Source organism: Streptomyces amakusaensis (assembly GCF_039532665.1).
Lineage (GTDB): Bacteria > Actinomycetota > Actinomycetes > Streptomycetales > Streptomycetaceae > Streptomyces > Streptomyces amakusaensis.
In genome coordinates this window covers 284,088-511,797 of the sequence record NZ_BAAASB010000003.1, presented here as the reverse complement: position 1 = coordinate 511,797, position 227,710 = coordinate 284,088, and the positions used below count along the sequence as shown (strand labels likewise).

204 protein-coding genes, 6 tRNA genes, 1 other RNA gene, 2 pseudogenes and 1 riboswitch (2 of these 214 only partly in view) are annotated in these 227,710 nt (G+C 71.7%); of the genes and pseudogenes, 125 read left to right on the top strand and 88 right to left on the bottom strand.

Features of this window, described 5'->3' with window-relative positions:
• The 3 genes from ABD371_RS07440 to ssrA all read left to right on the top strand — a co-directional run.
• A protein-coding gene (locus tag ABD371_RS07440; protein ID WP_344474022.1) for a S41 family peptidase crosses the window boundary here: on the top strand, nt 1-301 show its 3' portion. It extends 857 nt beyond the left edge of the window; the window shows 301 of its 1,158 coding nt (coding positions 858-1,158); its start codon lies beyond the left edge, outside the window; it ends in the stop codon at nt 299-301.
• 47 nt (nt 302-348) lie between these two features.
• On the top strand, nt 349-837 hold the full coding sequence (smpB, locus tag ABD371_RS07435; protein ID WP_344474021.1) for an SsrA-binding protein SmpB: 489 nt from the start codon (nt 349-351) through the stop codon (nt 835-837).
• An 88-nt stretch (nt 838-925) separates the two neighbouring features.
• Nucleotides 926-1,320, top strand: a transfer-messenger RNA (tmRNA) gene (gene ssrA / locus ABD371_RS07430).
• A gap of 47 nt (nt 1,321-1,367) precedes the next feature.
• Here ssrA and ABD371_RS07425 read toward each other — a convergent pair.
• Nucleotides 1,368-1,553 carry a hypothetical protein gene (locus tag ABD371_RS07425; protein WP_344474019.1) on the bottom strand — a complete coding sequence of 62 codons (186 nt, stop codon included), beginning with the start codon at nt 1,551-1,553 and terminating at the stop codon, nt 1,368-1,370.
• A 113-nt stretch (nt 1,554-1,666) separates the two neighbouring features.
• On the opposite strand from ABD371_RS07425, the gene ABD371_RS07420 reads away from it, so the two are divergent.
• From ABD371_RS07420 to ABD371_RS07390, 7 genes are all read left to right on the top strand, one after another.
• The gene (locus tag ABD371_RS07420; RefSeq protein ID WP_344474017.1) at nt 1,667-2,890 is read left to right on the top strand and encodes a serine hydrolase domain-containing protein; all 1,224 of its coding nucleotides are present in this window, start codon (nt 1,667-1,669) and stop codon (nt 2,888-2,890) included.
• A gap of 171 nt (nt 2,891-3,061) precedes the next feature.
• A complete protein-coding gene (locus ABD371_RS07415; RefSeq protein ID WP_344474016.1) occupies nt 3,062-3,658 on the top strand; it encodes a CGNR zinc finger domain-containing protein in 597 nt (198 codons plus the stop codon).
• Nucleotides 3,659-3,864: 206 nt separating this feature from the next.
• On the top strand, nt 3,865-4,458 hold the full coding sequence (locus tag ABD371_RS07410) for a sigma-70 family RNA polymerase sigma factor (protein ID WP_344474015.1): 594 nt from the start codon (nt 3,865-3,867) through the stop codon (nt 4,456-4,458).
• Nucleotides 4,455-5,294 (top strand): zf-HC2 domain-containing protein, encoded by an 840-nt coding sequence (locus tag ABD371_RS07405; RefSeq protein ID WP_344474013.1) that lies wholly within the window; start codon nt 4,455-4,457, stop codon nt 5,292-5,294. The genes ABD371_RS07410 and ABD371_RS07405 overlap by 4 nt, the downstream gene beginning before the upstream one ends.
• A 61-nt stretch (nt 5,295-5,355) precedes the next feature.
• Nucleotides 5,356-7,920: a HelD family protein gene (locus tag ABD371_RS07400; protein WP_381733340.1), complete on the top strand. Its 2,565-nt coding sequence runs from the start codon at nt 5,356-5,358 to the stop codon at nt 7,918-7,920.
• A 424-nt stretch (nt 7,921-8,344) separates the two neighbouring features.
• Nucleotides 8,345-9,772 (top strand): NAD-dependent malic enzyme, encoded by a 1,428-nt coding sequence (locus tag ABD371_RS07395; RefSeq protein ID WP_344474011.1) that lies wholly within the window; start codon nt 8,345-8,347, stop codon nt 9,770-9,772.
• Nucleotides 9,773-10,357: 585 nt separating this feature from the next.
• Nucleotides 10,358-10,639 carry an HU family DNA-binding protein gene (locus ABD371_RS07390; protein WP_003954777.1) on the top strand — a complete coding sequence of 94 codons (282 nt, stop codon included), beginning with the start codon at nt 10,358-10,360 and terminating at the stop codon, nt 10,637-10,639.
• A 111-nt stretch (nt 10,640-10,750) separates the two neighbouring features.
• On the opposite strand, the gene murA is transcribed toward ABD371_RS07390, so the two are convergent.
• Nucleotides 10,751-12,082 carry a UDP-N-acetylglucosamine 1-carboxyvinyltransferase gene (murA, locus tag ABD371_RS07385; RefSeq protein ID WP_344474009.1) on the bottom strand — a complete coding sequence of 444 codons (1,332 nt, stop codon included), beginning with the start codon at nt 12,080-12,082 and terminating at the stop codon, nt 10,751-10,753.
• A 277-nt stretch (nt 12,083-12,359) separates the two neighbouring features.
• Between murA and ABD371_RS07380 the strand changes: the two genes are divergently transcribed.
• Nucleotides 12,360-12,920, top strand: coding sequence for a YqgE/AlgH family protein (locus tag ABD371_RS07380; RefSeq protein WP_190125702.1), 561 nt, complete (start codon nt 12,360-12,362; stop codon nt 12,918-12,920).
• Here the strand turns inward: ABD371_RS07380 and ABD371_RS07375 are convergent.
• Nucleotides 12,893-13,615, bottom strand: a complete 723-nt coding sequence (locus tag ABD371_RS07375; RefSeq protein ID WP_344474006.1) for a response regulator — start codon at nt 13,613-13,615, stop codon at nt 12,893-12,895. The two genes, ABD371_RS07380 and ABD371_RS07375, sit on opposite strands and share 28 nt — an antisense overlap.
• Nucleotides 13,590-14,780, bottom strand: a complete 1,191-nt coding sequence (locus tag ABD371_RS07370; RefSeq protein WP_344474004.1) for a sensor histidine kinase — start codon at nt 14,778-14,780, stop codon at nt 13,590-13,592. The genes ABD371_RS07375 and ABD371_RS07370 overlap by 26 nt, the downstream gene beginning before the upstream one ends.
• Before the next feature lie 113 nt (nt 14,781-14,893).
• Here ABD371_RS07370 and ABD371_RS07365 point away from each other — a divergent pair, with 113 nt between their 5' ends.
• The 11 genes from ABD371_RS07365 (at nt 14,894) to ABD371_RS07315 (ending at nt 27,626) form a co-directional block, all read left to right on the top strand.
• On the top strand, nt 14,894-15,682 hold the full coding sequence (locus tag ABD371_RS07365) for an ABC transporter ATP-binding protein (protein ID WP_344474002.1): 789 nt from the start codon (nt 14,894-14,896) through the stop codon (nt 15,680-15,682).
• Nucleotides 15,679-16,518 carry an ABC transporter permease gene (locus ABD371_RS07360; RefSeq protein WP_344474000.1) on the top strand — a complete coding sequence of 280 codons (840 nt, stop codon included), beginning with the start codon at nt 15,679-15,681 and terminating at the stop codon, nt 16,516-16,518. Before ABD371_RS07365 ends, ABD371_RS07360 begins: the two co-directional genes overlap by 4 nt.
• A gap of 78 nt (nt 16,519-16,596) precedes the next feature.
• Nucleotides 16,597-16,881: a DUF3039 domain-containing protein gene (locus ABD371_RS07355; RefSeq protein ID WP_190125707.1), complete on the top strand. Its 285-nt coding sequence runs from the start codon at nt 16,597-16,599 to the stop codon at nt 16,879-16,881.
• Nucleotides 16,882-17,141: 260 nt separating this feature from the next.
• Nucleotides 17,142-18,446, top strand: coding sequence for an extracellular solute-binding protein (locus ABD371_RS07350; protein ID WP_344473997.1), 1,305 nt, complete (start codon nt 17,142-17,144; stop codon nt 18,444-18,446).
• A gap of 5 nt (nt 18,447-18,451) precedes the next feature.
• A complete protein-coding gene (locus ABD371_RS07345) occupies nt 18,452-19,423 on the top strand; it encodes a carbohydrate ABC transporter permease (protein ID WP_344473995.1) in 972 nt (323 codons plus the stop codon).
• Nucleotides 19,424-19,434: 11 nt separating this feature from the next.
• Complete coding sequence (locus ABD371_RS07340) at nt 19,435-20,268, top strand: carbohydrate ABC transporter permease (protein WP_344474126.1); 834 nt, start codon at nt 19,435-19,437, stop codon at nt 20,266-20,268.
• 22 nt (nt 20,269-20,290) lie between these two features.
• Nucleotides 20,291-21,940, top strand: coding sequence for a beta-N-acetylhexosaminidase (locus ABD371_RS07335; RefSeq protein WP_344473993.1), 1,650 nt, complete (start codon nt 20,291-20,293; stop codon nt 21,938-21,940).
• A 288-nt stretch (nt 21,941-22,228) separates the two neighbouring features.
• Complete coding sequence (locus ABD371_RS07330) at nt 22,229-23,125, top strand: FAD binding domain-containing protein (protein WP_190125712.1); 897 nt, start codon at nt 22,229-22,231, stop codon at nt 23,123-23,125.
• Entirely contained in the window at nt 23,122-24,774 is a 1,653-nt protein-coding gene (locus tag ABD371_RS07325; protein ID WP_344473991.1) for a (2Fe-2S)-binding protein, read from the top strand. The genes ABD371_RS07330 and ABD371_RS07325 overlap by 4 nt, the downstream gene beginning before the upstream one ends.
• Nucleotides 24,771-27,074: a xanthine dehydrogenase family protein molybdopterin-binding subunit gene (locus ABD371_RS07320; RefSeq protein WP_344473989.1), complete on the top strand. Its 2,304-nt coding sequence runs from the start codon at nt 24,771-24,773 to the stop codon at nt 27,072-27,074. The genes ABD371_RS07325 and ABD371_RS07320 overlap by 4 nt, the downstream gene beginning before the upstream one ends.
• Before the next feature lie 9 nt (nt 27,075-27,083).
• Nucleotides 27,084-27,626, top strand: coding sequence for an AAA family ATPase (locus tag ABD371_RS07315; RefSeq protein ID WP_344473987.1), 543 nt, complete (start codon nt 27,084-27,086; stop codon nt 27,624-27,626).
• A gap of 69 nt (nt 27,627-27,695) precedes the next feature.
• Here the strand turns inward: ABD371_RS07315 and ABD371_RS07310 are convergent.
• Nucleotides 27,696-27,770 (bottom strand) — tRNA-Cys (locus ABD371_RS07310).
• A 171-nt stretch (nt 27,771-27,941) separates the two neighbouring features.
• Here ABD371_RS07310 and ABD371_RS07305 point away from each other — a divergent pair.
• The 3 genes from ABD371_RS07305 to ABD371_RS07295 all read left to right on the top strand — a co-directional run bounded on the left by ABD371_RS07305 (nt 27,942) and on the right by ABD371_RS07295 (nt 32,250).
• Nucleotides 27,942-29,399 carry an MFS transporter gene (locus tag ABD371_RS07305; RefSeq protein WP_344473984.1) on the top strand — a complete coding sequence of 486 codons (1,458 nt, stop codon included), beginning with the start codon at nt 27,942-27,944 and terminating at the stop codon, nt 29,397-29,399.
• Between the two features lie 166 nt (nt 29,400-29,565).
• Nucleotides 29,566-31,359 (top strand): DEAD/DEAH box helicase, encoded by a 1,794-nt coding sequence (locus ABD371_RS07300; protein WP_344473978.1) that lies wholly within the window; start codon nt 29,566-29,568, stop codon nt 31,357-31,359.
• A 249-nt stretch (nt 31,360-31,608) separates the two neighbouring features.
• Nucleotides 31,609-32,250 (top strand): IclR family transcriptional regulator, encoded by a 642-nt coding sequence (locus ABD371_RS07295; RefSeq protein ID WP_190125719.1) that lies wholly within the window; start codon nt 31,609-31,611, stop codon nt 32,248-32,250.
• 172 nt (nt 32,251-32,422) lie between these two features.
• Here ABD371_RS07295 and ABD371_RS07290 read toward each other — a convergent pair whose 3' ends face one another.
• Nucleotides 32,423-33,010, bottom strand: coding sequence for a dihydrofolate reductase family protein (locus ABD371_RS07290; RefSeq protein WP_344473975.1), 588 nt, complete (start codon nt 33,008-33,010; stop codon nt 32,423-32,425).
• A gap of 49 nt (nt 33,011-33,059) precedes the next feature.
• The gene (locus ABD371_RS07285; protein ID WP_344473974.1) at nt 33,060-33,512 is read right to left on the bottom strand and encodes a hypothetical protein; all 453 of its coding nucleotides are present in this window, start codon (nt 33,510-33,512) and stop codon (nt 33,060-33,062) included.
• Nucleotides 33,513-33,559: 47 nt separating this feature from the next.
• Here ABD371_RS07285 and ABD371_RS07280 point away from each other — a divergent pair, with 47 nt between their 5' ends.
• A complete protein-coding gene (locus ABD371_RS07280; protein ID WP_344473973.1) occupies nt 33,560-34,348 on the top strand; it encodes a hypothetical protein in 789 nt (262 codons plus the stop codon).
• Between the two features lie 4 nt (nt 34,349-34,352).
• Here ABD371_RS07280 and ABD371_RS07275 read toward each other — a convergent pair whose 3' ends face one another.
• On the bottom strand, nt 34,353-34,826 hold the full coding sequence (locus ABD371_RS07275) for an Lrp/AsnC family transcriptional regulator (protein WP_190125722.1): 474 nt from the start codon (nt 34,824-34,826) through the stop codon (nt 34,353-34,355).
• 121 nt (nt 34,827-34,947) lie between these two features.
• On the opposite strand from ABD371_RS07275, the gene hppD reads away from it, so the two are divergent.
• From hppD to ABD371_RS07250, 5 genes are all read left to right on the top strand, one after another.
• On the top strand, nt 34,948-36,093 hold the full coding sequence (gene hppD / locus ABD371_RS07270; RefSeq protein ID WP_344473969.1) for a 4-hydroxyphenylpyruvate dioxygenase: 1,146 nt from the start codon (nt 34,948-34,950) through the stop codon (nt 36,091-36,093).
• Nucleotides 36,094-36,178: 85 nt separating this feature from the next.
• Nucleotides 36,179-36,910, top strand: coding sequence for a response regulator transcription factor (locus ABD371_RS07265; RefSeq protein ID WP_344473967.1), 732 nt, complete (start codon nt 36,179-36,181; stop codon nt 36,908-36,910).
• Nucleotides 36,897-38,927 (top strand): sensor histidine kinase, encoded by a 2,031-nt coding sequence (locus ABD371_RS07260; RefSeq protein WP_381733324.1) that lies wholly within the window; start codon nt 36,897-36,899, stop codon nt 38,925-38,927. The genes ABD371_RS07265 and ABD371_RS07260 overlap by 14 nt, the downstream gene beginning before the upstream one ends.
• Nucleotides 38,928-39,058: 131 nt before the next feature.
• A complete protein-coding gene (locus tag ABD371_RS07255; protein ID WP_344473965.1) occupies nt 39,059-39,649 on the top strand; it encodes a hypothetical protein in 591 nt (196 codons plus the stop codon).
• Nucleotides 39,650-39,755: 106 nt separating this feature from the next.
• Nucleotides 39,756-40,412, top strand: a complete 657-nt coding sequence (locus tag ABD371_RS07250; RefSeq protein WP_344473963.1) for a class F sortase — start codon at nt 39,756-39,758, stop codon at nt 40,410-40,412.
• A 1-nt stretch (nt 40,413) separates the two neighbouring features.
• On the opposite strand, the gene ABD371_RS07245 is transcribed toward ABD371_RS07250, so the two are convergent.
• Nucleotides 40,414-41,886 (bottom strand): tetratricopeptide repeat protein, encoded by a 1,473-nt coding sequence (locus ABD371_RS07245; protein WP_344473961.1) that lies wholly within the window; start codon nt 41,884-41,886, stop codon nt 40,414-40,416.
• 108 nt (nt 41,887-41,994) lie between these two features.
• On the opposite strand from ABD371_RS07245, the gene ABD371_RS07240 reads away from it, so the two are divergent.
• On the top strand, nt 41,995-43,362 hold the full coding sequence (locus ABD371_RS07240) for an FAD-binding oxidoreductase (protein WP_344473959.1): 1,368 nt from the start codon (nt 41,995-41,997) through the stop codon (nt 43,360-43,362).
• 34 nt (nt 43,363-43,396) lie between these two features.
• Here the strand turns inward: ABD371_RS07240 and ABD371_RS07235 are convergent, their stop codons facing one another.
• Entirely contained in the window at nt 43,397-43,897 is a 501-nt protein-coding gene (locus tag ABD371_RS07235; protein ID WP_344473957.1) for an SsgA family sporulation/cell division regulator, read from the bottom strand.
• 320 nt (nt 43,898-44,217) lie between these two features.
• Between ABD371_RS07235 and ABD371_RS07230 the strand changes: the two genes are divergently transcribed.
• The 4 genes from ABD371_RS07230 (at nt 44,218) to ABD371_RS07215 (ending at nt 49,658) form a co-directional block, all read left to right on the top strand.
• Nucleotides 44,218-45,687, top strand: coding sequence for an RDD family protein (locus ABD371_RS07230; protein ID WP_344473955.1), 1,470 nt, complete (start codon nt 44,218-44,220; stop codon nt 45,685-45,687).
• 79 nt (nt 45,688-45,766) lie between these two features.
• Nucleotides 45,767-46,450 carry an RDD family protein gene (locus ABD371_RS07225; RefSeq protein WP_344473953.1) on the top strand — a complete coding sequence of 228 codons (684 nt, stop codon included), beginning with the start codon at nt 45,767-45,769 and terminating at the stop codon, nt 46,448-46,450.
• Between the two features lie 337 nt (nt 46,451-46,787).
• Nucleotides 46,788-49,214 (top strand): immune inhibitor A domain-containing protein, encoded by a 2,427-nt coding sequence (locus ABD371_RS07220; protein ID WP_344473951.1) that lies wholly within the window; start codon nt 46,788-46,790, stop codon nt 49,212-49,214.
• Nucleotides 49,215-49,337: 123 nt separating this feature from the next.
• Nucleotides 49,338-49,658, top strand: a complete 321-nt coding sequence (locus tag ABD371_RS07215; protein WP_190125732.1) for a hypothetical protein — start codon at nt 49,338-49,340, stop codon at nt 49,656-49,658.
• A 45-nt stretch (nt 49,659-49,703) separates the two neighbouring features.
• Here the strand turns inward: ABD371_RS07215 and ABD371_RS07210 are convergent, their stop codons facing one another.
• Complete coding sequence (locus ABD371_RS07210) at nt 49,704-50,291, bottom strand: nicotinamidase (protein WP_344473949.1); 588 nt, start codon at nt 50,289-50,291, stop codon at nt 49,704-49,706.
• Between the two features lie 184 nt (nt 50,292-50,475).
• Entirely contained in the window at nt 50,476-51,804 is a 1,329-nt protein-coding gene (locus ABD371_RS07205; RefSeq protein ID WP_344473947.1) for a nicotinate phosphoribosyltransferase, read from the bottom strand.
• A gap of 139 nt (nt 51,805-51,943) precedes the next feature.
• On the opposite strand from ABD371_RS07205, the gene clpS reads away from it, so the two are divergent.
• The 11 genes from clpS to ABD371_RS07150 all read left to right on the top strand — a co-directional run bounded on the left by clpS (nt 51,944) and on the right by ABD371_RS07150 (nt 61,146).
• A complete protein-coding gene (gene clpS, locus ABD371_RS07200) occupies nt 51,944-52,258 on the top strand; it encodes an ATP-dependent Clp protease adapter ClpS (RefSeq protein WP_190125735.1) in 315 nt (104 codons plus the stop codon).
• Entirely contained in the window at nt 52,258-52,851 is a 594-nt protein-coding gene (locus ABD371_RS07195; protein WP_344473944.1) for a DUF2017 domain-containing protein, read from the top strand. Before clpS ends, ABD371_RS07195 begins: the two co-directional genes overlap by 1 nt.
• A gap of 408 nt (nt 52,852-53,259) precedes the next feature.
• The gene (locus tag ABD371_RS07190; protein ID WP_344473942.1) at nt 53,260-54,738 is read left to right on the top strand and encodes an amino acid permease; all 1,479 of its coding nucleotides are present in this window, start codon (nt 53,260-53,262) and stop codon (nt 54,736-54,738) included.
• 93 nt (nt 54,739-54,831) lie between these two features.
• A complete protein-coding gene (locus ABD371_RS07185) occupies nt 54,832-55,254 on the top strand; it encodes a M67 family metallopeptidase (protein WP_344473940.1) in 423 nt (140 codons plus the stop codon).
• A 26-nt stretch (nt 55,255-55,280) separates the two neighbouring features.
• A riboswitch (cobalamin riboswitch) is annotated at nt 55,281-55,395 on the top strand.
• A 44-nt stretch (nt 55,396-55,439) separates the two neighbouring features.
• Nucleotides 55,440-56,420 carry an ABC transporter substrate-binding protein gene (locus ABD371_RS07180; RefSeq protein ID WP_344473938.1) on the top strand — a complete coding sequence of 327 codons (981 nt, stop codon included), beginning with the start codon at nt 55,440-55,442 and terminating at the stop codon, nt 56,418-56,420.
• A 130-nt stretch (nt 56,421-56,550) separates the two neighbouring features.
• Nucleotides 56,551-57,555 (top strand): FecCD family ABC transporter permease, encoded by a 1,005-nt coding sequence (locus tag ABD371_RS07175; protein WP_344474122.1) that lies wholly within the window; start codon nt 56,551-56,553, stop codon nt 57,553-57,555.
• Nucleotides 57,552-58,325 (top strand): ABC transporter ATP-binding protein, encoded by a 774-nt coding sequence (locus ABD371_RS07170; RefSeq protein WP_344473936.1) that lies wholly within the window; start codon nt 57,552-57,554, stop codon nt 58,323-58,325. The genes ABD371_RS07175 and ABD371_RS07170 overlap by 4 nt, the downstream gene beginning before the upstream one ends.
• A gap of 69 nt (nt 58,326-58,394) precedes the next feature.
• Nucleotides 58,395-58,499: a putative leader peptide gene (locus ABD371_RS07165; RefSeq protein WP_344473934.1), complete on the top strand. Its 105-nt coding sequence runs from the start codon at nt 58,395-58,397 to the stop codon at nt 58,497-58,499.
• 102 nt (nt 58,500-58,601) lie between these two features.
• The gene (locus ABD371_RS07160; protein WP_344473931.1) at nt 58,602-58,880 is read left to right on the top strand and encodes a MoaD/ThiS family protein; all 279 of its coding nucleotides are present in this window, start codon (nt 58,602-58,604) and stop codon (nt 58,878-58,880) included.
• Entirely contained in the window at nt 58,880-59,830 is a 951-nt protein-coding gene (locus ABD371_RS07155) for a PLP-dependent cysteine synthase family protein (RefSeq protein ID WP_344473929.1), read from the top strand. The genes ABD371_RS07160 and ABD371_RS07155 overlap by 1 nt, the downstream gene beginning before the upstream one ends.
• Before the next feature lie 563 nt (nt 59,831-60,393).
• A complete protein-coding gene (locus ABD371_RS07150; RefSeq protein ID WP_344473927.1) occupies nt 60,394-61,146 on the top strand; it encodes an MBL fold metallo-hydrolase in 753 nt (250 codons plus the stop codon).
• 95 nt (nt 61,147-61,241) lie between these two features.
• Here ABD371_RS07150 and ABD371_RS07145 read toward each other — a convergent pair whose 3' ends face one another.
• Together ABD371_RS07145 and ABD371_RS07140 are read right to left on the bottom strand one after the other, a co-directional pair.
• Nucleotides 61,242-62,507: a PTS transporter subunit EIIC gene (locus ABD371_RS07145; RefSeq protein ID WP_190125744.1), complete on the bottom strand. Its 1,266-nt coding sequence runs from the start codon at nt 62,505-62,507 to the stop codon at nt 61,242-61,244.
• A 307-nt stretch (nt 62,508-62,814) separates the two neighbouring features.
• Nucleotides 62,815-64,110 carry a PTS transporter subunit EIIC gene (locus ABD371_RS07140; RefSeq protein WP_344473924.1) on the bottom strand — a complete coding sequence of 432 codons (1,296 nt, stop codon included), beginning with the start codon at nt 64,108-64,110 and terminating at the stop codon, nt 62,815-62,817.
• Nucleotides 64,111-64,358: 248 nt separating this feature from the next.
• Between ABD371_RS07140 and ABD371_RS07135 the strand changes: the two genes are divergently transcribed.
• The 4 genes from ABD371_RS07135 (at nt 64,359) to rdgB (ending at nt 66,697) form a co-directional block, all read left to right on the top strand.
• A complete protein-coding gene (locus ABD371_RS07135) occupies nt 64,359-64,592 on the top strand; it encodes a PTS sugar transporter subunit IIB (RefSeq protein ID WP_344473922.1) in 234 nt (77 codons plus the stop codon).
• Nucleotides 64,593-64,751: 159 nt separating this feature from the next.
• Nucleotides 64,752-65,495, top strand: a complete 744-nt coding sequence (gene rph / locus ABD371_RS07130) for a ribonuclease PH (protein ID WP_190125747.1) — start codon at nt 64,752-64,754, stop codon at nt 65,493-65,495.
• 157 nt (nt 65,496-65,652) lie between these two features.
• Nucleotides 65,653-66,036, top strand: coding sequence for a hypothetical protein (locus ABD371_RS07125; protein WP_344473919.1), 384 nt, complete (start codon nt 65,653-65,655; stop codon nt 66,034-66,036).
• A 58-nt stretch (nt 66,037-66,094) separates the two neighbouring features.
• The gene (gene rdgB / locus ABD371_RS07120) at nt 66,095-66,697 is read left to right on the top strand and encodes an RdgB/HAM1 family non-canonical purine NTP pyrophosphatase (protein ID WP_344473917.1); all 603 of its coding nucleotides are present in this window, start codon (nt 66,095-66,097) and stop codon (nt 66,695-66,697) included.
• Nucleotides 66,698-66,752: 55 nt separating this feature from the next.
• On the opposite strand, the gene ABD371_RS07115 is transcribed toward rdgB, so the two are convergent.
• The 4 genes from ABD371_RS07115 to bcp all read right to left on the bottom strand — a co-directional run bounded on the left by ABD371_RS07115 (nt 66,753) and on the right by bcp (nt 68,828).
• Nucleotides 66,753-66,836: transfer RNA gene (locus ABD371_RS07115), tRNA-Leu, on the bottom strand.
• A 55-nt stretch (nt 66,837-66,891) separates the two neighbouring features.
• A complete protein-coding gene (locus ABD371_RS07110) occupies nt 66,892-67,542 on the bottom strand; it encodes an HNH endonuclease (RefSeq protein ID WP_344473915.1) in 651 nt (216 codons plus the stop codon).
• The gene (locus tag ABD371_RS07105) at nt 67,539-68,222 is read right to left on the bottom strand and encodes an HNH endonuclease signature motif containing protein (protein WP_344473913.1); all 684 of its coding nucleotides are present in this window, start codon (nt 68,220-68,222) and stop codon (nt 67,539-67,541) included. Before ABD371_RS07105 ends, ABD371_RS07110 begins: the two co-directional genes overlap by 4 nt.
• A gap of 138 nt (nt 68,223-68,360) precedes the next feature.
• Nucleotides 68,361-68,828 (bottom strand): thioredoxin-dependent thiol peroxidase, encoded by a 468-nt coding sequence (bcp, locus tag ABD371_RS07100; RefSeq protein WP_344473911.1) that lies wholly within the window; start codon nt 68,826-68,828, stop codon nt 68,361-68,363.
• Between the two features lie 160 nt (nt 68,829-68,988).
• Between bcp and ABD371_RS07095 the strand changes: the two genes are divergently transcribed.
• Nucleotides 68,989-69,309: a DUF3618 domain-containing protein gene (locus ABD371_RS07095; RefSeq protein ID WP_344473910.1), complete on the top strand. Its 321-nt coding sequence runs from the start codon at nt 68,989-68,991 to the stop codon at nt 69,307-69,309.
• A gap of 55 nt (nt 69,310-69,364) precedes the next feature.
• On the top strand, nt 69,365-69,721 hold the full coding sequence (locus ABD371_RS07090; RefSeq protein WP_190125753.1) for a GroES family chaperonin: 357 nt from the start codon (nt 69,365-69,367) through the stop codon (nt 69,719-69,721).
• Nucleotides 69,722-69,755: 34 nt separating this feature from the next.
• Here the strand turns inward: ABD371_RS07090 and ABD371_RS07085 are convergent, their stop codons facing one another.
• On the bottom strand, nt 69,756-72,212 hold the full coding sequence (locus tag ABD371_RS07085; protein ID WP_344473908.1) for a transglycosylase domain-containing protein: 2,457 nt from the start codon (nt 72,210-72,212) through the stop codon (nt 69,756-69,758).
• Nucleotides 72,213-72,344: 132 nt separating this feature from the next.
• Here ABD371_RS07085 and ABD371_RS07080 point away from each other — a divergent pair, with 132 nt between their 5' ends.
• The 4 genes from ABD371_RS07080 to ABD371_RS07065 all read left to right on the top strand — a co-directional run bounded on the left by ABD371_RS07080 (nt 72,345) and on the right by ABD371_RS07065 (nt 76,507).
• A complete protein-coding gene (locus ABD371_RS07080; RefSeq protein WP_344473905.1) occupies nt 72,345-73,145 on the top strand; it encodes an ABC transporter permease in 801 nt (266 codons plus the stop codon).
• The gene (locus ABD371_RS07075) at nt 73,138-73,998 is read left to right on the top strand and encodes an ABC transporter permease (protein WP_344473902.1); all 861 of its coding nucleotides are present in this window, start codon (nt 73,138-73,140) and stop codon (nt 73,996-73,998) included. Before ABD371_RS07080 ends, ABD371_RS07075 begins: the two co-directional genes overlap by 8 nt.
• 8 nt (nt 73,999-74,006) lie before the next feature.
• Nucleotides 74,007-75,026 carry an ABC transporter ATP-binding protein gene (locus ABD371_RS07070; RefSeq protein ID WP_344473900.1) on the top strand — a complete coding sequence of 340 codons (1,020 nt, stop codon included), beginning with the start codon at nt 74,007-74,009 and terminating at the stop codon, nt 75,024-75,026.
• A 152-nt stretch (nt 75,027-75,178) separates the two neighbouring features.
• Nucleotides 75,179-76,507 (top strand): DUF445 domain-containing protein, encoded by a 1,329-nt coding sequence (locus tag ABD371_RS07065; RefSeq protein WP_344473898.1) that lies wholly within the window; start codon nt 75,179-75,181, stop codon nt 76,505-76,507.
• Between the two features lie 67 nt (nt 76,508-76,574).
• On the opposite strand, the gene ABD371_RS07060 is transcribed toward ABD371_RS07065, so the two are convergent.
• A complete protein-coding gene (locus ABD371_RS07060) occupies nt 76,575-77,555 on the bottom strand; it encodes a CHRD domain-containing protein (protein WP_344473896.1) in 981 nt (326 codons plus the stop codon).
• Between the two features lie 170 nt (nt 77,556-77,725).
• On the opposite strand from ABD371_RS07060, the gene ABD371_RS07055 reads away from it, so the two are divergent.
• Both ABD371_RS07055 and ABD371_RS07050 read left to right on the top strand, forming a co-directional pair.
• The gene (locus ABD371_RS07055) at nt 77,726-78,250 is read left to right on the top strand and encodes a COG4315 family predicted lipoprotein (RefSeq protein ID WP_344473894.1); all 525 of its coding nucleotides are present in this window, start codon (nt 77,726-77,728) and stop codon (nt 78,248-78,250) included.
• Nucleotides 78,251-78,282: 32 nt separating this feature from the next.
• On the top strand, nt 78,283-79,062 hold the full coding sequence (locus tag ABD371_RS07050) for an SDR family NAD(P)-dependent oxidoreductase (protein ID WP_344473892.1): 780 nt from the start codon (nt 78,283-78,285) through the stop codon (nt 79,060-79,062).
• 71 nt (nt 79,063-79,133) lie between these two features.
• Here the strand turns inward: ABD371_RS07050 and ABD371_RS07045 are convergent, their stop codons facing one another.
• Complete coding sequence (locus tag ABD371_RS07045; protein ID WP_344473889.1) at nt 79,134-79,313, bottom strand: hypothetical protein; 180 nt, start codon at nt 79,311-79,313, stop codon at nt 79,134-79,136.
• Nucleotides 79,314-79,715: 402 nt separating this feature from the next.
• Here ABD371_RS07045 and ABD371_RS07040 point away from each other — a divergent pair, with 402 nt between their 5' ends.
• Genes ABD371_RS07040 through ABD371_RS07030 form a run of 3 tightly spaced genes read left to right on the top strand, consistent with a single transcriptional unit; the run spans nt 79,716 to nt 83,646 of the window.
• Nucleotides 79,716-81,788, top strand: coding sequence for a helix-turn-helix domain-containing protein (locus ABD371_RS07040; protein WP_344474120.1), 2,073 nt, complete (start codon nt 79,716-79,718; stop codon nt 81,786-81,788).
• The gene (locus ABD371_RS07035; protein WP_344473887.1) at nt 81,785-82,750 is read left to right on the top strand and encodes a hypothetical protein; all 966 of its coding nucleotides are present in this window, start codon (nt 81,785-81,787) and stop codon (nt 82,748-82,750) included. Before ABD371_RS07040 ends, ABD371_RS07035 begins: the two co-directional genes overlap by 4 nt.
• A 41-nt stretch (nt 82,751-82,791) precedes the next feature.
• Nucleotides 82,792-83,646, top strand: coding sequence for a DUF6339 family protein (locus ABD371_RS07030; RefSeq protein WP_344473885.1), 855 nt, complete (start codon nt 82,792-82,794; stop codon nt 83,644-83,646).
• On the opposite strand, the gene ABD371_RS07025 is transcribed toward ABD371_RS07030, so the two are convergent.
• The 7 genes from ABD371_RS07025 to ABD371_RS06995 form a co-directional block, all read right to left on the bottom strand.
• Nucleotides 83,643-84,905, bottom strand: coding sequence for a DNA cytosine methyltransferase (locus tag ABD371_RS07025; protein WP_344473883.1), 1,263 nt, complete (start codon nt 84,903-84,905; stop codon nt 83,643-83,645). The two genes, ABD371_RS07030 and ABD371_RS07025, sit on opposite strands and share 4 nt — an antisense overlap.
• Before the next feature lie 87 nt (nt 84,906-84,992).
• Nucleotides 84,993-85,988, bottom strand: coding sequence for a DNA cytosine methyltransferase (locus ABD371_RS07020; RefSeq protein WP_344473881.1), 996 nt, complete (start codon nt 85,986-85,988; stop codon nt 84,993-84,995).
• 90 nt (nt 85,989-86,078) lie between these two features.
• Entirely contained in the window at nt 86,079-89,006 is a 2,928-nt protein-coding gene (locus ABD371_RS07015) for a Z1 domain-containing protein (protein ID WP_344473879.1), read from the bottom strand.
• Nucleotides 89,007-89,022: 16 nt separating this feature from the next.
• Nucleotides 89,023-89,997, bottom strand: a complete 975-nt coding sequence (locus ABD371_RS07010) for a PD-(D/E)XK motif protein (RefSeq protein WP_344473877.1) — start codon at nt 89,995-89,997, stop codon at nt 89,023-89,025.
• Nucleotides 89,990-91,525 (bottom strand): ATP-binding protein, encoded by a 1,536-nt coding sequence (locus tag ABD371_RS07005; RefSeq protein WP_344473875.1) that lies wholly within the window; start codon nt 91,523-91,525, stop codon nt 89,990-89,992. The genes ABD371_RS07010 and ABD371_RS07005 overlap by 8 nt, the downstream gene beginning before the upstream one ends.
• A 104-nt stretch (nt 91,526-91,629) precedes the next feature.
• Nucleotides 91,630-92,073 (bottom strand): very short patch repair endonuclease, encoded by a 444-nt coding sequence (locus ABD371_RS07000; protein ID WP_344473874.1) that lies wholly within the window; start codon nt 92,071-92,073, stop codon nt 91,630-91,632.
• A gap of 32 nt (nt 92,074-92,105) precedes the next feature.
• Nucleotides 92,106-93,122, bottom strand: coding sequence for an SEC-C domain-containing protein (locus ABD371_RS06995; RefSeq protein WP_344473873.1), 1,017 nt, complete (start codon nt 93,120-93,122; stop codon nt 92,106-92,108).
• Nucleotides 93,123-93,246: 124 nt separating this feature from the next.
• On the opposite strand from ABD371_RS06995, the gene ABD371_RS06990 reads away from it, so the two are divergent.
• Both ABD371_RS06990 and ABD371_RS06985 read left to right on the top strand, forming a co-directional pair.
• On the top strand, nt 93,247-93,573 hold the full coding sequence (locus tag ABD371_RS06990) for a DUF6412 domain-containing protein (protein ID WP_344473871.1): 327 nt from the start codon (nt 93,247-93,249) through the stop codon (nt 93,571-93,573).
• 98 nt (nt 93,574-93,671) lie between these two features.
• Nucleotides 93,672-94,409: a YidC/Oxa1 family membrane protein insertase gene (locus tag ABD371_RS06985; RefSeq protein WP_344473869.1), complete on the top strand. Its 738-nt coding sequence runs from the start codon at nt 93,672-93,674 to the stop codon at nt 94,407-94,409.
• A gap of 46 nt (nt 94,410-94,455) precedes the next feature.
• On the opposite strand, the gene ABD371_RS06980 is transcribed toward ABD371_RS06985, so the two are convergent.
• Nucleotides 94,456-95,544: a Gfo/Idh/MocA family oxidoreductase gene (locus ABD371_RS06980; protein WP_344473867.1), complete on the bottom strand. Its 1,089-nt coding sequence runs from the start codon at nt 95,542-95,544 to the stop codon at nt 94,456-94,458.
• A 198-nt stretch (nt 95,545-95,742) separates the two neighbouring features.
• The gene (gene tsaD / locus ABD371_RS06975) at nt 95,743-96,825 is read right to left on the bottom strand and encodes a tRNA (adenosine(37)-N6)-threonylcarbamoyltransferase complex transferase subunit TsaD (protein WP_344473865.1); all 1,083 of its coding nucleotides are present in this window, start codon (nt 96,823-96,825) and stop codon (nt 95,743-95,745) included.
• 221 nt (nt 96,826-97,046) lie between these two features.
• On the opposite strand from tsaD, the gene ABD371_RS06970 reads away from it, so the two are divergent.
• The 5 genes from ABD371_RS06970 to ABD371_RS06950 all read left to right on the top strand — a co-directional run bounded on the left by ABD371_RS06970 (nt 97,047) and on the right by ABD371_RS06950 (nt 101,395).
• A complete protein-coding gene (locus ABD371_RS06970; protein WP_344473863.1) occupies nt 97,047-97,901 on the top strand; it encodes a hypothetical protein in 855 nt (284 codons plus the stop codon).
• Between the two features lie 105 nt (nt 97,902-98,006).
• On the top strand, nt 98,007-98,786 hold the full coding sequence (locus tag ABD371_RS06965; RefSeq protein ID WP_190125774.1) for an HAD-IIA family hydrolase: 780 nt from the start codon (nt 98,007-98,009) through the stop codon (nt 98,784-98,786).
• Nucleotides 98,787-98,942: 156 nt separating this feature from the next.
• Nucleotides 98,943-99,572: a hypothetical protein gene (locus ABD371_RS06960; RefSeq protein WP_344473858.1), complete on the top strand. Its 630-nt coding sequence runs from the start codon at nt 98,943-98,945 to the stop codon at nt 99,570-99,572.
• A 10-nt stretch (nt 99,573-99,582) separates the two neighbouring features.
• Nucleotides 99,583-100,248: a class F sortase gene (locus tag ABD371_RS06955; RefSeq protein WP_344473855.1), complete on the top strand. Its 666-nt coding sequence runs from the start codon at nt 99,583-99,585 to the stop codon at nt 100,246-100,248.
• Nucleotides 100,249-100,396: 148 nt separating this feature from the next.
• Nucleotides 100,397-101,395, top strand: coding sequence for a glycoside hydrolase family 6 protein (locus tag ABD371_RS06950; RefSeq protein WP_344473853.1), 999 nt, complete (start codon nt 100,397-100,399; stop codon nt 101,393-101,395).
• A gap of 85 nt (nt 101,396-101,480) precedes the next feature.
• Here the strand turns inward: ABD371_RS06950 and glxA are convergent, their stop codons facing one another.
• From glxA to ABD371_RS06935, 3 genes are all read right to left on the bottom strand, one after another.
• Nucleotides 101,481-103,433, bottom strand: a complete 1,953-nt coding sequence (gene glxA, locus ABD371_RS06945) for a radical copper oxidase GlxA (RefSeq protein WP_344473851.1) — start codon at nt 103,431-103,433, stop codon at nt 101,481-101,483.
• Nucleotides 103,430-105,364: a glycosyltransferase family 2 protein gene (locus ABD371_RS06940; protein WP_344473849.1), complete on the bottom strand. Its 1,935-nt coding sequence runs from the start codon at nt 105,362-105,364 to the stop codon at nt 103,430-103,432. The genes glxA and ABD371_RS06940 overlap by 4 nt, the downstream gene beginning before the upstream one ends.
• 465 nt (nt 105,365-105,829) lie before the next feature.
• A tRNA-Lys gene (locus ABD371_RS06935) sits at nt 105,830-105,903 on the bottom strand.
• Between the two features lie 148 nt (nt 105,904-106,051).
• Here ABD371_RS06935 and ABD371_RS06930 point away from each other — a divergent pair.
• The 3 genes from ABD371_RS06930 to ABD371_RS06920 all read left to right on the top strand — a co-directional run bounded on the left by ABD371_RS06930 (nt 106,052) and on the right by ABD371_RS06920 (nt 109,759).
• Entirely contained in the window at nt 106,052-107,704 is a 1,653-nt protein-coding gene (locus ABD371_RS06930; RefSeq protein ID WP_344473847.1) for a peptidoglycan-binding protein, read from the top strand.
• Nucleotides 107,701-108,867 carry an SPFH domain-containing protein gene (locus ABD371_RS06925; RefSeq protein ID WP_381733296.1) on the top strand — a complete coding sequence of 389 codons (1,167 nt, stop codon included), beginning with the start codon at nt 107,701-107,703 and terminating at the stop codon, nt 108,865-108,867. The genes ABD371_RS06930 and ABD371_RS06925 overlap by 4 nt, the downstream gene beginning before the upstream one ends.
• Nucleotides 108,868-109,171: 304 nt before the next feature.
• Complete coding sequence (locus ABD371_RS06920) at nt 109,172-109,759, top strand: lytic polysaccharide monooxygenase auxiliary activity family 9 protein (RefSeq protein ID WP_344473845.1); 588 nt, start codon at nt 109,172-109,174, stop codon at nt 109,757-109,759.
• A 477-nt stretch (nt 109,760-110,236) separates the two neighbouring features.
• Here ABD371_RS06920 and ABD371_RS06915 read toward each other — a convergent pair.
• The 7 genes from ABD371_RS06915 to ABD371_RS06885 all read right to left on the bottom strand — a co-directional run bounded on the left by ABD371_RS06915 (nt 110,237) and on the right by ABD371_RS06885 (nt 115,861).
• Nucleotides 110,237-110,310: transfer RNA gene (locus tag ABD371_RS06915), tRNA-Lys, on the bottom strand.
• Nucleotides 110,311-110,426: 116 nt separating this feature from the next.
• The gene (locus ABD371_RS06910; protein WP_344473843.1) at nt 110,427-111,185 is read right to left on the bottom strand and encodes an IclR family transcriptional regulator; all 759 of its coding nucleotides are present in this window, start codon (nt 111,183-111,185) and stop codon (nt 110,427-110,429) included.
• A gap of 158 nt (nt 111,186-111,343) precedes the next feature.
• Nucleotides 111,344-112,096, bottom strand: a complete 753-nt coding sequence (gene ehuA, locus ABD371_RS06905; RefSeq protein ID WP_344474118.1) for an ectoine/hydroxyectoine ABC transporter ATP-binding protein EhuA — start codon at nt 112,094-112,096, stop codon at nt 111,344-111,346.
• Between the two features lie 115 nt (nt 112,097-112,211).
• Nucleotides 112,212-112,862, bottom strand: a complete 651-nt coding sequence (gene ehuD / locus ABD371_RS06900; RefSeq protein WP_344473841.1) for an ectoine/hydroxyectoine ABC transporter permease subunit EhuD — start codon at nt 112,860-112,862, stop codon at nt 112,212-112,214.
• On the bottom strand, nt 112,859-113,617 hold the full coding sequence (ehuC, locus tag ABD371_RS06895) for an ectoine/hydroxyectoine ABC transporter permease subunit EhuC (RefSeq protein WP_344473839.1): 759 nt from the start codon (nt 113,615-113,617) through the stop codon (nt 112,859-112,861). Before ehuC ends, ehuD begins: the two co-directional genes overlap by 4 nt.
• The gene (ehuB, locus tag ABD371_RS06890; RefSeq protein WP_344473836.1) at nt 113,614-114,528 is read right to left on the bottom strand and encodes an ectoine/hydroxyectoine ABC transporter substrate-binding protein EhuB; all 915 of its coding nucleotides are present in this window, start codon (nt 114,526-114,528) and stop codon (nt 113,614-113,616) included. The genes ehuC and ehuB overlap by 4 nt, the downstream gene beginning before the upstream one ends.
• 79 nt (nt 114,529-114,607) lie before the next feature.
• Nucleotides 114,608-115,861, bottom strand: coding sequence for an amidase family protein (locus ABD371_RS06885; protein ID WP_344473834.1), 1,254 nt, complete (start codon nt 115,859-115,861; stop codon nt 114,608-114,610).
• 107 nt (nt 115,862-115,968) lie between these two features.
• Between ABD371_RS06885 and ABD371_RS06880 the strand changes: the two genes are divergently transcribed.
• From ABD371_RS06880 to ABD371_RS06870, 3 genes are all read left to right on the top strand, one after another.
• Nucleotides 115,969-116,691 carry an aspartate racemase/maleate isomerase family protein gene (locus tag ABD371_RS06880; protein WP_344473832.1) on the top strand — a complete coding sequence of 241 codons (723 nt, stop codon included), beginning with the start codon at nt 115,969-115,971 and terminating at the stop codon, nt 116,689-116,691.
• Between the two features lie 162 nt (nt 116,692-116,853).
• On the top strand, nt 116,854-117,966 hold the full coding sequence (locus tag ABD371_RS06875) for an LLM class flavin-dependent oxidoreductase (protein WP_344473830.1): 1,113 nt from the start codon (nt 116,854-116,856) through the stop codon (nt 117,964-117,966).
• 228 nt (nt 117,967-118,194) lie between these two features.
• Complete coding sequence (locus ABD371_RS06870) at nt 118,195-119,913, top strand: glycosyl hydrolase family 18 protein (protein ID WP_344473828.1); 1,719 nt, start codon at nt 118,195-118,197, stop codon at nt 119,911-119,913.
• Between the two features lie 170 nt (nt 119,914-120,083).
• Here ABD371_RS06870 and ABD371_RS06865 read toward each other — a convergent pair whose 3' ends face one another.
• On the bottom strand, nt 120,084-121,886 hold the full coding sequence (locus ABD371_RS06865) for a putative bifunctional diguanylate cyclase/phosphodiesterase (RefSeq protein WP_344473826.1): 1,803 nt from the start codon (nt 121,884-121,886) through the stop codon (nt 120,084-120,086).
• 594 nt (nt 121,887-122,480) lie between these two features.
• On the opposite strand from ABD371_RS06865, the gene ABD371_RS06860 reads away from it, so the two are divergent.
• Nucleotides 122,481-123,671 (top strand): M6 family metalloprotease domain-containing protein, encoded by a 1,191-nt coding sequence (locus ABD371_RS06860; RefSeq protein ID WP_344474116.1) that lies wholly within the window; start codon nt 122,481-122,483, stop codon nt 123,669-123,671.
• Between the two features lie 60 nt (nt 123,672-123,731).
• On the opposite strand, the gene ABD371_RS06855 is transcribed toward ABD371_RS06860, so the two are convergent.
• The 4 genes from ABD371_RS06855 to ABD371_RS06840 all read right to left on the bottom strand — a co-directional run bounded on the left by ABD371_RS06855 (nt 123,732) and on the right by ABD371_RS06840 (nt 125,698).
• A tRNA-Lys gene (locus ABD371_RS06855) sits at nt 123,732-123,805 on the bottom strand.
• On the bottom strand, nt 123,796-124,431 hold the full coding sequence (locus ABD371_RS06850; protein WP_344473824.1) for a bifunctional DNA primase/polymerase: 636 nt from the start codon (nt 124,429-124,431) through the stop codon (nt 123,796-123,798). Before ABD371_RS06850 ends, ABD371_RS06855 begins: the two co-directional genes overlap by 10 nt.
• Nucleotides 124,432-124,615: 184 nt before the next feature.
• The gene (locus ABD371_RS06845; RefSeq protein ID WP_344473822.1) at nt 124,616-124,957 is read right to left on the bottom strand and encodes a hypothetical protein; all 342 of its coding nucleotides are present in this window, start codon (nt 124,955-124,957) and stop codon (nt 124,616-124,618) included.
• Nucleotides 124,958-125,098: 141 nt separating this feature from the next.
• Complete coding sequence (locus ABD371_RS06840) at nt 125,099-125,698, bottom strand: histidine phosphatase family protein (protein WP_344473820.1); 600 nt, start codon at nt 125,696-125,698, stop codon at nt 125,099-125,101.
• A gap of 208 nt (nt 125,699-125,906) precedes the next feature.
• Here ABD371_RS06840 and ABD371_RS06835 point away from each other — a divergent pair, with 208 nt between their 5' ends.
• The 4 genes from ABD371_RS06835 to ABD371_RS06820 are packed head-to-tail and all read left to right on the top strand — an operon-like array spanning nt 125,907 to nt 130,861.
• Entirely contained in the window at nt 125,907-126,845 is a 939-nt protein-coding gene (locus ABD371_RS06835) for a phosphatase PAP2 family protein (protein ID WP_344473818.1), read from the top strand.
• Nucleotides 126,775-127,938: a hypothetical protein gene (locus tag ABD371_RS06830; RefSeq protein WP_344473816.1), complete on the top strand. Its 1,164-nt coding sequence runs from the start codon at nt 126,775-126,777 to the stop codon at nt 127,936-127,938. Before ABD371_RS06835 ends, ABD371_RS06830 begins: the two co-directional genes overlap by 71 nt.
• Complete coding sequence (locus ABD371_RS06825) at nt 127,929-129,515, top strand: hypothetical protein (protein ID WP_344473813.1); 1,587 nt, start codon at nt 127,929-127,931, stop codon at nt 129,513-129,515. Before ABD371_RS06830 ends, ABD371_RS06825 begins: the two co-directional genes overlap by 10 nt.
• A gap of 14 nt (nt 129,516-129,529) precedes the next feature.
• Complete coding sequence (locus ABD371_RS06820) at nt 129,530-130,861, top strand: AAA family ATPase (protein ID WP_344474114.1); 1,332 nt, start codon at nt 129,530-129,532, stop codon at nt 130,859-130,861.
• Between the two features lie 267 nt (nt 130,862-131,128).
• Here the strand turns inward: ABD371_RS06820 and ABD371_RS06815 are convergent, their stop codons facing one another.
• Together ABD371_RS06815 and ABD371_RS06810 are read right to left on the bottom strand one after the other, a co-directional pair.
• Entirely contained in the window at nt 131,129-132,649 is a 1,521-nt protein-coding gene (locus ABD371_RS06815) for an FG-GAP-like repeat-containing protein (RefSeq protein WP_344473811.1), read from the bottom strand.
• Nucleotides 132,650-132,831: 182 nt separating this feature from the next.
• Complete coding sequence (locus ABD371_RS06810; protein ID WP_344473809.1) at nt 132,832-134,280, bottom strand: NsdA family TPR-like regulatory protein; 1,449 nt, start codon at nt 134,278-134,280, stop codon at nt 132,832-132,834.
• Between the two features lie 242 nt (nt 134,281-134,522).
• On the opposite strand from ABD371_RS06810, the gene ABD371_RS06805 reads away from it, so the two are divergent.
• Nucleotides 134,523-134,981, top strand: coding sequence for a hypothetical protein (locus tag ABD371_RS06805; RefSeq protein WP_344473807.1), 459 nt, complete (start codon nt 134,523-134,525; stop codon nt 134,979-134,981).
• Between the two features lie 79 nt (nt 134,982-135,060).
• Nucleotides 135,061-135,933 (top strand): spermidine synthase, encoded by an 873-nt coding sequence (locus tag ABD371_RS06800; RefSeq protein ID WP_344473806.1) that lies wholly within the window; start codon nt 135,061-135,063, stop codon nt 135,931-135,933.
• 9 nt (nt 135,934-135,942) lie between these two features.
• Here ABD371_RS06800 and ABD371_RS06795 read toward each other — a convergent pair whose 3' ends face one another.
• Nucleotides 135,943-136,206 carry a hypothetical protein gene (locus ABD371_RS06795; RefSeq protein WP_308433267.1) on the bottom strand — a complete coding sequence of 88 codons (264 nt, stop codon included), beginning with the start codon at nt 136,204-136,206 and terminating at the stop codon, nt 135,943-135,945.
• Between ABD371_RS06795 and ABD371_RS06790 the strand changes: the two genes are divergently transcribed.
• The 4 genes from ABD371_RS06790 (at nt 136,205) to ABD371_RS06775 (ending at nt 140,269) form a co-directional block, all read left to right on the top strand.
• Nucleotides 136,205-136,453, top strand: coding sequence for a hypothetical protein (locus tag ABD371_RS06790; protein ID WP_344473802.1), 249 nt, complete (start codon nt 136,205-136,207; stop codon nt 136,451-136,453). The two genes, ABD371_RS06795 and ABD371_RS06790, sit on opposite strands and share 2 nt — an antisense overlap.
• Before the next feature lie 194 nt (nt 136,454-136,647).
• On the top strand, nt 136,648-137,373 hold the full coding sequence (locus ABD371_RS06785; protein WP_344473800.1) for a response regulator transcription factor: 726 nt from the start codon (nt 136,648-136,650) through the stop codon (nt 137,371-137,373).
• Nucleotides 137,370-138,782 (top strand): HAMP domain-containing sensor histidine kinase, encoded by a 1,413-nt coding sequence (locus ABD371_RS06780; RefSeq protein WP_344473798.1) that lies wholly within the window; start codon nt 137,370-137,372, stop codon nt 138,780-138,782. The genes ABD371_RS06785 and ABD371_RS06780 overlap by 4 nt, the downstream gene beginning before the upstream one ends.
• Before the next feature lie 422 nt (nt 138,783-139,204).
• Nucleotides 139,205-140,269 carry a LacI family DNA-binding transcriptional regulator gene (locus tag ABD371_RS06775; RefSeq protein ID WP_344473796.1) on the top strand — a complete coding sequence of 355 codons (1,065 nt, stop codon included), beginning with the start codon at nt 139,205-139,207 and terminating at the stop codon, nt 140,267-140,269.
• A 98-nt stretch (nt 140,270-140,367) separates the two neighbouring features.
• Here the strand turns inward: ABD371_RS06775 and ABD371_RS06770 are convergent.
• From ABD371_RS06770 to ABD371_RS06755, 4 genes are all read right to left on the bottom strand, one after another.
• Nucleotides 140,368-140,440, bottom strand: a tRNA-His gene (locus ABD371_RS06770).
• Nucleotides 140,441-140,600: 160 nt separating this feature from the next.
• Nucleotides 140,601-141,203 carry an oligoribonuclease gene (gene orn / locus ABD371_RS06765; protein ID WP_344473794.1) on the bottom strand — a complete coding sequence of 201 codons (603 nt, stop codon included), beginning with the start codon at nt 141,201-141,203 and terminating at the stop codon, nt 140,601-140,603.
• Nucleotides 141,204-141,212: 9 nt separating this feature from the next.
• Nucleotides 141,213-142,415, bottom strand: a complete 1,203-nt coding sequence (locus ABD371_RS06760) for a GlxA family transcriptional regulator (protein ID WP_344473792.1) — start codon at nt 142,413-142,415, stop codon at nt 141,213-141,215.
• 386 nt (nt 142,416-142,801) lie between these two features.
• Nucleotides 142,802-143,266, bottom strand: a complete 465-nt coding sequence (locus ABD371_RS06755; RefSeq protein ID WP_344473790.1) for a hypothetical protein — start codon at nt 143,264-143,266, stop codon at nt 142,802-142,804.
• A 623-nt stretch (nt 143,267-143,889) separates the two neighbouring features.
• On the opposite strand from ABD371_RS06755, the gene ABD371_RS06750 reads away from it, so the two are divergent.
• Nucleotides 143,890-144,411, top strand: coding sequence for a universal stress protein (locus ABD371_RS06750; protein WP_190126323.1), 522 nt, complete (start codon nt 143,890-143,892; stop codon nt 144,409-144,411).
• 320 nt (nt 144,412-144,731) lie between these two features.
• Here the strand turns inward: ABD371_RS06750 and glmS are convergent, their stop codons facing one another.
• The 3 genes from glmS to ABD371_RS06735 form a co-directional block, all read right to left on the bottom strand.
• Entirely contained in the window at nt 144,732-146,549 is a 1,818-nt protein-coding gene (gene glmS / locus ABD371_RS06745) for a glutamine--fructose-6-phosphate transaminase (isomerizing) (protein ID WP_344473787.1), read from the bottom strand.
• 109 nt (nt 146,550-146,658) lie between these two features.
• On the bottom strand, nt 146,659-146,961 hold the full coding sequence (locus ABD371_RS06740) for a hypothetical protein (protein WP_190126325.1): 303 nt from the start codon (nt 146,959-146,961) through the stop codon (nt 146,659-146,661).
• Nucleotides 146,962-147,028: 67 nt separating this feature from the next.
• Nucleotides 147,029-147,916, bottom strand: coding sequence for a DUF4429 domain-containing protein (locus tag ABD371_RS06735; RefSeq protein WP_344473784.1), 888 nt, complete (start codon nt 147,914-147,916; stop codon nt 147,029-147,031).
• A 56-nt stretch (nt 147,917-147,972) separates the two neighbouring features.
• Here ABD371_RS06735 and ABD371_RS06730 point away from each other — a divergent pair, with 56 nt between their 5' ends.
• Complete coding sequence (locus ABD371_RS06730) at nt 147,973-149,586, top strand: beta-N-acetylhexosaminidase (protein ID WP_381733378.1); 1,614 nt, start codon at nt 147,973-147,975, stop codon at nt 149,584-149,586.
• Nucleotides 149,587-149,700: 114 nt separating this feature from the next.
• Here ABD371_RS06730 and ABD371_RS06725 read toward each other — a convergent pair whose 3' ends face one another.
• From ABD371_RS06725 to ABD371_RS06710, 4 genes are read right to left on the bottom strand one after another with little or no spacing between them, the layout of a single operon-like run.
• A complete protein-coding gene (locus ABD371_RS06725) occupies nt 149,701-150,867 on the bottom strand; it encodes an acyl-CoA dehydrogenase family protein (protein WP_344473780.1) in 1,167 nt (388 codons plus the stop codon).
• A gap of 5 nt (nt 150,868-150,872) precedes the next feature.
• A complete protein-coding gene (locus tag ABD371_RS06720) occupies nt 150,873-151,793 on the bottom strand; it encodes a hydroxymethylglutaryl-CoA lyase (protein ID WP_344474112.1) in 921 nt (306 codons plus the stop codon).
• 10 nt (nt 151,794-151,803) lie between these two features.
• Nucleotides 151,804-153,783, bottom strand: a complete 1,980-nt coding sequence (locus ABD371_RS06715; protein WP_344473778.1) for an ATP-binding protein — start codon at nt 153,781-153,783, stop codon at nt 151,804-151,806.
• 13 nt (nt 153,784-153,796) lie between these two features.
• Nucleotides 153,797-155,413 (bottom strand): carboxyl transferase domain-containing protein, encoded by a 1,617-nt coding sequence (locus ABD371_RS06710; RefSeq protein WP_344473777.1) that lies wholly within the window; start codon nt 155,411-155,413, stop codon nt 153,797-153,799.
• Nucleotides 155,414-155,492: 79 nt separating this feature from the next.
• On the opposite strand from ABD371_RS06710, the gene ABD371_RS06705 reads away from it, so the two are divergent.
• Both ABD371_RS06705 and ABD371_RS06700 read left to right on the top strand, forming a co-directional pair.
• Complete coding sequence (locus ABD371_RS06705; protein ID WP_344473775.1) at nt 155,493-156,089, top strand: SACE_7040 family transcriptional regulator; 597 nt, start codon at nt 155,493-155,495, stop codon at nt 156,087-156,089.
• 61 nt (nt 156,090-156,150) lie between these two features.
• Nucleotides 156,151-156,930 carry a phosphatase gene (locus tag ABD371_RS06700; protein ID WP_344473773.1) on the top strand — a complete coding sequence of 260 codons (780 nt, stop codon included), beginning with the start codon at nt 156,151-156,153 and terminating at the stop codon, nt 156,928-156,930.
• A gap of 31 nt (nt 156,931-156,961) precedes the next feature.
• On the opposite strand, the gene ABD371_RS06695 is transcribed toward ABD371_RS06700, so the two are convergent.
• From ABD371_RS06695 to ABD371_RS06680, 4 genes are all read right to left on the bottom strand, one after another.
• Nucleotides 156,962-157,924 (bottom strand): cation diffusion facilitator family transporter, encoded by a 963-nt coding sequence (locus tag ABD371_RS06695; protein ID WP_344473772.1) that lies wholly within the window; start codon nt 157,922-157,924, stop codon nt 156,962-156,964.
• The gene (locus ABD371_RS06690; RefSeq protein ID WP_344473770.1) at nt 157,917-158,852 is read right to left on the bottom strand and encodes an acyl-CoA thioesterase; all 936 of its coding nucleotides are present in this window, start codon (nt 158,850-158,852) and stop codon (nt 157,917-157,919) included. Before ABD371_RS06690 ends, ABD371_RS06695 begins: the two co-directional genes overlap by 8 nt.
• Before the next feature lie 5 nt (nt 158,853-158,857).
• On the bottom strand, nt 158,858-160,015 hold the full coding sequence (locus tag ABD371_RS06685; RefSeq protein WP_344473767.1) for an acyl-CoA dehydrogenase family protein: 1,158 nt from the start codon (nt 160,013-160,015) through the stop codon (nt 158,858-158,860).
• 146 nt (nt 160,016-160,161) lie between these two features.
• Nucleotides 160,162-161,703, bottom strand: coding sequence for a PucR family transcriptional regulator ligand-binding domain-containing protein (locus ABD371_RS06680; RefSeq protein WP_344473765.1), 1,542 nt, complete (start codon nt 161,701-161,703; stop codon nt 160,162-160,164).
• 176 nt (nt 161,704-161,879) lie between these two features.
• On the opposite strand from ABD371_RS06680, the gene speB reads away from it, so the two are divergent.
• Nucleotides 161,880-162,851, top strand: coding sequence for an agmatinase (gene speB, locus ABD371_RS06675; protein ID WP_344473763.1), 972 nt, complete (start codon nt 161,880-161,882; stop codon nt 162,849-162,851).
• Complete coding sequence (locus ABD371_RS06670) at nt 162,848-164,530, top strand: thiamine pyrophosphate-binding protein (protein WP_344473761.1); 1,683 nt, start codon at nt 162,848-162,850, stop codon at nt 164,528-164,530. The genes speB and ABD371_RS06670 overlap by 4 nt, the downstream gene beginning before the upstream one ends.
• A 24-nt stretch (nt 164,531-164,554) precedes the next feature.
• Here the strand turns inward: ABD371_RS06670 and ABD371_RS06665 are convergent, their stop codons facing one another.
• Nucleotides 164,555-165,205, bottom strand: coding sequence for a response regulator transcription factor (locus ABD371_RS06665; protein ID WP_344473759.1), 651 nt, complete (start codon nt 165,203-165,205; stop codon nt 164,555-164,557).
• Nucleotides 165,206-165,214: 9 nt separating this feature from the next.
• Nucleotides 165,215-166,399: a sensor histidine kinase gene (locus ABD371_RS06660; RefSeq protein WP_344473757.1), complete on the bottom strand. Its 1,185-nt coding sequence runs from the start codon at nt 166,397-166,399 to the stop codon at nt 165,215-165,217.
• A 107-nt stretch (nt 166,400-166,506) separates the two neighbouring features.
• Here ABD371_RS06660 and ABD371_RS06655 point away from each other — a divergent pair, with 107 nt between their 5' ends.
• Nucleotides 166,507-167,439: an ABC transporter ATP-binding protein gene (locus ABD371_RS06655; protein ID WP_344473755.1), complete on the top strand. Its 933-nt coding sequence runs from the start codon at nt 166,507-166,509 to the stop codon at nt 167,437-167,439.
• Nucleotides 167,440-167,441: 2 nt separating this feature from the next.
• A complete protein-coding gene (locus tag ABD371_RS06650) occupies nt 167,442-168,206 on the top strand; it encodes an ABC transporter permease (RefSeq protein ID WP_344473753.1) in 765 nt (254 codons plus the stop codon).
• A 32-nt stretch (nt 168,207-168,238) separates the two neighbouring features.
• Here the strand turns inward: ABD371_RS06650 and ABD371_RS06645 are convergent, their stop codons facing one another.
• Nucleotides 168,239-168,646: an ATP-binding protein gene (locus ABD371_RS06645; RefSeq protein WP_344473751.1), complete on the bottom strand. Its 408-nt coding sequence runs from the start codon at nt 168,644-168,646 to the stop codon at nt 168,239-168,241.
• A gap of 185 nt (nt 168,647-168,831) precedes the next feature.
• Here ABD371_RS06645 and ABD371_RS06640 point away from each other — a divergent pair, with 185 nt between their 5' ends.
• From ABD371_RS06640 to ABD371_RS06615, 6 genes are all read left to right on the top strand, one after another.
• Nucleotides 168,832-169,590: a GntR family transcriptional regulator gene (locus ABD371_RS06640; protein ID WP_344473749.1), complete on the top strand. Its 759-nt coding sequence runs from the start codon at nt 168,832-168,834 to the stop codon at nt 169,588-169,590.
• Nucleotides 169,591-169,689: 99 nt separating this feature from the next.
• Nucleotides 169,690-170,562 (top strand): serine hydrolase, encoded by an 873-nt coding sequence (locus tag ABD371_RS06635; protein WP_344473747.1) that lies wholly within the window; start codon nt 169,690-169,692, stop codon nt 170,560-170,562.
• Between the two features lie 149 nt (nt 170,563-170,711).
• Nucleotides 170,712-171,665, top strand: coding sequence for a serine hydrolase (locus ABD371_RS06630; protein ID WP_344473745.1), 954 nt, complete (start codon nt 170,712-170,714; stop codon nt 171,663-171,665).
• A gap of 172 nt (nt 171,666-171,837) precedes the next feature.
• Complete coding sequence (locus ABD371_RS06625; RefSeq protein WP_344474110.1) at nt 171,838-175,548, top strand: ABC transporter ATP-binding protein; 3,711 nt, start codon at nt 171,838-171,840, stop codon at nt 175,546-175,548.
• 129 nt (nt 175,549-175,677) lie between these two features.
• Nucleotides 175,678-176,208, top strand: a complete 531-nt coding sequence (locus ABD371_RS06620; protein ID WP_381733269.1) for a hypothetical protein — start codon at nt 175,678-175,680, stop codon at nt 176,206-176,208.
• 131 nt (nt 176,209-176,339) lie between these two features.
• Nucleotides 176,340-177,800, top strand: a complete 1,461-nt coding sequence (locus ABD371_RS06615) for a S28 family serine protease (protein WP_344473743.1) — start codon at nt 176,340-176,342, stop codon at nt 177,798-177,800.
• A 27-nt stretch (nt 177,801-177,827) separates the two neighbouring features.
• Here ABD371_RS06615 and ABD371_RS06610 read toward each other — a convergent pair whose 3' ends face one another.
• From ABD371_RS06610 to ABD371_RS06600, 3 genes are all read right to left on the bottom strand, one after another.
• Nucleotides 177,828-178,355: a hypothetical protein gene (locus ABD371_RS06610; protein ID WP_381733375.1), complete on the bottom strand. Its 528-nt coding sequence runs from the start codon at nt 178,353-178,355 to the stop codon at nt 177,828-177,830.
• Between the two features lie 172 nt (nt 178,356-178,527).
• Nucleotides 178,528-180,354, bottom strand: a complete 1,827-nt coding sequence (locus ABD371_RS06605) for a glycoside hydrolase family 3 protein (protein ID WP_344473739.1) — start codon at nt 180,352-180,354, stop codon at nt 178,528-178,530.
• A 211-nt stretch (nt 180,355-180,565) separates the two neighbouring features.
• Nucleotides 180,566-181,465, bottom strand: a complete 900-nt coding sequence (locus ABD371_RS06600; protein WP_344473737.1) for a LysR family transcriptional regulator — start codon at nt 181,463-181,465, stop codon at nt 180,566-180,568.
• An 87-nt stretch (nt 181,466-181,552) separates the two neighbouring features.
• Here ABD371_RS06600 and ABD371_RS06595 point away from each other — a divergent pair, with 87 nt between their 5' ends.
• On the top strand, nt 181,553-182,566 hold the full coding sequence (locus ABD371_RS06595; RefSeq protein ID WP_344473734.1) for an EamA family transporter: 1,014 nt from the start codon (nt 181,553-181,555) through the stop codon (nt 182,564-182,566).
• Here the strand turns inward: ABD371_RS06595 and ABD371_RS06590 are convergent.
• A pseudogene (locus tag ABD371_RS06590) lies at nt 182,511-183,113 on the bottom strand (sugar phosphate isomerase/epimerase family protein); the annotation flags it as partial. The gene ABD371_RS06595 and the pseudogene ABD371_RS06590 overlap by 56 nt on opposite strands.
• A gap of 195 nt (nt 183,114-183,308) precedes the next feature.
• The gene (locus ABD371_RS06585; protein ID WP_344473731.1) at nt 183,309-184,367 is read right to left on the bottom strand and encodes a LacI family DNA-binding transcriptional regulator; all 1,059 of its coding nucleotides are present in this window, start codon (nt 184,365-184,367) and stop codon (nt 183,309-183,311) included.
• A gap of 226 nt (nt 184,368-184,593) precedes the next feature.
• Here ABD371_RS06585 and ABD371_RS06580 point away from each other — a divergent pair, with 226 nt between their 5' ends.
• The 7 genes from ABD371_RS06580 to ABD371_RS06550 all read left to right on the top strand — a co-directional run bounded on the left by ABD371_RS06580 (nt 184,594) and on the right by ABD371_RS06550 (nt 193,281).
• Nucleotides 184,594-185,727 carry a Gfo/Idh/MocA family protein gene (locus ABD371_RS06580; protein WP_344474106.1) on the top strand — a complete coding sequence of 378 codons (1,134 nt, stop codon included), beginning with the start codon at nt 184,594-184,596 and terminating at the stop codon, nt 185,725-185,727.
• Entirely contained in the window at nt 185,724-186,902 is a 1,179-nt protein-coding gene (locus ABD371_RS06575; RefSeq protein ID WP_344473728.1) for a DUF993 family protein, read from the top strand. Before ABD371_RS06580 ends, ABD371_RS06575 begins: the two co-directional genes overlap by 4 nt.
• A 38-nt stretch (nt 186,903-186,940) precedes the next feature.
• Complete coding sequence (locus tag ABD371_RS06570) at nt 186,941-187,744, top strand: sugar phosphate isomerase/epimerase family protein (RefSeq protein WP_344473726.1); 804 nt, start codon at nt 186,941-186,943, stop codon at nt 187,742-187,744.
• 220 nt (nt 187,745-187,964) lie between these two features.
• Entirely contained in the window at nt 187,965-188,519 is a 555-nt protein-coding gene (locus ABD371_RS06565; RefSeq protein WP_190126356.1) for a SigE family RNA polymerase sigma factor, read from the top strand.
• Nucleotides 188,516-189,280: a hypothetical protein gene (locus tag ABD371_RS06560; protein ID WP_344473721.1), complete on the top strand. Its 765-nt coding sequence runs from the start codon at nt 188,516-188,518 to the stop codon at nt 189,278-189,280. Before ABD371_RS06565 ends, ABD371_RS06560 begins: the two co-directional genes overlap by 4 nt.
• 234 nt (nt 189,281-189,514) lie before the next feature.
• A complete protein-coding gene (recD2, locus tag ABD371_RS06555) occupies nt 189,515-191,722 on the top strand; it encodes an SF1B family DNA helicase RecD2 (protein WP_344473719.1) in 2,208 nt (735 codons plus the stop codon).
• A 269-nt stretch (nt 191,723-191,991) separates the two neighbouring features.
• Nucleotides 191,992-193,281, top strand: coding sequence for a citrate synthase (locus ABD371_RS06550; protein WP_344473717.1), 1,290 nt, complete (start codon nt 191,992-191,994; stop codon nt 193,279-193,281).
• A 760-nt stretch (nt 193,282-194,041) separates the two neighbouring features.
• Here ABD371_RS06550 and ABD371_RS06545 read toward each other — a convergent pair.
• Both ABD371_RS06545 and ABD371_RS06540 read right to left on the bottom strand, forming a co-directional pair.
• Nucleotides 194,042-194,362 (bottom strand): heavy-metal-associated domain-containing protein, encoded by a 321-nt coding sequence (locus tag ABD371_RS06545; RefSeq protein ID WP_344473716.1) that lies wholly within the window; start codon nt 194,360-194,362, stop codon nt 194,042-194,044.
• Between the two features lie 107 nt (nt 194,363-194,469).
• Nucleotides 194,470-195,210: a TetR/AcrR family transcriptional regulator gene (locus tag ABD371_RS06540; RefSeq protein WP_344473714.1), complete on the bottom strand. Its 741-nt coding sequence runs from the start codon at nt 195,208-195,210 to the stop codon at nt 194,470-194,472.
• Nucleotides 195,211-195,500: 290 nt separating this feature from the next.
• Here ABD371_RS06540 and ABD371_RS06535 point away from each other — a divergent pair, with 290 nt between their 5' ends.
• The gene (locus tag ABD371_RS06535) at nt 195,501-197,849 is read left to right on the top strand and encodes an MMPL family transporter (RefSeq protein ID WP_344473712.1); all 2,349 of its coding nucleotides are present in this window, start codon (nt 195,501-195,503) and stop codon (nt 197,847-197,849) included.
• Nucleotides 197,850-197,923: 74 nt separating this feature from the next.
• Here ABD371_RS06535 and ABD371_RS06530 read toward each other — a convergent pair whose 3' ends face one another.
• Nucleotides 197,924-198,121 (bottom strand): helix-turn-helix transcriptional regulator, encoded by a 198-nt coding sequence (locus ABD371_RS06530; protein ID WP_344473710.1) that lies wholly within the window; start codon nt 198,119-198,121, stop codon nt 197,924-197,926.
• Nucleotides 198,122-198,335: 214 nt separating this feature from the next.
• Entirely contained in the window at nt 198,336-199,247 is a 912-nt protein-coding gene (locus tag ABD371_RS06525; RefSeq protein WP_344473709.1) for a sugar phosphate isomerase/epimerase family protein, read from the bottom strand.
• Nucleotides 199,248-199,377: 130 nt separating this feature from the next.
• Between ABD371_RS06525 and iolC the strand changes: the two genes are divergently transcribed.
• The 5 genes from iolC (at nt 199,378) to ABD371_RS06500 (ending at nt 205,818) form a co-directional block, all read left to right on the top strand.
• Nucleotides 199,378-200,445: a 5-dehydro-2-deoxygluconokinase gene (gene iolC, locus ABD371_RS06520; protein ID WP_344473707.1), complete on the top strand. Its 1,068-nt coding sequence runs from the start codon at nt 199,378-199,380 to the stop codon at nt 200,443-200,445.
• The gene (locus ABD371_RS06515) at nt 200,442-201,326 is read left to right on the top strand and encodes a Cgl0159 family (beta/alpha)8-fold protein (RefSeq protein ID WP_344473705.1); all 885 of its coding nucleotides are present in this window, start codon (nt 200,442-200,444) and stop codon (nt 201,324-201,326) included. The genes iolC and ABD371_RS06515 overlap by 4 nt, the downstream gene beginning before the upstream one ends.
• A gap of 84 nt (nt 201,327-201,410) precedes the next feature.
• On the top strand, nt 201,411-202,328 hold the full coding sequence (iolB, locus tag ABD371_RS06510) for a 5-deoxy-glucuronate isomerase (RefSeq protein WP_344473703.1): 918 nt from the start codon (nt 201,411-201,413) through the stop codon (nt 202,326-202,328).
• Nucleotides 202,325-204,289 carry a 3D-(3,5/4)-trihydroxycyclohexane-1,2-dione acylhydrolase (decyclizing) gene (gene iolD, locus ABD371_RS06505; protein WP_344473701.1) on the top strand — a complete coding sequence of 655 codons (1,965 nt, stop codon included), beginning with the start codon at nt 202,325-202,327 and terminating at the stop codon, nt 204,287-204,289. Before iolB ends, iolD begins: the two co-directional genes overlap by 4 nt.
• Before the next feature lie 26 nt (nt 204,290-204,315).
• Entirely contained in the window at nt 204,316-205,818 is a 1,503-nt protein-coding gene (locus ABD371_RS06500) for a CoA-acylating methylmalonate-semialdehyde dehydrogenase (protein WP_344473699.1), read from the top strand.
• A gap of 38 nt (nt 205,819-205,856) precedes the next feature.
• Here ABD371_RS06500 and ABD371_RS35830 read toward each other — a convergent pair.
• The 10 genes and pseudogenes from ABD371_RS35830 to ABD371_RS06450 all read right to left on the bottom strand — a co-directional run.
• Nucleotides 205,857-206,015, bottom strand: a pseudogene (locus tag ABD371_RS35830) (DUF397 domain-containing protein); the annotation flags it as partial.
• 102 nt (nt 206,016-206,117) lie between these two features.
• Nucleotides 206,118-206,639 carry a DUF6879 family protein gene (locus ABD371_RS06490; RefSeq protein WP_344473697.1) on the bottom strand — a complete coding sequence of 174 codons (522 nt, stop codon included), beginning with the start codon at nt 206,637-206,639 and terminating at the stop codon, nt 206,118-206,120.
• A complete protein-coding gene (locus tag ABD371_RS06485) occupies nt 206,620-206,742 on the bottom strand; it encodes a hypothetical protein (protein ID WP_344473695.1) in 123 nt (40 codons plus the stop codon). The genes ABD371_RS06490 and ABD371_RS06485 overlap by 20 nt, the downstream gene beginning before the upstream one ends.
• A gap of 165 nt (nt 206,743-206,907) precedes the next feature.
• Nucleotides 206,908-207,111 (bottom strand): DUF397 domain-containing protein, encoded by a 204-nt coding sequence (locus ABD371_RS06480; protein WP_344474104.1) that lies wholly within the window; start codon nt 207,109-207,111, stop codon nt 206,908-206,910.
• 30 nt (nt 207,112-207,141) lie between these two features.
• Nucleotides 207,142-207,573, bottom strand: coding sequence for a hypothetical protein (locus ABD371_RS06475; protein WP_344473692.1), 432 nt, complete (start codon nt 207,571-207,573; stop codon nt 207,142-207,144).
• 73 nt (nt 207,574-207,646) lie between these two features.
• Nucleotides 207,647-208,078, bottom strand: coding sequence for a glycine-rich domain-containing protein (locus tag ABD371_RS06470; RefSeq protein ID WP_344473690.1), 432 nt, complete (start codon nt 208,076-208,078; stop codon nt 207,647-207,649).
• A gap of 588 nt (nt 208,079-208,666) precedes the next feature.
• Nucleotides 208,667-209,515, bottom strand: a complete 849-nt coding sequence (locus ABD371_RS06465; RefSeq protein WP_344473688.1) for a DUF5753 domain-containing protein — start codon at nt 209,513-209,515, stop codon at nt 208,667-208,669.
• A 19-nt stretch (nt 209,516-209,534) separates the two neighbouring features.
• A complete protein-coding gene (locus ABD371_RS06460; RefSeq protein ID WP_344473686.1) occupies nt 209,535-210,059 on the bottom strand; it encodes a DUF6879 family protein in 525 nt (174 codons plus the stop codon).
• A gap of 449 nt (nt 210,060-210,508) precedes the next feature.
• Complete coding sequence (locus ABD371_RS06455) at nt 210,509-210,715, bottom strand: DUF397 domain-containing protein (protein WP_344473684.1); 207 nt, start codon at nt 210,713-210,715, stop codon at nt 210,509-210,511.
• Nucleotides 210,712-211,551 carry a helix-turn-helix domain-containing protein gene (locus ABD371_RS06450; protein WP_344473682.1) on the bottom strand — a complete coding sequence of 280 codons (840 nt, stop codon included), beginning with the start codon at nt 211,549-211,551 and terminating at the stop codon, nt 210,712-210,714. The genes ABD371_RS06455 and ABD371_RS06450 overlap by 4 nt, the downstream gene beginning before the upstream one ends.
• Nucleotides 211,552-211,823: 272 nt before the next feature.
• Between ABD371_RS06450 and ABD371_RS06445 the strand changes: the two genes are divergently transcribed.
• The gene (locus ABD371_RS06445; protein WP_344473680.1) at nt 211,824-212,066 is read left to right on the top strand and encodes a hypothetical protein; all 243 of its coding nucleotides are present in this window, start codon (nt 211,824-211,826) and stop codon (nt 212,064-212,066) included.
• Nucleotides 212,067-212,667: 601 nt separating this feature from the next.
• Here ABD371_RS06445 and ABD371_RS06440 read toward each other — a convergent pair.
• Nucleotides 212,668-213,870 carry a S8 family peptidase gene (locus ABD371_RS06440; protein ID WP_344473678.1) on the bottom strand — a complete coding sequence of 401 codons (1,203 nt, stop codon included), beginning with the start codon at nt 213,868-213,870 and terminating at the stop codon, nt 212,668-212,670.
• Nucleotides 213,871-214,103: 233 nt separating this feature from the next.
• On the opposite strand from ABD371_RS06440, the gene ABD371_RS06435 reads away from it, so the two are divergent.
• Both ABD371_RS06435 and ABD371_RS06430 read left to right on the top strand, forming a co-directional pair.
• A complete protein-coding gene (locus ABD371_RS06435; protein WP_344473676.1) occupies nt 214,104-216,842 on the top strand; it encodes an alpha/beta fold hydrolase in 2,739 nt (912 codons plus the stop codon).
• Complete coding sequence (locus tag ABD371_RS06430) at nt 216,839-217,717, top strand: ABC transporter permease (RefSeq protein WP_344473674.1); 879 nt, start codon at nt 216,839-216,841, stop codon at nt 217,715-217,717. The genes ABD371_RS06435 and ABD371_RS06430 overlap by 4 nt, the downstream gene beginning before the upstream one ends.
• Before the next feature lie 28 nt (nt 217,718-217,745).
• On the opposite strand, the gene ABD371_RS06425 is transcribed toward ABD371_RS06430, so the two are convergent.
• Nucleotides 217,746-218,438: a DNA-binding response regulator gene (locus ABD371_RS06425; protein ID WP_344473672.1), complete on the bottom strand. Its 693-nt coding sequence runs from the start codon at nt 218,436-218,438 to the stop codon at nt 217,746-217,748.
• Nucleotides 218,439-218,645: 207 nt separating this feature from the next.
• Here ABD371_RS06425 and ABD371_RS06420 point away from each other — a divergent pair, with 207 nt between their 5' ends.
• From ABD371_RS06420 to ABD371_RS06385, 8 genes are all read left to right on the top strand, one after another.
• Nucleotides 218,646-219,119 carry an anthrone oxygenase family protein gene (locus ABD371_RS06420; protein WP_344473670.1) on the top strand — a complete coding sequence of 158 codons (474 nt, stop codon included), beginning with the start codon at nt 218,646-218,648 and terminating at the stop codon, nt 219,117-219,119.
• Between the two features lie 246 nt (nt 219,120-219,365).
• Nucleotides 219,366-219,860 (top strand): hypothetical protein, encoded by a 495-nt coding sequence (locus tag ABD371_RS06415; protein WP_344473669.1) that lies wholly within the window; start codon nt 219,366-219,368, stop codon nt 219,858-219,860.
• A 41-nt stretch (nt 219,861-219,901) separates the two neighbouring features.
• Nucleotides 219,902-221,383, top strand: coding sequence for a sensor histidine kinase (locus tag ABD371_RS06410; protein WP_344473667.1), 1,482 nt, complete (start codon nt 219,902-219,904; stop codon nt 221,381-221,383).
• Nucleotides 221,286-221,945, top strand: coding sequence for a response regulator transcription factor (locus tag ABD371_RS06405; RefSeq protein WP_190122574.1), 660 nt, complete (start codon nt 221,286-221,288; stop codon nt 221,943-221,945). The genes ABD371_RS06410 and ABD371_RS06405 overlap by 98 nt, the downstream gene beginning before the upstream one ends.
• 336 nt (nt 221,946-222,281) lie before the next feature.
• Nucleotides 222,282-222,884 carry a carbonic anhydrase gene (locus ABD371_RS06400; protein WP_344474102.1) on the top strand — a complete coding sequence of 201 codons (603 nt, stop codon included), beginning with the start codon at nt 222,282-222,284 and terminating at the stop codon, nt 222,882-222,884.
• A gap of 102 nt (nt 222,885-222,986) precedes the next feature.
• Nucleotides 222,987-224,879 (top strand): SulP family inorganic anion transporter, encoded by a 1,893-nt coding sequence (locus ABD371_RS06395; protein WP_344473665.1) that lies wholly within the window; start codon nt 222,987-222,989, stop codon nt 224,877-224,879.
• Nucleotides 224,880-225,004: 125 nt separating this feature from the next.
• Nucleotides 225,005-225,292: a hypothetical protein gene (locus ABD371_RS06390; RefSeq protein ID WP_344473663.1), complete on the top strand. Its 288-nt coding sequence runs from the start codon at nt 225,005-225,007 to the stop codon at nt 225,290-225,292.
• Between the two features lie 300 nt (nt 225,293-225,592).
• Nucleotides 225,593-227,185 (top strand): flavin-containing monooxygenase, encoded by a 1,593-nt coding sequence (locus tag ABD371_RS06385; protein WP_344473661.1) that lies wholly within the window; start codon nt 225,593-225,595, stop codon nt 227,183-227,185.
• 43 nt (nt 227,186-227,228) lie between these two features.
• Here the strand turns inward: ABD371_RS06385 and ABD371_RS06380 are convergent, their stop codons facing one another.
• Nucleotides 227,229-227,710 carry the 3' portion of an AurF N-oxygenase family protein gene (locus ABD371_RS06380; protein ID WP_344473659.1) on the bottom strand. It continues 439 nt past the right edge of the window, so only the last 482 of its 921 coding nucleotides appear in the window; its start codon lies beyond the right edge, outside the window; its stop codon occupies nt 227,229-227,231.

Below are 227,710 nucleotides of genomic sequence, written 5' to 3'. Positions count from 1 at the left end.
CGCCAGACCCGTGGTCGCGCTGGTCGACGGCGGCACGATGAGCGCGGCCGAGCTGGTCACCGGGGCGCTGAAGGATCGTGGCCGGGCGGTGACCGTCGGCGCCCGCACCTTCGGCAAGGGCTCGGTGCAGATGCCGAGCCGGCTGCCCGACGGCTCGGTGGCCGAGCTGACCGTCGGCCACTACCGGACCCCGGCCGGCCACGACGTCGACGGCGAGGGCATCACCCCCGACGTACCGGCCGCCGAGGGGGCCGAGAAGCGGGCCGTGGCCGTGCTCGACGGCCTCGGCGCGGCCTCCTGAATCCTGGGCGTAAATCTGTTGCGCCGTAGTGCGAAAATGAACGCACTATGGCTAAGGAAAAGGACCCAGGGCGCAAGCTGATCGCGCAGAACAAGAAGGCGCGGCACGACTACCACATCATCGACACCTACGAGTGCGGTCTCGTGCTGACCGGTACCGAGGTCAAGTCGCTGCGGCAGGGGCGGGCCTCCCTGGCGGACGGCTTCGTCCAGATCGACGGTCACGAGGCCTGGCTGCACAACGTCCATGTGCCCGAGTACACCCAGGGCACCTGGACCAACCACGCCGCCCGGCGCAAGCGCAAGCTGCTGATGCACCGGGCCGAGATCGACAAGCTGGAGTCCAAGTCCCAGGAGACGGGTCACACGATCGTGCCCCTGGCGCTCTACTTCCGGGGCGGCCGGGCCAAGGTCGAGATCGCCCTGGCGCGGGGCAAGAAGGAGTACGACAAGCGCCAGACCATGCGGGAGCGCCAGGACCGGCGCGAGGCCGACCGCGCCATGTCGGCGGTCCGCCGCCGTCAGCGGAGTGCGTGACCGGATCAATAAGCTGGCATCCGGCCGGGTCGGTCACGTACGATGGCACTGCCCCCCACCACAGGGGCGCATTTTGAAAAATAAACATGGGGATGATCGGTTTCGACAGCGGATGTCGAAGCAGGGGAAGCGAGTCGAGGAAGCGGCAATGATCTCGTTAACCATATGTCGCAAACAATAATCGCCAATTCTAAGCGCGATAACTCCGAAGCCTTCGCTCTCGCTGCCTAATAAGCAGTAGAACGAACCTTCACTCATGGAGCGTCAGCCCGGGGACTGTTCCCGACCCGGCTCCTGGCGTCAACTAGGGAACTAAACCTCTAGACCCGGTCACGGGGACCAGAGGGAAACCAAACAGTGACTGAGCCCGTCGGAGACTTGTCCGTGTGATCTTCGGGGCTGAGAAAATCGCAGCGGACTGCACTCGGAGAAGCCCTGTTTCCGCACCGTTGGACGCGGGTTCGATTCCCGCCATCTCCACTTCATCCCATGTGGGCAAAGGCCCGGCTGCCATCGCAGCCGGGCCTTTGTCATGCCCGTACGATCCCGCGCCCCCGCCGGATGCCCCGGGCGATCGCCCCGGCGAAGGCGCGCACCCCCGGGGCCGAGAGCAGCCGGGTGCAAGGACCGGGCGTCCGGCCCGAGCGGTGCCGGCCGGCCAGGGACGCCTCGTACTGGCTGCCCGATCCCGCGCCGGAGTGAGCGCTGTGGGCCATGCGGGGGCCTGGCAGCCGTACGAACGCAAGCTGCGGGCCAAGGCGTTCATATAACGGATAGCCGGGCGCGCGTCCGCCGTCCGGCCCGTATCGCGGAACGGGAGAACAGCCTCATGGTCCCAGGCACGACACGAGCGGGAACGGTGCTCGGCGCGGTCCTGCTGTCCCTTCTCACGGCCCCGGCGCACGCCGCGCACGCCCCCTCGCCCGTACCGGAGCGCGCGGCGGCCCTGCCCGCAGCGGCTCCCGACCCGGTCGCGCTGAGGGCGGCGCTGCGCTCGGCGCTGGCGAACGGCGCGCCGGGGGCGCTGGCGAGGGTCGACGACAATGGCAGGGCACACCGGCTGGCCGAGGGCCTCGCGGACCGGGGGACCAAGCGGGCGATCACCGCCGAGGACCGGTTCCGGATCGGCAGCGTCACCAAGACCTTCACCACTGTGGTGCTGCTCCAGCTGGTGGACGAGGGGGTCCTCAAGCTGGACGACCCGGTCGTCAAGCATCTGCCGGGGGCGCTCCCCGACAAGCGGATCACCGTGCGGCATCTGCTCGGCAACCGCAGCGGGCTGTACGACTACACCAACACCCTCTTCGCCCGTACCGTCTCCGGCTTCGAGGCCGTGCGGAACAAGGTCTTCACCCACCGGCAGCTGCTCGACCTCTCCCTGGCGAAGGCCGCGACGGGCTCGCCGGGCGGGGCCTACGCGTACTCCAACACCAACTTCGTGGTCGCGGGCATGCTGATCGAGAAGCTCACCGGCACCTCCACCGGCACGGCCTACCGGGAGAGGATCATCACCCCGCTGAAGCTCGCCGACACCTTCTACGTCCACCCCGACACCGCCCTCCCCGGGAAGCACTCCAGGGGCTATCTCACCTCCGACGGCTCGGGGACCTCCCTGGTGGACGCCACCCGTCAGACGGCGTCCTGGGCGCAGAGCGCGGGCGCGATCATCTCCAGCGCCCGCGATCTGAACACCTTCTTCTCCGCGCTGCTGCGCGGCGAGCTGACCTCCGCCGCCCGGCTGACCCAGATGCGGCGCTGGACCGCGGTCAACAGCACCCAGGGGTACGGGCTGGGGCTGCGCCGCCGCGATCTGTCCTGCGGGGTCTCGGTCTACGGGCACACCGGGGCCGTGCAGGGGTACTACACCTACTCCTTCACCTCCGGGGACGGGAAGCGCTCCGTCACCTCCTTCGCCAACGCGTCCAACAACGCCGCCGTGCTGAACACCCTGCCGCGCACGCTGGAGGCCGCCTTCTGCGGCACACAGGCCACCGCGCGCACCGCCGCCCCCGCCGAGCGCGAGGACATCGCGCCGGACGTCGTACGCCGCTGACCGTCCCCGGCCGTCACCCGGCGAAACGGTCCGATCCCGGCAGAAGGAGGGGTTCCGGCCGCCCGCCGGGACGGGCACTCTGGAGGGAGACCCGCGGCGGGGCGCGGGCCCGCCCAGGGCCGGCCCCCCCCGGTGTCCCCGAGCCAGTGACCTTGAGGCGGTGACAGGCGCATGACGGCAGCTGCGACCGGTACGGCTCCCCACGACTGGCGGTTCGACTCCGGCCGCCTCTGTCTGGACCTGATGGCCACCGGCGAATCGGCGGGCGGGGAACCGCTGGCGGGGGCCGGCCGGCTGGCCCGCTGGCTGCTCGGCACGGGGCTGCTGCCCGCCGGCACCCCGGTGGGCGCGGTGGCCGGTCCCTGGGTCGAGCGCTTCGTACAGCTGCGGAGCTGGACCGACCAGCTGGTACGGGCGGAGCTCGACGGCCGCTCGGCGGAGTCCGCGCTGGAGCGGATCAACGCGGTCGCGGCCGGCCCGCCCCCGGCGATCCGGGCGGTACGGGACACCGACGGCGCTCTGGTGCGCACGCTCGGCACCCCGCCGGAGTGCGGCGCGCTGCTGGCGGCGGTGGCCCGGGACGCGGTGGAGCTGCTGACCGACCCGGCGGCCCGGTCGGGGCTGCGGCAGTGCGCGGGGGAGGGGTGCCGGCGGGTGTATCTGGACACCTCGCGCGGCCACCGGCGGCGCTGGTGCTCCAGCGAGGTCTGCGGCAATCGCGAGCGCGTCGCCCGCCATCGCCGCCGCGCCGCGGTGGCCCGGACCTAGGACGACATCGGCCCATCGGGCACCCCTGATCCCGCTCGCCCCATTCGCACCACCCACACCGCCCGCACCCACCTCGTACCGGTCAACTCCCGTACCCGGTACGGATGTTTTCGGCCAGGCTTTGAATGCCTCCCCGCCCTTCTCCGTAGGAGAGAGGGACAAGGAGTCAGCCGAGAACCGCCGACACCAAGGTCTCGACCGGGAGGTTGCAGGTGCGCAAAGATGCGGCCGTGGCCGATGACCGTCCGCACAGGACCCGCCATCGCAGCGAGAACGCGCGCCGTGACTCCCCGGTCCCCGAAGAGGAACTCATGCGCGCGCTGTATCGCGAACACGCGGGGCCTCTGTTCGCCCATGTACTGCGACTCGTCGCCGGGGACCGACAGAGGGCCGAGGACGTGGTGCAGGAGACGCTCATCCGTGCCTGGAAGAACGCCGGTCAGCTCAACCGGGCGACCGGATCGGTCCGCCCCTGGCTGGTGACGGTCGCACGCCGCATCGTCATCGACGGTCACCGCAGCCGGCAGGCCCGGCCGCAGGAGGTCGATCCGTCGCCGCTGGAGGTCCTGCCCGCGGAGGACGAGATCGACAAGGCGCTGTGGCTGATGACGCTCTCGGACGCGCTCGATGATTTGACACCCGCGCATCGGGAAGTTCTTCTCGAAACGTATTTCAAGGGGCGCACGGTCAATGAGGCAGCCGAGACGCTCGGCATACCCAGCGGCACGGTGCGCTCCCGGGTGTTCTACGCGCTCCGGTCCATGAAACTCGCGCTGGAGGAGAGGGGGGTCACGGCATGACCATGCCGGATCGGGAATCCGTGCACGACGCGGTCGGCGCGTATGTGCTCGGTGTTCTCGACGACGCGGAAGCGTCGGCGTTCGAGGCGCATCTCACGGAGTGCGAGACCTGTTCGGCCGGCGTCGAGGAACTCTCCGGGCTGGAGCCGATGCTCGCGGCCCTGGCCGGGGCACCACCGCCGGATTGCACGGACCGGACGGATCAGGTGGATCGTACGGACCGGACGGACCGCGTGGGCCGGACGGATGTGACGCCCCCGCGATTCATGCCCCTGGAGCCCGCGCCGCCGGGCCCCAGGGTGCTGAACGGACTGCTCGGCGAGGTGGCGGCCCGCCGCGCCGCCGCCCGCAGGCGCGGCAGACTTCTGGTGGCGGTCGCGGCCGTCCTCATCATCGGCGGTCCCGCCGTCGCCGTCGTGGCCGTCGCCCGGGGGGAGGGCGCACCGGACCGGCCCGCGGGCCGTCACCCCACCCCGGCCGAGCACGCCTTCTTCCACGACATCGAACGGAAGTCCGAGGCGACCGACTCCGCGACCCGTGTCAACGCCTCCGTCGGCATCGAGCGCAAGGACTGGGGCACCCATGCCGTCCTCCGGCTGAAGAACATCAAGGGCCCGCTCAAGTGCCTGCTGGTCGCCGTCTCCAAGTCCGGCGAGGAGGAGGTCATCACCTCCTGGGCCGTCCCCGGCGGCGGCTACGGCCTGCCCGACGGCCCGGACGAGACCTCCCGCAGACCGCTGTACATCCACGGCGGGGCGGCCATGGACCATGCCGAGATCGACCGCTTCGAGGTGCGTACGTTCGACGGCAGGAAGCTCGTGGAGGTCGACGCCTGACAGATTCGCCCCCTTCGCGTACGGTTGGCGGCTGCCCAGTGCACGTCAGAAGGGGGCCTCGGTGGCCGCGCAGGAAGCCGCTGTCGACGCTGTCGATCAGTCCGCGGGGGACGCAGTCCAGGAGGACTCCGCCCGCGGATCCGCCCCGGAGGACTCCGTCCGGGACCGCGAGATCGCCGTTGAGCAGGAACATCTCGACCGGGTCTACCGCCGGTTGGAGGAGAAGATCGACGAGGCGGAGTTCCTGATGAAGGACGCCGCCAAACTCGGCCAGGTCGGCACTCCCGGGGCGCTCGCCGAGCGGGACGCGCAGGTCTTCCGCGCCGGCGTCCACCTCAGCCGCCTCAACAACGAGTTCGAGGACTTCCTCTTCGGCCGCATCGACCTGCTGCTGGGCAAGGACGGCGAGCGCGGCCCGGACGGCGCGTTCACCTCGGTGGAGCCCGCCGACGACGCGGTGCGCCCCGACAGCACCGCCGACATCGCCGAGACCCTCCACATCGGCCGGATCGGCGTCCTCGACACCGACTACGCGCCCCTGGTGATCGACTGGCGGGCCCCCGCGGCGGCCCCCTTCTACCGGTCCACCCCGGTCGCGCCCGGCCGGGTGGTCCGCCGCCGGGTCATCCGCTCCAAGGGCCGCCGGGTCCTCGGGGTCGAGGACGACCTGATGCGCCCCGAGCTGACCGCCCGCCTGGACGGCTCCGTACTCCCGGTCATCGGCGACGGCGCGCTGATGGCCGCCCTCGGGCAGGCCCGCAGCCACACCATGCGCGACATCGTCGCCTCCATCCAGGCCGAACAGGACATGGTCATCCGGGCCCCCGCCGCCTCCGTGACCTATGTGGAGGGCGGCCCGGGCACCGGGAAGACCGCCGTCGCGCTGCACCGGGCCGCGTACCTGCTCTACCAGGACCGCCGGCGGTACGCGGGCGGCATCCTGATCGTCTCGCCGACCCCGCTGCTCGTCGCCTACACCGAGGGCGTGCTGCCCTCGCTGGGCGAGGAGGGGCAGGTCGCCATCCGCGCGGTGGGCCATCTGGTCGACGGCGCGGAGGCCACCGCGTACGACGAGCCGGCCGTGGCGCGGATCAAGGGCTCGGCCCGGATGCTGAAGGTCCTCCGCAACGCCTCCCGGGGCGCGCTGGAGCGTCCCGGCCCCACGGTGACCGTGCTGGACGGACAGCTCGCCCTCGGCGACGAGGAGACCCCGGGCACGCCCGAGCGGCTCCGCGTGGTCGCCTTCGGCCGCCGGCTGGAGCTGGAGGCCGACGATCTGCGCCGTATCCGCAACAACGTCCTCGGCGGCACCGCCCCGGTCAATCTGCTGCGCCCGCGCGCCCGCAGGCTGCTGCTGGACGCGCTGTGGTCGCGCTCGGGGGCGGCCGGCCGCCACACCGACCAGGAACTCGCCGCCGAGCTGCGGTCCTCCTTCGACGAGGACGTCACCGGCGAGGACAGCTTCCGGCTCTTCCTGGACGAGTGGTGGCCCGAGCTGACCCCGCGCGGGGTGCTCGCCGCCATGGCCGACGAGCGGCGGCTCGGCCGCTGGGCGCGCCGGATCCTCAACCCGGGCGAGATCCGGCGGCTGGCACGCTCGCTCCGGCGGGCCGGCGAGGACGGCAGGGGTCCCCTCTCGGTGCACGACGTGGCTCTCCTGGACGAGCTCCAGACGCTGCTGGGGGCCCCGGCGCGGCCGAAGAAGAAGCGCGAGCTGGACCCGCTGGACCAGCTCACCGGTCTTGAGGAGCTGATGCCCCAGCGCGAGGAGACCCAGCGCGAGCGGGCCGAGCGGCTGGCGGCGGAGCGCACCGAGTACGCGCACGTCATCGTCGACGAGGCGCAGGACCTCACCCCGATGCAGTGGCGCATGGTCGGCCGCCGGGGGCGGCACGCCACCTGGACGATCGTCGGCGACCCGGCGCAGTCCTCCTGGCCCGAGCCGCAGGAGGCGGCCGAGATCCGCGACGAGGCGCTCGGCACCCGTCCGCGCCGCCGCTTCCAGCTCACCGTCAACTACCGCAACCCGGCGGAGATCGCCGAGCTGGCGGCCCGGGTGCTGGCGCTGGCGATGCCCGGGATGGAGTCCCCGGCGGCGGTCCGCTCGACGGGGATCGTGCCCCGGTTCGCCGCCGTGGGCGACGCGGAACTCGCCGATGTGGTGCGCGAGGAGGCGCGCCGGCTGCTGGAGCGGGTGGACGGCACGGTCGGCGTGGTCGTCGCCATGCACCGCCGCGAGGAGGCCGCGCGCTGGCTGGCCGGTCTGGGCGAGCGGGTGGTGGCGCTCGGCTCGCTGGAGGCGAAGGGACTGGAGTACGACGCGACCGTCGTGGTCAGCCCGGCGGAGATCGCCGACAACTCCGCGGTCGGACTCCGTGTGCTGTATGTCGCACTGACCCGGGCGACCCAGGAGCTGACGGTGATCTCGGGCGGCCGTGACGAGCCGGACGCGGAGGGCGTGCCCCGGCTGCTGCGCCCGGACGCGGCCGAGCCGCCGCGCGAGCAGGAGGCGGGCGGCCAGCCGCCCCGCCAGGCGCGCGGCAGACGCTCCGGCGGGCGGCGGCGCGAGCGGTCCCCTTCCGGGGACCGGAACCCGCAGACCCGTTCGGAGCAGGCACGGGAGTGACGAGGAGTCAACCCGCGCGGGGGGAATCACTTACCGGGGTGGTTTGTTAGCCTGGTTGTGGCACCGGCTCGATCCAAGCCCCCGGGCCCAACCTTCGTCGCTTCGAGCGACCACTTGCCGCGAGGCGAGCATGGCGGGTCGGTGCCACTCACTCTTCGTTCAGCAGGTCCATGCCACCGGCTCCCCGGCGGCATGGACCTGCTGCCGTTGGGCCGCCCGGGGTCCCCATGGGCCGTTCGAGGGCTGTTCGCGGGGTCCCGCCGGGGAGATTTCTCCCGTATCACGGAATTCGCTTTCCGAAAACAAAACGACCACTATTACCGGCTACCGGCTGGTAGGTGCGACCATCGGTAAAGCGTCCGCCCGGGGTGCCCCCGCAGCGGGCGCATAGCAATGAAGCTAGGGAAAGCAGAGGAACCCGGTCATGGCAACGGCGCCCAGCGTCTCGTATTCGATGACGGTCCGGCTGGAGGTGCCCGCGAGCGGAACCGCGGTCTCCCAGCTCACCACGGCCGTGGAGTCCTCCGGCGGCTCTGTGACCGGTCTGGACGTGACCGCTTCCGGCCACGAGAAGCTCCGGATCGATGTGACCATCGCGGCCACCTCCACCGCGCACGCCGAGGAGATCGTCGAAGAGCTCCGCGGCATCGAGGGCGTCGTCCTCGGCAAGGTCTCCGACCGTACGTTCCTGATGCACCTCGGCGGCAAGATCGAGATGGCGTCCAAGCACCCCATCCGCAACCGTGACGACCTCTCGATGATCTACACCCCGGGTGTGGCGCGGGTCTGCATGGCCATCGCCGAGAACCCCGAGGACGCCCGCCGTCTCACCATCAAGCGGAACTCGGTCGCCGTGGTCACCGACGGCTCCGCCGTCCTCGGCCTCGGCAACATCGGCCCGATGGCCTCCCTGCCGGTGATGGAGGGCAAGGCCGCCCTGTTCAAGCGGTTCGCCGGCATCGACGCCTGGCCGATCTGCCTGGACACCCAGGACACCGACGAGATCGTCGCGATCGTCAAGGCCATCGCGCCCGGCTTCGCCGGAATCAACCTGGAGGACATCTCCGCGCCCCGCTGCTTCGAGATCGAGGCCCGGCTGCGCGAGGCCCTGGACATCCCGGTCTTCCACGACGACCAGCACGGCACCGCCATCGTGGTCCTCGCCGCGCTCACCAACGCGCTCCGCGTCGTCAACAAGGCGGTCGGCGACGTACGGGTCGTCATGTCCGGCGCCGGCGCGGCCGGCACGGCCATCCTCAAGCTGCTGCTCGCCGCGGGTGTGAAGCACGCGGTGGTCGCCGACATCCACGGTGTGGTGCACGCGGGCCGCGAGGACCTCGTCGACGCCGCCACCGAGTCCCCGCTGCGCTGGATCGCGGACAACACCAACCCCGAGGGTGTCACCGGCACCCTGAAGCAGGCCGTGGTCGGCGCGGACGTCTTCATCGGCGTCTCCGCCCCCAACCTGCTGGGCGCGGAGGACGTCGCCGCGATGGCGGACGGCGCGATCGTCTTCGCGCTCGCGAACCCGGACCCCGAGGTGGACCCGGCGATCGCCCGCCAGACCGCCGCGGTCGTCGCCACCGGACGCTCCGACTTCCCGAACCAGATCAACAATGTACTGGTCTTCCCGGGTGTCTTCCGCGGTCTGCTGGACGCCCAGTCCCGCACCGTCAACACGGAGATGATGCTCGCCGCCGCGACCGCGCTGGCCGATGTCGTCACCGAGGACGAGCTGAACCCGAACTACATCATCCCCTCGGTCTTCAACGACAAGGTCGCCGGAGCCGTGGCCGGAGCCGTCCGCACGGCGGCCAGGGCGGCAGCCGCCCCCGTCGCCCAGGACCAGTAGGCCGGGAAGCCGGAGGGCCGGCCCGGACACCCGGGGACCGGCCCTTTCGCGCGCGACCTGTCCGATCATGCCCCGACCGGTCCCGGGGACGGCCCCGGAGCGCGCCCCCAGGCCGCTCCCAGGCGGCCTCGGAGCCCCTCCGGGCGGCCGGGGCACGGGCGGGGCCTGTACGGACCGTGAGCGCCGCCCCAGGACGATCAAGGGGGATCCCCCCGGTCGCCGAGGGCTCCGCGGCCACTTACAGTTCTCCCGACGGCCCCTCTTGGGCGGTGCGCCCATGGCCTGACCTCCGGCGCGTCGTGGGATGCCGGGCCCCGGCAGCCGATCTAGGGTGGCGGACCATGGCCCCGGCGGCTCCACGGAGTCCCCGCCTGGTGAACGGAGCGTCACCACGATGTGGTAGTGGCGCTTTTCGTGTGACTCAGGAGGGTGCCGGATTGGCGTTCCCGCCGTTGGTGGGGGCAGGATGCGTAACCGGGCGAGAGGGTCTGATGCAGACCCTGGTCCGGGGACTGTCAGAGGGCCCTGGCAGCATCGGCTTCGATCTCACGCCTCACAGGCAAGTAGAAACACGGGAGTAAGAACATGAACCGCAGTGAGCTGGTGGCCGCGCTGGCCGACCGCGCCGAGGTGACCCGCAAGGACGCCGACGCCGTGCTGGCCGCCCTCGCCGAGACTGTCGGCGAGATTGTCGCCAAGGGCGACGAGAAGGTCACCATCCCCGGCTTCCTGACCTTCGAGCGCACCCACCGTGCCGCTCGTACCGCGCGTAACCCGCAGACCGGCGACCCGATCCAGATTCCGGCCGGTTACAGCGTGAAGGTTTCGGCGGGCTCGAAGCTGAAGGAAGCGGCCAAGGGCAAGTAAGGCCCCTGGGCCTTCACTGTTCGACCGCTGAAACATCACAAGGGCGGCCACCTTGCCAAGGTGGCCGCCCTTGCTGTGTCCCCGGGGCCCCGCAGGGCCCCGGGGACGGTGTCAGCGGCCCGGGAGCTCCACCTTCGCCCCGAGCTTCACCAGCTTGTCCATGAAGTTCTCGTACCCCCGGTTGATCAGGTCGATCCCGTGCACCCGGGAGGTGCCCTGGGCGGCCAGCGCCGCGATCAGATACGAGAAACCGCCCCGCAGGTCGGGGATGACCAGATCCGCGCCCTGGAGCTTCGTCGGACCCGACACCACCGCCGAGTGGAGGAAGTTCCGCTGGCCGAAGCGGCAGTCCGAGCCGCCCAGGCACTCGCGGTACAGCTGGATGTGCGCACCCATCTGGTTGAGCGCGGAGGTGAATCCGAGCCGGGACTCGTAGACCGTCTCGTGGACGATGGAGAGGCCCGTCGCCTGGGTGAGCGCCACCACCAGCGGCTGCTGCCAGTCGGTCTGGAAACCGGGGTGCACGTCCGTCTCCAGGGCGATCGCGTTCAGCGTGCCGCCCGGGTGCCAGAAGCGGATGCCCTCGTCGTCTATCTCGAACGCCCCGCCGACCCGGCGGTAGGTGTTCAGGAAGGTCATCATCGAGCGCTGCTGGGCGCCCCGCACATAGATGTCGCCCTCGGTCGCCAGCGCCGCCGACGCCCAGGAGGCCGCCTCCAGACGGTCCGGCAGCGCCCGGTGGGTGTAGCCGCCGAGCCGGTCGACGCCGGTGATCCGGATCGTCCGGTCGGTGTCCACCGAGATGATCGCGCCCATTTTCTGGAGTACGCAGATCAGATCCTCGATCTCCGGCTCCACGGCGGCGTTCGACAGCTCGGTGACGCCCTCCGCCAGCACCGCCGTCAGCAGCACCTGCTCGGTGGAGCCGACCGAGGGGTACGGCAGCCGGATCTTGCAGCCGCGCAGCCGCTGCGGGGCCTCCAGATACTGACCGCCCTCGCGCTTCTCGATCGTCGCGCCGAACTTCCGCAGCACGTCGAAGTGGAAGTCGATCGGCCGGCCGCCGATGTCACAGCCGCCGAGACCGGGGATGAAGGCGTGGCCCAGCCGGTGCAGCAGCGGACCGCAGAACAGGATCGGGATGCGCGAGGAACCCGCGTGGGCGTCGATGTCGGCCACATTGGCGCTCTCGACGTGCGTCGGGTCCAGCACCAGCTCGCCCGGCTCGTCACCCGGGCGGACGGTCACGCCGTGCAGCTGGAGCAGTCCGCGCACCACCCGCACATCGCGGATGTCGGGCACATTGCGCATTCTGCTCGGCTCGCTGCCGAGAAGGGCGGCGACCATGGCCTTCGGCACCAGGTTCTTGGCGCCTCGGACGCGGATCTCGCCCTCCAGCGGGGTCCCGCCGTGGACAAGCAGTACATCGTCTGTGCCGGTCATGAATCTCGCGTTCCGGAGGGTGTCCCCTCCAGTGGAGCGAGGGGAGGTCGGGCAGAGGGTCAGAGAAAAGGGTAAGGGGCGGGACTCCCGCCGCCGTAAGGGCCGGGAGCCTCCACGACGTCATGAGTTCGCTACAGCACGCTGGGTTCCCCCGCGCGTGCGGAGTGTCACCTTCCGGATGGTTCCGGGGTGCCGCCACGGCCCATTCTGGGGGGTGGGGCCGAGCGGTCGGGCGGTCGGGCCCCGCGCGGGGCGAAGATGCGGGATCATGTCTCGCATGACCGAGGTGTCCTCGCTCACAGGGCGGCTGCTCGTCGCCACACCCGCCCTCGCGGACCCGAATTTCGACCGCGCCGTCGTCCTGCTGCTCGACCACGACGACGAGGGCTCCCTCGGCGTGGTCCTCAACCGGCCCACCCCCGTGGGAGTGGGCGACATCCTGGAACCCTGGGCCCCGCTCGCGGGCGAGCCCGGAGTCGTCTTCCAGGGCGGCCCCGTCTCCCTCGACTCCGCGCTCGGCGTCGCCGTGATCCCCGGCGACGAGGGCCCGGCCGGCTGGCGCCGGGTGTACGGGGCGATCGGCCTGGTCGACCTGGAAGCCCCGCCCGAACTCCTCGGCGCGGCCCTCGGCTCGCTGCGCATCTTCGCCGGATACGCGGGCTGGGGCCCCGGCCAGCTGGAGAACGAGCTGGACGACGGCGCGTGGTACGTCGTCGAGTCCGAACCCGGCGACGTCTCCTCGCCCCGCCCCGAGTCCCTCTGGCGGGCCGTGCTGCGCCGCCAGCGCAGTGAACTGGCCATGTTCGCCACCTACCCCGACGACCCCTCGATGAACTGACCGCCGAGCCCCGTCCCCGCAGCTGTGCCCGTGCCCGTCCCCGGGACCACCAGACCCGTCTCGTACGCCACGATCACCAGCTGCGCCCGGTCCCGCGCGCCGAACTTCCCCAGCAGATGACTCACATGCGTCTTCACCGTGGAGACGCCGACATACAGCCGCCGTGCGATCTCCGCGTTGTTCAGCCCCCGGGCCACCAGCTCCAGCACCTCGCGCTCCCGGCCGGTCACCGAGTCCAGACCCGCCGCGTCCGGACGGGCCGGACCCGGCCGCCGCGCGAACTCGGAGATCAGCCGCCGGGTCACCGCCGGAGCGATCAGCGCGTCCCCCGCCGCCACCACCCGCACCGCCGCCAGCAGCTCCGACGGCGGGGTGTCCTTGAGCAGAAAGCCGCTCGCGCCCGCGCGCAGCGCCCCGTACACATGGTCGTCCAGGTCGAACATGGTCAGCATCAGCACCCGGGTCCGCGCCGTCTCCGGGAACGAGCAGATCAGCCGGGTCGCCTCGATGCCGTCCAGCACCGGCATCCGCACATCCATCAGCACCACGTCCGGCCGGGCCCGGCGGGCCAGCCGCACCGCCTCGGAGCCGTCCGCCGCCTCGCCCACCGGCGTCAGCCCCTCCGTGGCCTCCACCAGCAGCCGCAGACTTCCCCGCAGCAGCGCCTGATCATCGGCCACCAGTACCCGGATCACCGGTCGTCCCCTCCTCCTCGCACCCGGCCGGGGCGTACGGAAGCACCGCCCGGACCTCGAAACCGCCGCCCGGCACCGGGCCGGCCGTGAACGTGCCGCCGTACAGCGCCACCCGCTCCCGCATGCCGACCATGCCGTGCCCCGGCGGCCCGTACGAGAGTCCCGGCCGGCCGTCGTCCCGCACCGTCAGCCGCACCTCGCCGTCCTCGGCGCGCACCGCCACCCGGCCCACCGCGCCCGGACCCGCGTGCCGCAGCACATTGGTCAGCGCCTCCTGGACGATCCGGTACGCCGCGAGCCCCACCCCCTCCGGCAGCCCGTCGAGGCCGGCGGTCTCCAGCTCCGCCCCGGCGCGCCGCGCCAGCTCCGCCAGTTCCCGGGGGCCCGGGGCGGGGGAGTGCGAGGCCGGCAGCCGCTCCCCGCCCTGCGAACGCAGCACCCCCAGCATCTGCCGCAGCTCCAGCAGCCCGCTGCGGCCCGTCGCCTCGATGTCCCGCAGCGCCCCGGCCGCCTCCTCCGGGCGGCTCCGTACGACATGGTTGGCCACCCCCGCCCGCACCACGATCAGCCCCATCGAGTGGGTCACCACATCGTGCAGCTCCCGGGCGATCCGCAGCCGCTCCTCGGTGACCGCGCGCTGCGCGAGCTGCTCGGCCGCGCGCAGCGCGAAGGCCCGGCGCTCCCGGGCGGCCCGGCCCAGCTCCCAGGCAGCCATCAGGGCGACACACCCCAGGACGATCAGGCCGGGCCCGCCGGACCACCAGTACCGTGCGTCCCGCCCGGCCGGCGCGACCAGCCCCGCGCAGAGCAGCACCGCGATCGCGGGCCCCGGCGGCCACCGCTGCCACCAGCGCCGTCCCACCGGGCCGACGGCGACCGCGTGGAGCGCGAAGGCCGCCGGAAGGAACGGGTCCCGCACCGCGTCCAGCACCACGGCGACCCAGGTCACCGCCAGCACCCAGCAGAAGACCGGTCCGGGCCACAGCCGCCGGAGCGCGCACGGCAGCACGGCCGCCGCCGTCAGCAGCGCGAGCGGCGCACCGGAGAGCGGTGCGGACTCCCCGGGCACCGTGGGCGCGGTGGGCGAGCCCACCAGAGTGAGCAGGAGGGCGTACACCGCGACCGCGACCGCGTCCCGCCCCACCAGCCGTATCGCGTCGGACATCCCCCGACCGTAGAGCCGCCGGGGTGCCGCCCGCCTCCGTCCCCGGGAGGAGAAGCGCCGCTCCGCCCCCGGGCCGATGCGCGCCCGGGGCCCGGACGGGAAGTGTCGGCGGGGTGATTGACGTAACCGAACTGACGAAACGACAGGGGCGCGCGACCGTCGTCGACGCGCTGAGCTTCACCGCCGCACCCGGGCGGGTGACCGGCTTCCTCGGGCCCAACGGCGCGGGGAAGTCCAGCACGCTGCGGATGATGGTCGGCCTGGACCGGCCCGACGGGGGCACGGTCCGCTACGACGGGGTGCCCTACGAGCGCCTGCGCCGTCCGCTCCACGAGGTCGGGGCGCTGCTGGAGACGGACTCCGTCCATCCGGGGCGCAGCGGCCGGTCCCATCTGCGGGCGCTCGCCCGGACCCATCGGATCGGCGACCGCCGGGTGGCGGAGGTGATCGAGCTGACCGGGCTCGCGGGGGCGGAGCGGCGGCGGGCCGGGACGTACTCGCTGGGGATGCGGCAGCGGCTGGGGATCGCGGCGGCGCTGCTCGGCGACCCGGCGGTGCTGCTGCTGGACGAGCCGGTCAACGGGCTGGACCCGGAGGGGGTGGTGTGGATCCGCTCGCTGATGCGCCGGTGGGCGGGGGACGGCCGTACCGTGCTGGTCTCCTCGCACCTGATGGCCGAGGCCGCGCTCACCGTCGACGATGTGGTGGTGATCGCCCGGGGGCGGCTGCTCGCGGCGGGCGCGATGGAGGAGATCGTGTCCGCGCACGCCTCTCCCGGCGGCTCTCTGGAGGAGGCGTTCATCCGGCTGACCGGGGGTACGGCCGATCACTCGGCCGAGGCCGGGGCCGATGCCGCAGCCGGGGCCTGGGCCGGCCGCTCGGAGCGGGGGAGTGCCCGATGACACCGCGGACCACGCCCATGCCCATGCCCGCACCCACGCCCGGAGACCGGGGGCGGTACGGCGGGCTCGCGGCCGACTTCGCCGCCGCCTTCTCCGCCGAGTGGCTCAAACTGCGCACCCTGCGCTCCACCTGGTGGATCCTTCTCACCTTCTTCGCCGTCGGCGCGTCCTTCGCGGTGCTCTACGGCGCGGCGGCCGGCGGGCGCGTCGAGGAGCATCTGGGCGACCCCGCCTTCGACCCGGTCTTCCTCGGGTTCGGCGGCCAGCTGATCGCCCAGCTCGCGATGGTCTGTCTGGGGGTGCTCGCCGTGGGCGGCGAGTACTCCTCCGGCACGATCCGGTCCTCGCTGACCGCCGTGCCCCGCCGGGGTCTGTTCTGGGCCGCGAAGTCGGCGGTGCTGGGGGCCGTGGCGCTCGCGGCGGCGCTGCCCACCGCGTTCATCGGCTTCTGGCTGGCCCAGACGTCGATGGGGCCCGAGCTGAACGTCTCGCTCGGGGATCCGGGCGCGCTGCGCGCCACGCTGGGGGTGGCGGTCCATCTGACGGTGATCTGTCTGATCTCCGCGGGGGTGACGGCGGTGCTGCGCGGCACGGTGCTCTCGCTCGGCGTCCTGGTGCCGCTGATCTTCCTTCTGCCCCAGCTGATCGGCCCGGTGCCGGGGGTGGTGGGGCGCGTCGCCTGGTACCTGCCCCAGCTCGCGGGCTCCCAGCTGATGCGGAGCTTCCCGGACGAGCGGGTGGACTTCGGTCCCGGGGGCGCGCTGGCGGTGATGCTGGTGTGGGCGGCGGTGGCCTTCGCGGGCGGTCTGGCGGCGCTGCGGCGGCGCGACGCGTGAGCGCCGGCCCCGGGCGGGCCCGGGGAGTGCGACCCGGGTGCGGTCCAGGGGCCGGTGACCCGGGTACCCTTGGAGTTCATGAGCACTCTTGAGCCCGAGCGCGGGTCTGGGACGGGAACCCTCGTAGAGCCGACGCCGCAGGTGTCGCACGGCGACGGCGATCACGAGCGCTTCGCCCATTACGTCCAGAAGGACAAGATCATGGCGAGCGCCCTCGACGGCACTCCCGTGGTCGCCCTGTGCGGAAAGGTCTGGGTGCCGGGGCGTGACCCCAAGAAGTACCCGGTCTGTCCGATGTGCAAGGAAATCTACGAGTCCATGGGCCCGGGCGGGGACAAGGGCAAGGGCGGCAAGGACAAGTAGCCGCCGCGGCGAAGACATGAACGAACGGCCCCGGGGGCACGCGAACACGCGTGCCCCCGGGGCCGTTTCCGTGTCCGTCCGCTCACCGGCCGTTTCCCTTTCGGGCCGCCGGGGCCACAGCCGTTGCACAGGATGCGTCTGCCGGTCACAGAGTGGTTGAGACCTCTTGTCCCCAGGTTTGTCCCGCTCTAGCCTCCTCGTGTTGTGCAGCACGAAACGTACGTTGCAGATGCTGCAACGAATACCGTAGGGGACCGCTCATGAAGCTCAGCTCCCGCATCGCCGCTCCGACCGCGGCCCTGGTGCTCGCGGGACTCACCGCGACCGCCTGTGCCCCCCAGACCTCCGACAACAGCTCCTCGAAGGACGAGAAGTCCGGGACCCTGCGCGTCTGGCTCTTCCAGGAAGTCAACAACGACCCGAAGAAGAAGGTCGTGGACGAGGCCGTCGCGGCCTTCACCAAGGAGAACAAGGACGCCAAGGTCGAGGTGGAGTACATCCCCGTCGAGACCCGCGCCCAGCGCATCAAGGCCGCCTTCAACGACCCGAAGAGCGCCCCCGACGTGGTCGAGTACGGCAACACCGACACCGCCGGCTATGTCAAGGACGGCGGACTCGCGGACATCAGCGAGGAGTTCAAGGCCTGGGACGAGGCCAAGAGCAGCGACCCCACCGCGACCCAGTCGGTCACCGTCAACGACAAGATCTACGGTGCGCCTCTCTTCGTCGGCGTCCGCGCGCTGTACTACCGCACCGACGTCTTCAAGGAGCTGGGCCTGAAGCTGCCCAAGACCCAGGACGAGCTGATCGCCACCGCGAAGAAGATCCGCGAGAAGAAGCCGGACCTCTACGGCATGGCGGTCGGCGGCGCGTACACCTACGGTGCTATGCCGTTCATCTGGGCCAACGGCGGCGAGCTGGCCGAGGGCAGCGCGGGCTCCTACAAGTCGGCCATCAACAGCGAGGCCTCCCAGAAGGGCATCAAGGCCTACACCTCGCTCTTCGGCGACGACAACTGTCCTGCCGCCAAGTGCGCCGCCATGACCGGCAACGCGGTCGTCACCGCCTTCGCCTCCGGCAAGGCCGCCATGGCCATGGGCGGCGACTTCAGCCACCAGGCCGTCGAGGCGGGCACGGTGAAGGGCAAGTACGCCGTCGTGCCGCTGCCCGGCATGAAGGAGGGCGAGATCGCCCCGGCCTTCGCGGGCGGAAACAACATCGGCGTCCTGAAGAGCACCTCGCACCGGACCCTCGCGGTGGAGCTGACGAAGAAGCTCGCCGGCAAGGAGTCCCAGCGCAAGTTCTTCGACGCCATGGGCTTCCTGCCGACGTACACCGACGTCCGTGACGAGGTCGCGAAGAAGAAGCCCTTCGTCGAGCCCTTCGTCAAGACGCTCGGCGCGGGCACCAAGTTCGTCCCCGCCTCCGCCGGCTGGGGCCAGGTGGACGCCTCCCTCGTCCTGCCGACGATGTTCCAGGAAGTCATCAGCGGCAAGAAGGACGTCGCCAAGGCCTCCGCCGACGCCGCCAAGAAGATGGACACGGCGTTCACCGACGCCGGCTGACCGACATGACCCACCAAGCGACAGCCGCCGGCCCGGCCGCGGTCTCCCCCAAGACCGCGCCGGCCCCGGCCGCGAAGCCCCCCAGAAAACGATCCGGCCGCAAGGGCGGGCGCTGGACGCCCTGGCTCTATCTGCTGCCCGCGCTCGTCGTCCTCGCCGCGCTGCTGGTCTACCCGATCTACCAGCTCGGCCTGATCTCCTTCCTCGAATACACCCAGGCACAGGTCAGCGGCGGCGAGCCGACCACCTTCAAGGGCCTCGGGAACTACCGGGAACTCTTCGCCGACAGCCAGTTCTGGCAGGTCCTGTTCGCCACGGTCCTGTTCGCCGCGGCCTGTGTGATCAGCACGCTCATCGTCGGCTGTGTGCTGGCCGTGCTGCTGACCCGCATCAGGGCGGTGCCCCGTCTCGCCCTGATGATGGCCGCGCTCGGCGCGTGGGCGACCCCGGCCATCACCGGCTCCACCGTCTGGGTCTTCCTCTTCGACCCCGACTACGGACCGGTGAACCGCCTCCTGGGCCTCGGTGACTTCTCCTGGACCTACGAGCGCTACAGCGCCTTCGCCCTCGTCCTCTTCGAGGTCGTCTGGTGCTCGTTCCCGTTCGTGATGGTGACCGTGTACGCGGGCATCAAGGCCATCCCCACCGAAGTCCTGGAGGCTGCCTCGCTGGACGGCGCCTCCCAGTGGAAGATCTGGCGCTCCATCACCGCGCCCATGCTCCGCCCCATCCTGGTCGTCGTCACCATTCAGTCGATCATCTGGGACTTCAAGGTCTTCACCCAGATCTATGTGATGACCAACGGCGGAGGCATCGCCGGCCAGAACCTCGTCCTCAATGTGTACGCGTACCAGAAAGCCTTCGCGTCCTCGCAGTACAGCCTGGGCTCGGCGATCGGCATCGTCATGCTGCTGATTCTGCTGACCGTCACCCTCGTCTATCTGCGCCTTCTGCGACGCCAGGGAGAAGAACTGTGAGCCGTACGAGCATGTTCCGCGTCCGCCGTCCCTGGCGGCTGCTCGCCGAGGCGTCCGCGCTCGTCGTCGCGGTGGTCGTCGCCTTCCCGCTGTACTGGATGGTGCTCTCCGCCTTCAAACCGGCGGGCGAGATCCAGTCGACCGACGCGCTGCCCTGGACGCTCAACCCGTCGCTCGACTCCTTCCGCCGCGTGTTCGAGCAGCAGGATTTCGGACGTTATTTTCTCAACAGCCTCTTCGTCGCCAGCGCCGTCGTGGTGGCGTCGGCGCTGATAGCCTTCCTGGCCGCGACGGCGGTCACCCGCTTCCGGTTCAAGTTCCGCACCACCCTGCTCATCATGTTCCTGGTGGCGCAGATGGTGCCGATCGAGGCGCTCACCATCCCGCTGTTCTTCCTCATGCGGGACGCCGGCCAGCTCAATACCCTCTGGTCGCTGATCCTGCCCCATATCGCTTTCTCCCTCCCGTTCGCCATCTGGATGCTGCGGGGATTCGTGAAGGCGGTGCCCGAGGCGCTGGAGGAAGCGGCCTACATCGACGGCGCGAGCCGCACCCGCTTCCTGTGGCAGATCCTCTTCCCGCTGGTCTTCCCGGGCCTTGTGGCGACCAGCGTCTTCTCCTTCATCTCGACCTGGAACGACTTCCTCTTCGCCAAGTCCTTCATCATCAGCGACACCTCGCAGTCGACCCTGCCGATGGCGCTGCTGGTCTTCTTCAAACCGGATGAGAACGACTGGGGCGGCATCATGGCGGGCTCGACCATCATGACCGTGCCGGTGCTCATCTTCTTCGTGTTCGTACAGCGACGGCTGGTCTCCGGACTGGGCGGCGCCGTAAAGGACTGAGCAACCCTCAAGGATGGATGTCATGACCGCTGAAGAGAACCCTCCCGATCTGATCCCGGCCCCCCGAGCCGTCGAGAACGGCGCCGGCGGCTTCGCCCCCGACGCCCGCACCACCCTCTACGCGGGCGCCGGCACCGCCACCACCGAGCGCTGGCTGCGCTCGGTGGTCGGGCCGGCCCTCGGGCTGCCACTGCCGCCCGGGGAGACCGAGAACGCCGAGAACTCCCTCACCCTCCTCGTCGACGAGAACCTGGAGCCCGAGGCGTACCGGCTGGAGGTCGTGGGGGGCCGGGGCATCGAGATCCGCGGCGGCTCCGGCGCGGGCGTCTTCTGGGGCGCGCAGACCCTGCGCCAGCTCCTCGGCACCGCCTCCTTCCGCCGGGTCCCGATCGGCTCCGGCGCGGTCCGTGCCGTCCCCGCCCAGACCATCGAGGACGGTCCCCGCTTCTCCTGGCGCGGAATGATGCTCGACGTCTCACGTCACTTCACCCACAAGACCGACGTGATGCGCTACCTCGATCTGCTGGCCGCCCACAAACTCAACGTCTTCCACTTCCATCTCACCGACGACCAGGGCTGGCGCATCGAGATCAAGCGCTATCCCCGGCTCACCGAGGTCGGATCCTGGCGCTCCCGCACCAAATGGGGCCACCGATTCTCCGAACTGTGGGACGAGAAGCCCTACGGCGGTTACTACACCCAGGACGACATCCGCGAAATCGTCGCCTACGCCGCCGAGCGGCATATCACCGTCGTGCCCGAGATCGATGTGCCCGGACACTCGCAGGCCGCCATCGCCGCATATCCGGAACTGGGCAACACCGACGTCATCGACACCGCCTCGCTTTCACCCTGGGAGACCTGGGGGATCAATCCCAACGTACTCTCCCCCACCGACAACACCCTGCGCTTCTACGAGGGCGTCCTGGAGGAAGTCCTCGAACTCTTCCCCGCCCGGACCTCGCCCTTCATCCACATCGGCGGCGACGAATGCCCCAAGGACCAGTGGAAGCAGTCCCCGACGGCCCAGGCCCGGATCGCCGAACTCGGCGTCGGTGACGAGGACGGACTCCAGTCCTGGATCATCCGCCACTTCGACACCTGGCTCACCGCCCGGGGCCGCCGGCTCATCGGCTGGGACGAGATCCTCGAAGGCGGCCTCGCGCCCGGCGCGGCCGTCTCCTCCTGGCGCGGCTACGCGGGCGGCATCCAGGCGGCCGAAGCCGGCCACGACGTCGTGATGTGCCCCGAGCAGCAGGTCTATCTGGACTTCCGCCAGGACGGCGGCCCCGACGAGCCGATGCCCATCGGGTACATCCGCACCCTGGAGGACGTCTACCGGTTTGAACCGGTGCCGCCCGGCCTCAGCCCCGAGGCCGAGGCGCACATCATCGGCACCCAGGCCAATGTCTGGACCGAGGTCCTGCAGGAGCGCTCCCGCATCGACTACCAGGTCTTTCCCCGCCTCGCCGCCTTCGCCGAGGTCGCCTGGTCCCGGCTGCCCGCCTCCCCGGAACGGGATTACGCCGACTTCGAACGCCGAATGGCCACCCACTACCGCCGCCTTGACGCCCTCGGCGTCGACTATCGGCCACCCGGGGGCCCGTTGCCGTGGCAGAAGCGCCCCGGGGTGACCGGCTTCCCGCGTGAGGGAGCGCCCCCGAACGTGTGAGTCCGCGCCCAAGCCGGCCGTCCCCCGCCCCGGACTCTGGCACCGTGGGACGGCCATGAGGAACAAGCCGCGCAACACCGTTGAAGACCGGCAATCCGTATGTGCCACCGAAGACATGACAAAAGCGGACGCCATAGCGGTTAGGGCGCATCCTTCGTGGATGCGCCCTTCGTGGACCCTCTCGCCGGTCGGCCCGGAACATGTGCCAGAGTTGCCATCCCCAGCCTGTGAGCACGTACGGTACGGCAACACAGGCGGGATGGCCGGACACCGGGAAGGGGCAGCTGGGTGACCACGCACGCACCGCAGACGACGCGGTCGGTGACGCTGCCGACGTCGCTCGACGAGGCAGTGGCGGCACTGACCGCCATGCCCGCCGCCGTGCCGGTGGCCGGCGGAACGGACCTCATGGCGGCGGTCAACAAGGGGCAGCTGCGCCCCGCGGGACTCGTCGGGCTGGGCAGGATCAGCGAGATCCGGGGCTGGCGCTACCAGGACGGGCACGCCCTCCTCGGCGCGGGACTCACCCACGCCCGGATGGGCCGCCCCGACTTCGCCGCGCTCATCCCCGCGCTCGCCGCCTCGGCGCGCGCGGCCGGCCCGCCGCAGATCCGCAACGCGGGCACGCTCGGGGGCAATATCGCCACCGCCGCCGCGACCGGCGACAGCCTGCCCGTGCTCGCCGCCCTGGAGGCCGAGCTGATCATCGCGGGCCCCGGCGGGGCCCGCCGTGAGCTGCCCGTCTCCCATCTGCTCGCCGGCCGCGAGATGCTCGGCCCCGCCGAACTCATCGGCCATGTGCGGGTACCGCTGCTGCACGCGCCCCAGGTCTTCCTGAAGGCCACCGGCCGCACCGGCCCCGGCCGCGCCACCGCGTCCGTCGCCGTCGTGCTGGACCCCGTGCGCCGCGGAGTGCGCTGCGCGGTGGGGGCGATCGCGCCGATGCCGCTGCGGCCGATGGAGGCCGAGCGCTGGATCGCCTCGCTCATCGACTGGGACGGCGAACGAGGGCTCTCCGTCGAGGCGCTGACCGCCTTCGGGGAGTACGTCGCCGCCGCCTGCATCCCGGATCCGCCACCGGCTCCGGAGGGCTCGGAGGCGGCCGTACACCCGCCGGCCGTACTGCATCTGCGGCGGACCGTCGCCGCACTGGCCCGACGGGCACTGGGGAGGGCGCTGTCATGAGCAACGAGGAGAACCCGCAGGGGCGTCGGCGGGACCAGCGGCACGGGCACCAGCACGGGCCTCAGCAGGGGTACCCGGCCGAGCACGGCGGCTGGCAGCCGACGCCGCAGGGCGACTACGACTACGAGGCCACGGCCTTCGTGCACATCCCGCCGGAGGACATGCCCGGAGCCTCGCCGCTGGAGGCCCCGGGGCACGGCTATGTGCCCCCGATGATCCTTCCGCTGACCCCCGCCGCCGACCCCCAGGTGCCGGAGGTCTGGCAGAACCCGCAGCCCTCGCAGGCCCCGCAGGCCGCTCAGCACCAGCAGGCTCCGCAGGCCCAGCAGCACGGACAGCCGGAGCACGGCTGGCCCGAGCCCGTGCCGGGCCCGGAGCAGCCGCCGGCCGACCCGCACGCGACCAGCGAGTGGAGCTTCACCCAGGCCGCCCCGCAGGCCCCCCAGGCCCCCCAGGCTCCGGAGGCCCAGCAGGCCCCGCAGCAGTCCGGGCCGCCCGCCGCCGACGTCACCGGCCAGTGGACGATCCCGGTCGCCCGCGGCGATCTTCCCGAGGAGACGGGGGAGTTCACCGCCTCCATGCTCCAGGCCCAGTGGAACGCCGCCCCCGCGACCCTGCCCGGCGGGGCCACCGCCCCCTGGGCCGCCGAGCCCCCGGCCACCCTCCCGGGCGGCGCGCCCGCCCCCTGGGCCGCCGAGCAGCCGGCGGCTCCCGAGGCGCGGGCCGCCGAGGCCCCCGCCCCGGCCACCCACGCGCCCGCGCCCCACACCCCCGGGGCCGACGCGCCCCGGCCCCCCCAGGAGCCGGTGACGGCGACCCACGCGCCGACGCCGCACGAGCCGGTGACCCCCGAGCCCGAGGCCCAGCACGTCGAGCCCCAGCCCGAGCCCGAGCCGCAACCGGAACCGGAACCGGAACCGGACGCCGCCGCTCCTGCGGACCCGGACCCGGACCCGGCCCCGGAACCCGACCCGGAACCGGCCCCCGAGGCGGAGCCCGAGCCCGAGGCCGAACCCGCTGCCCCCGGCCCGCTGTCGGCCGCCGCCCAGGAACACCCGCCCACCTCCTACGTCCTGCGCGTCAACGGCGTGGACCGCCCCGTCACCGAGGCGTGGATCGGCGAGTCCCTGCTCTACGTCCTGCGCGAGCGCCTCGGCCTCGCCGGGGCCAAGGACGGCTGCTCGCAGGGCGAGTGCGGCGCGTGCAACGTCCAGGTGGACGGCCGCCTCGTCGCCTCCTGCCTGGTCCCCGCCGCCACCACCGCCGGCTCCGAGGTCCGTACCGTCGAGGGCCTCGCCACCGACGGCGAACCCTCCGACGTGCAGCGCGCCCTGGCCGCCTGCGGAGCCGTCCAGTGCGGCTTCTGCATCCCCGGCATGGCGATGACCGTCCACGACCTCCTGGAGGGCAACCACCGCCCCAGCGAGCTGGAGACCCGGCAGGCCCTCTGCGGCAACCTCTGCCGCTGCTCCGGCTACCGGGGCGTGCTCGACGCCGTACGGGACGTGGTCGCGGGCCGCGAGGCGAGCGCCGCCGCCGCGGCCGAGGCGGCCGATGCCCCCCAGCCGCCGGATGCCCGCATTCCGCACCAGGCGCCCCCCGGCGCCGGTAGTGTGCAGCCCCACCCGCACGACGGAGGCATGGCGTGACCAACGACGCCGACGCGACGCCCCGGACGGTCCCCTTCCCCCGGCCGGAGCAGCCCGCCCACGGCCTCGGGACCTCCCTCCCCCCGGCCGACGCCCGAGCCAAGACCGAGGGCACCTTCCCGTACGCCTCCGACCTCTGGGCCGAGGGACTGCTCTGGGCGGCGATCCTCCGCTCCCCGCACCCCCACGCCAGGATCACCGCCATCGACACCTCGGCGGCCCTGGAGATGCCCGGCGTCCGCGCGGTCGTCACCCACCAGGACATCCCCGGGGACGTCTCGTACGGCAGGCGCATCGCCGACCGTCCCGTCTTCGCCTCCGACCTCGTCCGCCACCACGGCGAGGCCATCGCCGCCGTCGCCGCCGACCACCCCGACACCGCCCGGCTCGCCGCCGCCGCCATCGCGGTCGAGTACGAGGTGCTGGAGCCGGTCACCGACCCGGAGCAGGCCTTCGCCGCCGAACCGCTGCACCCCGACGGCAATCTGATCCGGCACATCCCGCTGCGCTACGGCGACCCCGACGCCGCCGGCGAGATCGTCGTCGAGGGCCTCTACCGCATCGGACGCCAGGACCCCGCGCCCATCGGCGCGGAGGCCGGTCTCGCCGTGCCCCGGCCGGACGGCGGGGTCGAGCTGTACGTCGCCTCCACCGACCCGCACACCGACCGCGATCTCGCCGCCGACTGCTTCGGCCTGGCGCCCGACCGGGTCAAGATCGTGGTCACCGGAGTCCCCGGCGCGACCGGCGACCGCGAGGACCCCGGCTTCCAGCTGCCGCTGGGGCTGCTGGCGCTCAAGACGGGCTGCCCGGTCAAGCTGACCGCCACCCGCGAGGAGTCCTTCCTCGGCCACGCCCACCGCCACCCCACCCTGCTCCGCTACCGCCACCACGCCGACTCCGACGGCCGGCTGGTGAAGGTCGAGGCGCAACTCCTCCTCGACGCCGGGGCCTACGCCGACTCCTCGTCCGAGTCGCTCGCCGCCGCCGTCGCCTTCGCCTGCGGCCCCTACGTCGTCCCGCACGCCTTCATCGAGGGCTGGGCCGTGCGCACCAACAACCCCCCGTCGGGCCATGTGCGCGGCGAGGGCGCGATGCAGGTGTGCGCCGCCTACGAGGCCCAGATGGACAAACTCTCCGTCAAGCTCGGCCTCGACCCCACCGAGCTGCGGCTGCGCAATGTGCTCGCGACCGGGGACATCCTGCCCACCGGTCAGACCGTCACCTGCCCGGCCCCGGTGGCCGAACTGCTCCAGGCCGTACGGGACTTCCCGCTGCCCCCGCTGCCCAAGGACTCGCCCGAGGACGACTGGCTGCTCCCCGGCGGCCCCGAGGGCGCGGGGGAGCCCGGCGCGGTCCGCCGCGGCGTCGGCTACGCGCTGGGCATGGTCCACATGCTCGGGGCCGAGGGCACCGACGAGGTCTCCACCGCCACCGTCAAGATCCACGACGGCATCGCCACGGTCATCTGCGCCGCCGTCGACACCGGCCAGGGCTTCACCACCCTCGCCCGCCAGATCGTCCAGGAGACCCTCGGCGTCGACGAGGTCCATGTCGCCGCCGTCGACACCGACCAGCCCCCGGCGGGCCCGGCGGCCCACGGCCGGCACACCTGGGTCTCCGGCGGCGCGGTCGAGCGCGCCGCCAAGATGGTCCGTACGCAGCTGCTCCAGCCGCTGGCCCACCAGTTCGGGATGTCCACCGAGCTGCTCCAGATCGCCGACGGCAAGATCACCTCGTACGACGGGGTGCTCTCCACCACCGTGATGGAGGCGATGGAGGGCAAGGAGCTGTGGGCCACCGCCCAGTGCCGCCCCCACCCCACCGAACCGCTGGACGAGGCCGGGCAGGGCGACGCCTTCGTCGGCATGGCCTTCTGCGCCGTGCGCGCCGTCGTCGACGTCGACATCGAGCTGGGCTCGATCCGGGTGGTCGAGATGGCGGTCGCGCAGGACGTCGGCCGGGTGCTCAACCCGGCGCAGCTCGCCAGCCGTATCGAGGCGGGCATCACCCTCGGCGTCGGCACCGCCCTCACGGAGAACCTGCGCACCACGCGCGGTGTGATCCGCCACCCCGACCTCACCGGCTACGCCCTGCCGACGGCCCTGGACGTGCCCGACATCCGCATCGTGAAGCTGGTCGAGGAACGCGACGTGGTCGCCCCCTTCGGCGCGAAGGCGGCGAGCGCGGTCCCCGTGGTCACCTCCCCGGCCGCCGTCGCCGCCGCCGTCCGCGCGGCCACCGGCCGTCCCGTCAACCGTCTCCCCATCCGCCCCCAGGCGGCGGTTGCCCATCCCTAGCCTGGGTCCATGACCGAACAGCTCTCCTCGTCCGTCGTCCTCATCACCGGGATCATGGCCTCCGGCAAGTCGACCGTCGCCCAGGCCCTCGCCGAGCGGCTGCCGAGGGCCGCCCACATCCGGGGCGACGCCTTCCGGCGGATGACGGTCTCCGGCCGCGTCGAGATGGGCTCACCCGACGAGCACGAGGCCCTCGCCCAGCTCCGGCTGCGCCACCGCCTCGCCGCCGGGGCCGCTGACTCCTACGCCGAGGCCGGCTTCACCGCCGTGGTCCAGGACATCGTCATCGGCGACGACCTCGCCGCCTATCCCGCGCTCGTCCGCACCCGCCCCCTCCACCTCGTCGTCCTCGCCCCCACCCCCGCCGCCGTCGCCGCCCGCGAAGCCGCCCGCCCCAAGACCGGCTACGGCCCCGACTGGACCGTCACCGCCCTCGACACCCTCCTCCGCGAACACACCCCCCGCCTCGGCCTCTGGCTCGACACCAGCGACCAGACCCCCCAGGAGACGGTGGACACCCTCCTCTCACGCCTCCCGGAGGCCCGGGTCTGAGCGGGGCGCCCCGGATACGCAAAAGGCCGGTCCGGCACCGTTTCACTTCGGTGCCGGACCGGCCTTTCATGGAGGCCGTGGCGGGAATCGAACCCACGTAACTCGCTTTGCAGGCGAGTCCCTGAACCACTCGGGCACACGGCCGTGTGCTTGAACTGATCAAACCGTAGGCCGCCCCGCGGGCCCCGCTCAAGGGATCAAGGCACCCCGCAATACGACTGCCACACGCCGTTCACAGGCCTAGGACCAAGGGACCAGCCCCGGACCCACCCGGGGACAGGGTTCATATTCGGTCATGCCCCTTACGCTTGGCCCATGACCGCCCTGGAACCCCGTGACGCCGAGGTCACGCCGCCCATAGCCGAAACCCCTGATCAGCACCCGCGGGGCGGGATTCTCGGGCGGGAGTACCGGGCGCTGAGCATCGGGATCATCGCCGTCGTGCTGCTGATCGCCTTCGAGGCGACCGCCGTGGGCACGGCGATGCCCGTGGCGGCGCGGGAGCTGGACGGGATCGGGCTGTACGCGTTCGCCTTCTCCTCCTACTTCACGACCAGCCTCTTCGCGATGGTGCTCTCCGGGCAGTGGGCCGACCGGGACGGACCGCTCCGGCCGCTCGCCACCGGCATCTCGGCGTTCGCGGTCGGGCTGCTGCTCTCCGGCACGGCGGGCACCATGTGGCTGTTCATCCTCGGCCGGGCCGTGCAGGGCCTCGGCGGCGGACTGGTGATCGTCGCGCTGTACGTGGTCATCAGCCGGGCCTACCCGGAGAAGCTGCGGCCCGCCATCCTGGCCGCGTTCGCCGCGAGCTGGGTGATCCCCTCGGTCGTCGGCCCGCTCGCCTCCGGCACCGTCACCGAGCAGCTCGGCTGGCGCTGGGTCTTCATGGGCATACCCGCCCTCGTCGTCTTCCCCCTCGCCCTCGCCCTCCCCGCGATCCGCCGGATGACCACCGGCCCCGCCGACCCGACCGCGCCCCGGCCGGCCTTCGACGCCCGGCGGATCCGGCTCGCGCTGGGCATCTCCCTCGGCGTCGCCCTCATCCAGTACGCGGCCCAGGACCTCACCTGGCTCTCCCTCCTCCCGCTCGCCCTCGGCACGGCCCTGATGGTCCCCGCCGTCCTCGGACTGCTCCCCAGGGGCACCTACCGCGCCGCGCGCGGCCTGCCCTCCGTCGTCCTCCTCCGGGGCATCGCCGCCGGATCCTTCATCGCCGCCGAATCCTTCATCCCGCTGATGCTGGTCACCCAGCGCGACCTCTCCCCGACCATGGCGGGCCTCTCCCTCGCCGTCGGCGGCGGAACCTGGGCGCTCGGATCCTTCCTCCAGTCCAGGCCCCGCATGGAACCCCACCGCGAGAAGCTCACGACCATCGGCATGGTCCTCGTCGCCGCCGCCATAGCCGCCGCGCCCAGCGTGCTGATCCACTCCGTGCCCGTCTGGGTCCTCGGCCTCGCCTGGGGCATCGGCTGCTTCGGCATGGGCATGGTGATCGCCTCCACCAGCGTCCTGCTCCTCAAGCTCTCCGCCCCCGAGGAAGCCGGCGCTAACTCCGCCTCCCTCCAGATCTCCGACGGCCTCTCCAACGTCATGCTCCTCGCCGCCGGCGGCGCCGCCTTCGCCGCCCTCGGCGGCGGCACGGTCGCCGGCCACACCGCCACCGCCGTCGGCGAGTCCCAGCCCGCCGCCTTCGCCGTCGTCTTCCTCCCCATGGCCCTCGTCGCCCTGGCCGGCGCCTGGGTCGCCACCCGGCTGCGCGTACGGGACGCCTGAGCGGCACCCCCGTGACCCCTCGTAGGGAGCGCGAAAACCGCCCGCTGTGAGGCGGGTCTCAACCCCGGCGCAACCGTCTCGTCCGGCCAGGGCCGAGGTTCCGGCACCGGTAGGGTGGCCCGGTTGTCATACCTGTCGTGACTGGACCAGCGCCGAACCGGAGACCGTGACTACTACCGCCTCCCACTCCCACCACCTCTCCCCCGCCTTCCCCGGCCGTGCCCCCTGGGGCACCGCCGGCAAGCTGCGAGCATGGCAGCAGGGGGCCATGGAGAGATACCTCCAGGAACAGCCCCGGGACTTCCTCGCCGTAGCCACCCCCGGGGCGGGAAAGACCACCTTCGCGCTGACCCTCGCCTCCTGGCTGCTGCACCACCATGTCGTCCAGCAGGTGACCGTCGTCGCGCCGACCGAGCATCTGAAGAAGCAGTGGGCCGCCGCCGCCGCCCGTATCGGGATCAAGCTCGACCCCGACTACAGCGCGGGGCCGCTCAGTCGTGAGTACCACGGCGTCGCCATCACCTACGCGGGCGTCGGCGTCCGCCCCATGCTCCACCGCAACCGCTGCGAGCAGCGGAAGACCCTCGTCATCCTGGACGAGATCCACCACGCCGGTGACTCCAAGTCCTGGGGCGAGGCCTGCCTCGAAGCCTTCGACCCGGCCACCCGGCGGCTCGCGCTCACCGGCACGCCCTTCCGCTCGGACACCAACCCCATCCCCTTCGTCACCTACGAAGAGGGCAACGACGGCATCCGCAAATCCTCCGCCGACTACACATACGGCTACGGAAACGCCCTCGGCGACGGCGTCGTCCGGCCCGTGATCTTCCTGAGCTACAGCGGCAACATGCGCTGGCGCACCAAGGCCGGCGACGAGGTCGCCGCCCGGCTCGGCGAGCCCATGACCAAGGACGCCGTCTCCCAGGCCTGGCGCACCGCGCTCGACCCGCGCGGCGACTGGATGCCCAATGTGCTGCGCGCCGCCGACCGGCGGCTGAGCGAGGTCCGCAAGGCGATCCCCGACGCCGGCGGGCTCGTGATCGCCGCGGACCAGGACTCCGCGCGGTCCTACGCCAAGCTCATCCGGGAGATCACCGGAACCAAGGCCACCGTCGTCCTCTCCGACGACACCGGCGCGTCCAAGCGGATCGATGAATTCAGCGAGAGCGAAGACCGCTGGATGGTCGCCGTCCGCATGGTGTCCGAGGGCGTCGACGTCCCCCGCCTCGCGGTCGGCGTCTACGCCACCACCATCTCGACCCCCCTCTTCTTCGCCCAGGCCGTGGGCCGCTTCGTACGATCGCGCAGACGCGGCGAGACCGCCTCCGTCTTCCTCCCCACCATCCCCTCGCTGCTCGGCTTCGCCAACGAGATGGAGGTCGAGCGCGACCATGTGCTCGACCGGCCCAAGAAGGACGGCGAGGAGGAAGACCCCTACGCCGAGTCCGAGAAGGAGATGGACGAGGCCAACAAGGAGCAGGACGAGGACACCGGGGAGCAGGACAGCCTGCCCTTCGAGGCCCTGGAGTCCGACGCCGTCTTCGACCGGGTCATGTACAACGGGGCCGAGTTCGGGATGCAGGCCCACCCCGGGAGCGAGGAGGAGCAGGACTACCTCGGCATCCCCGGGCTCCTCGAACCCGACCAGGTGCAGATGCTGCTCCAGAAGCGGCAGGCCCGGCAGATCGCCCACAGCCGCAAGAAGCCCGACGACGAGGCCGACCTCCTCGAACTGCCCGCCGAGCGGCGGCCCGTCGTCTCCCACAAGGAACTCCTCGAACTGCGCAAGCAGTTGAACACCATGGTCGCCGCCTACGTCCACCAGAGCGGCAAACCCCACGGCGTCGTCCACACCGAGCTGCGGCGGGTGTGCGGCGGGCCGCCGAGCGCGGAGGCCACCGCCGGGCAGATCCGGGAGCGGATCAAGAAGGTCCAGGAATGGGCCACTCGGATGCGCTGAGGCCGAAAGCCGATGGAATCCGGGCCGTATCGCCGTGCGACGCCCGGATTCTGGACGAGGTCTTCCGCTGAGCGGACCGGCTCGCTACTGTCCCGGGCAACACAAGCGCCCCGTGGCAGCGCCGCCGCGGAGCCCAGTCGGTGTGCCTTGGCCTGCCGGCGGGCCTCTGGGGGCGCGACGCCGTCGTCATCGGCGTCGCGCCACACCGCCATGGGATCCGCCGTCACACACTCCGAAGGAGAGGGCGTCGTGACCGCGGAGACTTCCCAGACGCTCGACCGAGGACTGCGCGTCCTCAAACTGCTCGCCGACACCGATCACGGTCTGACCGTAACCGAGTTGTCCACTCGGCTCGGTGTCAACCGGACCGTCGTCTACCGGCTGCTCGCCACGCTCGAGCAGCACGCACTCGTCCGCCGCGACCTCGGCGGGCGGGCCCGCGTGGGGCTCGGCGTGCTGCGGCTCAGCCGGCAGGTGCACCCGCTGGTGCGGGAGGCCGCGATGCCCGCGCTGCGGGCGCTCGCCGAGGACATAGGGGCCACCGCGCACCTCACCCTCGTGGACGGCGCCGAAGCGCTCGCCGTCGCCGTCGTCGAACCCACCTGGACCGACTACCACGTGGCCTACCGGGCCGGGTTCCGGCACCCGCTGGACCGGGGAGCCGCCGGGCGGGCGATCCTCGCCGCGCGCCAGGGGAACCCGGACGAGCCCGGGTACACCCTGACCCACGGGGAGTTGGAGGCGGGGGCGTGCGGGGCCGCCGCGCCGTTGGTGGGGGTGACGGGGATAGAGGGCAGCGTCGGTGTGGTGATGCTCGCCGAGTCCGTCCCGGAGCGGGTCGGCCCCCGGGTCATGGACGCCGCCCGAGAGGTCGCGGACGCTCTTCGCTGAAGCCGGGGGCGGTGCGGCCGGGGTGGTGCGGGTCCGGTGGTCGGGTCACGGGTCCGCTCCGGGCCCGGGTCCGGGACTGCTTTCCTCACCGCGCTCCGCGCGAGCTGCGCCGCTTTACGTCCCGGCCCCGGTCCCTGCGCGGCCCCTTCGCGTGCACGCCCCGCGCCGCGTCTCAGCGGCGGGTGAAGTGGGTGACCGTGACGTCGTTGTCGAACGAGGCGCGGTCGGCGACCCCGAAGAGAGTGGGGTCGAACGCGCCGCTGAAGGCCGGGATGCCGGAGCCGGCGACCACCGGGTAGCTCTTGATGATCAGTTCGTCGATCTCGGGCAGCAGCGCCCCGGCGAGGATCCCGCCGCCGCAGAGCCAGATGTCCAGCCCTTCCTCCCGCTTGAGTTCCCGCACCAGGGCCAGCGGGTCGTTCGGGACGACCGTCACCGCCGGGTCGGTGTCGGGCGCGAGTGTGCTGGACACGACGTACTGCCGCAGATGCGCGTACGGACTGGTGAAGCCCGCCGCCACGCCCGGACCGTAGGTCCCCAGCCCCATCAGCACCGTGTCGAAGCGCCGGTTGGGCGCGTCCGCCAGGCCTTCGGCCGCCCGCGCGAAGTGGGGGACGGTCTCGGGGTAGCGGGCGTTGATCCACGAGGAGTAGGCGGCGGCCTGCTCCTCGTCGCCGAGAGGGTAGAAGTCGTACTCCCCGCCGGGTCCCGCGATGTACCCGTCGAGGGAGACGGCGACGTAGTAGACGAGCTTGCGCAATGCGGTACCTCTTTCGGAGTACTGTGAGTGAAGTGGTTTGAATGTAGTACTACGAGTGGAGTGGTGTCAACGGTCCTTCCCGCAGCTCCGGGTCGAGCGTGCTCAGCTCCTCGCCGGTCACGACCAGGTCGTCCCGGAGGTCGAGGACGCGGATGTCGCCCCCGGGGAACCGCAGGGCGAGGCCGACGGCGCAGTCGAATTCGCCGTCCTGGTGACGGATCGCCCGGACGGAGAGGATTCGCCGGCCGAGGAACCGGTGCACGGGGAAGCCCGGGAGGTCCCTCTCGACCGTGGTGTGGCCGTACTCGCCCATGTCGTACGGGCCGTGCGGCTCGTCGACGTCCAGGAGGATCCGGTCGTTCGTTCCGTGGAACCGCACCGGGCCGAGGCCGTCCAGGTGCAGCCACAGATGTAGAAGGGAGGGCTCGGACTCCGGGTGGTGGTGCCAGGACGTCGTCACCGCCCGTAGCCGTCTGCCGGTCAGGCCGGCCGCGTCGATCATCCGTCGATGCTTTCACGGGCCCGGCGCGGCACCGATAGATTGGCGCTGTGCTCTCCCGCCTCACGCGCACCCGCGCCATCGCCCTCAGCGCCGTCCCCGTCGCCGCCCTGCTCGCCGTCGCCGCGTTCGCGCCGCTGCCGTATGTGATCGCGCAGCCCGGGGCCACCGTGAACGTCCTCGGTGAGCACCAGGGCAGCCCGGTCATCTCCATCACGGGCGCGCCCGTGCGGGAGACGGAGGGGGAGCTGCGGATGACGACCATCGTCGCCACCGGGCCCGACGCGGATGTGGACCTCGGGGACGTGGCCGACGGGTGGTTCCGTACCGACCGCTCGGTGCTGCCCCGGGACACCGTTTATCCGGCGGGGAAGTCGGACGAGGAGGTCGCCGAGCGGAATCTCGCGGACATGGCGGACTCCCAGCACGAGGCGACGCTGGCGGCGCTCTCCTATCTCGGGCGGGACCCGAAGAAGGTGAAGGTCACCCTCCGTCTCGCCGATGTCGGCGGGCCCAGCGCGGGGCTGCTCTTCTCCCTCGGGATCATCGACAAGCTCGACGGCGACGGCTCCGGCGGCGATCTAACCGGCGGCCGGGACATCGCGGGCACGGGCACGATCGACGCCGACGGCGACGTCGGCCCCGTCGCCGGGGTGGCGCTCAAGACCCAGGCGGCCAAGAGGGACGGCGCGGAGGTCTTCCTCGTGCCCAGGAGCGAGTGCGAGGCGGCGAAGGCGGGGGAGGCCGAGGGGCTCAGGCTGGTGCCCGTCACCGATCTGAAGGGGGCGGCGGAGTCGCTGCGGGCCCTGGAGCGGGGCGGGAAGGTCCCCTCCTGCTGACGCCCTACGGGGGAGGCCCGGCCGCCTGCTCCACCAGCGGGATGATCCGCAGCCGTACGGGGTTCTCCATCACGATCGCCGTCGACGCCCGCATGATCCCCTCGAACCCCACCACCCGGTCGATCACCCGCTGAAGATCGGCGTTGGAGCGGGCCACCAGCCGGCAGAGCATGTCCCCGTGCCCGGTGGTGGTGTGCAGCTCCAGCACCTCGGGGACGGTCGCCAGATGGGCCCGCACATCCGCGCCCTGCCCCTGCTTGATCTCCAGCGTCGCGAACGCGGTCACCGGGTAGCCGAGCGCCGCCGGATCGACGTCGGGGCCGAAACCCCTGATGACGCCGTGCGCCCGCAGCCGGTCCAGCCGCGCCTGCACGGTGCCGCGCGCGACCCCCAGCCTGCGGGAGGCCTCCAGCACCCCGATCCTCGGCTCACGTGCCAGCAGCACGATCAGCCGCCCGTCCAGATGATCGATCGCCATGGAGCCCTCCAGGTGGTCATCATGTACAGAAAGCATCACCGTTCCCGGGCTGCTCTAGTCATATTGCCCAGCCAAAACGCGAACTATTGCGCACCTTGTGGATCGGGTGGAGCCTGCGACTATGACTGAGACCATTGATCATCACCTGACCACCGCGCGCGAGGCAGACCCCTTCCCGGTGAAGGGAATGGACGCGGTCGTCTTCGCCGTCGGCAATGCCAAGCAGGCGGCGCACTACTACTCCACGGCCTTCGGCATGAAGCTGGTCGCCTACTCCGGACCGGAGAACGGCAGCCGGGAGACCGCCAGTTACGTCCTGGAGAGCGGATCCGCCCGCTTCGTGCTCACCTCGGTCGTCAAACAGTCCAGCGAGTGGGGAGCCTTCCTCGCCGGGCATGTCGCCGAACACGGCGACGGCGTGGTCGACCTGGCCATCGAGGTCCCCGACGCCCGGGCCGCGTACGCCTACGCCGTCGAGCACGGCGCACGCGGACTCGCCGAGCCGTACGAGCTGAAGGACGAGCACGGCACGGTGGTGCTCGCGGCCATCGCCACCTACGGCGAGACCCGGCACACCCTGGTCGACCGCTCCGGCTACGACGGCCCCTACCTCCCCGGCTTCGTCGCCGCCGAGCCGATCGTCGAGCCCCCGGCGAAGAGGACCTTCCAGGCCATCGACCACTGCGTCGGCAATGTCGAACTCGGCCGGATGAACGACTGGGTCGCCTTCTACAACAGGGTCATGGGCTTCACCAACATGAAGGAGTTCGTCGGCGACGACATCGCCACCGAGTACTCCGCCCTGATGTCCAAGGTCGTCGCCGACGGCACCCTCAAGGTCAAGTTCCCGATCAACGAGCCCGCCGTCGCGAAGAAGAAGTCCCAGATCGACGAGTATCTGGAGTTCTACGGCGGCGCGGGCGTCCAGCACATCGCCCTGGCGACCAACGACATCGTCTCGACCGTGCGCGCCATGCGCGCCGCCGGCGTGCGGTTCCTGGACACCCCCGACTCGTACTACGACACCCTCGGCGAGTGGGCGGGCAGGACCCGGGTGCCCGTCGAGACCCTGCGCGAGCTGAAGATCCTCGTCGACCGCGACGAGGACGGCTATCTGCTCCAGATCTTCACCAAGCCGGTCCAGGACCGGCCGACCGTCTTCTTCGAGATGATCGAGCGGCACGGCTCGATGGGCTTCGGCAAGGGCAACTTCAAGGCCCTCTTCGAGGCGATCGAGCGCGAGCAGGAGAAGCGCGGCAACCTCTGAGCGGGCCGCCTCCGGGCACCGGCCGGGCGGGGCCGCGACGCCCCGCCCGGCCCGGCGGGGCGCGCGCTGCCTACGATCGGCAGCAATGTGCGCACTAGTGATGATCGCCGAGGACGACGAGAAGCAGGCCGAACTGGTCCGCCGCTATCTCGAACGGGAGGGCCACAGCGTCACCCTCGTACGGGACGGCCGGGCCGCCGTCGAAGCGGTCCGCCGCAGACCGCCCGATCTGCTCGTCCTCGATGTGATGATGCCGAAGGTCGACGGCCTCGACGTGCTGCGCATCCTGCGGGCCGAGGAGTACGGACTCCCGGTGCTGATGCTCACCGCCCGCTCCACCGAGGACGATCTGCTGCTCGGACTCGACCTCGGGGCCGACGACTACATGACCAAGCCCTACAGCCCCCGCGAGCTGATGGCCCGCGTCCGCACCCTGCTGCGCCGCACCCGGACGGCCCCTGACGGGGCGAGCGCCCCGCCCGCCGAACCCGTGTTCACCGTCGGCCCCCTCGTCGTGGACCCGCACCGGCACGAGGTCACCGTCGGCGGCGCGCGGATCGACTGCACCCCCGGCGAGTTCCGCATCCTGGCGGCCATGGCGGCCGAACCGGGCCGGGTCTTCACCCGTAAACGGCTCCTGGAGGAACTCCACGGCTTCGCCCGCTACATAGGCGACCGGACCGTGGACGTCCACATCATGAATCTGCGCAAGAAGATCGAACCCGCGCCCCGCAGACCCGTCCTGCTGCTCACCGTCTTCGGCGTCGGCTACAAGATGGCCGCCCCGGAGCGGAAGACCGACCGTGCGCGGGCCTGAGCGCCGGCGGGCGGACCGGGAGGCCAGGTCCGCCCGGAACTCCCCGGCCACCCGTGAGCACCGGCAGCGCAGACTGCCGCTCCGCAAGAGCCTGCTGGGCCGTCTCCTCGCCGTCTCCGCCCTGGTGGCGGCCTGCTCGGTGGCGGCCACCGCCTGGCTCGCCGTCCAGACCACCTCCGGGGCCATCAAGCGCGAACAGGGCCAGAACCTCACCGACAGCGCCCGCGTCTACGACACCCTGCGCGGCCACGCGGCGACCAACGCCCAGTGGGACGGCGTCGAGAGCACCGTACGAGAGCTGGCCCGCACCTACGACCGCCGGATCGCGCTGACCACCCGGGACCGGCGGATCATCGCCGACTCCGCCGCCGGAGGCGGGAGCACGCCGCCCGCCCTGCCCGCCCAGCCGTCCGCCGTGGTCGACCCGCTCAGCTCCGACAGCGCACTGGTCGCCGACGCCCAGCAGCCGGGCGGCCGGGCGGCGGACCGGATCGACCCGCGCGCCGTCGGCCCGTTCCGGCTGCCCCGGGGGGAACGCGGGCAACTGCGGACGGCTGCGGAGCGGGTCACCGAGTGCCTGAGCAAGTTCGGGCTCTCCTCGGACATCGTCGACACCCCCAGCGGCCGCCCCCGGATCCAGATCGTCGGCCACACCGGCGACCGGGCCGCCGCGGGCATCCGCTGCGGCGAGGACGAACTCGCCGCCCCCACCAAGACCGAGGCCCGCGCGCTCACCGCGCTCAACCGGCTCTCCGACGCCTGCCTCGAACGGAAGGGACGGCCCGGCGTACGGCTCCGCCTCGACCTGTCCTGGAAGGAGGGGCCGGCGGTGGACGACGGCCACGCCGGGGTGGACGACCGCTACGCCGGGGCGGACCTCGGCGCGCCGGCCGTGTGGCAGAGTCCCGGCCCCGTCAAGACCCGCACCGCCAGGCCGATGCCCCTCGCCGACAGCGCCGCCGACCGCGACATCGCGGGCTGCGTCGGCACAGCCCGCGCCGAACAGCTCGGCTCCCACGTCTCCTCGCCCGCGCTGCTGTTCATCGGCGACCCCGACGGGGCGACCGTCCCCGGCCTCGACCTCTCCCCGACGAACACCGCGCGGATCGTCGGCGTCGCCGCCCTCGTCCTCGCGCTGACCGTCGGCGCGACCCTCCTCGCCGCCACCCGGCTGGTCAAACCGCTGCGCGCGCTCACCGGAGCCGCCCAGCGGATGAAGGACGGCGAGAGCACCGAGCCGGTCCCGGTCACCGCCGACAACGAGGTCGGGCGACTGGCCGCCGCCTTCAACGACATGGCCGAGCACCGCGCCCGGCTGGAGGCCCAGCGGCGGGCCATGGTCAGCGATGTCGCCCACGAGCTGCGCACCCCCCTGAGCAACATCCGGGGCTGGCTGGAGGGCGCGCAGGACGGCGTCGCCGAGCCCGACGAGGCCTTCGTCTCCTCGCTCCTGGAGGAGGCCGTACAGCTCCAGCACATCATCGACGACCTCCAGGACCTCGCGGAGGCCGACGCGGGAGCCCTGCGGCTGCACCCCGAGCCGCTCCGGACCGCCGAACTCCTCGCCCAGGTCGCCGCCGCCCACCAGGGCCGCGCCGACACCGCCGGCGTCGCCCTCCGGGTCGCCCCGCCCGGCTCCGCCCCCGTACCCCTCCTGCACGCCGACCCGGTCCGGCTGCGCCAGGCCGTGGGCAATCTCGTCTCCAACGCGGTACGCCACACCCCGCCCGGCGGATCGGTCACCCTGCGGGCGTACGCGGACGGGGAGCGGCTGCTCGCGCTGGAGGTCGCCGACACCGGGCAGGGCATCGCCGCCGCCGACCTCCCGCATGTCTTCGACCGGTTCTGGCGCGCGGAGAAGTCCCGCAACCGGCGCACCGGAGGCAGCGGGCTCGGCCTCGCCATCGTCCGCAAGCTGATGGAGGCGCACGGCGGCTCGGTGGGGGTGACGAGCCGGGAGGGCGAGGGGACGGTCTTCACCCTCCGGCTGCCGCTGGAGCCCGTCCGGCAGCCCTGATACTCCGACCACAGCGCTCTGACAGGTTCTTCATATCTTCACGCCAGCCTGGCGGTCATGCCGGGGCGCGATCGCGACGCGGCTTCGGCAGCACCCCACAGACCGAGCTGTAAGCCGGAATGGAGCCATTTGTGAAGACCTACCGTCTCTCCCCGCGCGCCCTGGTCGTCGCCGTCGCGGCGGTCGGCGCGATGATCGCCCCGGCGGGCGCGGCGTTCGCGGACTCGACGCCGACGGCCACCCCCTCCGCCGGGGTCGAGGACACCCGCAAGAAGAAGGCCGCGGCGGCCGAGGAGCGGTGGGCGAAGGCCTCCGCCGCCGACAAGGAGGCCCTGCGGAAGAAGGGCGCCGCCGCGGGCACCGTCTGGGCCCCCGAGGTCCGCACCCCGCGCGGCGGGGTCGCCGCGGGCGAGCAGCCCAAGGTGAGTTCGGGCGGCACCAAGTCCACCGCCCGGCCGAGCGCCAAGCCCGCCGACCGCCGGACCCCCACCGTCGCCCCGGGCGCCGGTGTCACCGAGCGCGAGCAGCCCAAGGTGAACCTGGGCGACGCCAAGTCCACCGCCCGGCCCGCCGTCGTCACCCCGCGCGGCGGCGTCGCCGCCGGTGAGCGCCCCGCCGAGAGCGGCGGCACGACCGGCCTGCTCACCGGCTCGGCCGTCGCCTTCGCGCTCGTCGCCGGTGCCGGCGTCCTCGTCGTCCGCCGCCGCGCCTCCGCCAACTGACCGCGGGCCGAGACGACCTGTCCCCCCTTCAGCGGCGGCCCCGGCGAACCCTCCGCCGGGGCCGCCGCCCGTCGCCGCCCGTCGCCGACCGGACCTGGAGCCCCTGATGCCCCCGACGAAGCCCCGTACCCGCCCGGCCCCGGCCCTGGTACTCGCCGCACTCGCCCTCGCCGCCCTCACCGGCTGCGGCGGGGACACCGGCGGGACCACGGACCGCGCCCCGGTCACGGCCGCCGCCCCGACCGCGCCCGCCGACCCGCCGGAGCCCTCCGAGCCCTCCGAGCCGTCCGAACCCTCCGTACCGGAGAAGGCCGACCGGGTCGCGGCCCCCGTCGAGGTGGCCATCCCCTCCATCGGCGTGAAGAGTTCGCTGATGACCCTCGGCCTCAACAAGGACGGCACGGTCGAGGTCCCGCCGCCCGAGAAGGGCATGACGGCCGGCTGGTACACCGGCGCGCCCGTCCCCGGCGAACCCGGCGCGTCCGTGATCATCGGTCACAACGACACCAAGTTCGGCAAAGCCGTCTTCCACGATCTGAAGAAGATCGACAAGGGCGCGGAGATCGCCGTCCGCAACGACGCCGGATCCACCGCGCGCTTCAAGGTCACCCACACCGAGACCGTCCGCAAGAAGGCCTTCCCGACCCAGCGGGTGTACGGCCCGGTCAACGGCCGCGAGCTGCGCCTCATCACCTGCGACGGAGGCTTCGACGCGGACGGCCACCCGGTGGACAACCTGATCGTCTACGCCACCCGCACCTGACCTAACGGACCGTCCCCCCGGTCCCGGTGCCGGCCGTGGTCCCGGTCCGCTGCCGTACGCCGCCGCCGACCGCGCCGGGCCTGATCAGCCCCTCCCGGCCCGTGATCTTCTTCGGACCGCCCGCCGGCGGCTCGCCCAGCGCCGACAGGGCCGCGCGGGCCGCCGGGGCCAGCAGCGGAGAGAAGTACGGATTGATCCGCAGCGCCTGCCCGATGTCCCGGCGCGCCGGACCGTACAGCCCGAGCGCGCGCTCGATCTCCCCCCGGTGGTACGAGAACAAGGGGCTGCGCGGCCCCTCCTTGGTCGCCCTCTTCGCGTACGGCAGCGCCTCCCGCGCCCGCCCCGCCCGGAACAGCGCCCAGCCCAGCGCGTCCGCCGCCTCGAAGCTGTGCCGGCCCCGCTCCCACTCGGCCGTCAGCCGGCGCACCGCCTCGTCGGGATCCCCGTGGTCGGCCTCGTACCGCCCCAGCACCAGCTCCTGGTTCACCCCGGCGGCCCCGGCCCGGCGGGCCGACTCCAGCACCTCCCCGTACCGCGCCGCCGCCTCGGCCCCGAGCCCCAGCGACTCGCACAGCTCGCCCGCCTCCAGGGCGTACTCCGGCAGCGGATGCCGGTCCAGCACCGCCCGGTAGTCGCGCAGCGCCTCATCGGTGCGGCCCAGCGCCGCCAGCGCCCTGGCCCGCGCCGCCAGCGCGTGATGGTGTCCCGCGTCGAGCCGCAGCGCCAGGCCGTAACTCTCGATCGCCTCCCGGGGCTCGCCCCGCTCCCACGCGAACTCGCCGAGCCGGTACAGCGCCGCCGCCCGCTCGGCGCTCCCCTCGGCGGCGGCGACCGCGTCGTGGGCGTTGGCCGCCGCGTCCTCGCGCCAGCCCTTGTCGCGGTAGACCCGGGCGGCGACGCCCCGCGCCTGCGGCCCGTCGTACAGCGAGGTCAGCTTCTCCAGCGACGCGGCGACCGCCTTGTAGTCCCCGAGCCCGCTGTACGCCTCGATCAGCGCCTGGTGCACCGTCCACCGCCGGGGCCGCAGCTTCCGCGCCTGGAGGGCGTGGTCGCGGGCGGCGGTGAAGTCCTGGCGCGCCCCGGCCAGCACCGACAGCCCCAGGAGGGCCTCGGCGTTGCCCTCGGCGGCCGGACGCAGCTCCAGCGAGCGCCGGAGCGCGCTCTGGGCCCGGGGGAGCGCGGCCCAGTCCGCGAAGCGCGCCCCGCGCTCCGCGTACGCCGTCCCCAGCACCGCCCACGACTCCTCGTCGTCCGGACGGCCCTTCAGCCACCGCTCCCGCTCGGCGATCAGCGCGTTCAGCTCCGGCAGGGAGGCCGGGGCACCGGCGACGGCCGCCGCCCGGGCGCGCGCGGCGGGACCGGGCGCGGGGCGCGGCCCCTCGCGCTCCTGGGGGGCGATCGCGACCAGCCCGGCGATCAGCGTCGCGGCGACCAGTGTCCCGACGGCGGCGTTCTTCATCCGTTCACTGCCCATGACGCTCACTGTGCGTCAGCGGGCAGTCCATATGATGAACGCGCTCCGTTCGGGGCGGCGGAAGGCCGGCGGGTTCACACCGATGGCCCCGGGTGCGAGGCTGGGATCATGGACGATCTCCTCGAACGGCTCCGTGCGGACCTGCCCGCCGAAGCCCTGATCACCGACCCCGATGTGATGGCCTCCTACGCACGGGACATGGCCGGCTTCTGCGAGGCGGGCGTCCCGGCGGCCGTCGTGCTCCCGCGCACGGTCGAACAGGTCCAGCGGGTGATGCGGACCGCCACGGCGCTGCGCGTGCCCGTCGTCCCCCAGGGCGCCCGTACGGGACTGTCCGGCGCGGCCAACGCCACCGACGGCTGTGTGGTGCTCTCGCTGATCCGGATGGATCGCATCCTGGAGATCAGCGCGGTCGACCGGATCGCCGTGGTCGAGCCCGGCGTGATCAACGCCGATCTCGCCCGCGCGGTCGGCGAGCACGGACTCACCTACCCGCCGGACCCCTCCAGCTGGGAGACCTGCACCATCGGCGGGAACATCGGCACGGCCTCCGGCGGGCTCTGCTGTGTCAAGTACGGGGTCACCGCCGAGTACGTCCTCGGCCTCGACGTCGTCCTCGCCGACGGACGGCTCCTCACCACCGGCCGCCGCACCGCCAAGGGCGTCGCCGGATACGACCTGACCAGACTCTTCGTCGGATCCGAGGGCAGCCTCGGCATCGTGGTCAAGGCGGTCCTGGCGCTGCGCCCCAAGCCGCCCGCCCGGCTGGTGCTCGGCGCGGAGTTCCCCTCCGCCGCCTCCGCCTGCGAGGCGATCTGCTCGATCATGGAGCGCGGGCACACCCCCTCACTGCTGGAACTGATGGACCGCACCACGGTCCGCGCCGTCAACGCGATGACCGGCATGGGCCTGCCGGAGACGACCGAGGCCCTGCTGCTCGCCGCGTTCGACACCGCCGACCCCGCCGCCGATCTGGCCGCCGTCGGCGAACTGTGCCGCGCGGCGGGAGCCACCGAGGTGGTCCCGGCGGACACCGCCGCCGAGTCCGAACTCCTCCTCCAGGCCCGCCGCACCGCACTGCCCGCACTGGAACGGCTCAAGCCCGCCACGATGATCGACGACGTGTGCGTACCCCGCTCCCGGCTCGGCGAGATGATCGAGGGCACCGCCGCCATCGCCGCCGAGCACGGTCTGACCATCGGCGTCTGCGCCCACGCGGGCGACGGCAACACCCACCCGGTCGTCTGCTTCGACCACCACGACCCGGACGAGTCCCGCCGGGCCCGCGCGTCCTTCGACGCGATCATGGCCCTGGGGCTGGAACTGGGCGGCACGATCACCGGCGAACACGGCGTCGGGCTGCTCAAGAAGGAGTGGCTCGCCAGGGAGCTGGGGCCGGTCGGCGTGGAGCTCCAGCGGGGCGTCAAGCGGACCTTCGACCCGCTCGGCATCCTCAACCCCGGCAAACTCTTCTGAGCGTCGAACCCGGCCGCCCAGGCCCTCACCCCGGCTACGCCTCGCCGTCCGACGGCTCGTCGGAGGGCCCCGGGGTCTCCTCCCCGGGGGCGCGGTGCCCCCCGGCCCACAGCTGGTTCGTCCGCCTCGGCGACAGCAGCTCCGCCAGCCGCCCGTCCAGATCGAGCCGCCCGCCCTCCGCGCCCGGCGGCACGATCCTCAGCGTCCGCTCCAGCCATGCCGACACCACCCCCGCCGACACCTCCAGCAGCGCGTCCCCGTCCGGCGAACTGAGCGCCATCAGCACCACACTCCGCCCCGACACCTTCGTCGGCCAGATCCGCACATCCCCGTGCCCACACGGCCGGAACACCCCCTCCACCAGCAACTCACGTGCGAACGTCCAGGTCACCGGGTGCTCCGACCCGATGTGAAAGGTGATGTGCACGGCATACGGATCGGCCGTCCGATACGTCAGCCGCGCGGGCACCGGGACGCTGCGCTCCGGCGACAGCACCAGATTCAGCTCCAGTTCGCGTTCGATCACGGTGTGCATAAGAGGCTCCCTCGCCCGCTGGGTACAGGGCCCCGATCAGGCCCTCGCGAGGTGAGAGCGGGGTCGCGCCCGCCGATGACGCGACTTTCGGCAAGAACTTTCTGTGATCTTGGGGTTACCCGACAGTGCTCGCGGTCGCCGCGGTTCCGGCCGGCCGTTCCGATCGGCCGAGTGGGCCGGCCCCACCGCCCCGGAACGCCTACCGGAACGGAACCTCCCCGGATAGTGGTCGTTACAGCTGGACGGGCCCAGGTGCCCACGAGCGTCTGATAGATGTGGAGCCTTGATCGAGGCTCTTGAGGAGATACGGGACCACGGTGATGAGCGCCCCAACCCCGGCCGGCGGGGACGACAGTCCTCAGCCCGGCTACTACCCGGATCCTTCCATCCCCGGATATGTCCGCTACTGGAACGGCGCCGCCTGGGTGCCCGGTACGAGCAGGCCCGCGCCCAAGACGGGTGAGGTCATGCCGCCGGCGCCGGGCCGGGCCGCCCGGCCGGAGGCGACCCGGGCGGAGTCGGCCGCCGCGGAGCGGCTGGAGGAGACCGGGCCGGTCTTTCTCGACGAGGACCCCTCCGACGAGCCCGGACTGCCGGAACCGGCCACCGCCTGGCAGGCGGACACCTCGCGGCAGACCGGCTTCGGCGGCGAGCGGGACCACCGGGTCTCCTGGGGCGGCGGCCAGGACCCGCGCGCCCAGGGGCCCTCCGGTCCCGTGCGCGCGCCCGACGCGGCGGCGGCGCATGTGCCCGCTCCCCAGGGGCCGGTGTCGGCCCCCGGGGCCGCCGACGTCCGGGGACAGGTCCCGGAGAGCCGCGCCCCCGGGCGGGCCGCCGACCCCCGGCTGCCCGCGCAGGGCGGCGACCCGACCGGCGGGCCGCCGGCCGACCGGACCGTCACCATCCGGCCGGTCCGCTCCCGTCCGGAGCCGGACCCGCGTCCCGAGCCGCGTCCCGAGCCGCACCCCGGCGAGCAGCGGCCCCCGGCCGAGGGCACCATGACCATCCGCCCCAGGACCGCGTCCCCGGCCCCGGCCCCCGCTCCGGCCCCGGCCGCACCGCCGGTCCGGCCGCAGCCCCCCGTACAACAACAGCAGTACGCCCAGCCGCAGCCGCAGCCGCAGCCGCAGCAGCCCCAGCCCCCGGCGGCCGTCGCCGAGGGGCCGGGCGGCGGCGGGGCCGACTCCTGGGCCCAGCAGGTGCACCGGCTCGCGCGGGCCGACGAGGGGGAGCGGCAGCAGCCCGTCGTCCCCTGGAAGCCCCCGGTCGCCGATCCGTTCCTCCAGCTGGCCCAGGCGCAGGCCGCCGCCCGGCCCGCCGCGCTCGGCAGGCGGTTCGCCGCCCGGCTGATCGACACCGTCGTCCTCGGCGCGCTCACCGCGGCCGTCGCCGTGCCCGTGGCGCTGAAGTCCCTCGACCATGTGGACGGCAAGATCGAGGCGGCCAGACAGTCCGGCCGCACCGTCACCGTCTGGCTGCTCGACGGCACCACCGCCGTCCACCTCGGCATCGTCCTCGGCGCACTGCTGATCCTCGGCGCGCTCTGCGAGGCCCTGCCGGTCGCCCGCTGGGGCCGCACCCTCGGCAAGCGGCTCTGCGGGCTCAAGGTGGTCGACATCGAGTCGCACGAACCCCCGTCGTTCGGGGCGGCGCTGCGCCGCTGGCTGGTGTACGGGGTGCTCGGCCTCGCCGTCGTCGGGGTGCTCAATGTGCTCTGGGGGCTCTTCGACCGGCCCTGGCGGCAGTGCTGGCACGACAAGGCGGCGCACACCTTCGTCACCGACGGCTGACGGCCCGCCGCACGGCCCGGTTCCCCCGAACGGCACACGAGCTTTTGCGGGGGGACCGGGCTCGGGGTGCACTGCCCTCATGAGCAACGACCAGCCGCCGCCGCCCCCCGGCCCGGGCGGTCCCGAGGACGACCCCTTCTTCAAGAAGCCGCAGGACCCCGACCCGCCCGGCTCCCCGTACGGCGGGGGCCAGGGCGGCCAGGGCGGTCCGTACGGCGGCGGGATGCCCCCGTACGACCCCAACGCCTACGGCGGCGGCCCCTACGGCGGCGGCCCCGATCCGCTGGCCGGGATGCCCCCGCTCGCCGACTTCGGCAAGCGGCTCGCCGCCCGGATCGTCGACGCGCTGATCATCTTCATCCCGCTCTTCCTGCTCTCCCTGATCTTCGGGGGCTGGAACGTCGGCGACAGCGGGGACAGCTGGGACGACATCGCCAACGATGTGAACACCGGACGGCAGTGGGCGTGGTCGCTGATCTCCCTGGTGGCCTACATCGCCTACGACACCCTCATGGTGAAGAAGGACGGCCAGACCATCGGCAAGCGGCTGTTCAAGCTCCGCGTCGCGCTGCTCAACGACGGCGGCACCCCGGACACCCGCTCCGCGCTGCTGCGCGCCACGGTGCTCTGGGCCCCCGCTCTCATCTGCTGTTTCTGTGTCTGGTGGCTGGTCATCATCATCACGATCATCGCCGACAAGCCCTATCGCCAGGGGCTGCACGACAAGGCGGGCAAGACCGTGGTGGTGACCGTTCCGGCCTGACGTGGGGCTCTTGCCCTCCGGCGTCCCCCGAAACCGTGAGGTGACTCCCGCCTCACTCGCGGCCTCGGAGCATTAGGGGGCGCACCGTGCCATACGGACCGCCGACTGGCCTGTTCCCTCTGCCCTCTGTCCGGTTCTCGCGTATTTGCCGTCCCTTCGAGGGCTGTCCGGATACCGGAACTCCACTTCTGCATAGTGCAGTTGGAATGTCCTAGTCAAGGGTTGTCTTTTCTTCTCCGGCTGCGGTCGAATGCGGTCACTTGTGACGCGCGCGTCCCTCGGCCGGGCAGCCCCACTCAGGTCTGCGGCGAGGGCGCGGGGGAGGACACCGGAACACGTGACCACCAAGAGACGGACGACCCGAGCGACGGCCGTGTTCGTCGCGCTCGCCGCGACCACGGCGGCGGCAGCGGCGTTCAGCACCGCCCAGGCGGGGGATCAGGGATCCTCGGTACCGGCGGCCAACGGCATCGAGCGCCACGACCCGGCGCCGGGGAAGGACCATGTCGACCACGACCTCGACGGTCCCTTCAGCAAGCAGCAGGCACAGCAGCGCGAGTCGGCGCTGGAGAAGGTCATATCCGGGGACGCGACCGTGCAGCGGCGCGACGGATCCAATGTGGTCAAGCTCGACAAGGGCAAGTACGTCGAGCTGGGCCGGGAGAAGACCGACAAGATCTTCACGATCCTGCTGGAGTTCGGCGACAAGGTCGACGACACCACCACGCACGACCCCGACGGGCCGGAGGGCCCCCTTCCGCCGGTGAAGAAGTACGGCGGCACCCCGGGCCCCGCCCACAACCAGATCGCCAAGCCGGACCGCGCGGTCAACAACTCCACGGACTGGCGGGCGGACTACAACCGCAAGCACTTCGAGGACCTCTACTTCGGCACCGGCAAGGACGCGAACGGCGTCGCCAAGCAGTCGGTGAAGACGTACTTCGAGCAGGCCTCCTCCGGCCGTTACTCGGTCGACGGCACCGTCTCCGACTGGGTGAAGGTCGACTACAACGAGGCCCGCTACGGCTCGAACTACTGCGGCGGCAGCAACTGCGAGAACGCCTGGGACGCGGTCCGTGACGGCGTCAACGCCTGGGTCCGGGACCAGAAGGCCCAGGGCCGCACCGACGCGCAGATCAAGGCGGCGCTCGCCGAGTACGACCTGTGGGACCGCTACGACTTCGACAACGACGGCAACTTCAACGAGTCCGACGGCTACATCGACCACTTCCAGTTCGTCCACGCGGGCGAGGACGAGTCGGCGGGCGGCGGCGCGCAGGGCAAGGACGCCCTGTGGGCGCACCGCTGGTACGCGTACGGCACCGACGCGGGCAGGACCGGCCCGGGGCTGAACAAGGCCGGCGGCACCCAGATCGGCGACACCGGCGTCTGGGTCGGCGACTACACCGTGCAGCCCGAGAACGGCGGACTCGGCGTCTTCGCCCATGAGTACGGCCACGACCTGGGCCTGCCCGATCTGTACGACTACTCCGGCCGGGGCGGCGAGAACTCCACCGGCTTCTGGAGCCTGATGTCCTCGGGCTCGTGGCTGGGCACCGGCAAGGGCGCGATCGGCGACCTGCCCGGCGACATGACCTCCTGGGACAAGCTCCAGCTGGGCTGGCTCAACTACACCAAGGCGCGGGCCGCGACGGACTCGACCCACACCCTCGGTGTCTCGGCGTACAACACCAAGCGCCCCCAGGCGCTCATCGTCGACCTCCCGAAGAAGCCCGGCACCACCCCTGTCGTGAAGCCCGCCGAGGGCTCCAAGCAGTGGTGGAGCGACATGGGCGACGACCTGCGGAACAGCCTCACCCGTACGGTCGACCTGACGGGGAAGTCCAGCGCCGCGCTGGAGCTGTGGGGCTGGTGGCAGGCCGAGCGGGGTTACGACCACGTCTACACCGAGGTGTCGACGGACGGCGGGGCCAACTGGACCGCGCTGGACGGCACGGCCGACGGCAAGCCGATCACCCGTGACGCCAGCGGCACCCCGGCGCTGACCGGCCGCTCCGGCGCGTACAAGCAGCTGGTCTACGGGCTGGACGCGTACGCGGGCAAGAAGATCGACCTCCGGTTCCAGTACCGCACGGACGGCGCGACGGCCGAGAAGGGGTTCGCGGCCGACGCGATCACCGTCAGGGCCGACGGCGCGCCGCTCTTCACCGACAACGCCGAGGGCGACGACGCGGGCTGGACCGTGAAGGGCTTCTCACGCATCGGCGACTCCTTCACCAAGGACTACGAGCAGTACTACATCGCCGAGAACCGCCAGTACACCGGCTATGACAAGACGCTGGAGCTCGGCCCGTACAACTTCGGGTTCACCGCCCCGAAGCACCAGTGGGTGGAGCACTACAAGAACCAGAACGGTCTGCTGATCTGGCTCTGGGACACCTTCCAGCGGGACAACAACGTCAGCCTCCACCCGGGGGCCGGCCAGATCCTGCCGATCGACGCCAACCCGTCGCCGCTGAAGTGGGCGGACGGCACCATCATGCGCAACCGCATCCAGTCCTTCGACGCGACCTTCAGCACCCGGCCGTACGACGCGGTGACCCTGCACCGGGCGGGCGTGCCGACGACGATCAAGTCGCGGCCGGGCAACAGCGTCTTCGACGACCGCAAGGGCGTCTACTGGACCGCCGAGAACCCGACGGCCAGCGTCAAGGTCGCTGACACCAACACCAAGATCTCGATCGTCAAGGAGCCGAAGAACGGCAAGACGATCACGGTCAAGGTGGGTCCCTCGACCAAGTAATTGGCATAACAGCAGGTCAAAGCATGATCGGCCGTCGCCCTCTAGCGGGCGGCGGCCGATCGTGTTTAGGTGCGGGGACTGGACCGTTATTGACAGACCATCTCGACGGGGGAGTGGACCGAAATGCCCGGTGGAGGATTCAGCAAGCTGCCGAACGGCAGTGTGGTGGTCGCGCTCAGCCTGCCCAGCCCGCTGGGCGACGGCCGGCCGGCCCGATTCCTGGTGCACGCGGCGAACCGTGCGCGAGCCCTGACCAGGCTGCGCAATCTGGGGCTGCGGGCGGTCTATCTCCGGGGGAACACGGAGCCGCCCACCCCGGACGAGATCACCGCGGTGCTGCACCATCCGGACGGGCTGCTGTGGCGGACGCTGCCGCAGACCGCCTCCGAGCTGTGGCACCCCTTCCGCACGCTGCTGCGAGAACGCTCCGCGTTACGGGAGTGACCCAGGGTATTCAGCCGGCACCAGGGGCTCCGGGGCTCCGGCGCGTCAGCCGACGGGCTTCCCCGTCAGCGTCACGCCCGCCTCCCGCAGCTCCTCCAGCACCCGTTCGGTGCGCTCCTTCGACACGCCCGCCGTCAGATCGAGCAGCACCTGGGTGGTGAACCCCTCGCGCACCGCGTCCAGTGCCGTCGCGCGCACACAGTGGTCCGTGGCGATCCCGACCACGTCGACCTCGGTCACCTGGTGCGCGCGCAGCCAGTCGGCGAGCTTGGCGCCGTTCTCGTCCGAGCCCTCGAAGCCGCTGTAGGCCGCCTCGTACGCGCCCTTGTCGAAGACCGCGTCGATCGCGCCCGAGGCGACCGCGGGCGCGAAGTTCGGATGGAAGCCCACGCCCTCCGTGCCCGCCACGCAGTGGCGCGGCCAGCTGGTCTCGAAGTCGGGGGTGTCGGAGAAGTGGCCGCCCGGGTCGATGTGGTGATCACGGGTGGCGACGACATGGCGGTATCCGGCGGGAACCGACTGGCCGATCAGCTCGGTGACGCCGGCCGCGACCTCGGCGCCCCCCGTCACCGCGAGGCTGCCGCCCTCGCAGAAGTCGTTCTGAACGTCGACGACGATCAAGGCCCGGTGCATGGCGGCTGTCCTTCGGGGTCGGGGGCGGGGTCCGGTACGGGGTCCGGTTCGCGCGGTGGCTGGAGACGCGGGAGGCGCCGGTGGGGCCTCCGTGCCTCAGTAATACCGCACGGGAGGCTTTTCATGAGCATGGCAGCGGAGAGCGGGCGCGTCACAGGGGGAAGCCTTGCCGCGCCCGCCCGTCTCACACGTACTCGGTCGGCAGGACCGGCTCCCCCCGGGAGAGCTGAACGGCCGACATCGGCAGCGCCGCCCGCGCGGCGATGTGCCGCTCGCGCGCCGTGTCGAGCGACTCCCGCGCCACCACCTTGCCGTCCCTGACCAGCTCCACCAGCAGCTGCCGCGCCACCAGCTCCGCCGGCACCGGCCCGGTGCCCACGACCTCCGCCTCCGCGACCGACTCCCCGTCGAGACGCCGCGCGGCCCACTTGCGGCCGCCGAGGGAGTACTTCGCGCCGAGGGACTTCTTCGCCACCGGCTCCAGCGGGGCCCCCGCCTCCGCCGAGCGGGCGCGGGCGACCAGCTTGTACACCATCGAGCAGGTGGGGTGCCCGCTGCCGGTGACCAGCTGGGTGCCGACCCCGTACGCGTCCACCGGGGCGGCGGCCAGCGAGGCGATGGCGTACTCGTCCAGGTCGGAGGTGACGACGATCCTGGTCTCCCGCGCCCCCAGCTCGTCCAGCTGCTGGCGCACCCGGTGCGCGACCAGCAGCAGATCGCCGGAGTCGATCCGTACCGCCCCCAGACCCGGTCCGGCGATCTCCACGGCGGTACGGACGGCCTCGGCCACGTCGTAGGTGTCGACCAGCAGGGTGGTGCCGCGCCCGAGCGAGTCGACCTGCGCGCGGAAGGCGTCCCGCTCGCTGTCGTGCAGCAGGGTGAAGGCGTGCGCGCTGGTGCCCACCGTCGGGATCCCGTAGCGGAAGCCCGCCGCGAGATCGGAGGTGGAGTCGAAGCCGCCGACATAGGCCGCCCGGGCGGAGGCCACCGCGGACAGCTCGTGGGTGCGCCGCGCGCCCATCTCGATCAGCCGCCGGCCGCCGGCCGCCGAGGACATCCGGGAGGCCGCGGCGGCGATCGCCGAGTCGTGGTTGAGGATCGACAGGATCACCGTCTCCAGCAGCACGCACTCGGCGAAGGAGCCCTCGACCCGCAGCAGCGGGGAGCCGGGGAAGTAGACCTCGCCCTCCGGATAGCCCCAGATGTCGCCGCTGAAGCGGTAGGAGGAGAGCCACTGGAGGGTGGGTTCGTCCACGATGCCGCGCTCGCGCAGAAAGCCGATCACGTCCGCGTCGAAGCGGAAGTTCTCCACGGCGTCCAGCACCCGGCCGGTGCCCGCGACGACGCCGTACCGCCGCCCCTCGGGGAGTCTGCGGGTGAAGACCTCGAAGACCGAGCGGCGGCCGGCGGTGCCCGCCCGCAGGGCCGCCTGGACCATCGTGAACTCGTACTGGTCGGTGAAGAGGGCGGTCGAAGGGACGTCCACCGGCAGTCCCAGATCAGCGGTGTTCACGGCACTCAGCCTCGCGCTTTCGTCTCGGTCGCCCTTCGAGCACGGGCGATCCAGCCATGGCCCGGATGCTATCCCACATCTCGTCAAAGTGACGAGATGTGGGTGGCCGTTTATGCGCCGAGCCCCCCTGAGTGGCAGCATGGACCAGGTGAGTGTTGCTCCCACAGAGATCGAACGTCCTGAGTCGGCGGAGGAGACCTTCGCCGTTCCCGAGCCCGACGTGCCGTGGGTGACGCTCGTCCACAACGATCCGGTGAATCTGATGAGCTATGTGACCTACGTCTTCCAGGCGTACTTCGGTTACTCCAAGGACAAGGCGCGCAAACTGATGCTCGACGTCCATCAGAAGGGACGCGCCGTCGTCTCCAGCGGCAGTCGCGAGGAGATGGAGCGCGACGTCCAGGCGATGCACGGATACGGACTGTGGGCGACCCTCTCCCAGGACCGCAACTGATGCCGGGACACTTCGAGCCGATCCCCGGCGGCGGCGCGGCCATCGCGCTGGACGAGGTCGAGATCTCGATCCTGCGCTCGCTCGCCGTCCAGCTCCTTGAGCTGATCGGACCCGGCGAGACGCCGGTCGAGGGCGAGGACCCCCTCGCCGCCCTCTTCGCCGAGGGCCCGAGCGAGCCGCCCGCCGATCCCGCGCTGGCCCGGCTCTTCCCCGACGCCTACATCGACCCCGCCGCCGACAAGCCCGACGACGAGCTCCAGGAGGCCTCCTCCGAATTCCGCCGCTTCACCGAGAACGATCTGCGCACCCACAAGCGCGACGACGCGATGGCGGTGGTCCGCGCCCTCGACGCGCTCACCGTGGACGCCGAGGGCGGCGCGGTGCTCAAGCTGACCGCGCCCGACTCCGTGCCCTGGCTGCGCTCGCTGAACGACCTCAGGCTGACCATCGGCACCCGTCTGGAGGTCACCGACGAGGACGAGGGCGCGGGGCTCTACCGGCTGCCGGACTCCGATCCGCGCAAGCCGATGGTGATGGCCTACCTCTGGCTCGGGGTGCTCCAGGAGACCCTCGTCGAAACCCTGATGCCCTGACCCGGCTTCTTCACGGCCCCTTCACGCCCCCTTCACGGCCCCCGGCGGCCCGCTCCGCCGGGGGCCTCCGCGCGGCCCCGCGCCACCCCGTACCGACCCCTCGGTGAACGCTCAGCGGACGCTCAAATCCGGATAACGATCGCGTCACCGCACCCGAACGCTTTGTCGTGTCGGGGGACATATGTCCGTCTCTGGCGGTGGTCTGCGTCACACTCTTCCTGAGTGATCTCCATGTCGACCGTGATAAATCTTCACGACCGCCAGGGGCGCCACCCATGCCCCTGGGGGCGCTTGAGCCGGCGGATCGCCGGTAGCACTCCATCCGTATCCGGGGGGATCAGGACCTGATCCGCGTCCGCACGCCCATGGCGGCGGGAGCGGATCCGCATGGAGAAAGGGCGCACCAACATGACCTCAGTGCAGGTCGGCAAAGATGACGGGCACGACGGCAAGGGTGTCACGGGGCTCACCGACACCGCCGACGCCACCGCGGCCCGGGCCGCCGGCGGACCGGGCGCGGACCAGGGCTACCACCGCAGCCTGGGCGCCCGCCAGATACAGATGATCGCGATCGGCGGAGCGATCGGCACCGGTCTCTTCCTCGGCGCGGGCAAGGGCATCTCCAAGGCCGGACCCAGCCTCATCCTGGCCTACGCCATCGCCGGCGTGGTCATCTTCTTCATCATGCGCGCCCTCGGCGAACTGCTGATGTACCGCCCTGTCGCGGGCTCGTTCTCCGAGTACGCACGCGAGTTCATCAGCCCCTTCGCGGGCTACGCCACCGGCTGGACCTACTGGCTCTTCTGGGTCGTCACCGGAATGACCGAGGTCACCGCGGCGGCCAGCTATATGACGTACTGGTTCGACGTCCCCCAGTGGATCTCCGCACTGGTCTTCACGATCATCCTCTACGGCGCGAACCTGATCTCCGTGAAGCTCTTCGGCGAGCTGGAGTTCTGGTTCTCCATGGTCAAGGTCACCGCCATCATCGGCATGATCCTGATCTGCCTCGGCATCCTCACCCTCGGCTTCTCCGACGCGGGCGACACCGCCTCCGTCTCCCTCCTCTGGGACGACGGCGGCTTCTTCCCCAAGGGCATCGGCGGCACGCTGATGACCCTCCAGATCGTGATGTTCGCCTTCCTCGCGGTCGAGCTGGTCGGCGTCACCGCGGGCGAGTCCAAGGACCCCGAGAAGACCCTCCCCAAGGCCATCAACACCGTGCCGTGGCGCATCGCCGTCTTCTACATCGGCGCGCTGATCATGATCCTGTCGGTGGTCTCCTGGACCAACTTCAAGCCCGGCGTCTCCCCCTTCGTCGCCGCCTTCGACGAGATGGGCCTCCAGACCGGCGCGGCCATCGTGAACTTCGTCGTCCTCACCGCCGCCCTCTCCTCCTGCAACTCCGGCATGTACTCCACCGGCCGGATGCTGCGCGACCTCGCGCTCAACAGCCAGGGCCCGAAGTTCTTCACCCGGCTCACCAAGAACGGCACCCCGCTGATCGGCACCACCTTCTCCGCGGGCCTGATGATGATCGGCGTCTGGATCAACTACCAGTGGCCCGGCGAGGCCTTCAACAAGATCGTCTCCTTCGCCACCATCTCCGGCATGTGGGCCTGGATCATGATCCTGGTCAGCCAGATCCGCTACCGCGCCAAGGCCGACCGCGGCGAACTCCCGCAGTCCACCTTCAAGGCCCCCGGCGCGCCTTACACCAGCTGGTTCGCGCTCGCCTTCATCGGCATGGTCATCGTGCTCATGGGCATCGACAAGGACGCCAGGATCTCCCTCTACGTCGCCCCGTTCTGGGCGCTGATCCTCGGCGTGTCCTATCTGGTCCTCAAGCGCCGCAACCCCCAGGGCGCGGCCTTCGTCAAGCGCTGACCGCCGCCCCGCGGGCGGACGCGTGAACGGGCGGGCCCGTACCGGACACCGGTACGGGCCCGCCCGTTTCCCGGTCTGTTTATCCTGATCGCCATGCTGACCCTGACCCAGGCTCTCTTCGACCAGATCGTGGCGCACGCCCGCGCCGACCACCCCGACGAGGCATGCGGCGTGGTCGCCGGCCCCGAGTCCAGCGGCCGCCCCGAGCGTTTCGTCCCCATGCTGAACGCCGCCCGCTCGCCCACGTTCTACGAGTTCGACTCCGCGGATCTGCTCAAGCTCTACCGTGAGATGGACGACAACGACGAAGTGCCGGTGATCATCTACCACTCGCACACCGCCACCGAGGCATACCCCTCGCGAACGGACATCTCCTACGCGAACGAACCCGGTGCGCACTACGTACTGGTCTCCACCGCCGACACCGACGCCGCCGGACCCTTCCAGTTCCGGTCCTTCCGCATCGTGGACGGCGAGATCACCGAAGAAGACATCAAGGTCGTGGATGCATACTGAGCCCTGACCGAGTCTCGACTCGGCATGTCTGAAAAGGGGCGGCAGGACCCAGGAAGCCGGTGCGAATCCGGCGCGGTCCCGCCACTGTGACCAAGCCCCCCGGCTTGGCAGCCAGGAACTGACCTGCCGCCCTTCTCCCAACACCAAGGGGACGTGGAAATCCCCGGAGGAGGCCGTACCCCGTCATGTCCGCACACCGCTCCACCCGCGCGCTCATAGCCGCCGCCCTGCTCCTCCCGCTCGCCGCCTGCGCCGCCGACACGGAGAAGAAGCCCGCCGACACCAAGGCCGCCCCGGCCGGCGGAGCCTTCCCCTACACCGTCGACAACTGCGGTGTGAAGACGACGTACCAGAAGGCCCCCGAACGGGCCGTCACCATGAACCAGCACGTCACCGAGATCATGCTCGAACTCGGCCTGGAGAAGTCCCTCGCCGGCACCGCCTACCTCGACGACCAGGTACTGCCGCGCCACCGCGAGGCGTACGACGCCATCCCCGTCCTCGCCAAGGAGTACCCCTCCAAGGAGAAGCTCCTCGCGGCCGACCCCGACTTCGTCTACGGCGGATACGCCAGCGCCTTCGACGCCAAGGACGGCCGCACCCGCGACGAGCTGAAGAAGTCCGGCATCGACTCCCGCCTCAACATCGAGTACTGCGCCAAGGGCAGGACCACCCTCGACGAGGTCTACCGTGAGATCGACGAGATCGGCCGCACCTTCGGCGCCGGCGACCGCGCCCAGAAGTGGATCACCGAGGCGCGCGCCACCGTCAAGAAGACCGAGGAGCGGTTCAAGGGCCGCGAGCCCCGGCCCGTCTTCGTCTACGACAGCGGCGACAAGACCGCCCAGACCGTCGGCGGCACCGGCATCGGCAACGAACTGATCACCCGGGCCGGCGGCCGCAATGTCTTCGCGGGCATCGGCAAGGCCTTCGGCGACGCCACCTGGGAGCAGGTCGTCGCCGGCAAGCCGGAGATCATCGTCATCCTCGACTACGGCGCCACCACCGTCGAACAGAAGAAGAAGCGCCTGCTGGACGACCCGGTGCTGCGCGACGTCCCCGCCGTCAAGAACAAGAAGTTCGCGGTGCTCCCGCTCTCCGACGCGGTGCTCGGGGTACGCGCCCCCGCAGCCATCACCAAGCTGGCCTCGCAGTTCTCCGAGTGACGCCACAGCCGTGAACCTTGTGACGAAGCCCGCCCCCGAGCCCGGCCCGAAGCCGGCCCCCGGCCCGGAGTCAGTCCGCGAGTCCGCCCGCCAAACCGGAGCCCGCCCCTCCACCGCAGCCGCCTCCCGGCTGCGGTACGGGGCCGTCCTCACCGCCCTCGCGGCGGCCCTGGCCGTCGCGGTGGTCGCGGGCCTCAGCCTCGGCTCCGTACGCATCCCCCCGGGACAGGTCCTCGACGCCCTCCTCCCCGGCGCGGCGCCCAGCCCGTTCCGCACCATCGTCATGGACGTACGACTGCCCCGCGTCCTGCTCGGCGCCCTCGTCGGCGCGGGGCTCGCCGTCTGCGGCACCGTCCTCCAGGCCCTGGTGCGCAACCGGCTCGCCGACCCCTTCCTCCTCGGGATCTCCTCCGGAGCCTCCACCGGAGCCGTCGTCGTCCTCACCCTCGGCATCGGCACCACCACCGCCGTCGCCATGCCCATCGGCGCGTTCGCCGGAGCGCTCGCCGCGACCGTCCTCGTCTACGGACTGGCCCGCCGCGGCGGCTCCATGACCGGCACCCGGCTCGTCCTCGCGGGGGTGACCGTCTCCTACATCCTCACCGCCCTCACCACCCTCGTCCTCGTCTCCTCCGCCCGCCCCGAACACTTCCGCGAAGCGCTCTACTGGTCGCTCGGCGGCCTCGGCAGCGCCCGCTGGGACGCCCTCTGGATCCCCGGCCTCGTCCTCGCCGCCGCCCTGCCCCTGCTCCTCGCCCTCGCCCGCCCCCTCGACCTGCTGCTCGTCGGAGAAGAAGGGGCCACCGTCCTCGGACTCGACGTCTCCCGCTTCCGGGCCGCCGTCTTCATCCTCGTCTCCCTGGTCACCGCCGTCCTGGTCTCCGCCAGCGGCGCCGTCGGCTTCATCGGACTGATGGTCCCGCACGCCGCCCGGCTCCTCGTCGGCGCGACCCACCGCGCCCTCCTGCCGGTCTCCGCCCTCGGCGGCGCCCTCGCCCTCGTCGTCGCCGACCTCGCCGCCCGCACCGTCGCCTCACCGCAGGACATCCCCGTCGGAGTGCTCACCGCCCTCATCGGCGGCCCGCTCTTCCTCTGGCTGATGCGCTCCCGCAGCGCGCAAGGAGCCGTCCTGTGACCGCCTCCCTCACCCTCACCGGAATCACCTACGAGACCGACGGCCGCACCCTCCTGCACGACGTCGCCCTCGACGCCCGCCCCGGCGAGACCGTCGGCCTCGTCGGCCCCAACGGCAGCGGCAAGACCACCCTGCTGCGCTGCGTCTACGGCACACTCCGCCCCAGCGCCGGCAGCATCCGCCTCGACGGCGACGAACTCACCGCGCTCGGCCCCAAGGCCCGCGCCCGGCGCGTGGCCAGCGTCCCCCAGGACAGCCCCGGCGAATTCGAACTGACCGTCCGCGAGATCGTCGCCATGGGCCGCGCCCCGCACAAACGCTTCTGGGAACAGGACACCGCCGACGACGCCTCCGCCGTCGGCGACGCCCTCGGCCGGCTCCACATCACCGACCTCGCCGACCGCCCCTTCCCCTCCCTCTCCGGCGGCGAACGCCAGCGCGCCCTCGTCGCCCGGGCCCTGGTCCAACGGCCCGCGCTGCTCGTCCTCGACGAGCCCACCAACCACCTCGACATCCACTACCAGCTGGAGATCCTCGGCCTCATCCGCACCCTCGGCACCACCAGCCTGCTGGCCCTGCACGACCTCAACCTCGCCGCCCACTACTGCGACCGGATCCATGTCCTCCAAGCCGGACGGCTCGTCGCATCCGGCACGCCCCACGAGGTCCTGACCCCCGAACTGCTCGCCGAGGTCTACCGGGTCAAGGCCGAGATCGCGGTCCATCCGGCCACCGGATCCCCCACGATCACCTATCTCCCTCCCGCATAGTGAACGGTTTCCGTCCGGCATCCGAGATCACATTCCGGATCCCGGACCGGGAATCGATACGATGACCGCATGGTTCTCCACGACATGAGCGACAAGGCGCGAGGCGGCTCAGTGCTGCTCGTCGCGCGGCTCCATGTCGACCTGTGCCGCGTCGCCGGCGCGATGTGTCCCTGAGCACCGAAAGCCCCACCGCTTTCCGGCCACCGAGCCTCTCGACCGCCGTTCCCCAGCTCTTCCGCTCTCGCCCTACCGTTCTGACGACTGGAGCCCCACGCCATGGCCATCGACGTCCGCATCCCGACCATCCTGCGCACCTACACCGACGGCGCGAAGTCCGTCCCCGGCAGCGGCGACACCCTCGCCGACCTCTTCACCGACCTGGAGACCCGCCACAGCGGCATCCAGGTCCGCATCGTGGAAGAGGGCCAGCTCCGCCGCTTCATCAACGTCTACCTCAACGACGAGGACGTCCGCTTCCTGGACGGCATCACCACCAAGCTCTCCGACGGCGACGTCGTCACCATCCTCCCGGCGGTCGCCGGCGGCATGTACTGATGCGTTACGACTCCCCGCTCGCCGCGGTCGGCAACACCCCGCTGGTCCGCCTCCCCCGGCTCTCCCCCTCGGACGACGTCCGCATCTGGGCCAAGCTGGAGGACCGCAACCCGACCGGCTCCATCAAGGACCGCCCCGCCCTCCACATGGTGGAACAGGCGGAGAAGGACGGCCGCCTCACCCCCGGCTGCACCATCCTGGAGCCGACTTCCGGCAACACCGGCATCTCGCTGGCGATGGCGGCCAAGCTCAAGGGCTACAACATCGTCTGCGTGATGCCGGAGAACACCAGCGAGGAGCGCAGGCAGCTGCTGGCCATGTGGGGCGCGGAGATCATCCCCTCCCCGGCGGCCGGCGGCTCCAACACCGCCGTACGCGTCGCCAAGGAACTCGCCGCCGAGAACCCCTCCTGGGTGATGCTCTACCAGTACGGCAACCCCGACAACGCGGGCGCGCACTACACCACCACCGGCCCGGAGATCCTCACCGACCTCCCCTCCATCACCCACTTCGTCGCCGGCCTCGGCACCACCGGCACCCTGATGGGCGTGGGCCGCTACCTCCGCGAACACGTCCCCGGCGTCCGCATCGTCGCCGCCGAGCCCCGCTACGACGACCTCGTGTACGGGCTCCGCAACCTCGACGAGGGCTTCGTCCCCGAGCTCTACGACGCCTCCGTCCTCACCACCCGCTTCTCCGTCGGCTCCGCCGACGCGGTCGCCCGCACCCGGGAGCTCCTCCAACAGGAGGGGATCTTCGCCGGGGTCTCCACCGGGGCCGCGCTGCACGCCGCGATCGGGGTCGGCCGCAAGGCGCTGGCGGCGGGGGAGTCCGCCGACATCGTCTTCGTCGTCGCCGACGGCGGCTGGAAGTACCTCTCCACCGGTGTCTACACCGCCCCCACCACCGAAGCCGCCATCGCCCTCCTCCAGGGCCAGCTCTGGGCCTGACCCTTCGGGGCCCTGGCCCTGGCCCTGCCCCCGGGCCCAGGGAGCTTCGCGTCGGGCAGCCTGATTGACGCCCCTGCCCCAGTGAGGGCCCCTGGGGCACGGGGTCCGTCCTCAAACTCCCCCAGAGCTTCGCCTGGGAGGGACCCCAGCGGGGCTTGATTTTGAGGCTCTTGCCCAGCGCGGCGGGGATGGCTCTGACGTGGAGGGGACGCGCAGGGATCGGGGCCGGGACGTAAAGCGGCGCAGCTCGCGCGGAGCGCGGTGAGGAAAGCAGTCCCGGACCCGAGCCCGGAGCGGACCCGTACCCCAGGCACCGGACCCGAGCCCGTACCCCAGGCACCGGCCCCCGGCCACGGACCCCAGGCACCGGCCCGCACCGCCCCCGGGCCCCGCCGCGGGCGCACCCCCTTCGCGCGCCCTCCGAATCGGTGACAGCGCAGGTGAGTTCGCCCACAACGCCCCACCCCGGAGGAGCGGCACCTCGTTTTGCGCTTTACGCTCAACGGACCGCACGCCCAGACCCACCCCCAGCCCTCCTCCCCGTCCACGGAGGTCCAAGCTTCATGAAGCTCACCGTCGTCGGCTGCTCGGGGTCGTTCCCGTCCGCGGAATCGGCCTGTTCGAGCTACCTCGTAGAGGCCGACGGCTTCCGGCTGCTCCTCGACATGGGCAATGGCGCCCTCGGCGAGCTGCAGCGTCACATCGGTCTCTACGACCTCGATGCCATTTTCCTCAGCCACCTCCACGCCGATCACTGCATCGACATGTGCGGGTACTTCGTCGCCCGCTACTACCGCCACGACGGCGGCCGATGCGACGCGATCCCGGTCTACGGCCCCGAGGGCACCGAGCAGCGCCTCACCACCGCGTACGCGGACACCCCGTCCCCCTCCTCGATGAGCGAGGTCTTCGACTTCCACACCCTGAAGCCGGGCAGCTTCGAGATCGGCCCGTTCTCGGTCCGTACGGAGCGGGTGGCCCACCCGGTGGAGGCGTACGGCATCCGGCTGGAGCACGGCGGCCGGACGCTGACGTACTCGGGGGACACGGGGGTCTGCGAGGCGCTGCACGAGCTGGCGGACGGCGCGGATCTCTTTCTCTGCGAGGCGTCCTTCACCCACGGGAAGGAGACCGTCCCGGGTCTTCACCTCAATGGCCGAGAGGCGGGCGCGCACGCCGAGCGCGCGGGGGCGGGGCGGCTGCTGCTGACGCATGTGCCGCCGTGGACGGACGGGCAGCGCAATCTGGCGGACGCCCGGGCGGTCTACGGCGGCCCGGCCGAGCTGGCGGCCACCGGAGTGACGTACACGGTCTGAACGCCTGAACGCCTGAACGCCTGAACGCCTGAACGCCTGAACGCCTGAACGGCCCCGGTCCTGAACCAGGACCGGGGCCGTTCAGGCGCGGGTGTCTACTTCCCCTCGGCCTTGAGCAGCTCGGCCAACTCCTCGTCGGACTCGCGCCCGGGCGTCGGCAGATTGAATTTGGTGATCGCGAACCGGAACACCACGTAGTACACGGCCGCGAAGCACAGCCCCACGAGCGCCAGCCCCCACGGGTTGGACGCGATCCCGAGGTTCAGCACGAAGTCCACCGCTCCGGCGGAGAAGCCGAAGCCGTCCTTCATGCCGAGGGCCCAGGTCAGCGCCAGCGACACCCCGGTGAGCACCGCGTGGACGGCGTAGAGCACCGGCGCGATGAACATGAAGGTGAACTCGATGGGCTCGGTCACGCCGGTGACGAAGGAGGTCAGGGCGAGCGAGAGCATCATGCCGCCGACGATCTTGCGGCGCTCGGGCCGGGCGCAGTGCACGATCGCGAGACAGGCGGCCGGCAGCGCGAACATCATGATCGGGAAGAAGCCGGTCATGAACTGTCCGGCGGTCGGGTCGCCGGCGAGGAAGCGGGCGATGTCGCCGCTCTTGCCCTCGTACGAACCGGCCTGGAGCCAGGGGAAGGAGTTCAGCAGGTGGTGCATGCCGACCGGGATCAGCGCGCGGTTGGCCATGCCGAAGATTCCCGCGCCGACCGCGCCGGAGCCGACGAGCCACTCGCCGAAGTTGTGCAGACCGGTGCCGAGGACGGGCCAGATGAAGCCAAAGGCTATGCCGATGAAGAGACCGGCGAAGGCGGAGAGGATCGGGACGAGCCGGCGGCCGCCGAAGAAGCCGGCCCAGTCGGGCAGCTTGGTGCGGTAGAAGCGCTGGTAGAGCAGGGCGACCACGAGGCCCATGACCACACCGCCGAGGACCTTGGCGTCCACGGGGGCGTCCTGCATCACTATCTTGCCGTCGACGACCTTGCCGACCTGCGCCAGGTTCTTGTCGGTGAAGGTGGCGAGGACGTTCTTGAAGACCAGGTATCCGGTGACGGCGGCGAGCGCGGTCGAGCCGTCCGACTTCTTCGCGAAGCCGATCGCGATGCCGACGGCGAAGAGCAGCGGCATGTTGTCGAGCAGCGCGTTGCCGCCCGCGTGCATGTATCCGGCGAACTTGGTGACGAAGGCCGGGAAGGACTCCCGTCCGAGCATGTCGTCATTGCCGAGCCGGACGAGGAGCGCGGCGGCGGGCAGCACCGCCACCGGCAGCATCAGGCTGCGGCCGATGCGCTGCATGACAGCCATCACGCCCGCGCCCTTCTTCTTCTCGGCCGCGGGGGCGGCGCCAGCCGTGGTCATCACAATCCTCCAGGGGGCCAAGGCGCCGCCGGGGGAGAAAAGCAGAAGAGGCGGCGTCTCAGGGGGACGCGGCACGCCGCCGCGTGGTCTAAACCACTGAGTGGTGTAGACCTTTGTAGCACGTGAAACTTAGATAAGGAACCTGCGAATAGCGGCCGATTAGACAACGATCCTGTGGAATTGAACGGCACTCGACCTGCGTGCTTTCACCGCGGGAAGCGGAGCCGCGCACAACGGAAGGGGCCCACCGGTCCCTCGCGCGGATCCGGTGAACCCCTTCGGCCTTTCAAAGCCCTTGGGCAGGGCCCTATTTGACGTTGTCCCGCTCGATCTCCTTCTCGATCTCCTCGGGCTCCCGCCCGGGCACCGGAAGATCGAATTTGGTGATCGCGAACCGGAAGATCGCGTAATACACGACCGCGAAGCCGAGCCCGATCGGAATGATCAGCCAGGGCTTGGTGGCGAGACTCCAATTGATCACATAGTCGATCAGTCCGGCCGAGAAGCTGAATCCGTCCTTGACCCCCAGTGCCCAGCTCACCGCCATCGACACACCGGTGAGCACCGCGTGGACCGCGTAGAGCGCCGGGGCCACGAAGAGGAAGGAGTACTCGATCGGCTCGGTGATGCCCGTCACAAAGGAGGTCAGGCCGACCGACAGCATCAGCCCGCCGATCTCCTTGCGGCGATGCGGATGCGCGCAGTGGGTGATCGCGAGACAGGCGGCGGGCAGCGCGAACATCATGATCGGGAAGAAGCCGGTGGTGAACTGCCCGGCGTTCGGGTCCCCGGCCAGGAACATCGAGATGTCGCCGTGCACCACCGTGCCGTCCGGCTTGGTGTAACTGCCCAGCTGGAACCAGATCGGCACATTGAGGAACTGATGCAACCCGATCACCAGCAGCGCCCGGTTGGTGACGCCGAAGATGCCCGAACCCCACGCGCCCAGGCTGACCAGCCAGTCGCTGAAACTCTCCAGGGCGGAGCCGATCGGCGGCCAGATCCACAGACACAGCGCGGCGAAGGCGATCGCGACGAACGCCATGATGATCGGCACCAGCCGCCGCCCGTTGAAGAATCCCAGCCAGTCGACCAGCTTGGTGCGGTGGTAGCGCTGCCAGAAGTACGCCGCCAGCAGACCCATCACGATGCCGCCGAAGACCCCGGGGTTCTGATACGTGAAGGGAACGACCGAGCCGTCCGTCCCCTGGCAGCCCGTGACCACCACCTGGCCGCCGACCTCGCAGTCCTTGGGGAACTGGAGCAGCACGTTGTAGTAGACGAGGAAGCCGGTGACCGCCGCCAGCGCGGTCGAGCCGTCGGCCTTCTTCGCCATGCCGATCGCCACACCGACGCAGAACAGCAGCGGCAGTCCGATGTTCGCGTCGAGCAGCGCACCGCCCGCGCCGGCCATGACCTTGGCGACATCGTTCCAGCCCAGGCCGTCCTGGCCGAAGACATCGGGCTGCCCCAGCCGGTTGAGGATGCCCGCGGCGGGCAGTACGGCAATGGGGAGCTGAAGGCTTCGCCCCATCTTCTGCAAGCCCTGGAACAGTTTGTTCCATGCGGACGGCTGTGCCGCGACGGCACTCCCTGAACTCATCGGCGTCCTCCCGGACTGACCAGGTTTGGCGGGCGTCCCAAACTGGTGTAGACCAGTTGCCATGCATCGCCGGGCCCCGACCGCGGCCGAGGCGGGAACGCCGGTGATCGTCATCATTCGGTAGATGACGGTTACCCGCCCGTGAAGATGGGCCAACCGTGCGTTACCGTGACAAAAGCGGACCGCTGGTGGGCCGACGAGCGCCGAGCGCCCGATGCGGGCGCCGCTTGAAACGCAGGGAGAGAACCATGGCCAGCAAGGCAGAGAAGATCGTCGCCGGGCTCGGCGGAGTCGACAACATCGAGGAGATCGAGGGCTGCATCACCCGACTCCGCACCGAAGTCTCCAACCCGGACCTCGTCGACGAAGCCGCGCTCAAGGCCGCGGGCGCACACGGAGTCGTCAAGATGGGCACCGCGATCCAGGTCGTCATCGGCACCGACGCCGACCCCATCGCCGCCGAGATCGAAGACATGATGTGACGACCGGCCACCCCGGCCACCCCGGCCGCGAAGACCACGCAGGTCCCACGGGCCGCGCGGACTGACCGCGCCGCCCGCAGGCCGGCCCGCGACAGCCGCCCGGCGAGGGCCCGGCTCCATGGAGCCGGGCCCTTCCGCGCAGCCGATAGGCTCAACGCCATGTCTCGAATCGACGGCCGCACCCCCGAACAGCTCCGCCCCGTCACCATCCAGCGCGGATGGAGCAAGCACGCCGAGGGCTCCGTCCTCATCTCCTTCGGCGACACCAAAGTCTTCTGCACCGCCTCCGTCACCGAAGGCGTGCCGCGCTGGCGCAAGGGCAGCGGCGAAGGATGGGTCACCGCCGAGTACTCGATGCTCCCCCGCGCCACCAACAGCCGCGGCGACCGCGAATCCGTACGCGGCAAGATCGGCGGCCGCACCCACGAGATCAGCCGCCTCATCGGCCGCTCACTCCGCGCCGTGATCGACTACAAGGCCCTCGGCGAGAACACCATCGTCCTCGACTGCGACGTCCTCCAGGCCGACGGCGGCACCCGCACCGCCGCCATCACCGGCGCCTACGTCGCCCTCGCCGACGCCGTCACCTGGGCCCAGAACCGCAAGCTCGTACGCGCCGGCCGACAGCCCCTCACCGGCACCGTCGCCGCCGTCTCCGTCGGCATCGTCGACGGCGCCCCCCTCCTCGACCTCTGCTACGAGGAAGACGTCCGCGCCGACACCGACATGAACGTCGTCTGCACCGGCGACGGCCGCTTCGTCGAGGTCCAGGGCACCGCCGAGGCCGAGCCCTTCGACCGCGCCGAACTCAACGCCCTCCTCGACCTCGCCGCCGGCGGCTGCGCCGATCTGACCGCCATCCAGCGCGACGCCCTCGCCCGCACCGAGGCCGCCGCCGGATAACCGGCGCCCGCCGGCACCGCCGACGAGCAGGAAAGACCACCCGGGTAAAGCCGGGTCAGGTAAAGAAGCAACCAAAACCGCCCCCAGGGGCGTCGTCAGTGGCATGTGCGCACGGGCCGAACCGTGCGCACGTCCACATCCGGGAGGGACCAGTTCCATGGCCGCGCGCCGCCGTTTCGCTCTTACGCTCGCCACCGCCGCTCTGATCGTGCCGATCACCGTCGGCTGCAGCGCCATCGACAAGGCCCTCGACTGCGTCGACACCGCCAAGGCCGTTACCACCAGCGTCGGCCAGCTCACCGAGGCCGTCGGCAGCGCCGCCGAGGACCCCACCAAGGCGCGTGAGGCCCTCGACTCCATCGACAAGGAGCTCAAGGAGCTCGGCGACAAGACGGACAACGCCGATGTGAAGAAGGCGGGCGACGACCTCGGCGCCGCCGTCGACAACGTCCGCAAGTCCATCGAGGGCGGCGACGTCACCCCCGACATCACCCCGGTGACCGACGCCGCCGCCGAGATGACCAAGGTCTGCAGCCCCTGACACCACCCGAATCCGGGCCCCGGACAGCGCCTGATCCGCGGGCCCGGATAATCGGGGCATGACCCGTATCGTCCTCGCCACCCGCAACGCCGGGAAGATCACCGAACTCAGGGCCATCCTCGCCGCGGCGGACCTCCCGTACGACCTCGTCGGCACGGACGCCTACCCCGAGATCCCCGACGTCAAGGAAACCGGCGTCACCTTCGCCGAGAACGCCCTGCTCAAGGCACACGCCCTCGCCCGGGCCACCGGACTCCCCGCCATCGCCGACGACTCCGGCCTCTGCGTCGACGTCCTCGGCGGCGCCCCCGGCATCTTCTCCGCCCGCTGGGCCGGCACCCACGGCGACGACGCCGCCAACCTCGCCCTCCTCCTCGCCCAGCTCTCCGACATCGCCCCCGAACACCGCGCCGCCCACTTCTTCTGCGCCGCCGCCCTCGCCCTCCCCGACGGCACCGAACGCGTCGTCGAAGGCCGCATGCCCGGCACTCTCCGCCCCACCCCCGCCGGCACCAACGGCTTCGGCTACGACCCCATCCTCCAGCCCGACGGCCACACCCGCACCGCCGCGGAACTGACCCCGGACGAGAAGAACGCGATCAGCCACCGCGGGAAGGCGTTCAGGGAGCTGGTGCCGGTGATCCGGGAGCTGCTGGGCTGAGCCGCACGCACGTGGGTATGCCGAAGGGCACCCCTGCGGGGTGCCCTTGAGGCGGTGCGGCCGATGGGATTCGAACCCACATGGACGAAACGCCCAGAGGCACCTAAAACCTCCGCTTATACCATTCAGCAACGGCCGCCAGCCGCTTGCCATCGTAGCGGCAAGCGGCTGGTGTGGCGTTGTGGATGCCGCTGTTATGTGCGGCGGCTGCCTCCCCGGCACCAGGTGCTGGTTATGGCGTGGCAGTTGGGGCAGAGCAGTCTGAGGTTCTCGGGGCGGTTGTCCGTCCAGTCGCCGTTGACGTGATCGACTTCAAGGGTCATGGGTTTCCCGTGCCAGGCGGGCCCCGTGCCGCACCCGGCGCACTGCTCGGGTGTGCCGATCTCACGCAGCGCCCGGCGCAGCACCACAGCCTGGACGCGGTTCGGCATTTCGCGTTTCACCAGGACGTCCGCCGCTGGCCGGGCTTGCTTCCGGCCGGGCTTGCCCCGCTGGTGCGCCTGGCCCAGAAAGTGTGAGGTGTCGATGGCATCCTCGGTGATCCACTGTCTCAGCAGTGCACGGCTGCGACCGCTGTCCGCCAGGGGCAGTCGCCGCAGGACAGCTGCGAGAGAGATCGATTCGGCCACGGCCTGCCGCAGCTCGGTGGGCGAAGGGCGAGGGCGTCTGCCGCTCGGCGCGAAATGGGAGACATTGATGCCGTAGTGGGTGAATCGCCGACGAAGGTATCGGCTGAGCTGTCCGTACGGTGTCGTCCCGAGGAAGGCGATGACCTCGTCCATGCTCCGGCAGCTCTGGGCAGCCTCGCTCAGCAGTTCGCGTGTGTACCTACGAACTTGGCTCATGGCTGCTCGCCCGTGTCGATTTCGGCCCGGCGCGGTGTCCTGGCCTTATTGCGCCCACGGTAAGTGTCCGTTGTCGAATGGCAGTTGGGGCAGAGAATCCTCAGATTCTCCTGCCGATTGTCACGCCAGTCTCCGTCGATGTGGTCGATTTCCAGGGGGAGCGGACTTCCCTGCCAGATGGGTTCGATTCCGCAGAGCGCGCACTGGTCACTGGCCCCGAGGTCGAGCAGTGCCCTCTTGAGCAGTTGGCTCGGCCTGCGCCGGGGGTGGTCCGAGAGGTCCCGCACCAGGATTTCCTCCGCCGAGAGTCGACGCCGGTTGTCCTTCGTTCGCTCCGAGCGAGGTGAGGGGGTGAAGTGTGAGGTGTCGATCCCGTACGCCTTGATCCGGCGGCTGATGTGGGTGTGGTGCCCGCCAACCACCTCGACCCCCAGTCGACGCAGCACCTCGCACACATTCGCCGACTCCGCCACCACCGGTTCGAGGATCTCCCTCGTCCAGCGGGTCCCCTCGCGTTCAAAGTGGCCGGTGGGTATCCCCAGCCTTCTCATCCGCTCGGCTATGTACCGCCGGGCCCCGCTCTTGGGGTCCGCCCCGAGGGCTGTCACCGCCTCGGAGAGTGTTCGAGATGATGCGGCTGCCTCGGTCAGCCGTTCCCGGGTGTACGGGCTTGGGCTCACGATCGTTTCTCCGTCCCGGTCGCGCGTTCGCGACCCGAACGGACCAACGATCCGCCATCCGGACGGTTACGTCCGAAATGCGGAACGGCCCGTCCCGCTTCAAGGGCGGGACGGGCCGTTCGGATCAATCGGGCCGGGTCAGATGGCCAGGTCCTTGATGATCTTGGCGACGTGACCGGTGGCCTTGACGTTGTAGAAGGCGCGCTCGACCTTGCCGTGCTCGTCGACGACGATGGTGGAGCGGATCACTCCGGTGACGGTCTTGCCGTAGAGCTTCTTCTCGCCGAAGGCGCCGTACGCGGCCAGGACCTCCTTGGAGGGGTCGCCGACCAGGGTCACCTTGAGGCTCTCCTGCTCGCGGAACTTGGCGAGCTTCTCGGGCTTGTCGGGGGAGACGCCGATGACGTCGTACCCGGCGTCGGCGAGGAGCTGGAGGTTGTCGGTGAAGTCGCAGGCCTGCTTGGTGCAGCCGGGGGTGAGGGCGGCGGGGTAGAAGTAGACGATGACCTTCCGGCCCTGGTGGGAGGCGAGGGACACCTCTTTGCCGTCCGCGTCGGGCAGGGTGAACGCGGGGGCGGTGTCGCCGGGCTGGAGTCGCTCGCTCATGGTTCTCCTCGTGGGGGCCGGGGCCGGTTCGCGCCGGCGCAAGTCAAGCCGTGCGGGTGTACCCCGCCGAGCGTAATAGGGGTGCCGTGGGGTGCGTGCGCGGTCGAGCTGACAGACTGGCGGTGAGGAAGTACCGGATCACGACCACGGAGGCGGCGCGGTGTCGGACGCGAGGACCCCTGCGCAGATCGAGGCGGACATTGTCCGCCGGCGCGAGCAGCTTGCCGAGACGCTCGATGAGATCGGGGTGCGGGTGCACCCTTCGACCGTCATCGGCGACGCGAAGGCGAAGGTCGCGGGGACGGTGGACCGCACGGCGGGCCGGGCCTGCGCGGCGGTGAATCGTACGGTGACGGGTGTCCGCTCCCGGTTTGTCTCGGAGGACGGGGTGCCCCGTCTGGAGCGGGTGATCCCGGTGGCTCTGCTGGTGGTGGGGCTGGTGGGCCTGCTCGCCTCCTCCTCCCGCAAGAACAAGGCCTGAGCACTGGTTGCCCCCGCGCGCCGACGGAACGCCCGAAGGCGGGTAAGTTCGAGTCGTGAGCGCCAACAGCCATGAGCAGAGCACCCAGCACGACAAGCTTCCGATCCGGATGCTGCATGACCGTGTGCTGGTGCGGACCGACATTCCCGAGGGCGAGCGGCGTTCCAGCGGCGGCATCGTGATCCCGGCGACGGCGGCGGTGGGCCGGCGGCTCGCCTGGGCCGAGGTCGTGGCCGTGGGGCAGAGCGTGCGGAGCGTGGAGCCGGGGGACCGGGTGCTGTACGACCCCGAGGACCGGGCCGAGGTCGAGGTGCGGGGGGTGGCGTACGTCCTGATGCGGGAGCGCGATCTGCACGCGGTGGCGGCCGACCGTTTCCAGGGCTCCGAGGACTCCACGGGCCTCTATCTCTGAGGGCCGGGTGACCGGGTGGTGACCGGCCTGACCCTCACGGTCCGGTGGCCTGCGGCGTGACCGGCGCGCCCAGTGGCCCGGCGGGGCCCTCCGGCCCGGCGCCGACCCCGCCGACCCCGCCGACTCCGCCGCCGACCCCGCCCACGCTCCCGGCCCCCGCGCCGACCCCGATGCCGCCGATCCCGCCGTCGGGCAGGCCGCCGATCGAGAGGTCGCCGCCCGGTTCCGTACCGAATCCGCCGTCCCCGTCCGCCCCGCTGTCGTCGCCCGCCGTGGCCGCCTGGTCGTCCACCGGCCGGGGGCTGCCCACGGTGGTCGGGCCGGGCGGCGGGGCGGTGGGCGGCGGGCTCGGGGCGGGGCTCGGTCGGCCGGGCCAGGGTGGTGAGGCGGCCCCGGTCGGGCTCGGCGGCGGGGAGGTCCGGGGCTCGTCGCGGGCGTTCGGCCCGAGCCACAGCCGGAACTCCACGATCTCTTCGCCCTCCAGCGCCATGCCGGTGAACTGCCCCCAGATCCGTGCGGGCGCGCCGCCGCCGTTGACCCTGGGCAGCCCGAGCGCCCCGTAGAGCGGTTTCTGCGCGCCGGTGTCCGGGTCCTGCCCCATGACGGCGACCACGGTCGCCAGCTCGGGGGTGTAGCCGGCGAACCAGGCCGCCCGGTCCTCCTCGGCCGTGCCCGTCTTGCCCGCCGCGGGCCGGCCTGCCGACAGCGCGGCCGTACCGGTGCCGCCGTCCACGACGCTCTGGAGGACGGCGGTGGTGGTGTCGGCGGCCTCCCGGTCGATGACCTGTTTGCTTCTCCGTCCGGGCAGGGGCACCGCCTGGCCGTCCTTGGTGATCTTGGCGACGATCGTGTACGTGCCGTGTCTGCCGTGGTTGGCGAGGGTCGCGTACGCCTCCGCCATGTCCAGGACGCTCGCGGTGGCGGGGCCCAGCGCGATGGAGGGCGAGGGGGTGAGGTCGGGGGTGCTCGCGGGGAGGCCGAGGGCGATCGCGGTCCGTTTGACCCGGTCGGGTCCCACGTCCATCGCCATCTGGGCGTACACCGAGTTCACGGACTTGTCGGTGGCCTCGGTGACGGTGATCGGGCCGTAGGAGCGGCCGTCCTCGTTCTCGGGGGAGTAGGGCCGTCCGCTCCAGCCCTGGACGGTGCGCCGGTCGGTGCCGTCGTAGATCGTGTCGGGGGTGATCAGTCTGCCGTCCTGGGTGCGGGAGCGGTTCTCGAACGCGGCGGCGAGGACGAAGGGCTTGAAGGTGGAGCCGACCTGGTAGTCGCGGCGGGTGGCGTTGTTGACGTACTGCCGGGTGTAGTCGACGCCGCCGTACATGGCGAGGATCCGGCCGGTGGCCGGGTCGATGGAGGCTCCGCCGACCCGGACGTTGCGGTCGGCCTTGCGGTCCGGGTCGAGCCGGGAGGTGACCTGGTCCTCCACGGCGCGGACGAAGGCGTTCTGCTTGGCGCGCTCCAGGGTGGTGGTGATCCGGTAGCCGCCCGCCGCGAGGGTGTTCTCGTCGAGGATGCGGTGGCCGGTCAGATAGTCCTCGACGGCCTGGACCACATAGCCGCGCTGGCCGGAGAGCCCGCCGGCGGGTCTGGCGCGCAGCGGTTCGGGGAAGGTGAGGACGGCTCGTTCGGCGGGGTCCAGCCATTTCTCCTTGACCATGCCGTCGAGGGTGTAGTTCCAGCGGGCGACGGCGGCTCCCCGGTTCTCGGGGTGGAGGCTGGTGTCGAAGGCGCTGGGGGCGTTGAGCAGGGAGGCGAGGTAGGCGCCCTCGGCGGTGTCGATGTCCTCGATGTCCTTGCCGTAGTAGGCCTGGGCGGCGGCCTGGACTCCGTAGGCGTTGCGGCCGAAGTAGCTGGTGTTGAGGTAGCCCTGGAGGATCTCGCTCTTGCTCTGTTCGCGGCTGAGTTTGACCGAGATGAAGAATTCCTTCCATTTCCGCGAGAGGGTCTGTTCCTGGCCCAGGTAGTAGTTCTTGACGTACTGCTGGGTGATGGTGGAGCCGGACTGTTTGCCCTTGCCGGTGAGGGTGTTCCAGGCGGCGCGGACCATGGCCTGGGGGTCGACCGCCCGTTCGGAGTAGAAGTCCCGGTCCTCGGCGGCGAGTACGGCGCGCTGGACGGTGAGGGGTACGTCCGCCAGGGGGACGTTCTCGCGGTTGACCTCGCCGTCGCGGGCGATCTGGGAGCCGTCCTCGTAGAGGTAGACATTGGACTGGGCGGTGGCGGTGGCGTTGGCGGGCGGGATGTGGACGAGGGCGTATCCGGCGGCGAATCCGCCGATCAGCAGCAGTGCGAGGAAGAGCAGCGCGCCGAGTGCGGTCCGCCAGGTGGGGACGAGCCGTCGCCATCCGGTGCGGCGGGGCCGCCGGCGTCCGGACCCCGGCCCGGACCTCGACCCGGACCCGCGTCCGGGCTCCGGCTCCGGTGCGGTCGCGGGGGCGGTCGCGTCCCTGGTCGGCCGGCCCGGTTGCTGTGACGGCTCCTCACTCATGCGCCCATAGTGCACTTTTACCGGGAATATCCCCTGTATCCTCCCTGCTTTCCCGCATAAATACTTCGCGGGCTTCCACCCGGCCGCACTAGGGTCTGTCCCTTTGGCATCGGCGGGCGGGAGGGCGGACGGGTGCGGCTGTACGGCGTGGTGGCGGCCGGGGGATTCCGGCGCTTCGCGACCTACCGGGTGGCGACGGCGGCGGGGATCTTCACCAACACCGTCTTCGGTTTCATCATGGCGTACACCTATATCGCCCTCTGGGACGAGCGTCCCCGGCTCGGCGGCTACGACGTGTCCGAGGCGCTCACCTATGTCTGGCTCGGCCAGGCGCTGCTGATGGCGTGCGCCATGATGGGCGGCGGCTTCGAGGACGAGCTGGTCGAGCGGGTCCGTACCGGCGACATCGCCGTCGACCTCTACCGGCCCGTCGACCTTCAGCTCTACTGGCTGGCGGGCGATCTGGGCCGGGCGGCCTTCCATCTGCTGGGCCGGGGGGTGGCCCCGATGGCCTTCGGGGCGCTCGCCTTCGAGCTGGCGCTGCCGGGGTCCGTGCTGACCTGGGCGGCGTTCCTGGTGTCGGTGGCGCTCGGGGTGCTGGTGAGCTTCGCGATCCGCTTCGTGGTGGCGCTGTCGGCGTTCTGGCTGCTGGACGGCGCGGGGGTGATGCAGATCAGCTGGCTGGCGGGGCTGTTCTTCTCGGGGATGATGCTGCCGCTCAATATCTTCCCCGGGGCGCTGGGCGAGGTGGCCCGCGCGCTGCCCTGGTCGGCGCTGCTCCAGGTGCCGGCGGATGTGCTGCTGGGCAAGAGCACCGGGTGGGGGCTGGCGGGGGCGTTCGCCTTCCAGGCGGGGTGGGCGGTGGCGCTGCTCACGGCGGGGCGGCTGCTCCAGAGCGCGGCGACGCGCAGGGTGGTGGTCCAGGGTGGCTGAGCCTCTGTCCGACCAGCTGGAAGAGGGCCCGGAGTCCGCCGTACGGGCCCTGCGGAACGGGCTGCGCGTCTACGGCCTGATCGTCGCGATGTGGGTCCGCTCCACGATGACGTACCGCGCGTCCTTCCTGATGACGACCCTCGCCGGTTTCACGGTGACCGCTCTCGACTTCATCGCGATCCTGCTGATGTTCTCGCACGTGGACGCGCTGGGCGGCTACAGCCTCGGCGAGATCGCCTTTCTCTACGGCGCGGTCGGCACCGCCTTCGGACTGACCGATCTCACCATGGGCTCGGTGGACCGGCTCGGCCGCCGGGTGCGCGACGGCACGCTGGACGCCCTGCTCGTGCGCCCCGCCCCGGTGCTGGCCCAGTTCGCGGCCGACCGGTTCGCGCTGCGCCGGCTGGGCCGGATCACCCAGGGCCTGCTGGTTCTGACGTACGGACTGATCACGGTGGATGTCGACTGGACCCCGCTCAAGGCGCTGATGGTGCCGATGATGGTGCTCAGCGGCTCGGCGATCTTCGCGGCGGTGTTCGTGGCGGGGGCCGCCTTCCAGTTCTGGGCGCAGGACGCGGCGGAGGTCCAGTCGTCCTTCACCTACGGCGGCAGCACGCTGTTGCAGTACCCGCCGACGGTCTTCGCCGAGGATCTGGTGCGCGGGGTCACCTTCATCGTGCCGCTGGCCTTCGTCAACTGGCTGCCCGCGCTGTATGTGCTGGGGCGGCCCTATCCGCTCGACCTGCCGCAGCAGCTCGCCTTCGCGCCGCCCCTGGTCGCCGCCGTCTGCTGCTGGGCGGCGGCACTGGCCTGGCGGGCGGGGCTTCGTTCCTACCGGAGTACGGGAAGTTGAGTACCGACATGGCTGACATGGCCGACATGATCGAAGTGGACGGCGTGGAGAAGGTCTTCACCGTGCGCCGCCGGGCCGGCCTGCTGCGCCGGGAGAAGCGCGAGGTGCGCGCGGTGGACGGGATCAGCTTCCGGGTGGCGCGCGGCGAGATGGTCGGCTACATCGGGCCCAACGGCGCGGGGAAGTCCACCACCATCAAGATGCTCACCGGAATCCTCACCCCCAGCGGCGGCCGGGTGCGGGTCGCGGGCATCGACCCGGCGCGCGAGCGCACCCGGCTGGCGCGCCGGATCGGGGTGGTGTTCGGGCAGCGCACCACGCTCTGGTGGGATCTGCCGCTGAAGGACTCGTACCGGCTCGCCCACCGGATGTACCGGATCCCGGACCGCCGCTTCCGGGAGAACCTCGACCGGTGCGTCGAGCTGCTCGATCTGGCGGAGCTGCTGGACGTTCCCGTACGCCAGCTCTCCCTCGGCCAGCGGATGCGCGGCGACATCGCGGCGGCGCTGCTGCACGATCCGGAGGTGCTCTATCTGGATGAGCCGACGATCGGGCTGGATGTGATCTCGAAGGCGAAGGTACGGGGGTTTCTGCGGCGGCTGAACACGGAGAGCGGGACGACGGTGCTGCTCACCACGCACGATCTGACCGATATCGAGCAGCTCTGCGGCCGGGTGATGGTCATCGACCACGGGCGGCTGATGTACGAGGGTTCGCTGGACGGGCTCCACGCGGCGGGCGGGAGTGAGCGGACGCTGGTGGTGGACCTGGAGCGCGAGCTGCCGCCGATGGTGACGGAGCTGGCCCGTACGGTACGGGTCGAGGGGCCGCGCCAGTGGCTGGCCTTCCCGGCCTCGCAGTCGGCCGCGCCGCTGGTGGCCGCGCTGGCGGAGCGGTATCCGGTCGCGGATCTGTCGGTGCGGGAGCCGGAGATCGAGACGGTGATCGCGAAGATGTACGCGGAACGGCCCGCCCCGGACCCGGAACCTGACCCCGACCCCGACCCGGTACCGGTGTCCGGCGGCTGAGGATCCCGTGGATCCCCTGTGGATCCCCGTACGGCCCGGTCGCGCGGTGGTCCCCCCAGCCCCGCCGTACCCGCCCGGGAACTCCACGTGCACGCTGGGAGTACCTGAGGCAGGGACAATGCGCACGGGGTGCGCGCGGACAGGTGGAGTGGATGAATCGCACAGCAGGGAAAGAACCGGGCGAGGGCGGCGGCGGGGGACGCCGGACGGGGCTCCCCTCTTTCGCGTACACCGAGGCGGACGCCGAGAAGCAGCGCGGCGTCCGGCGGATGAAACTGTTCGCGACCGGGCTGCTGGTCTTCGTCGCGGTGGTCTTCGCCCTCGCGACCTGGGCCAAGAGCGCCGGAGCGGGCCCCTGGGCCGGCTATGTGGCGGCGGCGGCCGAGGCGGGCATGGTCGGCGCGCTCGCCGACTGGTTCGCGGTGACCGCGCTCTTCCGGCACCCGCTGGGCGTTCCGATCCCGCACACCGCGATCATCCCGAACAAGAAGGACCAGCTCGGGGCCTCCCTCGGCTCCTTCGTCGGGGAGAACTTCCTCTCCGAGGACGTGGTCCGCGCCCGGCTGCGCTCGGTCGGCGTCGGCCGTCGGCTGGGCGACTGGCTCTCCGAGCCCGACCACGCCGACCGGGTCACGTCCGAGCTGTCCACCGCGCTGCGCGGCGCGCTCACCGTGCTGCGGGACTCCGACGTCCAGGCGGTGGTGGGCGAGGCGATCACCCGGCGCGCGAACAGCGCCGAGATCGCGCCGACGGTCGGCAAGACGCTGGAGAAGGTCGTCGGCGACGGGGCGCACCGCCGTGCCGTGGATCTGATCGCCGCCCGCGCCCATGACTGGCTGGTCGCCCACGAGGCTCTGGTGATGGACACGGTCGAGGGCGGCGCGCCCGGCTGGACGCCGCGGTTCGTCGACCGGAAGGTGGGGGACCGGGTCTACCGGGAGCTGCTGCGTTACGTCACCGAGATGCGGGACGCGCCGGAGCATCCGGCGCGCGGGGCGATCGACCGGTTCCTGCGCGACTTCGCCTCCGACCTTCAGTCGGACACCGAGACCCGGGCGAGGGTGGAACGGCTGAAATCGGATCTCGTCTCCCGTACGGAGGTGCAGGATGTGATCGCCTCGGCGTGGTCCTCCGTACGCACCATGATCATTTCGGCGGCCGAGGACGACCGGAGCGAGCTGCGGCTGCGGGCCCGTGCCTCGCTGCTCTCGCTGGGCGCGCGGCTGGCCACCGATGAGCGGCTCCAGTCCAAGGTGGACGGCTGGGTCGAGGACGCGGCGGTCTATGTGGTGACCACCTACCGGGGTGAGATCACCTCGCTGATCTCCGAGACGGTGGCGAGCTGGGACGCCGAGCACACCTCGCGGAAGATCGAGGCGCACATCGGCCGCGATCTCCAGTTCATCCGGATCAACGGCACGGTCGTCGGCGCGCTGGCGGGGCTGCTGATCTATACGGTGGCGCACGGGCTGGGCGGCTGACCGGCCTCGGCCGACCCGCTGTCGCGGGTCGGCCGCCGGTGATCGCCGTCGGCGTCCGGCGTCGGCGTCAGCGGAAGAGCTGGCCGCGTACGGCTCCGTCGGGGAACTCCGGGGTGTGGATGTTGGAGTAGTAGTTCCCGGGGGCCTCGCGGACCCGCTTGACGGCGTCGCGCGACTGGCCGGTCAGCTCGCCGGAGACCGCGAAGACGCCGTCGGGGACGGGCCGGTCGAAGAAGTTGAAGACGACCTCGCCGTTCTTGCCGAACTCGCCCCGGTGGATGTGGCCGAGGGACGGGCTCTGGACATTGAGCCAGGCCAGCGAGTAGTCGACGGTGGTGCCGCGGGGCCTGAGGAAGGTGACCGCGTGCCCGTCGGGGTCGCCGACCTTGGACGTGTCGCTCTTCGGGACCTCCTGCTCGCCGTCGGAGAACGCGCGCAGCGGGCCGCCGCGGATGACGCCGAGCGGGTTGACGGGGCCCTTCACCGGCTTGAGCTGCCCCCGGACCGCGCCGCCGGGGAATTCGGCGCTGTGCAGATTGACGTAGAACCCGGCGGGGTCGGTACGGATCCGCTCGGCCAGCCCCGCGTCGGTCACCGTGGTGCGCCCGGCCGCCGCGTCCACGCTGTCGGGCATGGCGCTGCCGAAGAGGGAGACCTTGAGCGCGCCGTTCTCGCCGGCCGCGCCCTGGTGGATGTGGCCGAGGCTGGGCACCAGGCCCTTCCAGCGCAGCGCGAAGGTGACGCGGTCGCCCTTCACGGTGATCAGCGCGGTCGCGCTGCCGTCGGGGTCGTCGACGGCGGGCCCGCCGGGTACGGGCACCTCCTGGTCCCCGGAGAGCCTGGCGGTGTACGCGGCGGCGGGGCCGGCCGGGGCGGGGGTGCTGACGGCGTGGTGGTCCTGGGCCCCCACCCGGCCGTTCCCGATGCCGCCGGTCCCGTGTATGCCGTGGTTCCCATGGCTGCCGCCGTCGTGCGCGGCGGCGGGGGCCACGCCCGCCGCTCCGAGGAGTACGGCGCTCGCCGCCACGGAAAGGAATCGCTTCTGCATGGTTCCGGGTCCTCTCATGAGGCCGGCCCGTTCGAGCCGGTCGTGGGGACGCACGTGCCGACGGGGCCGTACGGTTCACCCGGGAATTTTCCCCGACTTCGCTGAACCACAGGCGATTTGGAGTCGTTCTCCCTGGCAACCGCATCGCCCAGCCGACCGGGGGGACACCCGTGCCCAGAAGCCGATTCACCGCGTTCGCCGCCGCCCTGCTCGCCCTCGCCCCGGCGACCCTGCTGGCCCTCACCTCCTGCACCAGCCGGGACGACCCCCCCGAGACCACCCCGTCCACGGCGACCGCCCCGGCCCCCGCCCCGGACCTGGCCGCCTCCGTCAAGGTCGCCGACTCACCGTTCGGCAGGATCCTCGTCGACGGCGCCGGCCGCACGCTCTACGGATTCACCAAGGACAAGGCCAAGGGCAAGGACAAGGCAGGCGACAGCGCCTGCGACGCCGACTGCGTCGCCGTCTGGCCCGCCCTCACCGCCACCCGGGGCCTCGAACCCGGCCCCGGCGTCCGGCCCGCCCTCCTGACGGACACCAAGCTCGCCGAAGGAGCCGAACAGGCCGTCTACGGCGACTGGCCCCTCTACTACTACGTCGGCGACGCCACCGCCGGCGAGGTGAACGGCCAGGGCCTGGACGGCGTCTGGTTCGCCGTCGCGCCGGACGGGAAGCTCGTCCGCGAACCTGCCTGAAGTCCCCGCGTTCGCCCTGGTTAGGCTGGGGCATGGCCGCACAGACATACCTCTCCGAGCTGTTCTCCCTGGAAGGCCGCGTCGCCCTGGTGACCGGCGGCAGCTCCGGCATCGGCCGCGCCATCGCCGAGGCCCTCGCCCGCGCGGGCGCGAGCGTCGTGGTCCTCGCCCGCGGCGAGGCGGCCCTCGACTTCACCGTCACCGAACTCACCGCCGCCGGCTGCCGCGCCGCCCGCGTCACCGCCGACCTCTCCGTCCGCGCCTCGGTGCGCACCGCCGCCGAGGAAGCCGCCCAGATCTTCGGCGAGCCCGACATCCTCGTCAACTCCGCCGGCATCAACCTCCGGCCGCCGATGAGCGAGCTGAGCGACGACGTCTGGGACACCACCATGGCGGTGAACCTCGACGCCCCCTTCCTCCTCGGCCGGCGCTTCGGCCCCGCCATGGCCGCCCGCGGCTACGGCCGGATCATCCACATTACCTCCCAGCAGGCCCACCGCGCCTTCGTCCACAGCGGCGCCTACGGCGTCTCCAAGGGCGCCCTCGAATCCCTCGCCCGCTCCCAGGCCGAGGCCTGGTCCCCCCACGGCGTCACCGCCAACACCCTCGTCCCCGGCTTCGTCCCCACCCCCCTCAACGCCCACCTCTCCGCCAACCCCACCCAAGTCGCCGCCCTCGCCGCCCGCACCCTCACCGGCCGCAACGGCCTCCCCCAGGACTTCGCCTCCGCCGCCGTCTTCCTCGCTTCCCCCGCCTCCGCCTACGTCACCGGCCAATCCCTCTTCGTCGACGGCGGCTTCTCGGTCCACTGACCGATCGACAGCGCTCCACCCGGGTGGGCCTCCGTTCCGCCGCCACGGCCCGGAAGCCCCCCGGCGGGTGCCTACACGCTCTCTTCCTCGCCCTCGACCGTCTCGTCGTAGCGACGCGTCGCCACGTCGCAGCGCCCGCTCTCCGACTCGATGCGGTAAGTCGTGCCTCCGGCCGTGTGGTTGACGGAGAACGACGTCCAGCTGTTCTCCGGAACCGAGAAGCTGTACTCGACCATCTTCTTCGGGGTCACGCGCAAAAATCCCTTCTGCGATCTTCGGGCAGGCCTGGTGGCCGCCTGCGAGTGCATGGGTAAATGCCCATATTTATCCCGTATTGCCCATCTGGTGCTTCGGTGCTGCGGAGCGCGCTCTCCCTCTCGTTCGCGCCCGAACGTTGCAAATCCCGCTCACGCCTCCTCCTGTGGTGCGGAGTTGAGGGGGTTCGCCCCAGATGGTGAATGATCGTACACCTGTCCACTCGGATCATGTCGAGAGTTGATCTCTCCCTTCTGTGGGGGCTGAAGAGGTCGACATGGGGCATATGAGAGTTATGCCCATCCCTCGATATAGCAACTCTTCATCCTGGTGGCCTTGATGAAGTGAAAGCCGTACGATCGGCTGAGCCACAGGGGCGAGAGGGGTGTGTGGGACTGATGCAGGACTTCGCGGTCTGGTTGGTGGAGATGTTGCGCCGGCGAGACATGTCGCAGAAGGAGTTGGCCGCTCTGGTGGGGGTCACACCCGCCGCGGTGAACGCCTGGGCGCACAACAGGACCGTCCCGCGCCGCGAGAAGATCGAGGCCATAGCCAAGGCCCTCGAAGTCACCGTCGCCGACGCCGTGATTCGCCGGCCGCCGGAAGCCACCGCGTCCGAGGTGGAGTGGATCTTTCAGAAGGCCCCGGAGGACGGCAGTCGGAACGGGGGCAACGCGGCGGCGTACGCGTTCGCGGCCAACCTTGAGGTGCTCGCCCGCGAGGCCACCCAGAACAGCCTCGACGAGCGCTTCAAGACCGATCAACCCGTCCACTCGCGCTTCGTGCTGCACGAGCTGACAGGCAGTCGTCTGAAGGACTTCCTGAAGGCCCTGCGATGGGGAGAACTGGAGCCGCACCTCCGGGTCGCGGCGGACCCCCGGCAGAAGGCCGGACGGGTCCTGGCGGACGGCCTGAATCAGCTGGAGCGGACCGGACGCCTCGTGCTGCTCCGCGTCGACGACTACAACGCGAGCGGTCTCACGGGCCCGGAGTACGCCGACGGCCGATTCGCCCGGGTCGTCCGGCGAACGCTGGACAGCGGGAAGGTCGGAACGCAGGGAGGCTCGTACGGCCTCGGGAAGGCGGCGCTCTGGGCGGCGAGCCGCTTCGGCCTGGTGCTGGTGAACAGCTCCCTGTCCGAGAGCCAGGACGGCCGGCACGAGCGCAGGGTGACCGGCAGGCTCGAACTCCCCTGGCACGCACTGGCCGATGAGGAGTACGCGGGACCCGCCTGGTTCGGTGTCAAGGACCCGGACCGCAAGGACTCCGCCCGGTCCTGGTGGGCCGACAGCGCCACGGCGGAATCACTCCATCTGGAGAGAGGCGACTCGGCCCCCGGAACCTCGTTCCTCGTCGTGGGCGCCTACGACGGTTCGGGTGACACCGAGGAGCTGGAGGAGATGTACGAACAGCTCACGTCGGGGGTCGCCCACAACTTCTGGGCCTCCATGGTCGGTTCGGAGGAGTCGGGGCCTCTGCTTCGGGCGTCCGTCACGGCACTGCGCAACGGTCGGATCGTCAGGCCCGAGCGCCCCATCGATCCGCATGAGCACGAGCCGGCGAGATCCCGTGCGGTGAAGGCGTTCCTCGACGGCCGGACCGGGACCGAACTGACCGCACGTGACGATGTGCTGCGGGCGACGGTCTCTCTCGAGCTCCCCGCCCGCAAGGGGGCCGCCCCCGGCGCTCCGACGAGGACCCACGAGGCGGTGCTTCTCGTCACCCCGACGACCGACGACGACCCGACGCCGGACCGCATCACCTTCATGAGGGCCACCCGGATGGTGGTCAGGAGCAAGAGGGTCGGCGACCTTCCCCTGGGGCACCGCCGATTCCAGGCGGTCCTGCTCGCCGGGACGGCGACCGGGAGTGAGGGGCCGGACGCGGAGGAGGCCGAGCAGTTCCTGCGTACGGCCGAACCCCCGGACCACAACGACTGGACCGGTACCGAGGATCTGACCGCCACCTATGTCCGCGGAGCGCGTCAGCGCATTCTCGACTTCAAGAAGGCCGCCGAGCACGCCGTTCGCGATCTGCTGCGGAGCGACGACGAGGAGACGGACGCCGACGAGGGGCCACAGGTCCTGAAGGATCTGCTGAAGCTCGACGCACCCCCCAGGGCGCGCACCCAGGGATTCCCCACGGTGCACGCGGTGGAGGGCGAGGTCGCGGAGAACGGTGCCTGGCGTGTCAGGGTGACGGTGAAGCTGCCCGAGCGGGAAGAGCCGTGGCTCCTTTCCCCCGTTGCGCGATTCGTCGTGCGGTCCGGCACGAACCTGCCCGTCCGATGGGCGGGGACACTGGTCCCGGAACGGGACTGCGAGTTGACGAAGCGCGGGAATCTGCGCTTCAGGGAAGGCGCGAGGCGGGCTGTGTTCAGGGGAGTTACGGACGTGTCGAGCCATCCGGTCGCGGCCGAGATGTCCTGCGTCGAGGTGGACGTGCCGAGGGCCAAGGAGATCGTGGAGTGAAGACCGCCTTTCCCTACCCGATCCTTGTCGGTGACGTCGGACTCACCGTGGAGAAAGTATGGGTGGACAACATTCCGCTCAGCCTCAATTCCATCTCCGACGGCGAGCGGGTGATCGCGCTCCACGCGGTCAAGCGCGAGTGGGACGAGATTCGCATCAAGATATCGGTGTCCGTGGACGCCGACGAGTTGGATTCCGGGCTCTGGTCCTCTCCCGTGTGTGTGGCATCGGTGCGGAACCGGCGGACGAACATACGCCTGTCCTTCCCTCTCCGTCCCGACGGCGAGGGCCGTTGGGACGGAGAGGTGGAACTCCGCCGGGGCGAACACGTGGGGCGCTGTGAGATCGACGCGTGGATCGTGGCCGAGGTGAAGGGTGTCGAGGGTCGCCTGATCGGCAGGGCGGAGAATCCGTGGAGCGCGGACTTCGAGGCCAAGCAGCCGACACGGCAGCGCAGTGTCAAAATGGTGTGGAAGAATTTCCCGGAGCATTCCTTCCTCCACGACTTCCGTGACGATCCCTGGGTTCTTCACGCGGAGGCCGACGAGCCGGTTCTCTATCTCAACTCGGCCGTGGAGGGTTTTCGCGCGCTGCTCGACAACGCATCAGGGGCGGAACAGAAGCTCGCTCGCGAGATCTTGGCGAGCCAGATCGCCTCCGAGGCCTGGACCGCGATGTTCAACACCGCCCTGTACGCGTCCGCGACGGACGGCGATCGGCCGGAGTGGCCCGGGGGATGGCAGGAAGAGGTGCTGCGTCGGATGCTTCCGGACTTCTTCCCCACCAGTTCACCGGACGAGGCGCTTGCCGAACTGGTGGGTCGCCGTGCCAACGGCGAGGGCGGTGCCGATCTGCACGCGCGACTGATGCATGCGGCGACCGTGAGTTCCAAGAAACAGAGAACCGTGGCGAACAGTGTGCGTGCCCTGGCACGTCTCGCCGAGCCCAAGGGGGACGCGTGAGTTCGCGATCACGTTCGAGAACGCCGGACAGGATCGGCCGGTTGGCGGACTCCGCCGCCGCCCGTGCCCTGACTCCCCGGGTTCTGAAGGGGTACGAGAACCTCTCCTTCGCACTCTTCGAGGAAACGGTCGACGAACCCCTCGACGACGGCGTTCGCTGGGCCGTCGCGCCCCTGCGCGAGTTGTTCGACGAGGCGATGCGCCGATTCCCCGAGACGCCCACGGCCGGCGACGCCTGGCTGGCCCCCAGGCTCCACCGCACTCTTCGCCTCACCAGGGCCGAGGCTGCCGACACGGGCATCTGGAACTTCCTCGGCCTGTGCGTGGCACCGGACGTCGTTCGGTGGCGCTGGGGCCGGGGGGAGAGCGGACGGGAAGTGGGGCAGGCCGCCCGGTTCTCCGGTCGGTGGGACGTCCAGTGCTTCTCCCGGCTGTGGTGGGCCGCCGAACTCTTCCGGGACGGCAGGAACTACGCTCCGGCGGAACTCGCCTGCGGGAATCAGGACATCCTGAACACGGTCATGCGACTGGAGATGATCCAACACCGCCCCGCCGCTCAGGCGTTCTTGAGGCTGCACGGAAAAACGGCCCGCACCGGCCGTGACGTCAATGCCGCCGCATCCGTGGCGAACGCCGCCGGCGCGACACTGGTCTACGAGGCCCTGGCCCCCGACGAGCTGTCGGACGCCGAGGCGCTGCGGGAGTGGATTCTCGACGCCGAGGACGCGCCGACCGTCCAGTACGACACCCTGCCCCAGGGGCCGAACGACGGCAGCGTTCCCCACGCCTCGGCCGAGACTTTGACCGCCTGGTTCGAGGAACTCTTCAAGAACGCGCCGGTTCGCGGCAAGACCCGTGAGGCCGGGGACGCCCCTGCGGGCGAGGGGACCGGTTAGCGGCTCAGCTTCTCGTGGATGGCCTGGGCGAGCACACGGCCCAGGCCGACCGGGACCGCGTTGCCGATCTGGCGGGCAATCTCGATCTTGCTGCCGTACCAGAGGAAGTCGGAGGGGAATCCCTGGATCAACGCCGCTTCGAGGTGGGTGATGGGACGGTCCTCGACGGGGTGGAGGTAGCGGCCCTTCTCCGGCTTGTAGAACTCCGTGCGAATGGTCACAGAAGGTCGATCCTCATGCATGCGGCCCATGACGTCGCCGGAGCCCTTCTTGTGCCTGTCCCAGCTCGGAGTGGAAAGATAAGTTTCCTTTCCATTGACGGTCGCCCATTTGCCTTCGAGATCCTTGCGGTTCCCTCCCTTTCCGATCGCCTTGTATCGGGCGATGGAAAGGGGTACGGGTGTTCGTCCGATGTGGAGTTCTGTCGTTTTGTACGGCCCCGGGAGAGTGGTTCCCAGGGGCTTTCCCTCTCGCGTCGGCAATTCCTTTCGGGGGGCCTTCCTGGGGGTGTTCGCAAAGACTGTTTCACCCACGGAGACCCAAGGAAGGGGCTGGTCGGCGGTGCGCTCGCACCCGTCGAGGGTCGCCTGCCGAGCAGATGTTTTGTGGGCGGGCTTTTTGCGGGCGTGCGTGGGGTCGGGGTGGCGCAGGGGCTCACCCTGATCCCTGCGCGTCGCGATCACGATCGCCCGTCGTCTGGCCTGGGGCACCCCGTAGTCCGCCGCGTTGAGGATCTTGTGGTGCACCACGTAGTCGGAGAGCGCTCCGCCTTCCTTCGTTGCCTCGATCAGGCTGTCGAACTCCTCCGAGCGCAGGAAGCGATCCACGTTCTCCAGAATGAAGAACTTGGGCTTGATCGTGGTGACCACCCGCATGTACTCGCGCCAGAGAGTGTTTCGGGGATCTTCGCTCTTCGGGGGCTTCTTCTCCAGATTGTCCCTGTTCAGGGCCGAGAAACCCTGACACGGGGGACCGCCCACCACGACGTCCACCCGGTCCGCGTACGGCTTCGCGTCCCACGTGGCGATGTCCACATTGGCGATGTGCGAGGTGCCGAAGTTCGCCGCGTAGGTGGCTGCCGCCGCCTCGTCGAACTCCACGGCGGCCACCGACTCGAAGGGCGAGGAGCCCGGGCCCTGAGGTTCGTACGAGCGAAAGCCGGCCGAAAATCCGCCGGCACCCGAGAACAGGTCCACCACTTTGATCTTGGTCTCGTCGCGCGCTGAGTCCGTCGCGGTGTCACTGGTGGGGGTCGCCATGGGGAGTGAGTCTACTGCCGGCTGATCGATCAAAACGGGTCGACCTTGCTTGTCGGGCTCCCCGCCACCGCAGTGGCTGATTCCTGATCACGCCCTGCGCGACGAGTGACGCAGCGCGTCCATGATCCGTCCGCCGAGCGCGGCTGCGACCGGTGGAGGTGTGGCCTGGCTGATCTGCCGGTACGCGGACGTCTTCCTGCCGGAGATCTTCCAGTCGTCGGGAAACCCCTGGAGCAGCGCCACCTGATCCACGGTGATCCTGGGCAGTCCGAACCGGGGCTCGACCCCGAAGTTCCGCCGGAAGTCGGCGTCCGGCACAGCGTCGCCGATGCTGCCTCCGTAGACGCCGTGGCGGGCCCAGATGGCCTTCGCTCTGCTCGCCCCGAGATCCGCGCCTCCTCGACCGGTGGCTCCGCCCATGATCAGAGGCGCGGGCTCCGACGCCCCGGCTGCCCAGTCATCCGCCTCCGGCCAGCCGTTCGAGGCCATCGAGGCGTGCAGTGTCTCCCCCAGGGTGGGGCAGGCATCTCCGGACGGCTCGGGCCATGCGAAACAGGCCATGTCATCGGGGTGCATCGCCACGATGAATCCGTGCGGTCGGCGTTGAGGCACTCCGAAATCGGTGGAGTGCAGCACGGACGACTCCATGGCGTATCCGAGATCCTCGACGGCCTCGTGCACCGCGTTCCGTTCGGCATTGAACTTCGCCGATTGCAGAAAGCCGGGAATGTTCTCCAGCACCAGGACTCGGGGGCGGACGTAGGAAGCCATGTCGAGCGCGGCTCTCAATGCGTCACGGGTGTCACCGCCGGCGAGTTGCTTCCCGGCGATCGAGTAGGGGGAACGAGGCAGGCCGCAGCTCAGGACGTCGGCGTGGTCCAGGGGAGCGTGATTCGCGGGCTCGATCGTGTTGATGTCCTCGTGGACCGTGTACCAACCGGGTCGGTTGAGGGTGAGGGTCGCGCAGGTGTCGGCGTCGATGTCGACCGCGCCGACGATGTCGAATCCGGAGCGTTCGAGCCCCAGTGCCTGGCCACCGACGCCCGCGCACAGCTCGATCGCGGTGAAACGTCGTTCCCCCACCCGTGCCTCCTCGCGGTGACCGCCCGAAGCCCCATGGTAAGCGCGTGCACTCTGCGCACGGCCACTCCGGGCGGGTTCCGCGATCTCACTTCACCGGGCCGTGTCCCCGGAGTCGATGGTGGTGAAGCGCAGCACCTTGCCGTCGCTGCTGCGGGCCGACGCGGGAGCGACGAAGGTGAACGCCATGACGACCTGGCCGGGCTCGACGGTGCCGGTCGCCTCGATCCCCGCCCTGTGCGCCGGCTCCACCACGGGATAGAGGCACACCACACCGCGCCGCTCCGCCACGAGTCCCTCGACCGTGTCGTTGCCGCCGTGGGACAGGGCGCCGGCGATGCGAAGGGCCGCCGGTCGGTGCTTGGGCTCGCTGATGGCACCGAACGCGTCCCCTCTGCGGCGTCGCCGGCCGAACCAGGAGAAGGCGCGGGACGACGCGCCGACGGAGCACCGGTTGTTCTTGGAGATGTGCTGCGGGGCGATCACCGTCCAGTCGTCGACCTGCGACAGGCGGGTGATCTCCTTGAGGTAGGCGAGATGGGGGCCGAAACGCCCGGGAGCGTCCCACTTCAGTGCTTGGACCAGGTCGAGGAACTCCTCGGCGTCGAGCCGTCCGGCCAGCGCGTTGAAACGGTGGTGGGTGTCGCCGTCGCCGAAGTTGTAGGAGAAGGCGTCGGGCGAGTCGGGCAGTGACTCCAGGACCGGAGTCCACAGCGCCGTGTTGTGCCGCAGTGCCGCCACCCCCGACGGGTAGGCCGTCGGTTCCTCCCACTTCCCCGGGGAGTGGATCTCCACCAGCCTGGTGTTGTACATCTTGTTCGCGCTCGCGGGCTTCAGCCAGGACAGATGCTGCGAGACCAGTGGCGGCACCCGCTCGGGCGTGACCTGGGGCTCGCCGTCGATCAGTACCGAGTACTGCTCCAGCTGGCCGCGGAAGCTCTCCTCGTCGCGGCAGATCGCCTCGAACGCTTCGTAGAGGTCGATGTCCTTGGTGCCCATGGTCTCGTCACGGCCCAGGTAGAGCCGGACCAGGTCCCGGTACCCCTTGCGGAAGCCGAACCAGCGGCCCATCTGCATCAGGGTGGACGCGTTGTTCGTCCGGCGACGGTAGTAGGTGACGGTCAGGCCTTCGACGGTGAAGCCCCGGGCGAGTTTCTGTCCGCCGATGAGGATCTTCCACAGGGGGCGCTTGTCGAAGTCGGCCTCCCCGTTCTCGATGTCCTTGTCGCCGTTGACGACGATGATCGGTTGATCGTCGCCCCCGATGCGGATCGCGGCCGCACCGATGTACGGGGAGAGGTCGTCGTACGAGGCGGGGGTGGGGAAACCGTCGGAGCGAACCCGGGAGACCGGCGCGACGTCGTTGTCGAACAGCTCGCGGAGGCGGGCGTGGCCCGAGGCCCCCGTGTAGCCGGCGGACCACCACATCTTGTGCACGCGCCCCCTGAGTTCGCGGTGGTCGGCGGTGCGCACGGACTCGTGGATGAGCATGGTGTGGTGCTGGAAGTGGCGGTCGCCCAGACCGTTGTCCTCGCGGTAGAGCTTCATGGCGGCGGTGAGGACGAACATGTCCATCGCGCTCTGCAACGCCGTGTCGTCCTCTTCGGAGTCCAGGAGGATGTCGCGGACATGGGCCTTCTCGTTGGAGTTCGCGAAGGTCCTCTCCTCCCGGGGGATCGGGGAATCCAGATCGTGGAAGTTCTGGACCCCCATGTATCCCTCCGGGCGCGGGAGGGAGACGATGAAGTCCTTGGGGAAAATGTCCTCGGTGTCGCTCGGGTCGATGAATACATTGGCGAACGGAGTCGCTGTGTATCCGACGTACTGCGCACGAGGAAGGATCTTGAGGAGTTCCGAGATCTTTTTGTTGATGGCGGTGCGTTCCGAATCCGGCCTGTTCGGATTCGAGGTGTTGACCGATGCCTCGTCGGATTCGTCGTCGATGATCAGGACCGGGATCTCCGTGAGCGGAGTCTTGATCTTGCCGAGGTCCTTGACCAGCTTGGTGAGGACCTGGCTGTTCTTCTTGACCACCATGAGTCGAGCCTGGGAACGGTGCAGATTCCTGGGGTCGTGAAGCGGGAGCGCGGGTTCCTGCTTGTCGAACTCCAGGGCGATGATCCCCTGAAGGAGGCTCTTGTAGTCGTTGTCCCGTGTGGTCATCCGGACGATGTCGAAGCCTCCGAGCGCGGAGGGAAGCCCGCCGTGGGACAGGAACCTGCCCTGGGGCCAGGCCGGGTCGTCCGCGTAGTCGGACTCGTACTCGGAAGCGCCGCGCAGAATGTTCTCGCGTCCCACCAGCTCCATGTCCAGTCGCCGCTGGGTCTGCGCGCGCAGCAGATTCAGGGTCCCCCCGAGCACGATGACCAGGCGGTAGCCGGCGTCCACGGCCTTGGCGATGACACCGGTGAAGTTCGCCGTCTTTCCGGACTGGACATAACCGACGACCAGTCCCTTGGACTGGTAGGCGGTCTCGGAGGTCGGGTCGGCGAGGCGTTCCACCACCCGGTCCGAGGCCGAGTCGAGGCTCGCGATCGCGGTCTCCGGCCATTTCTTCTGCTCCGACAGCAGCCGGCGGTACGCGGGCCAGTACCAGCTTCGACCCTGCTGGGACTGAGGGGTGTACCAGGGAGTGAAGGTTTCACTGATCACGACGGGTCCGGACGCCCGCGGTACCGGTACCAACAGGTCGAGAAGCCGCTGGGTGTCGTCCGACAGGCCGAGAAGGGCCAGGGTCGTGGCACGACGCTCGTCCGTGCGGGATTCCGAATCCGTCCACGGAGGGTTCTCCAGGTAGTCCCACTGGGTGAGCTGCTTGCGCCACAGTTCCACCAGTTGATCCGTGGGATGGGCGGCGGCGAGTGTCTCGCGGAAGTCCTCCTCCGTGGCGAGGGAATCCGCCTCGGGACCCTCGTCCTCGGCCTGGTAGGAGAGCGCGCGCAACAGGTTCTTGGGGCGGCTGTCCATGCCCGCGAGTGCCGAGGTGTGCAGGGTGATTCGGAGTGTTTCGGTTTTTTTCATCGATGATTCCTCGGCCTTACGGAACGGTGATGTCGACCAGGGCGGCGGGTGGTTCGCCCGCCGTTCTCGCAGCGCTGATGTCGAGGGTGTAGGTGACATTTCGAATTCGGTCGCGAAATTGCCTCGGGACCGACTCGGTGTGCAGACGGGGCAGTGACTCGTCGACGAGGAGGGACACGGGGGCGGTGCGCAGGCGCCAGCGTTCGTCGTCCGGGGCGTCGGAGACCCAACCTGCCGCGTCGAGCAGCCTGTCGAGTCGATCCGTCATGGCCGGGGCCTCCTCGCCCACCGCCCGGCGGACGGAGTGGACACAGTCGGAGAGCGTGCGGCCGCCCTTCCCGCCGCGAGTGAGTTGCAGCGAGACCATCCACAGGGGGCGGCCCGGCGTGGGGGTGAGCTGGCCGAGCCCGTGAACGGTGTGGCATCGCTGCTCGGACGACGTGGTCTTCACCTCCACGTCCATGTCGGGCAGCCCGAAGTCGTGCTCCTCCCCCTCCGGCCCCTTCCAGGACTCGACCGCGGTGTGCCAACCGTCCGCACGGGCGATCGACGCGAGGGCCGAGAGTTCGCCGATCAGTCCGATGCGCTTCTCGGGGCTCGCCCCGCGTGGGCGGTCGAGCAGAGCGCTCCAGGCTCGTACCGTCTCCCCGAAGGCCTGGTCGAGGGTGCGCTCGTGCGTCACGATGCGGTCGGCGACGGCATTCAGGAGGTCATGGAAATCTCGGACGAGGGCCGCCTGTGTCGTTCGAATGCGAGCCATGCGCATACCCCTCTCCGCGATCTGATCGATGCGGATGGACGGCAGCGGCGAGAGCGGTGGGCGATGGCGTCGGTCCAGTTCGACGTAGAGGGCGATTCCACTGTCGCCGTCCCCCACGACATAGGAGACCTCGGGGTGGGCGGAGGGGGCGGACAGGCGGTAGGTCGTCGCCTGATTCTCTCCGAGGTAGTGCTCGACGGACTGCCACGGGACATGCGGTCCGTCAGTCATCGTCCGCCACTCTGTCCAGCTCGGCCCGGGCCGCGGAGACGAGGATCGACTGCCACAGCTGAAGGTTGTCCTTCTCCCGGCTGCCGCTGTACTCCTTCTCGAAGACCTGGTGAAGAAGGACGTACATCAGGGATTTGACCAGGGGGGCGTCGTTGACGCTGCCGCGGCGGCCGCCGAGAATCGCCGTGCGGTAGTGCTTGTTCAGAAGTACCGTACGGTTCTCGCGGTCGATCTCGAAGAAGAGTTCGTTGTCGAGCTTCTGCCATTGGAAGGCGATCGGCTCTTCCCCGGGGATCAGGGGCAATTCTTCCTCGATCGTCTCACGCACTGCGGGAGCGAGTCCCCTGCCGGGCGGGAGGACCGGTTTGCGGGTGGTGCCGGAGCGCTTGCGGGCCTCGCGATACACGGCTTCGGCGGTCCGCAGGTAGTCGAGGAAGGTGTCACCGCCCGGGGCCGTGGCCCTCTCCAGCGCGGAAGAGTACTCGGGTGATGTCTCCACCCCCGACTTCTTGACCGTGAGACGGAAGACGTCGCCGGTGGTGTCGGGGAGATCGACGGCGATTCTCGCGAGGGAGAGGTGCTGCTCCGGTTGCCGGAAATTGTTCCAGCCCCCGGCCTGCACCAGCCGATTGTGACGGTAGAAGTAGAAACCCTGCCGATCCATCACCGTGCCCACGGCCCTGTACTCGTCCAAGTTGGACTTGGGGGTCCAGATGTGGGCGTCGAGCGCGATGCCCCCGACCGACGGAATCGTGGCCGTGAATCTGCGGGGATGATCGGGGTGCCCCGGAACCGGATATCCGAACGGGTCGAGCGGTTCGACGCCGAAATTCATGTAGATCGTGCCGGTGCGCACTTCCTCGACCGCGATGGTGATGTTGAAATCGTCGCGAGCCAGGAATCGGTGCAGATGAAGACCGAGGTGCAGACCCAGTTTGTTGATCGTGCGATGGAGGTATCGATCGGTCTGCCCGCCGCCCCCGTGCTTGGGGAAGTCCTTGACGCCGTCCCAACGGACCACGGTGCCCTGCCACTCGATCGGGCGCCCGTTGTCGTAGCGGTCGATCAGGGTCTGGGCGTAGTCGGGATCCACGATGTCGCACTGGAAGCCCGCGACGGCCCTCTCCATCTGCCAGCGCCGCCCGGCGGTTCGAGTGCGTTTCGTGGTGCTGACGACGGTGACGGCCGATGCCTGGCTCAGGGAGGCGGACTTGAGGCCGGTGCCGAACATGCCCAGGGCGTCGGACGCGTAGTCACGCCGCCCGCCGACGGTCATCGCCACGTCCAGGGCCTCCTCGTCCATGCCCTTTCCGTCGTCCACGACCAGAAGGCTGACGAGTTGGTCCCCGTCCCGGAGGAAATGGATGACCACGTCCTTCGCCCCCGCGTCGACGGAATTGTCGACGAGATCGGCGATCGCGACTTCGAATCCGTACCCCTGGCTGCTCAGAGCCTCCATGTAGCGCGCATCCGGCGGGAGGTGCTTGCTGCCGGCGACGGGTACGTCGAACTGCCAGTCCTGGGTCATTGTCGCGCCTTGGTCGTCCCGAGTAATTTCACGATCAACAATGACCATATCGGTCGGGTCGGACGGCGGGGCGGTGGTTTTGAACATCGGATCGGGCGGGTGGCTCACGAGGATCGAGGTCCGGCATCACGGGTGCCCGCCTCCTCCCGTGCTCGTCGCACCGCACGGGCGACGGCCTTGGGACTCTCGTGCTCCCAGAAGCGCAGGACGGTCCACCCCTGCGCCCTGAGATGTTCCGTGGTCTCGCGGTCGCGTGCCATGTTCTTGTCGAGCTTCTCGCGCCACCACTCGGCGTTCGCCTTGGGGCGAGTCGCGTGCTGAGGGCATCCGTGCCAGAAACAGCCGTCCATGAAGACCGCCACTTTGGCCGGTCCGAAGACGATGTCGATCGTGCGTCTGCGCATGCCCGGTACGGGCACGTTGACGCGGTAACGGAGGCCTGCCGCGTGGAGGAGCTTGCGCACCGCGATCTCGGGTGCCGTGTCGCGCGAGACCTGGCGACTCATGCGGGCGGACACGGCTGCGGAGGAGGGAACGGCATCGGGCATTCGGGCATTGTGCCGGCGGTGACCTCCCCCGCTCACCCCAGCGGCTCGCCCCCGTGGCACTCCCGGTACACCTTCCCCACCCCGCACCAGCAAGCCGCCGTCCTCGCCGGGGGCCAGGGGAGGGCGCGGCCGCGGGCGGCGAGGGTGGTGGTGAATTGGGGGAGGAGGTCGGAGTCGGCGGGGGAGGACTGTTCGGCGGCGGCGAAGGCTTCGTAGGCGGGGACGGTGGAGGTGACGATGCCGAGGTTGGCGGTGCCGGTGGAGGCGAGGTCGCGGAGGGAGGACTCGATGTGGGTGAGGTGGGCCGCGTGGGTGGGGTACTCGGAGGCGAGCCCGGGGTAGGCGGCGAGGAGTTCGGTCAGCTCGGGCTCGGGCCAGTGGAGGACCGCCACGGGGAAGGGGCGGGAGAGGGCGGAGCGGTAGGAGCCGAGTTCGGAGCGGAGGCGGGCGATTTCGGCGCGGAGCTCGGCGGGGTTGTCGGAGCCGAGGGCCCAGAGGCGTTTGGGGTCGTGGAGCTCGTCGAGGGAGATGGCGGCCCGCGCGGTGTGGCCGCGGTCGGCGAGGGTGTCCCAGGCGTCGTGGGGGAGGCCGAGGAGCCGGCGGACCCGGTGGCGGCCGGTGAGGAGGGACTGGATCTCGTAGGGGATCTCGTCGTCGCCGGGGGGCAGGAGGAGGGTGATCGCCGAGGTGAAGCAGGAGTGGGAGGCTTCCAGCTCGTCGTGGGACTCCAGGGTCTCGGCGACGATCTCCCAGGGGGCCGGGTCGGCGGGGGCCGCCGCGCGGATGCCGGCGATCAGGGCGCGGGCCTCCGCCTCGTGGCCGTACTCCCAGAGGTTCGCCGCCTGGAGGGCCTTCACCAGCAGGGGGCGCTCGGGGCCGTCGGCGGTGAGGCGGTCGTAGAGGGCGGAGGCGCGTTCGCGGGCGCCCGCCAGTTCGAGGTGGGCCGCGGCCTGGAGGAGCAGGGGCTCGGAGTCCTCCGGGTAGCGCGCCGCGGTACGCAGCAGGCGCTCGGCTTCGGCGATGTGGTCGGCAGGCGTGTCGGGGCGCATGGTGGACACGGTACTGCGGTCGGCGCGACGACCGAGAGGCCGCTGCGGCACCCCTTTGAGGGAGCGGAGGGGAACGGGAAAGCGATCCTGTATAACGGTTGTACTGGACAGTGAGGGAGGGGACATGGAGTGGAGGGCGCGTTCGCGCACGCTCCGGCCCGCCGTCCTCGCGCTGCTCCTGCTCGTCGAGATCCTGATCCTCGACGGCGGCGGACTCTCCGCCGCCCTCACGCTCGCCGCGACCGTCACCGCCACGGCCGCCGCCGGGACCGCGCTCGTCGTCTGCGCCGTCATCAGCGCCCGATGCGCCCCCGCCGTACCGCGTACCCGGATCCGCACGGCCATCCGCGACCGTGAGAAACGCACCGCCTTCCTGCCCCAGCGCGATCCCGACGCCAGAGGCCGCACCCGCCCCCGAGCGCCGGGGCGAGCCCTCCTGACGGCCGCGTAGGGGACCCTTCAACAGCTTTCAGCGGTCCTTCACACGGAACCGTCATGCCGCCATGTCTTCGCATCCCGGCACGACGAGACCCCTCGGAGGGCTCACCCATGTCCGTTTTCGCCAGTCTGGTCGAGCGGCTCGCAGAACTGCTCCAGCCGCTCTTCCTCACCTCGGCCACCGCCGCCGCGATCGTGCTGTTCACCGCGTTCGTACGGCTCGCGGTCCACCCCCTCTCCCGCGCCGCCGCCCGCGGACAGAAGGCCAACGCCCGGCTCGCGCCGCAGGTGGCGGCCGTGCGCAAGAAGCACCGGAACAACCCCGAGCGCCAGCAGCGGGCGCTCATGGAGCTGTACGCCAAGGAGAAGGCGTCGCCGCTCTCCGGCTGTCTGCCGAGCCTGCTCCAGCTGCCGGCGTTCTTCCTGCTGTACCACCTGTTCTCCAGCACGAGCATCGGCGGCGAGCCGAACGCGCTGCTCGATCACCGGCTCTTCGCCGCCCCGCTCGGCGAGCGCTGGACCGACGCCCTCGCGGACGGCGGGGTCCTCGGCGGCGCGGGAGCGGTCTACCTCGGCCTCTTCGTACTCGTCGCCGCCGTCGCCACCTTCAACTACCGCCGTACCAAGCGCCAGCTCGCCGCCGCCCCGGCCGAGGCGGGCACCCCGCCCGGCATGGCCGCGATGACCCGGATGATGCCGCTGCTCTCCTTCGCGACCCTGATCACGGTGGCGGTCGTGCCGCTCGCCGCCGCGCTCTACATCGTCACCAGCACCACCTGGTCGGCGGTCGAGCGGGCCGTCCTCTACCGGGACATGCCGGCCGCCGGGGCGCTGACGAATCCTCTGTGACCCAGAGGACGCAGAAGACCCAGAGGGCGCAGAAGACTCAGAAGACTCAGAGGGAGACCACGACACCCGAATCCGCCGACCGCCGCGCCGCCTCCAGCACCTCCAGCGCGTCCGCCGCCTCCTCGGCGGTGACCGGCGGGGGAGTGCCTTCGCGAAGGGCCCGGACGATCGCCGCGTAGTACGCCGGATAGTCGCCCGGGACGGTCTCCACCGGGCGGCCCCCGCCGGTCAGCGTGGACTCCCCGGCCCCGATCCGGCCCCGGGCGGACTCGCACTCCACGCCCCAGCCGGCGCTGTCCGCCGAGGGCCGCTCGCCCGCGCGCAGGGCGGCCTCCTGGGGGTCGAGGCCGTACTTCACGAACCCCGCCGAGCTGCCGAGCACCCGGAACCTCGGGCCGAGCTGCGCGGCCGTCGCGCTGAGATGGAGATGGGAGCGGACGCCGTTGGCGTGCGTCAGCGCGATGAAGGTGTCGTCGTCGGTCTCGGCCCCGGGCCGGCGGGTGTCGGCCTCCGCGTAGACCCTGACAGCCGGGCCGAAGAGGGTCAGCGCCTGGTCGACGACATGGCTGCCCAGGTCGTACAGGAGTCCGCCGATCTCCTCGGGGTCGCCGGACTCGCGCCAGCCGCCCTTGGGCTGTGGCCGCCACCGCTCGAAGCGGGATTCAAACCGCTGTACGTCGCCGAGTTCGCCGTCCGCGATGACCCGGGCCAGGGTGAGGAAGTCATTGTCCCAGCGGCGGTTCTGGAAGACCGAGAGCAGCAGACCGCGCCGCTCGGCGAGCGCCCCGAGGGAGCGCGCCTCGGCGGCGGTGGCGGCGAGCGGTTTGTCCACGACGACCGCGAGGCCCGCGTCCAGGGCGGCGGCGGCGAGGGGGACATGGGTCTTGTTGGGGGAGGCGATCACCACCAGGTCGAGTCCGTCCGCGCGGGCGAACAGCTCCTCGGGGGTGGTGGCCGGCCGTACGCCGGGGTGCTCGGCCAGGGCCCGCTCGCGGCGGCCCGGGTCCCGGGTGACCACGGTGTCCAGGGCCAGGCCCGGGGTGGCGGCGATCAGCGGGGCATGGAAGACGGAGCCCGCGAGTCCGTAGCCGATGAGTCCGACGCGGAAGGCGGCGCCGGTACCAGTACCAGTCATGGGGTCACTTAAACACGCGACCCCGGCGGCCGGGACCCGCCTGCGGGCCCCGGACCGGCGGTGTCTCCGCCGGATCCCCTCGCGGTACGCGGCGAGCCCGTCCCCCGGCCCGTACCCCAGCCCCGTCCCCCGGCCAGTACCCCAGCCCTGTACCCCGGCCCGTCCCCCGCACCCGCCGCGTGTGCACGGCGGCCGTCATCAGGCGGCCCGGACGGCACCCCGGGCCGGAGTCTGGGCGAGCGGGGTGAGGGACGCGTACTCCAGCGGGGCGGAGGGGTCGACGGACACCTCCAGCGGCGCGGGTTCCGCGCCCGCCCGGACCAGCAGATCGCCGACGGCGGCGATCATCGCCCCGTTGTCCGTGCAGAGCCCGCGCGGCGGCACCCGCAGGGTGATCCCGGCCGCCGCGCAGCGCCGCTCGGCCAGCGAGCGCACCCGTGAGTTCGCGGCCACCCCGCCGACCACGACCAGCGTCCCCACGCCGAACTCCCGGCAGGCCGCGACGGCCTTGCGGGTCAGCACATCGGCGACCGCCTCCTGGAGCGAGGCCGCGCCGTCGGCCACCGGCACCTCCTCGCCCCGGAGCCGGTGCCCCTCGGCCCAGCGGGCGGCGGCCGTCTTCACCCCGGAGAACGAGAAGGCGTACGGGTCGTCCCCGGGCCCGGTCAGCGCCCGGGGGAAGCGCACGGCGCGCGGATCGCCGTCGCGGGCGGCCCGGTCGACGGCGGGCCCGCCCGGATAGGGCAGTCCGAAGACCCGGGCGACCTTGTCGAAGCACTCGCCCGCCGCGTCGTCGAGGGTGTCGCCCAGATGGACGATGGGGTCGCGGGCGAGATCGCGCACGAGGAGCAGCGAGGTGTGCCCGCCGGAGACGATCAGCACGACGCAGGGGTCGGGCAGCGGGCCGTGCTCCAGGGCGTCGGCGGCGACGTGCCCGGCGAGGTGGTGCACCCCGTACAGCGGTACGCCCAGGGAGTACGCCAGGGTCTTGGCGCCGGCCAGGCCCACCTGGAGTGCTCCCGACAGGCCGGGTCCCGTGGTCACCGCGACCGCGCCGATGTCGCTCATGCGCAGCCCGGCCCGGTCCAGCGCCTGCCGTACGACCGGGGTGAAGGACTGGAGGTGCGCCCGCGCGGCGATCTCGGGGACCACTCCGCCGAAGCGGGCGTGCTCGTCCATGCTCGACGCGAGGGCGTGGCCCAGCAGCCTGCCCTCCCGCACCAGACCGGCCCCGGTCTCGTCGCACGACGACTCGATGCCCAGCACCACCGCAGCGCCCACCGCAGACCACTCCCACTCTCACCCATGGATCGCTATTGCGACCCATGTGCAATAAGGATAGGCGGCCTGCCCGGAAATACGCTGATGGGGCGGGATCGCGCGGCTGTTCGGGGGCGACCGGGCCGTGGCGCGCGATCGGACGGCCCGCGCGGGGGAGAGGGACGTCGGACGGGCTCCCCGCCCGGCCCCGCGGCACGATCAGCGAAGGGCACCCCACTCCCATGCGACTGCGCACTGCCTTCGTCGTCGGCGCCATCGCAACCGCCGTCGCGCTCCCGGCGACGGCCGCGACCGCCGCCGCGGGCTCCGGACCGCCGCCGCCGCGGAGCGTCCTCGCGGAAGCGCGACCGTCGGCGGCACCGCCACCGGAAGCAGTGCCACCGGAAGCGCCGCGCGGCGGGCCTCCCGCCGACCGCCCCCCGGACGCGGCCGTCGCCGCCGACGCCCGGCAGCCCCGCTGCGGCACCCCGTCGGTCAAGGACTTCCCCATCGCCACCCGGATCCACGGCGGGCCCCCGGTGCACCACCCCGGCGGCGGCTTCGAGTACTGGTTCGTGGAGCTGACCAACACCACCGCCGCGCCCTGCCGCAACATCCACCCGGTGATCGTCCTGGCCGCCCGCGACCGGGGGCTGACCAGGGACCGGCTGATGCTGGAGTTCTACGACCCGGCCGTCTCGCGCTGGCTCCCCGCCGATCTGGAGACGAGCGGCGAGGACGAGGTGGTCGCGGTCCTGGACGAGAGCGGCGCGGGCGGGTTCACCGTGCCCGCGCGGGCCGCCGTCACCGTGCGGGTGCGGCTCGCGCTGACCGCCGACACCCCGCCCAACCAGGTCACCGTCAACGCCGCGATCGTGCAGCGCCGGGGCGACGACGGCGACTGGCTCGGCGAGTCCGGCGACTACCGGTTCGCCGTCCTGGACGACAACGGCTACGGCGCGACCGTCACCCGCGACGAACTCGCCACCACCGGCCCCGGCTCACTGCTGAGGCTCGGCGCGGCCCTCGCCGTCGTCCTGCTGGGCGGTGGCGCGTTCGCGCTGGTGGCCCGCCGGTTGCGCGCTCTCGGACGCTGATCGTCCGGTCGCATTAGGCTATTGGTGTCGGGGTGACACAGGGCCGTGCCTCCGGCGTTCGCACCTCTCGTATTTTGTACGCCGCGCACGGCAGGAGTCCCGTTGATGGCAGAGCGCAAGCCGATCGAATCCTGGCTCACCGACATGGACGGTGTCCTGATCCACGAAGGCGTCCCGATCCCGGGCGCCGACGCTTTCATCAGGAAGCTCCGGGAGACCGGCAAGCCCTTCCTCGTCCTGACCAACAACTCCATCTACACCGCGCGTGATCTGCACGCGAGGCTCGCCCGGATGGGTCTCGACGTGCCCGTCGAGAACATCTGGACCTCGGCGCTGGCCACCGCCCAGTTCCTGGACGACCAGCGGCCCGGCGGCACCGCCTATGTCATCGGCGAGGCGGGTCTGACCACCGCGCTGCACGACATCGGCTATGTCCTCACCGACCACGACCCGGACTATGTGGTGCTCGGGGAGACCCGTACCTACAGCTTCGAGGCGCTCACCAAGGCGATCCGGCTGATCAACGGCGGGGCCAGATTCATCTGCACCAACCCCGACGAGACCGGGCCCTCCACCGAGGGGCCGCTGCCCGCCACCGGTTCGGTGGCCGCGCTGATCACCAAGGCGACCGGCAAGGACCCGTACTTCGCGGGCAAGCCCAACCCGCTGATGATGCGCACCGGGCTCAACGCGATCGGCGCGCACTCCGAGACCAGCGCGATGATCGGCGACCGGATGGACACCGACGTCCTGGCCGGTCTGGAGGCGGGGATGGAGACCTTCCTCGTGCTGACCGGGGTGACGACCCCGCCGGACATCGACCGCTACCCCTTCCGCCCGTCGACCGTCGTGGACTCGATCGCCGATCTGGTCGAGCGCATCTGAGCGACAAGCGGGCACCCGGCCCGCCCGCAGGCCCGCCGTTCACCCTTGCCTCTCCTTCATTCGCGCAGCTCAGGCGGGTGCGGCAGGTGAACGGCGGAGGCTGCGGATGCGAAAACGCGCCACACGCGTGAATCTTTCTGTATCAGGAGGTTCACCATGCGTTCAAGGTCGATTGCTCTGAGTGCCGCGGGGGTGGCCGTGGCACTGGTCATGGCCCCCGCCGCGGCCGGCGCCCACGCCCGGGACTCCGTCACCGTCACCGTCCACCCCACCGAGGTCCGGCCGGGGGACGAGGTCGAGATCCGGGTGCAGGGCTGCGAGGGCCGCGAGGGGACCGCCAGGTCCGGGGTCTTCGCCTCGGACGCGCGGCTCGGCGGAGGTGGCGGCGGAGGTGGCGGTGGCGGGGACCGGCACTCCGAGGAGGAGGAGCGCCACGGCTCCGGCCAGGAGTCCCGGACCCTCTCCGGGAGCACCTCCCTCGCCTTCCACGCCAAGCCCGGCGCGCACGACATCACCGTCGCCTGCGACGGCCGCCACCACCGCGCCGCCGGTGTGCTGCGCGTCGCCGGGGGCCATCCGAAGCCCGGCGAGCCCACCCCCGTCGCCCCGGTCAGGGCGGGCGGCGGCGGCACGGCCGCCCTCGCCGCGGACGGCCGGCACCAGGAAGAGTCCAGAAGCGCCGGACCCGGCACCACGCACACCGTCGTCGGGCTGGTGCTCACGGCCGTCGCGGCGCTCGCCGTCGCCTTCCGCTCCTCGCGCCGCCGCCGCACCGGCTCCCGCTGAGGCGGCCGGGATGTCCGCCGACGAACGCGCGCCGGGCTCCGGCCGGTTCCTCACCGGGGTCGCCTGGGCGGTGCTGCTGCTCGGGCTCTGGCTCTGGGGCCACGAGGTCACCGGCGGCCCCGGCGGCAGCTCGGCCCCCACCACCGGCGACGCCGCCGCCGTCGGCAGACCCCTCGGGGTGCCGCTGCCGCCCGCGCACCGGCCGCTGGAGCCCGCCAGGCCCAGCCGCGTCGACATCCCGTCCATAGGCGTCACCGCCCCCGTGGTGCCGCGCGGCCTGGACGCCGCCGGCGCGATCGACCCGCCGCCCTACGCCGCCCCCCGGACGGTCGGCTGGTACGGCGGCGGTACGCAGCCGGGCGCGCGGGGGGCGTCCCTGCTCGTCGGCCATGTGGACACCGAGACCAGACCCGCCGTCTTCTACGGTCTGAGCGCCACCCGCCCCGGCGAGAAGATCCGGGTGACCCGGGCGGACGGCTCGGTCGCCGAGTTCACCATCGACGACGTCCAGGTCTTCGGCCGGGAGCGCTTCGACGCGCGGAAGGTGTACGGACCGCACCGCGAGGGCCGGGCGGAGCTGCGGCTGATCACCTGCGGGGGCACCTTCGACCGGGCGACCGGAAGCTACACCGCCAATGTGGTCGTATCCGCCTATCTCACCGGCGTACGACGGTAGGAGACCTCTGGGGCGACGGACCGGGCGGTGGACCGGGGGCCTGGGCCTCCTACCCCGCTGACCTGGTGTGCCAGGATGGAATCGACCGGTATCGGCCGGGGCGTCAGGCTCCGAGATGCCTCGGAGCGGCACGGCCAAGGGGGAGCGGATGCAGATGAGTCGGACCGGACGCGCCACGGCGGGGATCGCGGGGGCGGCGGCGCTGCTGCTCTCCGGCTGTACGTCGCAGGGCGGCGGGGAGCCGAAGCTGAAGGTGAGTCAGCATCCCCGGGCCGCCGATCCGTACTGGGTCAACCCGGAGGGGAACGCGGCCCGGCAGGTCCTCTCCTACCGGGAGGACGGCGAGGACGAGAAGGCCGCGCTGATCGAGAAGATAGCCGGTCAGCCGGTCGCCGAGTGGATCGGCACGGAGAACGTCGAGGCCGAGACCCGGCGCATCACCGAGTCGGCCACCGAGGCCGACCGGGACGCGCTGCTGGTGCTCTACAACATCCCCCACCGCGACTGCGGACAGTTCTCCAAGGGCGGCGCGGCCGACGCGGGCGCCTACCGCGACTTCATCGACCAGGCGGCCAAGGGCATCGGCGACCGGCGGGCCACCGTGATCCTGGAGCCGGACGCGGTGCTCCACCTGGTGGACAACTGCACCCCCAAGGAGTTCCACGAGGAGCGCTACCAGCTGCTGTGGGGCGCGGTCGACCGGCTGAAGAAGCAGCCCGGCACCAAGGTCTATCTGGACGCGGGGAACGCCGGCTGGTCCAACCCCGACGCGCTCCAGGAGCCGCTGCGCCGGGCCGGTGTGGACAAGGCGGACGGCTTCGCCCTGAATGTCTCCAACTTCTATCCGACCGCCGCGAGCGCCGAGTTCGGCAAGAAGCTCTCCGCGAAGATCCACGGCAAGCCGTTCGTCATCGACACCAGCCGCAATGGCAAGGGCCCGTACACCGGGGGCGACCCCAAGGAGAACTGGTGCAATCCGCCCGGCCGGGCGCTCGGCGAGACGCCGACCGTCGAGACCGGGGATCCGCTGGTGGACGCCTATCTCTGGATCAAGCGCCCCGGGGAGTCGGACGGGGAGTGCAAGGGCGGCCCCCGGGCGGGCGAGTGGTGGCCCGAGTACGCGCTGGGCCTCGCCCGGGGCGCGTAGCAGCGGAGAACGACAGAACGCGGGGCTCCGGACGAACGGTCCGGAGCCCCGCGTTCTGCGTGTGGACGGTGTGACGGCGTACCGCTTACGGCACCTCGACCCAGACCGCCTCGGACGGCGTCCCCCGGTCGTCCGTCACGAAGAACATGTACCGGCCCGAGGGCACCAGCGCCCGGTTCTCCGGCACGGTGACCTCGACGCCGTCCGCCGTCTTCGTCGTCTCCAGCGCGATGGTGCGCTGGTCGACATCGGTGACATGGGTGACCGCGCTGGGCTTCAGCAGCTTCGCCGAGGTGAGCGGATGCTCGCTGGTGACCTTGAAGGTGCCCTTCCCGCCGCGCTCGATCCGCTCGGGGCCGCCGCTGACCTTTGGCCGGGTGTCCCGGTAGAGATACGGCGGCTCGTAGATCTCGATCCGCTGCTCGAAGACGCCCGGCCTGGTGTTGGCCTTGTCCGCGTAGAGCGAGTCCGAACCGAAGATCATCACCCGGCCGTCCGGCAGCAGCAGCGAGCCCGAGTGGTAGTTGCGGCCCACCCGGGGGTCGGCGACACGGGTGTACTCGCCCGTCTTTGGATCGTAGGTCCGGGCCTGGAGCACATTGGAGCCGCTGCGGCCCCGGTAGTCCTGGGACCCGCCGGTGACCAGGACCGAGTCGTCCGGCAGCAGCGAGGCGCTCGGGTAGCGGGTGCCCTTCTCCAGGGAAGCGCCGTCCTCGAAGCGCGGCTTGTCCTTCTTGAGGTCCACCAGCCGTGACTTCTCGCTGGAGTTCTCGTCCTCGCCGACCCCGCCGCCGCCGATGACCATGAACCGCTGGTCCTGGGCGGGCGGCAGCATCACGGTCGCCGAGGTCTCCATCTGATCGGCGTCGCTCAGCCCGGGGATCTTCTCGAACTCATTGGTGTCCAGGTCCCAGACGCCCGGGTCACGGCCGACGTCGGCGGGCCCGTAGCCGGCGTTGGAGCCGGAGTAGAAGAGCTTGCCGTTGTCCATCAGGAAGATCGCCGGATAGGTGGGGAACTTCCGGATCTTCCCGGTGTACTCCCACTTCTTCGTCTCGGGGTCGTAGATCTCGTCCTTGCCGGGGACGATCGCGCCGATCTCGTCGAGCCCGGAGAGCGCGAGCACCTTCCCGTCCTCGAGCGTGGTCAGGGTGGGATACCAGCGGGCCTCGTTCATCGGGTCGACGGGAATGTACTTCTCCGCCACCGGGTCGAACTCGTAGGAGTCCTTGATGCCCTGGAAGTCCTTCTTGTCGAGCGCGAGCTTCTGGGCGATCGCGTAGACATTGCGGGTGTCGCTGCCGGTGAGGCCGTGCACCCGGTAGTTGTCCTCGGTGCCGGTCTCGTACTCCTTGCCGGTCTTCTCGGCCTCGACATAGATCCGGCCGAGCCCGGCCTCGGTCCGGAGGAACCGCCCGGTCTTCTTGTCGAAGATCTTCTTCGCCTTCTCCACCAGGACCGGGTCCTTGGAGACGAAGGTCTTGCCGTTCTTCTTGCCGGTGAACTTGGTGCCGGCGGGGACGGTCTTGGGCGCGTCGGGGTCCTCGTTGTGGACGATCATCAGACCGCCCGCCTTGGTGACATCGCCCTGGAGCTTCTCGTACCGCTTGGTACCGCCCGCGACCAGCAGCTTTCCATCCGGCAGCTGGGTGTGTCCGGCGCAGAACATATCGGCGGGCGTGGGTATCTTCTTGAAGACGTCGGTCTGTGGATCCCACAGCACCGTCTCGAACTTCTTGGCGTCGAAGTTCTTCTGGTTGTTGCCGGAACCGGCGATCAGCAGCACCTTGCCGGTGTGCAGCAGCGCCGCGTGGATCGCGTTGACCCGGAACTCGGACGGGATGTCCAGGAAGCTCCACTTGCCGTTCGCGGCCTTGTACTCCGGCTGGTCGATCTTGTACGCGTGGTACTTCGCCGTGCCGTAGCGCCACATCGCCGGACCGTTCATCCCGGCCACCGCGACGACCACCGCCGCGCCTATCGCCAGCCGACGGGCGCGCCTCTTGCGGTGATCGGTCCGCGCGGCTTTCCTGCTCATTTCTTACGTCCCCCAAGGGCGATCTGCATGGTCTGTTCGGAGTCACCGGTTCCGGCGGGCGGCCGGGGCGGCGCGGGCGCGGCGGCGGACCCGGCGGGCCGGCCCGCTCCGCCCCCGCGCCGCCTGCGGCGCTTCCGCTTCTTCTTCTCCTCGTGGAGGGAGTGCCGCCAGACGAGGATCGGGGCGGCCGTGATCAGCATCGCCAGCGTGGCCCAGGTGATCATCGCCGGATGATCGTGGCCGAAGACGAAGGACGAGGCGAGCGAGGCGCCGAAGACGAAGATGAAGAAGAGATGGATCCGGAAGGTGCCGAACAGCGTGTCCGGGCTGGAGGAGTCGCCCTTCGGGGTCACGACGAAGGAGCTCTTGCGGCGGAGTACGGCGTCCATCAGCGAGCGGGCGTAGATCGGCGCGGAGAGCGCCGACATCATCATTCCCGCGAGGCCGCCGGAGCCCTCGGGCTCGTGCGGCGAGACATTGTGGCGGCGGTTCCAGATGTACAGGCCGATCTGGAGCGCGGAGGCGTTCCCGTACAGCATCATCCAGATCAGCGGGTCGATCTGCACACCCGACGCGCCCATGCCCAGGAACAGGGCGCAGCTGAGCGCCGCCAGGATCCAGTTGAGGGCGGACATCGGGTAGAAGATGATCATCATGGTGTAGTTGAAGAGCTTGCTGACCGGCAGTGAGCCGTAGCCTCTCCAGTACTGCTTGAGGATCGTCTCGTAGGTGCCCCGGGACCAGCGCAGCTGCTGGGTGAAGAAGTCGGTCCAGGCGGTGGGGCCCTCGCCGACGGCCAGCACGTCCGGGGTGTAGACCGAGCGCCAGCGGTTGCCGGAGGCCGGGTTCTTGGCCCGGTGCATCTCGAAGCCGGTCGCCATGTCCTCGGTGATCGAGTCGTACAGACCGCCGATCTGCTTCAGCGCGGAGATCCGGACGGCGTTGGAGGTGCCGACGAACATGGGCGCGCCGTAGCGGTTGCCCGCGCGCTGGATCAGGGCGTGGAAGAGGAACTGCTGCGACTCGGCGGCCTTGGTGACGAAGCTGTCGTAGTTGCCGTAGACCTGGGGGCCGATGACGAAGCCGACGTCCGGGTCGCGGAAGTAGCCGAGCATCCGCTCCAGATAGTTGGGCAGCGGGATGTGGTCGGTGTCGACGGAGGCGAAGTAGTCGTAGTCGTCGCCGTGCGCGTCGAGCCAGGCGTTGTAGTTGCCGTGCTTGGTCTTGGCGCGGTGCGCGCCCTTGGCCTGGTTCCACTTCGCGACGCCCTTGCGGGAGAAGTGGTGCACGCCGAGCCGGGCGCAGACCTCCTTGACCTCGGGGTCGTCGCCCTCGTCGAGCAGCCAGACGTGCATCAGCCCCCGGTGGCGGATGCGTACGGCCGCCTCCAGGGTCTTGGTGACCATCTCCAGGGGCTCTTTGCCGGGTACGAAGGAGGTCAGGAAGGCGACCTTGGTGCCGCTCTCCGGGACCACGGGTATCGGGTCGCGCGCGACCAGCGTCGCGTGGGCGTTGGAGAGCACGTTCAGCGTACGGAACAGCTCGATCAGCCCGATCGACACCAGCATGACGATGTCGAGGACGAGCAGGGTGTCGTTCTTGAGGTTGGGGTCGCGCTCGGTCCAGTGCGAGGGCTGCATCAGCCAGACGAAGAGTCCGAGGGAGACGAGCGGTGCCGCGCCCAGCAGGAGGGCCGCGCGTATCCGGTGCGGTTCCTGCGAGAGCAGGGAGCGGTACTCGACGGTGTAGGGCTTGGCCGGATCGGGTTGGGTGAGGGGGCCGGCCAGCCTGCTGTAGTGCTCGTAGTCGTACTTCGGCGGCGCCTTGCGGGGGCGGGGCGGCCGGCTGCCGGTGCGGCCCGGCACCACTCTGAGCTGGGTTGTCAGGGAAGGGTCGGTGGACCCCCCGGCGCCGTTCGGCGTCGACGTCATGGATCATCCCCCCGCACGCGTATGCGGCGCGCGTGAATGTGGTTGTCGGCGCGTCAGACCGCGAGCCCCCTCGACCCGGTGGCCTGAACGCATGGGTGCGGGCCATCGCCGCCGCAGACAGCGGACAGTGACCCAGTGGTTGCGCGATGTCTGTTGCCGGATGGATCCGCGCAGGGGACTCCCGCCCCGGCGCGCACAACGGAATCGTGCACTCCATGCACCCTCAACTGCGCTGCGACGGCTGTGCGGCCGAGGGTGACGGAATCAGAATAGGGTCTCCGACCCATCACGTGATCGCAAGGGTCAAATAGCCTAGAATCGGTCATTTGTGCGATTCACAGGGGCTTTGTGAAAATGCCGGGAGCATGTGTGGATGGCTGGAAAGCGTCCACAGGGCTCGGGAGGTGTGGCGCGGGCGTACGACAGAAGCCCCCTCGTCCGTGACGAGGGGGCTTCCGGTGCGCGTGCGCCGCCAGGGACTCGAACCCCGGACCCGCTGATTAAGAGTCAGCTGCTCTAACCAACTGAGCTAGCGGCGCGTGCTGACCTGGAGAACTCTACCGGACCCCGGGAGGTGCTCCCGACCATTGCCCGCCCGTACCGGCCTGTCGGATCGTCGGTTTTTCCCGGCAGTCCCGCAAAATGGGGTAAATCGTCACAAGTCCGTAGAGGGTGGAGAGGGCGGAGATGAGTGTGCCGGTGTTCGAGGAGTACGAGCCCGCTCCCGACTGCGGCTGCCCGGGGTGCTTCCCGCGTCCGCGCGCGCTGCCGTCCGGCGGCCGTCCGGCGGCGCACGGCCGCCGCGGGGCGCTGGTGCTCCTCACCGCCGCCGGGGTGGTGCTCGGCGGGGCGGTGGGGCCGGTCCACGCGGTGACCGCGCCGCCGGTCGCGCCGGGACCCGCCACCGCGCCGGCGCCCGCGCCCGCTTCCGACCCGGGCCCTGCCTCCGTTCCGGTTCCGGTTCCGGTTCCGGCTCCCGCGCCGGCGGCCGGGCTGCCGGCCGTGCCGTCTCCCGCGCCCTCCTCCGTACCCTCCTCGGTGCCGCCGGCCGCGCCGCCGACGGCGACCCCGCCCGATCCCCCGGCCGCGCCGGTGCCGGCCGCGCCCGGGCCGGAGCCCGGCGTACCCGCCCCCGTGCCGGGTCCGGCCGCCGAGCCCGCGCCCGCGCCGCCGATGCCGGTGCGGGCGACGACCCGCGCCGAGATCATCGCCCGGGCCAAGGAGTGGCTCGCCGCCAAGGTCCCGTACAGCATGAAGACGTACTGGACGGACGGCTACCGCCAGGACTGCTCCGGATTCGTCTCCATGGCCTGGGGCCTGGCCCGCAACGAGTGGACCGGGACCCTCGCCCAGTACGGCACCCGCATCGCGCGCGCGGAGCTGCGCCCCGGCGACATCCTGCTCTTCCACAATCCGGTCGCCCCGAACGAGGACTCGCACGTCACGATCTTCGGCGGCTGGTCCGACGACGCGCACACCTCTTATCTGGCCTATGAGCAGACCAGGCCGCACACCCGCAGACAGTCCACGCCCATGGCCTACTGGAGCGACTCCGACCAGTACGTCGCCTACCGCAGGCTGGAGCTGACCGACACCGACACCGACACCGGCACCGGCGCCGTGGCGGCGGGGACCGCTTCGGCCGACGCCTACCCGGGCGAGTCCGCGTTCGGCCCCGGCGCGAACAACACCCATGTCACCCGGCTCGGCCGGATGCTGCTCGCGCGCGGCGGAGCGCGCTTCTACACGGAGGGGCCCGGCCCGGTCTGGGGCGAGGCGGACCGCCGGGCGACCGAGGCGTTCCAGCTGGCCCAGGGGTGGAGCGGCGGCGACGCGGACGGGGAGCCGGGACCGGAGACCTGGCGGCTGCTGGTGACGGGGGAGGGCCGGGACATTCCGCCGGAGCCCGTCGCGGTGGAGCCGACGGCCCCGGCTCCGGCCCCGGCTCCGGTTCCCGCTCCGGTTCCGGCCGCCGCCGACGCGGTGGACGCGAAGGCCCGGACGGCGGGGCCGCCCTACCCGGGGCGCGGGCACTTCCGGCCCGGCCGGTCCGGAGCGCAGGTCGACCGGCTCGGCCGGCGGCTGGTGCAGCGCGGCTTCGGACGCCACTACACCTCGGGGCCCGGGCCGGTCTGGACCGAGGAGGACCGGCGCAATGTGGAGGCGTTCCAGCGGGCCCAGGGCTGGCGCGGGACCGCCGCCGACGGCTACCCCGGCCCGGAGACCTGGCGGCGGCTGTTCGGCGGCCCCCCGGCCCCCGGCCCCGCCGTCGTCGCTTCCTCCGCCGCCTCGGCCGAGACCGTCGCAGTGACCCGACAGAAGAGGCGAGAGCAGTCATGAACACCACGACATCGGAGCCGGAGGGCGGCGACGCCCCGGCCGAGGCGCCGAGGCACACCCCGGTCATCACCCAGGAGGCGACCACCGAGATCCCGGTGCACCTTCTCTTCCGCGACACCGACGCCCCGCCGGTGGCGCTGCGGCCCGCCGTGGTCGCGCGCCGCAAGGGCACGGGGGAGCAGCCGAGGGTCGGCCCCGGGCCGGCCGCCCCGCGCACCCCCGCCCCCGCCCCCGCCGCCTCGCGGCCCGCGCCGCCCGGCGACCCGGAGCTGGCCGAGCGCCCCGGCGCGGTGCTGCCCGGCTGGACGGGGCTGGCGGCGGGGGCGTGCGCGATCGCCGGGATCGGCACGGTGCTGTGGGGCGCGGGCGCCCTCCCGGAGATGGTGCCCCGGCTCTTCGGACTGACCGTGTACCCCTTCCACGGCATCGGCCTCGGGCTGTGGTGTCTGCTCGCGCTGGGCGTGGCCATCGCGCTCTTCGCCCTCGGCGGCATCGGTCGCGGCCAGGTCGGCCGGGTCTGGGTGCTCACCCAGTTCGGCGAGTACCGGGGCAGTGTGCGGCGTACCGGAATGCTGTGGATGAGCCCGATGCTGCTGCGCCACCGGGTCGATGTGCGGCTGCGGCACTGGCGCAGCGATCCGATGCCCGCCGTGGACGCGGACGGCACGGCGCTGCGGGTGGTGGTCCTGGTGGTGTGGCGGGTGCGCGACACGGCCCGTGCGGTGCTCGGGGTGGAGGACCACGAGGAGTACGTGAGCGAGCAGGTGGAGTCGGCGATGGCGAGGGTGCTCTCGCAGCTCCCGGCGGACGCCTTCCACGAGGACGCGCCGACGCTGCGCGACGCGGAGGCGGTGGGCGGGGCGCTGACCCGGATGCTCTCCGCCGAGTGCGTTCCGGTGGGGGTCGAGATCTTCTCGGCGCAGCCGGTGGGGATCGAGTACGCGCCGGAGGTGGCGGCGGCGATGCAGCGCCGGCGGATCGCGGCGATCGACGCGCGGCACCGGGACAGCGTGCTGACCTCGGTGGTGGACGCGGTGGACGACACGGTGACCCGGCTGACCGCGCGGGGGCTGGTCGAGCTGGACGACTATGAACGAAAGGCCCTGGTCAAGGATTTGACGGTGGCGTTCTACGCGAGCCGTTCGGGGGCCCGGGAGGAGTGAGACCCCCCGCGCCGGGGGCAGATGGAGGGGGTTGGGGCATCACCCGGTGAAGCGCCGCAGGTATGCCGCAGGCAAAGTGCGGCGATATGCAGGATTCGCCGGAGAAGTTAAGGGGAAGCGGGCGCCCGGCCAAGTGAAGGTTTCCAATTGGTCTGGACATGGTGAACTTCCGTCAATACATTGGTGCTTGGTCTAGACCTGAAGGGGCGCGAAAAGGAGCGCTCCCAACCCGCTTTGAGATACACCCCCACGCACGCGTGCAAGCACGGCTCACTGAACTCCCCCACGTTCCCTGGAGCGAAGCATGCGCAACAAGATGACCGCCGCCGCTGTCGGCCTTCTCGTGACGGGCGCGACTGTGCTCGCCACTGGCAGTGCCAACAGCCATGGCTACACCGACTCTCCGATCAGCCGTCAGAAGCTCTGTGCCAATGGCACGGTGTCGAACTGCGGCAGCATCCAGTGGGAGCCGCAGAGCGTCGAGGGCCTCAAGGGCTTCCCCGCCGCCGGTCCGGCCGACGGCCAGATCTGCGCGGGCGGCAACGGAGGCTTCGCGCCGCTCGACAACCCGCGCGGTGGAAACTGGCCCGCCACCCAGGTGTCCTCGGGTGCGAGCCACACCTTCAACTGGCGCTTCACGGCCCGCCACGCCACCGCGGACTTCAAGTACTACATCACGAAGGCCGGGTGGAACCCCAGCGAGCCGCTGACCAGGTCGGCGCTTGAGTCGCAGCCGTTCCTGACGGTTCCCTACGGTGGCAAGCAGCCTCCGCAGACGCTGTCGCACGCCGGTAACCTGCCGTCGCGCTCGGGCAAGCACCTCATCCTCGCGGTGTGGACCGTCGCCGACACGCCCAACGCGTTCTACGCCTGCTCCGACGTCAAGTTCTGATCGGAGCTCGGCTGAAGCACGGAATCACGGAAGCCATGGGCCCACCGGCCCGCACGGCAGCCGTGAAACGCCGGCGGAGTGATCACCAGGTGGGGCCGAGGGACCGGAGCCGGGTCCTCAGCCCCGCCGGGTGACCTCCGGCGCGATCGTGCGTGCCGCGCTTTCCGTGGGCCTGGTGCCACGGAGGGCGCGGTGCCGCGGCGGAGCACTGCCCCACAGCGCTCCGAACGCTTTCCCGCTCGGTTCGGCGGCCTTGGCCGGGGCCGCCGGCCGGGCGCATTCGTGTGTCCGGGCGGCGGCTGTGGCACTGGTACCCGTGCCCGTACCCGTGTGCCCGTGTGCCCGTACTCGCATCGGGGTCCGGCGGTCCCGATGTGTCAGGCGGCACGGTGGCGCGGCGACCCGGAAACGCGCGGAGAAACGACAGAAAACACCTTGGGCGTTCCGGTTGAACCGGAACGCCCAAGGTGTTCAATGTGCGCCGCCAGGGACTCGAACCCCGGACCCGCTGATTAAGAGTCAGCTGCTCTAACCAACTGAGCTAGCGGCGCTTGACGACATAAATATTACCTGGTCCCGAGGAGTGCTTGCGACCACTCCCGTCCCTCCCGTCCCAGGGGGCCATGGAGAGCGGTGCTCCGATTCGCGAGCACTGCTTCCGCGTGGCTCAGAGCACCAGGGACAGCACCACCGGGGCCGCCCTGCGGTTCAGCTTCTCTGCCGCCGCGCGCAGCCGGTGGGCGTGCTCGATCGGCAGCGAGAGCGCCAGGCATCCCACCGCCGCCCCGGCGGTCAGCGGGACGGCCGCGCAGACGGTGCCCACCGCGTACTCCTGGAGATCGAGCACCGGGACCGTGGGCGGCTGGCTGTCCAGCTTGGAGAAGAGCAGCTTCTCGCTGGTGATCGTCCGCGAGGTGAATCGGGTGATCTTGTGCCGGGCCAGATGGTCGCGGCGGCCGTTGGGGTCGAGCTGGGTCAGCAGACACTTGCCGAGCGCGCTGGCGTGGGCCGCGAAGCGGAAGTCGACGTACTCATTGACCTTGGGGGTGCGCGGGCCGTCCGCGTACTGCGTGATCCTGACCTCGCCGTCCACATACCGGCTGAGGTAGACGGCCGCGCCCACCGAGTCGCGGATCTCCGCGAGGGTGTCCTGGAGTTTGATCTCCAGCGCCTGCTGCCGGCTGGCCCCGGAGCCCAGCAGCACCAGCGAGTCGCCGATCACATAGGCACCGTCCGAGATCTGCTCGACATAGCCCTCGCGGAGCAGCATCTCCAGCAGCGGGGACAGATGCGCGGCGGGCAGCCCGCTCTCGCGGCCGATCTGCGCGTCGGTGACCCCGCCGGAGTGCCGGGAGACCGTCTCCAGGACACGCAGGACGTACCGCACCGAGTGGAACGGCGCGGTCGGCTCCGGCTTCAGCGCCACGGTCTCCCCCTAGCAGGTCGTCGCCGCACGGCATCCGTACCACGATAGCGGCCAAGAGCATCCAAAGGGGGAGCTGTTGGCGAGAATGCGGGGTGCGCCCCCGCACGTTGCACGAGCTTATCCGGAGGGCATATGCCCGCGACATCCTCCTGTGAACCTCAGAGCACCGCGCTCAAAAATTCCCGGGTCCGCTCCTGCTCCGGATCGCCGAACATCTTCTCCGGGTGGCCGAATTCAATGACCTTCCCCTCGTCGAACATCATGACGCAGTCGGAGATGTCCCGGGCGAAGCTCATCTCGTGCGTCACGCAGAGCATGGTGATGTCCGTGGTGCGCGCGATGTCCCGGAGCAGATCCAGGACGCCGGCCACCAGCTCCGGATCGAGCGCGGACGTCACCTCGTCCAGCAGCAGCACCTTGGGGCGCATCGCCAGCGCCCGCGCGATCGCCACCCGCTGCTGCTGCCCGCCGGAGAGCCGCCCCGGGTAGGTGTCGTGACGGTCTTTGAGACCCACCATGTCCAGGAGTTCCAGGGCCCGTTCATCGGCCTCGTCCCGGGACATCCCCAGTACATGGACCGGGGCCTCGGTGATATTCCGCAACACGCTCATGTGCGGGAAAAGATTGAACTGCTGGAAGACCATTCCCATGTTCTTCCGCACCTCCCGGACATGTTTCTCGCCCGCCGGGACCAGCTTTCCGTTTCTCTCCTCGTGGGACAACGGAGTCCCGTCGACCGTGATCGTGCCCTCGTCCGGTTTCAGCAGGGTCATCAGCAGTCGCAGAATCGTGGTCTTCCCCGAACCGGAGGGCCCGATCAGTGTCACGTGCTTCTTGGGGAAGACCCTGAAGTCCAGCGAGTCCAGGACCGTGTTGGAGCCGAAACGTTTGGTCACCCGGTCGAATCGGATGAGTTCGTCCGCGGTCGTGTCCGCGCCGGCGGCGGCGCGCTCCTGGGCGTGGTCGTCCCGGGCCTCGGCGCCGGCGTCGACGGCGGCACCGGCGTTGGTGTCTGAGTTGGCGGTGTCAGCGGGCAAGACGACGCTCCAGTGTGCGCATGAGAAAGGATGCCGGACAGGAGATGAGAATGAAGGCGATGCCGACGACCGTGAACGCCTCGACCGTCAGAAAGGTTTCGGACGAGAACTGCCGTGCCTCGCCGAGCATTTCCATCACTCCGACGACGAAGAGCATCGGCGTGTCCTTCAGCATCGCGATGACGTAGTTGCCGAGGGCCGGGGCCACCCGGCGGATCGCCTGCGGCAGGATCACCGCGCCCCAGGTCCGGCCGCGCGAGAGGCTGAGCGCGGTCGCCGCCTCCCACTGGCCCGGGGGGACGCCCTCGATCCCCGCCCGGTACACCTCGGCGGTGTACGTCGAGTAGTGCAGACCGAGCCCCACGACGCCGGTCACCATCGCGGACAGGGTCAGCCCCCACTCGGGCAGGACGTAGTAGAGGAAGAAGAGCTGCACCAGCAGCGGCGTGTTCCGGACGAACTCGGTGAACAGCGCCACCGGCCGGCGCACCAGGGCGGGCCCCGAGCGCTGGGCCACCGCCCACACCAGACCGAGGCCGAACGCCAGCAGCGCGCTCAGCGCCAGCGCCTGCGCGGTGACCAGCAGACCGTCCCAGAGGCGCGGCAGGAAGTCGTCCACGGCGGACCAGTCCCAGCTCACCGGCGCTCACCCCCGGTGCTCGCGGTGGTGGCGGCGGTCGCCGCCCGGCGGCGCGGTGGGAGCAGCCGCCGCGGCGAGAGCGCCCGCCGCGGTGGCGGCCCCTCGCCCGCCCCGGCCCTCGCCCGGCGCTCCAGCACCCGCATCCCCCGGGTCATCGCGAAGGCGATCACGAAGTACACCAGCAGGATCACCGTGTACACGGGCGCGCTCTGACCAGTGGCGTTGCGCACCAGCGCCGCGCCGAACGCGAGGTCGGAGACCCCCATGACGGAGACCAGCGCCGTCCCCTTCAACAGCTCGATCAGCAGATTGTTGAAGGGCGGGATCATCTCCGGCCACGCCTGCGGCAGGACGATCCGCCACAGCCGCTGCCCGGGGCGCAGATTCAGGGCGATGCCCGCCTCGTGCTGCCCCGGCGGCACGGCGGCGACCGCGCCCCGCACCACCTCGGAGCCGTACGCCCCGTAGCTGAGCCCCAGCGCCAGCACGGCGGCCCACATCGGCTCCAGCTGCCAGCCGAGGCCCAGCGGCAGCACGAAGAAGAGCCAGAACATCAGGATCAGCGCCGACGTGCCCCGGAAGACCTCGAAGTAGACCCCGGCGGCGAACCGGACGATCCGGAGCCGGTTCAGCCGCGCCAGACCGGTGACGAAGGCGACCGCCGCGGCGAGGGCGGCGCTGAGGACGGTCAGCTGGAGAGTGATCCAGACGCCGTCCAGCAGGATTTCCCACAGACCCGGAGTGATTTCGCTCATGCCCGGCACTTCTCCTCGGCGGTGAGATCCGTCATCTGGTCCGCCGTGAAACCGAAGGGCCGCATGATCTCCAGCAGCTCACCGCTCTTCTTCAGCTTGCGCAGCTCACGGTTGAACGCGTCGCGGAGTGCGGTCTCAGGGGTCCGGAAGGCGAATCCGCCGGCGCTGACGACCGGTTTTCCATCGACATGGGGAGTGACCTCTTCGACGACCTCCGTACGGGTGCTCTCGGTCTCCCGCACCACATTGCGCGCGGTGACCGCGGTACCGACAAAGACATCTATACGGCCCTGTTCCACGGCGAGCAGCCCGGCCAGCTGATCGGGGAGGGTCGTGACCTTCCGGACCCCGGCCTCCTTCGCGTACTCGATCTGGGCATAGCCGGTCCCGGTCGCCATCCGCGCACCGGAATCGGCGATGTCCCGGTAGGTGCGCAGCCCTTTCGGATTTCCCCGCGCCACGATGAAGGCGTCGAGCATCTGATATTCGGGATCCGCGAAGACGACCTGTTCGCAGCGGGTCGGATTGATGTACATACCGGCCGCCACCGCATCGAACTGGAGCGAATTCAGACCGGCGATCAGCGAGCCGAACTCGGTGGGGAAGGGCTGGACGTCGGGCACGCCCAGCTCCTTGAAGATCCGCCGGGCGACGGCGGGCGCGGAGCCGGTCATCCTCCCGTCCTTGCCGATGTAGCCGTAGGGCTGCTCACCCGCCAGCCCCAGCCGTACGGTCCCGGTCGCGCGCAGCTGCTCCAGCAGCCGGCCGCCGTCGCCGTCGTTCCCCGTCGCGACCCTGGCGCAGCCGGCGCTCGCGCCCGTCACGCCCAGGGCCGCGGCTCCCGCCAGCAGCGAGCGCCGCCGCAGGGTGGGGCGGGCGGTCTGTCGTGGTCTCTCCGGTGGTCGGGCCATGCTCGCCCGGCTACCCCGGCGTCGCGCCGATATGCGGACGGCTTCGCGCCCCCCGGCGTACTACCGGCCCCCCGGCGTACTACCGGCCCGCCGTGCCCACCGCGCCCGCCGTCGCCCCCGCCTCGTACAGCGCGTGCGCCGCCCTCAGCACCAGCGCGTCCGCGTGCCGCGCGGCGATCAGCTGCACCCCGATCGGCAGCCCGTCCGCGTCCACCCCGCACGGCACGCTCGCGGCGGGCTGCCGGCTCATGTTGAAGGGGTACGCGAACGGCGGCCACCCGGCCCGGCCGCGCGGGCCCGGGGACGCCTCGGCGGCGGTGACCGGCACCGGCACGGTGGGGGTGACCAGCAGGTCGTACGAGGTGTGGAAGCGGTCCATCCGCCGCTCCAGCTCCGCCCGCGCCTCCTCGGCGGCCAGATACTCCACCGCGCTGATCCGCGCCCCCGCCGCCGCGATCTCCAGCAGCGCCGGGTCCAGCGAGCGCCGCCGCCCGGGGCCGAGCCGGTGCGCCAGCCGGGCCGCCGAGGCCGACCACAGCGTCCGGAACGCGTCCACCGGGTCGGCCATGTCCGGGTCCGCCTCCGTTATGTACGCGCCGAGGCCCGCCAGCGCGGTCACCGCTCCCCGTACCGCCGAGGCCACCGAGGGGTGCACCGCGACCTGGCCGCCGAAGGAGGGCGAGTAGGCGATGCGCAGCCCCTTGACACCGTCCTCCGTCTCTTGGCGGACCCGGCCCGGCCCGCTGATCACGTCGAGCATCAGCGCCGCGTCGGCGGCGTCCCGCGCCGTCGGCCCGACATGCGCGAGCGCCCCGAACGGGCCGGCGGGGAAGTGCGGCACCCGCCCGTAGGTCGGCTTGAGCCCGAGAACCCCGCTGAAGGAGGCCGCGACGCGGATCGCGCCGCCGCCGTCGGTCCCCAGCGAGAGCGGGACCGCGCCCAGGGCCACGGCCGCCGCGCCGTCCCGGGCCGGGGTGCGGGAGGGGCCGCGCGGGGCGGGCTCCCGGGCCGGGGTCCGGCCCACGAGGACCGCGCCGTGCTCCCGCAGCAGCACCGCCGAGGGGGCCTCCGCCCCGCCGCCCGCCCCGCCGCCCGTCCCCTCGTACGGCGCGGGCGGCTCCTCCACGGCCACCGGGACCCCGTCGAGCAGCCCCCGGGGCTCGCCGCGCTCCCAGCGTCCCGCCGAGGCCTCGGCCGCCGCGAGCGCGGCGTCCGGCCGCACGCTCCCGATCCGGTCCAGTGCCGCGCGGGTCGCGTCCACGGGGGTGAAGTCCCCGGCGGCGAAGCCGGAGAGGAGTCGGCGGGCGGTCAGCGCGGTCAGCGGGGCAGTCATGCCGGGGACGTACCCACGTTTCCCGCCGACCACGTTCGGGAACGGCTTTTCCGGCCACCCCGGGGACGCTCGGGACACCCCGCCGAAGACGAACAGGAAGGCTGGACATGACCACGGTCGGACTTCTCCACCCCGGGCACTCCGCCGAGGACGACTATCCGAGGCTGGAGGTGCTGCTGGACAGCGACATCAGGCTCGTGGTCGTCGACGCGGAGCCCCCCGGGGACTCCGAGGACTCCGAGGACTCCGGGGCGGCCGGGAGCGACGGCCGGCTCGCGGCCGGTGTCGAGGAGCTGCGGCTCGCGGGGGCCGAGTCAGTGGTGTGGACCGGTGTCGGCGGCAGCCCGCTCCAGGGCCCGGAGGAGGCGCACCGGCGGATCAGAAGCCTGGCCCGGGTGGCCGGGCTGCCCGCTTCGAGCACCTCGTTCGGCTTCGTCCACGCGGTACGGAGGCTGGGCGCGGCCAGGGTCGCGGTGGCCGCAGCGCACTCGGGGGAGGCCACCGCCCACTTCACCGAGTTCCTCAGGGCCTCGGGCGTCGAGGTGGCCACCCCGCCCCCGAGCGGCGGCCCCCGGGCGGAGGAGTACACCTCCTGGGGCCTCGCGGAGCTGCTGGAACTGGCGCGGGCGGCGGACCGCCCCGGCGCGGACGTCCTGCTGATCCCGGACCCGGCCCTGCACACGGTGGCCCATCTGCCGGAGCTGGAGGAAGCCGTCGGCAAACCGGTCCTCACCGCCCACCAGGTCACCGTCTGGGAGGGGCTCCGCCTCGCCGACCGCCGCGCCTGGGCCCTGCGCCTCGGCACGCTCTTCGCCAAACCGGAATCCTGACCCGCCGCGCCCGGGAGCCCCACCCGGGGTCTCCCGCAAGGCCGTTCGCCGCGCCGGCCCTTCCCGACGGCCCGTCCCGCCGGAACGGAGCGCCGGGAATAAACGGAGACTCCCTCCTGTCACTCCTGCTATACGTTGCCCATTCGCAGGAGGACAGAGCCCGTGCACCCGACAGCCCCCGGCGACACCCCCGACACCGTCGGCGGAGCGGCCCTCGGCACCGCCCCCACCCCGCTCTCCGTCCTCGACCTGGTCACCGTGGGCGCGGGCACCACCGCCACCGAGGCGCTGCGCACCAGCGTCCGCATCGCCCGCCTCGCCGAGTCGCGCGGCTTCCACCGCCACTGGGTGGCCGAGCACCACTCCATGCCGGGCGTGGCCTCCTCCTCGCCGGCCGTGATCCTGGCCCATCTCGCCGCCCACACCCGGCGCATCCGGCTGGGCTCCGGCGGGGTGATGCTCCCCAACCACGCGCCGCTGGCGATCGCCGAGCAGTTCGGCACCCTTCAGGCGCTGGCCCCGGGCCGGATCGACCTCGGGCTCGGCCGTGCCCCCGGCACCGACGGCGGGACCGCCGCCGCGCTGCGCCGGGGCGCTCAGGCGGACCCGGGCGCGGACGACTTCCCGCAGCAGCTGGCCGAGCTGACCCGCTTCCTGGACGACGACTTCCCCGACGGCCATCCGTACGCCCGGATCCACGCCGTCCCGGGGCCGGTGCAGGGCCCGGCCGCCCGGCCGTCGCTGTGGCTGCTCGGCTCCTCCGGCTACAGCGCCCGCCTCGCCGGGGTGCTGGGGCTGCCCTTCGCCTTCGCCCACCACTTCTCGGCGCGCAACACCGTCCCCGCGCTGGAGCTGTACCGGCAGTCCTTCCGGCCCTCGGCCGCGCTCTCGGCCCCGTACGCCCTGATCGGCGTCTCCGCGCTGGCGGCGGAGGACGAGCGGTCGGCCCGGCGGCAGGTGCTCGCGTCCTCGCTGTCGATGCTGCGGCTGCGGTCCGGCAGGCCGAGTCTGATCCCCTCCCCGGAGGAGGCCGAGGCACATCCCTTCACGGCGGCGGAGCGCGAGTTCTCCCAGAGCTGGATGGCCGATGTCGTCCACGGCACGCCGGACGCGGTGCGCGACGGGCTCGACCGTCTCCAGAAGCGCACGGGCGCGGACGAGCTGATCCTGACGGCCCCGGCACACGGCGGGGAGGAGCGGCTGCGTTCCTACGAACTGATCGCCGATGCTTACGAGTTGCCCCGAGAGGCGGCTTCCGAGGCGATTCATTCCTGAACGGTTCCTATGGCTTGTTCAACACACCCTTAACCGGTCCTTAAGCCGCTTGTCATGGAGATGGCAAGCGGCTTTTCTTATGCCTGAACGGCGTTGACGAGCGATTTCTCGCCGAGATTGGTCTAGTCCTTCATTGGTCGAGACCAATCACGACGGCCATCCGGTCGCCGGCCGTCTCCCCCCAACTCCTGTTTCAGGAGCCCCGTTTCCCCCACACGGAGGCTGCTCGTGAGCTCCCGCAGACCCTTGATCGCGGCCCTGACGACGGCGGCGCTCGCCGCCGGCACCCTGGCCGGGTTCGCCGCCACCAGCACGGCGAGCGAGTCCGCCACCGCGAACGCGGCGGCCACCGCCCCCGCGACCGGCGGCGTGAAGATCGCGTACTACGACCAGTGGAGCGTGTACGGCAACGCCTTCTACCCGAAGCACCTGGACACCCGCGGGATGGCGGGCAAGCTGGACATCATCAACTACTCGTTCGGCAACATCCACCCCACGGATCTGACCTGCTTCCAGGCGAACAAGGCCGCGGGTGACGACAACAACCCGAACGCCGGTGACGGCGCGGGCGACTCGTACGCCGACTACCAGCGCACCTTCTCCGCCGCCGACAGCGTCGACGGGGTCGCCGACCGCTGGGACCAGCCGATCGCGGGCGTCTTCAACCAGTTCAAGAAGCTGAAGGCCAAGCACCCCAAGCTGAAGATCAACATCTCGCTCGGCGGCTGGACCTTCTCCAAGTACTTCCACGACGCGGCGAAGACCGACGCCAGCCGCAAGAAGCTGGTGGCCTCCTGCATCAAGCAGTACCTCACCGGAGACCTGCCGGTCGCCGACGGCTACGGAGGCCCGGGCACCGCCGCCGGGATCTTCGACGGCATCGACATCGACTGGGAGTACCCGGGCTCGAACGGCGGCCACCTCGGCAACCACTACGGCCCCGAGGACAAGGCCAACTTCACCCTGCTGCTGGCCGAGTTCCGCAAGCAGCTCGACGCCTACGGCGCGGCCAACGGCGGTAAGAAGTACCTGCTGACGGCGGCCATGCCGGCCGGCCAGGACAAGATCAAGCACATCGAGACGGACAAGGTGGGCGCGTACCTCGACTACGCGAACATCATGACGTACGACATGCACGGATCCTGGCGCTCCCAGGGCCCGACGTACCACCAGTCGCCCCTGTACTCCCCGGCCTCCGACCCGACCGACCCGATCGCGCCGGGCAACGAGAAGTACTCGATCGACAACGCGATCGACGCCTGGATCGACGGCAAGCCCGCCTACGGCATCGCGGGCGGCTTCCCGGCGAAGAAGCTCACCCTCGGGTACGAGATGTACTACCGGGGCTGGAAGAACGTCCCGGCCGGGACCAAGAACGGCCTCGGCGGCTCCGCGAACGGCGGCAGCGCCCCGCGTCCGCTCAGCCAGCAGGCGGGCATCGCCAACTACAAGGAGCTCGGCGGCATCGTCGACAACCCGGCGACGACCTTCTGGGACGACGAGGCGAAGGCCGCGTACTTCTACAAGGACGGCGAGTTCTTCACCGGTCTGGACAAGCGGGCGATCCAGGCCCGCGCCGACTACGGTCACCAGCGCGGTCTGGGCGGAGCGATGCTCTACTCCCTGATCGGCCTGGACAACCAGACCACCCTGCTCAACGACATCGTCGCGGCGGTCGGCGCCTCCCCGGGCACCCCGGACCCGTCGCCGAGCAACCCCAACCCCTCGCCGAGCAACCCGAACCCGTCGCCCAGCAACCCCAATCCGTCTCCCTCGCAGCCGCTGCCCGGCTGCACGGCGCCGGCCTGGACCGCGAGCGGCACGTACAACACCAACGGGCTGGTCTCGCACAAGGGCCGCACCTGGAAGGCCGGCTGGTGGACCACGGGCGAAGAGCCCGGCACCACGGGCCAGTGGGGTGTCTGGCGCGACCAGGGCGCCTGCTGAGAATGAGCTGACACCCGGCCCGTGAAGGTCCCCGCCGACCGGCCCCACCCGGCCGGCGGGGACGGGCCACCGGACCACCGAGTCCCCCCACACTGCCGCCCCCGCCCGGAAGCCCACCACTTCCGGCCGGGGGCGGTATCCATTTCTCCCGCCCGTCCTCCGCGCGCGCCTCAGGCGGACAGCCGGGCACCGAGCAGCTCACCGATCCGGGCCGGGGCCACGGCCCGCGAGTACAGCCAGCCCTGCCCGGTGTCACAGCCGATCCGGCGCAGCCGGTCCGCCTGCCCGGCCGTCTCCACGCACTCGGCGGTGACGGTGAGCCCCAGCCGGTGGGCGAGCTGCACCATGGCCTCCACGATCGTCTCGTCGGCCGGATTGGGATGCGCCTCGTCCTGGAAGCCCCGGACGAAGGAACCGTCCAGCTTCAGCACCGAGACCGGGAGCCGGCTGAGGTAGGCCAGATTCGAATAACCGGTCCCGAAGTCGTCGATGGCGATCCGCACCCCCATGTCGCTGAGGGCCTGGAGCGCCTGGAGCGGCCGGCCCGCAGAGCCCATCACCGCCGACTCGGTCAGCTCCAGCTGGAGCAGCCCGGCCTCAAGACCGGTCTCCGCCAGGATCTCCGCCACGTCCGCCACCAGGTCCGAGTCCCAGACCTGCCGTACGGCGACATTGACGCTCATGAACAGCGGCGGCGACGTGGGATGGTCCCGCTGCCACTGCCGCGCCTGCCGGCAGGCCGTGCGCAGCACCCACCGGCCCAGCTGGACGATCGAGCCGTCCTCCTCGGCGATCCCGACGAACCGATTCGGCGCGAGACTCCCGAACTGCGGGTGCTCCCAGCGCACCAGGGCCTCCACGCCGAGCATCGTCCCGTCGGCGAGCCCCACCAGCGGCTGGTACTCCAGGGCGAACTCGCCGCGCTCCACGGCGGGCCGCAGGGTGGAGGCGAGCGCCTGGCGGGTCACCCGGTGGGCGTTGCGCTCCGGGTCGAAGAGGGTCCAGCGGGCCTTGCCGTCCTCCTTCGCCCAGTAGAGCGTGGTGTCCGCGGCCTGCATCAGCGCGGTGGCGGTGGTCCCGGCGACCGTGCGCTCGACCACGCCGATCGAGGCTGAGACCGAGAGCCGCTGGCCGTCGAGGTCGAACGGCCGCTGGAGCGCCTCCAGCACCGACCGGGCGACGTCGGCGAGCTGTTCCGTACCGGTGGAGTCCTCCACCAGCACCGCGAACTCGTCGCCGCCGAGCCGGGCCACCAGATGGCCGCCTTCGGCCTCGCGGTCGCCCCCGGCGCACTCCGAGAGCCGTCCGGCGACCGCGGCGAGCAGCCGGTCCCCGACCCGGTGGCCGAGGGTGTCGTTGATCGCCTTGAAGCCGTCCAGATCGAGGTAGCAGAGCCCGATCCGGCCGGTGGAGCCCTCGTCGTAGGCGGAGGACTCCAGCGCCGCCGTGAGCCGTTCGAAGAACAGCGTCCGATTGGGCAGCCGGGTCACCGCGTCGTGCATCTGGAGATGGCGCAGCCGGGCCCTCAGCGCGCGCCGGTCGCCGACGTCCGCGACGCAGAGCAGCACACTGCCGCTCTCGGGCAGCGGGGCGAGGGTGACCTCGGCCCAGAGCGCGCGCCCGTCGGGGTGTTTGAGCCGGCGGGTACAGCGGAAGCGGGAGCGCCGGCCGCGCAGCACCTCGCGGTACGCGTGCCAGATGCGGCGGTCCGAGGCGAGATCGATCAGCTCGGCCGCCGGACGGCCGCACAGCACCGCCGGAGCGGTGCCCAGCAGCGCGCCGAGCGCCGGGTTGGCGCTGAGGATCTGGCCCTTGTCGTCGACCAGGGCCATGGCGACATGGGCCGCGGCGAACGCGGCACGGTAGTCGCGCAGTTCGGAGATGGAACAGCCGTTACGCTCCGTGATCCGCTGCCGGGTCCGGCCGGGGGCTGCGACTCCCGTGGGCCCTGTTCCTTCGGAGGTTGCGCTCACCGCTCACTCCCGTAGTGCAGTTGTGTCGTGCAGGGGCGTACAGATGTGGTCGGGAAAGGTCGGGTACTTGGGCAAAGAGGTCGGGAAAGTGTGCCGATCATAGGGGCTGCTCCCAGCGCCGTACCAGCTCCGCCACATGGGTGGTGCCCGCTCAGGGGCCCGGTCGATCGTTTCTGCGCGGGTCTTTATCGAGGTCGGTGTCAGAGCGACCGGATGTGACATTCCGTGACCTCTCGGAGTGTCGGTCCATCTCGGCCGGATGACGGACTGGTCTCGGGAAGGTCACTCGACTGGGGCACCGGAACAGGACGTACACCAGGAAAACACCACAAGGTGGTCGAGGTGTCTCCCATTCCGCAGCCGGAGGTCTACGTGGAGGGTCAGCAGTCACCCGCGGGAACACCCGGGGGAGTGGAGCCCCTGGCTCCGGATACCGGCGACACGCCGGACCCGTACGACCCGTACGGTCCATCCGACCCGTACGGCCCGCCCGGCCTGTCCGGCGCTTCGGGCGCACCGCCCCCACCGGACCCACCGCACGATCCCCGGGGCCCCGGCGCGTCGGGCGGGGACGGCGGCGGCGAGCGCGGCCGGCTGCGCAGCGCGGCGGCGGCCCTGACCTCGCTGATGGCGATCGCCGCCACCTCCCTGGTGGCCGGACCCGCGGTGGCGAAGGCCTCCACCGCCCCCTGTCTGCTCTCGCGGACCGAGGCCCATCACTCCCTGGGCCTGGACACCTGGAACGCCGCCTACCCGCGCCCGCTCCGCGAGCTGGACGCGGTCATGATCTTCCTGTCCTTCCCGGACGCCGCCCCGAACCACTCCCCGGAGCTGCTGGCCGCCGACCACTTCCCCGCCACCAGCGAATTCTTCGAGCGCGCCTCCTACGGGAAGTTCCGGCTGCGCGCGCACCCGCAGCCCGACTGGGTGCGGATGCCGAAGGAGTCCACGGAGTACGGGATAAGCCGCGACTGGGAGCCCGAGCGGCGGGGCGCGTACCTCAGGGACGCCTTCGCCGCCGCCGACCGGCAGGTCGACTTCTCCCGTTACGACATCGTCTATCTGGTCGCCGACCCGGACGCGCCCGGAGTGGACTCCGACGCCACCAAGGTCGTCAACTTCGACCGGCCGCTGCGCGCGGACGGCGTCCCGATCAAGAGGGTGGTCACGGTCTTCGAGCGCCATCCGCCCGATCGCAATGTCCTCGCCCATGAGACCGGGCACGTCTTCGACCTGCCGGACCTCTACCACCGGCCCACGGACGGCAAGGGCGACTGGGACACCTATGTCGGCGACTGGGACGTGATGGGCAGCCAGTTCGGGATGGCCCCCGATCTCTTCGGCTGGCACAAGTGGAAGCTGGGTTGGCTGGACGGGCGGGCCGTGCGCTGTGTCACAGGACCGGAGCTGATCACCCTGGAGCCGATCTCCGCGCCCGCGCCCGGCGGCGGTCTCGGCACCCGACTGGCGGTGGTGCGCACCGGGGAGGGCACCGCGATCGCCATCGAGGCGCGCGGCGCGTCGGGCAATGACGAGTCGCTCTGCACCGAGGGGGTGCTGCTGTACCGGGTGCAGTCGGACACCGCGTCCGGCGGCGGGCCCATCGAGGTGATCGACACTCATCCGGAGAGCGAGGCGTGCTGGGACCAGTCGGTCTATCCGGAGCTGGCGGACGCGCCGCTGGGGGTGGGGGAGACCTACACCCTGCCCGAGGAGCGGACCCGGGTGGAGGTCTCCGACCGCACCGGTTCGGGCTCCTGGACGGTCAAGATCACCACGGCGTAGCAGGAGTGTCGGGGGACACGAAAGAGCCCCTCGGCAATGCCGAGGGGCTCTTTCCGTCTGTGCGCCGCCAGGGACTCGAACCCCGGACCCGCTGATTAAGAGTCAGCTGCTCTAACCAACTGAGCTAGCGGCGCCTGCTGACGTCGTAGACCTTAGCACCCTGGTCGGGACGGTGAAAAATCGATATGCGCACATCCGGGGCGGCGAGGGCCCTGGCCGCCCGGACACAGGCCCAGAGCAGCACCTCGGGGCCCGGCAGCCAGGGGTGCCGGGCCCCCGGGGCCACCACCCAGCGCGAGCCGGACCCGGGCCCGCCGGTCTCCTCCAGGGGCGGCACGGTCACCGCGTCACCGGTGCCGTGGCAGAGCAGCGGCGGCACCGCGCCGCCCCACTCCTCCCACCGCAGCAGCGCGGGCAGCCGGCCCGCCGAGCCCGGTGTGGCGAAGATCAGCATCCGTCCCCGGTGGGCGGCGACGGGGCCGGAGCCGGGGCCCTCCTCCCGGAGCCGGTCCAGCAGCTGCCGGCCGAAGACCGCCGGCACATTGACGACGTCGAAGACCGAGCCGCAGGGCAGTACGGCGGGCTCGGTCGGTCTGGCCTCCCAGAGGGCCAGCACCGAGCGCGGGTACGCCCCGGCCGAGGCGAGCCAGTCGGCCCCCGGGCCGCAGACCCGGGAGACCTCCCGCTCGATCGTGTCGTCGGCCGGGGGTCGGAGGTCGGTCCGGCGGTCCTTGTCGGTGTCGCGCAGCCATCCGCTCATGCCTCAGGTCTACCCGGAGTGACAGAGCGGTCGCCCAGTGTCGGCGAAAACGGGGACAGGGGCGAGCGCGGAGCGGTATCGTGCGCCCCGCATATGCCAGGTGCTTCGGTCCGGTCAGCTGATCGGTCTGTCCGCCAGTCCGCCGGTCAGTCCGGTCGACCGGTCCGCCGGCCGGTCGATCGGCCTACTGGTTCGGCCCGTCCCTGAGCAGGCTCCGGCCGAACTCGATCATCTTCCGGGCGTAGTCCTCGGTCCACCCGGCCCGGTCGGCCACATCCCCCGGGGTGAGCCGGTCGAACCGCCGCGGATCGGCGAGCTGCGCGGCGGCCATCGCCTGGAACTCCACGGCCCGGTCGGCGGCGGCGCGGAAGGCCAGCGCCAGCTCGGTCGAGCGGGCGAGCAGCTCACGCGGGTCGGCCATCGACTCCAGGTCGAAGAAGTGCTCCGGATCGGCGACGGCCTCCGAAGGCTCGAAGAGCAGGGGCGCGGGCCGCGTCCTGCGAGCCGGCTGCTGGGGTTCCGCCATGTGCTGCTTCCTCCTCGCACGGGGAGCCGGGTGATCCGGACCGCCCTCCATTGTCCAGGGCGGCGCAAGAGGGCGGAGCCGGGCGAAGGGTCCCCCGGGGCCTGTCCCGGCCCTGCCCCGGACCGGCCCCCGCCCTTCCGGTCAGCCCTCCAGATGGCCGGCGTCGTTCCAGCGGTCCACCGCCGGAGCGCCGTACGCCCACCCCAGGACCGACAGCGAGGCCGGATCCAGCTTCAGCCGGGCCGCGAACGCCGGGTCCAGCCCGAGCCACCGGGACGCCAGCACCCGCAGGATGTGACCGTGCGCGAAGACCAGCACGTCCCGGTCGGCGGAGCGCGCCCACTCCACGACCTCGTCCGCCCGCGCCGAGACCTCGGCGAGCGCCTCGCCGTCGCGCACCCCGTCCCGCCAGATGACCCAGTCCGGACCGGCGATCTCACGGATCTGGGGCGGGGTCAGCCCCTCGTACGCCCCGTAGTCCCACTCCATCAGCGCGTCCCAGTCGGCCGCCCGGTCGCCGAACCCCGCCAGCTCACAGGTCTCCGAGGCGCGCACCAGCGGAGAGGTGCGCACCTCCACCCCCTCCAGCGAGGCCCAGGGTGACCGCCGCAGCCGCTCTCCCAGCAGCTTCGCCCCGCGCCGGCCCTCCTCCAGCAGGGGAAGATCGGTCCGACCGGTGTGGCGGCCGGAGAGGGACCATTCGGTCTGACCATGCCGGACGAGCAGGATCCGCGGTGCCATATCACGGCCTCCGTAGGTAATAAGCGCTGGTGATGGCGTTCCATCATCGCTCAAACATCATCGACGCAACCTTCGGGGCGATCTTCGCGTCTCTGGGGAGGCCCGGCCCCGCACCCAGCACCGTCACCCGACACCGTACGGTTGTCCGATGGCCGCCGACCCACGGAACGCCGGGCCATCGGAGACCACACAGGGAGAGAACGCTCGGATGCCGTACCTCGGACCCGGTCATCGGCCCCGTTGGTGGACCGAACTGACGCTGATAGCGGTCGTCTACATCGCCTATTCGGCGGGCCGGCTGCTGGCCCGGGGGGACGTGAACACCGCCGTCGACAACGGCCTCGCGATACTCCGGGCCGAGAAGGCACTCCTCCTCGACGCCGAGACCCCGCTGAACAAGCTCTTCACCGAGGTCCCCGCGATCGGCATCCCCGCGGACTTCCTCTACGCCTCGCTCCACTACCTCGTCACCCCCGCCGTCCTCGTCTGGCTCTTCCGCCGCCGCCCCGCCCGCTACCGCGTGGCCCGCACCTGGCTGATGCTCTCCACCCTGCTCGGCCTCGTCGGCTTCGTCCTCATGCCGACCTGCCCCCCGAGACTCCTCGACGCCGCCCACGGCTTCGTCGACACCATGGCGCAGTACAGCTCCTACGGCTGGTGGGGCGCGGAGGCCAGCGCGCCGCGCGGCATGGGCGGACTGACCAACCAGTACGCGGCGATGCCGAGCCTCCACGTCGGCTGGGCCGTGTGGTGCGGAGTGATCCTCTGGCGGTACGGCCGGAAGACGCCGCTGCTGCGGACGCTCGCCGTCGGCTACCCCGTGATCACCGTGATCGTCGTCATGGGCACCGCCAACCACTACCTCCTCGACGCCGTCGCGGGAGTCGCCGTCATGGCCGCCGGAGCACTCCTCGCCAAGCCCGCGACCCGCCTCGCCGACCGGGTGCTCGCACGGCTCTCCCCGGCCGCGGCCACGGCCCCTGCCACGGCTTCCGCCACGAGCACCACACCCCCCTCACCGGCCTCTTCGAGTGGTCGCCCCCCGATTGTCAGTGGCGGATGCCACACTTCCCCGGGTGAGCGAATCCCTGGACAGCGGACCACCTCCGCAGGCGCCGACGACACCACCGCGGCAGCGGCTCGCTGAGCTGAGAGGCCCCGCCGCCCGCCCGCGTCCGCTCGACGCCCGGGCGCTGGCCGCCCTCGCCGCCAACCCCGGCTGCGACCGCCGCGCCCTGCTCGACGGCGCGGGGGTCGACAAGGCCGCGCTCGCCACCGCCCTCGGCTCGCCCGCCCCCTTCGGCCAGTCCCAGTTCGCCTTCATGCGGGGCAATGCCTTCGAGGCCAGAGTCACCTCCGACGGCGGCGCGGAGCTGATGCGCCTCATCGGCGCGGAGGGCCCCACCGGATTCGCCCTCCCCGACCTCGCCGCCGCCGGCCCCGAGGGCCGCACCGCGCGCACCGCGCTGGCACTGCGCCAGGCCACCGCCGACGGGGTCTGGACCCTGCTGCGCCACCCCCTGCTCGCCCTGGAGGTCGCCGGCGCCCCCGCCTATCTGGAGCCCGACGCCGTCGTGGTCCACCCCGACGGCCGCTGGACCGTCGTCGAGATCAAGTCCTTCCCGATGATCGACGCCTCCGCCGACGCCGCGAAGGTCGGGGCCGCCGCCCGCCAGGCCGCCGTCTACGTCCTGGCGCTGGAGCGGATCGCCGCCCACACCGCCGGCGCGAGCGTCGCCGAGAGCGTGCTGCTGGTCTGCCCCAAGGACTTCTCCAACCTCCCCACCGCCTCCGCCGTCGACGTCCGCAAACAGCTCTCCGTCACCCGCCGCCAGCTCGCCCGGCTGACCCGCGTCGAGGACATCGCCACCGCGCTCCCCGCCGGTCTCACCTTCGACCCCGAGCGCCCCGCCGACGAGCTCCGGGCCGCCGTGGCAGCCGTCCCCGCGGCCTACGCCCCCGACTGCCTCGCCGCCTGCGAGCTGGCCTTCCACTGCCGGGACCGGGCCCGCCGGGCCGGCGCGGTCGAGACGCTCGGCCGCTCCGTCCGGGGCGAGCTGGGCGGCCTGCGGACCGTCGGCGACGTCCTCGCTGCCGCCCGGGGCACCGCGGGCGACCCCGACGACCCGGCCGTCGCCGCGCTGCGCCGGGCCGCCGCCCTGCGCGCCGAGGCCCTGGCCTCGCTCCCGGCGGCCCGCACCGCCCCCGACGAGCTGCCGGAGGCCGCCGGATGTCACTGATCTCCACCCTCGCCCGGCTGGAGGCCGTCGAGTCCGGCCGGGCCCACCCCCTGACCACCGTCCGCCACCGCCATCTGAGCGACCGCCCCCTGGTCCTCGTCCCGCTCACCACCGCGGGCGAGGCCGGAGCCCCGCTGGGCGCGCTCGTCGGCACCGACCCCGAGCGGCCCCGGCTGCTCACCGTCGCCCAGCCCCGCGACCGCGAACTGCGCTTCGCCTTCCTCGCCGAGCTGGCCGAAGCCGTCCTGCCCCATCTCGACGGCTACACCGACGACATCGAGCTGGTCGAGCGCAACGAGACCGACCCGGCCACCGGCAAGCGGGTCAAGGCCCAGGCGGAGCTGTGCGCCGACGCCCCCCAGCTGATCGTCCCCGGCCGCGCCGCCGTCGACTTCGTCCGCCTCCTCGGCCGCTCCATGCGCTTCCGCCGCACCTCCGAGCAGGACCCCGAGACGCCCTACCCCGCCCCGCCCCACGTACCGCTGCTCGGCCGCTGGCTCACCCACTACGGCGAGCGCGCCCGGGTCCCCGGCTCCTCCCTGCTGCTCGCCGCGACCGACCTCCTCAACCGCCACTGGGCGACCGGCCAGTCCTCCCTGGAGGACCAGCACCTCGGCGCGCTGCTCGCCTGGATCGACCCGCCCGACGGCGGCTCGGGGGCCGAGGCCGCGCTCCGCGCCGAGCTGGGCCGCGACGCCCGGGGACAGCTGCTGGTCCCCCCGGCCGGCCCGGCCACCGACCCGGCCTTCGACAACCGGCTGCTCGCCCCCGCCGTGGAGGCGTACGACCGGGTGCGCCTGGCGCTCGCCGCCGCCGGCGAGGGGGCCGAGGCGGACGGCTGGCTGGGCCAGCTCTCCCTCGCCGAGCGGGAGATCCGCCGACTGCTCCGTACCCAGCTGGAGCCCACCTGGCACGCGGTGTGGCGCTCCCTGGAGCTGCTGAACGAACTGCCCGAGGGCCCCAGGGCCACCGAGCGCTGGACCCGCGACCGCTGGTCCTTCACCGCCCACCGCGACCGGGTGCGGGCCGGCGAGCCGCCCCAGCCCCGCCGCGACGACGCGGTGACCGCCGCCCGCAAGCTCGCCGCCCGCGAGAGCGCCCAGACCCAGCTGGACGCCCAGGAGGCGCTGGACGACCCGCTGGTGCTGGCCGGGCGCAGACTCTCGGGCGAGGCGTTCACCGGCGAGGTCATCGAGGTGACGATGGCCTGGTCCGAGTCGAGGCGGCCCGCCCCGCGCCCGCTGGTCGTCCTGCGCACCGACGACCGCCCCCACCTCGGCGAGGGCGTCAAGGTGTACCGCTCGCTCGACGGCAAACCCCAGACCGCCGAGTTCGTCCGCCACGAGGCCGACGACCTCCTCGTACTGCGGCTCACCGACCGGATGGGCCGCGCCAAGGACCCGGCCGAGGGGACGGTGCCGGTCAAGGGCGACCGGCTCGCCTGGACCCTCTTCGAACACGACCAGAGAGGCGGGCCCAGGCTCCCGGAGCCGGAGGAGACGCCGTGGACGCACGGCGGCCCGCCCGGCACCGACGCCGAGGCCCCCGACCCGGTGACCCCGGAGGACATCCTGTGACCGTCTTCGACCCCGTGACCGCGGTCGACCCCGCCGTCGCCGCTGCCGCCGCCACCGAGCGCATCCTCGCCGACACCCTGCACGGCACCGACCGGGGCGTGGTCGTGGACTCCCCGCCCGGCGCGGGGAAGTCCACCCTCGTGGTCCGCGCCGCCCGCGAGCTGGCCGCGGCGGGCCACCCCCTGATGGTGATCGCCCAGACCAACGCCCAGGTGGACGATCTCGTCCTCCGCCTCGCCGAGAAGGAGCCCGGGCTGCCGGTGGGGCGGCTGCACAGCAATGACCCCGATCCCTACGACAAGGCCCTCGACGCCCTGGCGAACGTCCGCAAGTCCGCCAAGGCCGGCGAGCTCGCGGGCCTCGACGTGGTGATCTCCACGGCGGCGAAGTGGGCGCACGTCCAGGGCGTGGGGCCCTGGTCGCACGCGATCGTCGACGAGGCCTACCAAATGCGCTCGGACGCGCTGCTGGCGGTCGCCGGCCTCTTCGAGCGGGCCCTGTTCGTCGGGGACCCCGGCCAGCTGGACCCGTTCTCGGTGGTGGGCGCGGACCAGTGGGCGGGGCTCTCGTACGACCCCTCCGCCAGCGCGGTCTCCACCCTGCTCGCCCACAACCCCGAGCTGCCCCAGCACCGGCTGCCGGTCTCCTGGCGGCTGCCCGCCTCGGCCGCGCCGCTGGTGTCCGCCGCGTTCTACCCGTACACCCCCTTCCGCAGCGGCACCGGCCACGGCGACCGCAAACTCTCCTTCGGCACCGCCTCCGACGGCTCGGCCCACGACCGGGTGCTGGACGAGGCCGCCGAGTCGGGGTGGGGCCTGCTCGAACTGCCCGCCAGACACACCCCGCGCACCGACCCCGAGGCGGTCCGCGCGGTGGCCCGGGTGGTCCGCCGGATACTGGACCGGGGCGGTGTCGCGACCAGCACCGCCGACGCCGACCCGGCCCCGGTCACCGCCGACCGCGTCGCGGTCGGCACCGCCCACCGCGACCAGGCCGCCGCCGTCCGGGCGGCCCTCACCGAACTGGGCGTCTCCGAGGTGACGGTCGACACCGCCAACCGCCTCCAGGGCCGCGAGTTCGACATCACCGTCATCCTCCACCCCCTCTCGGGCCGCCCCGACGCCACCGCCTTCCACCTGGAGACGGGCCGCCTCTGCGTCCTGACCTCCCGTCACCGCCACGCCTGCGTCGTGGTCTGCCGCGCCGGAGTGAGCGAACTGCTCGACGAACACCCCTCCACCGAACCCGTCCAACTCGGCGTCGCGGTGAAGTTCCCCGACGGATGGGAGGCGAACCACGCGGTGTTGGCGCGGCTGGCGGAGCACCGGGTGAGCCTCACGCCGTGATCGCCGGACGGAGTCCGGTATGCCGCCGGAGGCGGCCATGGGCAGGAGCCCCCGACGGGTGGGAGGCGAACCACGCGGTGTTGGCGCGGTTGGCGGAGCACCGGGTGAGCCTCACGCCGTGATCGCCGGACGGAGTCCGGTATGCCGCCGGAGGCGGCCATGGGCAGGTGCCCCGGACGGGTGGGAGGCGAACCACGCGGTGTTGGCGCGGTTGGCGGAGCACCGGGTGAGCCTGACGCCGTGAGCGGTCGGGCGGGTCAGTCGTTGTCAGTCGTTGTAGGTGAAGCCCAGCTCGCTGATGTCGGGGCGCTGGCCCAGGGACTTGGGGCCGAAGACGGCGGACTTCTTGGCCGTGATCCCGGTGGCGGTGGGCTGGAAGATCCAGACCGATCCCTCGTCCTTGTTCTCGTGCGGCGCGCTGGCGAACAGCTCGGCCCGGCCGTCCGCGCTGGTGTCGGCGAGCTTGAGGGCCAGACCGAACTGGTCGCGCTCCTCCGCCGTGCCCGGTACGTCCGCCGTGTCCTGGGTGAGGACGCGCGCCGTCTCGCTCACCGGCCCGTACCTGCCGCCGCGCAGGGTGACGACCGCTCCCGCGTCGTACCCGAGGCCGAGGTCCTCCGCGGGAACGCCGATCGCGAGATCCTCGTACTCGTCGCCGTCGATGTCGGCGATCGAGATCGCCGCGCCGAACCGGTCGCTCGACTCGGCGACGCCCGGGATCCCGTAGCTGTCCTGGTTGAAGGCGGTCACCGAGGCGGAGTCCAGGCCCTTCGCGGACCCGGGGACATAGGTGATCATCCCGCCCTTGGCGATGGCCAGTTCGTCGATGTGGTCCCCCTGCTCCCAGGTGCGGCCGACGACGAGATCCTCGAACCCGTCCCGGTTGATGTCGCCGAGGTCCAGGGCCTCCCCGCTCAGCGGCTGACCGGCGACACCGGTGACCTCGACGGGGTCGGCCGGTCCCTGGGCGGTTCCCTTCCAGACCATGGTGTGCCCCGAGTAGCGCCAGAGGCCTCGCTTGGGGATGTGCCCTTCGAACACCGTCGCGACGACGTCGGTCTTCCCGTCGCCGTCCACATCGCCCGAGGAGATGCCTTTGATGGAGTACCTCGGCACCTTCCCGTGGTCCGTGACGCCGGTGGGGACGCCGTCGCGGCTGAAGGGCCCGGCGAACACCCGCAGCCCGGGGCTGTTGGTGTCCGCGAGGTCGGTGTCGCCGTCGCCGTCGAAGTCCCCGGTCACGAAGAACTCGCCGCCGGAGGCGTGCGCCCCGGAGCCGTCCCGGAGGATCGCCGAGCCGGAGAGGCCCGACTTCCCGCCCCAGACCACCGACAGACTGCCCCGGTCCCGGCCGGCCGCGGTGTCCTCGTACCGGGCGCCGACGATCAGATCGGTGTAGCCGTCGTGGTCCAGATCCCCGGTGGCCAGGCCCCGGCCGTACTGATCGCCGTTCTCGGCCTGGTCCGGGATGCCGGGGGAGTCCTGGTGGAGGATCTGCTTGCGCGTCGTCGACGGCTTGTTCTTCGAGCCGTACAGCACGGCGACGTACCCCGCGCGCCGCTCCCCGCCGATGTACGCCATGGGAGCGGAGAGGGCCACGTCCTGGTGGCCGTCTCCGTTGAAGTCGTCCGGCAGGGCGACCGGCTTCGCCGCCGCCTTCTTCTGTACGGCCGGGGCCCGGTCGGGCCCTTCCGGGGCGGCGATCGCGGTGGAGGCGGTCAGCGAGCCCACGAGGGCCGTGGCCGCCGCGAGCCCCAGCGTACGGAAGGTGCTGCTGCGTGACGTCATGAAACGTCCCCCCAAGGGTTGAATGAGTGTCAAGTCGGCGAAAGGGATTCTTCGGTGAGAAGATCCCGTGCGGTCGCTTGACTCCCCGGCTCGCGAGAAGGTTGCGCGTGCCGCGACCGGTTCACCCGGTGATAACCCCTGGCGGGACGCCCGGCCACGACCGACCGCGCCCGGACGGCTGCCTATGCCCCGCGCACCGCCTCCCCGTGCCGGGCGAGGAACTCCGGCACTCCCCGCGCGGTCCGGTACGGGCCGAGCGCGGTCGCGGTCGTCCGCAGCATCGCCCGGACCCGGGAGGACTGGACGCCGCCCAGCAGGTCCAGCACCCGGTGCCCGGCCGCCGCGGCCTCGTCGGGGACGCCGCCGTGTGCCAGGTCCACGGCCAGTTCGGCCCGGTAGAGCGCCAGATTGCGGGTGAAGCCCCGGTCCTGGAGCTCGGCCGCCCGGCGGGCGTGACGGGCCGCGCGGGCCCACTCGCCCAGCGCCGCCCAGCACTGCGCCTCCAGCGCCTCCAGCTCCGGCAGCCCGAAGAACGACATCCACTCGGGGTCCGCGTCCGAGGCCCCCCGGCCGAAGTGCCCGTGCGCCCGCGTCAGGGCGCGCTCGCACTCGGCGCGGTCGCCGAGGCCCGCCCAGCCCCCGGCCTCCCGCAGCGACAGCAGGGAGAGCAGCCGCCGGGAGCCCAGGTCGCGGGCGGCCAGCAGACCGGCCTGGGCCGAGCGGACCGCCTCCCGGTGGCGGCCCGCGTCCCGCGCCAGGAAGGAGGTGTTGGAGAAGGCGTGGGCCTCCAGGGCCGGATCGGCCGCCACCCGCGCCGTCGCCAGCGCCTCCGCGTAGTGCGAGCGGGCGTCGTCGAAGCGGGCCGAGTCATGCGCCAGCCACCCCACCGACAGGGCCAGTTCGCCCGCGCCCGAGTGCAGCCGGTCCACCGCCCCGCGCCGGGCGGAGACGCCCGAGTCGAGCAGCGCGTACGCCGCCCGCAGCGGCCGGGCGGCCCGCCGGTAGAGGCCGTCCGCGCCGTGCCGGTCGTCCAGCAGCCGGATCCTTCGCACCGCCTCCTCGACGGCGCTCACCTCCGGCTCGCCGAACCGCCGCTGCCCGGGGACGACGCCGGGCAGGGCCGGCGGGCCCTCCGGCCGGGGCGCGGACCCCGGGCCGGACCCGGAGCCCGCCCCTGAACCCAGCCCGAGGGACACGGCCGCCACCGCGGCGGATCCGTTCGTCACAAATACGCGTCGCAGCACATCGGTCTCCTTCTCGCCGTGGCCGACGCCCGCCGAGGTGGCCTCATGGCCGACGGGCTCCCGCACGGGCCCCTTCGCGCCCGCCGGTTCGGCGGGCGGGCGGCGTGCCCGCCGCCCGCCCCGTACCGTCTCGCGCGCCGTGAACCCCAGATCCGCCAGCGTCAGACCGGGGTACATATGAAGGAATACCCGTTCGTACGCGTAGTTGGGGCAGCGAATCTCACCGGCCTCGACCCGCCCCACATAACGGGCGTCGCACGACACCTGCTCGCCGATCTGCCGGGCCGCCTTGCGGACGGACGCCGCGAACTCCCCCGGCGACAGCCGTCCGCGCAGCCGCCGGAAGGCGGCGTTGGGAACCGCCCCCGCGTATGCCGATGTCCCCATGGCCCAGCCCTCTCTCCCGGGTGGCCGCAGCTCCCGGCGGGTGGGCCGGGACCGTGTCGCTGTGACGGCCTCTCCCTGGAGTTTGGCCGCAAAAGGGATGTCTCCGCCGCGATCTGCCATGAACTGCCACCCTTTGGGCGGTGTGGTGCCGTAGCCCTTGACACCCTCGGCCGTTGAACACCTCGGAGACGCGGTCCGTGTCTCCAGTCGAGCGAGGAGGGATCCCCGTGATGGAGGCCGGCATGGAGACCAGCGCTCTCGGCGGTGTCCGTACGCCCGTGACACCCGCCCCGACCGCTCCCGCCCGCCGGGCGGACCGTCCCGACGGCGGCACGCCCCCCGACGGCCTCCCCCAGGGCGGCTGCGACCTGGTGACCGTCCCCGCCCGCCAGGGCCTGGAAGCCGTCGACATCCTGCGCCGCACCGCCGCGCCCGCCGTCGGCCCGGTCCTGCACGACCGCAGCTGCGACACCCTCGGCTTCCTGGTCCCGCCCGGCACCGCCGACGGCTGGGACCTGCCGGGCAGCGCCTGTACGCGGACCTCCCCGCCCGGCGGGCGGCCCCCCGCCGAGCCCCCGGTCCGGGGCACCGGCTGGCTGCTGCCCCCCAGCGATCCGGCCCAGGTCACCGACCCCGCCGCCCTCCGCAGGGCGCTGGGCGAGGCCGCCCGTCTCATCGAGGCCGCCGACAGCCGCCGCTGACCGGGCCCGACCGGCCCGACCGGCCGAGGGCCCCGGGACCCGCCGGGCAGCCGCCCCCGCCCGCGTCGATAATGGACGGATGGCGAAAAGCAAGCGACGGCGCACGGACGCGCCCGGCAGACCCGAAGCCGTCGTCGCCCAGGTCGACGGCGGCACCGCGGAGCTGATACCCGACCCGGACCGGCCGCGCGGCTGGACGCTGCTCATCGACCGGGCGCCCCAGTCGCACGTCGACCTCGACGACCCGGCCCGGCTCACCTTCGCGTACCAGCGCAGGATCGGCCACGCCGTGGATCTCGCCGCCCCGGCCGGACGGCCCCTCCAGGCCGTGCATCTCGGCGGCGGTGCCTTCACCCTCGCCCGCTACACGGCCGCGACCCGCCCCCGCTCCACCCAGCAGATAATCGAGCTGGACGCGGCCCTGGTCCAGCTCGTCCGCGACCGGCTCCCCCTCGACCCGAACGCCCGCATACGGGTCCGCTCCACCGACGCCCGCGCCGGGCTCGGCAAACTCCCCGACGGCTGGGCCGATCTCGTCATAGCCGACGTGTTCGGCGGCGCACGCACCCCAGCCCACCTCACCAGCGCCGAATTCCTCGCCGAGGTACGCCGGATACTGCGCCCCGGCGGCCACTACATCGCCAACCTCGCCGACGGCCCGCCGCTCGCGCATCTGCGCGCCCAGGTCGCCACCGCCGCGACCGTCTTCCCCGAACTGGCGCTCGCCGCCGACCCCGCCGTACTGCGCGGTCGCCGCTTCGGCAACGCCGTCCTCCTCGCCTCCGACACCCCCCTGCCGATCGCCGAGTTCACCCGCCGGGTGGCGAGCGACCCGCACCCCGGCCGGGTCGAGCACGGCAAGGACCTCATCGACTTCACCGGCGGCGCCCGTGCCGTCACCGACGCCGACGCCAGACCCTCGCCCGCGCCCCCGCCCGAGGCCTTCGCCTGAAAGACGGCCTCAGCGGTCGTCGAAGACCACCGTCGGCTTGGTCTCGTGCCAGGTGCAGTACGCCGACACCTCACGGCCGTCCTTGGTGAAGGTGACCCGGATGTAGAACTCCTGCTTCCACACCTGCATCTGCCAGCCCGCGTTCGGCGTCGCCGACACCAGCTCCGCCGACTTCTCGCCGAGATCGAGCACCACCCGGCCGCCGGCCACCGTGTACGACTTCACATCGCCCGCGCTCGCGGGCTTGGCGGGCGAGGACGAACTCCCCGCCATGGGCGTCTTCTCCCCGGAGGCCGCGGCGTTCTGGGAGGGCCTCACCGGCGAACCGGTCGGCGCGGGCGTCCTGTTCACGCTCTCCTGGCCGGTCGGAAGCCGCTGCGCCCCGACCGGCGCGGAAGGGCTCGGCGGCCGCTTGGTCGACGAGTCCTGTTCCTTCTTCGGCTGCCTGGTCGTCTCGGATTCCGTGTCGATCGCCACCGCCATGGGACGGTCGTACGCGGTACCGGACATGACCGTGTGAACACCCCACCAGGTAAGCGTCACCGCCGCCCCCGTGGCCATCGACCACGCGATGGCATGTACAAGTCCTCTACGCATCAGCCCCATACTGCACCACCTTCCTCAACTCTGTCCCCGGCGGGATCGACCAAATCCAGCTGCCCGGCCCAACTCCCCCCGCGACCGGTCCACTCCGCATGGCGTACGGTGCCGCCCATGGCAAGTGTGCTCGTCGTCGAGGACGATCAGTTCGTACGCTCCGCCCTCATCCGGCATCTGACCGAGGCATCCCATACGGTGCGGAGCGTCGGCACGGCCCTGGAGGCGCTGCGTGAGGTTGCCCATTTCCGTTTCGACGTGGTCATTCTCGACCTCGGACTGCCCGATCTGGACGGTTCCGAGGCGCTGAAGATGCTGCGGGGCATCACCGACGTCCCCGTCATCATCGCGACCGCGCGGGACGACGAGACGGAGATCGTCCGGCTGCTCAACGACGGAGCCGACGACTACCTCACCAAACCCTTCTCGGTGGAGCATCTCTCCGCGCGGATGGCCGCGGTGCTGCGCCGCTCCCGGTCGTCGGCCGGGGAGGCCCCGCCCTCCCGGCTGATCCAGGTCGGCGGGCTCTCCATCGATCCGCTGCGCAGGCAGGCCCAACTCGACGGGACCGGACTCGATCTGACCCGGCGCGAGTTCGACCTGCTCACCTTTCTCGCCGGACGTCCCGGTGTCGTCGTCCCCCGCAAGGAGCTGCTCGCCGAGGTCTGGCAGCAGAGCTACGGCGACGACCAGACCATCGACGTCCATCTCAGCTGGCTGCGGCGGAAGCTCGGCGAGACCGCCGCCCGCCCGCGCTATCTGCACACCCTCCGGGGCGTCGGAGTGAAACTCGAACCGCCGGACGGTTCCCCACCAGGACAGCAGCAAGGACGTCAAAGATGAGATGGGCTCTGGTCAAGGTCTCCCTGGCCGTCACCGTGATGGTGGTGGTGGCCTTCGCCGTACCGCTGGGGCTGGTCATCAAGGAGATGGCCCGGGACCGGGCCTTCACCAACGCCGAGCGCCAGGCCTCCTATCTCACCCCCACCCTCTCCATCACCGATGACCGGGTTCCGCTGGAGAAGGCGGTCAAATCCACCCAGGCGGGCTCCGCCAAGCGCATGGCGGTGCACATACCCGCCTCCGCCGAGACCGGCGGCGTCTCCATCGAGGTCGGCACCCGCCGGGCCTCCCAGGCGGATCTGGCCACCGTCAAGCGGCTCGGCCGGACCTCCATCGCCGAGGTGCCGCACGGCTGGGCGCTGCTCCAGCCCACCGCCATCAACTCCGGCATCGCCCTGGTCGAGGTCTTCATCCCCGACGACGAGGTCACCAAGGGCGTCACCACCGCCTGGCTGATGCTCGCCGGCGTCGGCATCGCCCTGATCGTGGGCTCGGTCGCGGTCGCCGACCGGCTGGGGATCCGGATGGTGCAGCCCGCCCAGCGGCTCGCGGGCGCGGCCCACGACCTGGGCGAGGGCAGGCTCGGCGCACGCGTCCCCGAGGAGGGGCCGCCCGAGCTGCGCTCCGCCGCGATCGCCTTCAACGCCATGGCCGACCAGGTCGTCCAGCTGCTCGCCAATGAGCGGGAGCTGGCCGCCGACCTCTCCCACCGGCTCCGTACCCCGCTCACCGTGCTGCGGCTGAACGCCGCCTCGCTGGGCGAGGGGCCCGCCGCCGACCAGACCAGGTCCGCCGTGGAGCAGCTGGAGCGCGAGGTCGACACGATCATCCGCACCGCCCGGGAGGCCAAGCCGCAGACCACGGCGATCGGCCCCGGCGCGGGCTGTGACGTCTCCGAGGTGGTCCGGGAGCGGATGGACTTCTGGTCGGCGCTCGCCGAGGACGAGGGCCGCAAGGTCAGGGTCGCCGGGGTCGAGCGCCCGGTGCGCATCCCGGTGGCCCGCCCGGAGCTGGTCGCCGCCCTCGACGCGCTGCTCGGGAACGTCTTCCGGCACACCCCGGAGGGCACGGCGCTCTCCGTCGACGTCCACAACGGCGACGACGCGGTCATCGTGCTGGTCTCCGACGCCGGCCCGGGGATCGCCGACCCCGCCGCCGCGATGGCCCGGGGCAACAGCAACGGCCGGGACGGCTCCACCGGTCTGGGCCTGGACATCGTCCGCCGGGTCGCCGAGTCGACCGGCGGCGACGTCCGCATCGGCAGCTCCGTCCTCGGCGGCACCGAGGTGCGGATCTGGATCGGCCTCGGCCCGCGCGGCACGGCCCCCGGCGAGCGCCGCCGCGGCCACCGGGTCTCGGACCGCAAGCGCTCCCGTCCCCTGATCCGCTCCCGGGGCTCCGGCTCCTGACCGGTCTCCCGGCCGGCTCCCGGGGCGGCTCATTCCGCCCGCTGGGTTAAATGGCTCTGATGCTGTCCTTAAGCGCGCCCTAAGAACTCCGCTCTACGCGCGAAATGCTCCCTTTGCCGGTTCGGGGTCCGCTAACTTGCTCTTGTACACGGCTTCCGCCGGGCTTCTCTCTCCGTGCATCCACACCCCCCACGGCGGGGAGAGAAGCCCGCGCGGGCGAGCCCACCGCATGGACGCACTCTCCGCATTGCCCTTGAGCGATTCCTGCCCCCCACCCGCGCGTCCCGGTCGGTCCCCCAATCCGACCGGGACGCGCCGTTTCCGGCTGCCGGTCGAAGGGCCCGGGGAGCTGACGAATCGTCAAATCCCTCTGGGCGTACTGTTCTTCCGGAAATCTTGAAGCCAGGGGAAGGGCGGTCACGGTGTCTGGGACGATCCGTACGGAGAGCGGGGGGCGGAGTACTGGGAGACCCACTCTCGAAGAGGTCGCGGTCCTCGCGGGGGTGGGGCGCGGCACGGTCTCCCGGGTGATCAACGGCTCGCCCCGGGTGCGGGACGCGACCCGGGAGGCCGTACGGGCGGCCGTGGCCGAGCTGGGGTATGTGCCCAATCGCGCGGCGCGTGCCCTGGCGGCCAATCGCACGGACGCGATCGCGCTGGTGGTTCCTGAGCCGGAGGACCGGTTCTTCGCCGAGCCGTACTTCTCGGACATGGTCCGGGGGGTCGGGGCGGCGCTGGCGGACACCGAGATGCAGCTGCTGCTGACGCTGGCGGGCGGTGACCGGGAGCGCCGCAGGCTGGCCCAGTATCTGGCCGCGCACCGGGTGGACGGGGTGCTGCTGGTCTCGGTGCACGCGGACGATCCGATCCCGGATCTGCTGGCGGAGCTGTCGGTGCCGCTGGTGATCAGCGGGCGGCGTTCGGGGGACGAGACGCTCGCCGTGGTCGACGCGGACAATTTCGCCGGGGCCCGGGCGGCGGTGGCGCATCTGGCGGCCCGTGGCCGCCGCCGGATCGCGACGATCACCGGACTGCTGGATGTGTACGGTTCGCGGCTGCGGGTCGCGGGTTATTCGGCGGCGCTGGCGGAGGCGGGGATCGCGGAGGATCCGGCTCTGACGGCGCGTGGCGATTTCACCGAGGAGGGCGGCCGGCGGGCGATGCGGGAGCTGCTGGCGCGCCGGCCGGGGCTGGACGCGGTCTTCGCGGCGTCGGATGTGATGGCGGGCGGGGCCCGGCAGGTGCTGCGGGAGGCGGGCCGCCGGGTGCCGGACGATGTGGCGCTGGTGGGCTTCGACGATTCGGTGACGGCCCGGCTGATGGATCCGCCGCTCACCAGTGTCCGTCAGCCCATCGAGGAGATGGGCCGCACGATGGTCGAGGTGCTGCTGGGGGAGATCGGCGCGGGGCCGGACGGCCGGGGGGAGCGGCGGGCGCGGCCCCGGGTCGTGCTGCCGACGGAGCTGGTGGTGCGGGACTCCTCGTAGGATTTCGCGCGGCGGGGCCCCGGGGCTGATCTCCGGGGTCCGGCCCGGGGCATACGCCAAGGGCCCCGATCTTTCGATCGGGGCCCTTGGTCCTTCAGGGTGAGTGACGGGACTCGAACCCGCGGCATCCTGGACCACAACCAGGTGCTCTACCAACTGAGCTACACCCACCGCGTCCGGTCTTTTTTCTGACCGGCCGAGAAAAAGTGTACAGGGTTCTGGAGGGTGCTCGCGCCAGGGTGGAAACCGGGGGTGAAACCGGGGTTCAACCTGGGGCGGGGCCAGGGGTGGGAGGCCTCCGGAGTGGAGGCCGTCCGCACCTCTGCCACCCTCATTCCGCGGACAGCACGTGCCTGGCCGCGATCTTCTTCGCCGTCTCCGAGTCGGGCCCGGGCTGCGGCACGAAGACCGCCTCCCGGTAGTAGCGCAGCTCCGCGATGGATTCGCGGATGTCCGCCAGCGCCCGGTGGTTCCCGCTCTTGTCCGGGCTGTTGAAGTACGCCCGCGGGTACCAGCGGCGTGCCAGCTCCTTGATGGAGGAGACGTCCACGATCCGGTAGTGGAGGTGGTTCTCCAGGGTGGGCATGTCACGGAGGAGGAATCCCCGGTCGGTGCCCACCGAGTTCCCGCAGAGCGGGGCCTTGCGGGGTTCCTTCACATGCTCGCGGATGTAGGTCAGGACCTGCTCCTCGGCGGCGGCGAGCGTGGTGCCGCCCGCCAGCTCGCCGAGGAGGCCCGAGGCGGTGTGCATCTGCCGCACCACCTCGGGCATGGTCTCCAGGGCCGCGTCCGGGGGGCGGACGACGACGTCCACCCCTTCTCCGAGCACGTTCAGTTCCGAGTCGGTGACCAGTGCGGCCACCTCGATGAGTGCGTCGTCCGCCAACGAGAGCCCGGTCATCTCGCAGTCGATCCACACCATGCGGTCGTTCATGCGACTACCTTATGGCGCACTCCGCTGGCCGGGCAGGCTGGGACGGCCGTGGCCGGACGCGTACGCGCCGGTCGGAGGCTTCCCCAGCTCGGGGGGGAGCGCCGAGGACGCGGTGTGGCCGCTGATGCCCGCCGCGGCGGTGCGTCTGGCCTGTACCGGTACGACTGACTCCACCATCGACGCCGGTGCGGGCTCCCCCTGCGGACGCCGTACCCGGTACGCCGCCCGGTAGGCGGCCGGGGACGAGCCCAGCTGCCGGCGGAAGTGCCCGCGCAGGGCCACCGGCGACCGGAAGCCGCAGCGCCCGGCGACCTCGTCCACGGAGTAGTCCGAGGTTTCGAGGAGCCGTTGTGCCTGGAGCACCCGCTGGGTGATCAGCCACTGGAGCGGTGCGCTGCCGGTGAGGGATCGGAATCGCCGGTCGAAGGTCCGCCGGCTCATGTACGCCCTGGCCGCCAGCGTCTCCACGTCGAACTGCTCGTGGAGGTGTTCCAGCGCCCAGGAGACGACCTCGGCCAACGGGTCCGACCCGATTTCCTCGGGCAGGGACCTGTCCAGATAGCGTTCCTGCCCGCCGCTGCGCCTCGGCGGCACGACCAGCCTGCGGGCGAGTGCCCCGGCCGCCTCGGTGCCGTGGTCGGTGCGCACGATGTGCAGGCAGAGATCGATTCCGGCCGCGGTGCCCGCGGAGGTGAGCACATCGCCGTCGTCGACGAACAGCTCTCTCGGATCCACATGGACCGATGGGTACCGCTTCGCCAGTGTCGGCGCGTACATCCAGTGCGTGGTCGCCGGACGGCCGTCCAGCAGCCCGGCTGCGGCGAGCACGAACGCGCCCGTGCACAGTCCTACTATCCGTGCTCCCTCCTCGTGCGCCCGGCGCAGTGCGTCGAGCGCTTCCGGCGGCGGCGGTGATGTGATCGACCGCCAGGCCGGTACTACCACGGTGCCCGCCCTGCCGATGGCCTCCAGGCCGTACGGCGCGGTCAGCTCAAGACCGCCGGTGGTCCGGAGCGGTCCCTCCTCGCCCGCGCAGACAAGCAGTCGGTAGCGAGGAACTCCGGCGTCCTGACGGTCAATTCCGAACACCGAGAGCGGGATGGAACTCTCAAAGATGGGGCCGCCGCTGAAGAGCAGTACGGCGACGACTTCCCGGCGCCTGCGCCCCGAGAGTTTTCGAGCAACCTCCGGTGCGGCGGAGTCCTGACTCATGACGCTAAGCCCCCCTCGGTATTCGCGTCTCCCCGTTCGTTTCGGGCCTTTCGCTCCTGCACGTTTCCCCTCGGTTTTGCACGAGTTACGAGCCTTCGATACTCAAGATCGAATCTACTGCGTCCTGTGACGCCGCCGTGACAAGTTCGGCATGCCCCGCTATGTCTGCTCAGCAACTTGGCGCGAAGCATTCGATCACGAAGCGTTCCACTCGCAGCCTCCCCAGGGAAGTGCGCCGAACGCGCATGGCCCGTCCCCATAGGGTTCGTTGGACGCGAATAGCCCTTTCCTGCCAGGTGGCAAGGGGGTAGGCAGGCCATTTCCCCAAGGGATGGGTACCGGCACGAAGTTGGCTGAAACTATACGGGTGCGGGTGTGCGAACGGGTCAGCCCCCGTGGCCGCGCCCTCCGCCGTGACGGCCGCCGCGACGCGATCCGGGGGAGGTCCGTCCCCGCCGTCCCCGCCGCGCGCCCGTCCCGCCCGGACGCCGTCCCGCCCGGCCCGGCCGGCCGCCCGCGTGCGCCCCGGCGGCGCCGCGCTCCGAGCGCCGCAGCAGCAGCCGGCAGGCGGTCGTCCCGGCGGCGAGATCGAGGGCGGCCGCCGCGGCCCCGCCCACGGATGCCCCGTACACGACAAGTACAACGGGTACCAGAAGGCAGCTGAACGCCGCCCACCGCACCACATCGGTCACCGAGTCCGAGGGCGCGGCGCGGCCGGCGGACCGGTGACCGGCGGCGGGGCGGGCCGCCGGGCCGTCGGGGGGCCCGGAGCCGGGTACGGATCCGGCCGGGCGGCCGGCGGCCGGCGCGCGGGTGCGGGCTCGGGGGCGGGGGGACGGGCGTGCGGGCACGGAAGCTCCCTCGGGCTGCGGGGTGACCGAGGGACCAACGAGGAGCAGAGCCTTCCGGTCACTGCGGCCCGGCCCGTCTCGGCCGGGTGGCGGACGCCCGGCCGCGGCCCCGGACGGTGGCGCGACCCCGCCGGCCCCGCGCGCGGGGGCGCGCCCCGGCCGCCGCCCGTTCCTCGCCGCGGCCCGGCCCCCGCCGGGGTGTGCGGCTTTGCCACAGTGATCGTTCCGCCGGGCCGGGCCGGACGGCCGGAGCGCCCCCGCCGCCCGGCCACGCGCCCCGTGAACGCGCCCCCGGGCCCTTCCCCGGGCACCCCTCGGGGGGCTTCCGTGCCCCGCTGGGGCCCCCGCCGCCCCACGGGCCCCGTCGGGGGCCGCCGGAGCGTGCGAGGCCTCCAACGGGCCGCTGTGCGCGGCCGGACAGCTGTAGACGCCAAGCGGCATTGCCATCCGGGACGGCCTCAGGCATGCTCCCTGGAACGCCTGATTGGGCCGACCGGCCCTGGGCAGAAGAAGAGTGTCGCCGTACCCTTACGGGTATGGGCAGGGAAGATGCTTCCCGCCCGGACACCGCATCCTTCGCCATGTCGTTTCCTCCACTGAGGACTTCCTTCGCCGAGACATCGATGGCAGGTCACGAGATCCCCGAACCCGCGGACCGCAAGCAGGTGGCCGACCCCACGTCGGACCTGCGGGCGGCGGAAGAGTCACGCCATTCCTGCGACCCCGCGTTCCGCCACGGAGTCGTCGTCGGTTTCGACGGATCGACCTCCAGCGAGCGGGCGCTCGCCTATGCCATCGGCATGGCCCGGCGCTCCGGCTCCGGTCTGATCATCGTTCATGTCGCCAACCGGCTGCCCACCACCGTCTGGGCGGGCTGCGAGCCCCCGGTCTTCGTCGACGTCCCCGACCACCGCACCGAAGTCCTCGGGCTGGAGCTGGCCTGCGCGGACTATCTGACCGAAGTGCCGTGGATCCTGGTCGAGCGCGGTGGCGACATCTGCCACGAACTGGAAGAGGTCGGCCGGGAGTACTCCGCCGACGCCATCGTGGTCGGCTCCACCCACGGCATCGTCGGCCGCATCTTCGGCTCGGTGGCCGGCCGCCTCGCCCGCCGGGCCCAGCGCCCCGTCGTCGTCATCCCGTAAACCCGCAATCCCGCGGCCCCGCGGGTCTCGCGCGCCGCCGGCCGGGCGAATCCCACCGCCCCGCGGAGGTGCGCCGCGCGCTTCGAACGGGTACATACCGGCCAACGGCCCGCAGCCGTGACCCGTACTCCCGTGCGGACGCGGGGCGTTGGGGCTGGATCCCGAGAAGGCGCGCGCGACCGGCCGGGGAGTGACGGCCACCGGCGAAGTGCCGCGCGGCGCCGGCGCGCACTGGGCCGCGCGCCGGCCGGACGGCCCCCGCACGCCCGCCGCGGGTCGGCGGCGTGCGGGGGACCGCGAGAGCGGATGCGGCCGGGCGGCTACTCGACGGTGACCGACTTCGCCAGGTTGCGCGGCTTGTCGATGTCCCGGCCCATCGCCAGGGCCGTGTGGTAGGCGAAGAGCTGGAGCGGGATGCCCATCAGGATGGGGTCCAGCTCGTTCTCGTTCTTCGGCACGACGATGGTGTGGTCGGCCTTCTCCTGCTCCCGGTGGGCCACCGCGAGGATCCGCCCGCTGCGGGCCTTGATCTCCTCCAGCGCCGCCCGGTTCTTCTCCAGCAGCTCGTCGTCGGGGACGATCGCCACGGTCGGCAGCGCGGGCTCGATCAGCGCCAGCGGCCCGTGCTTCAGCTCGGAGGCCGGATACGCCTCGGCGTGGATGTAGGAGATCTCCTTCAGCTTCAGCGAGGCCTCCAGGGCCACCGGATAGCCGCGCACCCGGCCGATGAACATCATCGACTGGGCCCCGGCGTACTCCTCCGCCAGCTTCTTGATGTCGGACTCCGCCTCCAGGATCTCGGTGATCTGCTCCGGGAGCCTGCGCAGCCCCTCGATGATCCGCCTGCCCTCGGAGACCGAGAGATCGCGGATCCGGCCCAGATGCAGCGCGAGCAGCGCGAAGGCGACCACGGTGTTGGTGAAGCACTTGGTGGAGACCACGCAGACCTCGGGCCCCGCGTGCACATAGGTGCCGCCGTCCGCCTCGCGGGCGATCGCGGACCCCACCACGTTCACCACGCCCAGCACCCGCGCGCCCTTGCGCTTCAGCTCCTGGACGGCGGCGAGGACGTCATAGGTCTCACCCGACTGGGAGACCGCCACATAGAGGGTGTCGGGGTCCACCACCGGATTGCGGTAGCGGAACTCGGACGCGGGCTCGGCGTCCGCCGGGATCCTGGCCAGCGACTCGATGAGACCCGCGCCGATCAGGCCCGCGTGGTACGAGGTGCCACAGCCGAGGATCTTCACCCGGCGGATGCCCCGGGCCTCGCGCGGGTCCAGATTCAGCCCGCCGAGGTGCACGGTGGCGAACCGGTCGTCGATCCGGCCGCGCAGCACCCGGTCCACGGCGTCCGCCTGCTCGGAGATCTCCTTGTGCATGTATGTGTCGTGGCCGCCCATGTCGTACGACTCGGCCTCCCACTCCACCGTGGTCGGCGTGGCCGTCGTGGTCGACCCCTCCGTGGTGTACGTACGGAAGTCGTCGGCCTTGATGGTGGCCATCTCGCCGTCGTCGAGGGTGACGATCTGGCGGGTGTGGGCGATCAGCGCGGCGACGTCGGAGGCGACGAACATCTCCTTCTCGCCGATGCCGAGGACGACCGGGGAGCCGTTGCGGGCGACGACGATCCGGTCGCCGAAGTCGGCGTGCATCACGGCGATGCCGTAGGTGCCCTCGATCAGCTTCAGCGACTGGCGGACCTTCTCCTCCAGGGTGTCGGCGGGGGAGCGGGCGATGAGATGGGTGAGCACCTCGGTGTCGGTCTCGGAGGCGAAGACGACGCCGTCCGCCTCCAGCCGGACGCGCAGCTCGTCGGCGTTGTCGATGATGCCGTTGTGGACGAGCGCGAGACGGCCGTCGGGGGAGAGGTGGGGGTGGGCGTTCTCGTCGCTCGGCGCGCCGTGGGTGGCCCAGCGGGTGTGGGCGATCCCGGTGGTGCCGGTGAACCGCTTGGGGACCCGGGCCTCCAGGTCGCGGACCCGGCCCTTGGCCTTGACCAGCTTGAGCCCGGCGGCCCTGGGGCCGGTGATCACGATGCCGGCGGAGTCGTACCCCCGGTACTCCAGCCGCTGAAGCCCCTCCAGCAGCAGTGGTGCCACATCACGCCGGCCGATGTATCCGACAATTCCGCACATGAGGTTCTGCCCCTCCGTAGGTCATCCGTGGGTGTTTCGAGGGTCGGACGGTCACTCCTCGCCCGGCCGGGCGGCCCCGCACAGGCCGTCCCGCGAGCCGGGCCGCCGGTCAGCCGTAGACGATGCGGCGCAGCTGGCGGAGTGAGAGCTCGGGCGGAGTCACGGCGCGGTGCGGCAGCTCGGCCGCGATCCGCTCGAAGATCTCCGTGTTCGCCAGGCCGCCGGACTGGAGCTCCCGGTGGCGGCGGCGGACGTACTCCTCGGTCTTCTCGTCGAAGTACGCCAGCACATCGAGCACCACCCGGGCCGCCTCGCCGCGCCGGAGCGCGGTACTGCGGACCAGGTGGTCTATGAGGTCGTCGTGCGAGGCCTCCGAGGCCGGCGGACGACCAGTCCGATGATGTTCAAGCACCTGTAGATATTGAGGGGGTAATCGCTGCTATTGCAAGAATTCTGCCCGATTCCGGGCAGGAGAGTGTCTAAAGCTGCCTCAGGATCGCCTGTTTGGCGGTGCTGAACTCCTCCTCCGTGAGGATTCCGCTCTGCCGCAGCTCTCCCAGCTCCCTCAGCCGGCGCAGCAGCGCGTCCTGGTCGCTCCCGCCGGAGGGCGGCCCCCCGGGGGCGGCGGCCGGGGCGGCCGGGGTGATCGCGGCCGGCCCGGCCTGGGCGTACGGGTGGGGCATCCGGGCCACCACGGCCGCGGCGACCAGCGCCATCAGCGGGTCCTTGCGGAAGCCCCACAGCTCCACGGAGTACGGGTCGTACTTGGCCGGGGCCTTCGTCGGCGTCCTGGTCAGGTCGAACCGCAGCGCGCCGTTCTCCAGGCCCGAGGACGGCAGCCACTCGACCGCCTCCACATCGGCCAGGGCGAAGACGCGCTCCCCGCCCGAGGCCTTGGACTCCTCGGTCTTCCAGTTCCACGACAGCCGGATCCGCTCGCCGTCGAAGGCGGCCGTGCCGTCGCCCGCGCTCGCGGTGACCGGCAGCTCGGGGCCCGGCAGCAGATAGCGGTCGACCCGGCCGGCGGGGATCTGCTCCAGCAGCAGGGCGTTGCGCACGGCGTCCACGAAGTACTCGGCGACGCCGGTGCGGTCGTTCTCCACGGCCAGCCGGTAGGGGTCGGAGCTCTCGTCCAGCTTGTTGCGGGTGATCTGGAGCAGCGGGTCGGCCCCCTCACGCAGCCTCAGTCTCAGCCGCCCCGATTTTCTGCCCGGCTCGTAGGAGATCCCGGCGAGCGCGGCCAGCGGCACGGCCAGTTCGCCGAGGGATCTGCGCAGCGCGCCCACGCTCTTGTCGGAGCCCGGCACCACGCGCACGGTCTCGCCGTCGAAGGTCCAGGTCCCGTCCTTCTGGATGATTTCCGCCATGCGGAGATTCTTTCACCCGCCCTTCACCCGGGAGAGTGAGACAGCCGACGTCCGGGATGCCCCCGAATGGTCTATACCTTCAGGCGGAACGGGGGCACCATGGTCACGACGGGCGTCCTCCGACGTGGCGCCCGGTGAAGGGACATCAGCCTGTGAGTCTGCCCGGAAACCTTTCCCGCCCCCTCGGCGCGCTCGGCCGGGTCATTCCCGCGCCGGCCTCCGTACAGCCCGCGGACGGCGTGTACACCCTCACCGCCGCCACCCCGATCAGGGTGGACGGATCCGCCGGGGCGCGTACGGCCGGCGACTACCTCGCCGGGGTGCTGCGCCCGGCCACCGGCTATCCGCTGCCCGTCACCGCCGAGGACGGCGCGGACGGCGTCCGGCTGCGCCTGGACGCGGAGGAGAGCGGCCTCGGCGAGGAGGGGTACCGGCTGGAGGCGGCCGAGGGCGCGCTGACGCTCACCGCCCGTGAGCCGGCCGGGCTCTTCCACGCGGTCCAGACCCTGCGGCAGCTGCTGCCGCCCGCCCTGGAGGAGACCACCGAGCAGCCGGGCCCCTGGACCGTGCCGCAGGGCGTCATCACCGACGTCCCCAAGTACGCCTACCGGGGCGGGATGCTCGATGTGGCCCGGCACTTCTTCACCGTGGCCCAGGTCAAGCGGTACATCGACCATCTGGCCCGCTACAAGTTCAACAAGCTGCATCTGCATCTCACCGACGACCAGGGCTGGCGGATCGCCATCGACTCCTGGCCCGAGCTGACGGTGGCCGGCGCGGCCACGGCCGTCGGCGGCGGTCCGGGCGGCCACTACACCAAGGCCGAGTACACCGAGATCGTCGAGTACGCGGCCGCCCGCCATCTGGAGGTCGTCCCCGAGATCGACGTCCCCGGGCACACCTCCGCCGCGCTCGCCTCCTACCCCGAGCTGAACCCCGACGGCGTCGCGCCCGAGGTGCACACCGGGATCAAGGTCGGCTTCTCCTCGCTCACCGTGGACAAGGAGGTCACCTACGACTTCCTGGACGATGTGATCCGCGAGATCGCCGAGATCACCCCGGGCCCCTATCTCCACATCGGCGGCGACGAGGCCGACGCCACCAGCGCCGAGGACTACGCGGCCTTCATGGACCGGGCGCAGGCGCTGGTCGTCAAGCACGGCAAGACCGTGATCGCCTGGCACCAGCTGGCGGGCGCGCGCCCGGTTCCGGGCGCGCTCGCGCAGTACTGGGGCTTCGACGGCACCTCGCCCGAGGAGCGGGCCGGGGTGCGCGCGCTGGCGGAGCAGGGGGTGCGGCTGATCCTCTCCCCGGCGGACCACGTCTATCTCGACCACAAGTACACCGGGGACGACGAGCTGGGCCTTCAGTGGGCCGGTCTGGTGGAGGTGGACCGCTCCTACGACTGGGACCCCGCCTCCTATCTGGAGGGGCTGCCCGAGGACGCGGTGCTGGGCGTGGAGACCGCGCTGTGGACCGAGACCGTGGAGACCGAGGAGCAGCTGGAGTATCTGGTCTTCCCCCGGCTGCTGAGCGCCGCCGAGCGCGCCTGGTCCTCCTCGGGCGACTGGGACGACTTCAAGTCCCGGCTGGCGGCGCAGGCCCCGCGCTGGGACGCGCTGGGGATCAACTACCACAAGTCGCCGACGGTGCCGTGGGGCGAGGTCTGACGGAGACCCTCCGAGGGGCCTGGGGTCCGGAGCCGTCCCCCTGAGACGGCTCCGGACCCGACGGCTCGCCGCCCCCGCCCGCCGGGGCGGTGGCGGCGAGCCGCCCCGCGGCTGTCAGCCCGTGAGCCCCAACTCCCGGGCGATCAGCATTCTCTGGACCTCGCTCGTGCCCTCCCCGATCTCCAGGATCTTGGAGTCGCGCCACATCCGCGCCACCGGGTACTCGTTCATGAAGCCGTATCCGCCGTGGATCTGGGTGGCCTCCCTGGCGTTGTCCACCGCGACCGTCGAGGAGTACAGCTTGGCGACCGCGGCCTCCTTCTTGAACGGCTCGCCCCGCACCAGCCGGGAGGCCGCGTCCCGCCAGCCGACCCGGGCCATGTGCGCCCGGGTCTCCATGTCGGCGATCTTGAACTGGATGGCCTGGTTCTGGCCGATCGGCCGTCCGAAGGCGTACCGCTCCTTGGCGTACTTCAGGGACTCGTCCACACACCCCTGGGCCAGGCCCGTCGCCAGCGCGGAGATGGCGATCCGGCCCTCGTCCAGGATGCGCAGGAACTGGGCGTACCCCCGGCCCTCCGCGCCCACCAGATTGGCCAGCGGCACCCGTACCCCGTCGAAGGACAGCTCACGGGTGTCGGAGGCGTTCCAGCCGACCTTGGAGTAGGCCGGGGCGACGGTGAGGCCGGGGGTGCCGGAGGGGACGATGACCGAGGAGATCAGCGGTTTGCCGTCGGGGGTGCGGCCGGTGACGGCGGTGACGGTGACCAGGCCGGTGATGTCGGTGCCCGCGTTGGTGATGAAGCACTTGGAGCCGTTGATCACCCACTCGCCGGCGGCCTCGTCCCGTACGGCGGTGGTCCTGGTGCCGCCCGCGTCGGAGCCGGCCCCCGGCTCGGTCAGCCCGAACGCGCCGAGCGTCTCGCCGGAGCAGAGCCGGGGCAGCCACTGCCGCTTCTGCTCCTCGGTGCCGAAGCGGAAGATCGGCATCGCGCCCAGCGAGACCGCGGCCTCCAGGGTGATCGCCACGGAGGAGTCGACGCGCGCCAGCTCCTCCAGCGCGATGCCGAGCGCCAGATAGTCCCCGCCCATCCCGCCGTACTCCTCGGGGAAGGGCAGGCCGAACAGCCCCATCCGGCCCATCTCGGCGACGATCTCGTAGGGGAACTCATGGCGCTCGTAGAGCGCGCCGATCTTCGGCGCGATCACCTCGTGGGCGAACGCCTCGACGGTGCGCCGGAGTTCTTCGTGTTCCACGGTGAGCCGGTGGTCCAGGGGCATGGGGGTCACTCCTTGTGGGAGAGCGCGCGGACGGTACGGGAGGGGCTGGGGCGGCCCAGCCGCCCGGCGAGCCATGCGCTGGTCGCGACGAGGCCGCCGAGGTCGACGCCGGTCTCGATGCCGAGCCCGTCGAGCATCCACACGAGGTCTTCGGTGGCGAGGTTTCCGGTGGCGCTCCGGGCGTACGGGCAGCCGCCCAGGCCGCCCGCCGAGGCGTCCACGGTGGTGACGCCGCACTCCAGCGCGGCGAGGGTGTTGGCCAGGGCCTGGCCGTAGGTGTCGTGGAAGTGCACCCCGAGCGCGGGGAGCGGCACGCCCGCCCCGGTCAGCGCGGTGAGCAGGGCGCGCACATGGCCGGGGGTGCCGGTGCCGACGGTGTCGCCGAGGGAGAGTTCGTCGCAGCCCAGTCCGTACAGCCGCCGGGCGGCCTCGGCGGCCCGGTCCACGGGGACCGGGCCCTCCCAGGGGTCGCCGAAGCACATGGAGAGATAGCCGCGCACATGGACGCCCTCGGCGCGGGCGCGGGAGACGACCGGCGCGAACATGGCGAGCGACTCGTCGACCGTGCGGTTGAGGTTCTTCCTCGCGAAGGTCTCGGTGGCGGAGCCGAAGACGGCGATCCGGCGGGCCCCGAGGGCCAGGGCGCGCTCCAGCCCCTTCTCGTTGGGCACGAGGACGGGCAGCGCGGTCTCCGTCAGACCGGCGAGCCGGGGGAAGAGGTCCTCGGCGTCGGCGAGCTGGGGCACCCAGCGGGGGTGGACGAAGCTGGTGGCCTCGACGGTGCTCAGCCCGGCGGCGGCCAGCCGGTGGATGAACTCGGCCTTGACCCCGGTGGGGACGACCGTCTTCTCGTTCTGGAGGCCGTCGCGGGGGCCGACCTCATGGATCCGGACCCGGGCCGGGAGATCCGGCGCGGGCACCCGCATGGGCAGTCCGTCAGTCACGGCCGGCCTCCTCCTCCGAAGCGGCGGGGGTGACCACCGCGAGCACCTGGTCCATGGCGACGGTGGCCCCGGGGGTCACATCCAGTTCGGTGACGGTCCCGGCGTGCGGCGCGGAGATGACGTGCTCCATCTTCATCGCCTCCACGACCAGCAGGCTCTGCCCGGCCGCCACCTCGTCCCCGACGGCCGCCTTGACCACGGTCACGGTCCCCGGCATGGGCGCGGCCAGGGTGTCGGCCCCCGCGCGCGCCCCGCCGCCGAGCGAGGCGGCGACCGGGTCGTGGTCGCGCACCCGCCAGGCGTCGCCGTCCCGGCCGAGCCAGTCGCCCGCGCGGTGGAAGGAGTGGGTGAGGCCGTCCACGGTGACGGTGACCGTGTCCGGGGTGATCTCGAAGAGGGCGGGGGCCCGGTGGGCGACGGGGTCCGAGCCCGCGATCTCCAGCGGGAAGGCGGGCGGGGCCGGTTCGCCGCCGAGCCGCCAGCCGCCGGACGCGGAGAAGGGGTCGCTCCAGCCGCTCGCGTCCGGCACGGGGGCCAGCGCCGCCTGCCGGACGGCCGCCGCCGCCGCGTACACCTCCCCCGGCACCCCGTCCGGGGTCAGCCCGGCGGCCTCGCGCTCCACCAGACCGGTGTCCAGCCGTCCGGCGACGACCTCGGGGTGGGCCAGCAGCCTGCGCAGAAAGCCCGCGTTGGTGGGGACACCGAGGGTGAGAGTCTCGGCGAGGGCCGCGCGCAGCAGCCGCAGCGCGGTGGGCCGGTCCGGGCCGTGGGCGATCACCTTGGCGAGCAGGGGGTCGTAGCGGCTGGAGACCTCGGTCCCCTCGGCGAGACCGGAGTCGGTGCGCACCCCGGGGCCGGCCGGCTCGCGCAGCGCCAGCACCACCCCGCCGGAGGGCAGGAAGCCCCGGGCGGGGTCCTCCGCGCAGATCCGGGCCTCCACGGCGTGGCCGCTGAAGCCGATGTCCCGCTGGGCGAAGGGCAGCCGCTCGCCCGCCGCCGTCCGCAGCTGCCACTCCACCAGGTCCAGGCCGCGCCGTCCGGCGATCGACACGGTCAGCTCGGTGACCGGGTGCTCGACCTGGAGCCGGGTGTTCATCTCCATGAAGCAGTACGCGGAGGGGTTGCCGCCGGGGACGATGAACTCGACCGTCCCCGCGCCGGTGTAGCCGCAGGAGCGGGCGGCGCGCACCGCCGCCTCGCCCATCGCGGCGCGGGTGGCCTCGTCCAGCAGGACGGAGGGGGCCTCCTCGACGACCTTCTGGTGTCTGCGCTGGAGCGAGCACTCGCGCTCGCCGAGCTGGACCACCCGGCCGTGGGCGTCGGCGAGCACCTGGATCTCGATGTGCCGGGGGTTCTCGATCCACCGCTCCACCAGCAGGGTGTCGTCGCCGAAGGAGGCGAGGGCCTCGCGCCGGGCGGTGGCGATCTCCTCCGCGAGCGCGGACTCGGCGCGGATCAGCCGCATGCCCTTGCCGCCGCCGCCGGCGGACGGCTTGAGCAGCACCGGCATGCCGATCTCCCGGGCGGCGGCGGCCAGCTCGGCGTCGCTCAGCCCGGAGCCGGTGGAGCCGGGCACCACCGGCACCCCGGCGGCCCGGACGGTCTCCTTGGCGCGGATCTTGTCGCCCATGAGGGAGATCGCGTCGGCGGGCGGGCCGATGAAGACCAGGCCCGCCGCCTCGCAGGCGCGGGCGAACTCCGCGTTCTCCGCGAGGAAGCCGTAGCCCGGGTGGACCGCCCGCGCCCCGGTCCTGGCGGCGGCGTCCAGCAGCCGTTCGACGGAGAGATAGCTCTCGGCGGCGGCGGGCGGGCCGATCCGGACCGCCGTGTCCGCCTCGCGCACATGCCGGGCCCCGGCGTCCGCGTCGGAGAAGACGGCGACCGAGCGCACCCCCATCGTCCGCAGGGTGCGGATCACCCGGACGGCGATCTCGCCCCGGTTGGCCACAAGGACGGTGTCGAACATCGTCATCCCTCTCGATCCCTCACATCCGGAAGACGCCGAAGCCGGGTTCGCCCAGCGGGGCGTTGGCGCAGGCCGTCAGGGCCAGACCGAGCACCTGACGGGTTTCCAGCGGATCGATCACCCCGTCGTCCCAGAGCCGGGCGGTGGCGTAGTAGGCGCTGCCCTGCCTCTCGTACTGGGCGCGGATCGGGTCCTTGAACGCCTCCTCCTCGGCGGCCGGCCACGGTTCGCCGCGCGCCTCGAACTGGTCGCGCTTGACGGTGGCGAGGACGGAGGCGGCCTGCTCGCCGCCCATGACCGAGATCTTGGCGTTGGGCCACATCCACAGGAAGCGGGGGGAGTAGGCGCGCCCGCACATCGAGTAGTTCCCCGCGCCGTAGGAGCCGCCGACGACGACCGTCAGTCTGGGCACCCGGGCGCAGGCCACGGCCGTGACCATCTTCGCGCCGTGCTTGGCGATGCCGCCCGCCTCGTAGTCCCTGCCGACCATGAAGCCGGAGATGTTCTGGAGGAAGAGCAGCGGGATGCCGCGCTGGTCGCACAGCTCGATGAAGTGCGCGCCCTTCTGGGCCGACTCGGAGAACAGGATGCCGTTGTTGGCGACGATCCCGACCGGGTGGCCGTGGATCCGGGCGAAGCCGGTGACCAGGGTCTGCCCGAACTCGGCCTTGAACTCGGCGAACCGGGACCCGTCGGTGATCCGCGCGATCACCTCCCGGACGTCGTAGGGCGTACGGGGATCCACCGGCACCGCGCCGTAGAGCCCGGCGGGGTCGGCGGCGGGCTCCTCGACGGGCTCGACCGTCCAGGGCAGCGGGCCGCGCCCGGGGAGGGTGGCCACGATGGTCCGTACGATCCGCAGCGCGTGCGCGTCGTTCTCGGCGAGGTGGTCGGTGACCCCGGAGACCCGGGAGTGGACCTCGCCGCCGCCCAGCTCCTCGGCGGTGACGACCTCGCCGGTCGCGGCCTTCACCAGGGGCGGGCCGCCGAGGAAGATCGTGCCCTGGTTCCGCACGATCACCGCCTCGTCGCTCATCGCCGGGACGTAGGCCCCGCCCGCCGTGCAGGAGCCGAGGACGGCGGCGATCTGCGGGATGCCGGCCCCGGAGAGCCGGGCCTGGTTGTAGAAGATCCGGCCGAAGTGGTCGCGGTCGGGGAAGACGTCGTCCTGCATCGGCAGGAACGCGCCGCCGGAGTCGACGAGATAGACGCAGGGCAGCCGGTTCTCCAGCGCGATCTCCTGGGCGCGCAGATGCTTCTTGACCGTCATCGGGTAGTACGTGCCGCCCTTGACGGTGGCGTCATTGGCGACGATCACGGTCTCGCGCCCGCTGACCCGTCCGATCCCGGCGATCACCCCGGCGGCCGGGGCCTGGTCCTCGTACATCCCGTGGGCGGCGAGGGGGGCCAGCTCCAGAAAGGGCGAGCCGGGGTCCAGCAGGGTGTCCACCCGGTCGCGCGGGAGGAGCTTGCCGCGCGCGGTGTGCCGGGCGCGGGCCTTCTCGCCGCCGCCGAGTCTGGCCCGCGCGAGCTTGCCGCGCAGGGCGTCGGCCAGCTCGCGGTGGGCCGCCTCATTGGCCCGCCAGGCGGCCGAGGCGGGGTCTGCCGCGCCGGTGAGCACGGGTGCCTGCTGCATCGCGTCACTCCTGTTAATGAGCGTTAACGAGTGCCTTCAGGTTAACGAGCGCTAACAGGCTTGTCTAGAATCGGATTCCATGAGCACCAGGACGGATGCGCCCACCCGCCGGGAGCAGATCCTCAAAGAGGCGGCCCGGCTCTTCGCCGAGCGCGGTTTCCACGGCGTCGGCGTCGACGAGATAGGGGCCGCCGTCGGCATCAGCGGCCCGGGCCTCTACCGCCACTTCGCGGGCAAGGACGCCATGCTCGCGGAGCTGCTGGTGGGGATCAGCGAGCGGCTGCTGAGCGGCGGACGGCTGCGGGTGCGCGAGTCGGCCTCGGACCCCGGGGCGCTGCTCGCCGCGCTGATCGACGGCCATATCGACTTCGCCCTCGACGACCGCCCCCTGATCACCCTCCACGACCGCGAGCTGGACCGGCTGCGGGACGCCGACCGCAAACTGGTGCGCCAGCTCCAGCGCCAGTACGCCGAACTGTGGGTCACCGCCGTGCGCTCGCTCCACCCCGAGGTCCCTGAGGCCGAGGCCAGAGCGGCCGTCCACGCCGTCTTCGGGCTGCTGAACTCCACCCCCCGCCTGGGCTCCCGCGAGGGCGGCCCGCCCACCCGCGCGGCGATGGAATCACTGCTCCGCCGGCTCGCCCACGGAGCCTTCGGCTCCCTGGCCCGCCCCTGAGCGCCCCGAGCCTCCCGAGCCCGCCCCGCGCCCGTGGGGCGGCGGCGGCACAATGGTGCCCATGCCGATACCGAGCCGTGCCGCACTCGTCGACCAACTCGTCCGCACACGTATCGCCGGGAACGTCGCCACCCCCCGCGACAACAACCTCTCCCACTACCGCAAGCTCGCCAACGGCGACCGCCACTACTGGCTGGGCCTGGAGCTGGGGGACCGCTGGACCGATGAGCAGGACGTACTGGCGGTGATGGCCGAGCGGTGCGGAGTCATCGACGACCCCGGCCACCGGGCGGGCCAGGACACCATCGACCCCGAGCTGACGGTCGCCGCCCTGGAGCGGCTCGCCGCCCGGCTGCGCAAGGCCGCCGCCGGCCGGGAGCGGGTGCTCTTCGCCACCGGGCACCCCGGCGGACTGCTCGACGTCCACCGGCGGACCGCCGACGCGCTGCGCGCCGCCGGCTGCGAGATCGTCCGTATCCCCGGCGGACTGATGGCCGACGAGGGGATGGTCTTCCAGTTCGCCGGCGTCGCCGTCCTGGAGCGCGGCGCGACCCTCTGGCACACCCACTCCCCGGCCCCGATGGCCGCCATCCTCGACGGCCTGGAGCGCGAGGGCAGACCGCAGCCCGATCTGGTGGTCGCCGACCACGGCTGGGCCGGCTGCGCCGGTCAGCGCGGACTGGACGCCGTGGGGTACGCGGACTGCAACGACCCGGCGCTCTTCATCGGGGAGGCGGAGGGCACCCTCCAGGTGACCGTGCCGCTGGACGACCATGTCACCGACCCCCGGTTCTACGACCCGATGACCGACTATCTGCTGGACGCCGCCGGTCTGCTCTGACCAGGCCCCGAGCCCCGGCCCCGGGAGCCGGTCAGCGGTCCGGCTCCCGTTCCGCGCCCAGCCCCGGCGTCGGGTCCAGATACACCCGGCGGATCGCCGGGAAGCGCTCCCGGAGCTGCTCCTCCGCCTCCTCGCACGCCCACTCCACCTGCCGGGCGCCGGAGGCGTCCCGGAAGTCGACCTTCGCGGCGACCAGGATCTCCCGGGGCCCCTGGATCAGCGTGGTCAGCTCCAGCACCGCCACGATGTGCGGCACCGAGAGGATCTCCTCCCGCACCTCGTCCCGCATCCGGGGCGGCAGCGGCCGGCCGATCAGCAGCCGGGCGTTGCTGCGGCCCAGCACCCAGGCGACGTACACCAGCACCAGCCCGATCAGGATCGAGGCGACGCCGTCGTACACCCCCGAGCCGGTCAGCTGACCGCCCAGCAGCCCGCCCGCCGCCAGCAGCAGCCCCGCCAGCGCCGCCGTGTCCTCCAGCACCACCGCCTTCACCGCCGTGTCCGGGGTGAGCCGCAGATAGCGGCCCACCGGCGCGCCGAGCAACGCCGCCTCGGCCCGTGCCTGCCGGACGCCGGTGCGCAGCGAGTACCCCTCCAGGACGAAGGCGACGGCGAGCACCAGGTACGAGACCAGCGGATCGCCCGGCTCCTCGCCGTGGGTCAGGGTGTGGATCCCGTCGTACACGGCGAAGACCGCGCCGCCGACGAAGGTCGCGACCGAGGCCAGCAGCGCCCAGATGTACCGCTCGGGCCCGTGGCCGAGCGGATGGTCCTCGTCGGCGGGCCGCTCGCCGCGCCGGATCGCGGTGAGCAGCATCAGTTCGGTGACGGTGTCGGCGAGGGAGTGGGCGGCCTCCGAGAGCATCGCGCTGGAGCCGCTGACGACGCCCGCGACGGCCTTCGCCACCGCGATGCCGAGATTGGCCAGACCGGCGACGATCACCGTGGAGGCGCTCTCGGCGGGCGGCGCGGGCGTGCTGTCCGTTTCACTCATGGAGCGGACGGTATGCGTGCCCGCCGCCGCTCAGGTCGCGGCGCTGGGCCGTGTCGCGGCGGGGCACTCTGATCACGCCCTCCTGGACCACCGAGACCGCCAGCCGTCCGTCCTGGGTGTGGATCCTGGCCTGGCCGAGGCCGCGCCCGCCCGAGGAGGTCGGCGACTCCTGGTCGTACAGCAGCCACTCGTCCGCGCGGAAGGGGCGGTGGAACCACATCGCGTGGTCCAGCGACGCGCCCACCACGTCGCCCACCGCCCAGCCGCCCCGGCCGTGGGCGAGCAGCACCGGGTCCAGCAGGGTCATGTCGGAGACGTAGACGGCCACCGCCGCGTGGAGCAGCGGGTCGTCGGCCAGCTTTCCGCGGGCGCGGAACCAGACCTGGGAGCGGGGCTCGCGCGGCTCGCCCACGGCCGCGTAGGGCGGGGCCGCCGCGTAGCGCAGATCGACCGCCGCGCGGGCGCTCAGCAGCCGGTCGGCCATCGCGGGGTCGCGGAAGTTCGCCGCGTACGAGGGCAGTGCCTCGGCCGTCGTCGGCAGCGTCTCGGGGTCGGGCGCGGCGGGCGCGGCGAACTGGTGCTCCAGGCCTTGTTCGTACGCCTGGAAGGACGCCGACAGATGGAAGACGGGCCGGCCGTGCTGGACGGCGACCACCCGGCGGTTGGTGAAGGAGGAGCCGTCGCGGATCCGGTCGACCGTGTAGACGATCGGCGCGCCGGGGTCGCCGGTCCGCAGGAAGTAGGCGTGCAGGGAGTGCGGGGCGCGGTCGGCGGGGACGGTGCGGCCCGCCGCCGCGAGCGCCTGTGCCGCGACCTGCCCGCCGAAGACCCGGGGGACGAAGACCGGCCCCCGGCGGCCCCGGAAGATGTCCCGCTCGATGCGCTCCACGTCGAGCAGGTCGAGCAGTTCGTCGAGTGGCGCCCGCAAGGCGGTTACAGGCCCATGGACTTGGCGATGATCGACTTCATGACCTCGCTGGTCCCGCCGTAGATCCGGTTGACCCGGTTGTCCGCGTACAGCCGGGCGATCGGGTACTCGTTCATATAGCCGTAGCCGCCGTGCAGCTGAAGGCATCTGTCGATGACCCGGTGCGCCACCTCGGTGCAGAAGAGCTTCGCGGACGCCGCCTCGGCCGCCGTCAGCTCGCCCGCGTCGTGCGCCTCCAGCGCCCGGTCCACGACCGCCTCGGCGGCGTCGGTCTCGGCCTTGCAGGCGGCCAGCTCGAACTTGGTGTTCTGGAACGAGGCCACCGGCTGTCCGAAGACCGTCCGCTCCGTCACATAGGCCTGGGTGAACCGGATCGCGGCGGCGGCCTGGGCGTACGCGCCGACCGCGATCGCCAGCCGCTCCTGCGGGAGGTTCTGGCCGAGGTAGGAGAAGCCCTTGTTCTCCTCGCCGAGGAGGTCCCCGGCGGGGACGCGGACGTCGGAGAAGGACAGCTCGGCGGTGTCGGAGGCGCGCAGCCCCAGCTTGTCGAGCTTGCGGCCGACCGTGTACCCCGGCAGCGCGGTGTCCACGACGAAGAGGGAGATCCCGTGCCTGCGGTCCTGCTCGGTGGGGGCGGCGGTGCGGGCGCAGACGATGACGCGGTCGGCGTGCACGCCGCCGGTGATGAAGGTCTTCGCGCCGTTGAGCACGTAGTGCGTGCCGTCCTCGGAGAGCTTGGCGGTGGTCCGCATGCCCGCGAGGTCGGAGCCGGTGCCGGGCTCGGTCATGGCGATGGCGTACATGGTCGAACCGGAGGCGAAGCCGGGCAGCCAGCGCTTCTTCTGCTCCTCGGTGCCGTAGGCGAGGAGATAGGGCAGACAGAGCGCGACATGCACGCCCGAGCCGCCGAAGGAGACGCCCGCCCGGGCGGTCTCCTCCGTGACGACCGCCTGCCACTTGAAGGACTCCTGGCCCGAGCCGCCGTACTCCTCCGGCACCTCGATGCCGAACACGCCCAGCTCGGCGAGTCTGCCGTAGAACTCGCGGGGCACCTGGCCCGCCGCGCACCACTCGTCGTACACGGGGACGACCTCGGCCTCGATGAAGGCGCGGACGGTCTCCCGGAATGCCTCGTGGTCCTCGTTGTACACGCTGCGGCGCACGGACGCCTCCCTTGAAGTCCTGTGAAGCCCTGAAGTTCCGGCGGAGAAGACTGAATGGCTAAGCGCTTGCTCAGCTAGAAGTTACCCGCTGGTTATCGAGGCTGTCCAGGGCTGTCCGAACAGGGGACGGTCCGGGCCCGGGGCGCTCAGGCCTCCGGGGTGACCCGCAGGGCGAACCAGAGCTCCATCCGCACGTCCGCGTCGTCCAGATCCTCGTCCAGCAGCGCCGCGCAGCGCGCGATCCGCTGCCGGACCGTGTTCCGGTGCACCTCCAGCGCCGCCGCCGTACGGTCCCAGCCGCCGTGCAGCGACAGCCAGGTCCGCAGGGTCTCCAGCAGGGCGGGGGAGCCCGCGAGCGGCGCGAGGCGCAGCCGGGCGTGCGCGGCGGCCTCCTCGGGCGTCAGCAGCGCGCTCAGCCCGCCGCCCCGGTGTCTGACCAGCTCCGCACGGGCGGCCGTGGCCCGGCGCAGCGCCCGTGCCGCCTGGGCGTCCGCCGCCGTGAGGTCCGCCGGGCCCACCGGGTCGCTGACCCCGAGCGTCCACCCCGGCCGCGGGCGCACGTCCCGGTCCGCCGGGACCAGTACGCGTACGGTCCCGTCCTCCGCCGGGTCCACCAGCGCGCTGCCGAGGGCCGCGCCGAGCGCCGTCGCGGCGAAGGGTGTGCGCGGGCCGCCGCGCCCGTGCACCACCGTCCACCGCCCCGGCCCCAGCGGAGCCGCCGCCTCGGCGGGATCGGCCCCCAGCAGCAGCCGCACCAGCGCCGCGCTCCGGCCGGCCCCGTCGAGCCCCTGGTGGTCCGCGGTGAGCAGGGAGAGCAGGACGACGGCCATCCCGGCCACCGTGTGGTCCCCCGCCTCCCGGGCGGGCGTCGCGAGCCCGAGTGTCAGCCTCTGGCCGCCCCCGAGCGCGTAGGCGGCGAGGGAGGTCCCCCCGACGGTGTCACTGGCGGTCGCGGGGGAGCCGGTACGGGATCCGGCGGCCGTCCCGGCCGCGGGTTCGGCCATGAGGTCCGTGCCCGGCGCGGTGGCACCCGGGCCGGTGGCCCCGTCCGCCCCCCGCGGGGGATTCACCACGCGGGCCAGCCGCAGCAGCGCCGACCCGACCGCCGCCGGGGGGCGGGGGCCGGCCGCCGACAGCTCCGTGCCGTCGCGGGCCAGGAGCACCGCGCGCCCGCCGAGCCGCGCCGCCAGCTGGCCGATGACCGCCGGTACCGGATCGGGGCGGGCCGCCGCGCCGGCCAGCCCCTGCTGGGCCCGGGCCACCCGGCGCAGCTCCCGGTGGCGGGCCTCGGCCATCAGCCGCCACACCGCCCGGGCCACCGCCGTGAACGGGGTCCTCGGCGGCACTTCGAGCAGCGGCAGCCCGTGCCGGTCGCAGGCCTCCGCGAGACCCGCCGGGACCCTGTCGTGCACCGGCGCGACACCGAAGCCGAGCGCCGCCGCCCGTGCCGCCACGAGCCGGGCGACGAAGGCGTCCGGGTCGCGCAGCTGCACCCCCGCGCTCAGCAGCAGCTCCCCGCCGAGCAGATACGGATAGGGGTCCGCCATCTCCGAGGCGTGCACCCAGTGCACCACCGCGCCGCCGGCCGCCGGCGGCCCGGCGATCTGACGCAGCCCCAGCTCCTCGCTCTCCAGCAGCGCGGCCAGCGGGACCGGCGGGGTGGGTGGGGCCGCCGTGGCATCAGACATGGGCGGACCATCCCTTTCATCCGGCGACAATGGATGAAACGTACACTTCAGCGTCGCTTTCCGGCCACCTACCGTCAGGGGACGGCGAGACCCGGCGAACACGGTGACCGTCGCTCCGCACCGAAACCCTGACTACAGTCGGAAAACGCGACGAAGCGTAGGAAAGAAGGCATTCCATGAGCAGCATCGAGCAGCCGCGCGGCCCCGTCGACTCCTCCCGCGTCCCCCGGTACGCGGGCCCCGCCACGTTCGCCCGGCTGCCCCGCCTCGACGAGGTCGGCCGCGCCGACGTCGCCGTCGTCGGCGTGCCCTTCGACGCCGGGGTCTCCTACCGCCCCGGCGCGCGCTTCGGCGGCAACGCCATCCGCGAGGCCTCCCGGCTGCTGCGCCCCTACAACCCCGCCCAGGACGCCTCCCCCTTCGCGCTGGCCCAGGTCGCCGACGCGGGCGACATCGCCGCCAACCCCTTCGACATCAACGAGGCCGTCGAGACCATCGAGGCCGCCGCCGACGACCTCATCGGCACCGGTGCCCGGCTGATGACCCTCGGCGGCGACCACACCATCGCCCTGCCGCTGCTCCGCTCGGTCGCCAGGAAGCACGGCCCGGTCGCCCTGCTCCACTTCGACGCCCACCTGGACACCTGGGACACCTACTTCGGGGCCGAGTACACCCACGGCACCCCCTTCCGCCGGGCCGTCGAGGAGGGCATCCTCGACACCTCCGCCCTCTCCCACGTCGGCACCCGGGGCCCCCTCTACGGCAAGCAGGACCTCACCGACGACGAGAAGATGGGCTTCGGCATCGTCACCTCCGCCGACGTCTACCGGCGGGGCGCGGACGAGGTCGCCGACCAGCTCCGCCAGCGCATCGGCGACCGGCCGCTGTACATCTCCATCGACATCGACTGCCTCGACCCCGCGCACGCCCCCGGCACCGGCACCCCCGAGGCCGGCGGCATGACCTCCCGCGAACTCCTGGAGATCCTGCGCGGCCTCTCCTCCTGCAACCTGGTCTCGGCGGACGTCGTCGAGGTCGCCCCCGCCTACGACCACGCCGAGATCACCTCGGTCGCCGCGTCCCACACCGCGTACGAACTGACTACGATCATGTCCCGTCAGATAGCCGCCGAGAGGGCAGTCCAGTGACCCACGACCACGATGTGGTGCTGCGCCCCACCGCCGCGCAGACCGAGGCCGCGCTGAACCCGCCGCCCGGGCGCACCGGCGGCGACCTGGTGATCGAGACCCTCCAGGGCCTCGGCGCGACCACCGTGTTCGGCCTCCCCGGACAGCACGCGCTCGGCATGTTCGACGCCCTGCGCCGCTCCTCGCTCGGCTACGTAGGGCTCCGCGCCGAGAACAACGCGGGCTTCGCCGCCGACGCCTACGGCCGGATCACCGGCGAGGTCGCCCCGCTGCTGCTCTCCACCGGGCCCGGCGCGCTGATGTCGCTCGCCGCGCTCCAGGAGGCCGCCGCCGGATCGGCCCCGGTGCTCGCCATCGGCAGCCAGGTGCCCGCCGCCGGGCTCGGCGGCGGGCGGCACGGCTATCTCCACGAACTCCGCGACCAGCGGGCGTCCTTCCGCGACATCGTGAAATCCACCCACACCGCCCGTACGGCCTCCCAGATCCCGTCCGCGATAGCGGCCGCCTGGGAGTCGGCGCTGACCGCCCCGCACGGGCCGGTCTGGGTGGAGATCCCCCAGGACATCCTGCTCGCGCCGACCGTGCTGCCCGTGGTCACGGCCATGGACGCCACCCCCGAGGACGTCCTGCCCCGCCCCGAGCTGACCGCGCTCGCCGCCCATCTGCTGGCCGGGGCGGAGCGCCCGGCGATCGTCGCGGGCGGCGGAGTCGTACGCTCCGACGCCTCCGGCAAGCTCCGCGCGCTCGCCGAGCGGATCAACGCGCCCGTCGTCACCACCTTCGGCGGCAAGGGGGCCTTCCCCTGGACGCACCCGCTCTCGCTCCAGTCCTGGCTGGAGGACCGCCACACCACGGACTTCCTGGAGGACGCCGACGTCCTGCTGGTGATCGGCTCCGGACTCGGCGAACTCTCCTCGAACCACCACACCTTCGCCCCGCGCGGCCGGGTGATCCAGATCGAGGCGGACGCCGGCAAGCTGGAGTCCAACCACCCGGGCATCGGCATCCACGCGGACGCCCGCATCGCCCTCTCCGCCCTCCTGGAGACGGTCGAAGCGCGCCCCGACGCCACCGCGCCGGAGCGGGTACGCACCCTCCTCGCCCAGGTCCGAACCCGTATCGACGCCCAGGACCTCACCCTGGAGCGGCGGATCCTGGACGCGGTCCGCACGGCCCTGCCCGACGAAGCCCCCAGCTTCTGGGACATGACGATCCTCGCCTACTGGGCCTGGTCCGCCTTCGACGCCCGCCGCCCCAACACCATGCACTCCGCCCAGGGCGCGGGCGGCCTCGGCTACGCCTTCCCCGCCGCCCTCGGCGCGGCGGAGGCCGACCCCACCCGCCCGGTCCTCGCCGTCTCCGGCGACGGCGGCGCCATGTACTCGATCGCCGAACTCGCCACCGCCAAGCAGTACGGCTACCCCGTGACCTGGCTCATCGTCGACGACGGCGGCTACGGCATCCTGCGCGAGTACATGACCGACTCCTTCGGCGAAGCCACCGCCACCGAGCTGACCCGCCCCGACTTCACCGCCCTCGCCCACTCCTTCGGCGTGGACGCCGTCCGCACCGACCCCGACCGCCTGGCCGAGGACCTCGCCATGGCCCTCGCCGCCCCCGGCCCCTCGGTCGTCGTGCTGCCCGCCCTGCTGAGGATGTTCGCCCCGACGCACCTCTGACCGGCGTCACCCCCAGGGCCCGTCTCAGCCCGGCGCGACGAACCCCGACTCGTACGCCGCGATCACCGCCTGCGTCCGGTCCCGCGCGCCCAGCTTCGCCAGCACCGCGCTCACATGGCTCTTCACCGTCTCCGTACCCACGATCAGCCGCTCCGCCATCTCCGCGTTGCTCATCCCCCGCGCCATCAGCCGCAGCACCTCCCCCTCCCGCTCGGTCAGCGCCGCCCGCACCATCGCCGCCCGCGCCTCCCCGCTCCCGTACTCGGCCGCCAGCGCCCGCACCGCCGCCGGGAACAGCAGCGAGTCCCCCTCCGCCACCAGCCGCACCGCGTGCACGATCTCGGCGGGTCTGGCGCGCTTCAGCAGAAACCCGGCCGCCCCCGCCCGCAGCGCCGCGTACACGTACTCGTCGTTCTCGAAGGTCGTGACCACCAGGATCTTCGGCGGCCGTTCCACCGACGCCAGCACCGCCCGCGTCGCCTCGATCCCGTCCAGCAGCGGCATCCGCACATCCATCGCCACCACATCCGGCCGCAGGCTCCGCACCAGCGGCACCACCGCCGCCCCGTCGGCCGCCTCCCCCGCCACCACGATGTCGGGCTGGGCCTCCAGCACCGCCCGCAACCCGGCACGCACCAGCGGTTCGTCGTCCACGAGCAGTACGGAGATCGCCATCCGGGCAGCCTAGGCCGACTTCGCGATGTCCAGCGGCAGCGTCACCCGTACCCGCCACTCCCCGCCCTCCGGCCCCGCCGTGGCGCGCCCGCCGAGCAGGGCGGCCCGTTCGCGGATGCCGCGCAGCCCGCCGCCGCCCCGGCCGGTCCGGCCGCCCGGGAGGGGGTTGGCCACCTCCAGCTCGAGCCGGCCGCCGGCGATCGTGATCCGTACCCGGGTCGGCACCGGGCCCGCGTGGCGCAGCACATTGGTGAGGGACTCCTGCACGATCCGGTACCCCTCCCGGGAGACGGGACCCGGCACCAGGGAGAGCGGGCCGCTCACCTCGGCGTCGACGGTCGCGCCGGAGGCGCGGGCGGATTCCAGCAGCCGGGCCGTGTCGGCGAGGGTGGGCCGGGCGGGGACGGGGCCGCCGGACTCGCGGAGGACGAGCAGGACGCGCTCCAGATCCTCCAGGGCGGCGCGGCCGGTCTCCTCGATGGCGGTCAGGGCCCGTACGGTGAACTCCTCGTTCCGCGCGGCACGGGCCGCGCCCGCCTGCACCACGGCCACGGTCAGCGCGTGCCCGATGGAGTCGTGCAGCTCGCGGGCGATCCGGTTCCGCTCCAGCAGGAGTTCGGTGCGCTCCTCCAGGGCGGCGAGGCGCTCCGCGCCCGAGGGTCCCAGCAGCCGCCGGGCGATCGCGGTGATCAGCGTCCCGAGGCCCGCCGCCGCCGCGAGCAGGGCCAGGGCGGGCAGCGGCGCGAGCAGGGCGTACCACCAGTGCCCGCCCGGCACGCTCCACGGCAGCGCGCCCATCGCGACGGGGCCGGTGCCGCCCGCCGCCCGGGCGAGGGCGAACGAGAGCCCGGCCAGGGCGGCCGTGAGGTAGGCGGTGAGCAGCCCCAGCGCCAGCCGGACCTCCATCCACAGCGCCGTACGCCCGCGATCGGCCCAGCTCGCGGACGGCGCGGCGGCGATCTCCGACGCGGACTCCCGGTGGCCGTCCCCGGTCAGGAGCAGCCGCGCCTGAAGGCCCTCGGCCAGGCGCGTCGCCGGGATCAGCCCCACCAGACCGACGAGGACGAAGGGCGCGAACAGCCCCTCGTCGTCGATGAATTCCCACACTCCCCAGACGACCGCGCCGATGAACAGATGCAGCCAGCGGGTGTAGGTGACCGGACGGATCAGCGGGTGCGGCGACAGGGCGGGCATCGGGCCATCGTGTCAGCGGCCCGGTGCCGGCGGCTCCCCCGCGCGGGGGAGGGGCCGTCCCCGTACGGGGGAGGCGGCGGGGGCCTCGGGGCGGCCAGGCTGCTGCCATGACCAGCATCGACGTAGCCGAACTCACCAAGGAGTACGGTCCGGTCCGCGCCGTGGACGGGCTGAGCTTCACCGTACGCCCGGGCCGGGTCACCGGCTTCCTCGGGCCCAACGGCGCGGGCAAGTCCACCACCCTGCGCCTGATCCTGGGCCTGGACCGTCCCACCTCCGGCACCGCCACCGTCGGCGGGCTGCCGTACCGCGCGCTGGACGAACCCGCGCGCCGGGTCGGCGCGCTGCTCGACCCGGGGGCCGCAGGGGGCTCCCGCACCGGCCGCGACCATCTGCGCGTCCTCGCGGCGGCCGGCCGGATCCCGGCACGGCGGGTGGCCGAGGTACTGGAGCTGACCGGGATCGCGGGCGCGGCGGACCGCCGGATCCGGGGCTTCTCGCTGGGGATGCGGCAGCGGCTGGGGATCGCGGCGGCGCTGCTCGGCGACCCGGAGGTGCTGCTGCTGGACGAGCCGTCGAACGGGCTCGACCCCGAGGGCATCATCTGGCTCCGGGGGCTGCTGCGCGAGCTGGCCGGGGAGGGCAGGACGGTCCTGGTCTCCAGCCATCTGATGGGCGAGACGGCCGAGTTCGCCGACCAGCTGGTGGTGCTCGGCGGCGGCGCGCTCCTCGCCGACGCCGCCGTCGGCACGCTCATCGAGGACTGGACCACGCCCCGCGTACGGCTGCGCACCACGGAGGCGGCGGGGGAGCCGCTGCGCGCGCTGCTCACCGGGCACGGGTACGCGCCCGTCCTCGCCGCCGACGGCCGCTGGACGGTCGGGGGCGCGCGGGTGGCGGACATCGGTCCGCTCGCGGCGCGGGCGGGCCTGCCCGTACTGGAACTCGCCGGGGAACACGGCACCTTGGAGGAGGCGTATCTCGCGCTGACCGCCGGGGCACCGGAGTCCGCCGCCACCGCTCACCCCCGGGAGGTCTGACGATGTCCGCGTCCGTCACCACGGTCACCTCCGTCACCGCTTTCACCGCCGTGCTCCGCTCCGAGTCGCTGAAGATCCGCTCGGTGCGCTCCCTCGGACTCACCCTCGGCCTGGTCCTCGCCGTCACGGCGGGCTTCTCGGTGCTGATGAGCGCCTCGCTCGGCCCCGAGGAGCGGGCCGCGCCGGGCTTCGACCCGCTGGAGTCCACGTACTTCGGCCTCCACTTCGGCCAGGTCGCGGCGGTCTGCTTCGGCGCGCTGGCCGTCGCGGGGGAGTACCGGGGCGGCGCGCTCCGGGTCTCGCTGACCGCCGTACCGCGCCGGGGCCGCTTCTACGCGGCGAAGCTGGCCGCCGTCGCCCTCCCGTCGTTCGCGGTGGGCCTGGTCACCGGCGCGGTCTGCTTTCTGGCGGGGCAGCCGCTGACCGCCGGGGGAGGCCTCGGCCCCGGCGACCCGGGCGCGGTGCGCGCCATGGTGGGCTGCGGTCTGTATCTGACGCTGATCACCCTGCTCGCGGCCGGCCTCGCGACGCTGCTGCGCGGCGCGACCGCCGTGCTCGGGCTGCTGATCCCGCTGCTGCTGATCCTGCCCTTCGTCATCAAGGGCGAGGGGCTCGTCGAGTACCTCCCCGACCGCGCGGGCCGGCAGATCCTCTTCCAGGACCCGGTGGGCTCCCTGGGCCCCTGGGCGGGCCTCGCCGTACTCGCGCTCTGGACCGCCGCCGCCGTCTGGGCGGGGTGGGAGGCGCTGCGCCGCCGGGACGCCTGAATTCCGGGGCCCCGGCCCCGGCCCCGCCCCGGTCAGCGGGCCTTCAGCTCCGCCCAGACCGTCTTCCCGGCCCCCTGCGCCCGCTCGCCGCACCCCCAGCGCTCGGCGAGCGCGCGGACCAGCGCGAGCCCCCGGCCGTCCTCCTCCTCGGCCGCCGCCTCCCTCGGCTCGGGGCGGCGGCCGTCGGCGTCGGCCACCTCCAGCCGGAGCGTCCCGTCGCCGAGGGTGATCCGTACCCCGATCCCCCGGCCGTCCGGGGCGGGCGTGTGCCGGACGGCGTTGGCGACCAGCTCGGAGAGGAGCAGCGACGCGTCGTCGGCGGTCTCACCCGCGATCCCCCAGTCGGCGAGCCGCTCCCGGAGCAGGGCCCTGGCCCGCCCGGCGCTCCGGGGGGAGTGGGGGAGCGGCCAACCGGCCTCGACGGTGTGGGTGACGGACACGGAAGCCTCCACAGGATCGCGGTACGGACTGACGCATCTCTAGAGATGATCCGAGTGAAGCGCCACTCACGCTCCGGAGTCAAGTCGTCTCTAGAGATGTTCGATTGCGTGTGTCGCCGTGGAAGGTCGAACAGGATCGGGGAGCCTGCCTAGGATGGCCGGAGATGATCCGGGAGGGGTCCCACATGGGAAGCCAGGGCGGCGGCCGACAGCCCAAGTACCAGCGCATCGCCCTCGAACTGAAGGCCGCCATCGAGACCGGGGAGTACGGTCCGGGCGACCGGTTGCCCGGTGAGAACGATCTGATGGCCGCGCACGCCGTCGCCCGGATGACCGCCCGGCAGGCGATCGGGGTGCTGCGGGCGGAGGGGCTGGCCGAGGCGAGGAAGGGCGCGGGGGTCTTCGTCCGCGAGTACCGGCCGATCCGGCGGCGCGGAGTGCAGCGGCTGTCGGCGGGGCTGTGGGGCGAGGGCCGCTCGGTGTGGTCGATGGACGCCGAGGGGTGGGATCTGAAGCTGGACTCGGTCTCCGTGGCCGAGGAGAGTCCGCCGGAGGCGATCCGGTCGCTGCTCGGCCTCGCCGAGGGCGCGCCCGTGTGTCTGCGGCGCAGAAGGTACGCGCTCAATGGGCGGCCCGTCATGCTGGCCACCTCGCATCTCGACGCCGGACTCGTCGCGGGAACGGCGATCACCGAGATCGACACCGGCCCGGGCGGCATCTACGCCAGGCTCGGCGAGATCGGCCACCGGCCGGTCCGCTTCCGTGAGGAGATCCGCTCGCGGATGCCCGCACCGCTGGAGACCGACCGGCTCTCCCTCCCGGCGGGCACCCCCGTGGTCCTCATCCGCCGCACCGCCTTCACCGAGGAGGGCACCGCCGTCGAGGTCAACGACATGGTCCTCGACTCGTCCGCCTACATCCTGGAGTACGACTTCACGCCCTGAGTGAATCGAAATTCGAGCGGGCCGGAAGCCGGCCCTGCCGAACATCCGCGCGTTCACAGGTACGCGTGCGTCAATGGCCCTCCAACCCAAGGGGGCCTCATGACACACCGGTTACCGCGCACGGCGGCACTCCTCCTCGCCGCTCTCCCGCTCGCCCCGCTGCTCACCGCAGCCCCGGCGGCAGCGGCCCCCGCCGCTCCCGCTCCCGCCGCCCCGGCCGCCGTCGCCGAAGATCTGGAAGTCGCCTGCACTTCCATGGACGTGGACCTCGCCTACCGCCTGGGGCGGGACATACTCGCCGCCGTGGGCGACCGCGCCTCGACCACCGCCGTCCATGTCCACGACCGGATCAGCGACACCAGCTGCGAGGTGAGCGCGGACCGGCCCTACGACTCGGCGAGCGTCGTCAAGGTCACCGTCCTCGGCGCGCTGCTGCTGGACGCGCAGGAGCGGGGGCGGAAGCTCACGGCGCGGGAGCGCTCGCTGGCCCGGGCCATGATCACCGCGTCCGACAACGCCTCCACCTCGGCGCTGTGGCAGCAGCTGGGCACCGGCCGGGTGCAGCGGTTCCTGGACGCCGCCGGGATGCGGGCGACCACCCCGGGCGGGGGCGGCTTCTGGGGGCTCACCCAGGTGACCGCGCGCGACCAGGGCACTCTGCTCGCCCTGCTGACCGGTGAGAACGACGTCCTCACCGACGCCTCCCGGCGCTACGCGCTGAAGCTGATGAGCGAGGTGATCCCGTCCCAGCGCTGGGGCACCCCGGCCGGCGCGCCCGCCGGGACCGCCGTCCGCCTCAAGAACGGCTGGCTGCCCAGGGCGACCCACGGCTGGCGGGTGCACAGCCTCGGAGCCTTCAGCGGCACCGGACGCGATTACACGATCACCGTCCTCACCGAGGACAACGCGGTCATGAACGACGGCGTGACGACCATAGAGGCCGTCTCCCGCGCCGTTCACCAGCACCTCTGACACCTCCCGTCCCACGCGGGTCACCGGTAAGCAACCGTTCGGACGGGTCCGGAATTGTCGTACAACCATCCCGTCCCCCGTGAGTCATGAGTGGTGGGTGCACATGAATGGGGCGCCCGCATCAGGCACCAGGGGATGGGGAATCCTCCATGACGCACCACCGAACAGCCGCGCCCGGGCGCGCCGTCGCCGCCGTGCTCGCGGCGGCCGTACTCCTGCCGACCGCCGTGGCCGCCGCACCCGCTGCCGCCGCCGCGCCGAAGGTCGGCTGCACGTCGAAGAAGGCGGGGCTCGCCGCCAAGATGACGAAGGACCTCACCGCCGCCCTCAAGGGCCGCAAGGGCACCATCGCCTTCCAGGTCGACGACACGGTGACCAGAACGAGCTGCGCGTACCGCGCGACCCAGAAGTTCGACTCGGCGAGCGTCGTCAAGGTCACCGTCCTCGGCGCGCTGCTGCTGGACGCGCAGAAGAAGAAGCGGAAGCTGACCTCGCAGGAGCAGAAGCTCGCCAAGGCGATGATCACCAAGTCGGACAACGCCTCCACCTCCACCCTGTGGAAGCAGCTCGGCACGGCCAGGATCAAGAGCTTCCTCAGCGGCGCGGGGATGACCCAGACCACCCCCGGGGCAAACGGCTACTGGGGCCTCACCCAGATCACCGCCCGGGACGAGCAGCGGCTGCTGGCACGGCTGACCGCGAAGAACACCCTGCTCAACGACGACTCCCGGGCCTACGCCCGCAAGCTGATGCGCGAGGTCGTCCCGTCCCAGCGCTGGGGCACCCCGGCCGGCGCGCCCGCCACCGCGACCGTCCAGGTCAAGAACGGCTGGCTGCCCCGGAAGACCCACGGCTGGCGGGTGCACAGCGTGGGGGCCTTCACCGGCAAGGGCCACGACTACACGATCACCGTGCTCACTCAGGGCAACAAGTCGATGAACGACGGGGTCAACAGCATCCAGGCCGTCTCCCGCGCCGTCCACAAGGCCCTCAACCCCAAGGCGCCCGCGCGCACCGCCTTCGCGCCGCCCGCCGTGCCGAGCGGGTCCGTCCCGGCCACCCCCGAGCGGGCCGCCTCCCCCGACGTCCGGGCCTTGGACTAAACGCCACCTTTGTTAAGGCGGGATGAAATCCGCCGCTCAGCGCGTTGGTGCCTTCCGGTGGGACAGAACCGACGGGAGGCACCACGTGGCGGCTGCGAAGGCGGCGGAACGGACAGGGAGCGCGGGGAACGCCGGGAGCCCTGACGGCCCCGGTCGCGGCTGGGCACGGCGGCTGAGCGGTTACGCGTGGCGATACCGCCGCAATGTGATCCTCGCCCTCGGCTCCTCCCTGGCGGGCATGGCCGTCATGGCCCTGGTCCCGCTCATCACCAAAGTCGTCATCGACGACGTCATCGGGGACGGCACCCGCTCCCTCGCCGTCTGGACCGGCCTGCTGCTGGCCGCCGCCGTCGTCGTCTACGTACTGACGTACATACGCCGCTACTACGGCGGCCGGCTCGCCCTCGACGTCCAGCACGATCTGCGTACCGACATGTACGCGACGATCACCCGGCTCGACGGCCGCCGCCAGGACGAACTCTCCACCGGGCAGGTCGTCGGCCGTGCCACCAGCGACCTCCAGCTCATCCAGGGCCTGCTCTTCATGCTCCCGATGACCATCGGGAACATCCTGCTCTTCCTCATCTCCCTCGTGATCATGGCGTGGCTCTCGCTGCCGCTCACCCTGATCGCCCTCGCCGTCGCCCCCGCCCTCTGGTGGATCGCCGACCGCAGCCGCCACCGTCTCCACCCCGCCACCTGGTACGCGCAGAGCCAGGCCGCCTCCGTCGCCTCCGTCGTGGACGGCGCGGTCTCCGGCGTACGCGTGGTCAAGGGCTTCGGCCAGGAGGAGCAGGAGTCCGGAAAACTGCGCGCCGCGAGCCGCAAGCTCTTCGCGGGCCGGCTGCGCACCATCAAGCTCAACGCCCGCTACACCCCCGCCCTCCAGGCGGTGCCCGCGCTCGGCCAGGTCGCCATGCTCGCCACCGGCGGCTGGCTGGCCACCCGGGGGCAGATCACCCTCGGCACCTTCGTCGCCTTCTCCGCCTATCTCGCCCAGCTCGTCGGCCCGGTGCGGATGCTCGCCGTCGTCCTGACCGTGGGACAGCAGGCCAGGGCCGGCGTGGACCGCGTCCTGGAGCTGATCGACACCGAGCCGACCCTGCGCGACGGCACCAAGGAACTCCCCGCCGACGCTCCGGCCACCGTCGAGTTCGACGCGGTGACCTTCGGTTACGACCCGGAGCGGCCGGTCCTCGACGGGTTCTCGCTGGAGATCGGCGAGGGCGAGACCGTCGCCGTCGTCGGCGCGTCCGGCAGCGGCAAGTCCACCGTCTCGCTGCTGCTGCCCCGCTTCTACGACGTGACCCACGGCGCGGTCCTCGTCGGCGGCCACGATGTGCGCGAGCTGACCACCGACTCGCTGCGGGCCGCCATCGGGCTCGTCCCCGAGGACAGCTTCCTCTTCTCCGACACCGTCCGCGCGAACATCGCGTACGGAAAGCCGGACGCCACCCGGGAGGAGATCGAGACCGCCGCGCGCGCCGCCCAGGCGGACCGTTTCATCTCCGAGCTTCCCGAGGGGTACGACACCGAGGTCGGCGAACAGGGCCTGTCCCTCTCCGGCGGCCAGCGCCAGCGCATCGCGCTCGCCCGGGCCATCCTCACCGACCCGCGTCTCCTCCTCCTGGACGACGCCACCTCCGCCGTCGACGCCCGGGTCGAGCACGAGATCCACGAGGCCCTGCGCACGGTCATGACCGGCCGCACCACCCTGCTGATCGCCCACCGCCGCTCCACCCTGAACCTCGCCGACCGGATCGCCGTCCTGGACGGCGGCCGGCTCGCCGACATCGGCACCCACGAGGAGCTGACCGCCCGCTCCGCCCTCTACCGCAAGCTGCTCACCGACCCGGACGAGCTGGGCGCGGTCTCCCCGGGACACACCCCGCCGTCCTCGGGCGCGCCCGACGACGACCGCACCGTGCGCGAGGAGCTGGACGCCGAGTTCGACGCCGAGCGCGGGATCACCCCCCGGCTCTGGGTCCGGGGCGAGAGCGTCCCCGAGTCCGCCGCCCCCGGGGCCACCCCCGAGCTGCTCGCGCAGGTCGAGGCGCTGCCGCCGGCGAACGCCACCCCCGATGTGGACGAGACCCGGGCCGCCGGGACCGAGCGCTCCCACAGCGAGGGCGGCGGGCTGCGGATGCTGCTGCGCGGCTTCGGGCTGCCGCTGCTGGCGAGCCTGCTGCTGGTCGCCGTCGACGCGGGCATGGGCCTCCTCCTCCCCGTACTGATCCGGCACGGCATCGACCAGGGCGTGGAACAGGCCGCCCTCGCCGCCGTGTGGACCGCCTCGCTGCTGGCGCTGCTCACCGTGGTGGTGCAGTGGATCGCCCAGACCGGCGAGATCAGGATGACCGGCCGCACCGGCGAGCGGGTGCTGTACTCCGTACGGCTGCGGATCTTCGCCCAGCTCCAGCGGCTGGGGCTCGACTACTACGAGCGCGAGCTGACCGGCCGGATCATGACCCGGATGACGACGGACGTGGACGCCCTGTCCACCTTCCTCCAGACCGGTCTGGTCACGGCCTTCGTCTCGGTGGTCACCTTCCTCGGCATCATGGCGGTGCTGGTCGTCATCGACGTCTCGCTGGCGCTGGTCGTCTTCGCGACGCTGCCGGTGCTGATCGTCGGCACCTGGTTCTTCCGCAGGCAGAGCGTGAAGGCGTACGAACTCGCCCGCGACCGGGTCAGCACCGTCAACGCAGACCTCCAGGAGTCCGTCTCCGGGCTCCGGATCGTGCAGGCGTTCCGCCGCGAGGCCGAGGGCAACCGCCGTTACGCGGAAGGCAGCGACAGCTACCGGCAGGCCAGGGTCAGGGGCCAGTGGCTGATATCTGTTTATTTCCCCTTTGTGCAGCTGCTGGCCTCGGTGGCCGCCGCCGCCGTGCTGATCGTCGGGGCCAACCGGATCGAGGCGGGCACCCTCACCACGGGCGCGCTGGTCGCCTATCTCCTCTACATCGAGCTGTTCTTCGCCCCGGTGCAGCAGCTCTCCCAGGTCTTCGACGGCTACCAGCAGGCCGCCGTCTCGGTGAAGCGCATCCAGCAGCTGCTGGCCGAGGAGACCTCCACCCGGCCCGCCCCCCGGCCCGCCGGCGTCTCCTCCCTGCGGGGCGAGATCGTCTTCGAGGACGTCGACTTCGCCTACGGCGACAAGGAGACCGCGCTGCGGGGCATCGACCTCCGCATACCCGCCGGACAGACCGTGGCCTTCGTCGGGGAGACCGGCGCGGGCAAGTCGACGCTGGTCAAGCTGGTGGCGCGGTTCTACGACCCCACCCGGGGCCGGGTCACCGCCGACGGCACCGATCTGCGCGAACTGGACATGACCGCCTACCGGCACCGGCTCGGGGTCGTGCCCCAGGAGTCGTATCTCTTCGAGGGCACCGTCCGCGACGCCATCGCCTACGGCCGCGCCGGGGCGAGCGACGCCGAGGTGGAGGCGGCGGCCCGCGCCGTCGGGGCCCACGACATGATCGCCACTCTCGACGGCGGCTATCTCCACGAGGTCGCCGAGCGCGGGCGCAATCTCTCGGCCGGTCAGCGCCAGTTGATCGCGCTGGCCCGCGCCGAGCTGGTCGACCCCGACATACTCCTTCTGGACGAGGCGACCGCAGCCCTGGACCTGGCGACCGAGGCCCAGGTCAACCAGGCGACCGACCGCCTCATCGGCCGCCGCACCACCCTGGTCGTCGCCCACCGCCTCACCACCGCCGCCCGCGCCGACCGTGTGGTGGTGATGGCCGACGGCGAGGTCGCCGAGGACGGCACCCACGCCGAACTCCTCGCCAGGGACGGCCGTTACGCCACCCTGTGGCGCACCTTCACCGGCACGGACGAGCGCCCGCCCGAGGACGTCCCGGCGGCCGTCGCCGGCTGAGGCGGCGATTCCGCCCGCCGTGCCGCCCCGCCGGTTGCTCCACCGGGGTGAGTTCGGCGGCCGGCGGGCCAACCAAACGCTTCGCCAGAGCGTGTACGAAGGTACGGGGACCGAGGCGAGGGGGCGGCGATGGCACTGAGCGGGCCGAGTACGGGAGATGCGGGAGACACGGGACGGGCCACGGCGCACGAAGCGGTACGAGGGACGGTGGACGCCCGGGGGACGGCGGAGCCGGTACGGGGGACGGCCCGGCGGTCGGTGTCCCGCCCCGGCCGCCGCTACGCCCGGCTCCTCGCCGTACTCCTCTCGCTGGTGACCTTCGCGCCGGCCGGCCCGGCCGCCGCCGCGGCCCCGTCGATCAGCGTGAACCCCTCCTCCGTCTGCACCGGAAGACCGGACAGGGTGCTGGAGTTCTCCACCGGCGAGCTGCGCGTCTACAAGAACCGCCGGTACGCGTGCGCCGTCACAATCGCGAAGAACCCCGGTCCGCGCCGGAAGATGTCCGTCTCCATCCAGGCGCGCGGCGGACACCCCCGGGTGGACGAGGGCCGCTTCACCCACCGGGCCGGACCGGTCACCGTGCACGCGCTCAACCGCTGCGTACGGGCCTCCGGCAAGGTTTCCGGAGTGGGACGTTCCACGGGTTGGATTCTCTGCTGACCGTCTTTGTGATCTTTCACCCCCTTCTGTCGCCTGAATTCATGTGAGTTGCAGATATGAGGGGCTGGCGGGTCGGGTGTGACCACCGCTAGGTTCGCCGCGAACCACATGAAGAAGTCAGGGGAGGGTTCATGCGCAAGACGCTCACAGGGGTGCTGTCGTTCGCGATGCTCATCGGCACCGCGACCGCGGCCGGGGCGGCCACCGAAGCGGCCACCGCCGCGAAGTCCGAGACCGGCACACAGGCCGGACAGCGGGCGGCACAGCAGGACATCAAGGACCGGATCCTCGCGATACCGGGGATGAGCCTGATCCAGGAGAAGCCCCACCCGGGCTACCGCTTCTTCGTCCTCAACTACACCCAGCCGGTCGACCACCGGAACCCCGGCAAGGGCACCTTCGAGCAGCGGATCACCCTGCTGCACAAGGACACCACCCGTCCCACCGTCTTCTTCACCTCCGGCTACGGGCTGAACACCAACCCGCGCCGCAGTGAGCCCACGGCGATCATCGACGGCAACCAGGTCTCCATGGAGTACCGTTTCTTCACGCCGTCCCGCCCGAGCCCGGCCGACTGGTCCAAGCTCGACATCTGGCAGGCCGCCAGCGACCAGCACCGCATCCACCAGGCGCTGAAGGGCATCTACGACCAGAAGTGGCTGGCCACCGGCGGCTCGAAGGGCGGGATGACCGCCACCTACTTCGAGCGCTTCTACCCGGACGACATGGACGGCATCGTCGCCTACGTCGCCCCGAACGACACGGTGAACCACAGCGACAAGGCGTACGACCGCTTCTTCGAGCGGGTCGGCACCCAGGAGTGCCGCACCAAGCTCAACAACGTCCAGCGCGAGTCGCTGATCCGCCGGGGGCCGCTCCAGGAGCTCTACAAGAAGCAGGTGGCCGCGAACGGCTACACCTTCAACACCATAGGCTCGCTGGACAAGGCCTTCGAGGCCGTCGTCCTCGACTTCACCTGGGGCTTCTGGCAGTACCGCAAGGAAGCCGACTGCGCCGCGATCCCCGTCGCCGCCGACACCACCGACCAGGAGCTGTTCGACCTGGTCGACGACATCTCCGGCTTCTCCTTCTACACCGACCAGGGCCTGACCCCGTACACGCCGTACTACTACCAGGCCGGTACGGAGATGGGCGCGCCGGACATCAAGCAGCGCCACCTCAAGGGGCTGAGCCGGTACGGGTACCAGCCGCCGCGCAACTTCGTCCCGCGCGACATCGAGATGACGTTCAAGCCGAAGGCGATGAAGGACATCGACCGCTGGGTGCGCAATGACGGCACCCGGATGATGTTCGTCAACGGCGGGAACGACCCGTGGAGCGCGGAACCGTTCCGCCTCGGCAAGGGCAGCCGTGACAGCTATGTCTACACGGTCCCCGGAGCCAACCACGGTGCCAATGTGGCCGGTCTGCCCGCCGCCGAGAAGGCCGCCGCCACCGCCTCGATCCTGAAGTGGGCGGGCGTCGCCCCGGCCGCCGTCCAGAAGAGCGAGACGAAGGCCAAGCCGCTGGCGCGCTTCGACGCCAAGCTCGACAAGCGCGAAGTGCGCAAGGAGTCGGCCCTGCGGCCGTAACCCCTTCCCCCGGGCCGCGCCCGCCGCTCACACGCGGCGGGCGCAGCCCACCGGGCTCTCTCCCGTCAGCCGTATGTACAGGGCGGTGCCGGCCGGGCACCGCGCCCTGTCGGGGTGGGCCGAACCGATCGTGTACTCGGGCTCGTACGCCCCCGAGCCGTCGCAGGCGGTCTCCTTCACCCGGCCGTCCCCGGTGCGGTGGACACAGTCGCCGACCACGGTGTGCGGGCCGCCGCCCCCGCCGGGATCTCCCGGATGCGGTGGCTCCAGATTGCGCATGCAGGCGTATCCCCCGCCCGCCCTGTGGCTCGGGGAGATGCGCAGCACGAAGTCCGTGGTGAGCGGGCACAAGGGCCCGTCGGCCGGCCGCCCGTCATACCGGGCGATCACCCGGGCGACCGCCTCCGCCCGGGTGCAGAGCGTCTCCCGGGCGTTGTGACCGCGTGAGCCGCACTCGTCGACGTCCAGCAGCACCGGCCCGTGGCCGCCGTCCGGCGGCGCGGCGGACCGCCCGGCGGACCGGTCGCCGTCCGACGAGCAGCCGGCCGTCAGCATCAGCGCGCCGAGCAGCGCACCGAGCAGCGCGCCCCTGGCGGCGGAACGCGGATGTGCCACAGCAAACCCCCCTGAACCTCCGGCCGCCGTCGGCCGGTCGGTCCAGGGTGGCCCGGCACAGGCACCTCACGCCAGTGGCGCGAGGTGCCGGAGGGGCTGCCTTTCCGCCCGCTCAGCCGTCGTAGCGGAGTCCGTGCCCGGCCGGGAAGAGCACCGCCGTCGGATCATCCGCCCGGAGCACCGGAACCGGCAGCTTCCCCTCCGGTTCAACCCGTCCCGCGATGACCCGCGCGGCGGCCCTCAGCTCCACCGCCGACCAGCCGTACGAGGCCAGCGCGGCGGAGACCTCGCCGAGCCGCGCGATGTCGTACGGATTGCGCAGGGCCAGCGTGATCACCGGAACGCCGGTCGCCACCAGCCGGGAGACCAGGGTGCGCTGACTGCTCGCCCCGTCCACGTTGTAGGTGGTGACGATCACCGCGTCCTGGCCGGCCGCCGCCGCGACCGCCTGGTCGATCTGGGCCGGGGTGGGGGCCTTCTCGAAGGGCAGCGCGGTCGGGGTGAAGCCCAGTTCGGCGAAGGACTTCCGCAGCGCGGCGACGGGCCGTTCGTTCTGCCGCACGGCCGGGTTGGGATCGTTCCCGACGATCAGCAGATTCCGCTGCCGCCGCCGGCTCAGCGGCAGCAGCTCCTCCTTGTTGACCAGCAGTGTCGTGGTCCGCTCGGCGATCTCGGCGGCGGTGGCGAGATGCTGGGGGATCCCGACGGTACGGTCCACCCCGGGGTGGGTGACATACGGGTCGCGGAGCAGCCCCAGCCTGTCCTTCAGCCGCAGGATCCGCAGGATCGATTCGTCGAGGCGGTCCTCGGTCAGCTCGCCGCCGAGCACCGCGTCGCGCACCGCGTTCCAGGCGAGCGCCAGATTCTCCGGGTAGAGCAGCTGGTCGGCCCCCGCCTTCAGCGCGAGCACCGGCACCCGGGCCTCGCCGTACTTGGTGAGCACCCCCTTCATATTGAGGGCGTCGGTCACCACCACACCGTCGAAGCCGAGTTCGCCCCGGAGGATCCCGGTGAGGATGGCGGGCGAGAGGGTGGCCGGGTCCTCGCTCGGGTCCAGCGCCGGGAACTGGATGTGCGCCGTCATGATCGAGTCGATCCCGGCGGCGATCGCGGACCGGAACGCGGGGGCGTCGATCCGGCTCCACTCCTCGCGGGTGTGCAGGATGCGCGGGAGGGCGGTGTGGCTGTCGACGCTGGTGTTGCCGTGTCCGGGGAAGTGCTTGGCGCAGGCCGCGACGCCCGCGCTCCGATAGCCGCGCACCTGGGAGGAGACCATCCGGGCGGCGGCGTTCGGGTCGGAGCCGAAGGAGCGGACGTTGATGACCGGGTTGGCGGGGTTGACGTTGACGTCGGCGACCGGCGCGTAGTTCTGGTGGACGCCCATCGCCGCGAGTTCGGCCCCGGCGATCCGCCCCGCGCTGCGGGCGTCCTTGCGGGAGCGGCCGGCCCCCAGGGCCATCGCACCGGGGAACTGTGTCACCGGATCGCCGATCCGGGTCACCGCGCCGTGCTCCTGGTCGACGGAGATCAGCAGCGGCAGGGGAGTGGCCTGGGCGAGCCCGGCGCGCTGGATTCCGTTGGAGAGATCGGCGATCTGATGGGGCTCCCGGACGTTGTCCGCCCAGGAGAAGTAGATGATGCCTCCGACGTGGTACCTGGCGACCAGCTCGGCCGCCGAGCGGACGCCGAAGTCCCTCAGGTTCAGCTCGGCGTACCCCTGCTCGGGGTCGGTGGCGGAGTGCCCCCAGACCCGTGAGACGAAGAGCTGGCCGACCTTCTCCTCCAGGCTCATCCGGGAGATCAGCCGCTTGAGCCGCTCGGTGTGCCGGCCGCTGTCGGCGGCGGAGGCGGCGGACGGGCCCGCCGCGACGGCGGCGGTGGCGGCGGTGGCTGTGGTGGCGGCGAGGAGGGTGCGTCTGGAGAGGCTCCGGTCGTTCATGGTGCTCCTTCCGGCCTTGCCCAATAAGCGAGTTGAAGGAAACTTCCAAGGACAAACGGATAACCGGAAAATAACTACCAGGTCAAGGGTCCGGCACCGGAAACCGTGCGCGCCGCGCGAAAGGTCACCGGTACGGCGGGGGGTATGCCCGCGTATGGCCCGCCGCCGGGGCCGCGCGCCGGGGGCCGGCCCCGGCGCGCCCCGAGCCGCCTCACCCCGCCCCGTACATCTCCCTCATCACCCGCACCGCCGCCACGATCGACGGCCGTCTCGAAGCCCCCACCCGCCACAGCGCGTACACCCGCCGCCTCGGCACCGGATCCAGCTCCACCGCCACCACCCCGGCGGGCAGCGGACCCCGGCCCATCCGGGGGATCACCGCGATCCCCAGCCCGGCCGCCACCAGTGCGAGTTGGGTGTGGTTGTCCTCCGCCAGATGCACCAGATCCGGCTCGCACCCCACCGGGCGCAGGGTGCGCAGCAGCCAGTCGTGACAGACCGTCCCCGGCGGCTGGCTGATCCAGCGCTCCCCCGCCAGCTCCTCCCGCCGCACCGCGCCCCGCCCCGCCAGCCGGTGCCCCTCGGGGAGCAGCAGATCGCACAGATCGTCCCCGATGCGCACCTGCTCCACCCCGTCCGGCGCGGGCAGCGGCGCGATGTCCCAGTCGTGGGCGACCGCCAGATCCGTCATTCCCCGGACCACCAGATCCACCGAGAGATGCGGATCGACCTCCGTCAGCCGCGCGTCCAGCCCCGGATGCAGCCGCCCCAGCTCCGCGAGGACCCCCGGCAGCAGCCCCCGCGCCGCCGACGAGAACGCCGCGATCGTCAGCCGTCCCGTCGGCCGCCCCCGGCGCTCCTCCAGCCTGACCTCGGCCCGCTCCACGATGGCCAGCAGCTCCTGCGCCGTCGCCGCCAGATGGCGCGCCTCGTCGGTGAGCGCGATCCCCCGCCCCCGCCGCTCCAGCAGCGTCGTACGCGTCTCCCGCTCCAACTTGGTGATCTGCTGCGACACCGCCGACGGGGTGTATCCGAGCGCGGTGGCCGCCGCGGCCACCGAACCGTGCACCGAGACCGCGTGCAGCGCCCGCAACCGCCCCAGATCGAGCATCCCCGCCCCCATTCATTAGCAGCGCTGAATCCCACCAGGTAGGAATCCGTGCTGGTACTACATGGTTATCCCAGCGATTCTCGATCCATGCGTCCCCTTCACACCACTCTCGCCGTTCTGGTCGCCGCGGTCTGGGGGGTGAACTTCGTCGTCATCGAGATCGGCCTCGACCACTTCCCGCCGCTCCTCTTCTCCGCCCTGCGCTTCCTGGTCGCGGCCCTGCCCGCGGTCTTCCTCGTCGGCCGCCCCAAGGTCGCCTGGAAGTGGATCGTCGCGGTGGGGTGCACGCTCGGCGTGGCGAAGTTCGGTCTCGTCTTCGTCGCCATGGACCAGGGGATGCCGGCCGGACTCTCCTCCCTGGTCCTCCAGATCCAGGCCGTCTTCACCGCCGTGTTCGCCGCCGCCCTCCTCGCCGAACGCCCGGACCGTATCCGCGTCCTCGGCATGACGATCGCTCTCGCGGGCGTCGTCCTCGCCGCCGTCGACGAGGGAGCCTCCGGGCCACTGCTCGCCTTCGGCCTGGTCGTCGCCGCCGCGGCCTGCTGGGGCCTCTCCAATGTGCTCACCCGCAAGGCGTCCCCGCCGGACGCCCTCAACTTCATGGTCTGGGTCTGCGTCGTCCCCGTACTCCCACTGCTCGCGCTCTCGCTCCTCATCGAAGGACCGAGCGCCGACCTTGAGGCGCTGCGCTCGCTGGACGCGGGCGGCGCGGGGGCGCTGATATTCGTCGCCTGGGTCTCCACCGTCTTCGGATTCGGCGTCTGGGGGTATCTGCTGCGCCGCTACCCCGCCTCGGTCGTCGCCCCGTTCTCGCTGCTCGTACCGGTCTTCGGGATGTCCTCCGCCGCCCTGTTCCTCGGTGAGCCGATCGGCCCGCTCCGCCGGGCGGCGGCGGTGCTGCTGATCGGCGGGGTCGCCCTCAGCACCCTGCGGCGAGCAGCCGCTCCAGCCGCCTCCGGCCCGGTGCCAGCAGCTCCGGCAGCTCCGCCGCCGCCGGATGCCAGCGCTTCTCGTACTCCCAGCTCACCCATGTCCCGGGAGGGAGCGCGGCCAGACACTCAGCCAGCGGGACCGTGCCCGCGCCGAGGGGCAGCGGGGTGAGGTCCTCGCGCGAGGCCACATCCTTGACCTGCACATAGTCGAGGAAGGGAGCGAGAGCGGCACGAGTGGCGGCCGGGCTCTCGCCGTTCAGCCACGGGTGCAGCACATCCCAGATCGCGCCCGTGTGCCGCCGGTCCACCGGCCCCAGCACCCGTGAGACCGCCGCGCCGGTGGGGTGCGAGTCATGGGTCTCCACCAGGATCCGTACGCCCGCCCCGGCCGCGATCCGCCCGGCGGCGGCCAGTCTGCGCACGGCCCTCGCGTCGGCGGTACGGGGCTTCTGCCCCTGCCCGCCGGGGAAGACCCGCACCCGGCGCGCGCCCAGATCCCGCGCCAGCCCGACCAGCTCCGCGATCTCCCCGAGCACCCGCCCGTCCTCCCCCTCCGCCGCGATCCCCACATACCCGCAGACCGCGACCACCTCCACCCCCGCCCGCCCGAACTCCTCCACCACCCGCCCCCGCTCCCTCCCCCCGATCCCCGTATGCACCGCCTCCTCCTCCGCGACCCTCAACTCCACCCCCTGGTAGCCGCTCTCCACCGCCATCCCCACCACTTCCCCCACCGAGACCCCCGGCACCCCCAACGTGGAAAACGCAAATCTCATCCTCGACTCCCTGCCAGTCACATTCGAGGCTTCGACGCCCGCACCGAACCAGGTGGTCAAATTCAGCCCGTCCGGCTATTGAGGACGTGCCTGGAGCTCAGTTCCTGGACGGATCCAGGGCGGCCAATTCCAGCCTCACCTCCGAACCCCGGTCGACCCCCTCACCACCAATTCCCCCTCCACCTCCGCCCTTCCCCCCGCCGGCGCGGCCTCCTTCCCCATCACCAGCCGCCCCGCTCTCGCCCCCGCCCCGGCCAGCGGCAGCCGTACCGTCGTCAGCGCCGGCCCGGTGTCCACCGCGAAGGGCAGATCGTCGAATCCGGCCACCGAGACGTCCTCCGGGATCCGCAGCCCCTTCTCCCGCAGCGCCGCGCACACCCCCAGCGCCACGGTGTCGTTCGCCGCGAGGACCGCCGTCAGGCCGGGCTCCCGCGCGAGGAGTTCCACGGTCGCCGTGTAGCCGGAGCTCCGCGCGTAGGAGCCGTGGACCGTGAGCCGGTCCTGCGGCTCGTCGACCCCCGCCGCGAGCAGCGCCGCCCGGTGTCCCTCCAGCCGGTGCCGGGTGGTGGTGCGCTCCGGCGGCCCGGCGACGTACCCGATCCTGCGGTGGCCGAGGCCGAGCAGATGCTCGGTCAGCCGCCGCGCCCCGCCCCGGTTGTCGAAGGCGAGGGTGGCGAGCACCTGCTCGCCGTCGGGCATGGGCGGCCGGCCGCACAGCACCACCGTGGTCCCGGCGCGCGCCAGCTTCCCGAGCTTCGCCGACATCGCGGCGATGTGCGCGGGGTCCTCCAGCGCGCCCCCGGTGAGCACCACGCCCGCCGCGCGCTGCCGCTGGAGCAGGGTGAGATAGGTCAGTTCGCGCTCGGGGGACCCCTCGGTGTTGCAGATCACCGCGAGCTTCTCGCAGCCGGCCCGCGCCGACCCGCCGGGCCCGCTGATCTCCGTCTGGGCCGCTCCGGCCATGATCCCGAAGAAGGGGTCGGCGATGTCGTTGACGAGGATGCCGACCAGGTCCGAGGTGGCGGCGGCGAGCGAACTGGCCGGCCCGTTGAGCACATAGTCCAGTTCGTCCACCGCGCGCAGCACCCGCTCCCGGGTGTCCGCCGCGACCGGATAGTTCCCATTGAGCACCCGGGACACGGTGGCCGGGGACACCCGGGCGCGTGCCGCGACATCCGCCAGGGTGACTGTCATCGCTTCCTCCGGGGGGAGTTGGGCCGGGCCCCTTGTCCGGCCAATGTCGGCAGGCTAGCGTCATACCCCTTAGAAAGCGCTTGCTGTCACGATCTCGCCATAAAGGGCGAGCAGCAGGGAGGCGACCCTCATGCCCCCGATCCCGGCCCCGCCCCCGAGCCCCACACCGGCCCCGGACCCGCCCCCGCCCCCGGCACCCGGCCGGCGCAGCACCGTGCGCATCGCGATGAACGGCGTCACCGGGCGGATGGGCTACCGCCAGCATCTGGTCCGCTCGCTGCTCGCCATCCGCGCGCAGGGCGGTCTCGACCTCGGCGACGGCCGCGTCCTGTGGCCCGAACCCGTCCTCGTCGGCCGGCGCGCCGACGCACTTCGCGCCATCGCCGAACGCCATGGCCTTGCCCACTGGTCGACAGATCTGGACACGGTGCTCGCCGCGCGCGGCGAGGACGCGGTGGACGTCTACTTCGACGCCCAGGCCACCGCCGCCCGCCCGGACGCCCTCCGCCGGGCCGTCGCGGCGGGCAAACACGTCTACACCGAGAAGCCGACCGCCCTCGGTCTCGCGGACGCCCTGGAGCTGGCCCGGCTCGCCGAAGCCGCCGGCGTACGGCACGGAGTCGTCCAGGACAAGCTGTTCCTGCCGGGCCTGCTCAAGCTGAAGCGCCTGATCGACGGCGGCTTCTTCGGCGAGATCCTCTCCGTGCGCGGGGAGTTCGGCTACTGGGTCTTCGAGGGGGACTGGCAGGACGCCCAGCGCCCGTCCTGGAACTACCGCGCGGAGGACGGCGGCGGGATCACCAGGGACATGTTCCCGCACTGGGAGTACGTCCTGCACGAGCTGTTCGGCCGGGTGACCAGCGTCTTCGCGCACACCGCCACCCATGTCCCCCGGCGCTGGGACGAGCGCGGCGAACCGTATCCGGCGACCGCCGACGACGCCGTGTACGCCCTCTTCGAGCTGGCGAACGGGACGGTGGCGCAGCTCAACTCCTCCTGGGCGGTCCGGGTGATGCGCGACGAACTGGTGGAGTTCCAGGTCGACGGGGTCCACGGCTCGGCCGTCGCGGGCCTGCGCCGCTGCCGGGCGCAGCACCGCTCGGCCACCCCCAGACCGGTGTGGAATCCGGACCTGCCCGCCGCCGAGTCCTTCCGCGACCAGTGGCAGGAGGTGCCGGACAACGGCGAGTTCGAGAACGGCTTCAAGGCCCAGTGGGAGCTGTTTCTGCGCCATGTGGCGCTCGGCGGCCCCTACCGCTGGGATCTGTCGGCGGGCGCGCGCGGGGTGCAGCTCGCCGAGCTGGGGCTGCGCTCCGCCGCCCGGGGCCGCCGCCTCAAGGTGCCGGAGCTGGCGCTGTGACCCTCCGGCTGCCGGGTGCGGACGGCCGTATCCGTACGTATGTCCCGCGCGCCGACCCGCTCCGCCTCGCGCCCCGCGCGCGCCCCGCCCTCTCCCGTACCTTCTTCGCCGCCGCCCATGTGGTGGCGGACCGGTTCGCCGCCGCCGTCCCCGGCGCGCCCGCCGCCGTCGACTGGGACGCCACGCTCGCCTTCCGCCGCCATCTGTGGTCCCGCGGGCTGGGTGTGGCGGAGGCGATGGACACCGCGCAGCGCGGCGCGGGCCTGGACTGGGCCTCGGCCCGGGAGCTGATCCGCCGCTCGGCCGCCGAGGCGCGGGCGGCGGGCGGCGCGATCGTCTGCGGCGCGGGCACGGACCAGCTCGCCGGGGCCACGGACCGGCTCGGCGCGGGCACCGGGCTCGACGGCGTCCGCCGCGCGTACGAGGAGCAGCTGGCGGTCGTGGAGGAGGCGGGCGCGCGCCCGGTGCTGCTGGCCTCCCGGGCGCTCGCGGCGGCGGCCCGCTCCCCGGAGGACTATCTCGACGTCTACGGCGGTCTGCTGCGCCAGTCGAGCCGGCCGGCCGTGCTGCACTGGCTCGGCCCGGTGTTCGATCCCGCGCTCGGCGGCTACTGGGGGAGCGCGGACCCGGATCTCGCCGCCGAGACCCTGCTCGACCTGGTCGCCGCCCACCCCGGCAAGGTCGACGGCGTCAAGATCTCGCTGCTCGACCCCGGGCGGGAGACCGCTCTGCGCCGGCGGCTCCCGCCGGGCGTACGGTGCTACACCGGCGACGACTTCCACTACCCGGAGCTGATCGCGGGCGACGGGCAGGGCTTCAGCCACGCCCTGCTGGGCGTCTTCGACCCGCTGGCGCCGCTCGCCGCCGAGGCCGCGCACGCCCTGGACACGGGCGGCCCCGGGGCCTTCCGCGCCCTGCTCGACCCGACCGTCGCCCTCGCCCGCCATCTCTTCGAGCCGCCGACCGGCTGCTACCGGACGGGAGTGGTGCTGCTGGCGTGGCTCGCCGGCCATCAGCCGCACTTCACGATGGTCGGCGGACTCCAGTCGGCCCGCTCGCTGCCGCATCTGGCGCGGGCGTACGAACTCGCCGACGGGCTGGGCCTCTTCCCCGATCCGGAGGCGGCCGAGTCACGGATGCGCGCCCTGCTCGCCGTGCACGGGGTCGACGGGTGAGCGCCGCTGTGCCCTTGGCGCGCCTCAGCGTCAACCAGATGACCGTACGACAGCTGTCGCTGCCCGAACTCGTCGACGGCTGCGCCCGGCTGGGCGTCCCCGGCGTCGGGCTGTGGCGCGAACCGGTGCGCGCGTACGGGGTGCGAGCGACCGCCCGGCTGGTGCGGGACGCCGGGCTCGCCGTCACCACCCTGTGCCGGGGCGGCTTCCTCACGGCCGTCGACCCGGCGGGCCGGGCGCGCGCCCTGGACGACAACCGGGCCGCGATCGAGGAGGCGGCGGCCCTGGGCACGGACACCCTGATCCTGGTCTCCGGCGGGCTGCCGCCCGGCGGCCGGGATCTGGCCTCCGCGCGGGAGCGGGTCACGGAGGCGCTGGCGGAGCTGGTCCCGTACGCGGCGGAGCGGGGTGTGCGGCTGGCGATCGAACCCCTGCACCCGATGTACGCGGCGGACCGCTGCGTGATCTCGACCCTCGGGCAGGCGCTCTCCGTCGCCGGCCGGTTCCCCGCCCCGGACGTGGGCGTCGCGGTGGACACGTACCACGTCTGGTGGGACGACACCGCCCCCGCCGCGCTGGCCCGCGCGGGGGCGGCGGGCCGTGTCCACGCCTTCCAGCTCGCCGACTGGATCACCCCGCTGCCGGCCGGGGCGCTGACCGGCCGGGGACAGCTCGGCGACGGATCGATCGAACTGCGCCGCTGGTGGGACCGGGTGGACTCGGCGGGGTACCGGGGGCCGGTGGAGGTGGAGCTGTTCAACGAAGGGCTGTGGGCGCGCGAGGGAATCGGCGTACTGGAAGAGACGATTGCCCGCTTTTCCGCCCTGTTCGCCACCGGGTGAGAGAGGCTCCCGGAAATTCCTCAGAAAATATTTTCGGAAGATGACATAGATCCACGGCCCCACGACGTCTGAGAGATGAACACGTTCGGACGGAGCACCGCCCCCGGGACCGCTGGAGGAAGAGATGAGAGCGACGAGGCTCGCCCTTGCCAGGGATCCCGTGGTGCGGACGGCGTGACACGAGGACGGTGAACAGCGGCCCTGACGTGAGGACTCGGCAGTGAAGACGAGCGCGGAGGTCGAGTTCAAGGCGTTCGTCGTCAGCCGCTGGCCGCGCATGCTGCGGACCGCGCGCCTCCTCACGGGAAACCACCACGACGCCGAGGACTTGGTGCAGGCCGCCCTGGCCAAGGCGTATGTGAAGTGGGAACGGGTGCGCCGGGCCGACGACATGGACGCCTACGTCTGGCGAATCATGATCAATGCCAATGCGGACCGGCTGCGGCTGATCCGGGTCCGGGAGTGGCTGACCTCCGGATTCCCGGAGGCCGAGGCTCCGGACCGTACGGACTGCATCGCCGAGCGGAGCGCCCTGACCGAGGTGCTCCAGGAGCTGCCGCCCAGGCAGCGGGCGGTGGTGGTGCTCCGGTACCTGGAGGACCGGAGCGAAACGGAGGTGGCCCGGATGCTCGGAACACGCGTGGGGACGGTGCGCAGCCATACCGCGCGGGCCCTGCGCAGACTCCGCGAGCAGCTGAGTGTCACAGAAGCTTGGGCGGGTCTCCCGCCGGCCCGCACGGGGGTCGGGCCGGCGCCGAGGGAGGCCCGTCCATGAACGACGGCATGCGCGCCGAGGCGGTGGAGGCGGTCGAGGCGGAGCTGAGGAAGGCGCTCCGCAGGGAGGCCGGTGCCGCGCCGCAGGAGCACGCCCCGGTCGACGCGGTGCTGAGCCGGGGGCGCGAGGAGCGCCGGCGGCGGTCCGAGACGAGGATGGGGGTGGTGATGGTGGCGGGGGTGATGGCCGTGGTGGTGCTGGCGGTCTTCGGCAACCGCGACCCGGACGAGCAGCAGCTGCCCCTCAGCGCGTCGCCGGACGCCGAGGTGACGTCCTCCGCCCTGCCCGCCCGGCCGGCCGCACCGCCCGTGCGGAAGGCCGCCCCGTACGAGTCCGTCGACATCGGACGGGGGATGCTGCTGGCCCTGGTGCCGGAGGGGAAGCACTTCTACGCCCTCGGCGAGAACGAGGCCGACCTCGCCGAGCAGACGGAGCGGGCCCGCGGCGCGACGAGCGGCATGCTGATGATCAACACCCTCTATCCGTACTACACCGAGCACCGGCCCAACGGAGCGCGGCTGGTGAGCGGGGTCTTCAGGACGGAGAGCGAACCGGAGCGGGTCGAGGTCTGGATCGAGCGGCGCGACAAGGTGCACACGGCACAGGTCGTGCGGCTGCGGGACGACACCAGCTGGGGTGCCTTCTACGTCTTCCTCCCCGAGCGGACGGGTTCGTTCGAGTACGGGGTCGTGGCGTACGCGAAGGACGGCAGCGTCCTGGCGGCGGGGGAGGGCAGCCACACGGTGAGCGGGACCCACTAGTCGTGGCAACCGCCCGGCCGGCGCAACCTTTTGGCGGCCGGACGGGTCTTGACTCTCGTCAGGGCTTCACGGGGGAACGGTTCGGGGGGACCGCGTGGACCTGACGGGGCGGGGGAAGAAGGAGGAGCCCGGTCAGCACCGACCGGGCTCCCTCTTTGCTCCCCGGCTGTCTCCCGGGCCGGGCGTTGTCCACAGGCGGCGCGGAATGTCCGACCTCGGCGGTAGCGTCGGACCATGTCCAATCTGGCAGTGCTCGAAGGCGTCCTTGAGCGGATCACCTACGCCAACGAGGAGAACGGGTACACGGTCGCCCGGGTCGACACCGGCCGTGGCTCCGGCGATCTTCTGACGGTCGTCGGCTCGCTGCTCGGGGCCCAGGTCGGCGAGTCCCTCCGGATGGAGGGCCGCTGGGGCTCCCACGCGCAGTACGGCAAGCAGTTCACCGTCGAGAACTACACGACGGTCCTGCCCGCCACGATCCAGGGCATCCGCAGATATCTCGGCTCCGGCCTGATCAAGGGCATCGGCCCCAGGATCGCCGAGCGGATCGTCGAGCACTTCGGCACCGACACCCTCGACGTCATCGAGCGGGAGCCCAAGCGGCTGGTCGAGGTCCCCGGGCTCGGCCCCAAGCGCACCAGACTGATCGGGGCCGCCTGGGAGGAGCAGAAGGCCATCAAGGAGGTCATGGTCTTCCTCCAGGGCGTCGGCGTCTCCACCTCCATCGCCGTGCGGATCTACAAGAAGTACGAGGACGCCTCCATCTCCGTGGTGAAGAACCAGCCCTACCGGCTGGCCGCCGACGTCTGGGGCATCGGCTTCCTCACCGCCGACCGCATCGCCCAGGCCGTGGGCATCCCCCACGACAGCCCCGAGCGCGTCAAGGCGGGCCTCCAGTACGCCCTGTCGCAATCCACCGACCAGGGACACTGCTTCCTCCCCGAGGAGAAGCTGATCGCGGACGGGGTGAAACTGCTCCAGGTCGACACCGGCCTGGTCATCGACTGCCTCGCCGAACTGGCGGCCGACGAGGAGGGCGTGGTCCGCGAGACGGTTCCCGCGCCCGACGGCGGCGAGCCGCTCACCGCCGTCTATCTGGTCCCCTTCCACCGGGCGGAGATATCGCTCTCGGCCCAGCTGCACCGGCTGCTGCGCGCCCCCGACGACCGGCTGCCGGCCTTCCAGGACGTCGCCTGGGACAAGGCGCTGACCTGGCTCGCCGAGCGCACCGGCACCGAGCTGGCACCCGAGCAGGAGGCGGCGGTCAGGCTCGCGCTCACCAGCCGGGTGGCGGTGCTCACCGGCGGCCCCGGCTGCGGAAAGTCCTTCACCGTACGGTCGGTGGTCGAGCTGGCCCGGGCCAAGCGGGCCAAGGTCGTGCTCGCCGCCCCCACCGGCCGCGCCGCCAAACGGCTCTCCGAGCTGACCGGGGCCGAGGCGTCCACGGTCCACCGGCTGCTGGAGCTGAGGCCCGGCGGGGACGCGGCCTACGACCGGGACCGGCCGCTCGACGCGGACCTGGTGGTGGTCGACGAGGCGTCGATGCTCGATCTGCTGCTCGCCAACAAGCTGGTCAAGGCGGTCGCGCCGGGGGCCCATCTGCTGCTGGTGGGCGATGTCGACCAGCTGCCCAGCGTGGGCGCGGGCGAGGTGCTGCGCGACCTTCTCGCCGAGGGCGGCCCGGTGCCCAGCGTCCGGCTGACGAAGATCTTCCGGCAGGCCCAGCAGTCGGGAGTGGTCACCAACGCCCACCGGATCAACTCCGGCGAACAGCCCATCACCACGGGCCTCACCGATTTCTTCTTCTTCGCCGAGGAGGAGACGGAGGACGCGGGACGGCTCACGGTGGATGTGGCCGCCCGTAGGATTCCGGCCAAGTTTGGCCTCGATCCCCGGCGAGACATCCAGGTTCTGGCCCCTATGCACCGGGGCCCGGCGGGCGCGGGCACGCTGAACGGCCTGCTTCAGCAGGCGATTACGCCCGCACGCCCCGACCTGGCCGAGAAGCGTATGGGCGGCCGGGTTTTCCGTGTCGGCGACAAGGTCACCCAGATCCGCAACAACTACGAGAAGGGGGAGAACGGCGTCTTCAACGGCACGGTGGGCGTCGTCACCTCGCTCAATACGGACGATCAGCGGCTGACCGTGCTGACCGACGAGGACGAGGAGATCTCCTACGACTTCGACGAGCTGGACGAGCTGGCCCACGCGTACGCGGTCACCATCCACCGTTCCCAGGGCAGCGAGTACCCGGCGGTGGTGATCCCCGTCACCACCGGGGCCTGGATGATGCTCCAGCGCAATCTGCTCTACACGGCTGTCACCCGCGCCAAGAAGCTCGTGGTGCTGGTCGGCTCGCGCAAGGCGATCGGGCAGGCGGTGCGCACGATTTCCGCAGGCAGACGCTTCACGGCGCTCGACCACCGGCTCTCGGGCGGCTGAGCGGCGGCACCGGCGCGGGGCCTCCCGGCCGCTTCCGGGCGCGGTTTCCGGCTCCGCCGGGCGGGGGAAGCGCTCCGCCCCGGGCGTGGGAAATGACACCCCGACTTCCGGAATCAGGGCGAACGGGGCAGGATGAGCAGGTTGGCGGCACTGAGTGCCGCCAAAGGGCCCAACGGTCGACCCCGAGTGCACTCTCCTGAGCCGGATGGGGGATGGTGGAGACAGTCAGGGCACCTCGAAGAAGAGGCACTACGTCGGTGAGGGATGACGTGAGCGAGAACTCTGTAGTACTGCGGTACGCGGACGGTGAACACACCTACCCGGTGACTGAGAGCACCGTCGGTGACAAGGGCTTCGACATCGGCAAGCTCCGAGCCCAGACCGGTCTGGTGACCCTGGACAGCGGCTACGGCAACACGGCCGCCTACAAGTCCGCGATCACCTACCTCGACGGCGAGGAGGGGATTCTGCGTTACCGCGGATACCCCATCGAGCAGCTGGCCGAGCGGTCCAGCTTCCTTGAGGTGGCCTACCTGCTCATCAACGGCGAGCTTCCGACCGTCGACGAGCTGTCCGCGTTCAAGGGCGAGATCACGCAGCACACGCTGCTGCACGAGGACGTCAAGCGGTTCTTCGACGGATTCCCGCGCGACGCCCACCCGATGGCCATGCTGTCCTCGGTGGTCAGCGCGCTGTCGACGTTCTACCAGGACAGCCACAATCCGTTCGACGAGAAGCAGCGGCACCTCTCCACGATCCGGCTGCTCGCCAAGCTGCCGACGATCGCGGCGTACGCCTACAAGAAGTCGATCGGCCACCCCTTCGTCTACCCGCGCAACGACCTCGGGTACGTGGAGAACTTCCTGCGCATGACCTTCTCGGTCCCCGCGCAGGAGTACGACCTCGACCCGGTCGTGGTGGCGGCGCTCGACAAGCTGCTGATCCTGCACGCGGACCACGAGCAGAACTGTTCCACCTCCACCGTCCGTCTGGTCGGCTCCTCGCAGGCGAACATGTTCGCCTCGATCTCCGCGGGCATCTCCGCGCTGTGGGGCCCGCTGCACGGCGGAGCCAACCAGTCGGTGCTGGAGATGCTGGAGGGCATCCAGAACTCCGGCGGCGACGTCGACGCCTTCATCCGCAAGGTGAAGAACAAGGAGGACGGCGTCCGGCTGATGGGCTTCGGCCACCGGGTCTACAAGAACTTCGACCCCCGGGCCCAGATCATCAAGGCCGCGGCGCACGACGTCCTCTCGGCTCTCGGCAAGTCCGACGAGCTGCTCGACATCGCGCTGAAGCTGGAAGAGCACGCCCTGTCCGACGACTACTTCGTGGAGCGCAAGCTCTACCCGAACGTCGACTTCTACACGGGCCTGATCTACCGCGCCATGGGCTTCCCGACCGAGATGTTCACCGTGCTCTTCGCGCTCGGCCGGCTCCCCGGCTGGATCGCCCAGTGGCACGAGATGATCAAGGAGCCGGGTTCCCGCATCGGCCGTCCGCGCCAGATCTACACGGGTGTCGTCGAGCGCGACTTCATCCCGGTCGAGGCTCGCTGAGCCCGCCTCCCCGAGGCCACCGGAGGCTTCGGCCTCCGGGGGCCTGTGTACGGCCCTGTGCCGGGCGGGCATCGCCCGCCGGGCCCCGGAACACCCACCGGGCCCGCAGCGCCCCGCAGACGACGAAAGCGCCCCGCCACCGATCCCCCCACGGGTCGGCGCGCGGGGCGCTTTCCATATCCCCGGAGCGGATTCCCCCCACGGGATCCGGCCGGGCGTCTGTTGCGCCGCAAGCTTCTCACGCGGTCTGCCGGGGTACGTACGCACGGGAGGGCCGCTCAAAGCTCCCCGGGCACGTGCCCCGGCCAACGCTTGCCTTTGGAACGTCCCCCAAGACATTCCACGGACGTCCCCCAAGACGTCCCGGCATCAGCCACTAAGACTCGCGGGGAGCCCGAATGGTTACCCCCAAATATCTGTGATCTAGGTCTCTTTGTGAAGGTCTTGTGCGTCACATGTAGCCCCGCCGGAGGTGGCGGGTGCTGGCCGTCCGTCCCCGCAAAAATGGACGAAAAGGCCATGGTTAATCTGGCGATCATGCCGTTGATCAGGGGCGATGCCGCAAGTGCTGTGGTTGAGCCGTCCTCGTAGAACGGCTGGAAAAGATTCCTCGTGGGGGTGTCGGGAGTCCGCCGTGCGAGACAGGTCACGTCCCCGGGGCCCCGCCGCGGGGGTTCCGCGGCCCATGCGTGAAGCCGGGCCGCGCGAGACCGGTTCCGAACGGTCGGGCGCGACCCGGCTCGCCGGGTGCGGAGGCGGGTCAGGCGGCCTGGCCGACCAGTTCGTAGCCGGCCTCGTCGACGGCGGCGCGCACGGCCGCCTCGTCCAGCGGGGCCTCGGAGACCACGGTCACCCGGCCGGTCGCGGCGACGGCGGTCACCGAGGTCACGCCGGGGATCGTGGAGACCTCGGACGAGATCGAGCCCTCGCAGTGGCCGCAGGTCATCCCGGAGACCTCGTAGACGGTGGTGACGCCCGCCTCGGGCGCGGCCTCGGCCGAGCCGCCGCCACAGGAGCCGCCGCCGCAGCAGCCGGCGGCGGGGGCGGTCTCGGTGATCTCGATCTCGGTCTTCGCGGTCATGGCGATCTCCTCGCGGGGCAGGTGAGGCGCGCCGCAGCGGCGCACATCTGGCGTGCCAGAGGCCTCCGGGACGCCCGGGGCTCTGTGATACCGACTATACAATACCCCTAGGGGGTATCAAGAGGGCTCTTCGGTGTGTCCTGCCCCGGTCCGCCGGCGGCGCGTGCCCGCGCGACGGCGCAATTGCCCTCGGCGTCCTCCGGGAAGAGCGGCTCCAGATAGCGGAAGAGCACCTTCTTGATCTCCCGCACATAGCCCTGCCGTTCCTCGCCCTGGTGGGCCAGGGCGAGATCGAGCCCGGCCTTGAAGATGGTGAACGTGGTGTTCGCGACGCGGGACAGCTCGGCGGGCGGGGTGTCCGGCAGATAGCCGCCGAGGATCTCCTCGATCCGGGTGAGCAGCCCCTCGTGGATCGCCTGGAACTCCTGGGTGATCTGGCCGGGGGCGTCGGGGCCGTGGATCAGCACCGCGAAGGCCGGATTCTCGTAGTTGAACACGAAGAGCGGATCGAGCACCGAGTCCAGCAGCTCTTCCAGTGGCAGATCGAGTTCGGCGGCGATCAGGGCCGTCCCGTGGGACTCGCGCCACCGCTCCAGGAGCCGGCCGCCCAGCTCTATGGCGATGGCCTCCTTGTTCGGGAAGAACTGGTAGAGCGTGCCGGGGGAGACGCCCGCCTCGCGGGCGATCGCGTTGGTGCTGGCCGCGGTGTAGCCGGTGGCGGTGAAGACGTTCGCGGCGGCGTCCAGGAGCTGGGCGATCCGGCGTTCCCCGCGCGCCTGGCGGCGGCGCGGCCTGGCGGACACCGTCTCCTCGGGGGCCGGTTCGGGGGTGGGCGCTTTCTCGGTCATGGGTGCTTCCTCGTCGCGTGCGCTGCTCCGGGCCCGGGCGGTCCGGGCGTTCGGGTGGTCCGGGGTGTCCGGGTGTCGGTGCTGCCGGGGCTGTCCGGAGGGGTGGTGTGCGGTCGGCTCCGGCACTGAAGTCCCCAGCTTCCTGGCGCGGTTGACAAACACGAGTGCTCGCTCGCATTCTTGGTTAATGCGAGCGATCGCTCGTGTTTGCCAAGTCTATGGCAATGGCCGACCCATGCTGCCTGAGCGGAAGCCCGCGCGTGGGCCACGGTGAATGGGGACACCGCACCATGTCCGAAGTCAACAGCCCGCCGAAGCCCCCGGGCCGGACCGGAGGCTGGACGCGCCTGGTCACCGCGCGCCCCAGGCTCTCCCTGCTCGTGGCCCTGGTGATCACGGCGCTCGCCGTGTTCGCGGGCAGCGGGGTCGCCGACCGCATGGGCAGCGGCGGCTGGACGGACCCGGCCGCCGAGTCCACCTACGCGACCGAGGCGCTTCAGCGGGAGTTCCCCGCCTCCCAGCCCAATCTGCTCCTCCTCGTCGACGCGGGGGACGGCGTCGGGCGGGCCGGGGTGGACAGCCCCGAGGTCGCGGCCGAGGGCCGTCGGCTCGCGGAGCGGCTCGCCGCCGAGAAGGGCGTCACCGGCGTCGGGTCGTACTGGGGCACGCCCACCCCCGCGCTGCGCTCCGAGGACGGCCGGCAGGCGCTGATAGCCGCCCGCGTCCAGGGCGACGAGAAGACGACCCACGAGGTGCTGGAGCGCATCGCGCCCGACTACCGGGGGACCCACGGCCCGGTGGAGGTCACGATCGGCGGCCCGGTCGCCGTGCAGTACGAGATGACGAGCATCGTCATGGAGGACCTGCTGCTGGCCGAGCTGATAGCCCTGCCGGTGACGCTGATCCTGCTGGTCATGGTCTTCGGCAGCGCGGTCGCGGCGATCCTGCCGCTGGGCGTCGGCATCGTCGCCATCCTGGGGACCAACGCGGTGCTGCGCGGCCTCACCGAGGTGACCGAGGTGTCCGTCTTCGCGATGAACCTCACCACCGCGCTCGGCCTCGGACTCGCCATCGACTACGCCCTGTTCATCGTGCGCAGATTCCGCGAGGAGCTGGCGGCGGGGGCCGAGGTCCGCGACGCGGTGGGGACCACGCTGCGCACAGCCGGCCGCACCGTGCTCTTCTCCGCGCTCACGGTCGCGGTGTCGCTGGCCGCGATGATGGTCTTCCCGATGTACTTCCTGCGCTCCTTCGCCTACGCGGGCATCGCGGTGGTGGTCCTCGCCGCCGCCGCCGCGCTGATCCTGCTCCCCGCCGCGCTGATGCTGCTGGGCCACCGGGTCAACGCCCTGGACCTGCGCCGCCTCCTCGGCCGCCGCCGGGCGGCCCGGGCCGGGAAGGGGACCGAGTCCGCCGACGGCCCGGCGGAGAACGGGGCGGAGAGCGGGGCCGGCTGGGGGCGGTTCGCGGGTCTGGTGATGCGCAGGGCCCCGCTCTTCGCCTTCTCCACCATCGCCGCCCTGCTCCTGCTCGGCCTGCCCTTCCTCGGCGTCAAGTTCGGCACCCCGGACGACCGCCAGCTCCCCTCGACCGCCGAGTCCCACCTCGTCCAGCAGCAGATCCGGGACGGCTTCCCCGGCAGCCCCGACGGCGGCATCGAGGTGCTCGTGGAGCGCGAGGGCGGCTCGCCCGTCGCCCCCGCCGACTACACGGAGTACCGCGAGCGAATAGCCGCCCTGCCGGGCGTGCTGAGGGTCGACGGGCCCATCACCCCCGGCGGGGCCGGGACACCGGGCGAGATCGCCTACTTCACGGTGCAGCCCGAGGGCGAGGCGGTGGGCGAGGGGGCGCAGCGGCTGGTGCACGAGCTGCGCGGGACACCGGCTCCGTTCGACACCTCGGTCACCGGGCGGGCCGCCGCCCTGGAGGACTCCAAGTCCGCGATCGCGGACGGGCTCCCCCTGGCGCTGGGCATCATCGTGGTGGCGACCCTGCTGCTGGTCTTCCTGCTCACCGGCAGCGTGCTGATACCCCTCCAGGCCGTGGTGCTCAACGCGCTGAGCCTGACCGCCATGTTCGGAGCCATGGTCTGGGTCTTCCAGGACGGCAACCTCTCCGGGGTGCTGGGCTTCACCGCCACCGGGGACATCGAGACCAATCTGCCGGTGCTGATGTTCTGCATCGCCTTCGGCCTCTCCATGGACTACGGGGTCTTCCTGCTCTCCCGGATCAAGGAGGAGTACGACCGGACCCACGACCACGACCAGGCGGTGCGCTTCGGCCTCCAGCGCACGGGCGGGCTGATCACGGCCGCCGCCGTGATCCTCGCGGTGGTGATGGTCGCCATCGGCACCTCGCGGGTCACCAACACCAAGATGCTCGGGCTGGGCATCGCGCTGGCCGTGCTGATGGACGCCATGGTGGTGCGCGGGCTGCTGGTGCCCTCGGTGATGAAGCTGATGGGCTCCTGGACCTGGTGGGCCCCCGGTCCGCTGCGCCGCTTCCACGAGCGGTTCGGTCTGAGCGAGGGCGAGTCGCCCCGTCCCGCGCGGACCACCGACCCGGCCGCCGGTGCCACCGCCCCCGCCGCCGAGCCCGAGCCCGACTCCGAGCCCGAGCGGGACAGGGCCGGGGTGTGAGCGGCTGAGAAGCCCGCCGCGCGCGGTTCCGCCATCCCGGGGGGACGGCGGAACCGCGCGCGGCGCCGACCGGATCAGTCTCTTCTGCCCCTGTTCCCCGGACGGCCCGCGACCCAGACGCGGATGGTCTCCGCGTACCAGAAGGGCTTGCCCGCCTCCACCCGGTCGGGCGGCGGGAGGAGGCCGTGTTTGCGATAGCTGCGGACGGTGTCGGGCTGCACCCGGATATGAGCGGCGATGTCCTTGTACGACCAGAGCCTCAGGTCTGTCATCTGTGCGACACCTCTCCCTGCGCGCGCGGCAGCGGCGGCCTGGGAACCGCCGGAGACCCGCCGTGCGAGCGCTGGCGATCACTGAGCCTGCGCCCGCCCGGCGCCGGCGGGCAGAGGGAGGACGGTGATGTTGAACGCCTGTGACGGAAGACCCGCGCGATCAAGACACGTGTGATGAGCGGGCGACAACCATGACGGATCCGTCACCTGCCCCTCAGACCCCGCAAGAGCGCAGGAACCTGCGCGTCCGCTCGGCGATGGGGAAGGGCTTCTCCGGCGGACAGGGATACATGTCCTGCTCCACGATGGCGAAGAGATCGACGTCCAGCGCGGCGGCGGCCTTCAGCACGGGCTCCAGGTCGGGCACCCCGGCGGGCGGTTCGCACATCACCCCCCGCCCCACGGCCGGCCCGAAGGGCAGCTCGTCCGCGACGACCCCGGCGAGCACGGCCGGGTCCACCTGCTTGAGATGGAGATAGCCGATCCGCTCCCCGTAGGTCTCGATCAGCTTGACGCTGTCGCCGCCGCAGTAGGCGTAGTGACCGGTGTCCAGACAGAGCGAGACCAGCCCGGGATCGGTCGCGTCGAGGAACCGGGCGACGTTCTCCTCGCTGTCGATGTGCGTGTCCGCGTGCGGATGGACCACGATCCTCAGCCCGTACCGCTCGCGCACCTCATGCCCCAGCCGCTCCGTCTGAGCGGTCAGATCGCGCCACTGTGCGGGCGTCAGCGTCCGGGGCTCCAGCACCCGGCCGGTCTTGTCGTCCCGCCAGAAGGAGGGGATGACGACCAGGTGCTCCGCGCCCATCGCCCGGGTGAGCGCCGCGATGTCCGCGACATGCGCCCAGGTCTTCTCCCAGACGGCCGGACCGTGGTGCAGAGAGGTGAAGACCGTCCCCGCCGACACCTTCAGCCCGCGCCGGGCGGTCTCCTGTGCCAGCACGGCCGGATCGCCGGGGAGATAGCCGTGGGGGCCCAGCTCGATCCACTCGTAACCGGCCTCCGCGACCTCGTCGAGGAAGCGCCGCCAGGGCACCTGGAGCGGATCATCGGGAAACCACACCCCCCAGGAGTCGGGGGCCGAGCCGACCCGGATGCGGTGCGGGGAGGGGACGGGGGAGGTCATGCGCCCGAGCTTTCCGGCCGCCGCGAAGGGGTGTCAAGCACTCGTCCGAATGTAAGGACAAAATGTTGACAGGGCTCGGGAGAGAGCATTAGACCTGAGGAGAGCCGGGCGTCGAACCGAAGGGACGCACATGACACAGGCGTACGACCCTCAGCCGTACGACGTGATCACGATGGGCCGGATCGGGGTGGACCTGTATCCGCTCCGCACCGGGGTGCCCCTGGCGCGGGTCGAGACCTTCGGCAAGTTCCTCGGCGGCTCGGCCTCCAACGTCGCCGTGGCCGCCGCCCGGCTCGGCCGCCGCACGGCGCTGATCACCCGTACCGGCCAGGACGCCTTCGGGGAGTATCTCCACGAGGCACTGGCCGGATTCGGCGTGGACGACCGCTGGGTGACGCCCGTGCCCGCCTACCCGACCCCCGTCACCTTCTGCGAGATCTTCCCCCCGGACGACTTCCCGCTCTACTTCTACCGGCTGCCCAAGGCCCCCGACCTGGAGATCCACGAGCACGAGCTGGATCTGCCGGCCGTCCGCGCCGCCCGGGTCTTCTGGATGACCGGAACCGGACTCTGCGCCGAGCCCAGCCGGAGCGCCACACTGGCCGCGCTCGCCCACCGCGACCGCGCCGGGATCACGGTCTTCGACCTCGACTGGCGGCCGATGTTCTGGCCCGACCCCGACACGGCACGGCCGTACTACCGGCAGGCGCTCGGCCACGCCACCGTCGCCGTCGGCAATCTGGCGGAGTGTGAGATCGCCACCGGCGAGCGCGAACCGGAGGCGGCGGCGCGCGCCCTGCTCGCCGCCGGGGTGGAGCTGGCCGTCGTCAAACAGGGCCCCAAGGGCGTCCTCGCCCTCCACCGCGACGGCACCCGGGCCGAGGTCCCGCCGGTCCCCGTCGACGTGGTCAACGGCCTCGGCGCGGGCGACGCCTTCGGCGGGGCGCTCTGCCACGGACTGCTCGCGGGCTGGGAACCGTCACGGATCATGGAGTACGCCAACGCGGCCGGGGCGATCGTCGCCTCCCGGCTCGCCTGCTCGGCCGCCATGCCGTACCCGCCGGAGGTCGACCAGGTCCTCGCGGGCGGCCCGATCCCGCCCGGCCCGCCCCTCCCCGCCACCGATGCCGGAGCCGTTGCCGACACCGGAGCCGTTGCCGGCACCGGAACGGCCGCCGCCCCCGGGGAGCCGTCGTGACCAGGGTCGACATCGCCGAGCTGGTCGGCATCCGCAGCCGCCACCCCGAGGCCGTCGCCGAGGCGGCGGGCCGCCGCAGACGGCGGCCCGGTCTCATCGGCGAGAGCGGACGGCTGATGATCGTCGCCGCCGACCACCCCGGCCGCGGCGCGCTCGCCGTCGGCGACAGCCGTCTCGCCATGGCCAACCGCCTCGACCTCCTCGAACGGCTCTGCCTCGCGCTCTCCCGCCCCGGCGTCGACGGCGTCCTCGCCACCGCCGACATCCTGGACGATCTCCTCCTCCTCGGCGCGCTCGACGACAAGATCGTCGTGGGCTCCATGAACCGGGGCGGCCTCGCGGGCGCCTCCTTCGAGCTGGACGACCGCTTCACCGGCCACCGCGCCCAGGATCTCGCCCGCCTCGGCTTCGACGCGGGCAAACTGCTCCTGCGCATCGACTACCAGGACCCGGGCTCGCTCGACACCCTCCACTCCACCGCCCGCGCCGTGGACGAGATGGCCGAGCGCCGGCTCCCCGTCTTCGTCGAGCCGTTCATCTGCCACCGGATCGACGGCCGCCTCCGCAACGACCTCCGCGCCGAGGCCGTCACCCGCTCCATCGCCATCGCCTCCGGACTGGCCGGCACCTCCGCCTACACCTGGCTGAAGGTCCCCGTCACCGAGAACCCGGACGACATGGCGGCCGTGATGGAGACCTCCACCCTCCCCGCCGTGATTCTCGGCGGAGAGATCGGGGACGATCAGCACGGGGCATATGAGAAATGGCGGAGCGCCCTGCAACTCCCCACCGTCCAGGGGCTGGTGGTGGGCCGCTCGCTGCTCTACCCGCCCGGCGGCGATGTCGCCGGCGCGGTCGACACGGCCGTGGGGCTGCTGTAGGGACAAGGGATTCACCGGGGCGGAGGACCGGCACACCGCCGCGCCGGACCACCGGGAACGGGCACAGGGGTATACGGAGAGGTCATGAGCACCGACGAAACGCGTCACCCGGCCGACGACGGCCCCCGCCGTCTGCATGTGCGGGCCGGCACCGCGGCGACAGACCCGTACACCCTCAGCATCGACCCCCGGCGGGCCGGCTGGACCCACTCCGCCCTCCGGGTGCTGGAGCTGGCCCCCGGCGAGTCCCACGCGCTGGCCACCGGCGACAGCGAGTGGATCGTGCTGCCGCTCAGCGGCGGCTGCGTCGTCACCACACCCGACGCGACTTTCGAACTCCTGGGCAGGGAGAGCGTATTCGGCCACGTCACCGACTTCGCCTATCTCCCCCGAGACGCCCAGGCACAGATCGCCTCCGGCGCGGGAGGCCGCTTCGCCCTGGCAGGAGCGAAGTGCGAGCGACGACTCCCCGCTCGCTACGGCCCCGCGCCGGAGGTATCCGTCGAACTGCGCGGCTCCGGCGACTGCTCGCGCCAGGTCAACAACTTCGCCGCCGCCGACGCCTTCGACTGCGACCGGCTCATCGCCGTCGAGGTCCTCACCCCCGGCGGGAACTGGTCCTCCTACCCGCCGCACAAGCACGACCTGCGCCGGCCCGGCGTCGAGTCCGAGCTGGAGGAGATCTACTACTTCGAGATCGAGGGCGACGGCGTCGGCTACCACCGGGTCTCCCCCTCCCGTCCCGGCGGGGCCGATGTGCTCGCCGAGGTGCGCACCGGGGACGCCGTCCTCGTCCCCGACGGCTGGCACGGCCCCTCCATCGCCCCGCCCGGCCGCGCCATGTACTACCTCAATGTGATGGCCGGTCCGGGCGACACCCGGGAGTGGCTGATCAGCGACCACCCGGAGCACGGCTGGATCCGCGACACCTGGCCCGGACAGCCGGTCGACCCCCGGCTGCCGCTCCGCCCGGCCGCCGCTCCCGGGGAGGACCGCCGATGAGCACCCGCCGGCTCACCGTCGCCCAGGCCCTGGTCGCCTTCCTCGCCCGCCAGCACACCGAGCGGGACGGCCACCGCCAACGGCTGATCACCGCCGCCTGGGGGATCTTCGGCCACGGCAATGTGGCCGGCATCGGCCAGGCCCTCCTGGAGTCCGGCGCGGGCCCCCGCCCCGACCGCCCCGGCCCCCGCCCCGGCCTCCCCCCGGCCCCCGCCGGCACCCCGCGACCCGCCTCCGGGGCCCCGACGCTCCCGTACCTCCAGGGCCGCAACGAACAGGCCATGGTCCACGCCGCCGTCGGCTACGCCCGCCAGCGCCGCAGACTCTCCACGCACGCCGTGACCACCTCCATCGGCCCCGGCGCGACCAATCTCGTCACCGGCGCGGCCCTCGCCACCGTCAACCGGCTGCCCGTGCTGCTCCTCCCCGGCGACGTCTTCGCCACCCGCCCCGCCGACCCCGTACTCCAGCAGCTCGAACTTCCCCACGCGGGCGATGTCTCCGTCAACGACGCACTCCGCCCGGTCTCCCGCTACTTCGACCGGGTGACCCGCCCCGAGGCGCTGATCCCCGCCGCGCTCCAGGCGATGCGCACGCTCACCGACCCTGCCGAGACCGGCGCGGTGACCCTCGCACTGCCCCAGGACGTCCAGACCGAGGCGTACGACTGGCCCGAGGAGTTCTTCGCCGAGCGGATCTGGCGGGTCGACCGCCCCCGCCCCGACCTCCGGGCGCTCGGCGAGACCCGCCGGGCGCTGGCCGCCGCGCGCCGGCCGCTGATCGTCGCGGGCGGCGGCGTCCACCACAGCGAGGCCGAGGACGCGCTGCGCGCCCTCGCCGACGCGACCGGCGTCCCCGTCGCCTCCACCCAGGTGGGCAAGGGCTCCCTGCCCCACGACCACCCCTGCGACGTCGGCGGCATCGGCCACACCGGCACCGCCACCGCCGACGAACTCGCCCGTACGGCCGATCTGGTGATCGGCGTCGGCACCCGCTGGTCGGACTTCACCACCGCCTCCGCCACCCTCTTCCAGAACCCCGAAGTCCGCTTCATCAACATCAACATCGCCTCGTTCGACGCCCACAAGATGGCCGGGCTCTCCGTCCTCGCCGACGCCCGCGCCGCCCTCACCGAGCTGACCGCCGCCGTCCCTGAGGGCGTACCGCGCGTACCCCCCTCGTACGAGGCCGGGTACCGGGCGGGCAAGGAGCGCTGGGAGCGGCTCGTCGACCGGGCGTACGCGGCGGACGACCCGGCCGCCCGGCCCACCCAGCCGCAGGTGCTGGGCGTCCTCGACTCCCTCGTCACCGGCGAGGACATCGTGATCAACGCGGCGGGCTCGCTCCCCGGCGACCTCCACAAGCTGTGGCGCGCCCGCTCGGCCGACCAGTACCACGTCGAATACGGCTACTCCTGCATGGGATACGAGATCCCGGCGGCCGTCGGGGTGCGGATGGCCGCGCCCGGCCGGCCCGTCTGGGCGCTCGTCGGCGACGGCACCTATCTGATGAACCCCACCGAGATCGTCACCGCCGTCCAGGAGAACATCCCCATCAAGGTGGTGATCGTCCAGAACCACGGCTACGCCTCGATCGGCGGTCTCTCCGAGTCCGTCGGCGGCGAGCGCTTCGGCACCGCCTACCGCTACCGCGCCCCCGACGGCGCGTACACCGGCGATCCGCTCCCGGTCGACCTCGCCGCCAACGCCGCCTCGCTCGGTCTGCGCGTCCTGCGCGCCGCCTCCGTGGGCGAGCTGCGCGAGGCCCTCGCCGAGGCCCGCGCCTCCGAGGTCCCCACCGGCGTCTACGTCGAGACCGCCCCGGCGGATCCCTCGGCGGGCGCGCCCCCGGCCCAGGCCTGGTGGGACGTCCCGGTGGCGGAGGTCGCGACCCGTCCGGCCGCCGTGGCCGCCCGCGAGGAGTACGAGCGCCGGGTCGCGGCCCGCCGCCGCCCACTGTGAGACCCGAAGATGAGGAGCCTTCCGTCATGACGAAGACCGTCAACCACTGGATCGGCGGCAGGGCCGTCGAGGGCGCGTCCGGGAACTGGGGGCCGGTCACCGACCCGGCGACCGGAGAGATCACCACCCGGGTGGCGCTGGCCTCCGCCGAGGAGGTCGCCGCCGCCGTCGCCGTCGCGAAGGAGGCGTACGCCGAGTGGGGGACCTCCTCGCTCGCCCGGCGCACCGCCGTCCTCTTCCGCTACCGGGCCCTGCTGGACGCCCGCCGGGACGACATCGCGGCGCTGATCACCGCCGAGCACGGCAAGGTGCACGCCGACGCCCTCGGCGAGGTCGCGCGCGGCCTGGAGATCGTCGAGCTGGCCTGCGGGATCACCACCGCGCTCAAGGGCGAGCTGTCCACCGAGGTCTCCGGCCGGGTGGACGTCGCCTCGATCCGCCGGCCGCTGGGCGTGGTCGCGGGCATCACCCCCTTCAACTTCCCCGCGATGGTCCCGATGTGGATGTTCCCCCTGGCGATCGCCTGCGGGAACACCTTCGTCCTCAAGCCCAGCGAGAAGGACCCCTCCGCCGCCAACCTCCTGGCCGAGCTGGCCGCCGAGGCCGGCCTGCCGGACGGCGTGCTCAATGTGGTCCACGGCGACAAGACCGCGGTCGACGCCCTGCTCGAACACCCGGACGTCGCCGCCGTCTCCTTCGTCGGCTCCACCCCGATCGCCCGCCACATCCACACCACCGCCTCCGCCCACGGCAAGCGCGTCCAGGCCCTCGGCGGCGCCAAGAACCACATGCTCGTCCTCCCCGACGCCGACCTCGACGCCGCCGCGGACGCCGCGGTCTCGGCCGCCTACGGATCCGCGGGCGAGCGCTGCATGGCGATCTCCGCCGTCGTCGCCCTGGACTCCGTCGCCGACCAACTGGTCGACAAGATCCGCGAACGCGCCGAAAAGATCCGCATCGGCCCCGGTGACGACCCCTCCTCCGAGATGGGCCCCCTCATCACCCGCGCCCACCGCGACAAGGTCGCCTCCTACGTCACCGGCGCCGCCGCCCAGGGCGCCCACGTCGTCCTCGACGGCACCGGCCACACCGTCGAGGGCTACGAGGGCGGCCACTGGATCGGCATCTCCCTCCTCGACCACGTCTCCCCCGACTCCGACGCCTACCGCGACGAGATCTTCGGCCCCGTCCTCTGCGTCCTCCGCGCCCCCACCTACGAAGCGGGCCTCGCCCTCATCAACGCCTCCCCCTACGGCAACGGCACCGCCATCTTCACCCGCGACGGCGGAGCCGCCCGCCGCTTCCAACTGGAGGCCGAGGCCGGCATGGTCGGGGTCAACGTCCCCATCCCCGTCCCCGTCGGCTACCACTCCTTCGGCGGCTGGAAAGACTCCCTCTTCGGCGACCACCACATCTACGGCAACGACGGCGTCCACTTCTACACCCGCGGCAAAGTCATCACCACCCGCTGGCCCGACCCCTCCGAGCCGCACGCGGGCGTGGACCTGGGGTTCCCCCGTAACCACTGAGCCGCCACCGGCCGGGGGGCGTCGGACACGCCCGAGCCCTACCGTTCCAGGGAATGGGGAACGGCGGGGCTCGGGGTGTTGTGCGGGTGTCTAGATCTTGGCGGAAACGGGCGAGTGTCATCAGGCCGGCGAACGCGGAGGGGGGAGGCCATCAGGGTCGGCCCGGTCGGGTTCTTGCTGTCCCGGACGGGGACGACGCCGGTGGCAGACGCGTGATCGGGGGACCACTCGACGCATCAACCACCTTGAACCACTGGCTACTCGCAATTCCCGCAGCGCTCTGCCCAGGTCTGTTCCGTTTACGCTTCCCCGTACTGCTCCCACCAGTCAGCAAAAGGTACCGCCCGGCTCAGGGCCGTGTCTCGCCGTTCCAGCCATTCAGCAGGACTGGTGTGGGATTCCGCGCCGAGGAATTTGCCGCCCTCGGCATAGTTCATGGAGACGACGGACGATTCATCGAACATCCAGAAGTCCGGAACACCTTCGAGCGGGTTCGGTTGATTCGTGGTGTCCAGGATGAAGAACTCTTCACCAGCCTTGGCGTTCTTCTGGTATCCCCATCCAAGTTCGAACCGAAGATAGTCCGTCATGGGTCGCGAAATGATGTGGACGCGATACATGCGCTTTCCCGTGTCAATGTTCCCACATACCTCGTCGGACCATTCCTGGTTGTAGTTGTCCGGCTGAGGCTCACTGGCCAGGAACGCGCGGATCATCTCCGCGTCTGATGATCCGCTGTAGTCGTCCAAGGTCTCCAGCCGGAAGGCTTCCCGGCGGAAGGTGGAGAAAAGTTTCTCGAACTCAGCGGGCGAGATATTCACGCGCGTACCTCTCGATGATCTCTGCGGGGATGCGGGCCACGGTCTCACCGGCCGGAACGTCCAGACCGGCCGTCTCGGCGTCCGTCGTGTTGTAGCCCTGCACCAGGAGGTTTGTGGAGTCTGGCCAGGTAGATCGTGCGGTCTTGTCGTACCGCTTCCCTCCCTCATGGTGACCGCACGCCCGAGCCCTACCGTTCCAGGGAATGGGGAACGGCGGGGCTCGGGGTGTTGTGCGGGTGTCTGATCTCGGCGGAACGGGCGAGTGTCACTAGGCTGGCGAACGCCGAGGGGGGGAGGCCATCCAGGTCGGCCCGGTCGGGTTCTTGCTGTCCCGGCCGGTGCCGGTGCCGGGGGCGGGGGTGGGGGTGTGGTCGGGGGGCCACTCGACGCATGAACCACCTTGGCCGCTGTAGACGGCTTCCGGTCCGGTTCGACCGCAGGTGAAATCCCCGTACCCGAAAGGCGCGGGGATTTCCCGCGTTCCGGCCCACGAGCCACGTGTTCAGGCGCTGTAGAACGTGGGACGCTCCGCCAGCTGATCCGGGGTGAGTCCCTCGACGGTCAGGTTTCCCGTCCAGAGCTGGTCACGGTTGGCGTATGTCGTGTCGAACCGTACGCGTCTGCCGCCGGGCTCCAGTTTCCATCCCCGTTGTTGGAATTGTGCGATGCGATCGCTGCCGCACACGAATGCCCGGGTCGCTTGGGCGAGTACCCATCGGGCCAGTTCCTTCTCCCCGGCCGTGGTCCGTTCGCAGTTGCGGGCCATCTGCCAGAGGCGTCCCCATTCGACTCCGGGGGTCAGCGGGCCGACGATGGCCACGTCTCCGATCCGTCGTTCGTCAAGGTGGTGGGTGGCGTAGCCGAACACCGTGCCGAACATGGCGAATACGGTGACCCGACTGCTTCCGGTGAGGCCCTCGTCAGTGCTGCTCATCCTGGGAGCCTTTGGCTGTGGTGGTCCGGGCGGCTCAGTTCCGCCCGGACCGTTTTCGTTCAGTGGGAGTGGATCAGCAGCCGTCGCCGTCACCGCAGCACGCGGGCGGGTTGCAGTCCTTCGCCGCGCCCCACAGGCGGTCGTCCACGTGGAACCCGGCGGCCCTGACGCGGTCCACCACGGAACCGATCAGAGGGCGGGTGCGGACGGTGGCCTTGGGCTCGTGTCCGAGGAAGAACCCGAACTGTTCGTCGCACCACGCGGCGTAAGCCTGGGTGTGGAGCACGAACGAGTGCCATCCGTGGTCCACGGCGTCGGACGGGGTCATGTCGAACGCGCGGGTGTCGCCCATGACTTTGAGGAAGGCGAGGGCCTGGTCCACGATCCGCCGCGCGGTGGACAGCTCGTGTCCGTACTCCTCCGCGCAGAACTCCGACACCTTCTCGAACAGCTCGGGACTGACGAGGTCCCGCCCGCGCCGCAAGACGACGGGGGATTCCAGCATGGTCGTCACGGTGAGATTCCCTCTCTCTTGACGGTTGGGGACTGGTTGCGCGGGGGGCGGGGGCGGGGACTTGAGGGAAGCCGGAGGGCTTCCGTGATCTGCTCTACGGCGTGTGCGGGGAGGATGCCGAGGTGCACGTACGCGTCCCCGTTGTACGTGACAGTGGGGCGTATGCCACTCCAAGCCGATTCGGGTACTCCGAGGGCGGCCAGCGCGGCGCGTATCGCTTCTGAGGCGTCAGTGGCCTTCGCTCGGCTGTCCCGCCAGGTCTGCATCTCCATCAGGCGGCCACTGCCTCAGTCTTCGGGCACCTGTCGTGTCGGTGGACGATGACGGGCGCACCCGATGCGCGTTCGATGGCTCCCCGGACCGCAACTTCGAGCGGCTTGAGCTTGAGCTTGCGCCTGCGGGCGGAGTACGTGTGTCCAGGTGCGTAGGTCGCGTACTCGCAAGCGTCCCGGTCGGACTCCGGGGCCTCTTCCTTCTTGGTTCTTGCCATGTCGCACCTCTCCGCTTCGTCGGGTGTGCTGACGACGTTAGGGAGGGCTCTGGGCAGGCATCCACGTTGTTGCAAGCTGTTGCACGGATTCACTCAAGCGCGCTGATGGCCTTGGTGATCAGGGCGCGGGCCGGCACTCCGAGCGCAGCGATTCGGGACAGGTCCGTGAAGGCACGGAGGTAGGTTCCGATCTCCCCGGGGGCAGTCAGGTTGATCTCCGCTGTCAGGGTTTCGACGGCTACCTGTTGGTCGTCAAAGGCGTAGAAGGCTTCTAGGGGCCAGACGGTCCGGCGGGCGCGGGCGGGGATGATCCCGAGGGACAGGTTCGGCTGGCCCATGACCGTGAGCAGGTACTCAAGCTGTGCGCGCATCGCGGCGTCGTCCGCGACGCGGTAGTAGAGAACCGTCTCTTCGAGGAGGATCGCGAAGCGGTGGTCCCCCTCCCGGAGTACGCGGGAGCGGGACTGCCGGGCCCTCACGGCGTCGGCCACGTCGTCCGGGGTGCCCTGGAAGGCCGTGATGGCCTTGAGGAGGCCTGTCGTGTACCCGGCAATCTGGAGCATGCCGGGCACGACGTTCGACGCGTAGACGCGAAATGAGCGTGTCCGCTGGTAGAGCGGGGTTGTCTTCTCGTGGACGCGGCGCATGCCGTCGCGGTGGATCTGCTTCCACTCGACGTACATGGACTCTGCGTTTCGGGAGGCAGCGATTATGTCGGCCGCCTGGTCAGCGGCACCACAGGCCGCGCACCACGCACGGATATCCGCGTCGGACGGCCAGGAAATACCTCGGGCGATCCTGGACGACTTGGCCCTGTGCCAGCCGCACAGGACGGCCAGGTCATGCCCTGAGAGCCCAGCGTCCTTCATGAGTCCTTGGAGACGAGTGGCCACGGCTGCCCGTGCCGCTTGGGCTGTGGAGAGAGGGGAGGAAGGCATGAGCTGACCGGTCAGTGACTCAGACGGTGTACTTCTCGTGTGGGATGCCGCGCTCCCACACTGCTTCAAAGGCCGCCGTGCAGTGGGCGGTTACGGAAGGGTCCTCGGTCTGGTCGGTGTGGACCCACCGGCCGACCCCGTCGAAGATGTTGAACTGGACCAGCTTCCCGTCAAACAGCCAGAAGTCATTCCCCGGGAGGACAAGGTCAGATGCTTGCCTGCGGGGGAGCCAGCGGACTTGTTCACCTGCCATCACGTTGGTGAACGTGAAGGAGTGCTCAAACGCGATGTAGTCGCTTACGGGCTCCGAGATCACCCGGGCCCTGCGGATCAGCACACCCTTGGCGGTGACCTCCTGTACGAGGTCGAGCCAGGGGCGCCACCAGGAGGCCCGGTCGTCCGGGTTCAGTCGGTGCCCCTGCTTCCACTCGGCGAAGCCCTTGGTCTCGTTATTGACGCCATACCCGTCTCGCATCTCCAGATGTACGGCCGACTTCTGGACCGACCTGATGAGGCCGGAGAAGTCAGTCAGACTCTGCGACACGAATGGCCTCCTTGAGGAGCGGAATCATCCTGGACTCAAGGATGATCAAGGTTTCGTCTTCGGACCGAGGCGAGTCGGACGAGGCTTGGCTGAGCGTCTCAGCGTCCGCCCGGCGCCCCTGGACCAGGATGCGCCGGCCGTCATCCACCCACACGGCTGGGCAACCGTGATCCCCAGACTCTGGATCTTTACCAACGAACCGTAAGGCCATGGTGTCTCTTCCCTGTCGAGCGCGGTGCGCCTGGTTGCACGACCTTCACTCTGGCGGATCGGCGTGGTCAAGGGGGCCGAAATGGCGGACCAGAGGGAGATTTTGGCGATGTGGAGTCCGGCCAGGTAGATCGTTGCGGTCTTGTCGTACCGCTTCCGTCCCTCATGGTGACCGCACGGCCGAGCCCCACCGTTCCGGAAGATGGGAAACGGCAGGGCTCGGAGTGCTGTGCGGGTGTCTAGACCTCGGCGGAACGGGCGAGCGTCACCAGGCCGGCGAACGCCGAGGGGGAGACCATCAGGGTCGGCCCGGCCGGGTTCTTGCTGTCCCGGACGGGGACGATTCCGGTGGCGGAAGCGTGCTCAGGGGACCACTCGACGCATGAACCACCTTGACCGCTGAACGAGGACTTGACCCATATCAAAGTGGGGGAGTCGGTAGTCACAGGATGTCCCTTCGAGCCTCATTGATCATTTCTACGGAGGCCGCCTGGGAAAGAGACACGGCCTGGAGCTGATGGTAAGTCCTCACCAGCGGCAGTACGGACGTCGGTTCGCGGTCAAGATGACCATGGGTCTCAGACTCGACATAAGACATCACGGAGCGATCCGTCATGGTCAGCAAGTTGACCAAACGCTTGAACGGTCGACGCTCGCCCAGCTCGTACGGTGCTATCTGAAGCATGGTGTTCCCTTGTGCCGCAAAGTCAACGAGGCCCGCCAACTGCGCTGCCATCACGCGCGGGCCGCCCACCAGTCGACGGATACAGCTCTCGTCCAGGACCACGATCACGACAGGCGGCAGGGGGCGGATGAGTGCTGCCTGCCGATCCGCCAGAAACTCAACTCGCTCCCGGGCCTGGTCGGGCGGGATCGCCCCGTATGTGACGACGCTCTGCTCTATGGCTGCCGCGTACTCCGGCGTCTGAAGCAGTCCGGGGATCGCTCCCACCTCGAAGAGCCGGATCTCTGCCGCACGGGCTTCGTGCCCGACGTACTCCGGGAACCCCTCCAGCAGCGCGCCGTTTCGCATCTTGCGCCACGCGTCCTCGAACGTGTCCGCAGTGTGTTCGAGCCCAAACACGATGTCAGCGCGTATCGCGAACGGGAGAGTTGGCGGCTTCCGCCCGGTTTCAATCGCGGAAATATGCCGCCCTGAATATCCCATGTGTGCGCCAAGGTCATCTTGCTTCCAGCCGCGTGCATCGCGCGAACTGCGTAAACGTGCCCCGAACGCTGCTTTTGGTGAAGCGTCCGGGTTCAGCTTCTTACGATTTACCAATGTGCCCTCCCGGTGCAGCTCCGTTGAAGAGTGGCTCGACGATAGTCCAGCCTGGCACTCCTCGTGACGGAGATGTCACGGAGAGGAGTTCGCGGTGTCTGGTATGAACGGTTTCCCGGACGGGCAGGGGGCCGGCGCACGGGGTGCCCGCCCTCGCGGGCCTGGTCACGGCCTTACGCGTTGGCGACCGGGCAACGGCTCACCGGCTGGTGTGGTGCTTCGTGACTTCGGTTGACGGGGTGGCCCCCGATCACGCGTCCCCTGGGGGCGACATGAGCGACGTTCTCGAAAACGGTGCCCTCGCCGTGGATACCCGCACGGGTGCTCTCGGGGTGGTCATGGACAACGGCGCGCACGCCGGGGGCGGCTGCTACTCACTCCGTCCGCCCGGGGGCGGCATCGAGTGGACCGCAGACCCCGAGGACGTTCGTCCGGCGACCAACGCCGACCGGCTCCGGCCGGCTCTCACGGAGATCAACGCCAGAAGCAGATACGGGAATTCTGCATGGGGGTGACGCAGCGTTTCAGCCACGTTGTGTGGACGCTCAAGACCGCCCGACCGGCCTGCGGACAGTGGCAGTCGGACGGGTCTCACAGGCTCGCTCACCATCGATGGGAGACCAGTGTCACGCCGTACGGCAGAGGAGAAGGCGGCGGCCCGTGAACGCGTCGTCGCCGACCGGGACACCGTCATCGACCGCTACACCCGGGGCGAGAGCCTCAGAGCCATCGCCCGCGTCTATGACGTACACGCCCCCTGGCTCTCGGCCCGCCTCACCCGTTGGGGCGTCGAGGTCCGCGCCCACAACGCACCCCCCACCTCGCACACCCACGTACAGAGGGATAGTGAAACCGGAGCGGTAACGGCGATCCGCTGTCCCGACCCTCGATGCGGACGGGTTGCCGATGTCAGCCGAAACCGTCTCAACGACCACCTCGCCACGGCCACGGGTACCCGGTGCGCCCTGTCCGGCAGTCACGTACAGGACAAGGCGCCCAGCGGGAACACCTGAACCCGCGCGCTCCCGTCCTTGGCAAGCACTCGGTCCTGCGGACTCTGGGCTCACGGGGCCCCGGGTGCGGGCGGAACCGTCCGCACCCGGGTACCGGGAAGGTCTAGAAGAGCGAGTACAGCAGCTTGTTGGGGGAGCCGGTCCGGGGGTCCTGGACCTTGTCGTTGGTGGCGTTGTTGACGATGGCGTCGCGGACCTGGGCCGGGGTGGCGGAGGGGTTGGAGGTCAGGTAGAGGGCGGCGACGCCCGCGACGTGGGGGGCGGCCATGGAGGTGCCCGAGATGGTGTTGGTGGCGGTGTCGTTGGTGCGCCAGGCGGAGGTGACGCTGACGCCGGGGGCGAAGAGGTCGAGGCAGTTGTTGAAGTTGGAGAAGGAGGCCCGGCGGTCGGAGCTGTCGGTGGCGCCGACGGTGATGGCCTCGGTGACGCGGGCGGGGGAGTAGTTGCAGGCGTTCTGGGGCTGGCCGAGGGCGTTGCCGTTGCCGGCGGCGACCGCGTAGCTGATGCCGGAGGCGATGGACCGCCGCACGGCGGTGTCCAGCGAGGTGTTGGCCCCGCCGCCCAGGCTCATGTTGGCCACGGCGGGCTTCCTGGCGTTGGCGGTCACCCAGTCGACGCCCGCGATGACCCCGGCGGTGGTGCCGGAGCCCTGGCAGTTCAGTACGCGTACGGCGATGAGGTTGACGTTCTTGGCGACGCCGTAGGCCGTGCCGCCGACGGTGCCGGCGACATGGGTGCCGTGCCCCTGGCAGTCCTGGCCGTTCTGTCCGCCGCCCACGGTGTCGGTGCCGACGCTGGCGCGCCCGCCGAACTCGCCGTGGCTGGTGCGGATGCCGGTGTCGATGATGTACGCGTTCACCCCCGCGCCGGTGGTGTTGTAGGTGTACGTCGTCGAGAGCGGCAGATTGCGCTGGTCGATCCGGTCGATGCCCCAGGTGGCGTTGGTCTGGGTCGCGGAGAGGGAGACCTTCGCGTCCTGCTCGACGTAGGAGACGCGTGGATCGGCGGCCAGCTGCCGGGCCTTCGCGGCGGACATCGTGGTGGAGAAGCCCTTGAGGGCGCTGCGGTAGGTGTGCTTGGGGGTGACCCCGAGATCGGCGGCGCGGGTGGAGCCGTCCTTCAGGACGACGATCCAGCCGTCGGCCACGGCGGTGGCGGCGGGGGCGAGCCGGAGGTCGCCGGCGGCCGGGGCCGGCGGGGTCGCGCCGTGCGCGGTGGGGGAGAGGGCGAGCTGGAGACCGGCCGTGAGGGCGATCGCGGGAAGCAGCGCGCCGATACGGCGGGCGGAGGATCTCATCTGGTGCACCTGACCTTTCGTTGACCGGATCACGGGCAAGTACGGGTGTGCGTGGTGCCTGGGTGCGGTGTGCGCCGAACAGCCTCCCCTGACATGAGACATGACACAAGAGTCGTGCATGGCCGGTCCGGCGCGTACCGCGCCCGGCGTAGCCGCCGGGGCCCGCGTACTCCGGAGGGAGGCCGCCGGGCTCCGCCCGGAGGCAGCCGATCGCCCCCGGCGGCTCCGCATAGGGTTTGACCATGCAGATCCGACTTCCCCGGCCCCGCCGCCGAGGCCGATGGCTCGCCGGGGCCGCCGCCGTCGCCGTCCTCGCGGGCGCGGGCACCTGGACCGCGGCGGCCGACGACGACGCCCCGAGCGTGCACCGCGAGGACCGGGTGCGGGAGATGCCGGGGGCGAGGATCGACACCTCGTACTTCACCTCGGGCGACAAGGACCGCCGCCGCCCGGCGGTGCTCCTCGGGCACGGCTTCGGCGGCAGCAAGGACGATGTCCGCGCCCAGGCCGAGCGGCTCGCCCGCGACGGCTACGCCGTGCTGACCTGGTCCGCCCGGGGCTTCGGCGCGTCCACCGGCCGGATCGGCCTCAACGACCCCGACTTCGAGGTCAAGGACGTCTCACGGCTGATCGACTGGCTGGCCGGCCGCCCCGAGATAGCGCTCGACGCCAAGGGCGACCCGCGCGTCGGCATCGCCGGCACCTCCTACGGCGGGGCGGTCTCCCTCCTCGCCGCGGGACACGACGACCGCGTCGACGCGATCGCCCCCTCCCTCACCTACTGGAACCTCGCCGACGCGCTCTTCCCCGACGGCGTCTTCAAGAAGCTCTGGGCGGGCATCTTCTTCTCCAGCGGCTCGCTCCCGAGCGCCCCCGGCGGTCGTGTCCCGGACGCGGGCGTGCCCACCGGGCCGGCCACCGGGACCCCCGGCTCCTCGGCCGACCGCCCCGCCAACCCCGCGGGCTGCGGAAACTTCCAGCCCGCGATCTGCGCCCTGTACGAGCGGGTGGCCGTCGCGGGGAAGCCCGACCGGGCCGCCCGCGAGCTGCTGGAGAGCCACAGCCCCTCCGCCGTCGGCGACCGGATCAAGGTCCCCACCCTGATCGTCCAGGGCCAGGCCGACTCCCTCTTCCCCCTCGGCCACGCCGACGCCATGGCCAAGGCCGTCAGCGCCAACGGCGCGCCGGTCTCCGTCGACTGGACCGCGGGCGGCCACGACGGCGGCGACCGCGAGAACGCCCGTGTCGAGAGCCGGGTCAACGCCTGGTTCGACCGCCATCTGAAGGGTGACACCGACGCCGGCACCGGCCCCGCCTTCCGGGTCAGCCGCGCCGGAGGCGTCGACTCCACCGACGGACAGGCCCTGCTGCGCGGGGCGCACGGCAGCCGCTACCCGGGTCTGCGCGGCGAGGTCCGCGCCGTCCCGCTCACCGCCGGGGAGCAGAGCTTCTCCAACCCGGCCGGCGCGGCCCCGCCCGCGATCTCCGCGGTCCCCGGCCTCAGCGGCGGCCTCGGCCAGTTCTCCTCCCTCGGCATCGGCCTCTCCCTCGACTTCCCGGGCCAGCACGCCCGCTTCGACTCCCGGCCGCTCACCCGCCCCCTGCGGATCACCGGCTCGCCCACCGTCCGCGTCAAGGTGGCCTCCACCACCGGCGAGGCGGTCCTCTTCGGGAAGGTGTACGACGTCGGACCCGACGGACGGCAGCAGGTGCTCCCCTCCCAGCTCGTCGCCCCCGTCCGGATCGAGGACGCCCGCCGGGGCAAGGAGGTCACCCTGACCCTGCCCGCCGTCGACCACGAGATCGACGCGGGCCACCGGCTGCGGCTGGTGCTCTCCGCGACCGACCTCGGCTACGCCTCCCCGGCGGCCCCCGCCCGCTACACCGTCGGCCTCACCGGCTCGGGCGAGCTGTCCGTACCCACCGCGCCCGGGGTGAAGACCCAGCCCGCCGGCTGGCCCTGGTGGACCTGGGGCCTCCCGCTCGGGGCCGCGGCGATCGCCGCCGTCCTGCTGCTCACCGCCCGCCGCCGCACCGCGGCCCCGCCGCCCGAGCCCGAGCTCGCCGAGGTCCCGCTGGAGATCACCGGCCTGGCCAAGCGGTACGCCAAGTCCTCCGAGCGCTACGCCGTCAAGGAACTCTCCTTCCGGGTCGAGAAGGGCCAGGTGCTCGGACTGCTCGGCCCCAACGGCGCGGGCAAGACCACCACCCTGCGGATGCTGATGGGCCTCATCCGGCCCGACGAGGGCGAGATCCGGGTCTTCGGCCACGCCATCCGCCCGGGCGCGCCGGTGCTCTCCCGGGTCGGCGCGTTCGTGGAGGGCGCGGGCTTCCTGCCGCATCTGACCGGCCGCGACAATCTGGAGCTGTACTGGCGGGCCACCGGCCGCCCCGCGGACGACGCCCACATCGCGGAGGCCCTGGAGATCGCCGGACTCGGCGACGCCCTCGCCCGCGCCGTGCGCACCTACTCCCAGGGCATGCGGCAGCGCCTCGCCATCGCGCAGGCCATGCTCGGCATGCCGGATCTGCTCATCCTCGACGAGCCGACCAACGGCCTCGACCCGCCGCAGATCCGCGAGATGAGGGACGTCATGATCCGCTACGCGGCCGGCGGCCGTACGGTCATCGTCTCCAGCCATCTCCTCTCCGAGGTCGAGCAGTCCTGCACCCATCTCGTGGTGATGGACCGGGGCCGGCTGATCCAGGCCGGACCGGTCGCGGAGATCACCGGCGGGGGAGACACTCTGCTGGTCACCACCGCGGCCGAGATCTCCGTACCCCTGGCGGAGAAGATCGCCGCACTGCCGGGCATCGGCTCGGCCGTCACGGTGGACGGGGGAGTGCTGGTACGGCTCGACGGGATCACCGCGAACGAGCTGATCGGCGAACTCGTCCGGCTGGACGTCCCGCTGACCGGCGTCGGCCCCCACCGCCGTCTCGAAGACGCCTTCCTCACCCTGATCGGAGGTTCCGCATGAGCACGCTCACCGAATCGGCCGCGTCGACCGAGTCGGCCCCCGGCTACCGCGCCCGGCACACCCTGCCGCTGCGCGTCGAGGCGGTACGGCAGCTGAAACGCCGGCGGACCATGGTGATGGCGGGGATACTGGCCGCCCTGCCGCTGGTGCTCGTCGCCGCCTTCGCGATCGGCGGCTCCCCCGGCGGGGAGGAGGGCGACACCCGTATCACCCTGATGGACACGGCGACCGCCTCCGGCGTCAACTTCGCCGCCACCTGCCTGTTCGCCTCCGCCGGTTTTCTGCTGGTGGTGCCGGTCGCCCTGTTCCACGGGGACACCGTGGCCTCCGAGGCCAACTGGTCCTCCCTGCGCTATCTGCTGGCCGCGCCCGTCCCGCGCAGCCGGCTGCTCTGGTCCAAGCTGGCCGTGGCGCTCGGCTTCAGCGCCGCCGCAATGGTGCTGCTGCCGGTCGTCGCCCTGGCCACGGGGACCATCGCCTACGGCTGGGGCCCGCTGAAGCTGCCCACCGGCGGCTCCCTCGCCACCGGCGAGACCCTGCCCAGGCTGGCCCTGGCGGTGGCCTTCATCTTCCTCTCCCAACTGGTCACGGCGGGCCTCGCCTTCTGGCTCTCCACCAAGACCGACGCCCCGCTGGGCGCGGTCGGCGGCGCGGTCGGGCTGACGATCGTCGGCAATGTGCTGGACGCGGTCACCGCGCTCGGCGACTGGCGCGAGGTGCTCCCCGCCCACTGGCAGTTCGCCTGGATCGACGCGCTCCAGCCCGAGCTGGAGTGGGGCGGCATGGTGAAGGGCGCGGCGGTCTCGGTCTCCTACGCGCTGATCCTGTTCGCGCTCGCCTTCCGGAGCTTCTCGCGCAAGGACATCGTGTCCTGATCCGGAGGCCTGTATCGGCTCAGGACCCTCAGATCCACCCCCGGCGAGCCGCCTCCGCCCCCGCGCGGAAGCGGCTCGTCGTGCCGAGGGCGGCGAGCAGCTCCCCCACCCGGCGGCTGTACGTACGCCCCGAGACGCCCAGCCTGACCGCGGCGGCCTCGTCCGTCAGCCCCGCCAACAGGGCCTGGAGCACCGCGCGGAGATGAGCGGGCAGCGCCCCGGGCGATGTGCCCGGCTCCTCGCCCCGCTCCCACCACGCGCGATGGGTCCGCACCAGCGCCCGGACCACCACCCGGTCCCGGATCACCAGCATTCCGTTGTGGTACGCGTCGAGATCGAGCGGAACGGCGGCGACGGCGCGGTCGGCGACGATTATGGCGAAGGGGATCGTGTCCGTCACCCGGGCCTCGCCCGGGTGGTGCCAGCGCTGCCCCGCGTGCGCCAGCCGCGCCAGCCCGCGCCGGGGCGCGATCCACCGGATCGTGGTGCTCCGGAGCGCCGACTCGTGGACGCACTCGCCGAGCGAGTGCGCGAGGGCCCCGGGAACGTCCTGACCGGCCGGGCCCGCGGGATCCTCGAAGCCGAGCAGCTCCCGGCCCGCCGAGCGGACCAGGCCCCTGAGCACCGCCCCGATCCGCTCGGGCCCGTGCACCGGCTGCCCCGGCGTCTCCCGCGGAACGGACCGCGACAGCTCCCCGCCGAGCCCGGTACCCGGAAACATCGCCAACGGCATGGCGCAGCACCCCCGCTGTCCGTGCGGACGCGCGGGCCGTCCCCACGAACCACGCGCGTACTCAATGTACTCACACGACAGCACACCGTGACAAGTGTGTGCTGCGGGTACGGCGGGCTCGCGACGGGCGCGCGGCTGCCGTGCGACGGGCGGGCCGATCGCGCCGAACGCCGGTGCCCGGCCATGATGTTCGCCATGCCGACCCTTCTGCTCGCCCTCGCGATCGTCTCGAACGGCCTGTACGCGGGCTTCATGCTCGCCTTCCGCACGGGGGTCATGCCCGCCCTCGCCCGGCTCGCCGACGAACAGTTCCTGGCGGCCATGCGCCGTATCAACGAGGCGGTGCCCCGGCCGCTGTTCCTGCTGACCTTCGTCTCGATCGTCGTCTTCCCGGCGCTGGCGCTGGCCTTCCCGGCCGCCGGCCGCACCGGTCTCCAGCGCGGGCTGATCGCCGCCGGCCTGCTCTGCGCGATCCTCAACCACCTCGTCACCGTCGCCGGGAACGTCCCCCTCAACAACGCCCTCGCGGCGAGCGGGGCCCCCGGCGACCGGACCCCGGACCGCGAGGCGCGCGCCGCCTTCGAGCCCCGCTGGAACCGGTTCCATCTCGTCCGCACGCTTTTCACGGTCGCGGCCTTCGCCCTGCTGGTCGCCGCCGCGCTGTGGTGACGGCGGCCGGACCCGGGCGGTCCCCGCGCGGATCACCCACGGTTCGTTGAGTCATCGGCGGCCCGGACGCGTATCTTCCATCGACCCGTCCGACAGCTATCCCCCACCATGGGCCGACGACCTCAAGAGGGTGCAGAAGAAGGTGACTTACCGACCGGTTTCCCCAGGTGCGCGCCGGTGCGCGCGGGATATGAGAAACCTCTCCTCTTTCAATCGACTGTTCGATTCAGGAAGCACACTCTCCGCATGACACCGAGGAAATCCCATGTGGCGATGACGATGGTGTGCGCCCTGGCCGGAGCGGGACTGCTCGCGGGCCACGGGTGGGCCGAGGGACCGGGAAGGCCGCTGGATCTCGGACCCACGATCGTCGTGCATCCGAAGGAGGGCCCCCTGCCCTCGGCGACGGCGCGCCGCAAGGCCACGCCGTCGCCGATGTCGCCCTCCTTACCCTCGCCCTCGCGGGTGCGGACCGTTCCCGCATCGCCTTCCGCCACCGTCTCCGCGAGCTCCGCCGGCCGTCCGCCGACGAAGTCCGCGAAGCCCGTGAACCCCGCCTCCCGCCAGTCCGGGGGCCGGCCCGTGCGCACCCTTCCCCCGCCGCACAGCTCGGACCGGATCCCCGTACCGGAGATCGACGAGGAGGAGGACGAGGAGGAGAACGCCGACGGCGGCGGGGGCGGCAGCGGAGAGATCTCCGGTGACGACGGTGATGACGGTGATGAGGACGACGAGTCGTGAAACGAAGAACAGCGAGCGCCCGATCGCGGATCGTCGGATGGATGCTGCTCCTCGTGGGTGCCGCGCTGGCCGCGCCCACCATCGGCATCACCGTCGTCTGGCAGGCGCAGCTCGACAGCCAGATGGACGAGCAGCTGCAGCGGGAGGTCGAGAAGCTCCGCCGGTTCGCCAGGGCCGCGACGGACTCCACCACCGGGCAGCCCTTCCGCGACGGGGCGTCGCTGCTGACCCAGTTCATGACGGTCCATCTCCCCAGCCGGGAGGAGACCTTCTTCAGCATCGTCGACGGCAAGGCCGACCGCCGCAGCCCGACGCCGGTGCCCCACTACTTCGACCGCGACCGGGCCGTGGTCGAGAAACTGGCGAGCCTGCGCGGCACCACCGTGGGCTGGCTCGACTCCCCGGTGGGCAAGGTGCGGTACGGCGTGGTCCCGGTCCGGGTGGCCGGGGACCCCAAGGACGTACGCCTGGTGGTGCTGGAGTTCCGCGACCGTCAGCTCAGCGAGGAGCGGAGGGTGGCCAAAATGCTGATAGCCACCGCCATCGTGGCGCTGGTATGCGCCGGGCTCGCCAGCTGGCTGGTCGCCGGACGGATCCTCGCCCCGATCCGTCTCGTACGGCAGACCGCCGCCCGGATCGGGGAGTCGGACCTCACCCAGCGGCTGGATGTGCAGGGCGACGACGACGTCGCCGCCCTCGCGCACACCTTCAACCACATGCTGGACCGGCTGGAGCGCGCCTTCACCACCCAGCGGCGGTTCCTGGACGAGGTGGGGCACGAGCTGCGCACCCCCATCACTGTGGTCAGGGGCCATCTGGAGCTGATGGAGGACGGCGGCTTCGACGAGCAGATGGTCACCCGCACCCTGCTGGTCGACGAACTCGACCGGATGAGCCGCATCGTGGACGATCTGATGCTGCTGGCCAAGGCCGAGCGGCCGGACTTCCTGACGGTCGGCGAGACCAACCTCACCGATCTGATCGTGGACGTGGTCGCCAAGGCCAGGGCGCTGGGCAACCGGCACTGGCGGGTGGCCGCCGTCTCCGAGGCGACCGTCCTGGTCGACGGGCAGCGGCTCACCCAGGGGCTGATCCAGCTCGCGGCGAACGCGGTCCGGCACACGCTGGACGGCGACCTCATCGAGATGGGCTCGGCGGTCCAGGAGGGCCGGGTGCTGCTCTGGGTCCGGGACACCGGTCTGGGCGTCGGCCCGGTGGACCGGGACCGGATCTTCGGCCGCTTCGTGCAGGCCGGCCGGGTCACCTCGCCCGCGCAGGCGGGCACCGGCATCGGCCTCGGTCTCGCCATCGTGCGCGAGATCGCCGAGGCGCACGGCGGCACCGCGTGGGTAGAGGACGCCGAGACCGGAGGCGCTCGGTTCGTACTGGACTTGCCGGCGTTCTACCCCTGGCAGAGAGGACATCATGCACCGGATCCTGATAGCGGAGGACGAAGCGGGAATCGCCTCCTTCGTGGAAAAAGGCCTGCGCAGCAATGGCTTCGTCACCGCCGTCGTCGGTGACGGACTCTCGGCGTACGAGATAGCCCGGGCCGGCGACTGCGATCTGATGATCCTCGACCTGGGCCTGCCCGCCGTCGACGGGCTCACCGTGCTGCGCAAGCTCAGGGAGTTGAGGGTGACCCTTCCGGTGGTCATCCTGACGGCCCGGGACAGCGTCTCGGACGTGGTCGCCGGTCTTGAGGGCGGCGCGGACGACTACATCTCCAAGCCGTTCGCCTTCGAGGAGCTGCTGGCGCGGGTCCGCTTGCGACTGCGCGGGGAGGCGGGGCCGGAGGCCTCGGTGCTGCGGGTGGGCGACCTCGTACTCGATCTGCGCACCCGGCGGGTGCATGTGGACGGGCGGGTGGCGGAGCTGTCGGCGCGCGAGTTCGCCCTCGCGGAGGTCTTTCTGCGCAACCCCGACCAGGTGCTGACGCGGGAACAGCTGCTCAGCCGGGTCTGGGGCTTCGACTACGACCCCGGGTCGAACATCGTCGACGTGTATGTGCGGTATCTGAGGCGCAAGCTGGGGCCCGACCGGGTGGAGACCATCCGCGGCGTCGGGTACCGGCTGCGGGCCTGAACGGAACCGCGGGCCCGTGCGGGGCCTTCGGTCCGGCCCCGCACGGGCCGGGCCGGCGGCTCGGCCGAGTCGGTTCGGATGCTGACAAGTACCTGAATCAGCCCTTGTGCGAGCGGTGACTCTCCGTGCGTCGCCGCCTACGGAGGAATGGGTTGATCTCCCTTGCGAGGGATCAATCCGCCCGGCCGACATCGTTGTCATGGCCATGAGAACTCTCTCACCGTGATCTCACAGATGACTCATCACTCGGGCGCATGCTTCCGGGCCAAGACGTCCACCGCCGGGCGTCCCTCCCGTCCCCGTTCCCCAGCGGGCCCCCCGTCAGGAGTGATGACCTTGAAGCATCTTCTCGACAACGCGCGTAACTTCCGCCACCGGATGGCCCCCGAGAGCGACACCTTCCGCGGCTTCGCGTCCGGTCAGAACCCGGGAACGCTCTTCATCACCTGCTCCGACTCCCGGGTGATCCCCAGCCTCATCACCGGCTCGGCCCCCGGCGAGGTCTTCGAACTGCGCAACGCCGGCAACATCATCCCGCCCTACGCCCCGGGCGCGCAGTCCGGGGAGGCCGCCACCATCGAGTACGCGGTGGATGTGCTCAGGGTCCAGGACATCGTGGTCTGCGGCCACTCCCACTGCGGAGCCGTCGGAGCCCTCGCCAGCGACGCGGACCTCACCGAGCTGCCCAGCGTCGCCGAGTGGGTCGCCTTCGCCCGGCCCGCGCTCGCCCCGATGCTCGGCACCCCACCGGACGACCTCGCCTTCGCCGACTACGTCCAGCGCCATGTCTCCGCCCAGCTGGACATCCTGCGCGGCTACCCCAAGGTCCAGAACGCCGTGAACGAGGGCCGGCTCGAACTGCACGGCTGGTACTACCGCGTCGACACGGCCGAGGTCCTCGAACTCGACGAGCTGCGCGGAGAGTTCCAGCAGAACTGACATCCCCCGGGCCGTCAGGCTCCCCCACCCCCCACACGCACCCGCCGCCGTGCACGAGCATCCCCCAGCTCCCCGGCGAGCGGATGCGGCGAAAGGATTACTGTGTCGACTGAACGAATGCGTCCCGGTGCTGGGCGGCATGCGAGAAGCGGACAGTCCACCGGTCAGCCCGGCTCCTCCCCCTCTCTCGCTGGTTCCTTCAGTGCGGACTTCACCGCCTCGATCGTCGTCTTCCTCGTAGCCCTGCCCCTGTGCATCGGAGTCGCGGCCGCTTCCGGTGTCAATGTCGCCCTCGGTATCGTCACCGGCATCGTCGGCGGCGTGATCGTCGGCTTCCTCCCCGGCAGCAGCCTCCAGGTCAGCGGACCGGCCGCCGGACTCGCCGTCCTCGTCCTCGGGTTCGTCAACGAACACGGGGTGGCGATGCTCGGCCCCGTCGTCCTCATCTCCGGCCTGTTGCAGATGGGCCTTGGCCTGCTGAGGATGGGCCGGATCTTCCAGTCCATCTCGGTCTCCGTGGTCCAGGGCATGCTCGCGGGCATCGGAGTCCCCCTGATCCTGAGCCAGATCTACGCGCTGGTGGACTCCCCGCAGCTCGGCACCGCCCTGAAGAACATCGCCGGGCTGCCCGAGCTGGTCGCCGATGTCGTCAGCGACCGCCAGAAGGCCCTGGCCCTGCTCCTGGGCGTCATGGCGGTGGCCCTCTGCTTCCTCTGGCGCAAGGTCCCCGCGCCGTTCAGCAAGGTCCCCGCGCCCCTGGTCGCGGTGTTCCTCGGCTCGGCCATCGCCGCACTGCCCGGCTTCGAGATCAACAAGGTCGCCTTCGACAACATGCTGACGGCGATCGACTTCGTCGGCCCCTCGTCGATGGGCGGCATCTTCGACCCGGCCATCCTCGTCATGATCTTCACCTTCACGGTCATCGCCTCGGCCGAGAGCCTCTTCAGCGCCGCAGCCGTCGACCGGATGCACACCGGGCCGCGCACCAAGTACAACAAGGAACTCTTCTCCCAGGGCGTCGGCAACACCATCTGCGGCTTCCTCGGCGCGCTGCCCATGACCGCCGTCATCGTGCGCAGCGCCGCCAATGTCCAGGCCGGTGCCAAGACCAAGGTCTCCCGCATCCTGCACGGTGTCTGGCTCCTCGGCTTCGGACTCCTGCTGCCGGGCCTGCTCGGGCTCATCCCCATCACCGTCCTCGCCGGTGTGCTGCTCCACGCGGGGTGGAAGCTCTTCAACCCGCCCGCGTTCGCGCAGATGTGGAAGACCGACCGGGCCGAGGGCGCGGTCATGTTCGTCACGACCTTCGCCATCGTGGTCACCAACCTCCTCGAAGGAGTGCTGATCGGCCTCGGGCTCGCGGTCATCCTCACCGCCATGCGGATGTCGAGGATGACCGTCGGCAAGACCGTCGACGGAGACCTGGTCCGGCTGGAGCTGAAGGGCAACGCGACCTTCCTCCGGCTGCCCCGGCTGATCGACACCCTGGAGTCCCTCTCCGGCGAGAAGCGGGTCCTCGTGGACGCCACCGGCATCTCGCATCTCGACCTCGCCTGCCGCAGTCAGATCGAGGAGTGGGCCGACCAGCACCGCAAAGCCGGAGCCGAGTACGTGGAGGTCCTCCTCCCCGGCGCGACCCCCAAGCCCGCAGAGGAGCAGGAGACCATGGACGAGACCGTCGACGCCCGGCACGACCGGCTGCCCGACACCGTCGGAGCCGCCTCCTCGTCGCCCTTCGAGCCGGCGCGCTCCCACACGCCGGAGCTCGAACCCGCCCACTACCACGCACCGACCCACGCGCATCTGGCGCACGGCGGGCCGCACGCCCGGCAGCACCCCTCGGGACACGGTTCGCACGGACCCGGCAACACCCGCCCCGTACATCCCCAGCCGCACCACACGCCGCAGCCGACGTACATCCCGTCCCAGGGCGAGCCGGTCCCGGCCCACGAGGAGCGGGCGGTCCAGAACTCCGGCGAAGGGACGCGGCGATGAAGCCCTTGCGAACCGCGCTCGCCGACGCGCTCCACTTAAAGGATCTGCGCGACCTCACCCATCACCGCCATCAGACCGGCCGCCCCCGGTCCGCCGCGCCGGAGCGGCACGGATCCGGGCGTCCCGTGCCCGGCCGGACCGCGACCGTCCGGGGACAGGGCACCGCAGGATCCTGCGAGCAGGACCCGCTCTTCGAGTTCCTGCGGTCCATGCACCACTTCCTCACCGCACCGCAGAACCCCGCCGGAGTGGAACCCCCGCCGAGGCCGCAGCACCGGCCCTCGTACCGCCGGGCCTCGTACTCCCTGCCGCCCCGGGACAGCGTCCCGCCCGTCATGGCCTCCGACGACCCCGGTCCCGGCCCCGGTCCCGAACCCGGCCCTGACACCGCCCGGCCGCCGGGCCCGGCATAGGCCGACCGGGCGGCGCACCACCTGAGCGCCGCCCGCGGAGCCGTTCATCCCACACGGCTCCGCAGGCGGCATCAGGGCCTGAGCGACGGCTTCCCCCACTGGGCCCTGGCCGAGAGCCCCCTCTCCTGTCCCCCGCAGAGAGGGGGCTCCTCCATGACGGCGGTCTGCTGGACGGCCCGTCGAGCCTGTACCCGGAGTTCACCTTCGTGCCCTGATCTTCACCCTCGCGTCGCGTAGCTCTGCGTGTTCATATGGATACGCTTAGTGCTGGACGGGTGACGGCGAGGAGCGGGGGAGACGGTGCGCGGTACGGCGGACGGCCCGGTGGCGCGGCATGTGCGGGTGGCGGTCATCGGGGCCGGGTTCAGCGGTCTGGGGGCGGCGGTCCGGCTCCGGCGCGGCGGCCACCGGGACTTCGTCGTCCTGGAGCGCTCCGCCGGGGTCGGCGGGACCTGGCGGGACAACGGCTACCCGGGCTGCGCCTGCGACGTGCCGTCCCATCTGTACGCGTACTCCTTCGCCCCCGGCGCCCAGTGGTGGTCGCGGACCTTCTCCGGCCGGCAGGACATCCGTCTCTATCTGGAGACGGTGGCCGACACCGAGGGGGTGCGCCCCCATCTCCGGCTCCGCCAGGACGTCCGCGCCGTCCGCTGGAACGCGGACCGGCTGCACTGGGAGATCACCTCGTCCGGCGGCGCGTGGACGGCCGATGTCGTGGTGTGCGCGACCGGCCCGCTCTCCGCGCCCTCCGTCCCGCAGGTGCCCGGTCTCGACACCTTCCCCGGTCCGGTCTTCCACTCCGCCCGCTGGGACCACGGCGCCGAACTGCGCGACCGCCGGGTCGCGGTGATCGGCACCGGGGCGTCCGCCGTGCAGATCGTGCCCGCCCTGGCGGCCGTGGCCGCCGGGGTGCGGCTCTTCCAGCGCACACCGCCCTGGGTTCTGCCCCGGCTCGACCGGCGGGTCACCGATCTCGAACGCAGGCTGCACCAGCGCTATCCGGTGACCGCCGCGGTGCGGCGGGGTCTCCAGTGGGGGATGCGGGAGCTGGTCGGCCATGCCTTCACCCGGCTGCCGGGCGCCCTCGCGGGGTACGAGGCGCTGGCCCGGGCCCATCTGCGGCGCGCGGTCCGGGATCCGGGGCTGCGGGAGCGGCTCACGCCGGACTACCGCATCGGCTGCAAGCGGATCCTGCTCTCCAGCGACTACTACCCCGCTCTCGCCCAGCCCCATGTGGAGGTCGTCACCTCCGCGCTGGCCGAGGTGCGCGGCTCGCGGCTGATCGCCGAGGACGGCACGGGCGCGGAGGCCGACGCCCTCGTCTTCGCGACCGGCTTCCGGGTCACCGATCCGCCGGTCGCCCGGCGGATCGTGGGCACGGGCGGGCGGACGCTGGCCGAGGCGTGGCGCGAGGGGGACGGGATGCGGGCGCTGCGCGGCACGACCGTGCCCGGCTTCCCCAATCTGGTGATGCTGCTGGGCCCCAACACCGCTCTCGGCAACACCTCGATGGTGCTGATGATCGAGTCCCAGCTCAGCTATCTGCTGGACTATCTGCGGCTGCTGGAGCCCCGGCGCGAGGGCGAGGGCCGCGCCGCGCTCGATCCCCTGCCGTCGGCCTTCCGGGCGTGGAACGACGGCCTCGACGCCCGGCTCGGCCGGAGCGTGTGGAACACGGGCGCGTGCGTCAGCTGGTATCTGGACGGCGAGGGGCGCAATACGACGCTGTGGCCGGGGTCCACCGGCCGCTTCCGGCGGGCGGTGCGGAGGGTCGATCCGCGGGAGTACGAGCGGATCACCGAGGCGGCCGGTCCCGAGGCGGGCGGCGCGGAGGCGGACGGCGCGGAGGGTGCGGAGGGTGCGGGCGGGGCCGCGAGGGCGGCGGGCCGGTGAATCCGGTGGGCCCGGTCGGGCGGCCTGCGACGGCCCCCGGTTCTCAGAGCAGCCCCGCGTTCCGCCACAGCCGTCGGCCCCGGGCGTCGAAGGCCCCCACCTCTTCGAGGAGTCCGGCGACGCGGGCGGCCCCCTTGCGGAGCACCTCGCGGCGGTGCTCGCTGGCCCGGGCCTGCGCCACCGCCTCACGGGCGTCGATCCCGGCGTCGGGGTACACCAGCGGATTGATGAACGAGCGGGCGAACACCCGGCCCAGCTCGCCGGTGACGAAGCGGTTCACCCGCAGCTCCAGCCGTCCCGCGCCCGCCATCTGCCGGCGCAGCTCCTCCTTCGCGTACCGCACATGGCGGGTCTCCTCGATCACATGGATCCGGGTCACCCCGCGCACCAGGGTCTGGACGCGCTCGTCGGCGAAGGCCAGCCGCTGCATCCAGTCGACGACCTCCTCGCACAGCAGCGTGAACACCAGCGAACAGGCCGTGTTGGAGGAGGACTTGAACAACCGGGTGAGATTGTGGGTGAGCG

Bases quoted from the DNA above. Each gene is read 5' to 3' on its own strand.
- ABD371_RS06570 (WP_344473726.1), top strand. From the start codon at position 186,941: ATGACCGTACGACAGCTGTCGCTGCCCGAACTCGTCGACGGCTGCGCC.
- ABD371_RS07145 (WP_190125744.1), bottom strand. From the start codon at position 62,507: ATGACCACGGCTGGCGCCGCCCCCGCGGCCGAGAAGAAGAAGGGCGCG.
- ABD371_RS07395 (WP_344474011.1), top strand. From the start codon at position 8,345: ATGGCAACGGCGCCCAGCGTCTCGTATTCGATGACGGTCCGGCTGGAG.
- iolC (WP_344473707.1), top strand. From the start codon at position 199,378: ATGACACAGGCGTACGACCCTCAGCCGTACGACGTGATCACGATGGGC.
- ABD371_RS07240 (WP_344473959.1), top strand. From the start codon at position 41,995: ATGGACGATCTCCTCGAACGGCTCCGTGCGGACCTGCCCGCCGAAGCC.
- ABD371_RS06605 (WP_344473739.1), bottom strand. From the start codon at position 180,354: ATGAACGACCGGAGCCTCTCCAGACGCACCCTCCTCGCCGCCACCACA.
- ABD371_RS06410 (WP_344473667.1), top strand. From the start codon at position 219,902: ATGCTGCTCCTCGTGGGTGCCGCGCTGGCCGCGCCCACCATCGGCATC.
- ABD371_RS06420 (WP_344473670.1), top strand. From the start codon at position 218,646: ATGCCGACCCTTCTGCTCGCCCTCGCGATCGTCTCGAACGGCCTGTAC.
- ABD371_RS06545 (WP_344473716.1), bottom strand. From the start codon at position 194,362: ATGACCGCGAAGACCGAGATCGAGATCACCGAGACCGCCCCCGCCGCC.
- glxA (WP_344473851.1), bottom strand. From the start codon at position 103,433: ATGAGCAGGAAAGCCGCGCGGACCGATCACCGCAAGAGGCGCGCCCGT.
- ABD371_RS07005 (WP_344473875.1), bottom strand. From the start codon at position 91,525: ATGACCCAGGACTGGCAGTTCGACGTACCCGTCGCCGGCAGCAAGCAC.
- ABD371_RS06585 (WP_344473731.1), bottom strand. From the start codon at position 184,367: ATGACAGTCACCCTGGCGGATGTCGCGGCACGCGCCCGGGTGTCCCCG.
- ABD371_RS06695 (WP_344473772.1), bottom strand. From the start codon at position 157,924: ATGAGTGAAACGGACAGCACGCCCGCGCCGCCCGCCGAGAGCGCCTCC.
- ABD371_RS06800 (WP_344473806.1), top strand. From the start codon at position 135,061: ATGGCGAAAAGCAAGCGACGGCGCACGGACGCGCCCGGCAGACCCGAA.
- ABD371_RS06655 (WP_344473755.1), top strand. From the start codon at position 166,507: ATGACCAGCATCGACGTAGCCGAACTCACCAAGGAGTACGGTCCGGTC.
- ABD371_RS07285 (WP_344473974.1), bottom strand. From the start codon at position 33,512: ATGATCGACGCGGCCGGCCTGACCGGCAGACGGCTACGGGCGGTGACG.
- ABD371_RS06815 (WP_344473811.1), bottom strand. From the start codon at position 132,649: ATGACGTCACGCAGCAGCACCTTCCGTACGCTGGGGCTCGCGGCGGCC.
- ABD371_RS07380 (WP_190125702.1), top strand. From the start codon at position 12,360: ATGACCGAGGTGTCCTCGCTCACAGGGCGGCTGCTCGTCGCCACACCC.
- ABD371_RS07355 (WP_190125707.1), top strand. From the start codon at position 16,597: ATGAGCACTCTTGAGCCCGAGCGCGGGTCTGGGACGGGAACCCTCGTA.
- hppD (WP_344473969.1), top strand. From the start codon at position 34,948: ATGACTGAGACCATTGATCATCACCTGACCACCGCGCGCGAGGCAGAC.
- ABD371_RS07155 (WP_344473929.1), top strand. From the start codon at position 58,880: ATGCGTTACGACTCCCCGCTCGCCGCGGTCGGCAACACCCCGCTGGTC.
- ABD371_RS07340 (WP_344474126.1), top strand. From the start codon at position 19,435: ATGTTCCGCGTCCGCCGTCCCTGGCGGCTGCTCGCCGAGGCGTCCGCG.
- ABD371_RS07420 (WP_344474017.1), top strand. From the start codon at position 1,667: ATGGTCCCAGGCACGACACGAGCGGGAACGGTGCTCGGCGCGGTCCTG.
- ABD371_RS06920 (WP_344473845.1), top strand. From the start codon at position 109,172: ATGCGCAACAAGATGACCGCCGCCGCTGTCGGCCTTCTCGTGACGGGC.
- ABD371_RS06810 (WP_344473809.1), bottom strand. From the start codon at position 134,280: ATGGGGACATCGGCATACGCGGGGGCGGTTCCCAACGCCGCCTTCCGG.
- ABD371_RS06635 (WP_344473747.1), top strand. From the start codon at position 169,690: ATGACACACCGGTTACCGCGCACGGCGGCACTCCTCCTCGCCGCTCTC.
- ABD371_RS06525 (WP_344473709.1), bottom strand. From the start codon at position 199,247: ATGACCTCCCCCGTCCCCTCCCCGCACCGCATCCGGGTCGGCTCGGCC.
- ABD371_RS06735 (WP_344473784.1), bottom strand. From the start codon at position 147,916: ATGGCGGAAATCATCCAGAAGGACGGGACCTGGACCTTCGACGGCGAG.
- ABD371_RS07125 (WP_344473919.1), top strand. From the start codon at position 65,653: ATGGCCGCGCGCCGCCGTTTCGCTCTTACGCTCGCCACCGCCGCTCTG.
- ABD371_RS06780 (WP_344473798.1), top strand. From the start codon at position 137,370: ATGAGATGGGCTCTGGTCAAGGTCTCCCTGGCCGTCACCGTGATGGTG.
- ABD371_RS07425 (WP_344474019.1), bottom strand. From the start codon at position 1,553: ATGGCCCACAGCGCTCACTCCGGCGCGGGATCGGGCAGCCAGTACGAG.
- ABD371_RS06750 (WP_190126323.1), top strand. From the start codon at position 143,890: ATGGCAGGTCACGAGATCCCCGAACCCGCGGACCGCAAGCAGGTGGCC.
- ABD371_RS07050 (WP_344473892.1), top strand. From the start codon at position 78,283: ATGGCCGCACAGACATACCTCTCCGAGCTGTTCTCCCTGGAAGGCCGC.
- ehuB (WP_344473836.1), bottom strand. From the start codon at position 114,528: ATGGCCCGACCACCGGAGAGACCACGACAGACCGCCCGCCCCACCCTG.
- speB (WP_344473763.1), top strand. From the start codon at position 161,880: ATGAGCAGCATCGAGCAGCCGCGCGGCCCCGTCGACTCCTCCCGCGTC.
- ABD371_RS06930 (WP_344473847.1), top strand. From the start codon at position 106,052: ATGAGTGTGCCGGTGTTCGAGGAGTACGAGCCCGCTCCCGACTGCGGC.
- ABD371_RS07345 (WP_344473995.1), top strand. From the start codon at position 18,452: ATGACCCACCAAGCGACAGCCGCCGGCCCGGCCGCGGTCTCCCCCAAG.
- ABD371_RS07060 (WP_344473896.1), bottom strand. From the start codon at position 77,555: ATGCAGAAGCGATTCCTTTCCGTGGCGGCGAGCGCCGTACTCCTCGGA.
- ABD371_RS07390 (WP_003954777.1), top strand. From the start codon at position 10,358: ATGAACCGCAGTGAGCTGGTGGCCGCGCTGGCCGACCGCGCCGAGGTG.
- ABD371_RS07165 (WP_344473934.1), top strand. From the start codon at position 58,395: ATGGTTCTCCACGACATGAGCGACAAGGCGCGAGGCGGCTCAGTGCTG.
- ABD371_RS07245 (WP_344473961.1), bottom strand. From the start codon at position 41,886: ATGGGCAGTGAACGGATGAAGAACGCCGCCGTCGGGACACTGGTCGCC.
- ABD371_RS06580 (WP_344474106.1), top strand. From the start codon at position 184,594: ATGAACGGCGTCACCGGGCGGATGGGCTACCGCCAGCATCTGGTCCGC.
- ABD371_RS06730 (WP_381733378.1), top strand. From the start codon at position 147,973: ATGCCCCCGAATGGTCTATACCTTCAGGCGGAACGGGGGCACCATGGT.
- ABD371_RS07335 (WP_344473993.1), top strand. From the start codon at position 20,291: ATGACCGCTGAAGAGAACCCTCCCGATCTGATCCCGGCCCCCCGAGCC.
- ABD371_RS06430 (WP_344473674.1), top strand. From the start codon at position 216,839: ATGAGCACGCTCACCGAATCGGCCGCGTCGACCGAGTCGGCCCCCGGC.
- smpB (WP_344474021.1), top strand. From the start codon at position 349: ATGGCTAAGGAAAAGGACCCAGGGCGCAAGCTGATCGCGCAGAACAAG.
- orn (WP_344473794.1), bottom strand. From the start codon at position 141,203: ATGAACGACCGCATGGTGTGGATCGACTGCGAGATGACCGGGCTCTCG.
- ABD371_RS07230 (WP_344473955.1), top strand. From the start codon at position 44,218: ATGAGCGCCCCAACCCCGGCCGGCGGGGACGACAGTCCTCAGCCCGGC.
- ABD371_RS06885 (WP_344473834.1), bottom strand. From the start codon at position 115,861: ATGACTGCCCCGCTGACCGCGCTGACCGCCCGCCGACTCCTCTCCGGC.
- iolD (WP_344473701.1), top strand. From the start codon at position 202,325: ATGAGCACCCGCCGGCTCACCGTCGCCCAGGCCCTGGTCGCCTTCCTC.
- murA (WP_344474009.1), bottom strand. From the start codon at position 12,082: ATGACCGGCACAGACGATGTACTGCTTGTCCACGGCGGGACCCCGCTG.
- ABD371_RS06630 (WP_344473745.1), top strand. From the start codon at position 170,712: ATGACGCACCACCGAACAGCCGCGCCCGGGCGCGCCGTCGCCGCCGTG.
- ABD371_RS07070 (WP_344473900.1), top strand. From the start codon at position 74,007: ATGGCTGACATGGCCGACATGATCGAAGTGGACGGCGTGGAGAAGGTC.
- ABD371_RS07015 (WP_344473879.1), bottom strand. From the start codon at position 89,006: ATGAAAAAAACCGAAACACTCCGAATCACCCTGCACACCTCGGCACTC.
- ABD371_RS06985 (WP_344473869.1), top strand. From the start codon at position 93,672: ATGTCCGTTTTCGCCAGTCTGGTCGAGCGGCTCGCAGAACTGCTCCAG.
- ABD371_RS06795 (WP_308433267.1), bottom strand. From the start codon at position 136,206: ATGGCGGGGAGTTCGTCCTCGCCCGCCAAGCCCGCGAGCGCGGGCGAT.
- ABD371_RS07265 (WP_344473967.1), top strand. From the start codon at position 36,179: ATGTGCGCACTAGTGATGATCGCCGAGGACGACGAGAAGCAGGCCGAA.
- bcp (WP_344473911.1), bottom strand. From the start codon at position 68,828: ATGAGCGAGCGACTCCAGCCCGGCGACACCGCCCCCGCGTTCACCCTG.
- recD2 (WP_344473719.1), top strand. From the start codon at position 189,515: ATGTCCAATCTGGCAGTGCTCGAAGGCGTCCTTGAGCGGATCACCTAC.
- ABD371_RS07150 (WP_344473927.1), top strand. From the start codon at position 60,394: ATGAAGCTCACCGTCGTCGGCTGCTCGGGGTCGTTCCCGTCCGCGGAA.
- ABD371_RS06535 (WP_344473712.1), top strand. From the start codon at position 195,501: ATGTCCGAAGTCAACAGCCCGCCGAAGCCCCCGGGCCGGACCGGAGGC.
- ABD371_RS06970 (WP_344473863.1), top strand. From the start codon at position 97,047: ATGCGACTGCGCACTGCCTTCGTCGTCGGCGCCATCGCAACCGCCGTC.
- clpS (WP_190125735.1), top strand. From the start codon at position 51,944: ATGGACCAGGTGAGTGTTGCTCCCACAGAGATCGAACGTCCTGAGTCG.
- ABD371_RS07360 (WP_344474000.1), top strand. From the start codon at position 15,679: ATGACACCGCGGACCACGCCCATGCCCATGCCCGCACCCACGCCCGGA.
- ABD371_RS06425 (WP_344473672.1), bottom strand. From the start codon at position 218,438: ATGTTTCCGGGTACCGGGCTCGGCGGGGAGCTGTCGCGGTCCGTTCCG.
- ABD371_RS07215 (WP_190125732.1), top strand. From the start codon at position 49,338: ATGCCCGGTGGAGGATTCAGCAAGCTGCCGAACGGCAGTGTGGTGGTC.
- ABD371_RS06760 (WP_344473792.1), bottom strand. From the start codon at position 142,415: ATGAGTCAGGACTCCGCCGCACCGGAGGTTGCTCGAAAACTCTCGGGG.
- ABD371_RS07210 (WP_344473949.1), bottom strand. From the start codon at position 50,291: ATGCACCGGGCCTTGATCGTCGTCGACGTTCAGAACGACTTCTGCGAG.
- ABD371_RS06955 (WP_344473855.1), top strand. From the start codon at position 99,583: ATGTCCGCCGACGAACGCGCGCCGGGCTCCGGCCGGTTCCTCACCGGG.
- ABD371_RS06610 (WP_381733375.1), bottom strand. From the start codon at position 178,355: ATGCTGACGGCCGGCTGCTCGTCGGACGGCGACCGGTCCGCCGGGCGG.
- ABD371_RS06705 (WP_344473775.1), top strand. From the start codon at position 155,493: ATGAGCACCAGGACGGATGCGCCCACCCGCCGGGAGCAGATCCTCAAA.
- ABD371_RS06960 (WP_344473858.1), top strand. From the start codon at position 98,943: ATGCGTTCAAGGTCGATTGCTCTGAGTGCCGCGGGGGTGGCCGTGGCA.
- ABD371_RS06995 (WP_344473873.1), bottom strand. From the start codon at position 93,122: ATGCGCCCCGACACGCCTGCCGACCACATCGCCGAAGCCGAGCGCCTG.
- ABD371_RS06825 (WP_344473813.1), top strand. From the start codon at position 127,929: ATGTCACTGATCTCCACCCTCGCCCGGCTGGAGGCCGTCGAGTCCGGC.
- ABD371_RS06850 (WP_344473824.1), bottom strand. From the start codon at position 124,431: ATGAGCGGATGGCTGCGCGACACCGACAAGGACCGCCGGACCGACCTC.
- ABD371_RS06415 (WP_344473669.1), top strand. From the start codon at position 219,366: ATGACACCGAGGAAATCCCATGTGGCGATGACGATGGTGTGCGCCCTG.
- ABD371_RS06530 (WP_344473710.1), bottom strand. From the start codon at position 198,121: ATGACAGACCTGAGGCTCTGGTCGTACAAGGACATCGCCGCTCATATC.
- ABD371_RS06990 (WP_344473871.1), top strand. From the start codon at position 93,247: ATGGAGTGGAGGGCGCGTTCGCGCACGCTCCGGCCCGCCGTCCTCGCG.
- ABD371_RS06500 (WP_344473699.1), top strand. From the start codon at position 204,316: ATGACGAAGACCGTCAACCACTGGATCGGCGGCAGGGCCGTCGAGGGC.
- ABD371_RS06790 (WP_344473802.1), top strand. From the start codon at position 136,205: ATGGGCGTCTTCTCCCCGGAGGCCGCGGCGTTCTGGGAGGGCCTCACC.
- ABD371_RS07225 (WP_344473953.1), top strand. From the start codon at position 45,767: ATGAGCAACGACCAGCCGCCGCCGCCCCCCGGCCCGGGCGGTCCCGAG.
- ABD371_RS07350 (WP_344473997.1), top strand. From the start codon at position 17,142: ATGAAGCTCAGCTCCCGCATCGCCGCTCCGACCGCGGCCCTGGTGCTC.
- ABD371_RS07415 (WP_344474016.1), top strand. From the start codon at position 3,062: ATGACGGCAGCTGCGACCGGTACGGCTCCCCACGACTGGCGGTTCGAC.
- ABD371_RS06680 (WP_344473765.1), bottom strand. From the start codon at position 161,703: ATGTCTGATGCCACGGCGGCCCCACCCACCCCGCCGGTCCCGCTGGCC.
- ABD371_RS07135 (WP_344473922.1), top strand. From the start codon at position 64,359: ATGGCCAGCAAGGCAGAGAAGATCGTCGCCGGGCTCGGCGGAGTCGAC.
- ABD371_RS07010 (WP_344473877.1), bottom strand. From the start codon at position 89,997: ATGACTGACGGACCGCATGTCCCGTGGCAGTCCGTCGAGCACTACCTC.
- ABD371_RS06600 (WP_344473737.1), bottom strand. From the start codon at position 181,465: ATGCTCGATCTGGGGCGGTTGCGGGCGCTGCACGCGGTCTCGGTGCAC.
- ABD371_RS07110 (WP_344473915.1), bottom strand. From the start codon at position 67,542: ATGAGCCAAGTTCGTAGGTACACACGCGAACTGCTGAGCGAGGCTGCC.
- ABD371_RS06940 (WP_344473849.1), bottom strand. From the start codon at position 105,364: ATGACGTCGACGCCGAACGGCGCCGGGGGGTCCACCGACCCTTCCCTG.
- ABD371_RS06665 (WP_344473759.1), bottom strand. From the start codon at position 165,205: ATGGCGATCTCCGTACTGCTCGTGGACGACGAACCGCTGGTGCGTGCC.
- ABD371_RS07025 (WP_344473883.1), bottom strand. From the start codon at position 84,905: ATGGCGACCCCCACCAGTGACACCGCGACGGACTCAGCGCGCGACGAG.
- ABD371_RS06650 (WP_344473753.1), top strand. From the start codon at position 167,442: ATGTCCGCGTCCGTCACCACGGTCACCTCCGTCACCGCTTTCACCGCC.
- ABD371_RS06615 (WP_344473743.1), top strand. From the start codon at position 176,340: ATGCGCAAGACGCTCACAGGGGTGCTGTCGTTCGCGATGCTCATCGGC.
- ABD371_RS07315 (WP_344473987.1), top strand. From the start codon at position 27,084: ATGACCGAACAGCTCTCCTCGTCCGTCGTCCTCATCACCGGGATCATG.
- ABD371_RS07190 (WP_344473942.1), top strand. From the start codon at position 53,260: ATGACCTCAGTGCAGGTCGGCAAAGATGACGGGCACGACGGCAAGGGT.
- ABD371_RS07370 (WP_344474004.1), bottom strand. From the start codon at position 14,780: ATGTCCGACGCGATACGGCTGGTGGGGCGGGACGCGGTCGCGGTCGCG.
- ABD371_RS07140 (WP_344473924.1), bottom strand. From the start codon at position 64,110: ATGAGTTCAGGGAGTGCCGTCGCGGCACAGCCGTCCGCATGGAACAAA.
- ABD371_RS07195 (WP_344473944.1), top strand. From the start codon at position 52,258: ATGCCGGGACACTTCGAGCCGATCCCCGGCGGCGGCGCGGCCATCGCG.
- ABD371_RS06710 (WP_344473777.1), bottom strand. From the start codon at position 155,413: ATGCAGCAGGCACCCGTGCTCACCGGCGCGGCAGACCCCGCCTCGGCC.
- ABD371_RS06640 (WP_344473749.1), top strand. From the start codon at position 168,832: ATGGGAAGCCAGGGCGGCGGCCGACAGCCCAAGTACCAGCGCATCGCC.
- ABD371_RS07180 (WP_344473938.1), top strand. From the start codon at position 55,440: ATGTCCGCACACCGCTCCACCCGCGCGCTCATAGCCGCCGCCCTGCTC.
- ABD371_RS06700 (WP_344473773.1), top strand. From the start codon at position 156,151: ATGCCGATACCGAGCCGTGCCGCACTCGTCGACCAACTCGTCCGCACA.
- glmS (WP_344473787.1), bottom strand. From the start codon at position 146,549: ATGTGCGGAATTGTCGGATACATCGGCCGGCGTGATGTGGCACCACTG.
- ABD371_RS06980 (WP_344473867.1), bottom strand. From the start codon at position 95,544: ATGACTGGTACTGGTACCGGCGCCGCCTTCCGCGTCGGACTCATCGGC.
- ABD371_RS07040 (WP_344474120.1), top strand. From the start codon at position 79,716: ATGCAGGACTTCGCGGTCTGGTTGGTGGAGATGTTGCGCCGGCGAGAC.
- ABD371_RS06560 (WP_344473721.1), top strand. From the start codon at position 188,516: ATGAACGACGGCATGCGCGCCGAGGCGGTGGAGGCGGTCGAGGCGGAG.
- ABD371_RS06965 (WP_190125774.1), top strand. From the start codon at position 98,007: ATGGCAGAGCGCAAGCCGATCGAATCCTGGCTCACCGACATGGACGGT.
- ABD371_RS07305 (WP_344473984.1), top strand. From the start codon at position 27,942: ATGACCGCCCTGGAACCCCGTGACGCCGAGGTCACGCCGCCCATAGCC.
- ABD371_RS06405 (WP_190122574.1), top strand. From the start codon at position 221,286: ATGCACCGGATCCTGATAGCGGAGGACGAAGCGGGAATCGCCTCCTTC.
- ABD371_RS06725 (WP_344473780.1), bottom strand. From the start codon at position 150,867: ATGCCCCTGGACCACCGGCTCACCGTGGAACACGAAGAACTCCGGCGC.
- ABD371_RS07405 (WP_344474013.1), top strand. From the start codon at position 4,455: ATGACCATGCCGGATCGGGAATCCGTGCACGACGCGGTCGGCGCGTAT.
- ABD371_RS06880 (WP_344473832.1), top strand. From the start codon at position 115,969: ATGACCACGGTCGGACTTCTCCACCCCGGGCACTCCGCCGAGGACGAC.
- ABD371_RS07085 (WP_344473908.1), bottom strand. From the start codon at position 72,212: ATGAGTGAGGAGCCGTCACAGCAACCGGGCCGGCCGACCAGGGACGCG.
- ABD371_RS06785 (WP_344473800.1), top strand. From the start codon at position 136,648: ATGGCAAGTGTGCTCGTCGTCGAGGACGATCAGTTCGTACGCTCCGCC.
- ABD371_RS06925 (WP_381733296.1), top strand. From the start codon at position 107,701: ATGAACACCACGACATCGGAGCCGGAGGGCGGCGACGCCCCGGCCGAG.
- rdgB (WP_344473917.1), top strand. From the start codon at position 66,095: ATGACCCGTATCGTCCTCGCCACCCGCAACGCCGGGAAGATCACCGAA.
- ABD371_RS06620 (WP_381733269.1), top strand. From the start codon at position 175,678: ATGGCACTGAGCGGGCCGAGTACGGGAGATGCGGGAGACACGGGACGG.
- ABD371_RS06595 (WP_344473734.1), top strand. From the start codon at position 181,553: ATGCGTCCCCTTCACACCACTCTCGCCGTTCTGGTCGCCGCGGTCTGG.
- iolB (WP_344473703.1), top strand. From the start codon at position 201,411: ATGAGCACCGACGAAACGCGTCACCCGGCCGACGACGGCCCCCGCCGT.
- ABD371_RS06445 (WP_344473680.1), top strand. From the start codon at position 211,824: ATGAGCGACGTTCTCGAAAACGGTGCCCTCGCCGTGGATACCCGCACG.
- ABD371_RS06715 (WP_344473778.1), bottom strand. From the start codon at position 153,783: ATGACGATGTTCGACACCGTCCTTGTGGCCAACCGGGGCGAGATCGCC.
- ABD371_RS06540 (WP_344473714.1), bottom strand. From the start codon at position 195,210: ATGACCGAGAAAGCGCCCACCCCCGAACCGGCCCCCGAGGAGACGGTG.
- ABD371_RS07235 (WP_344473957.1), bottom strand. From the start codon at position 43,897: ATGCACACCGTGATCGAACGCGAACTGGAGCTGAATCTGGTGCTGTCG.
- ABD371_RS06840 (WP_344473820.1), bottom strand. From the start codon at position 125,698: ATGGCACCGCGGATCCTGCTCGTCCGGCATGGTCAGACCGAATGGTCC.
- ABD371_RS07160 (WP_344473931.1), top strand. From the start codon at position 58,602: ATGGCCATCGACGTCCGCATCCCGACCATCCTGCGCACCTACACCGAC.
- ABD371_RS06950 (WP_344473853.1), top strand. From the start codon at position 100,397: ATGCAGATGAGTCGGACCGGACGCGCCACGGCGGGGATCGCGGGGGCG.
- ABD371_RS07065 (WP_344473898.1), top strand. From the start codon at position 75,179: ATGAATCGCACAGCAGGGAAAGAACCGGGCGAGGGCGGCGGCGGGGGA.
- ABD371_RS07275 (WP_190125722.1), bottom strand. From the start codon at position 34,826: ATGGCGATCGATCATCTGGACGGGCGGCTGATCGTGCTGCTGGCACGT.
- ABD371_RS07185 (WP_344473940.1), top strand. From the start codon at position 54,832: ATGCTGACCCTGACCCAGGCTCTCTTCGACCAGATCGTGGCGCACGCC.
- ABD371_RS06660 (WP_344473757.1), bottom strand. From the start codon at position 166,399: ATGCCCGCCCTGTCGCCGCACCCGCTGATCCGTCCGGTCACCTACACC.
- ABD371_RS07000 (WP_344473874.1), bottom strand. From the start codon at position 92,073: ATGCCCGATGCCGTTCCCTCCTCCGCAGCCGTGTCCGCCCGCATGAGT.
- rph (WP_190125747.1), top strand. From the start codon at position 64,752: ATGTCTCGAATCGACGGCCGCACCCCCGAACAGCTCCGCCCCGTCACC.
- ABD371_RS06720 (WP_344474112.1), bottom strand. From the start codon at position 151,793: ATGCGGGTGCCCGCGCCGGATCTCCCGGCCCGGGTCCGGATCCATGAG.
- ABD371_RS06835 (WP_344473818.1), top strand. From the start codon at position 125,907: ATGCCGTACCTCGGACCCGGTCATCGGCCCCGTTGGTGGACCGAACTG.
- ABD371_RS06470 (WP_344473690.1), bottom strand. From the start codon at position 208,078: ATGCTGGAATCCCCCGTCGTCTTGCGGCGCGGGCGGGACCTCGTCAGT.
- ehuC (WP_344473839.1), bottom strand. From the start codon at position 113,617: ATGAGCGAAATCACTCCGGGTCTGTGGGAAATCCTGCTGGACGGCGTC.
- ABD371_RS06465 (WP_344473688.1), bottom strand. From the start codon at position 209,515: ATGCCTTCCTCCCCTCTCTCCACAGCCCAAGCGGCACGGGCAGCCGTG.
- ABD371_RS06435 (WP_344473676.1), top strand. From the start codon at position 214,104: ATGCAGATCCGACTTCCCCGGCCCCGCCGCCGAGGCCGATGGCTCGCC.
- ABD371_RS06805 (WP_344473807.1), top strand. From the start codon at position 134,523: ATGGAGACCAGCGCTCTCGGCGGTGTCCGTACGCCCGTGACACCCGCC.
- ABD371_RS06845 (WP_344473822.1), bottom strand. From the start codon at position 124,957: ATGGCGGAACCCCAGCAGCCGGCTCGCAGGACGCGGCCCGCGCCCCTG.
- ABD371_RS07325 (WP_344473991.1), top strand. From the start codon at position 23,122: ATGAGCAACGAGGAGAACCCGCAGGGGCGTCGGCGGGACCAGCGGCAC.
- ABD371_RS07250 (WP_344473963.1), top strand. From the start codon at position 39,756: ATGCCCCCGACGAAGCCCCGTACCCGCCCGGCCCCGGCCCTGGTACTC.
- ABD371_RS06475 (WP_344473692.1), bottom strand. From the start codon at position 207,573: ATGAGCAGCACTGACGAGGGCCTCACCGGAAGCAGTCGGGTCACCGTA.